The organism is Nonomuraea sp. B5E05, assembly GCF_039880665.1.
GTDB lineage: Bacteria > Actinomycetota > Actinomycetes > Streptosporangiales > Streptosporangiaceae > Nonomuraea.
Map to the genome: position 1 here is coordinate 54,623 of NZ_JBDPMJ010000005.1, position 229,462 is coordinate 284,084.

Annotated in this window: 202 protein-coding genes (2 of these 202 cut by a window edge); 99 read left to right on the forward strand and 103 right to left on the reverse strand. The window is 70.3% G+C overall.

Going from position 1 to position 229,462, the window contains the following annotated elements:
- Window positions 1–802, reverse strand: the 5' portion of a protein-coding gene (locus ABGB01_RS11285; RefSeq protein ID WP_347773008.1) for a class I SAM-dependent methyltransferase. The gene continues 377 nt to the left of window position 1, outside the view; 802 of the gene's 1,179 nt are visible here — the first part of the coding sequence; its start codon is at window positions 800–802; its stop codon lies off the left edge, out of view.
- Between the two features lie 403 nt (window positions 803–1,205).
- Between ABGB01_RS11285 and groES the strand changes: the two genes are divergently transcribed.
- The 3 genes from groES (at window position 1,206) to ABGB01_RS11300 (ending at window position 4,274) form a co-directional block, all read left to right on the forward strand.
- Window positions 1,206–1,520 carry a co-chaperone GroES gene (groES, locus tag ABGB01_RS11290; protein ID WP_197093639.1) on the forward strand — a complete coding sequence of 105 codons (315 nt, stop codon included), beginning with the start codon at window positions 1,206–1,208 and terminating at the stop codon, window positions 1,518–1,520.
- Between the two features lie 71 nt (window positions 1,521–1,591).
- Window positions 1,592–3,211 carry a chaperonin GroEL gene (gene groL / locus ABGB01_RS11295; protein WP_347773010.1) on the forward strand — a complete coding sequence of 540 codons (1,620 nt, stop codon included), beginning with the start codon at window positions 1,592–1,594 and terminating at the stop codon, window positions 3,209–3,211.
- A 427-nt stretch (window positions 3,212–3,638) separates the two neighbouring features.
- A complete protein-coding gene (locus tag ABGB01_RS11300) occupies window positions 3,639–4,274 on the forward strand; it encodes a sigma-70 family RNA polymerase sigma factor (protein ID WP_132334441.1) in 636 nt (211 codons plus the stop codon).
- Between the two features lie 109 nt (window positions 4,275–4,383).
- On the opposite strand, the gene ABGB01_RS11305 is transcribed toward ABGB01_RS11300, so the two are convergent.
- Both ABGB01_RS11305 and ABGB01_RS11310 read right to left on the reverse strand, forming a co-directional pair.
- A complete protein-coding gene (locus ABGB01_RS11305) occupies window positions 4,384–4,761 on the reverse strand; it encodes a DUF5319 domain-containing protein (RefSeq protein WP_090930411.1) in 378 nt (125 codons plus the stop codon).
- A 39-nt stretch (window positions 4,762–4,800) separates the two neighbouring features.
- Window positions 4,801–5,811 (reverse strand): helix-turn-helix transcriptional regulator, encoded by a 1,011-nt coding sequence (locus ABGB01_RS11310; protein WP_347773013.1) that lies wholly within the window; start codon window positions 5,809–5,811, stop codon window positions 4,801–4,803.
- Window positions 5,812–6,292: 481 nt separating this feature from the next.
- Between ABGB01_RS11310 and guaB the strand changes: the two genes are divergently transcribed.
- The 4 genes from guaB (at window position 6,293) to ABGB01_RS11330 (ending at window position 9,546) form a co-directional block, all read left to right on the forward strand.
- Window positions 6,293–7,774, forward strand: coding sequence for an IMP dehydrogenase (gene guaB / locus ABGB01_RS11315; protein WP_347773015.1), 1,482 nt, complete (start codon window positions 6,293–6,295; stop codon window positions 7,772–7,774).
- A 4-nt stretch (window positions 7,775–7,778) separates the two neighbouring features.
- Window positions 7,779–8,900 carry a GuaB3 family IMP dehydrogenase-related protein gene (locus ABGB01_RS11320; RefSeq protein ID WP_347646514.1) on the forward strand — a complete coding sequence of 374 codons (1,122 nt, stop codon included), beginning with the start codon at window positions 7,779–7,781 and terminating at the stop codon, window positions 8,898–8,900.
- Window positions 8,901–8,963: 63 nt separating this feature from the next.
- Complete coding sequence (locus tag ABGB01_RS11325) at window positions 8,964–9,218, forward strand: hypothetical protein (RefSeq protein WP_347773017.1); 255 nt, start codon at window positions 8,964–8,966, stop codon at window positions 9,216–9,218.
- Window positions 9,219–9,405: 187 nt separating this feature from the next.
- On the forward strand, window positions 9,406–9,546 hold the full coding sequence (locus ABGB01_RS11330) for a hypothetical protein (protein ID WP_347773019.1): 141 nt from the start codon (window positions 9,406–9,408) through the stop codon (window positions 9,544–9,546).
- A 218-nt stretch (window positions 9,547–9,764) separates the two neighbouring features.
- On the opposite strand, the gene ABGB01_RS11335 is transcribed toward ABGB01_RS11330, so the two are convergent.
- Window positions 9,765–10,331 (reverse strand): dihydrofolate reductase family protein, encoded by a 567-nt coding sequence (locus ABGB01_RS11335; RefSeq protein ID WP_347773021.1) that lies wholly within the window; start codon window positions 10,329–10,331, stop codon window positions 9,765–9,767.
- Between the two features lie 69 nt (window positions 10,332–10,400).
- Between ABGB01_RS11335 and ABGB01_RS11340 the strand changes: the two genes are divergently transcribed.
- A complete protein-coding gene (locus tag ABGB01_RS11340) occupies window positions 10,401–10,973 on the forward strand; it encodes a TetR family transcriptional regulator (protein ID WP_347773023.1) in 573 nt (190 codons plus the stop codon).
- A gap of 9 nt (window positions 10,974–10,982) precedes the next feature.
- Complete coding sequence (locus ABGB01_RS11345; protein WP_347773025.1) at window positions 10,983–11,768, forward strand: phosphotransferase; 786 nt, start codon at window positions 10,983–10,985, stop codon at window positions 11,766–11,768.
- 7 nt (window positions 11,769–11,775) lie between these two features.
- On the opposite strand, the gene ABGB01_RS11350 is transcribed toward ABGB01_RS11345, so the two are convergent.
- From ABGB01_RS11350 to ABGB01_RS11365, 4 genes are read right to left on the reverse strand one after another with little or no spacing between them, the layout of a single operon-like run.
- Window positions 11,776–12,600, reverse strand: a complete 825-nt coding sequence (locus ABGB01_RS11350; RefSeq protein WP_347773027.1) for a class II fructose-bisphosphate aldolase — start codon at window positions 12,598–12,600, stop codon at window positions 11,776–11,778.
- Window positions 12,601–12,613: 13 nt separating this feature from the next.
- On the reverse strand, window positions 12,614–13,603 hold the full coding sequence (locus ABGB01_RS11355) for a 1-phosphofructokinase family hexose kinase (RefSeq protein WP_347773029.1): 990 nt from the start codon (window positions 13,601–13,603) through the stop codon (window positions 12,614–12,616).
- Complete coding sequence (gene nagA, locus ABGB01_RS11360; protein ID WP_347773031.1) at window positions 13,600–14,736, reverse strand: N-acetylglucosamine-6-phosphate deacetylase; 1,137 nt, start codon at window positions 14,734–14,736, stop codon at window positions 13,600–13,602. The genes ABGB01_RS11355 and nagA overlap by 4 nt, the downstream gene beginning before the upstream one ends.
- Window positions 14,733–15,605: a sugar isomerase gene (locus ABGB01_RS11365; RefSeq protein WP_347773033.1), complete on the reverse strand. Its 873-nt coding sequence runs from the start codon at window positions 15,603–15,605 to the stop codon at window positions 14,733–14,735. The genes nagA and ABGB01_RS11365 overlap by 4 nt, the downstream gene beginning before the upstream one ends.
- A gap of 129 nt (window positions 15,606–15,734) precedes the next feature.
- On the opposite strand from ABGB01_RS11365, the gene ABGB01_RS11370 reads away from it, so the two are divergent.
- Together ABGB01_RS11370 and ABGB01_RS11375 are read left to right on the forward strand one after the other, a co-directional pair.
- Window positions 15,735–16,505 (forward strand): DeoR/GlpR family DNA-binding transcription regulator, encoded by a 771-nt coding sequence (locus ABGB01_RS11370; protein WP_347773035.1) that lies wholly within the window; start codon window positions 15,735–15,737, stop codon window positions 16,503–16,505.
- A 77-nt stretch (window positions 16,506–16,582) separates the two neighbouring features.
- Entirely contained in the window at window positions 16,583–18,316 is a 1,734-nt protein-coding gene (locus ABGB01_RS11375) for a glycerol-3-phosphate dehydrogenase/oxidase (RefSeq protein ID WP_347773038.1), read from the forward strand.
- 4 nt (window positions 18,317–18,320) lie between these two features.
- Here ABGB01_RS11375 and ABGB01_RS11380 read toward each other — a convergent pair whose 3' ends face one another.
- On the reverse strand, window positions 18,321–20,384 hold the full coding sequence (locus ABGB01_RS11380; RefSeq protein ID WP_347773040.1) for a beta-propeller domain-containing protein: 2,064 nt from the start codon (window positions 20,382–20,384) through the stop codon (window positions 18,321–18,323).
- A gap of 32 nt (window positions 20,385–20,416) precedes the next feature.
- Window positions 20,417–22,663: a protein kinase gene (locus ABGB01_RS11385; protein WP_347773042.1), complete on the reverse strand. Its 2,247-nt coding sequence runs from the start codon at window positions 22,661–22,663 to the stop codon at window positions 20,417–20,419.
- A gap of 130 nt (window positions 22,664–22,793) precedes the next feature.
- On the opposite strand from ABGB01_RS11385, the gene ABGB01_RS11390 reads away from it, so the two are divergent.
- On the forward strand, window positions 22,794–23,390 hold the full coding sequence (locus tag ABGB01_RS11390; protein WP_347773044.1) for a TetR/AcrR family transcriptional regulator: 597 nt from the start codon (window positions 22,794–22,796) through the stop codon (window positions 23,388–23,390).
- On the opposite strand, the gene ABGB01_RS11395 is transcribed toward ABGB01_RS11390, so the two are convergent.
- A complete protein-coding gene (locus ABGB01_RS11395; RefSeq protein ID WP_347773046.1) occupies window positions 23,387–24,130 on the reverse strand; it encodes an N-acetyltransferase in 744 nt (247 codons plus the stop codon). The two genes, ABGB01_RS11390 and ABGB01_RS11395, sit on opposite strands and share 4 nt — an antisense overlap.
- A 77-nt stretch (window positions 24,131–24,207) precedes the next feature.
- Here ABGB01_RS11395 and ABGB01_RS11400 point away from each other — a divergent pair, with 77 nt between their 5' ends.
- Window positions 24,208–25,701: a DUF885 family protein gene (locus ABGB01_RS11400; protein ID WP_347773048.1), complete on the forward strand. Its 1,494-nt coding sequence runs from the start codon at window positions 24,208–24,210 to the stop codon at window positions 25,699–25,701.
- Between the two features lie 33 nt (window positions 25,702–25,734).
- Here the strand turns inward: ABGB01_RS11400 and ABGB01_RS11405 are convergent, their stop codons facing one another.
- Entirely contained in the window at window positions 25,735–26,673 is a 939-nt protein-coding gene (locus ABGB01_RS11405; RefSeq protein WP_347773050.1) for a hypothetical protein, read from the reverse strand.
- 96 nt (window positions 26,674–26,769) lie between these two features.
- Between ABGB01_RS11405 and guaA the strand changes: the two genes are divergently transcribed.
- Window positions 26,770–28,317, forward strand: a complete 1,548-nt coding sequence (guaA, locus tag ABGB01_RS11410) for a glutamine-hydrolyzing GMP synthase (RefSeq protein ID WP_347616735.1) — start codon at window positions 26,770–26,772, stop codon at window positions 28,315–28,317.
- A gap of 27 nt (window positions 28,318–28,344) precedes the next feature.
- Here the strand turns inward: guaA and ABGB01_RS11415 are convergent, their stop codons facing one another.
- Window positions 28,345–29,229 carry a LysR family transcriptional regulator gene (locus ABGB01_RS11415; protein WP_347773053.1) on the reverse strand — a complete coding sequence of 295 codons (885 nt, stop codon included), beginning with the start codon at window positions 29,227–29,229 and terminating at the stop codon, window positions 28,345–28,347.
- Window positions 29,230–29,374: 145 nt separating this feature from the next.
- Here ABGB01_RS11415 and ABGB01_RS11420 point away from each other — a divergent pair, with 145 nt between their 5' ends.
- A complete protein-coding gene (locus ABGB01_RS11420) occupies window positions 29,375–30,388 on the forward strand; it encodes a hypothetical protein (protein ID WP_347773055.1) in 1,014 nt (337 codons plus the stop codon).
- Between the two features lie 77 nt (window positions 30,389–30,465).
- On the opposite strand, the gene ABGB01_RS11425 is transcribed toward ABGB01_RS11420, so the two are convergent.
- A complete protein-coding gene (locus ABGB01_RS11425) occupies window positions 30,466–31,731 on the reverse strand; it encodes a serine hydrolase (RefSeq protein ID WP_347773057.1) in 1,266 nt (421 codons plus the stop codon).
- 231 nt (window positions 31,732–31,962) lie between these two features.
- A complete protein-coding gene (locus ABGB01_RS11430; protein WP_347773059.1) occupies window positions 31,963–32,355 on the reverse strand; it encodes a hypothetical protein in 393 nt (130 codons plus the stop codon).
- 12 nt (window positions 32,356–32,367) lie between these two features.
- Between ABGB01_RS11430 and ABGB01_RS11435 the strand changes: the two genes are divergently transcribed.
- Window positions 32,368–32,556 carry a hypothetical protein gene (locus tag ABGB01_RS11435; RefSeq protein WP_347773061.1) on the forward strand — a complete coding sequence of 63 codons (189 nt, stop codon included), beginning with the start codon at window positions 32,368–32,370 and terminating at the stop codon, window positions 32,554–32,556.
- 342 nt (window positions 32,557–32,898) lie between these two features.
- Here the strand turns inward: ABGB01_RS11435 and ABGB01_RS11440 are convergent, their stop codons facing one another.
- Window positions 32,899–33,132 carry a hypothetical protein gene (locus ABGB01_RS11440; protein ID WP_347773063.1) on the reverse strand — a complete coding sequence of 78 codons (234 nt, stop codon included), beginning with the start codon at window positions 33,130–33,132 and terminating at the stop codon, window positions 32,899–32,901.
- Window positions 33,133–33,539: 407 nt separating this feature from the next.
- On the opposite strand from ABGB01_RS11440, the gene ABGB01_RS11445 reads away from it, so the two are divergent.
- The 3 genes from ABGB01_RS11445 to ABGB01_RS11455 all read left to right on the forward strand — a co-directional run bounded on the left by ABGB01_RS11445 (window position 33,540) and on the right by ABGB01_RS11455 (window position 37,260).
- Entirely contained in the window at window positions 33,540–33,917 is a 378-nt protein-coding gene (locus tag ABGB01_RS11445) for a hypothetical protein (protein WP_347773064.1), read from the forward strand.
- Between the two features lie 630 nt (window positions 33,918–34,547).
- The gene (locus ABGB01_RS11450; protein WP_347773066.1) at window positions 34,548–34,775 is read left to right on the forward strand and encodes a 4-oxalocrotonate tautomerase family protein; all 228 of its coding nucleotides are present in this window, start codon (window positions 34,548–34,550) and stop codon (window positions 34,773–34,775) included.
- A 79-nt stretch (window positions 34,776–34,854) separates the two neighbouring features.
- A complete protein-coding gene (locus tag ABGB01_RS11455; protein ID WP_347773068.1) occupies window positions 34,855–37,260 on the forward strand; it encodes a glycoside hydrolase family 2 TIM barrel-domain containing protein in 2,406 nt (801 codons plus the stop codon).
- An 18-nt stretch (window positions 37,261–37,278) separates the two neighbouring features.
- On the opposite strand, the gene ABGB01_RS11460 is transcribed toward ABGB01_RS11455, so the two are convergent.
- A complete protein-coding gene (locus ABGB01_RS11460; RefSeq protein ID WP_347773070.1) occupies window positions 37,279–38,142 on the reverse strand; it encodes an SDR family NAD(P)-dependent oxidoreductase in 864 nt (287 codons plus the stop codon).
- A gap of 79 nt (window positions 38,143–38,221) precedes the next feature.
- Between ABGB01_RS11460 and ABGB01_RS11465 the strand changes: the two genes are divergently transcribed.
- Both ABGB01_RS11465 and ABGB01_RS11470 read left to right on the forward strand, forming a co-directional pair.
- Entirely contained in the window at window positions 38,222–38,785 is a 564-nt protein-coding gene (locus ABGB01_RS11465) for a TetR family transcriptional regulator (RefSeq protein WP_347616726.1), read from the forward strand.
- A gap of 82 nt (window positions 38,786–38,867) precedes the next feature.
- Window positions 38,868–39,773, forward strand: a complete 906-nt coding sequence (locus ABGB01_RS11470; protein WP_347773072.1) for a DNA-processing protein DprA — start codon at window positions 38,868–38,870, stop codon at window positions 39,771–39,773.
- A gap of 924 nt (window positions 39,774–40,697) precedes the next feature.
- On the opposite strand, the gene ABGB01_RS11475 is transcribed toward ABGB01_RS11470, so the two are convergent.
- Both ABGB01_RS11475 and ABGB01_RS11480 read right to left on the reverse strand, forming a co-directional pair.
- Entirely contained in the window at window positions 40,698–40,985 is a 288-nt protein-coding gene (locus ABGB01_RS11475; RefSeq protein ID WP_347773074.1) for a DUF397 domain-containing protein, read from the reverse strand.
- Window positions 40,975–41,835, reverse strand: a complete 861-nt coding sequence (locus tag ABGB01_RS11480) for a helix-turn-helix transcriptional regulator (protein ID WP_347773076.1) — start codon at window positions 41,833–41,835, stop codon at window positions 40,975–40,977. The genes ABGB01_RS11475 and ABGB01_RS11480 overlap by 11 nt, the downstream gene beginning before the upstream one ends.
- Window positions 41,836–42,414: 579 nt before the next feature.
- Here ABGB01_RS11480 and ABGB01_RS11485 point away from each other — a divergent pair.
- Window positions 42,415–42,873, forward strand: coding sequence for an ATP-binding protein (locus ABGB01_RS11485; RefSeq protein WP_347773078.1), 459 nt, complete (start codon window positions 42,415–42,417; stop codon window positions 42,871–42,873).
- A 113-nt stretch (window positions 42,874–42,986) separates the two neighbouring features.
- Window positions 42,987–43,274 carry a hypothetical protein gene (locus tag ABGB01_RS11490; protein WP_347773079.1) on the forward strand — a complete coding sequence of 96 codons (288 nt, stop codon included), beginning with the start codon at window positions 42,987–42,989 and terminating at the stop codon, window positions 43,272–43,274.
- A gap of 14 nt (window positions 43,275–43,288) precedes the next feature.
- Here the strand turns inward: ABGB01_RS11490 and ABGB01_RS11495 are convergent, their stop codons facing one another.
- The 4 genes from ABGB01_RS11495 to ABGB01_RS11510 form a co-directional block, all read right to left on the reverse strand.
- Window positions 43,289–44,509, reverse strand: coding sequence for a hypothetical protein (locus ABGB01_RS11495; protein ID WP_347773081.1), 1,221 nt, complete (start codon window positions 44,507–44,509; stop codon window positions 43,289–43,291).
- A complete protein-coding gene (locus ABGB01_RS11500; protein WP_347773083.1) occupies window positions 44,506–44,790 on the reverse strand; it encodes a hypothetical protein in 285 nt (94 codons plus the stop codon). The genes ABGB01_RS11495 and ABGB01_RS11500 overlap by 4 nt, the downstream gene beginning before the upstream one ends.
- Complete coding sequence (locus tag ABGB01_RS11505; RefSeq protein WP_347773085.1) at window positions 44,790–47,240, reverse strand: SUMF1/EgtB/PvdO family nonheme iron enzyme; 2,451 nt, start codon at window positions 47,238–47,240, stop codon at window positions 44,790–44,792. The genes ABGB01_RS11500 and ABGB01_RS11505 overlap by 1 nt, the downstream gene beginning before the upstream one ends.
- Window positions 47,241–47,413: 173 nt before the next feature.
- The gene (locus ABGB01_RS11510; protein WP_347773087.1) at window positions 47,414–48,166 is read right to left on the reverse strand and encodes a class I SAM-dependent methyltransferase; all 753 of its coding nucleotides are present in this window, start codon (window positions 48,164–48,166) and stop codon (window positions 47,414–47,416) included.
- 210 nt (window positions 48,167–48,376) lie between these two features.
- Here ABGB01_RS11510 and ABGB01_RS11515 point away from each other — a divergent pair, with 210 nt between their 5' ends.
- A complete protein-coding gene (locus ABGB01_RS11515; RefSeq protein ID WP_347773089.1) occupies window positions 48,377–49,780 on the forward strand; it encodes a hypothetical protein in 1,404 nt (467 codons plus the stop codon).
- 96 nt (window positions 49,781–49,876) lie between these two features.
- Here the strand turns inward: ABGB01_RS11515 and ABGB01_RS11520 are convergent, their stop codons facing one another.
- The 3 genes from ABGB01_RS11520 to ABGB01_RS11530 form a co-directional block, all read right to left on the reverse strand.
- Window positions 49,877–51,001 (reverse strand): serine hydrolase domain-containing protein, encoded by a 1,125-nt coding sequence (locus tag ABGB01_RS11520; RefSeq protein ID WP_347773091.1) that lies wholly within the window; start codon window positions 50,999–51,001, stop codon window positions 49,877–49,879.
- 177 nt (window positions 51,002–51,178) lie between these two features.
- Window positions 51,179–51,961: a hypothetical protein gene (locus ABGB01_RS11525; RefSeq protein WP_347773093.1), complete on the reverse strand. Its 783-nt coding sequence runs from the start codon at window positions 51,959–51,961 to the stop codon at window positions 51,179–51,181.
- Window positions 51,962–52,075: 114 nt separating this feature from the next.
- On the reverse strand, window positions 52,076–52,702 hold the full coding sequence (locus tag ABGB01_RS11530) for a helix-turn-helix domain-containing protein (protein ID WP_347773095.1): 627 nt from the start codon (window positions 52,700–52,702) through the stop codon (window positions 52,076–52,078).
- Window positions 52,703–52,911: 209 nt separating this feature from the next.
- Here ABGB01_RS11530 and ABGB01_RS11535 point away from each other — a divergent pair, with 209 nt between their 5' ends.
- Window positions 52,912–54,060, forward strand: a complete 1,149-nt coding sequence (locus tag ABGB01_RS11535) for a serine hydrolase domain-containing protein (protein WP_347773097.1) — start codon at window positions 52,912–52,914, stop codon at window positions 54,058–54,060.
- Between the two features lie 10 nt (window positions 54,061–54,070).
- On the opposite strand, the gene ABGB01_RS11540 is transcribed toward ABGB01_RS11535, so the two are convergent.
- The 11 genes from ABGB01_RS11540 to ABGB01_RS11590 form a co-directional block, all read right to left on the reverse strand.
- Window positions 54,071–55,261, reverse strand: coding sequence for a S8 family serine peptidase (locus ABGB01_RS11540; RefSeq protein WP_347773099.1), 1,191 nt, complete (start codon window positions 55,259–55,261; stop codon window positions 54,071–54,073).
- Window positions 55,258–56,106, reverse strand: a complete 849-nt coding sequence (locus ABGB01_RS11545; protein WP_347773101.1) for a hypothetical protein — start codon at window positions 56,104–56,106, stop codon at window positions 55,258–55,260. Before ABGB01_RS11545 ends, ABGB01_RS11540 begins: the two co-directional genes overlap by 4 nt.
- A 234-nt stretch (window positions 56,107–56,340) precedes the next feature.
- Window positions 56,341–57,018, reverse strand: coding sequence for a polysaccharide deacetylase family protein (locus tag ABGB01_RS11550; protein ID WP_347773103.1), 678 nt, complete (start codon window positions 57,016–57,018; stop codon window positions 56,341–56,343).
- A gap of 68 nt (window positions 57,019–57,086) precedes the next feature.
- Window positions 57,087–57,794 (reverse strand): class I SAM-dependent methyltransferase, encoded by a 708-nt coding sequence (locus ABGB01_RS11555; protein WP_347773105.1) that lies wholly within the window; start codon window positions 57,792–57,794, stop codon window positions 57,087–57,089.
- A 3-nt stretch (window positions 57,795–57,797) separates the two neighbouring features.
- The gene (locus ABGB01_RS11560; protein ID WP_347773107.1) at window positions 57,798–59,006 is read right to left on the reverse strand and encodes a glycosyltransferase; all 1,209 of its coding nucleotides are present in this window, start codon (window positions 59,004–59,006) and stop codon (window positions 57,798–57,800) included.
- A gap of 114 nt (window positions 59,007–59,120) precedes the next feature.
- Entirely contained in the window at window positions 59,121–61,262 is a 2,142-nt protein-coding gene (locus ABGB01_RS11565) for a hypothetical protein (RefSeq protein ID WP_347773109.1), read from the reverse strand.
- The gene (locus ABGB01_RS11570) at window positions 61,259–62,488 is read right to left on the reverse strand and encodes an acyl-CoA reductase (protein ID WP_347773111.1); all 1,230 of its coding nucleotides are present in this window, start codon (window positions 62,486–62,488) and stop codon (window positions 61,259–61,261) included. Before ABGB01_RS11570 ends, ABGB01_RS11565 begins: the two co-directional genes overlap by 4 nt.
- On the reverse strand, window positions 62,488–63,522 hold the full coding sequence (locus ABGB01_RS11575; RefSeq protein ID WP_347773113.1) for an acyl-protein synthetase: 1,035 nt from the start codon (window positions 63,520–63,522) through the stop codon (window positions 62,488–62,490). The genes ABGB01_RS11570 and ABGB01_RS11575 overlap by 1 nt, the downstream gene beginning before the upstream one ends.
- On the reverse strand, window positions 63,519–64,877 hold the full coding sequence (locus ABGB01_RS11580; RefSeq protein ID WP_347773115.1) for an AMP-binding protein: 1,359 nt from the start codon (window positions 64,875–64,877) through the stop codon (window positions 63,519–63,521). Before ABGB01_RS11580 ends, ABGB01_RS11575 begins: the two co-directional genes overlap by 4 nt.
- Window positions 64,874–65,632: an SDR family oxidoreductase gene (locus tag ABGB01_RS11585; RefSeq protein WP_347773117.1), complete on the reverse strand. Its 759-nt coding sequence runs from the start codon at window positions 65,630–65,632 to the stop codon at window positions 64,874–64,876. Before ABGB01_RS11585 ends, ABGB01_RS11580 begins: the two co-directional genes overlap by 4 nt.
- Complete coding sequence (locus tag ABGB01_RS11590) at window positions 65,607–65,855, reverse strand: acyl carrier protein (protein WP_347616697.1); 249 nt, start codon at window positions 65,853–65,855, stop codon at window positions 65,607–65,609. The genes ABGB01_RS11585 and ABGB01_RS11590 overlap by 26 nt, the downstream gene beginning before the upstream one ends.
- A 164-nt stretch (window positions 65,856–66,019) precedes the next feature.
- Here ABGB01_RS11590 and ABGB01_RS11595 point away from each other — a divergent pair, with 164 nt between their 5' ends.
- Genes ABGB01_RS11595 through ABGB01_RS11605 form a run of 3 tightly spaced genes read left to right on the forward strand, consistent with a single transcriptional unit; the run spans window position 66,020 to window position 70,403 of the window.
- Window positions 66,020–66,883, forward strand: a complete 864-nt coding sequence (locus tag ABGB01_RS11595; protein WP_347773119.1) for a hypothetical protein — start codon at window positions 66,020–66,022, stop codon at window positions 66,881–66,883.
- Window positions 66,880–68,496: a hypothetical protein gene (locus ABGB01_RS11600; protein ID WP_347773121.1), complete on the forward strand. Its 1,617-nt coding sequence runs from the start codon at window positions 66,880–66,882 to the stop codon at window positions 68,494–68,496. The genes ABGB01_RS11595 and ABGB01_RS11600 overlap by 4 nt, the downstream gene beginning before the upstream one ends.
- 20 nt (window positions 68,497–68,516) lie before the next feature.
- On the forward strand, window positions 68,517–70,403 hold the full coding sequence (locus ABGB01_RS11605) for a glycosyltransferase family 2 protein (protein ID WP_347773123.1): 1,887 nt from the start codon (window positions 68,517–68,519) through the stop codon (window positions 70,401–70,403).
- On the opposite strand, the gene ABGB01_RS11610 is transcribed toward ABGB01_RS11605, so the two are convergent.
- The gene (locus ABGB01_RS11610; protein WP_347773125.1) at window positions 70,404–71,528 is read right to left on the reverse strand and encodes an aminotransferase class V-fold PLP-dependent enzyme; all 1,125 of its coding nucleotides are present in this window, start codon (window positions 71,526–71,528) and stop codon (window positions 70,404–70,406) included. It lies immediately after the preceding gene.
- Window positions 71,528–72,505, reverse strand: coding sequence for a UDP-N-acetylglucosamine 4,6-dehydratase (inverting) (gene pseB / locus ABGB01_RS11615; protein WP_347773127.1), 978 nt, complete (start codon window positions 72,503–72,505; stop codon window positions 71,528–71,530). Before pseB ends, ABGB01_RS11610 begins: the two co-directional genes overlap by 1 nt.
- A gap of 102 nt (window positions 72,506–72,607) precedes the next feature.
- Between pseB and ABGB01_RS11620 the strand changes: the two genes are divergently transcribed.
- Window positions 72,608–73,336 carry an NTP transferase domain-containing protein gene (locus ABGB01_RS11620; RefSeq protein ID WP_347773129.1) on the forward strand — a complete coding sequence of 243 codons (729 nt, stop codon included), beginning with the start codon at window positions 72,608–72,610 and terminating at the stop codon, window positions 73,334–73,336.
- A complete protein-coding gene (locus ABGB01_RS11625; protein WP_347773131.1) occupies window positions 73,333–74,304 on the forward strand; it encodes a hypothetical protein in 972 nt (323 codons plus the stop codon). Before ABGB01_RS11620 ends, ABGB01_RS11625 begins: the two co-directional genes overlap by 4 nt.
- Here ABGB01_RS11625 and pseI read toward each other — a convergent pair.
- Window positions 74,301–75,344, reverse strand: coding sequence for a pseudaminic acid synthase (gene pseI / locus ABGB01_RS11630; RefSeq protein WP_347773133.1), 1,044 nt, complete (start codon window positions 75,342–75,344; stop codon window positions 74,301–74,303). The genes ABGB01_RS11625 and pseI overlap by 4 nt on opposite strands.
- A complete protein-coding gene (locus ABGB01_RS11635; RefSeq protein ID WP_347773135.1) occupies window positions 75,341–75,832 on the reverse strand; it encodes a GNAT family N-acetyltransferase in 492 nt (163 codons plus the stop codon). Before ABGB01_RS11635 ends, pseI begins: the two co-directional genes overlap by 4 nt.
- A gap of 159 nt (window positions 75,833–75,991) precedes the next feature.
- Between ABGB01_RS11635 and ABGB01_RS11640 the strand changes: the two genes are divergently transcribed.
- The 3 genes from ABGB01_RS11640 (at window position 75,992) to ABGB01_RS11650 (ending at window position 79,390) form a co-directional block, all read left to right on the forward strand.
- A complete protein-coding gene (locus tag ABGB01_RS11640; RefSeq protein ID WP_347773137.1) occupies window positions 75,992–77,434 on the forward strand; it encodes a glycosyltransferase family 2 protein in 1,443 nt (480 codons plus the stop codon).
- A 48-nt stretch (window positions 77,435–77,482) separates the two neighbouring features.
- Window positions 77,483–78,328 carry a CDP-alcohol phosphatidyltransferase family protein gene (locus ABGB01_RS11645; protein WP_347773139.1) on the forward strand — a complete coding sequence of 282 codons (846 nt, stop codon included), beginning with the start codon at window positions 77,483–77,485 and terminating at the stop codon, window positions 78,326–78,328.
- Window positions 78,329–78,412: 84 nt separating this feature from the next.
- Window positions 78,413–79,390, forward strand: a complete 978-nt coding sequence (locus ABGB01_RS11650) for a sulfotransferase (protein ID WP_347773140.1) — start codon at window positions 78,413–78,415, stop codon at window positions 79,388–79,390.
- Between the two features lie 5 nt (window positions 79,391–79,395).
- On the opposite strand, the gene ABGB01_RS11655 is transcribed toward ABGB01_RS11650, so the two are convergent.
- From ABGB01_RS11655 to ABGB01_RS11690, 8 genes are all read right to left on the reverse strand, one after another.
- On the reverse strand, window positions 79,396–80,460 hold the full coding sequence (locus ABGB01_RS11655; protein WP_347773142.1) for a glycosyltransferase: 1,065 nt from the start codon (window positions 80,458–80,460) through the stop codon (window positions 79,396–79,398).
- A complete protein-coding gene (locus tag ABGB01_RS11660) occupies window positions 80,457–83,087 on the reverse strand; it encodes a CDP-glycerol glycerophosphotransferase family protein (RefSeq protein WP_347773144.1) in 2,631 nt (876 codons plus the stop codon). The genes ABGB01_RS11655 and ABGB01_RS11660 overlap by 4 nt, the downstream gene beginning before the upstream one ends.
- Before the next feature lie 87 nt (window positions 83,088–83,174).
- Window positions 83,175–83,876 carry an SRPBCC family protein gene (locus tag ABGB01_RS11665; protein WP_347773146.1) on the reverse strand — a complete coding sequence of 234 codons (702 nt, stop codon included), beginning with the start codon at window positions 83,874–83,876 and terminating at the stop codon, window positions 83,175–83,177.
- A 73-nt stretch (window positions 83,877–83,949) separates the two neighbouring features.
- On the reverse strand, window positions 83,950–84,804 hold the full coding sequence (locus ABGB01_RS11670) for a xanthine dehydrogenase family protein subunit M (protein WP_347773148.1): 855 nt from the start codon (window positions 84,802–84,804) through the stop codon (window positions 83,950–83,952).
- Window positions 84,801–87,215: a xanthine dehydrogenase family protein molybdopterin-binding subunit gene (locus ABGB01_RS11675; protein WP_347773150.1), complete on the reverse strand. Its 2,415-nt coding sequence runs from the start codon at window positions 87,213–87,215 to the stop codon at window positions 84,801–84,803. Before ABGB01_RS11675 ends, ABGB01_RS11670 begins: the two co-directional genes overlap by 4 nt.
- On the reverse strand, window positions 87,212–87,694 hold the full coding sequence (locus ABGB01_RS11680) for a (2Fe-2S)-binding protein (protein WP_347773152.1): 483 nt from the start codon (window positions 87,692–87,694) through the stop codon (window positions 87,212–87,214). The genes ABGB01_RS11675 and ABGB01_RS11680 overlap by 4 nt, the downstream gene beginning before the upstream one ends.
- A gap of 71 nt (window positions 87,695–87,765) precedes the next feature.
- Window positions 87,766–87,969, reverse strand: a complete 204-nt coding sequence (locus ABGB01_RS11685) for a hypothetical protein (RefSeq protein ID WP_347773154.1) — start codon at window positions 87,967–87,969, stop codon at window positions 87,766–87,768.
- A complete protein-coding gene (locus ABGB01_RS11690) occupies window positions 87,959–89,518 on the reverse strand; it encodes a PspC domain-containing protein (RefSeq protein ID WP_347773156.1) in 1,560 nt (519 codons plus the stop codon). Before ABGB01_RS11690 ends, ABGB01_RS11685 begins: the two co-directional genes overlap by 11 nt.
- A 208-nt stretch (window positions 89,519–89,726) precedes the next feature.
- Here ABGB01_RS11690 and ABGB01_RS11695 point away from each other — a divergent pair, with 208 nt between their 5' ends.
- The 5 genes from ABGB01_RS11695 (at window position 89,727) to ABGB01_RS11715 (ending at window position 94,679) form a co-directional block, all read left to right on the forward strand.
- Window positions 89,727–90,884 (forward strand): PspC domain-containing protein, encoded by a 1,158-nt coding sequence (locus ABGB01_RS11695; protein ID WP_347773158.1) that lies wholly within the window; start codon window positions 89,727–89,729, stop codon window positions 90,882–90,884.
- Entirely contained in the window at window positions 90,881–91,513 is a 633-nt protein-coding gene (locus tag ABGB01_RS11700) for a response regulator transcription factor (protein ID WP_347773160.1), read from the forward strand. The genes ABGB01_RS11695 and ABGB01_RS11700 overlap by 4 nt, the downstream gene beginning before the upstream one ends.
- Window positions 91,514–91,816: 303 nt before the next feature.
- Window positions 91,817–92,767 (forward strand): hypothetical protein, encoded by a 951-nt coding sequence (locus ABGB01_RS11705; RefSeq protein WP_347773162.1) that lies wholly within the window; start codon window positions 91,817–91,819, stop codon window positions 92,765–92,767.
- Between the two features lie 8 nt (window positions 92,768–92,775).
- On the forward strand, window positions 92,776–94,041 hold the full coding sequence (locus tag ABGB01_RS11710) for a histidine kinase (protein WP_347773164.1): 1,266 nt from the start codon (window positions 92,776–92,778) through the stop codon (window positions 94,039–94,041).
- On the forward strand, window positions 94,038–94,679 hold the full coding sequence (locus ABGB01_RS11715) for a response regulator transcription factor (RefSeq protein WP_347773166.1): 642 nt from the start codon (window positions 94,038–94,040) through the stop codon (window positions 94,677–94,679). The genes ABGB01_RS11710 and ABGB01_RS11715 overlap by 4 nt, the downstream gene beginning before the upstream one ends.
- 315 nt (window positions 94,680–94,994) lie before the next feature.
- On the opposite strand, the gene pcrA is transcribed toward ABGB01_RS11715, so the two are convergent.
- Window positions 94,995–97,217, reverse strand: a complete 2,223-nt coding sequence (pcrA, locus tag ABGB01_RS11720) for a DNA helicase PcrA (RefSeq protein WP_347773506.1) — start codon at window positions 97,215–97,217, stop codon at window positions 94,995–94,997.
- A gap of 124 nt (window positions 97,218–97,341) precedes the next feature.
- On the opposite strand from pcrA, the gene ABGB01_RS11725 reads away from it, so the two are divergent.
- The gene (locus tag ABGB01_RS11725; protein WP_347616674.1) at window positions 97,342–98,061 is read left to right on the forward strand and encodes a PIG-L deacetylase family protein; all 720 of its coding nucleotides are present in this window, start codon (window positions 97,342–97,344) and stop codon (window positions 98,059–98,061) included.
- A 16-nt stretch (window positions 98,062–98,077) separates the two neighbouring features.
- Here the strand turns inward: ABGB01_RS11725 and ABGB01_RS11730 are convergent, their stop codons facing one another.
- The 6 genes from ABGB01_RS11730 to ABGB01_RS11755 all read right to left on the reverse strand — a co-directional run bounded on the left by ABGB01_RS11730 (window position 98,078) and on the right by ABGB01_RS11755 (window position 102,230).
- Window positions 98,078–98,506, reverse strand: a complete 429-nt coding sequence (locus ABGB01_RS11730) for a PIN domain nuclease (RefSeq protein ID WP_347773168.1) — start codon at window positions 98,504–98,506, stop codon at window positions 98,078–98,080.
- Window positions 98,488–98,703, reverse strand: coding sequence for a type II toxin-antitoxin system VapB family antitoxin (locus ABGB01_RS11735; protein ID WP_347773170.1), 216 nt, complete (start codon window positions 98,701–98,703; stop codon window positions 98,488–98,490). Before ABGB01_RS11735 ends, ABGB01_RS11730 begins: the two co-directional genes overlap by 19 nt.
- A gap of 271 nt (window positions 98,704–98,974) precedes the next feature.
- Window positions 98,975–99,679: a CPBP family intramembrane glutamic endopeptidase gene (locus tag ABGB01_RS11740; protein ID WP_347773172.1), complete on the reverse strand. Its 705-nt coding sequence runs from the start codon at window positions 99,677–99,679 to the stop codon at window positions 98,975–98,977.
- A gap of 64 nt (window positions 99,680–99,743) precedes the next feature.
- A complete protein-coding gene (locus ABGB01_RS11745) occupies window positions 99,744–100,001 on the reverse strand; it encodes a WhiB family transcriptional regulator (RefSeq protein ID WP_347616671.1) in 258 nt (85 codons plus the stop codon).
- 136 nt (window positions 100,002–100,137) lie between these two features.
- Window positions 100,138–100,782: a neutral zinc metallopeptidase gene (locus tag ABGB01_RS11750; protein WP_347773174.1), complete on the reverse strand. Its 645-nt coding sequence runs from the start codon at window positions 100,780–100,782 to the stop codon at window positions 100,138–100,140.
- A complete protein-coding gene (locus ABGB01_RS11755) occupies window positions 100,779–102,230 on the reverse strand; it encodes a glutamate--cysteine ligase (RefSeq protein WP_347773176.1) in 1,452 nt (483 codons plus the stop codon). The genes ABGB01_RS11750 and ABGB01_RS11755 overlap by 4 nt, the downstream gene beginning before the upstream one ends.
- Before the next feature lie 265 nt (window positions 102,231–102,495).
- Between ABGB01_RS11755 and galE (ABGB01_RS11760) the strand changes: the two genes are divergently transcribed.
- Window positions 102,496–103,473: a UDP-glucose 4-epimerase GalE gene (gene galE, locus ABGB01_RS11760; RefSeq protein WP_347773178.1), complete on the forward strand. Its 978-nt coding sequence runs from the start codon at window positions 102,496–102,498 to the stop codon at window positions 103,471–103,473.
- Window positions 103,474–103,642: 169 nt separating this feature from the next.
- Here galE (ABGB01_RS11760) and ABGB01_RS11765 read toward each other — a convergent pair whose 3' ends face one another.
- Window positions 103,643–104,515 (reverse strand): hypothetical protein, encoded by an 873-nt coding sequence (locus ABGB01_RS11765; protein ID WP_347773179.1) that lies wholly within the window; start codon window positions 104,513–104,515, stop codon window positions 103,643–103,645.
- A gap of 662 nt (window positions 104,516–105,177) precedes the next feature.
- Between ABGB01_RS11765 and sucC the strand changes: the two genes are divergently transcribed.
- The 3 genes from sucC (at window position 105,178) to ABGB01_RS11780 (ending at window position 109,150) form a co-directional block, all read left to right on the forward strand.
- Window positions 105,178–106,359 carry an ADP-forming succinate--CoA ligase subunit beta gene (gene sucC / locus ABGB01_RS11770; protein ID WP_347773507.1) on the forward strand — a complete coding sequence of 394 codons (1,182 nt, stop codon included), beginning with the start codon at window positions 105,178–105,180 and terminating at the stop codon, window positions 106,357–106,359.
- A gap of 3 nt (window positions 106,360–106,362) precedes the next feature.
- Window positions 106,363–107,238, forward strand: coding sequence for a succinate--CoA ligase subunit alpha (gene sucD / locus ABGB01_RS11775; RefSeq protein WP_347616666.1), 876 nt, complete (start codon window positions 106,363–106,365; stop codon window positions 107,236–107,238).
- A 277-nt stretch (window positions 107,239–107,515) separates the two neighbouring features.
- Window positions 107,516–109,150, forward strand: coding sequence for a DUF6350 family protein (locus ABGB01_RS11780; RefSeq protein ID WP_347773181.1), 1,635 nt, complete (start codon window positions 107,516–107,518; stop codon window positions 109,148–109,150).
- A 71-nt stretch (window positions 109,151–109,221) separates the two neighbouring features.
- Here ABGB01_RS11780 and ABGB01_RS11785 read toward each other — a convergent pair whose 3' ends face one another.
- Window positions 109,222–110,187, reverse strand: a complete 966-nt coding sequence (locus ABGB01_RS11785; RefSeq protein WP_347773183.1) for a WYL domain-containing protein — start codon at window positions 110,185–110,187, stop codon at window positions 109,222–109,224.
- A gap of 62 nt (window positions 110,188–110,249) precedes the next feature.
- Here ABGB01_RS11785 and ABGB01_RS11790 point away from each other — a divergent pair, with 62 nt between their 5' ends.
- Complete coding sequence (locus ABGB01_RS11790) at window positions 110,250–111,485, forward strand: epoxide hydrolase (protein ID WP_347773185.1); 1,236 nt, start codon at window positions 110,250–110,252, stop codon at window positions 111,483–111,485.
- A gap of 48 nt (window positions 111,486–111,533) precedes the next feature.
- Here ABGB01_RS11790 and ABGB01_RS11795 read toward each other — a convergent pair whose 3' ends face one another.
- Window positions 111,534–111,953 carry a hypothetical protein gene (locus ABGB01_RS11795; protein ID WP_347773187.1) on the reverse strand — a complete coding sequence of 140 codons (420 nt, stop codon included), beginning with the start codon at window positions 111,951–111,953 and terminating at the stop codon, window positions 111,534–111,536.
- A 76-nt stretch (window positions 111,954–112,029) separates the two neighbouring features.
- Here ABGB01_RS11795 and purN point away from each other — a divergent pair, with 76 nt between their 5' ends.
- From purN to ABGB01_RS11810, 3 genes are all read left to right on the forward strand, one after another.
- Window positions 112,030–112,659 (forward strand): phosphoribosylglycinamide formyltransferase, encoded by a 630-nt coding sequence (gene purN, locus ABGB01_RS11800; protein ID WP_347773189.1) that lies wholly within the window; start codon window positions 112,030–112,032, stop codon window positions 112,657–112,659.
- Window positions 112,656–114,197, forward strand: coding sequence for a bifunctional phosphoribosylaminoimidazolecarboxamide formyltransferase/IMP cyclohydrolase (purH, locus tag ABGB01_RS11805; RefSeq protein WP_347773191.1), 1,542 nt, complete (start codon window positions 112,656–112,658; stop codon window positions 114,195–114,197). The genes purN and purH overlap by 4 nt, the downstream gene beginning before the upstream one ends.
- Window positions 114,198–114,334: 137 nt before the next feature.
- Window positions 114,335–114,511, forward strand: coding sequence for a hypothetical protein (locus tag ABGB01_RS11810; protein WP_347773193.1), 177 nt, complete (start codon window positions 114,335–114,337; stop codon window positions 114,509–114,511).
- A 64-nt stretch (window positions 114,512–114,575) separates the two neighbouring features.
- Here the strand turns inward: ABGB01_RS11810 and ABGB01_RS11815 are convergent, their stop codons facing one another.
- The 3 genes from ABGB01_RS11815 to ABGB01_RS11825 all read right to left on the reverse strand — a co-directional run bounded on the left by ABGB01_RS11815 (window position 114,576) and on the right by ABGB01_RS11825 (window position 120,900).
- On the reverse strand, window positions 114,576–115,478 hold the full coding sequence (locus tag ABGB01_RS11815) for an ROK family protein (protein ID WP_347773195.1): 903 nt from the start codon (window positions 115,476–115,478) through the stop codon (window positions 114,576–114,578).
- Complete coding sequence (locus ABGB01_RS11820) at window positions 115,478–116,434, reverse strand: hypothetical protein (RefSeq protein WP_347773197.1); 957 nt, start codon at window positions 116,432–116,434, stop codon at window positions 115,478–115,480. The genes ABGB01_RS11815 and ABGB01_RS11820 overlap by 1 nt, the downstream gene beginning before the upstream one ends.
- A gap of 221 nt (window positions 116,435–116,655) precedes the next feature.
- Entirely contained in the window at window positions 116,656–120,900 is a 4,245-nt protein-coding gene (locus ABGB01_RS11825; protein ID WP_347773199.1) for a glycoside hydrolase family 38 C-terminal domain-containing protein, read from the reverse strand.
- A gap of 220 nt (window positions 120,901–121,120) precedes the next feature.
- On the opposite strand from ABGB01_RS11825, the gene ABGB01_RS11830 reads away from it, so the two are divergent.
- A complete protein-coding gene (locus ABGB01_RS11830; protein ID WP_347773201.1) occupies window positions 121,121–121,987 on the forward strand; it encodes a bifunctional methylenetetrahydrofolate dehydrogenase/methenyltetrahydrofolate cyclohydrolase in 867 nt (288 codons plus the stop codon).
- A gap of 61 nt (window positions 121,988–122,048) precedes the next feature.
- Here the strand turns inward: ABGB01_RS11830 and ABGB01_RS11835 are convergent, their stop codons facing one another.
- Together ABGB01_RS11835 and ABGB01_RS11840 are read right to left on the reverse strand one after the other, a co-directional pair.
- On the reverse strand, window positions 122,049–123,509 hold the full coding sequence (locus ABGB01_RS11835; protein ID WP_347773203.1) for a benzaldehyde dehydrogenase: 1,461 nt from the start codon (window positions 123,507–123,509) through the stop codon (window positions 122,049–122,051).
- A gap of 13 nt (window positions 123,510–123,522) precedes the next feature.
- Window positions 123,523–125,115: a thiamine pyrophosphate-dependent enzyme gene (locus ABGB01_RS11840; RefSeq protein WP_347773205.1), complete on the reverse strand. Its 1,593-nt coding sequence runs from the start codon at window positions 125,113–125,115 to the stop codon at window positions 123,523–123,525.
- Between the two features lie 365 nt (window positions 125,116–125,480).
- Between ABGB01_RS11840 and ABGB01_RS11845 the strand changes: the two genes are divergently transcribed.
- Window positions 125,481–126,251, forward strand: coding sequence for an IclR family transcriptional regulator C-terminal domain-containing protein (locus ABGB01_RS11845; RefSeq protein ID WP_347773206.1), 771 nt, complete (start codon window positions 125,481–125,483; stop codon window positions 126,249–126,251).
- A gap of 9 nt (window positions 126,252–126,260) precedes the next feature.
- Here the strand turns inward: ABGB01_RS11845 and ABGB01_RS11850 are convergent, their stop codons facing one another.
- Window positions 126,261–127,133, reverse strand: a complete 873-nt coding sequence (locus ABGB01_RS11850; protein WP_347773208.1) for a MurR/RpiR family transcriptional regulator — start codon at window positions 127,131–127,133, stop codon at window positions 126,261–126,263.
- A complete protein-coding gene (locus tag ABGB01_RS11855) occupies window positions 127,118–128,560 on the reverse strand; it encodes a glycoside hydrolase family 3 protein (RefSeq protein ID WP_347773210.1) in 1,443 nt (480 codons plus the stop codon). Before ABGB01_RS11855 ends, ABGB01_RS11850 begins: the two co-directional genes overlap by 16 nt.
- Window positions 128,561–128,648: 88 nt before the next feature.
- Between ABGB01_RS11855 and ABGB01_RS11860 the strand changes: the two genes are divergently transcribed.
- Window positions 128,649–130,181 carry a family 10 glycosylhydrolase gene (locus ABGB01_RS11860; RefSeq protein ID WP_347773212.1) on the forward strand — a complete coding sequence of 511 codons (1,533 nt, stop codon included), beginning with the start codon at window positions 128,649–128,651 and terminating at the stop codon, window positions 130,179–130,181.
- A gap of 182 nt (window positions 130,182–130,363) precedes the next feature.
- Here the strand turns inward: ABGB01_RS11860 and ABGB01_RS11865 are convergent, their stop codons facing one another.
- Window positions 130,364–131,008: an FHA domain-containing protein gene (locus ABGB01_RS11865; protein WP_132504575.1), complete on the reverse strand. Its 645-nt coding sequence runs from the start codon at window positions 131,006–131,008 to the stop codon at window positions 130,364–130,366.
- A gap of 239 nt (window positions 131,009–131,247) precedes the next feature.
- Between ABGB01_RS11865 and ABGB01_RS11870 the strand changes: the two genes are divergently transcribed.
- The 4 genes from ABGB01_RS11870 (at window position 131,248) to ABGB01_RS11885 (ending at window position 134,731) form a co-directional block, all read left to right on the forward strand.
- Window positions 131,248–132,369 (forward strand): citrate/2-methylcitrate synthase, encoded by a 1,122-nt coding sequence (locus tag ABGB01_RS11870; RefSeq protein WP_347773214.1) that lies wholly within the window; start codon window positions 131,248–131,250, stop codon window positions 132,367–132,369.
- A gap of 67 nt (window positions 132,370–132,436) precedes the next feature.
- Entirely contained in the window at window positions 132,437–132,736 is a 300-nt protein-coding gene (locus tag ABGB01_RS11875; RefSeq protein WP_347773216.1) for a DUF3017 domain-containing protein, read from the forward strand.
- 53 nt (window positions 132,737–132,789) lie between these two features.
- Window positions 132,790–134,007 (forward strand): NADP-dependent isocitrate dehydrogenase, encoded by a 1,218-nt coding sequence (locus ABGB01_RS11880; RefSeq protein WP_347773218.1) that lies wholly within the window; start codon window positions 132,790–132,792, stop codon window positions 134,005–134,007.
- Window positions 134,008–134,122: 115 nt separating this feature from the next.
- Window positions 134,123–134,731 (forward strand): TetR/AcrR family transcriptional regulator, encoded by a 609-nt coding sequence (locus ABGB01_RS11885; protein WP_347773220.1) that lies wholly within the window; start codon window positions 134,123–134,125, stop codon window positions 134,729–134,731.
- 15 nt (window positions 134,732–134,746) lie between these two features.
- Here the strand turns inward: ABGB01_RS11885 and ABGB01_RS11890 are convergent, their stop codons facing one another.
- The gene (locus tag ABGB01_RS11890) at window positions 134,747–135,994 is read right to left on the reverse strand and encodes an MFS transporter (protein WP_347773221.1); all 1,248 of its coding nucleotides are present in this window, start codon (window positions 135,992–135,994) and stop codon (window positions 134,747–134,749) included.
- 116 nt (window positions 135,995–136,110) lie between these two features.
- Here ABGB01_RS11890 and ABGB01_RS11895 point away from each other — a divergent pair, with 116 nt between their 5' ends.
- The 4 genes from ABGB01_RS11895 (at window position 136,111) to ABGB01_RS11910 (ending at window position 140,276) form a co-directional block, all read left to right on the forward strand.
- Window positions 136,111–136,560, forward strand: coding sequence for a MarR family transcriptional regulator (locus ABGB01_RS11895; protein WP_347773223.1), 450 nt, complete (start codon window positions 136,111–136,113; stop codon window positions 136,558–136,560).
- A gap of 253 nt (window positions 136,561–136,813) precedes the next feature.
- The gene (locus ABGB01_RS11900; protein ID WP_347773225.1) at window positions 136,814–137,824 is read left to right on the forward strand and encodes an aldo/keto reductase; all 1,011 of its coding nucleotides are present in this window, start codon (window positions 136,814–136,816) and stop codon (window positions 137,822–137,824) included.
- Window positions 137,821–139,047 carry an SGNH/GDSL hydrolase family protein gene (locus ABGB01_RS11905; protein WP_347773227.1) on the forward strand — a complete coding sequence of 409 codons (1,227 nt, stop codon included), beginning with the start codon at window positions 137,821–137,823 and terminating at the stop codon, window positions 139,045–139,047. The genes ABGB01_RS11900 and ABGB01_RS11905 overlap by 4 nt, the downstream gene beginning before the upstream one ends.
- A gap of 200 nt (window positions 139,048–139,247) precedes the next feature.
- Complete coding sequence (locus ABGB01_RS11910; RefSeq protein WP_347773229.1) at window positions 139,248–140,276, forward strand: polysaccharide deacetylase family protein; 1,029 nt, start codon at window positions 139,248–139,250, stop codon at window positions 140,274–140,276.
- Between the two features lie 24 nt (window positions 140,277–140,300).
- Here ABGB01_RS11910 and ABGB01_RS11915 read toward each other — a convergent pair whose 3' ends face one another.
- The gene (locus ABGB01_RS11915; RefSeq protein WP_347773230.1) at window positions 140,301–141,431 is read right to left on the reverse strand and encodes a saccharopine dehydrogenase NADP-binding domain-containing protein; all 1,131 of its coding nucleotides are present in this window, start codon (window positions 141,429–141,431) and stop codon (window positions 140,301–140,303) included.
- A gap of 157 nt (window positions 141,432–141,588) precedes the next feature.
- Between ABGB01_RS11915 and ABGB01_RS11920 the strand changes: the two genes are divergently transcribed.
- On the forward strand, window positions 141,589–143,712 hold the full coding sequence (locus ABGB01_RS11920; protein WP_347773232.1) for a serine/threonine-protein kinase: 2,124 nt from the start codon (window positions 141,589–141,591) through the stop codon (window positions 143,710–143,712).
- A gap of 58 nt (window positions 143,713–143,770) precedes the next feature.
- Window positions 143,771–144,757 (forward strand): malate dehydrogenase, encoded by a 987-nt coding sequence (locus ABGB01_RS11925; protein ID WP_347773234.1) that lies wholly within the window; start codon window positions 143,771–143,773, stop codon window positions 144,755–144,757.
- 77 nt (window positions 144,758–144,834) lie between these two features.
- On the opposite strand, the gene ABGB01_RS11930 is transcribed toward ABGB01_RS11925, so the two are convergent.
- Entirely contained in the window at window positions 144,835–145,035 is a 201-nt protein-coding gene (locus ABGB01_RS11930) for a hypothetical protein (RefSeq protein WP_347616642.1), read from the reverse strand.
- 34 nt (window positions 145,036–145,069) lie between these two features.
- Window positions 145,070–146,020 (reverse strand): UDP-glucose 4-epimerase GalE, encoded by a 951-nt coding sequence (galE, locus tag ABGB01_RS11935; protein WP_347773236.1) that lies wholly within the window; start codon window positions 146,018–146,020, stop codon window positions 145,070–145,072.
- Window positions 146,021–146,106: 86 nt separating this feature from the next.
- Between galE (ABGB01_RS11935) and ABGB01_RS11940 the strand changes: the two genes are divergently transcribed.
- Complete coding sequence (locus ABGB01_RS11940) at window positions 146,107–147,420, forward strand: hemolysin family protein (protein ID WP_347773237.1); 1,314 nt, start codon at window positions 146,107–146,109, stop codon at window positions 147,418–147,420.
- Window positions 147,421–147,434: 14 nt separating this feature from the next.
- The gene (trpS, locus tag ABGB01_RS11945) at window positions 147,435–148,439 is read left to right on the forward strand and encodes a tryptophan--tRNA ligase (RefSeq protein ID WP_347773239.1); all 1,005 of its coding nucleotides are present in this window, start codon (window positions 147,435–147,437) and stop codon (window positions 148,437–148,439) included.
- A 25-nt stretch (window positions 148,440–148,464) separates the two neighbouring features.
- Here trpS and ABGB01_RS11950 read toward each other — a convergent pair whose 3' ends face one another.
- The 3 genes from ABGB01_RS11950 to ABGB01_RS11960 all read right to left on the reverse strand — a co-directional run bounded on the left by ABGB01_RS11950 (window position 148,465) and on the right by ABGB01_RS11960 (window position 151,350).
- Window positions 148,465–149,724 (reverse strand): arginine deiminase, encoded by a 1,260-nt coding sequence (locus tag ABGB01_RS11950; protein WP_347773241.1) that lies wholly within the window; start codon window positions 149,722–149,724, stop codon window positions 148,465–148,467.
- 151 nt (window positions 149,725–149,875) lie between these two features.
- Window positions 149,876–150,070: a hypothetical protein gene (locus ABGB01_RS11955; RefSeq protein ID WP_347773243.1), complete on the reverse strand. Its 195-nt coding sequence runs from the start codon at window positions 150,068–150,070 to the stop codon at window positions 149,876–149,878.
- A gap of 89 nt (window positions 150,071–150,159) precedes the next feature.
- Window positions 150,160–151,350 carry a helix-turn-helix transcriptional regulator gene (locus tag ABGB01_RS11960; RefSeq protein ID WP_347773245.1) on the reverse strand — a complete coding sequence of 397 codons (1,191 nt, stop codon included), beginning with the start codon at window positions 151,348–151,350 and terminating at the stop codon, window positions 150,160–150,162.
- Window positions 151,351–151,489: 139 nt separating this feature from the next.
- Here ABGB01_RS11960 and ABGB01_RS11965 point away from each other — a divergent pair, with 139 nt between their 5' ends.
- On the forward strand, window positions 151,490–152,428 hold the full coding sequence (locus tag ABGB01_RS11965; RefSeq protein WP_347773247.1) for a YihY/virulence factor BrkB family protein: 939 nt from the start codon (window positions 151,490–151,492) through the stop codon (window positions 152,426–152,428).
- On the opposite strand, the gene ABGB01_RS11970 is transcribed toward ABGB01_RS11965, so the two are convergent.
- Window positions 152,417–153,514, reverse strand: a complete 1,098-nt coding sequence (locus tag ABGB01_RS11970; RefSeq protein ID WP_347773248.1) for a D-alanyl-D-alanine carboxypeptidase — start codon at window positions 153,512–153,514, stop codon at window positions 152,417–152,419. The genes ABGB01_RS11965 and ABGB01_RS11970 overlap by 12 nt on opposite strands.
- 98 nt (window positions 153,515–153,612) lie before the next feature.
- On the opposite strand from ABGB01_RS11970, the gene ABGB01_RS11975 reads away from it, so the two are divergent.
- Entirely contained in the window at window positions 153,613–153,855 is a 243-nt protein-coding gene (locus ABGB01_RS11975) for a hypothetical protein (RefSeq protein WP_347773250.1), read from the forward strand.
- Here the strand turns inward: ABGB01_RS11975 and ABGB01_RS11980 are convergent.
- Window positions 153,827–155,179 (reverse strand): peptide ligase PGM1-related protein, encoded by a 1,353-nt coding sequence (locus ABGB01_RS11980; protein WP_347773251.1) that lies wholly within the window; start codon window positions 155,177–155,179, stop codon window positions 153,827–153,829. The genes ABGB01_RS11975 and ABGB01_RS11980 overlap by 29 nt on opposite strands.
- A gap of 537 nt (window positions 155,180–155,716) precedes the next feature.
- On the opposite strand from ABGB01_RS11980, the gene ABGB01_RS11985 reads away from it, so the two are divergent.
- Entirely contained in the window at window positions 155,717–156,940 is a 1,224-nt protein-coding gene (locus ABGB01_RS11985; RefSeq protein WP_347773253.1) for a M20 family metallopeptidase, read from the forward strand.
- Between the two features lie 31 nt (window positions 156,941–156,971).
- Here ABGB01_RS11985 and ABGB01_RS11990 read toward each other — a convergent pair whose 3' ends face one another.
- Entirely contained in the window at window positions 156,972–158,852 is a 1,881-nt protein-coding gene (locus ABGB01_RS11990) for a Xaa-Pro dipeptidyl-peptidase (protein ID WP_347773255.1), read from the reverse strand.
- A gap of 287 nt (window positions 158,853–159,139) precedes the next feature.
- On the opposite strand from ABGB01_RS11990, the gene ABGB01_RS11995 reads away from it, so the two are divergent.
- From ABGB01_RS11995 to ABGB01_RS12020, 6 genes are all read left to right on the forward strand, one after another.
- A complete protein-coding gene (locus tag ABGB01_RS11995) occupies window positions 159,140–160,195 on the forward strand; it encodes a BMP family ABC transporter substrate-binding protein (RefSeq protein WP_347773257.1) in 1,056 nt (351 codons plus the stop codon).
- A gap of 121 nt (window positions 160,196–160,316) precedes the next feature.
- The gene (locus ABGB01_RS12000; RefSeq protein WP_347773259.1) at window positions 160,317–161,924 is read left to right on the forward strand and encodes an ABC transporter ATP-binding protein; all 1,608 of its coding nucleotides are present in this window, start codon (window positions 160,317–160,319) and stop codon (window positions 161,922–161,924) included.
- A complete protein-coding gene (locus ABGB01_RS12005; RefSeq protein ID WP_347773261.1) occupies window positions 161,924–163,066 on the forward strand; it encodes an ABC transporter permease in 1,143 nt (380 codons plus the stop codon). Before ABGB01_RS12000 ends, ABGB01_RS12005 begins: the two co-directional genes overlap by 1 nt.
- The gene (locus ABGB01_RS12010; RefSeq protein WP_347773263.1) at window positions 163,063–164,340 is read left to right on the forward strand and encodes an ABC transporter permease; all 1,278 of its coding nucleotides are present in this window, start codon (window positions 163,063–163,065) and stop codon (window positions 164,338–164,340) included. The genes ABGB01_RS12005 and ABGB01_RS12010 overlap by 4 nt, the downstream gene beginning before the upstream one ends.
- Window positions 164,337–164,732, forward strand: a complete 396-nt coding sequence (locus ABGB01_RS12015; protein ID WP_132627761.1) for a cytidine deaminase — start codon at window positions 164,337–164,339, stop codon at window positions 164,730–164,732. The genes ABGB01_RS12010 and ABGB01_RS12015 overlap by 4 nt, the downstream gene beginning before the upstream one ends.
- A complete protein-coding gene (locus ABGB01_RS12020; protein WP_347773265.1) occupies window positions 164,732–166,009 on the forward strand; it encodes a thymidine phosphorylase in 1,278 nt (425 codons plus the stop codon). Before ABGB01_RS12015 ends, ABGB01_RS12020 begins: the two co-directional genes overlap by 1 nt.
- Here the strand turns inward: ABGB01_RS12020 and ABGB01_RS12025 are convergent.
- Entirely contained in the window at window positions 165,996–166,400 is a 405-nt protein-coding gene (locus ABGB01_RS12025; RefSeq protein ID WP_347773267.1) for a MarR family transcriptional regulator, read from the reverse strand. The two genes, ABGB01_RS12020 and ABGB01_RS12025, sit on opposite strands and share 14 nt — an antisense overlap.
- Before the next feature lie 244 nt (window positions 166,401–166,644).
- On the opposite strand from ABGB01_RS12025, the gene ABGB01_RS12030 reads away from it, so the two are divergent.
- The 4 genes from ABGB01_RS12030 (at window position 166,645) to ABGB01_RS12045 (ending at window position 169,453) form a co-directional block, all read left to right on the forward strand.
- The gene (locus ABGB01_RS12030; RefSeq protein ID WP_347773269.1) at window positions 166,645–167,247 is read left to right on the forward strand and encodes a hypothetical protein; all 603 of its coding nucleotides are present in this window, start codon (window positions 166,645–166,647) and stop codon (window positions 167,245–167,247) included.
- Between the two features lie 128 nt (window positions 167,248–167,375).
- On the forward strand, window positions 167,376–167,729 hold the full coding sequence (locus ABGB01_RS12035) for a cupin (protein WP_132591201.1): 354 nt from the start codon (window positions 167,376–167,378) through the stop codon (window positions 167,727–167,729).
- A 42-nt stretch (window positions 167,730–167,771) separates the two neighbouring features.
- Window positions 167,772–168,845: an adenosine deaminase gene (locus tag ABGB01_RS12040; RefSeq protein ID WP_347773271.1), complete on the forward strand. Its 1,074-nt coding sequence runs from the start codon at window positions 167,772–167,774 to the stop codon at window positions 168,843–168,845.
- On the forward strand, window positions 168,842–169,453 hold the full coding sequence (locus ABGB01_RS12045) for a PH domain-containing protein (protein WP_347773273.1): 612 nt from the start codon (window positions 168,842–168,844) through the stop codon (window positions 169,451–169,453). The genes ABGB01_RS12040 and ABGB01_RS12045 overlap by 4 nt, the downstream gene beginning before the upstream one ends.
- 51 nt (window positions 169,454–169,504) lie before the next feature.
- On the opposite strand, the gene ABGB01_RS12050 is transcribed toward ABGB01_RS12045, so the two are convergent.
- From ABGB01_RS12050 to ABGB01_RS12060, 3 genes are read right to left on the reverse strand one after another with little or no spacing between them, the layout of a single operon-like run.
- Window positions 169,505–170,260, reverse strand: a complete 756-nt coding sequence (locus ABGB01_RS12050; protein ID WP_347773275.1) for an enoyl-CoA hydratase/isomerase family protein — start codon at window positions 170,258–170,260, stop codon at window positions 169,505–169,507.
- On the reverse strand, window positions 170,257–171,732 hold the full coding sequence (locus tag ABGB01_RS12055; protein ID WP_347773277.1) for an AMP-binding protein: 1,476 nt from the start codon (window positions 171,730–171,732) through the stop codon (window positions 170,257–170,259). Before ABGB01_RS12055 ends, ABGB01_RS12050 begins: the two co-directional genes overlap by 4 nt.
- Entirely contained in the window at window positions 171,692–172,390 is a 699-nt protein-coding gene (locus ABGB01_RS12060; RefSeq protein ID WP_347773279.1) for a TetR/AcrR family transcriptional regulator, read from the reverse strand. Before ABGB01_RS12060 ends, ABGB01_RS12055 begins: the two co-directional genes overlap by 41 nt.
- A 102-nt stretch (window positions 172,391–172,492) precedes the next feature.
- Between ABGB01_RS12060 and ABGB01_RS12065 the strand changes: the two genes are divergently transcribed.
- From ABGB01_RS12065 to ABGB01_RS12075, 3 genes are read left to right on the forward strand one after another with little or no spacing between them, the layout of a single operon-like run.
- On the forward strand, window positions 172,493–173,311 hold the full coding sequence (locus tag ABGB01_RS12065) for a MerR family transcriptional regulator (protein ID WP_347773281.1): 819 nt from the start codon (window positions 172,493–172,495) through the stop codon (window positions 173,309–173,311).
- On the forward strand, window positions 173,308–174,237 hold the full coding sequence (locus ABGB01_RS12070) for a sigma-70 family RNA polymerase sigma factor (RefSeq protein ID WP_347773283.1): 930 nt from the start codon (window positions 173,308–173,310) through the stop codon (window positions 174,235–174,237). The genes ABGB01_RS12065 and ABGB01_RS12070 overlap by 4 nt, the downstream gene beginning before the upstream one ends.
- Window positions 174,238–174,254: 17 nt before the next feature.
- Window positions 174,255–174,740, forward strand: coding sequence for a GyrI-like domain-containing protein (locus ABGB01_RS12075; protein WP_347773285.1), 486 nt, complete (start codon window positions 174,255–174,257; stop codon window positions 174,738–174,740).
- Between the two features lie 99 nt (window positions 174,741–174,839).
- Here the strand turns inward: ABGB01_RS12075 and ABGB01_RS12080 are convergent, their stop codons facing one another.
- The 6 genes from ABGB01_RS12080 to ABGB01_RS12105 all read right to left on the reverse strand — a co-directional run bounded on the left by ABGB01_RS12080 (window position 174,840) and on the right by ABGB01_RS12105 (window position 182,415).
- Entirely contained in the window at window positions 174,840–176,249 is a 1,410-nt protein-coding gene (locus ABGB01_RS12080; protein WP_347773287.1) for an ATP-binding protein, read from the reverse strand.
- Between the two features lie 182 nt (window positions 176,250–176,431).
- A complete protein-coding gene (locus ABGB01_RS12085; protein WP_347773288.1) occupies window positions 176,432–176,794 on the reverse strand; it encodes a hypothetical protein in 363 nt (120 codons plus the stop codon).
- 892 nt (window positions 176,795–177,686) lie between these two features.
- Window positions 177,687–179,318 carry a phospho-sugar mutase gene (locus tag ABGB01_RS12090; RefSeq protein ID WP_347773289.1) on the reverse strand — a complete coding sequence of 544 codons (1,632 nt, stop codon included), beginning with the start codon at window positions 179,316–179,318 and terminating at the stop codon, window positions 177,687–177,689.
- Window positions 179,315–180,118: a purine-nucleoside phosphorylase gene (locus ABGB01_RS12095; RefSeq protein WP_347773291.1), complete on the reverse strand. Its 804-nt coding sequence runs from the start codon at window positions 180,116–180,118 to the stop codon at window positions 179,315–179,317. Before ABGB01_RS12095 ends, ABGB01_RS12090 begins: the two co-directional genes overlap by 4 nt.
- Before the next feature lie 3 nt (window positions 180,119–180,121).
- The gene (locus ABGB01_RS12100) at window positions 180,122–181,426 is read right to left on the reverse strand and encodes a M20/M25/M40 family metallo-hydrolase (RefSeq protein WP_347773293.1); all 1,305 of its coding nucleotides are present in this window, start codon (window positions 181,424–181,426) and stop codon (window positions 180,122–180,124) included.
- Window positions 181,423–182,415, reverse strand: a complete 993-nt coding sequence (locus tag ABGB01_RS12105; RefSeq protein ID WP_347616607.1) for an Lrp/AsnC family transcriptional regulator — start codon at window positions 182,413–182,415, stop codon at window positions 181,423–181,425. The genes ABGB01_RS12100 and ABGB01_RS12105 overlap by 4 nt, the downstream gene beginning before the upstream one ends.
- Before the next feature lie 110 nt (window positions 182,416–182,525).
- Between ABGB01_RS12105 and ABGB01_RS12110 the strand changes: the two genes are divergently transcribed.
- On the forward strand, window positions 182,526–183,830 hold the full coding sequence (locus tag ABGB01_RS12110) for an MFS transporter (protein WP_347773295.1): 1,305 nt from the start codon (window positions 182,526–182,528) through the stop codon (window positions 183,828–183,830).
- Here ABGB01_RS12110 and ABGB01_RS12115 read toward each other — a convergent pair.
- Window positions 183,827–184,318, reverse strand: a complete 492-nt coding sequence (locus tag ABGB01_RS12115) for a gamma-glutamylcyclotransferase (protein ID WP_347616605.1) — start codon at window positions 184,316–184,318, stop codon at window positions 183,827–183,829. The two genes, ABGB01_RS12110 and ABGB01_RS12115, sit on opposite strands and share 4 nt — an antisense overlap.
- Window positions 184,319–184,460: 142 nt before the next feature.
- Between ABGB01_RS12115 and ABGB01_RS12120 the strand changes: the two genes are divergently transcribed.
- Together ABGB01_RS12120 and ABGB01_RS12125 are read left to right on the forward strand one after the other, a co-directional pair.
- Window positions 184,461–185,849, forward strand: a complete 1,389-nt coding sequence (locus ABGB01_RS12120; protein ID WP_347616604.1) for an NAD(P)H-quinone dehydrogenase — start codon at window positions 184,461–184,463, stop codon at window positions 185,847–185,849.
- 147 nt (window positions 185,850–185,996) lie between these two features.
- The gene (locus ABGB01_RS12125) at window positions 185,997–186,824 is read left to right on the forward strand and encodes an alpha/beta hydrolase (RefSeq protein ID WP_347773298.1); all 828 of its coding nucleotides are present in this window, start codon (window positions 185,997–185,999) and stop codon (window positions 186,822–186,824) included.
- Between the two features lie 80 nt (window positions 186,825–186,904).
- On the opposite strand, the gene ABGB01_RS12130 is transcribed toward ABGB01_RS12125, so the two are convergent.
- A complete protein-coding gene (locus ABGB01_RS12130) occupies window positions 186,905–187,465 on the reverse strand; it encodes a DUF397 domain-containing protein (RefSeq protein WP_347773300.1) in 561 nt (186 codons plus the stop codon).
- 426 nt (window positions 187,466–187,891) lie between these two features.
- Here ABGB01_RS12130 and ABGB01_RS12135 point away from each other — a divergent pair, with 426 nt between their 5' ends.
- From ABGB01_RS12135 to ABGB01_RS12165, 7 genes are all read left to right on the forward strand, one after another.
- Window positions 187,892–190,177 (forward strand): TIM-barrel domain-containing protein, encoded by a 2,286-nt coding sequence (locus tag ABGB01_RS12135; RefSeq protein WP_347773302.1) that lies wholly within the window; start codon window positions 187,892–187,894, stop codon window positions 190,175–190,177.
- A gap of 17 nt (window positions 190,178–190,194) precedes the next feature.
- Window positions 190,195–191,499, forward strand: coding sequence for an extracellular solute-binding protein (locus ABGB01_RS12140; protein WP_347773304.1), 1,305 nt, complete (start codon window positions 190,195–190,197; stop codon window positions 191,497–191,499).
- Window positions 191,500–192,363 carry a sugar ABC transporter permease gene (locus tag ABGB01_RS12145; RefSeq protein ID WP_347773306.1) on the forward strand — a complete coding sequence of 288 codons (864 nt, stop codon included), beginning with the start codon at window positions 191,500–191,502 and terminating at the stop codon, window positions 192,361–192,363. It abuts the gene before it with no gap.
- The gene (locus ABGB01_RS12150) at window positions 192,360–193,181 is read left to right on the forward strand and encodes a carbohydrate ABC transporter permease (RefSeq protein ID WP_347773308.1); all 822 of its coding nucleotides are present in this window, start codon (window positions 192,360–192,362) and stop codon (window positions 193,179–193,181) included. The genes ABGB01_RS12145 and ABGB01_RS12150 overlap by 4 nt, the downstream gene beginning before the upstream one ends.
- 12 nt (window positions 193,182–193,193) lie before the next feature.
- A complete protein-coding gene (locus tag ABGB01_RS12155) occupies window positions 193,194–196,070 on the forward strand; it encodes a glycoside hydrolase family 3 C-terminal domain-containing protein (RefSeq protein ID WP_347773310.1) in 2,877 nt (958 codons plus the stop codon).
- Window positions 196,071–196,139: 69 nt separating this feature from the next.
- The gene (locus ABGB01_RS12160) at window positions 196,140–196,658 is read left to right on the forward strand and encodes a hypothetical protein (protein WP_347773312.1); all 519 of its coding nucleotides are present in this window, start codon (window positions 196,140–196,142) and stop codon (window positions 196,656–196,658) included.
- 194 nt (window positions 196,659–196,852) lie between these two features.
- Window positions 196,853–199,546: a cellulose binding domain-containing protein gene (locus tag ABGB01_RS12165; protein ID WP_347773314.1), complete on the forward strand. Its 2,694-nt coding sequence runs from the start codon at window positions 196,853–196,855 to the stop codon at window positions 199,544–199,546.
- An 80-nt stretch (window positions 199,547–199,626) separates the two neighbouring features.
- Here the strand turns inward: ABGB01_RS12165 and ABGB01_RS12170 are convergent, their stop codons facing one another.
- The 3 genes from ABGB01_RS12170 to ABGB01_RS12180 form a co-directional block, all read right to left on the reverse strand.
- Window positions 199,627–200,754, reverse strand: a complete 1,128-nt coding sequence (locus ABGB01_RS12170) for an FAD-dependent oxidoreductase (protein WP_347773316.1) — start codon at window positions 200,752–200,754, stop codon at window positions 199,627–199,629.
- A gap of 73 nt (window positions 200,755–200,827) precedes the next feature.
- Window positions 200,828–201,733 (reverse strand): RNA polymerase sigma factor SigJ, encoded by a 906-nt coding sequence (sigJ, locus tag ABGB01_RS12175; protein WP_347773318.1) that lies wholly within the window; start codon window positions 201,731–201,733, stop codon window positions 200,828–200,830.
- 89 nt (window positions 201,734–201,822) lie between these two features.
- The gene (locus ABGB01_RS12180; protein WP_347773320.1) at window positions 201,823–202,302 is read right to left on the reverse strand and encodes a GNAT family N-acetyltransferase; all 480 of its coding nucleotides are present in this window, start codon (window positions 202,300–202,302) and stop codon (window positions 201,823–201,825) included.
- Between the two features lie 236 nt (window positions 202,303–202,538).
- Between ABGB01_RS12180 and ABGB01_RS12185 the strand changes: the two genes are divergently transcribed.
- Window positions 202,539–203,114, forward strand: coding sequence for a DUF6506 family protein (locus ABGB01_RS12185; protein WP_347773322.1), 576 nt, complete (start codon window positions 202,539–202,541; stop codon window positions 203,112–203,114).
- Window positions 203,115–203,126: 12 nt separating this feature from the next.
- Here ABGB01_RS12185 and ABGB01_RS12190 read toward each other — a convergent pair whose 3' ends face one another.
- The 3 genes from ABGB01_RS12190 to ABGB01_RS12200 all read right to left on the reverse strand — a co-directional run bounded on the left by ABGB01_RS12190 (window position 203,127) and on the right by ABGB01_RS12200 (window position 208,206).
- Window positions 203,127–204,131, reverse strand: coding sequence for a LacI family DNA-binding transcriptional regulator (locus ABGB01_RS12190; protein WP_347773324.1), 1,005 nt, complete (start codon window positions 204,129–204,131; stop codon window positions 203,127–203,129).
- Window positions 204,128–206,896 (reverse strand): glycoside hydrolase family 3 C-terminal domain-containing protein, encoded by a 2,769-nt coding sequence (locus tag ABGB01_RS12195; protein WP_347773326.1) that lies wholly within the window; start codon window positions 206,894–206,896, stop codon window positions 204,128–204,130. The genes ABGB01_RS12190 and ABGB01_RS12195 overlap by 4 nt, the downstream gene beginning before the upstream one ends.
- A gap of 98 nt (window positions 206,897–206,994) precedes the next feature.
- Complete coding sequence (locus ABGB01_RS12200) at window positions 206,995–208,206, reverse strand: ROK family transcriptional regulator (RefSeq protein WP_347773328.1); 1,212 nt, start codon at window positions 208,204–208,206, stop codon at window positions 206,995–206,997.
- Window positions 208,207–208,429: 223 nt separating this feature from the next.
- On the opposite strand from ABGB01_RS12200, the gene ABGB01_RS12205 reads away from it, so the two are divergent.
- Genes ABGB01_RS12205 through ABGB01_RS12215 form a run of 3 tightly spaced genes read left to right on the forward strand, consistent with a single transcriptional unit; the run spans window position 208,430 to window position 212,002 of the window.
- Window positions 208,430–210,070, forward strand: a complete 1,641-nt coding sequence (locus tag ABGB01_RS12205) for an extracellular solute-binding protein (RefSeq protein WP_347773330.1) — start codon at window positions 208,430–208,432, stop codon at window positions 210,068–210,070.
- 25 nt (window positions 210,071–210,095) lie between these two features.
- The gene (locus ABGB01_RS12210; protein ID WP_347616587.1) at window positions 210,096–211,082 is read left to right on the forward strand and encodes an ABC transporter permease subunit; all 987 of its coding nucleotides are present in this window, start codon (window positions 210,096–210,098) and stop codon (window positions 211,080–211,082) included.
- On the forward strand, window positions 211,079–212,002 hold the full coding sequence (locus ABGB01_RS12215; protein ID WP_347773333.1) for a carbohydrate ABC transporter permease: 924 nt from the start codon (window positions 211,079–211,081) through the stop codon (window positions 212,000–212,002). Before ABGB01_RS12210 ends, ABGB01_RS12215 begins: the two co-directional genes overlap by 4 nt.
- A gap of 113 nt (window positions 212,003–212,115) precedes the next feature.
- On the opposite strand, the gene ABGB01_RS12220 is transcribed toward ABGB01_RS12215, so the two are convergent.
- The 5 genes from ABGB01_RS12220 to ABGB01_RS12240 all read right to left on the reverse strand — a co-directional run bounded on the left by ABGB01_RS12220 (window position 212,116) and on the right by ABGB01_RS12240 (window position 217,595).
- Window positions 212,116–212,808: a histidine phosphatase family protein gene (locus ABGB01_RS12220; protein WP_347773335.1), complete on the reverse strand. Its 693-nt coding sequence runs from the start codon at window positions 212,806–212,808 to the stop codon at window positions 212,116–212,118.
- 45 nt (window positions 212,809–212,853) lie between these two features.
- Window positions 212,854–213,363: an AAA family ATPase gene (locus ABGB01_RS12225; protein ID WP_347773337.1), complete on the reverse strand. Its 510-nt coding sequence runs from the start codon at window positions 213,361–213,363 to the stop codon at window positions 212,854–212,856.
- A 190-nt stretch (window positions 213,364–213,553) separates the two neighbouring features.
- On the reverse strand, window positions 213,554–214,798 hold the full coding sequence (locus ABGB01_RS12230; RefSeq protein WP_347773339.1) for a hypothetical protein: 1,245 nt from the start codon (window positions 214,796–214,798) through the stop codon (window positions 213,554–213,556).
- A 288-nt stretch (window positions 214,799–215,086) separates the two neighbouring features.
- Window positions 215,087–216,841: a biotin carboxylase N-terminal domain-containing protein gene (locus ABGB01_RS12235; protein WP_347773341.1), complete on the reverse strand. Its 1,755-nt coding sequence runs from the start codon at window positions 216,839–216,841 to the stop codon at window positions 215,087–215,089.
- A gap of 34 nt (window positions 216,842–216,875) precedes the next feature.
- A complete protein-coding gene (locus ABGB01_RS12240; RefSeq protein WP_347773343.1) occupies window positions 216,876–217,595 on the reverse strand; it encodes an SDR family oxidoreductase in 720 nt (239 codons plus the stop codon).
- Window positions 217,596–217,724: 129 nt separating this feature from the next.
- On the opposite strand from ABGB01_RS12240, the gene ABGB01_RS12245 reads away from it, so the two are divergent.
- The 3 genes from ABGB01_RS12245 (at window position 217,725) to ABGB01_RS12255 (ending at window position 221,520) form a co-directional block, all read left to right on the forward strand.
- Window positions 217,725–217,997: a WXG100 family type VII secretion target gene (locus tag ABGB01_RS12245; protein WP_165960088.1), complete on the forward strand. Its 273-nt coding sequence runs from the start codon at window positions 217,725–217,727 to the stop codon at window positions 217,995–217,997.
- Window positions 217,998–218,158: 161 nt separating this feature from the next.
- Window positions 218,159–219,304, forward strand: coding sequence for a type VII secretion-associated serine protease mycosin (gene mycP / locus ABGB01_RS12250; protein ID WP_347773345.1), 1,146 nt, complete (start codon window positions 218,159–218,161; stop codon window positions 219,302–219,304).
- Window positions 219,305–219,399: 95 nt separating this feature from the next.
- A complete protein-coding gene (locus ABGB01_RS12255; protein WP_347773347.1) occupies window positions 219,400–221,520 on the forward strand; it encodes a protein kinase in 2,121 nt (706 codons plus the stop codon).
- 42 nt (window positions 221,521–221,562) lie between these two features.
- Here the strand turns inward: ABGB01_RS12255 and ABGB01_RS12260 are convergent, their stop codons facing one another.
- The 3 genes from ABGB01_RS12260 to eccCa are packed head-to-tail and all read right to left on the reverse strand — an operon-like array spanning window position 221,563 to window position 226,908.
- Entirely contained in the window at window positions 221,563–222,639 is a 1,077-nt protein-coding gene (locus ABGB01_RS12260; protein WP_347773349.1) for a transglycosylase SLT domain-containing protein, read from the reverse strand.
- Entirely contained in the window at window positions 222,636–222,920 is a 285-nt protein-coding gene (locus ABGB01_RS12265) for a hypothetical protein (protein ID WP_347646697.1), read from the reverse strand. Before ABGB01_RS12265 ends, ABGB01_RS12260 begins: the two co-directional genes overlap by 4 nt.
- 1 nt (window position 222,921) lies before the next feature.
- Complete coding sequence (gene eccCa, locus ABGB01_RS12270) at window positions 222,922–226,908, reverse strand: type VII secretion protein EccCa (protein ID WP_347773352.1); 3,987 nt, start codon at window positions 226,906–226,908, stop codon at window positions 222,922–222,924.
- A 103-nt stretch (window positions 226,909–227,011) separates the two neighbouring features.
- On the opposite strand from eccCa, the gene eccD reads away from it, so the two are divergent.
- The 4 genes from eccD to ABGB01_RS12290 all read left to right on the forward strand — a co-directional run.
- Complete coding sequence (eccD, locus tag ABGB01_RS12275; RefSeq protein WP_347773354.1) at window positions 227,012–228,448, forward strand: type VII secretion integral membrane protein EccD; 1,437 nt, start codon at window positions 227,012–227,014, stop codon at window positions 228,446–228,448.
- 57 nt (window positions 228,449–228,505) lie between these two features.
- On the forward strand, window positions 228,506–228,958 hold the full coding sequence (locus tag ABGB01_RS12280) for a YbaB/EbfC family nucleoid-associated protein (RefSeq protein WP_347773356.1): 453 nt from the start codon (window positions 228,506–228,508) through the stop codon (window positions 228,956–228,958).
- A gap of 111 nt (window positions 228,959–229,069) precedes the next feature.
- Entirely contained in the window at window positions 229,070–229,396 is a 327-nt protein-coding gene (locus ABGB01_RS12285; RefSeq protein WP_347773358.1) for a WXG100 family type VII secretion target, read from the forward strand.
- A gap of 10 nt (window positions 229,397–229,406) precedes the next feature.
- Window positions 229,407–229,462 carry the beginning of a WXG100 family type VII secretion target gene (locus ABGB01_RS12290; protein ID WP_347773360.1) on the forward strand. The gene runs 253 nt beyond the window's last position, so 56 of the gene's 309 nt are visible here — the first part of the coding sequence; its start codon is at window positions 229,407–229,409; the stop codon falls past the right edge of the window.

Sequence of the window (229,462 nt, forward strand, 5' to 3'; positions counted from 1 at the left end):
GGCCCGTGGCGGCCTGGACGCCCGTGGCGGTGAGGGTGTGGCCGCCGGGCAGCAGGGTGGCCCGCCGGTCCGCCTTCCGGTCGGCCCCGGTCCAGAGCGTCGCCTCCTTGACCTCGCCCTTGAAGGACACCCACTCGGCCTCGGCCCCTTCGGGGATGAACGTGTAGGGGATGCCGGGGGCGACCTTGAGACAGGCCGTACGGGCCCTGGAGACGAGGTCGAGCACAACGGGCCAGGGCGGCGAGTAGGCCATGGGGTCGAACGTGCGGCCCCTGCTCGTACGCCGTGCCGGGTCGGCGAAGAGCACGTCGTAGCGCTCCGGCTCGACGCCGGCCGCGTCGGCCACGCGCACCGTCACCCGGTCGTCCAGCCCGAACGCCTCGGCGTTGGCCCTGGCCACGGCGGCGGTCAGCGGGTCGGTGTCGACGGCCTCCACGGTGCAGCCCGCGCGGGCCAGCGCCAGCAGGTCGCCGCCGATGCCGCAGCACGCGTCCACGACCCTGGGCCCGGGGCCGCCGGCGGCCACCAGGCGGGCGGCGCGGTGCCCGGCGACCTCCGTCCGGGTGGCCTGCTCCAGGCCGTGCGGCGTGAAGTACATCAGCCGGGCGTCCTCGCCGAACTTGGCCGTGGCACGCTCCCTGAGCCCCGCCTGGGTGAGCGCCGCCGAGGTGAGCGCCGCGTCGTACGTCCTGCGCAGCCTCGTGGCGGCGGCCACCGGGTCGGCGCCGGCGAGCTCGCCGGCCTCCGCGAGCGCCCGCCGCCCGCGCGGGGTCAGCAGCTCGTTGAAGGCGTCGAGGTCCACGTCACACGACGTTAGCGGCACCGGGGACGCACTCGACCCGCGCGGCGCGGGGACGCGGCCGGATCGGTGGGGCGCGGGGGTAGCGTGGAACGGCGGGCCGGTCGCGTACCAGAAGATGCCGGGCTGTCAGGACGGCGCGACACGCGCTCGTGAATCTCGCGGCAGAAGGATCTTTACGAACCCCTGCATGACCGGCCATTACGCTGATAGAGCCCTGTTGCCGGCACTCTGATCGCTCTCAGCAGACGCGTTCGTGTTGACTGTCAAGCCCCTCTTGCATATGTTTCCTGTTGGCACTCTCCCCTTGAGAGTGCCAACGTGCGACGAGGCAGGTCTGACACCCGCGACGGCAGGCCCAGCTGGTCGCCTCTTCTAGATCATTCAAATCTGAAGGGGAGGTCCGATCGTGACGACCGCCACCAAGGTTCCCGTTAAGCCGCTCGGCGACCGCATTGTGGTTCAGCCGCTTGAGGCCGAGCAGACCACCGCTTCCGGCCTGGTCATCCCGGACACCGCCAAGGAGAAGCCGCAGGAGGGCAAGGTCCTCGCGGTGGGCCCCGGCAACTGGGACGAGGACGGCGACAAGCGGATTCCGCTCGACGTCTCCGAGGGCGACATCGTCCTCTACAGCAAGTACGGCGGCACCGAGGTCAAGTACGGCGGCGAGGAGTACCTCGTGCTCTCCGCCCGCGACGTTCTCGCGATCATCGAGAAGTAAGCCGGTGCGTCGAGCCCCGGGCGCTCCAAGGGGCGACCGGGGCTTTCGACGCTAGGAGAGGACTTTCAGCTATGGCGAAGATCCTGGAGTTCGACGAGGACGCCCGCCGCGCGCTTGAGCGTGGCGTGAACGCCCTCGCGGACGCCGTGAAGGTGACCCTTGGCCCGCGTGGCCGCAACGTCGTCATCGACAAGAAGTTCGGTGCGCCGACGATCACGAACGACGGTGTGACCATCGCTCGTGAGATCGAGCTGGACGAGCGCTACGAAAACCTCGGCGCCCAGCTCGCCAAGGAAGTTGCCACCAAGACCAACGACATCGCCGGTGACGGCACCACCACCGCGACGGTGCTGGCCCAGGCGATGGTCCGCGAAGGCCTGCGCAACGTGGCCGCCGGTGCCTCGCCGCTGTCGCTCAAGCGCGGCATCGACAAGGCCGCCAAGGAGATCAGCGACAAGCTGCTCGCCAGCGCCCGGCCGGTCGAGGACAAGAAGGAGATCGCCAACGTTGCGACGATCTCCGCCCAGGACGCGCAGATCGGCGACCTGATCGCCGAGGCGTTCGACAAGGTGGGCAAGGACGGTGTGCTCACCGTCGAAGAGTCCAACGCCATGGGCATGGAGCTCGAGTTCACCGAGGGCATGCAGTTCGACAAGGGCTACCTGTCGGCCTACATGGTGACCGACCCCGAGCGTATGGAGTCCGTCCTCGAGGACGCCTACATCCTGCTCACCCAGGGCAAGATCGCCTCCATCGCGGACTTCCTGCCGCTGCTGGAGAAGATCGCCCAGACGAAGAAGCCGCTGCTCGTGGTCGCCGAGGACGTCGAGGGCGAGGCCCTGGCCGTCCTGGTGACCAACAAGATCCGCGGCACCTTCACCTCCGTGGCCGTCAAGGCCCCGGGCTTCGGTGACCGCCGCAAGGCGATGCTGCAGGACATGGCCATCCTCACCGGCGGCCAGGTCGTCAGCGAGGAGGTCGGCCTCAAGCTGGAGCACGTCGGTCTCGAGGTGCTCGGCCAGGCCCGCCGCGTCGTGGTGACGAAGGACAACACCACCATCGTCGACGGCGCCGGTGACGCGCAGGCCATCGAGGACCGCGTCAAGGAGATCAAGATTGCCATCGAGCAGTCCGACTCCGACTGGGACCGCGAGAAGCTGCAGGAGCGCCTGGCCAAGCTCGCCGGCGGTGTGTGCGTGCTGCGTGTCGGCGCCGCCACCGAGGTCGAGCTCAAGGAGAAGAAGCACCGCCTCGAGGACGCGATCTCCGCGACGCGCGCCGCGATCGAGGAGGGCATCGTCTCCGGCGGCGGCACCGCGCTGATCCACGTCGCCAAGGGCCTCGACGACCTCGAGCTGTCCGGCGACGAGGCCACCGGCGTCGGCATCGTGCGCCGCGCGCTGGTCGAGCCGGCTCGCTGGATCGCCGAGAACGCCGGTCTCGAGGGTTACGTGGTCACCCACAAGATCGCCGAGCTGGAGGCCGGTCACGGCCTCAACGCCGCGACCGGCGAATACGGCGACATGATCGCGCAGGGCGTCATCGACCCGGTCAAGGTCACCCGGTCGGCGGTGCAGAACGCCGCTTCGATCGCGGGCATGCTGCTCACGACCGAGGCGCTCGTGGTGGAAAAGCCCGAGGAGGAGGCCCCGGCCGACGGCCAGGGTCACGGTCACGGCCACGGCCACTGACCGCTTCTCCCGCTTCGCGTCACGGCCCGCATTCCTCCGGGGGTGCGGGCCGTTCGCGTTCGCCGCGCTCCCGGCGGGTCCCGGGGACGACGCCCTCCGGGCACCGGCTAGCTCTGCGTTGACGCGGTCAACGGCGTGGACTCCACTGCTCAGGCGTCGCCGTCGTCTCCGCTGAGGGCTCGCGGTGCGGGAGGGCGCAGGGTTCTGGGGAGAAGTGGGGGAAAAGGTGGAATATTGCAGTAAACCGGTAGAGGGTGATATGCGTCGGCGGTCTGACAAATGTCGTGCATTCCCGGTTATGGGATGAAACATTATGTCAGCCGTTTCGCCGTAGTGTGCCCATTTGATTACCGATAGTTATCGTCGCTTCAATGTGACCAATCCGTAGCCGTTCGCCATGACGACAGGCCGGATCAGTGCGGGCATCATGCCTATCGTGAGCGAGGGAAGCGTCGCCGACGCCAAAATTGGGGTAAGGCTCGCGTCGAGACTTCCGGCACGGACGGATGACTCCGACCTTAGGGAACTGACGAGCCTCGCCGTGCAGGGAGATCGCAGTGCGATCGAATCTCTGCTCGGCGAGTTGCGTCCGATGGTGGTGCGGTATTGCCGTGCCAGGCTGGGCAGGGTTTCTGGGCAATATCACATTGCCGATGACGTCGCCCAGGAGGTGTGCATCGCGGTCCTGTCCGCGCTGCCGCGCTACCGCGACATGGGGCGGCCGTTCGCCTCCTTCGTGTTCGGGATCGCCTCGCACAAAGTGGCCGACGCGCTGCGGAGCTCCGTGCGCTCGGCCGTTCCGACCCAGGACCTGCCCGACGGGCCCGACGACGGGCCTGGGCCCGAGGAGACGGTGGTCCGCTACATCGAGGTGGAGCACGCGCGCAGGCTGCTGGCCAGGCTGCCGGAGAACCAGCGGGAGTTGTTGCTGCTGCGGGTGGTGTCGGGGCTTTCGGCGGAGGAGACCGGTAATGTACTCGGCATGTCACCGGGTGCGGTCCGCGTCGCCCAGCATCGGGCGCTGGCCAGGTTGCGGCAGATGGCCGAGCTGGAGTCGGCTTGACCCCAGAGCACGAGACCGATGCGCTGCTCGACGCGCTCGGTCGTGGAGAGATGCCCGACTCAGGCGATCCGGCCGCACGGTTGCTGGCCGTGCTGCTCGACGACGTGGATCAGCGGCGCTCCTCCGTGTCGATGACGCCATCGACATAGCCTCTGGCGTATTCCCAGCTGACGTAGTCGGCCGGGTCAGGGTGAAAGGCCGGCTCGTGGACCTGCGGCTGGCCTTTCTCGATCATCTGTCGCAGGTTGCCGCGCAGCAGCTCCCAGTCGAAGAAGTGCTGCTCGCCGCATTCGGGGCAGTCGAGCACGAGGCCCAGCACTCCCTGCGGTTCGAGCAGGGAGCGGAAGACCTCGACGTCGGCGAGGTCGGTGATGGCCTCGTCGCGTTCGGCCGCGGTGAGTGGCTCGGCGTCGTCTAGGGCGCCCATCGCCGAGGAAGGGTCGTTAGGGTCGTCCGCGAACGGGTCGCGGGGGACGTCTTCCAGCACCTTCCCACCATATGACCGATGCGGCCCGAGCGGTGGACATTACCTCAGCCATCCGCGCCTGGCGGCTTCCACGCCTGCCTGGAATCGTGATTGGGCGCCCAGTTCGGCCATGGCGCCGGCGAACCTGGCGCGTACCGTCCTGACCGAGACTCCGAGCTGGCGGGCTATCGACTCGTCGCACAGGCCCTGGGCGGCCAGGCGCAGCACCTGCGCCATCCCGTCGATCCCGCGCCCCCACGGCAGGGGCGTGGCGCGGCTCCACAACTCGTTGAAGAGCGCGCGGAGCGTGCCCACCACGATCGGCGTGCGCACGAGATAGAAGTGGTAGGCGTGGTCGGGCAGGTTGCCGCCCCAGAACGCGGGCAGGCCGGCCACGTCGGCGCCGGCGGCCATGAACCAGCTCGGCACACGATCCAGCGTGCGCACGTTGCCGCCGGCTTCCACCAGGCGGGTCAGCAGATCGCGTACGCCCGGGAGTGTCAGGGCGGAAACCGGCAAGATCGCATGAACGGCAAGAAGATTTCGTTGCTGCGCATCAATCCATGGATCCGCAAATTTACGAGCAAAATCGCTCATTGTGCGTTCATCCGGGATTGCTGTGTGCAATTCCAGCGGCGGTGACTGCACGGCCATGCCGACCACACTCTCGAACAGGACGTCGGCCCCGTTCAACATCTCCACAGTGAAAGGCCCGCTCTGATAGTCGCGGCCGGCGTCGTAGTCGTGGATCAAACCCCGGATGGAAGCGAGCGCCGAATCGATCATCCGGCTCTCCTCGGCCAGCCGGTCGAGCCGCTCGGCGATCACCCGCCCGAGCGCCGCCGCGGGGTGGCGGGCCAGGTATTCGCCCGACCGTTCGTCCACCACGCCCAGCTTGACCAGGTCGTCGAGCTGGCGGGTGACCTTCTCGACGGGGCCGTCGATGGCCTGCGCGAGGTCGGTGCGGGTGGCTCTGTGCAGGCGCAACACCGTCGAGTAGAGAGCCCTCTGGGCAGGGTCGAGGCCCAGCGTCTCATAGGGATCTGACGCGGCTCTGGACTCGTTGCGCATCGTGGGCGGCTCCGTAGGGGGGACACGGGCGTGCCGCGAGAATAACGCCGCATTGCGCCCGTGTCCGCTCGTTCCGCCGACTGGCCGGGGGAGGCGTGCAACTTCGTGCAATTGCACGTTTTCACCTTGCGATGTGCCGGTGAGTGACCCAGGCTTTACCTAGCGTCGGCATCCCGAAGCAGGCGTGGCTGCGCCGCCCATCAGGACGCGGAGGGGGGTTCGGTGGTGCGTACGCGCCGCCACGCCTGGATGCCGGTGGCTGGGGGGTGGGGCGGGTCACCGACCGTCCATCCCCCAGCGCCGTGAGATGCCGGGAGTACGACGGACCGTGGGGGTCATCGTGCTCCCGGCACTGACTCTCCAGCGCTGAGCCGTGAGGCCGGGGAACTTTCTGCCGCGCCGGGCCCGAGGCCATGAATGCGCTTTTGGAGGCAGGCCCTAGACTTGGCTGCATCAGCGCATCGGCAGGAGGGGCCGCAGCATGTCCAAGTTCACCGAGATCGGTTTGACCTTCGATGACGTGCTGCTGGTGCCCGGATATTCGGATCTCCAACCAGGTGACGCCGACACCAGGTCCCGCCTGTCCCGTGGCGTCACGCTGTCCATCCCGCTGGTCTCCGCCGCCATGGACACCGTGACCGAGGCCCGCATGGCGGTCGCCATGGCGCGGCAGGGCGGCATCGGCATCCTGCACCGCAACCTGTCGGTCGACGAGCAGGCCCAGCAGGCCGATCTGGTCAAGCGGTCCGAGGCCGGCATGGTCACCAATCCGGTGACGTGCAGCCCCGACGACACGCTGGCCGACGTCGAGCGGCTGTGCGCGACCTACCGGATCTCGGGGGTGCCCGTCACCGACGTGTCGGGCACGCTGGTCGGCATCGTGACCAACCGCGACATGCGCTTCGAGACCGACCAGTCGCGGCCCGTGCACCAGGTCATGACCAAGATGCCGCTGGTCACCGCGCCGGTGGGGGTGTCGCGTGACGACGCCTTCGCCCTCCTCAGGAAAAACAAGATCGAAAAGCTGCCCCTCGTCGACACGGAGGGCAGGCTGCGCGGCCTGATCACGGTCAAAGACTTCACCAAGAGCGAGCAGTACCCTCTCTCCACCAAAGACGCCGACGGCCGGCTCATCGTGGGGGCGGCCGTCGGCGTCGGCGGTGACGCGGAGGTGCGGGCCAAGGCGCTGATCGAGGCCGGGGTCGACGTGGTGGTGGTCGACGTGGCCCACGGCCATTCCAAGGGCCTGGCCGACATGATCGCCAAGATCAAGGCCAACAGCAAGGTCGAGGTCATCGGCGGCAACATCGCGACCAGGGCGGGCGCTCAGATGCTGGTCGACGCGGGCGCCGACGCGGTCAAGGTGGGCGTGGGCCCTGGCTCCATCTGCACCACGCGGGTGGTCGCCGGGGTCGGCGCCCCGCAGGTGACCGCCATCCACGAAGCCTCCAAGGCGTGCGCGCCCGCGGGCGTGCCGGTGATCGGCGACGGCGGCCTGCAATATTCCGGTGACATCGTCAAGGCGATCGCCGCCGGCGCCGACACGGTCATGCTGGGCTCGCTGCTCGCGGGGTGCGAGGAGTCGCCCGGCGAACTGATCTTCATCAACGGCAAGCAGTTCAAGTCCTACCGCGGCATGGGCTCGCTCGGCGCCGTACGCAACCGCGAACGCGGCGGCGCCTCTTTCAGCAAAGACCGCTACGCCCAGGCCGACGTCGGCGGCGAGGACAAATACATCCCCGAGGGCATCGAGGGTCAGGTGCCCTATCGCGGCCCGGTGGCGGCCGTCGCCCACCAGCTCATCGGCGGGCTGCGCCAGGGCATGTGGTACGCCGGCTGCCGCACGATCTCGCAGATGCACACCGACTGCGAGCTCATGCCGATCACGGCGGCAGGTCTCAAGGAGAGCCACCCCCACGACATCCAGATGACGGTGGAAGCTCCGAACTATCACAGAAGGTAAGTTCATGACTCAGCAGGTGGAGATCGGCCGGGGCAAGACCGGGCGGCGGGCATACTCGCTTGACGAGATCGGGCTGGTGCCCTCGCGGCGCACCCGTGACCCGGAGGAGGTCTCGATCGCCTGGCAGATCGACGCCTACCGGTTCGAGTTGCCCGTGGTGGTCGCCCCCATGGACAGCGTGGTCTCGCCGGCCACCGCCATCGCGATCGGGCGGCTGGGCGGGCTGGCCCCCCTCGACCTCGAAGGGCTCTGGACCCGCTACGAGGACCCCTCGCCGCTGGTGGAGGAGTGCGCGGCCCTCGACGCGGCGGCGGCGACCAAGCGGCTGCAGGAGATCTACGCGGCGCCGATCCAGGAGGAGCTGATCGGCCGGCGGATCGAGGAGATCCGTGCCTCCGGGGTCACGACCGCCGTACGGCTGTCGCCGCAGCGCACGGTCCAATACCACAAGGCCGTGATCGACGCGGGCGTGGACATCTTCGTCATCCGGGGCACGACCGTCTCCGCCGAGCACGTGTCAGGGCGGGCCGAGCCGCTCAACCTCAAGCAGTTCATCTACGAGCTCGACGTGCCGGTCATCGTGGGCGGCTGCGCGACCCACACGGCCGCCCTGCACCTGATGCGCACCGGCGCGGCGGGGGTGCTGGTCGGCTTCGGCGGCGGCGCCTCCCACACGACGCGCAACGTGCTCGGGGTGGCCGTGCCGATGGCCACCGCGATCTCCGACGTCGCCGCGGCCCGGCGCGACTACATGGACGAGTCGGGCGGGCGCTACGTGCACGTGATCGCCGACGGCGGTATGGGCACGTCCGGTGACATCGCCAAGGCCATCGCCTGCGGGGCCGACGCCGTGATGGTGGGTTCGCCGCTGGCCCGTGCCGCGGAGGCGCCCGGTCACGGGTTCCACTGGGGATCCGAGGCGCACCACCCCGATCTGCCCAGGGGACGGCGGGTCGAGTTCGGGACGGTGGGGACGCTGGAGCAGATCCTGCACGGGCCGTCGAGCGTGGCCGACGGCTCGATGAACCTCATGGGCGCGCTCAAGCGCACCATGGCCTCCACCGGCTATTCCGACATCAAGGAGTTCCAGCGGGTCGAGGTCGTGGTCGCCCCGACCCATCCCTGACCTGTCACGATCCCGTCACCGCGGCCCTGCCCGTCGGGCCGCGGTGAAGCTAGTGTTTCGGGCATGGAATCCCTTGAAGAGAGAGTTGCCCGGCTGGAGACGCAGATCGCCTACCTTCAGCGGCACCTCGGCATCGACCCCGCGCTGATCGACTCCGTTGACCAGGGTCCGCAGCTGCCGCCCGACTTCTACGTGGCGTTGCGGAAGGGGAAGACGATCCAGGCGATCAAGATGTACCGTGAGGCCACCGGGGCGTCGCTGCTGAACGCGAAGAACGCGGTCGAGCAGATGGAGCGGCAGGTCTCCGGCCGGAGGTGAGCTATTTCCGAGGTTGAGCGGATCTTCCGGGCGGAGCCCGAGCCGACCATGGCGCAGCGGATCGTGCGGGCCAAGCGCAAGATCAGGGCGCGGGCATCCCCTACCGGGTCCCGTGCGAGGCCGACCTGCCCGAGCGGCTGCGGGCCGTGCTCGCCGTGGTCTACCTGATCTTCAACGAGGGGTTGCCGTGCACGGCGACGCGCGGACCGCCGAGGACACCGACTGGCGGCAGATCGTGCAGCTCTACGACCTGCTGATGGCCTTCGACCCGGGGCCGGTCGTGGCGGTGCACCGGGCGGTCGCCGTGGCCGAGGCGGAGGGTGCGTAGGCGGCGCTGAGACTGCTGGACGGGCCGCCGGCGGACGACTATCACCTGTTCCGTGCCGTACGGGCCGATCTGCTGCGGCGGCTGGGACGCGAGCCGGAAGCGGCCGAGGCGTACGCGGCTGCGATCGAACGGGCGGGCAACGAGGTGGAGCCGGGGCTTCCTGCGGAGCAGGGCGGGAGGGCCCTCCCGCGACTGATCCACGGGACCGCCGGCGTGCGTCAGCGGGTGTAGGTCGTCAGGAGGGTGCCGTTGCTGAACGTCTCGGTGCCGGTCAGGGTGAACGTGGTCGGCCGGAACCCGCCGTGGAAGGCGGGGATGCCCGCTCCCGCCACCACCGGGTAACACTTGACGATCAGCTCGTCGATCTCGGGCAGGAGCTGGGCGGCCACGTTGCCGCCGCCGCAGAGCCAGATGCCGAGCCCGTCCTCCTGCTTCAGCCGCCGCACCAGGCCGAGCGGGTCGTCCGCAACCAGCTCGACGGCCGGCTCGTCGACGCTCTTGATGGTGCTGGAGATGACGTACTGCTTCATGTGGGCGTAGGGGCTGGTCAGGCCCGCCGGCAGGCCGATCTCGTATGTGCCCCTGCCCATGATCACGGTGTCGAACCGCTGGTTGGGGGCGTCGATGCCGAACTGGGCCCGGAGGGGGGTGGGCATCGTCTCCGGCATGCGCGTGTTGATCCAGGCCGCCAGGTCGTCGGCCACCGGGTAGAAGTCGTATTCGCCGTTGGGCCCCGCGATGTAGCCGTCGATGGAGGTCGCGACGTAGTACGTGAGCTTGCGCAAAACTACTCCCTTTAAAGTACTATGTATGAAGTGCTTCAAACATAGTACTACAAATGGAGTGATGTCAAAATGGTCAGGCAGAACGTCGCCCGGCGGGCGGCACTGGTCGATGCCGCGATCGAGGTGCTGGCCGAGGAAGGGGCCCGCGGGCTGACGTTCAGGGCGGTCGACGCGCAGGCCGCAGTGCCGACCGGCACGGCGTCCAACTACTTCGCCAGCCGCGACGACCTGCTGACCCAGGCGGGCGGCCGGATCTACGAGCGGCTGCAGCCCGACGCCGCCACCATCGCGGCGAGCCTCGACGGGCCGCGTGACCGCGACCGGGTGACCGCGCTCATGCACGAGCTCGTCGATCGCATCTCGGCGTTCAGGTCGGGCTATCTGGCGCTGCTGGAGCTACGGCTGGAGGCGACCAGGCGGCCCCGCCTGCGCGAGGTGCTGACCGAGCGGATCCGCGCCGACGTCGAGGCCAACGTGCGCCATCACCGCGAGGCGGGCCTGCCCGGCGACGACACCACCGTGGTGCTGCTCTACCTGGCCCTCAACTGGCTGATCGTCGAGCGGCTGACGCTGCCGGACGTGTTCGGCGAGGGGGAGGTGCACGCGCTCGTGAGCGCCGCCGTCGAACGGCTGCTCCCCTAGCATGCGGGGATGACTGATCATCGGCACACGCACGAGCTCGTCCAAGAAGGCGATCTCATCACCAAGCGGTACGTGGACGGCAAGCCGGGCGCGGCAGAGCGCGAATGGCGGGCGCTGACCCTCCTGGCCGAGCACGCTCCGGGGCTGGCCCCCGAGCCCGTGGCCTTCGACGGCCGCTCGGTCACGATGACCAGGATCGACGGGCTGCCGATGCGCGGGATCGAGGTGCGGGCCGAGCACGTCGCCGCCATGGCCGAGGCGCGCGCCCGGCTGCACGCCGCCATCCCGTACGGCGTCCTGCGGGACGTTCCCGTGCGCCCGTGGTCGAGCACGGCGGTCGCCGACTGGATCAGGCGGCGCGCCGCGGCCTGGCAGCCCAGGGGGCCGCTGGACGGCAAGGCCGTCGACGAGGGGTCGCGGTGGCTGGAGAGCTGGTCGCCGGGCGAGTCGGGGGTCACGCCCGCGTTCGGCGCGGGAGACGGCAACCTGGCCAACTTCCTGTGGGACGGTTCTCGCGTCCGCCTGGTCGACTTCGAGGACTCAGGGCGCAGCGACGTGGCGTACGAGGTGGCGGAGGTGGCCGAGCACGTGTCGATGTGGGTGGACGGCGAGGTGGAGATCGCGTCCGCGTTCGGCCTGAGCCCGCAGGAGGAGCGGCGGACGCGCGAGCACCGCAGGCTGCACGCCCTGATGTGGTTGTTCCTGCTGGCCCACGACTCCCTCGAGTCCCCGCGCAACCCGCCCGGCACCTTCGAGCGGCAGGCCGGGCGGGTGCTGGCGGCGCTGGGCGCCTGAAAGCGGCTCAGCCCGTGAGCACGCCGAGCAGGTGCGTGACCTCTCTGGACACCGCGTCGCGTCCTGCCTTGAGATATTTCCTGGAGTCGACGACCCGCTCGTCGTGGGCCAGATAGTCGCGGACGGCGCCGGTGAACGCCTTGTTCAGGTGGGTCGCGATGTTGATCTTCTTCATGCCCTTCCCGACGGCCTCACGCAGCACGTCGTCAGGCACCCCCGACGAGCCGTGCAGCACCAGCGGCACCGGCACCGCGGCCCGCAGCTCGGCGATGAGCTCCAGGTCGAGCACCGCGTCCTTGGACGTCATGGCGTGCGAGGTGCCCACCGCGACGGCCAGCGCGTCCACGCCCGTCCTGGTCACGTAGTCGACGGCCTCGTGCGGTTTGGTACGGGCGCCCGGCGCGTGCACGCCGTCCTTGCCCCCGACCTCGCCCAGCTCGGCCTCCACCCACACGCCGCGCCCGTGGCACCAGGCGACCACCTCGGCGGTGTCGGCGACGTTGTCCTCGTCGGGCAGGGCGGAAGCGTCGTACATCACCGAGCCCAGCCCGAGCTCCACCGCCTCCTCGACGAGTGCCCTGTCGGTGGCGTGGTCGAGGTGGACCGCGACCGGCACCTCGGCCCGGCGGGCGACCGCGAGCGCGGCCAGCGCGACCGGCTCCAGCGCGCCGTGGTAGCGCACGCAGTTCTCGCTGATCTGCAATACGACCGGCAACCCCAGCGCCTCCGCGCCGATCACGATGGCGGTGGCGTGTTCGAGCTGGATCACGTTGAACGCGCCCACCCCTGCGGGCGACTGGCTGACGATGTCGCCGATGGCGGCGAGGGGCATGGCACTTGCTCCTTTACGTAATGATGATCTTGGGGTGGATGTCGGCGTACACGTCGGGGTCGAAGTCGCCGGCCACGGGCGCGGCCACGGCCGCCGCGCCCAGCGCCGCGGCCCGCCTCAGTCTGTCAGGCCACGGCGCCCGCTCCACCAGCCCCAGCGCCAGCCCGGCGACCAGCGAGTCGCCCGCCCCGGTCGGGTTTCCCCCCACGGTGTACGGCATGCGTGCCCTGAACGTTCCCTCCCCGGTGACCGCCAGCAGCCCGCCTGCGCCCATGGACACCACCACGGCTTCGGCCCCCCGCTCGCGCAGCGCCTGGGCGCTCTCAGCGGGGTCGCCGCCGGGCATCGCCCTGGCCAGCTCCTCCGCGTTGGGCTTGACGACGGAAGGACGGCCCTCGGGCGCGTGGCGCAGCGGCTCACCGTCGGCGTCCACGATCGCGGGCACGCCCTCGCCGGCCGCGATCGCGGCGAGGGCGGCGTACGTGTCGAGGGGCACGCCGCGCGGCAGGCTTCCCGACAGGACGACCGCGTCGGCGGCGGCCACGAGCGTCTCGTAGCGCCGTACGAAGCTCTCCAGCTCGCCGGGGGTCACCTCGGGACCGGGCTCGTTGAACAGCGCCGTACGCCCGGCCCCGGCGCCGCGCGCCGCGACGCCGGGCGTTTCCGCGCGGGCCTGCCCGGAACCGGGTCGGGCGCGTGCTGGGGACGGGTGGAGTGCTTCCGTGACGGCCAGGGTGGTGCGGGAGTCGGCGGCGATGGGCGTCAGGGCGCTCGGCAGCCCGGCCGCGCGCAGATCGCCTTCGATGGCCTGCCCCGTCGGCCCGCCCGCGAGGCCGGCGACCAGCACTTCGTGGCCCAGTGTCGCCAGCACGCGGGCCACGTTGACACCCTTGCCGCCGGCCCGCCTGTGCACCGCGCCGACCCGGTTGACGCCGTCCCAGTCGATCTCGGGGAGCCGGTAGGTCACGTCGAGGGCGAGGTTGAGCGTCACGGTGAGGATCATCCGGGCTCCGTCACCCAGACGCCGTCCTTCATCACCCCGGTCACCTCCAGCGCGTCGGACAACACCACCAGGTCGGCGGCCTTGCCGACGGCGATCGAGCCGATCCGGTCGGCCAGGCCGAGGATCCGCGCCGGCGTCAGCGAGGCCACCTGCACGGCGTCGGGCAGCGACATGCCCACTTCCCGCACGCTGCGCCGGAACGCGACGTCCATGGTCAGCGTGGAGCCCGCGATCGAGCCGCCCTCGACGAGCCTGGCCACGCCGCCGTCCACGCGCACCGCCATCGAGCCGAGCACGTAGTCGCCGTCGCCGAGGCCGGCGGCCGACATCGCGTCGGTGATCAGCGCGGTCCGGCCGGGGCCCGCCACTTCGTAGGCCAGCCGCAGCATGGCCGGATGCACGTGCACGCCGTCGTTGATCAGCTCGATCGTCACCCGCTCGTCGTCGAGCAGTGCGGCGATCGGCCCGGGGGCGCGGTGCCCGAGCGGCGGCATCGCGTTGTAGAGGTGGGTGGCCACGCTCGCGCCGGCCTCGATGCCGGCGATGGTCTGGTCGTAGCCGGCGTCGCTGTGGCCCACGGCGGCGATCACACCCTCGGAGACGGCCAGCCGGATCGTGTCGAGCGCGCCGGGCAGCTCGGGCGCGATGGTTACCATGCGTACGTGGCCGCGCCCGGCCTTGGCCAGCTCGGCGAACTCCTGCGGCGAGGGCTCGCGCAGCAGCGCGGGGTCGTGCGCGCCGCAGCGGGCCCTGGAGATGTAGGGGCCCTCGAAGTGCACGCCGGCCAGCAGCCCTTCGTCACAGAGCTCGGCCAGCGCCGACGCCGCTCTGAGCAGGTTGTCCGGGGTCTCGGTGACCAGGCTGGCCATCGTCGTGGTGGTGCCGTGGCGCCGGTGCAGCGCCACCGCGTCACGGGCCCGGTCGAGATCGCCGGTCGGGAAGGAGCCGCCCGCACCGCCGTGGTTGTGGATGTCGACGAATCCGGGCACGACGTGCTTTCCGCCCACGCTCAGGCCGGGACCGGGGGCGGATCCGTGGCCGACATGCGTGATGCGGCCGTCTTCGATGGTCAGCCACCCCTCGTGAACTCCCACGGGTGTCACGATCCTGGCGTCGGCAAGAGTAAGGCTCATGGAGACAGAATCACAGATCGCGTGAGGTGCATGGGTTCGTCGGGGTTCAGCTGCTGGGCGAACGCGCGCGCGACGGCCACCCGCTGGGCGCGGACCAGCTCGGCCATGGGGTCGAGCCCGCTCTCGAAGAACGTGCCGCCCGCCTGCTCGACCTGCGCGCGCAGACCGGCGGGAGCGGTGCCGAGCATCCAGGTGACGCGCCCGGGGCCGGCGATGCTGATCGGACCGTGCCGATATTCCATCGCCGGGTACGCCTCCGTCCACGAACGGGACGCCTCGCGCATCTTCAGTGCGGCCTCCTGGGCCAGCCCGACCGTCCAGCCGGCGCCGAGGAAGCTGAACTGCTCGGCCTTGACCAGCTCGTCGGGGAGCGGCGCGGCCACGGCCTGCTCGGCGTCCTCGATCGCCTGGGTGAGGTCTTCGCCGAGGCTGGCCCGCAGCAGGGCCAGCTGCGTGGTGGCGAACCTGGTCTGCACGACCGAGCGCTCGTCGGCGTAGTCGAGCACCACGACCTCGCCGGCGGCCCGCATGATCGGCGTCTCCGGGTCGGCGGTGATGGCCGTGGTCCTCGTTGTGGTGCGGGCGAGCAATTCCAGCACCTCGGTGGTGGTGCCCGAGCGGGTCAGCGCGAGCACGCGGTCGTACGACCGGCCTGAGGGCGCCTCGGAAGCGGCGAAGGCGTCGGTCTCGCCGTGCCCGGCCCGCTCCCGCAGCGCCGCGTACGCCATCGCGATGAACCATGACGTGCCGCAGCCGACGACGGCCACCCGCTCCCCGTGGCGCGGCAGCGCGTCGGCGGGAACGTTCGCGACGGCGCGGCGCCAGCACGACGGCTGGGACACGATCTCGGCCTCGGTGTGGCTGGTCACCACGTGCCTCCCCATGATTGATTGTTTCTGCGTTTTTTATACCAGGTAGGAGCATAAACGGACACTGGTGGCTCCGGCTCTCCAGGGTGTGCGACGCTTGCTCCTGACCTCGTCCATCAGGGAGGCCTCGTGTCCCGCTACGACCGCTGGAACGCCATCCTCGAGCTGCTCTCCCAGGAGGGCAGGCTCTCGGTCGAGGAGGCATCGCAGGCGCTCGACGTCTCCACCGCGACCATCCGGCGGGACTTCGACCAGCTCGCCCAGCAGCAGATGCTCATGCGCACGCGGGGTGGAGCGGTGGCCCAGAGCGTGAGCTACGATCTGCCGCTGCGCTACAAGACCGCCCGGCACGCCGACGAGAAACAGCGCATCGCGGCCGCCGCGGCGGAGTTCGTGACGCCAGGCGGCGTGGTGGGGCTCAACGGCGGCACCACCACCTCCGAGCTGGCTCGTACGCTCGCCACGGCGCCCGCGCTGGAGAGCGGCTTCACCATCGTCACCAACGCGCTCAACATCGCCGCCGAGCTCACCGTCCGCCAGCACGTCAAGATCGTGGTGACCGGGGGTGTGGCCAGGCAGCAGTCGTACGAACTCATAGGGCCGCTGGCGACCGGGGTGCTGGAGCAGGTGACGCTGGACGTGGCCTTCCTCGGGGTCGACGCGCTGGACATCGGGCTGGGCGCGTCGGCGCACCACGAGGGCGAGGCGAGCGTCAACAACCTGCTGATCAGCCGCGCCGGGCAGGTCGTCGTGGTGGCCGACTCCTCCAAGGTGGGCAAGCGGGCGTTCTCCCGCATCTGCCCGATCGGACAGATCGACACACTCGTCACCGACGCCCAGCTCTCCGACGATCTGGCCGGTGAGCTGACAGAGGCGGGGGTAAAGGTCGTACGCGCCTGACCCGCTCAGGCGTTACAGGGTGATGTCGGGGAGGGTAGGAACGGGACACAGGCGACAAAGCCATCCCAGGGGGAAATATGGCGTCGGGAAGGACTGTGGCCCGTCTCGGGCCTGCCGAGCGCGCCGAGGCGCTGGAACGCATGGCCGCGCGAGAGCTCGACGTGGTCGTGGTCGGCGGGGGCATCGTGGGAGCGGGGGTGGCTCTCGACGCCGCCACCCGCGGGCTCGACGTGGGGCTGGTCGAGGCCCGTGACTTCGCCTCCGGCACCTCGTCGCGCTCCTCCAAGCTCATCCACGGCGGCCTGCGCTACCTGGAGCAGCTCAACTTCGAACTGGTGCGCGAGGCCCTCCAGGAGCGGGCGCTGCTGCTGCGGCACATCGCGCCCCACCTCGTCAGGCCGGTGCCGTTCCTCTTCCCGCTGACCCACTACGCCTGGGAACGGGCCTACGTCGGCGCGGGCGTGGCTCTCTACGACACGCTCGGCTTCGCCTCAGGGCTCACCCGCGGCGTGCCCGGCCACCGGCACCTGTCCAGGTCGCGGGCGCGGCGGCTGGCGCCCGCGCTGAAGCGCAGCGCGTTCACCGGCGCCATCCAGTACTGGGACGCGCAGGTCGACGACGCCCGATACGTGATGACCATGTTGCGCACCGCGGCCACCTACGGCGCCCACATCGCTCCCCGGGCGCAGGTGGTGGGGTTCCTGCGGGAGGGGGAGCGGGTCACCGGCGTGCGGGTGCGCGACCTGGAGAGCGGCGAGGAGTTCGAGATCCGCGCCCAGCAGGTCGTCAACGCCACCGGGGTCTGGACCGACGACATCCAGGAACTGGTCGGCGGCCGGGGCCAGATCCACGTACGCGCCTCCAAGGGCATCCACCTCGTCGTGCCGCGCGACCGGATCCAGTCGCTGACCGGGATCATCCTGCGTACGGAGAAGTCCGTGCTCTTCGTGATCCCCTGGGGACGGCACTGGATCATCGGCACCACCGACACGGAGTGGACCCTCGACAAGGGCCACCCGGCCGCCTCCAGGGCCGACATCGACTACCTGCTCGACCACGTCAACGCCGTGCTCTCCGTGCCCCTGAGCCGCGACGACGTCGAAGGAGTCTACGCGGGGCTGCGCCCGCTGCTGACGGGCGAGTCGGACGAGACGTCCAAGCTGTCCAGGGAGCACGTGGTCGCCCATCCGGTGCCGGGCCTGGTGATGACCGCCGGCGGAAAATACACCACCTACCGGGTCATGGCGCGTGACGCGGTCGACGCCGTGGCGCACGGCCTCGACCAGCGGGTGCCCTCTTCGTGCACCGACCGCATCCCGCTGGCCGGCGCGGAGGGCTACCAGGCGCTGTGGAACTCCCGGCACCGCATCGCCCACACCTCCGGGCTGCACGTGGCCAGGATCGAGCACCTGCTGCAGCGTTACGGCTCGCTGATCGACGAGGTGCTGGAGCTGATCGAGCGTGACCCGTCGCTGGGCAGGCCGCTGAGCGGCGCCGACGACTACCTGCGCGCCGAGATCGTCTACGCCGCCACGCACGAGGGCGCCCGGCATCTCAACGACGTGCTCACCCGGCGTACGCGCATCTCCATCGAGACCTTCCACCGGGGCGTGGCCGTGGCGCAGGAGTCGGCCGAACTGCTCGCCGAGCCGCTCGGCTGGGACGGCGAGCAGGTCAAGCGGGAGGTGGGATATTTCACCAAACGCGTGGAGGCCGAGCGCCGCTCCCAGGAACAGGACTCCGACCAGGAGGCCGACGCGATCAGGCTCGGCGCGCCGGAGATCGTCCCCGTGGTCGCGCCCGAGTCCTAGCCGATCAGCCTGCCGGGATCCACGCCTGCTCGGCGAGCGTGGCGGCGTCGTTGACCTGCACGCCCTGAGGGGAGACCGTCCACAGGGAATCGCCGATGACCACCGAGCGCTGGATGCCGGGCTGGAAGCCGCGCTCGTTCTCCCCGCGCTGTGCCGGATGCCTGATCATGCCGAGCTTCGACACGCCCGAGTCGTCGATCTTCAGCGCGAGCGCGCCCGACTCGTCGCCGCTCCTCAGCGGGATCACCGCCAGGCCGGTCCTGGGCCAGTAGAGGAAGGCGTGCGGGTCCCACTCGGCCTCGGAGCCGGAGTCCTTCTGGAACAGCTGCGACAACCTGCGCGGGGAGGCGGGGTCGCTGACGTCGAACAACGACACCTGCGTGCCCTGCGTCCTGCCCTCCTCGTTCGCCTCCTGGCCGATGCCGATCAGCCGGCCGTCGCCGGCCGGGTGGAGGTAGGCGGAGTAGCCGGTGATCTTCAGCTCGCCGGTCACCCTGGGCGCCGCCGGGTCGCGCAGGTCGAGGGTGTAGAGGGGATCGACCTGCTTGAACGTGACGGCGTAGCCGACGGGGCCGATGAACCGGACCGAGTAGATGCGCTCGCCCTTGCCGAGGCCGCCGACCTCGCCCTTCTTCTCCATGGTGGCGGCGTCGAGCACGTGGACGGTGCTCGAACTGCTCTGGCCCTCCCGGGAGTTGAGCGTGGTGGCGACGCGGAGGTGGCCTTCGTGCTCCGACAGCGAGTACTGGTTCAGCAGGCGTCCCGCCACCTTCCCCGACGCCACGTAGGCTGGCGGGCCCGGCTTGGAGACGTCGAACCGGTGGATCTGCGTCTCCTCGGGCGGGAGCGTGGGAGCCGGCCGGGGCACCGGAGGCGGCGAGGACGTGGCCGACACCGTGAGCGTGGGGCTCTCCGTCACGGTGGCCGTCACGACGAACTCGCTGGGAGTGGGTTCCTCAGCCGGGGCCACGCCTCGCGAGGTGCCGCCAGGCGAGGTGGCTCTGTCCGGCGAGGCGGTCATGTCCGGGGTGCTGGTGGGAGTGCCCGGCCTCGTGGTGGGGGCGACCGGCAGCGGGCGGAACGGCATGCCCCACCAGAGCGGGTTGCTGGCCACGTAGAGGCTGCCGCCCGTGCCGTACACGATGTCGCCGTCGGCCGCCAGGGCGATCGGGTCGGTGCCGGTGACGCCCCGGGCCAGGTCGATGGTGTGCACGGTCAACATCGAGGTGCCGGTGTAGTCGGCGGGGTGGCTGACCCGGTCGCACTCGACGGTGCTCTCCTCGGCCGTCCCCGACGCGTCCGTGATCTTGATCTTGGGCAGCCAGGCCTCGGCCGGCGCCTTGCGCACGGCCTCCTGGTTCCGCTTGACGCGCTCGGCCTCCGGGATGTCCCCCCTTCTGACCTGCGGGAACGTGATGTCCGGCTGGCTGCGGGTGACGAGCCTGACCGTCGAGCCGACCATCCTGGCGTCGACGTACGTGCCCTGCGGCTCGACCGTGCTCAGCACCTTGGGCTCGCCGGCCAGGTCGACCAGCACGTACCGCGTGTCGCGCGGCGGCCCGAAGGAGCGGTACACGGCGCCGCCGCCGCGCAGCATGACCAGCGCGCGGTCCCCGGAGATCAGCAGGTCGGCGGGGACGCCGGCCCCGTCGCCGTCGGTCAGGTCGAGGGACTCGGTGACCTTTCTCGTGGCGGTGTCGATGATCCGCAGGGTGCCGTCCGTGACCGTGACGAGCCGGTCGCCGTCCGTCTTGACCAGGTCGGGCTCGTCCACCCCCGCCTCGTGCACGTTGGTCGTGGAGTGCTCGGGCGTGTAGGCCCCGGTGTCGGCCTTCGCCTCCGCCCTGGCGGTCATGGGCATGACGTTGCCGAAGCCGTACGGGCCGACGTTCCTGGCGGCCTGCTCGCGCAGGCCCGCGAGCAGGTCGTCGCACCCGGTGTAGGCCACCAGGCGGACGGCGCCCAGGCTCGTCCTGCCGGGCGGCGCCCCTTCCGGCGCGCAGGCGCAGGCGGCTGCCACCGTCGCCAGCGCCGTGGCGGTCACGGCCGTACGGATCAGCGTCTTCATGCCCTCCATCACGGTTGTGCGGGCAGGATGGTTCAGGAAACTCTGTCCGGATTGATGGTGAACGCCGGGCTGAAGTTGATGTCGTCGGGCACTTCCAGCAGCTTGCGCAGCAGTTTCCCGCTGAAGTCGATCACCTGGACCTCGTCGTTGGGGGCGTTGTCCTGCTCCCAGCAGTAGAGGTGCTTCTCGTCGTAGAAGCCGAGCACCTTGTCGCAGTCGGAGGAGAACTTGCGCAGGCGCTCGCCCGACTCCGAGTCCCAGATGCAGTGGTCCCCGCCACCGCCGTTGGGGCAGTCGGTGACGAACGCGCGCCCCGAGGGCGAGAAGATGTCCTGCGTGCCGGCCGACATCGTGCCGATGCCGGGGAACGAGCGGGTGGCCTTGCCCTCGGCGTCGAAGAAGCGCAGGCCCTGGTTCTTCTCGTCCCCATAGACGTTGACCGTGCCCTCGTCGGCGCCGTCGAAGCCGAAGGCGGTCCCGCGGATCGAGGTGTCGGCCACGTCGATGGTGGTGGCCTTCTTCGTGGCCACGTCGACGATGGTGAAGCCCAGGTGGAGCCAGTCGTCGCCGTTCTTCTTCTCGGTGTTCAGCAGGATGCGCTCGCCGTCTTTCGACCAGGCCCTGATGGTGCTGATCAGGGGTTCCTTCACGATCTTGATCGTGGAACGCTCGCCGGACTCCTGGTCGGTGACGACGATGAAGTCGAAGTCGTCGGAGCTGTAGCTCCTGCCCCGGTGTGCGAGGTAGCGGCCGTCGGGCGAGACCAGCGACTCCCAGTTGCCCGCGTACTTCGTGAACGAGCCGTGCAGGGAGTCCCTGGCGTAGTCGATCCAGTCGTCCTTCTTCTCGTCCTTGATCTCGTAGGAGGTCAGGAAGATCGCGTCGGCGGGATTTTCGTACAGGTGGATCTCGCCGCCGGGGAGTCGCGTCTTCGTGCCGGTGGGCGGCACGGCGGCCCGCGTGGTGCCCGGCGACGGGTCGCGCGTCGCGGTGGTCCGCGACGGCCCGGGGGTCGTGGTGCGGGACGGGTCGGCGAGCGAGGCCTGGTTGACCTGGATGGTCACGACCACGCCGGCGAGCAGCAGCAGGGCGACCGCCACCGTGACGCCGACGATCAGCGGGGTCCTGTTCTTGCGCTGAGGTTGCGTGGCGTACTGCTGATGGGCGATCTGCTCGTGCCGCGCCGGCGGCCAGGGCCCGGGAGGGTGCGGGGGCGGCACCGTGGCGGCGTGTGGTCCCGGCGGCGCGACCGGGCCGTGCGGCCGGCCGAAAGGCGGCCCCGAGTGCGGCCCCGAGTGCGGCCCCGAGTGCGGCGCTGAGTGGGGCGCGGAGTGCGGTCCGGAGTGCGGCGTTGAGTGGGGCCCGGAGTGTGGCGCTGAGTGCGGCCCCGGCGGTTGTCCTCGGTGATGGGCGCCGGGCGCCTGGGGCGCGGCCTCGGCGGCGGCCTCGGCGAGGATGCCGGCGTTGGGGGCGGGGCGCTGCAGCAGCCGCATGATGACCTGCTCGGCGGTCGGCCGTTGCGCGGGGTCCTTGACCAGGCACGCGACCACCACGTCGCGCAGCTGGCCGTCCAGCCTGCCGAGGTCGGGGTGCTGGTTGAGCACGCGGTTGATCACCGCGGGCATCGTGTCGCTGCCGAACGGAGCCCGGGCGGAGGCGGCGAAGACCATCGTGCTGGCCCACGAGAACATGTCGGCGGCCGGCCCGGCGGTGTGGCCCATGATCTGCTCGGGAGCCATGTACGCGGGCGTGCCCACGACCGTGCCGGTGATCGTCGCGGTGGCGTTCAGCGCCCGCGCGATGCCGAAGTCGATCACCCTGGGCCCGTCGGCGCCGATGATCACGTTGGCGGGCTTGAAGTCGCGGTGCACGATGCCGGCCTGGTGGATGGCGGCCAGCGCGGTGGCGGTGCCGATGGCCAGCCGGTGCAGGACGGAGCCCGAGCGCGGTCCCTCTTCCATCACGACCTGGTGTAACGACGGCCCTTCGATGAACTCGCTGATGATGTAGGGGCGGTCCTGCTCGATGCCGGTGCCGAGGACGGCGGCGGTGCAGAACGGCGCGACCTGCTGGGCCACCTCGACCTCGCGCAGGAACCGCTCGACGCTCACCTGGTCGCCCGCCAGGTCGGGACGCATCCACTTGACGGCCACGCGTGTGCCCGACGGGTCGTTGGCGAGGTAGACGACGCCCTGGCCGCCTTCGCCTAGCCTGCCGGTGAGATCCAGGCCGCCCAGCCGTGGCGGATCTCCGGGTCGTAGCGGAGCGATGGATGCCATGGGGGAATTGTGTCCCCATGCCATGCATCAGCAAAAACTACCTGCCGGTAGCGATACCGAATCTTCTTCCTCCCGGCACATGGCGTCCATCGGAGCACCGCCGTCTCGCTCCTGCGCATACGCTGTAAACGTGACGGGTGCTGGTACGGCCGAGCGCATCGTGACCGTCGCGCAGCGCATCCTCCACGAGGAGGGCGCCGCCGCGGTCAGCATGCGGCGCGTCGGCGACGCCGCGGGCATCACCGCCATGGCCATCTACCGGCACTACCCCAACCGGGATGCGCTGCTGCGGGCCGTCGCCAACCGCAGTGCGAGCGAGCTGGCCGCGGAGTGGCGGCGGCGATCCCCCTCGGGGGACCTCATGGAGCGGATCTCGGCGACGCTCGACGACTTCCTCGACTTCGCGCTCGGCAACCGGCACCTGTACCGGTTCCTGGTCCTCGACGCGTGGACGGGGGCACGCCGCTTCCCCGAGGACTTCCGCGACGGGCAGGGGCCGCCGTTCGCCGTCCTCGCGGAGCTCGCCGAGGAGGGCATGCGCACGGGGCTGCTGCGCGAGGACGACGTGCTCGAGACCGCGCTGACCGTCTCGTCGTGCACGCAGGGTCTGGTGCAGCAGTTCCTGAGCGGCCGGATGGGGATGGACGAGGACGACTTCCGCGCGCTCTGCCACCGGTCCATGTGGCGGATCGTCGACGGACTTCGCCTCCGCCCTGAGCAGGGTTAGCCCAGCGGATGGCAGACCCAGACGTTCGGCTCCACATAGACGGCGTGGTCCTGCTCCACGTCGCAGTGCACGGGATTGAGCGCCCCCGGCACCTCGACGGCCCCCGTACGGTCGAACGGCAGGCCGGTCCACTCTCGCCACTCCGCGAGCGTGCCCGCGATCACCATCGAGCGCGGCGCCACCTTGATGATCTTCCCTCCGGCCCGCACGTGCACCCGTAGCCAGGCGTCATGGGGCAGGCCGTCGGGGCGGGTGCGGAAGGCGTACTCGCTCATGGGGGTGTGGGGTTCGAGGTGTTTGGTGCTGGGCCTGACGGGCGCGACGAGCTCGTAGAAGCCGCGGTCGGCGGCGTGGCGGCGCATCGCCGCCACCATCTGCGAGGAGAGCCCCGTGCCCTGCAGGTCGCGCCGCACGGTGATCTCCAGGGCGGAGACGGCGTCGGGCCGGGTGCCGCGGTCGCGGGCCAGCCGGCCCGAGCGGATCACGGCGTCCCAGCCGTCGTCGGGCAGCTCGGACCCCCTCGCCACGAATGGGATCATGCACGCCCGCGCCACCAGCCTGCCGGGCTCGGCGTCGTCGTCGGCCACGAGCACGTAGTCGGCGTAGGCGGTGGTGGCGACCGCGTAGAACAGGTCGGCGATCGGGTCGTTGAGTATGAACTCCTGCCACGTATGGTCCATGTCCCACAACGCCGACGCGAGCTCCGGACGCTCCGCGAGCGTCGTGATCTGGAGGGCCATACGGCCCAGTTTCGCATTCCGGTCTACTGGGACGCGCGCCATTAATCTGCGCAAAGTTGTGCGCTAGCGTCGGCGGCATGACCGAACTTGACGCCAGGTTGAGAGCCGTCGCCGACCTGATCGTGCCCGAGGCGCGCGAGGGCGGCGGCAGGCACGAGTACGACGGCCGGATCCAGGACCTGTCACCCGACGGCGTACGCGCCGGACTGGCCCGGCTCGGCGAGGGAGCCGCGCCCGCCGGCTCACACGACGCCAGGCACCTGGAGGTGTTCGAGGTGGGCCTGCGCACCCAGTTCGGCGAGCTGGCCCTGCACCGCAGGAACCCGCTGCTCCACCTCTCCAACCTCGACCTGGCCTGCTACGACCGCGACTACGCCACGGCCGGCGACCGCGCCGCGGCCAAGGCGGCCCACCTCGCACTGTGGCCGGAAGCCGTGAGCAACGCGATCGACGCGCTCGACCTGATTCCGGCCCCCGTCGCGAAATCCCTGGTGAACACCGCCAAGGGCCTGGCCGCCGGGGTCACGGACGAGACCGCGCTGCAGGCACACGGCAGGCTCGTCGCCCACATCCAGCGGGCGGCGGACGAGGGCGACCCCGACGCGGCACTCGGCGGCGAGGCCCTGGCCGGCCTCATGGGCACGGCCGAAGGGCTCCCCGTCGACCTGGGCAGGCTGGCGGAGCGGGCCGACGCCGAGCGCGACCGGCTCATGGCGCTGCTCGCCGAGTCCTGCGCCAAGCTGGGGGAGCAGGGCCGCCCGCCGCTCGACGTCGTACGCGAGCTGGTCAAGGACCACCCCGACGCCGACGGCGTGATCGAGGCGGCCAGGATCGGCACGGAGAAGGCCATCGCGTTCACCCGCGAGAAGGACCTCGTGCCCTACCACGACGGCGAGTGCCTGGTCGGGCCGGCACCCGAGTCACGCCGCTGGGCGATGGCCATGATGTCGTGGAACGCGCCCGGCGAGCCCGAGGGCCCCTCCTGGTACCACGTCACGCCGCCCGACCCCAGCTGGCCGCGGCAGGACCAGGAGGAGTGGCTGGAGGTCTTCAGCCGCACCACGTTGCCCGCGATCAACGTGCACGAGGTCGCCCCCGGGCACTTCTCGCACGCCAGGGCGCTGCGGCGGGCGCCGTCGGAGGTGCGCAGGCTGCTGCAGTCGACCGCGTTCATCGAGGGCTGGGCCCATTACGCCGAGGAGCTCTGCGTCGAGGAGGGCTTCGAGGCCGGCGACCCCCGCTTCGAGATCGGCGTCTGGCTGGAGGCGCTGATCCGCGTCACCCGGCTGGCCTGCGCGATCGGCGTGCACACCGGCCAGATGACGGTCGAGGAGGGTGCCAGACGGTTCGCGTCGGACACGCACCTGGCCGGCCCCGCCGCGACGGCGGAGGCGGAACGGGCGTCGTTCGACCCGACGTACGGCCGTTACACGTGGGGCAAGCTGCTCATCCGCGACCTGCGCGAGCAGGCCCGTAAGGAATGGGGCGCCGGCTTCACCCTGCAGCGCTTCCACAAGGCGCTGTTCGATCTCGGTTCGCCGCCTCTGGGCCTGATCGGAGCCATCCTGTAGCGTCTGGTGATCCGGGGACGGGCGGCTGCCGGTTCACCACTGACGTTCGTGGGCCAGCACCCGCACCACCGTGCCGCTGCGCGGCTTGACCAGCAGGCGTACGGAGTCGCCCGGCAGCACGTCCTGGTAGACGCCCTGCTTGACCCGGAACGCGACGGCCGTCTCCGAGCTGCCGTCGTGCACCGCGATGTGGTAGGTGTTCTCGCTGTCCGTGCCGGCCTCGACCCAGCGCTTGACGACGTGGCCCCTGATCTCCTGCCGCTTGGGGCCCCGCGCGACGGCGGCCGCCGGCACGATCTCCACGCCGCGCCAGCCGCTGCCCGTGAAGATCCATTCCTGCTGCGGGTTCACCTCCACGTGCCCCGGCCCGGCGACCTCACGTCCGGCGGGAGTCAGCAGGAACCCGCGGCCCGCCAGGAGCAGCCCGAACCCGGCCACGAACGACACCATCGTCGCGATCATCCCGGGCCATGACAGGCCGGCCGCGGACACGGTGGCGAACCACGGGACCACCAGCCCGCCGGCCAGCAGCACCGGGACGATCATGCTCGACCAGCGCCGCCGCGCCAGCCCGAGGTCGATGGCGCACCGCCGGACCAGGGGGAGGAACTCGCGGTCGAGCGCCTGCCCGTCGGGCATGAGCGCGATCACCGGGGCCCGCGGAGCCCCGCCCATCCGGGTGCTCACCTGATCGAGCACCCACTGCTCGTACGGCAGGAGGGGTTCCGCCCGCCGCGGTGTCAACGACAGCCGGTCGCCCTCCACGATGGCCCACCCGCGCCCGGCCAGCTCGAACAGCGCCGAGTGGAACACGTCCTGCACCCGCATGCCGCGTAAGAGCTCCGCCACGGGGGCGGGCGCCGGATGGCGCGGCTCCCGCTCCGGGGTCCTGTCGCGACCGGACACCTGGAAGGCGGCGGCCAGGGTGGCGACCCAGAGAGCCCAGGTCGTCGCCGGCCAGACAAGATCCATTCTTCTGTGTTAGCACGAGAGCGGGAGCCAGGCCAGGCGTAATGCACAAGGCCGATAGACTGTACTCACCGCGTTCCGCCTTCTGGAGGGTCTTCAGTGTCTGAATTCGACACGGTTCTGGTGGTCGACTTCGGCGCGCAATATGCGCAGCTCATCGCCAGGCGGGTGCGTGAGTGCCACGTCTACTCCGAGATCGTCCCCTCGTCGATGCCCGTCGAGGAGATGATGGCGAAGAACCCGAAGGCGATCATCCTGTCCGGTGGCCCCTCCTCGGTCTACGCCGACGGCGCGCCGCCCGTGCCGCACGGGCTGTTCGCGACGGGCGTGCCCACGTTCGGCATCTGCTACGGCTTCCAGGCCATGGCGCGGGCGCTGGGCGGTGAGGTGGCCCGCACGGGCGTCGCCGAATACGGCGGCACCGCGCTCGAGGTGCTCCACGAGGGCGTCATCTTCGCCGGCCTGCCGAGCGCCCAGAAGGTCTGGATGTCCCACGGCGACAGCGTGGCCAGCGCCCCCGAGGGGTTCACGGTGACCGCCTCGACGAGCCAGACTCCGGTCGCCGCCTTCGAGCACCCCGAGAAGGGTCTCTACGGCGTGCAGTTCCACCCGGAGGTGCTCCACTCCGAGCACGGGCAGGCGGTGCTCAGGCACTTCCTCGAGGCGGCCGGCTGCCGCCCGTCCTGGACCATGCTCAACATCGTCGAAGACTCCGTCGAGGCCGTGCGCCGCCAGGTCGGCGACGGTCACGCGATCTGCGCGCTGTCGGGCGGCGTCGACTCCGCGGTGGCCGCCGCCATCGTGCAGCGCGCCATCGGTGACCGGCTGACCTGCGTCTTCGTCGACCACGGCCTGCTGCGCAAGGGCGAGGCCGAGCAGGTCGAGCGCGACTTCGTGGCCGTCACCGGCGTCAAGCTGCGCGTCGTCGACGCCGCCGACCGCTTCATCAAGGCGCTGGAAGGCGTCACCGACCCCGAGGAGAAGCGGAAGATCATCGGCCGCGAGTTCATCCGCGTCTTCGAGGACGAACAGCGCGCCATCATGGCCGACAAGCCCGTGGAGTTCCTCGTCCAGGGCACGCTCTACCCCGACGTGGTCGAGTCGGGCGGCGGCACCGGCACCGCCAACATCAAGTCCCACCACAACGTCGGCGGCCTGCCGGACGACCTGCGGTTCACACTGGTGGAGCCGCTGCGGGCGCTGTTCAAGGACGAGGTCCGCCGGGCCGGCGAGGAGCTCGGGCTGCCCGCCGCCATGGTCTGGCGCCAGCCGTTCCCCGGCCCCGGCCTGGGCATCCGCATCGTCGGAGAGGTGACGCGCGAGCGCCTTGAGCTGCTGCGCGAGGCCGACGCGATCGCCCGCGAAGAGCTGTCCAGGGCGGGCCTCGACCGGCAGATCTGGCAGTGCCCCGTGGTGCTGCTGGCCGACGTGCGCTCGGTGGGGGTGCAGGGCGACGGGCGCACCTACGGCCATCCGGTGGTGCTGCGCCCGGTGACGTCGGAGGACGCGATGACGGCCGACTGGGCGAAGGTGCCCTACGACGTGCTGTCCCGCATCTCGACCCGGATCACCAACGAGGTCCGCGAGGTCAACCGCGTGGTGCTCGACGTGACCAGCAAGCCCCCCGGCACCATCGAGTGGGAGTGACCTCTCCGCACACCACTCTCGCGGCGGCTAACCGCCTGTGAGGAGATTCAGTGCGGCTTCGATGAAGGGCGCGAGCAGGGGGTTGTCATCGCCTGCCCGGGTGGCGAGTACGACCTGGCCCGGCTTCACTCCCTCCAAGGGGATGCTGGTGAGGCCGGGATGGAGGGTCTCCGCGCGCAGGCCGGCCGAGACGATGACCACGGCCTGACCGGCCGCGACGATCTCGAACTTCTCCTCAGGCGCCTCGACCAGCGGGCCGTCTGGCGCGAGACTGCCGTCCGGTCGCGGATCGATCCGCCAGTAGGCGTTCCAGGTCCTGTCGGGCAGGCGCGGCAGGGCCTCGTCACCGATGTCGTCGAGGGTCACCTGCTCCTTGCCGGCCAGGTGATGATCGCGGGAGACGAGAAGGACCCGCGGCTCGTCGTAGAGAACCGTCACGTCGAGCCCGTCGTCGCGGAGCGGCAGCCGGGACACCACCACGTCCACCCGGCGATCGAGCAGCGCGGCACGCGGTTCGTTCCAGGCCAGCTGCACCACGCGCACCTCGGCGTCGGGATGCCGATGACGGAGGTCGCGCACCGCGGGCATGACCGGCACGTGCAGGGTGTGCCCGACCGCGATCCTGCTGGGGCGGGCCGTGGCGCGGGTGGCGGCCACCGCCTGGGCCGATGATCGCAGCAACGCCCTGGCACGGGGCAGGAACACCTCGCCCGCTTCGGTCAACCGGGTGCCGTGCGGGGTGCGGTCGAGCAGGGGAACGCCGAGCCGCCGCTCCAGGCCGCGGATCTGACGGCTCAGCGAGGGCTGGGTGAGGTGCAGGGCTTCGGCGGCCCTGCCGAAGTGCCGGTGCTCAGCGACGACCGTGAAATAGCGCACTGATCGCAGATCCAGATCCGGCGCCGACTCGGCCATGCCTGCAGCATAGCCCCCTGGTTGACGTCGGGTGATGCCTCAGGCGTATGACGATGCCACACAAGCTTTGGACTCCGCGCGCCGGCCTTCCGACGATGGGATCACCACGAACGGGGCCCTGCCGTACAAGAAGATGGAGAGCCACATGCCTGAAGCAACTCGCCGCGCTGTGCTGGGAACGGTGGCCGGACTGTCAGCCGTCCCGCTTCTGACGGGTACGTCGAGGTCCGCGTCGACGGCTCCCGACGAGGACCAGATCCTGCAGCAGATGGCCGACGCGTTCGGCGAGCAGCTCCGTTCGCCGATCATGCATTCTCCGGAGGAGCAGGGCCTCGACTACGAGGACGTCACCTTCCAGGCGGTTGACGGCGTGCCCATCGAGGGCTGGTTCATCCCTGCCCGGGGATCCGACAAGCTGATCATCGCCAATCACCCGATGGGATTCAGCCGGGCCGGGCTGCCCGGCCATCTGGAACCGTGGAAGTCGATCTGGAGTTCCAGCGGCAACGACATGGAGGTGGACCTCGTACCCGACTACAAGATCCTTCACGACGCCGGGTACAACGTGCTCGCCTACGACCTGCGCAACTACGGCCTCAGCGGAGCCGCCAACGGCGGCATCGCCTCCAGCGGGATCTTCGAGTCGCGTGACGTCCTGGGCTCGCTGCGGTACGCACGCCAGCGGCGGGACACGCGGAACATGCGGATCGGCCTGTTCAGCCGCTGCCTGGGCTGCAGCTCCACGTTTCACGCGATGAGCAGCGACCCGCGGGCGTTCGACGGCGTGCGCTGCCTGGTGGGGCCGCAACCGGTCACCATGGAGGTCATCATGGCCCGGCGGCTGGTCATGGCGGGCGTGCCCGCCGACCGCATCGACGAGTTGGAAAGGCTGGTGGTGCTGCGCACCGGCATTCCCTTCGCGCAGCGGCAGCCACAGCAGTGGGCCAAGGGGGTCCGGGTCCCGACCCTCCTCTACCAGGTGCATGACGACACGCTGACCGATCCGAGCGACGTACAGACGATGTTCGACAACATTCCGGTCGCCGACAAGAAGCTCCAGTGGATCCGCGGTACCGACCGCCGCTTCGACGGCTACCTGGAGTTCCAGAGGCGCCCGCAACCGATGCTGCAGTGGTTCGAGTCTCACATGGGGTCCTGAGTGGGCGCCGCCGAGCCTCATGAACGTGACCGGGCCCCGGGGCGTGTGCTCCCGGGGCCCGGCCGGACCGGATGTGGTCACCGCTTCTTGGCGCACAGGGCCGTGTCGGTGGCCTTGATGACGCTCATCGCGCCCGCGTCGGAGGAAGGCAGCGCCGTGACCGCGATGGCGGCGGCCCTGCCGTCGTCGGTGATGCCGCCGCGGGTCTCGTAGCCGTCGATGTCACCGCCGTGGCCCCACGCCACGCCGCCGCAGCTCAGCGTGATCTTCATCAGGCCGAGCCCGTAGCTCCAGCCGGCCGGCATGCCGGACGTCTTCACGGTCTTCTTCATGGCCTTGAGCTGCGCCGGCTTGAGCAGCGTGCCGTCCATCAGGGCGACCCAGAAGCGGTTCAGGTCGCTGGGGGTGGCGATGAGCTGACCGGCCGCGCCGCCCCACGACGGGTCGAGGTTCGTGATGTCGAGCAGCTTGCCGCCGGGCTTCCTGGAGCCGTACCCCTTCGCGTGGGGGCCACGGATCGTCTTGACCTTCTTGCCCGGCCAGTACGTGTGGCGCAGGCTCGCCCGCTTGATGATCCGGTCGGTGATCGCCGTGCTCACCGGCTTGCCCGTGACCTTCTCGATGAGCAGGCCGAGCACGGTGTAGCCGGTGTTGCTGTACTCCCAGTTCTTGCCGGGCGCGAACGACGCCTTGTGCTTGAAGGCGATCTTCAGCAGGTCCTGAGGGGTGCTGTACCTGTCGCGGGCGTCGAAGATGTTGGGGATCCAGCGGGTGTAGTTGGGCAGGCCGCTGGTGTGCTGCAGCAACTGCCGTACGGTGATCTTGCGGCCGTCGCCGGCCTTTCCGCGGATCAGCTTCGGCAGGTACGTCTCGATCGGCTCGTCCAGCTTGATCTTGCCCTCGCCCACGAGCTGCAGCACGGTCACGGCGGTGAAGGTCTTGGTGTTGCTGGCGATGCGCACGTACCCGTCGACCGGCACCTTCGCCTTGGTCTTGAGGTCGCCGACCCCGGCGGTGTAGTAGCGGGTCCTGCCCTCGCTGTCACGGACGGCGGCCAGCGCCGCCGGGAACTTGTGCTTCTTGACCAGGCCGTTCAGCTGCTTCTGCAGGGCGTCGTTGCTGCGGTTGCGCTTGGCTTCCTTCACCTCTTGGCGCATCTCGTCCAGCTCGGCCTGCAACTCGTCCGCGGGGTTGTGCTGCGGGACGTTCGCTCCCACTTCCGGACCGATCACCGCGGCGGCGGGGGCGGCGGCCACGCTCATCGCCGTCAGCGCGGACAGCGCCGTGACGGCCAGGACGCGCATGCGCCGGGCGGTCGAGGAAGGGGAAGAGAGACGCGACATGGGTAACGCTCCTGCATTCGGGGGTGGTGTCCGCTCCGGACATCAACCAGCATGTCGTCCCGGCCCTCTCACCTACGATCCCGCCCGCTGGTCTTTGCCGGGTACAGCCAGCTGTACCGGTCACCAACGAGTGAGCCGCATCGAGTGGACGACTTCCTACAAGTGGCTTTCAGTTTGGCGTATGCTGGCGCGCAGAACTAAAATTTTGTTGTAGGAGACAGCACTGTGGGGTCAGCTGGAGACTCGCCTCGGGCGCGACTGTGGCGTCGAGCCGCACTCCAGCGTGGCTATTTCACGGCGGCGCAGGCTCTCGAAGACGGTTACAGCTACCAGTCCCAGCACTTTCAGGCCCGCAGCGGCAACTGGACGCGCGTCGATCGCGGCCTCTACCGCTTCCACGAGTTCGCCGACCTCCCACAAGGCGAACATGATCACCTCGTCCGCTGGGCACTGTGGGGCCAGGGGCGTGCGGTCGTGTCCCATACCACCGCGTTGGCTGTTCACGATCTGGGCATCGCCAACCCTGCGCGGGTTCATCTGACGGTTCCGGCGGGCTTTCGCCGGCGGCATGCGTCGGTCGTCCTCCACCGCGCCGATCTGCGCGGTGATGAAGTCGAGGAGCATGAGGGCTTTCGGGTGACAAAGCCCGTACGCGCCATCGTGGAGTCCGCGGCGGACCGGGTGGGCCAGGACCTGATCGACTCCGCCGTGGCTGAGCTGCTCGCTCGTGGTGCCGCGACCAAGGGGCAACTTCTGCGAGCCGCACAACGAGCAGGCGCCCGGGCTGAGCTCGCCGTGGAGCGGGCCATCCAGGAGTTCACATGAGCCGCTATACGACATCGGTGGATCTCCGCCGAGCTTTATGGTCTGTCCTCCGACCGTGAGTTGCTCGATGTGGTGCACCACGTGTTCGCCGCTCGAGACACCCACTCGGTGCCTGCGCACATTCCCGATCCGCCACCCGTATGGGAGACCGAGTACCCCAGGCTCGCCGAGGACCTCACGTACGCCAGCCCCGACCTTTTCAGCGCGCTTGATCTGCTGCGTGTCTTTTGGGGGCGAACACAGGCCGGCAACGGGACGGTCTGATCACTTCTCGATGCAACGGTCGTCGCGGTGGGTCACGTACAGCCTGCTGTACGTCAGCGACGCCTGGTGACTGCTCCCCTAGTGCGTGATCTTGATGACGGCCTTCTTTCCCTTGACCGCCAGCACCTCGAAGCTGACGTCGTTGATGGTGCTGGGGCCTCCTTGGTCCGGCGTCTGCTCGGACATGGTGACCTGCATGCCGGACGCGGTGGAGGCGTGGAAGGTGACCGAGTCGTCCTCGACGGTGACGTTGATGGGCATCAAGCCCCACTTGTCGTCCAGCCTGATGGTCCGCCCGTCCGAGATGAGCACCTCGCACTTCGCGTCCCGGCACGCCCGGAGTCTCGTACCGTTCCTGGCCTTCGGGAGCGCCGACCCCCTCGCCGACGACGTCGGAGAGGGGGTCGCTGACGGAGAGGGGGTCGCTGACGGCGAGGGCGTCGCTGATGGGGAGGGGGCCGACGACGGGGGACCCGCCTCAGAAGGAGACGTCGCCGGCGAGGCCGTCTCCTCAGCCGGGGAGCCGCAGCCGGTGAGCAGTCCGGCTGCGGTCACCGCGCTCACCAGCGCCATCCGCCCGGTCGGTACGCCTGGCATCTCCGCTCCCTTGTTCGCGCGACGACATCAGCCACCAGTGTCGTACCACGGCGTCGGGACCCCTCCCACCGGAGACGCGATAGAAAGATCCCGCTCCCGTTGCACGGACGAAAGGTAAGACCATGCACAGGAAGGCCATCAGTGCCCTGACCCTTGCGTGCGCCATGGCCGTGACGCCCGCCATGACCGCCACCCCCGCCGCCGCCACGGCCAAGCCCAGCTACCGCGGCTGCTACGACGGGAAATGCAAGTTCACGTTCTCGAAGAAGGTGAGCTTCCGCATCTCCGCGAAGCGTTACGGCTTCTCCAGGGTGTACGTCTCCAAGGAGTTCGTCGGCGGCATCTTCAACCAGGACATGGTCGTGGTGCGGGCGCCCGGCTTGACGACTTCCCTGGGTGAGGGGGCTCGGGGCAACATGCAGAGCAACGGCAAGAACACCCTTTCCTTCCGCGTGCTGGCCATCACCAGCAAGGGCGCCACGATCCGCTTCACCGGATGACGGGACCGCCGTCCGGCGACCACTCGGGGGACGTCACCGGCGCGGGCCGGGAAGGAAATGGTGTACTTCCGGCGGCTTTGACGATCGATGAGGTCGATCTTCTTCATGGCCGGCCACAGCCGGTGGTCCGGAATCCCGGCCACCCACCGCTGCCCGCGCGCTACCAGCGCCTCGCGGTACGGCGTCCTGGCGAACCAGCCGCCCTCGCGCAGGTAGCCGCAGTGGTGGCCCGGGCCGGCGTCGAAGATCAAGGAGTACGAGGTCAGGCGGCCCTGGGGTTTGGTTCGCTGCCGTCCGCGAGGCAGTGCCACGGCCGGTGACGATGAGGCACCGGGTCGCTCTGTTCGGACGGCCCGCCTCTGGACGTGGTACGGCTGGCCTGACCTGCAGCCCGAGGCCGGTGAATCCCATGGACGGCCGCGTTTGCCGGAGGCGTTCGTGAGCATGTTGGCCTTGAGGAACAAGGTCCGGCGGGGAGCGATCGGCGAGCGGGTGGGGGCCTGCTCGGGGGAGCCACGATAGGCCCGCTCCTCGATGACCGGGCCGAGCAGCGCACGCCATGGGTCTGCCGGAAGCTCAGGTCTCGGGCGTCTGGATGCGGTCCGCGTACCACGTCGAATGGAGGAGCTCATGCCGCTCATCAATGTGAAGGTCATCGAAGGGGTGTTCACCGAGGCGCAGAAGGCCCAGATCGTACAGAAGCTGACCGACGCGATGGTCGAGATCGAGGGCGAGAACATGCGCTCTCTGACCTTGGTCATCCTTGAGGAGGTCAGGAGCGGCGACTGGGGAATCGGCGGGAGGCCGGTGACGACCGCGGACGTGAAGGCCATGGCCGCCGGCGCGCCACCCGGGTGACGGGATCCGCCGACGCAGCCTGGCCGTCGCCGTTAGGCTTGTGTGGGAACGATCCCACACAAGCGGACGGAAGGCGCTCATGGATCAGGGATGGGAGCTTCGGGGTTTCCTCGGGGACGACTGGCAGTTGCACCGGGCCCAGCTCCACGCCAGGGACGGCCGCGGCGCGGGCGGGTGGATTCCCGCGAGGGTGCCGGGCAGCGTGCTGGCGGATCTGCTGGCCGCCGGCCAGGTGCCGAGCCCGTACGTCGGCAGGCAGAGCCTGCTCTCCGAGTGGGTGTCGCAGCGGACCTGGGTCTACCGGACCCGGCTGAGCGCGCCGGACATGGCACCCGGGGAGCGGGCGTTCCTGGAGTTCGACGGCATCGACCACTCCGCCTCCGTCTACCTCGACGGCGAGCGCATCGCCACGCACGAGGGCACGTACGTCCCGCTGGTCGTCGAAGTGACCGGGCTCATCACGGGCGAGCACAGCTTGGCGGTGGTCGTGGACCCGGCGCCCGTCAGCGAGCCGCAGGTCGGCTGCACGGCCAAGGTCAGCGTGCACAAGGGGCGGATGGGGTACGGGTGGGACTTCTGCCCGCGAATCGTGCACCAAGGACTGTGGGGGCCCGTACGGCTGCGCGTCACCGGGCCCACGAGGCTGGCCGACGTCTGGGCCCGGCCCGCGGGCACGGAAGTCGTCGTGAGAACCGAGGTGGACGGCCCGCAGGCGGACGTCGAGCACACGCTCAGGGACGCCGACGGCCGGGTGGTCGCGACGGCCACCGGCGAGCACGCGGTCCTCGAGGTCGGGCGGCCCCGCCGGTGGCGCCTCAACGGCCACGGCGAGGCCCACCTCTACGAGTTGACCACCGCGGTGAAGGGCGACGAGCGCCGGGTTCGCGTCGGTTTCCGCGACGTGCGGTTCCGGGCCGGCCAGACGGGCGCGCTCCCGTACCGGCTGACCGTCGACGGGGAGCCGGTCACGATCAAGGGCTGGAACTGGGTGCCCGCCGACGCTCTCTACGGCGCGGTCGAGGAGGCCAGGGTGCGGCACCTCCTCACGCTGGCCCGCGACGCCGGGGTGACGATGTTGCGGGTGTGGGGCGGCGGGCTCATCGAGAGCACCATGTTCTATGACCTGTGCGACGAGTACGGCATTCTGGTCTGGCAGGAGTTCGCCCAGTCCAGCTCCGGCATGCGCAGCGTGCCCAGCGAGGACGAGGCGTTCGTCGCGCGGATGGCGTGGGAGGCCGAGCGCATCGTGCCCGCCCGCCGCAACCACCCCAGCCTGGCCGTCTGGTGCGGCGGTAACGAGTTGCAGCGAGCCGACGGCGTCCCGCTGACCGACGCGGAATCCCCGGTGCTCCAGGCGCTGCATGACGTCGTGGCGCGGCTCGATCCCGACCGGCACTGGTTGCCGACCTCCCCGTCAGGGCCGGTGTTCGGCAACACCTTCGAAGGCCCGAGCCCGCACGACGCGCACGGCCCGTGGGAGCACCAGGGTCTGTCCGACCACTACGGCTTCTACGACCGGGGCCGGTCGTTGCTGCTCAGCGAGTTCGGGGTCGAGGGGATGAGCAACGTACGGGCGATCGAGTCGGTCGTGCCCGAGCAGGCGCGCCGCCTTCCGACGACCCGCCACCCCGTCTGGGACCACCTCGGTCGGTGGTGGAACAACGAGCCGCTGGTCCAGGAGGCGTTCGGCGGCGCGATCGGCGACCTCGCGACCATGTCGAGGGCCAGCCAGTTCCTCCAGGCCGACGGGCTGCGGTACGCGGTGGAGGCCAACCTGCGCCGGCCCGAGAGTTGTGGCGTGCTGCCGTGGCAGCTCAACGAGTCCTTCCCCAACGGGTGGTGCACGGCCGCCGTCGACTATTTCGGCGAGCCCAAGGCCGTCTACCACTACGTACGCCGGGCGTACCGCGACGCCCACGTCTGCGCGGCGCTCCCGGCTCAGCGCGTGGACGGCGAGGTCACCGCCACGGTCTGGGCCTGGTCGGACGGCCCCGCGGAGGTCACGGCCCGCTTCCTCCGCCTGGACGGGAGCGAGCTCGCGAAGGAGCACTGGACGACCGAAGGCGGCCCGCCGCGGCCGCTCGGCGAGATCCGGTGCGCCGGTGATGGGGAGCTCCTCCTCCTGGACCTGTCCACCGGCAACCGCTACCTGCTGACCTCCGGCCCCGACTTCGCCCCGCTGCTCACCCTCCGCGAGGCCAGGATCTCCACGCACCTGGAGACCGCCGGCACGACGTGGACGTTGCGCGTGCGGCACGAGGACGGGCCGGCGGCGCCGTTCCTGCGCCTGCTCGACGCGCGGCCGGCCACCACGCAGGGCTGGATGCGCTGGGACGACAACGCCATCGACCTGCTGCCCGGCGAGGAACGGGTGCTGCGCTGCGAGTGGGACGGCGTACCGTCGGAGGAGCGCCGGGTGCTGCTCGACGGCTGGAACGTCGGCCCGCAGCTGATGACCCCGCACCTTCCGGCGAGGCCGGGCTAGCGTTTTTGCGGCGGGACGTCAGACCGTCTCCCTGGTCAGGTCCTCGCACAGAGCCCAGATCGTGTCCTGGTTGCGCCGGTCGAGCGCGCTGGCCGGCCAGGGAGCGCGGCGGCACTTGCTGGTGAAGTACCTCCCGGTCACCCCTTCCACGTCGCCGCTGGAGGCGAGGTGGACGCTGGAGCGGGACGGCTTGCTCAGGTCGCCGAAGACCCGCGGTGTCACGGCCCGCAGCAGCGGGACGATCGGGCGGTACACGTAGGGGAAGCCGGCCGCCGTCATCGACTGGTTCATCGGCGTGTGGCCGTGGCCAGGGTAGGCGACGTTGACCGTGACGCCGCTGCCGGCCACCTGCTCCTGCTCGGCGAAGCGCAGGCTCATCGCCATGAGCATCGTCTTGGTGTGGTTGTACTGGCTGAACGTCCACCCCAGGTAACGCCGCTCCGCCTGCAGGTTGTCCAGCTCGATCGGGCCGCCGGGGATGCCTCCGGTGAGGTTGACGACCCGGCCGCCGAGCAGGGGCAGGAGGAGACGGGTGAGCGTGAACGGGGTGAGCACGTGGGCGGCGAAGGTGGCCTCCACGCCGTCTTCTGTGAGGGTGCGGCGCGGCGGGTTCGTACCGACGTTGTTGATCAGTACGTCCAGCCGGTCGCAACGTTCGGCCACCTGAGCGGCGAGCCTGGCGAGGTCGCGCTGCCTGGTCACGTCCGCGGCCAGGGCCTCCACCAGGCCACCGCCCGCGCCGAGCTCGTCCGCCGCCCGCCACGCGCGTACGGGGTCGCGGCCGACCAGGATCACCCGGGCGCCGCGCGCGACCAGCCCGCGCGCGGTCTCCTTGCCGATGCCACCGGTGCCGCCGGTGACCAGGACGGTCTTGCCGTGCATGAAGATCCACCACCTTCGAGATCGATGGACCAAATATGACACCGAGTGCCACAGATGGCAATCGGTGTAGAATGCGCGCATGGAAGGTCTGCGGGATCGCACCAGGCGCGCCGTCCGCGCCGAGCTGGCCGGGCGGGCGCTGGAGTTGTTCGCCGAGCGCGGCTTCGACGAGACGACCGTCGATGACATCGCCAGGGCGGCCGGGATGTCGAAACGCAGCTTCTTCCGCTATTTCCCGACCAAGGAGGACGTCGTCTTCGGCGAGATCGAGACGATGGGGGAGCAGGTCGCGCAGGAGATCGCCGCCCGGCCGCCGCAGGAGGAGCCGTGGCAGTGCCTGCACGCGGTGCTGCGCGGCTGGGAGTCGCGCATCAGCGCGCAGGCCGACGCGATGCGGCTCATCGAGTCCACGCCCGCGCTGCGCACCAGGCTCCTGCAGAAACGCGACGAGGCTCGCACCCGGATCATCCAGGCACTGGCCGACCGCGGGATGCCGCCGCTGGAGGCCGACCTGGCGGCGGCAGCGGCGGGCGCGGCCCTGGACGCGGTGGCCCGCGAATGGCTGCGCACCGGCGGCGCCGTCGACCGCCTCACCCTGGTCGACCGCGCCTTCACCATGCTCCGCCCGGCGTTCCTCACCTGAATCGTGGACCGTTCGTCAATATTGGATCATGTGTTCGATGGTGGGGATGACGTGGGGCGGGCCAGGACACTACTCTGTGGGTGTGAGCCATCGGGACGAGAGGGAACGCGCCGCGACAGTGGCGCTGCTTCGCCGTATCTCCACGGAGAAGGGTGAACGCGAGCTCGTTCAGCACCTCACCGAAGGCGCCTCGGCGGAGGCGCTGTTGCGTGAGAGGCTTGCCCCCATCGATCTGTTCTCCGACCCGCTGGAAGAGGCGATGGCCCAGGCGAACGAGGAGATCGCCGCGTGGGAGCAGAGCGGCATCCACGTCATGACATTGGGAGACGACCGCTACCCGCACCGGCTGCGAGATGTGTTCGATCGGCCTGCGCTGCTGTTCGCCCGTGGGACGCTCCTCGAAGTGGACGACGGAGTCGCTGTGGTCGGCTCCCGGTCTGTTTCATCGCAGGGCAGGTCGGTGGCGGCGGAGCTGGCCATGCGGCTCGTGGAGCGAGACCTCGCAGTGGTCTCGGGCCTCGCAGCAGGTGTCGACACGGCCGCGCACCGGGCCGCACTCGGGGCAGGGGGCCGGACGGTGGCCATCATCGGCACGGGGATTCACCGCCATTTCCCGCCGGAGAACCGAGACCTCCATCGAGAGGTCGCCGACCAAGGCGCCGTGTTCTCCCAGTTCTGGCCGGACAGAGCGCCGGACAAGTCGACGTTCCCGCTCCGCAACGGCACGATGTCCGGCTACAGTCTGGCGACGATCATCGTTGAGGCCGGCGAAAGAAGCGGCACACGCATTCAGGCACGCAAGGCGGTTGAACACGGTCGTCCTGTGATTTTGATGCGGTCGGTGGTCGATCGCACCGAATGGGGAAAGGCTACGGCGAGCAAGCCCGACGTCCACGTGGCTGGCGATGTCGATGAGGCCGTGGTCATCGTCGACGACCTGCTCCGCCGGCCCAAGCAGCTTGAGGACCTCCTTTCAAGGATTGGCTGACACACTTGGCGGAGACACTCCCGCAGCTCCGGGACATGATTCGTGAACGTCTTGGCGCGATCATGACGAACCCGCTCCGGTTGCAGAGCGTCACATGCGACACCTGTACTGGGCCCGTCTCTCCGCAGTACACGAGGTGTTACCGCTGCACCCTCGATACGAGGCCTGGCGGTGTGCCGGTTGCACAGCGGGTCGTGCCGTTGACCTACGCCGCCGTGGGCACGCAAGCAGACCGGGACATGTACCGCTACAAAGAGCCAATGCCTGATCGTTATCGGCTCCGAAATCCCTCTTACCAGCGTCTTCTCCTTCTTCTCATAGGGTTTGCCGAGGCGCACGCGCATTGCCTGAGTGCGCTCGCTCCAAAGCCCGTCACCGGAATGGCGGTCGTGCCCTCGCTTCGAGGGCGTGTAGGAACCCATCCCCTCGCTACTCTGGGGGCAGTGCTTCCAGGGCACTGGGAGAAGATAGATCTCCATGCTGCACGCGATGTGCCTGAGGCGGAACGGCGTCAGTTACGGCCCGAGCATTTCACCGTGCCTGATCCGGCGGCCGCGGCCGGACAGCACATCGTCGTGCTGGAGGACACCTGGGTACAAGGTGGTCATGCTCAGTCCGCAGCTTCGGCCCTCCTGCTCGCGGGAGCTTCTGAAGTGACCATCGTGGTCATCGCCCGCCGTATTCGCCCTGACTTCGGGCGTCCGGAGCTGAAAGCATCCCTGCAACGGATCGTCGCGGATCGTGAGTACTCCTTGGAGTGTTGTCCCGTTACAGGCGATGTCTGTCGTGTGAGGCTCCCCAGGCAGCCCGGAAATGTAGTCACTTGAAGGTGACAGTCCCGAACGAAGACTTCAGAGTCGTAGTCCGCCTCGACAGGGAGCCGCCTCACCAACCAGGTTGGCGAGGCGGCTGTCGAATCAACTTCTACCCCAGGTCGTCAAACTCGCCTGCCATGATGCCACGGCGGAAGGCGGCGAACTCGCTTCGAGTGAAGTAGAGCTTGGGCCCCTCGGGATCCTTGGAGTCGCGTAGCGCGATGAGAGGTCCCTGGCTGGCTTTGTGTTGCAGGCTGAGCTCGTTAGGGGCAGCATCAGCGGTTCCGTCGACCAGCGCTGCCTCAACGCAGTCTCCGCCGGTTCCATTGGAAAAGCTCGACTTCCGCCATGCGGTACGGATGTTTTGCTCCCGGTCCTCTTCTTGCCTACCGTTCATTGGATCCTCCTGCTGCCTGCTCGATGAGGCGTCGGCTCTGATCAGGGCCGAGTGCTCTTGCGCGAAGATGATCGAATAGCCGGTTGTAGTCTGCAACGTCGTCAGGGTCTTCTAGATGAATGCTGCCCTTCCAATACTCAAGGTACACAATGTCCGGATCCGATAGTTTTGGGAACTTCAGGATGCGGAATCCGCCGTTCATCGCTGGGTGGGCCCCGCTGTCGAAGGCGAGGATCTGGACAGTGATGAAGTTGTGGGACGAGAGATCGAGGAGGTGCTGTAGCTGACGACGCATGACGCCCCCGGCGACGTGGCGCCGGATCACAGCCTCGTTGAGCACCATCCACATTTCGGGAGGATTGTCTGACGACAGTCGCTCTTGGCGCTTCATGCGGATCGAGAGGGTGTCGTTCAACTCCTCCTCGGGAGGCAGCGTCGGCTCCGCGTTCAAGATGGCCCTCGCGTACTCCTTGGTCTGGAACAGGCCGGGTATGTATTCACTCTCGTATCCAGAGATGGATGATGCGTCCTCTTCGAGGCCCACGTAGCTCTGGAAGTACTCGGGAATCGAATCGGATATTTTGTCCCACCAGCCACGTTTTCGGGCGTCGCGGGCCAATTGGAGGAGCACCTCCTTCGTATGGTCCGGCACCTCGTAGATCTCCAGCATCATGGTCACGTCGGCGATGCGTGCGCCGGTCTGTGCCGCTTCTATGCGGGTGATCGTTGGCGGCGAACATCCCATCCGCTCCGCGACCGTCTCCCGTGACATGCCCTTTTCCTTGCGCAAGCTGCGCAGTATGGCGGCCAGGCGGCGTTGACGAGCCGATGGGCTGCGCTGGGTAGTCATTTCACCTCCGTGAGTTACAACAAAGTCTGCTGGATCGATCTTGTGGTCACAACTTGTACGAAGTTCATTCTGGTGCATCGCTTGCGCGGAGCGTAGTGATTACTGCACACTCTGTGTTTGTCGGCGGTGTTCATAACCGTTATGAGCTGCGTAATTGCTCGTGGGCGTCGCAACGATTCGGCTCATGGCGCGCTCAGATCCAGTTGTACGAAGTACACGTTGACCAAAATCGGATGTTTCTGGGGCTGTAAGGCGGTTCGAAGCGATGCGACGTACCCGGACAACACGGAAGCGGGACGATCGGCGGGGGTTGGATTCGGTGCGGCCGAGTCGCGAGCAGGAGCAGTTCTTCCACCTGGCGCGGCTGGCTTGGGCGCTGAGGGCGCGCGGCCTGGCCGTTTCGGTTGAGTTGCCGCGACGTGCGGAGCCGTGTGTCTCGGTCCGGCGGGAGTCGGGGCCGCTACTCGTCCGGGCCGCGCTTCAGGGCGAGCGCTGGATCTTCACGTGGGGGCGCGGGCGTGATCGATGGGTGGACGCACACGACGAGTGCGCGCCCGATCGAGTGTGGGAGGTTGCCTGGTGAACGATCGGATCCTGGTCGAAATGACCTTTCCCGGTGTTGCGCGTTCGGTGTCGCTTGCTCGCCGCTGGGTCGTGGACGCGCTGGCGGCTGCGGGGCATCGCGAAACGGATGGGGTGCGGCTCGTCACGAGCGAGCTGGTGGGCAACGCCGTGCTGCACACCAGCTCCGGGCGGGCCGGCGGCGTGTTGGTCGTGAAGGTCTTCGAGGTGAGTGGTGTGTTGGCCAGGATCGAAGTGATCGATCAAGGCGCGCCGACCGTGCCGAGGCCGCGCGAGCCCGTGGACTGCGACTCTCATGGGCGCGGGCTGTGGTTGGTCCAGCGGACTTCCATCAGGTGGGGAGTCCGTTCCGCAGCCTTGCGCTGGAATCTGGTGTGGGCCGAGGTGGCTACAGCGGAGCCCGGCGACGCTCCGGCGCGCCAGCCTGGAGGGGTCTCTCCCGACTTGATGCGCTGACGAATCGCGGTCGCGTCTGCTGGTACGGCGGCATCGGCCCATCCCGGTCAATCACTCGAACACGCTATGGGGCTGTGAGCCCATGCCTGCGGAACGCGAGGAGACAACGCACGATGACCAAGCTGCCCGACTTCCACGGTCCTCACGTCTGTCCTCCGCTGCCTGACGCCGAACCCGTCGAATGGGAGGTGCCGATGGCACGCTTCGTCCGGGTGCGGGTGCTGCGGCACACGTGCGAGTGCAAGCCGTGCATGTACGAGTTCTGCGCCGCGGGAGGGCTGGCGTGGGTGCGGCGTACCCAGCGCCGCGAGTCCGGCGAGACCGTCAGGGAGAGCCATCCCACAACAGTGGGCAAGGCCGAGGTGCTGTGGGAGAAGCTCATGAACGGTCAGGCCGGGTAGCGGAAGCTCAGGAGTTACCTAAGGGTGAAGCGGTTGCGCAGGGCCTTGAACGCGACCCTGGCGGACCGGGTGCTCAAGAGGAACACGGTAAGCCCCGCGCAGGCGACCGCGACGGCCGTGAACAGCCACGGGTTCTTGGTCTCCAGGACCTGTAGTAGCGCGAGCGCGATTCCGGCCGGGACGGTGACCAGGGTGAACACGACAACGGCGCTGTTGACGTGCCGAGTCTCGTCGTCGCGGGCGAGCCGGTTGAAGTCGCTGATCTCGGTGAGGATCTGGTCGAAGCGTTCGCACAGGGCATGCTGGCGTTGGTACGCCGTCAGAAGGCGGTTCGGTGTGCCGTGCGGGGTCAGGTGCTGGGCCCACAGCCGATGCCGAAAGGAGCTGACCTGCTGTTCGAGCTCGGCCATCGTCGCCGACACGGAGGAGTCGAGCGCCGAGGCCAGGCGCTCTTCCAACTTGGTCAGGCCCTGGGCCTGCGCTATACCGAGCAGGATGGCGTCGAGATAGATCGAGCGCAGGTAGAGCTCGGCGTACCCGAAAAACGTATCGTTCCGGCCCTGGTCGGGCCGGAGACCCGCCACGCCCATCCCGTCTCGCAGGACGACGGCGTGCCAGTCGCTGGACAGCCGGATGATCTCGTTGTCCGTCGGTTCCAGATTCTTGGGGTCCGGAGGATAGTCGGTCAGATCCGTACGGGAGGCCAGGGCCCACAGCCATTGCTCGACAGATCCCCAGCGCCAGTAGCGGAGCTGCCGGTACAGGCGTGGCAGACCTTGCTTGGCAGAGGTGACGAAGGCGACCGTGTAGGGCCGGCTGCCCTGCTTGATGGTGGCCTGACCGTCGACGAACTTCTGCGGATCGAACGGTGGCGGAGGGGCGTCTCGGCGGCCGGCCAGCGACCGTAGCAACGGGATCGGCATGCCGTTCTTTGGGCGCAGGTGGACGGCCGCGAGTCCGTGGGCCTCCGGCTCGTCGTTGATCCGGAGGACTTCCACGCCGGTGATCTCGACATCGCCCACGGTGTGGTGGGAAGGGTCGTGCCAGCGTTTCGGACTATGGGCGTCGCCGTAGAGCACCCGGGCCGCCTTGGCGCTGAAATACTCGGTGCGGGCCTCAGCGGTGGAGCGGACATCGCGGTGCTGGAGGATCAGCGGCCCCTGCTCCCACGTGGGAGTGGAGGGGAAGAGAGCCTCATAGACGACGATGAGGGTCTGCCGGGCGAGTCTTGTCACTGGTAGTAGTCCTCGGCGTCGGGCAGGTCCAGCCGGATGACGTAGCAGGCGTGCTCCTCATTCTCCTGATCGACGAGGAACCGCACGCGTTCGCCGGTCCGGATCGTACGAAAGCCCTCCGTCACGATGTCGGCGTACATGAAGGAATGGTGTGTGCCGGTCTCGTAGTCCCGAACGACATAGGTCCCCTGACGGCCGCCATGACCGCTGCCCAGCGGCATGCGGTCCACGATGTATCCGAAACGGTGGCCGCCCGCTCCGGCGGTCTGCTCGCCGCTCATCACACCTCCTCAACGCATCGGAATCCCACCGCGTTGCTGCATCCCCGGCGCCGGAACAGCCCTTTGGACGACGTCTGAAGAGCCCGGTAGGGGTTGTCGTAGGAGCCGCCGCAGATGACGACCTCGTTCAGATCGGTCAGAACGGTGCCGGTGATCTCCCACACGTTTCCGGCCATCTCCCGGATGCCGAACGGTGAGACGTTGCGCGGATGCGCGTCCACAGGGCCGGGCATGGCCTGGCTCAAGCCTCCGCGATCCAGCTCCGCCCGCCAGGCGTCGTACGTGATCAGTGGACGACCGCTCCAAGCGTCGGCGCTGTTGACGATGCCCAGGTCGATGTCGTCGCCCCAGGGAAACAGTCGGCCGTCGCCGCCCCGTGCTGCGGCCTCCCACTCCAGTGACGAGGGCAGGCGCTTGCCCTCGAAGCGGGCGAACGCGTAAGCGCTCCAGAAGCTGACGCACACCGCCGGGTGGTTCTCGTACGCCGGATCGGTGAAGTAGTCCTGGACTTTCAACCGGTCCTGCCATGGCTCGTGGGAGGTCTCTGAGGGTTTGGCGGGGTGATCCCATTCCTGCGAACCATGTCGCCGGATTTCCTCAAGGAAGCGGTTGTAGCGGGCCACCGTGACCGGGAAACGGTCGAAGCGGATCGGCCGCTCCACATGACGCAGCATCAGATGGTGGCTCGTACCCACCACATAGGCACCGGCGGGCAGGACACAGTCATCGGTGGAAACCTTGATGGACCTCCGGCTGAGGAAGTCGCGGACCTGCTCGGTCAGGCGCGGCGCCGTGTCGAGAAGTGCTGTGCGGGCTTCTGGCCGGCGCAGGTGCTCGGCTGCCAGCAACTCCTGGTACGCGCAGTGGCTGAAGGCGATAGCGGATGGTCCGGCGAGCCGGAACAACGGCCGCAGACGGAAGGAGTCATAGGTCAACCGGCCGCGCTCGAACAGTTCGACGCCCAACTCGTTGACGAGATCGACAAAGGAGAACACCGTACGGCCACGCAGGAATGCGGCTCCGAAGTAGGAGACGAGCGAGGGCAGCAGGGCGGGATCAGCGACTTTGGTGATGTGCCGCCATGCCAGTTCGGACAGGTGAGGGAGATCCCGTTCGCCACGCAGATCGAGATCTTCCGCCAGGCGGACTTCCAGGGGCGTCGCCCGCTCGGCCACATCGTGCAGCCGCAGCGCGGAGAAGCGCGGCACGAGCAGGGGATTGACCCCTTGGGCGTGAAGCTGCTGGACCAGCTTCTCCGACACCAGAGAAGTGCCGTCCAGTAGACGTCGCACCTGCGGTGAGTCCTCCAGAAATGACACCCGCGACGTGGTGACCACCGCCGATTCTGCCGACAGGACCTGCGCTATCTCGGCGAACAGTTCCAGGAACCCGGCCTGGGTGGCCGACGGCACAGCCTCGTCGATCCCGTCCAGCGCGCAGAGCACCGATCCGGCACGAGCGAAGTAGTTGAACACGTCGAAGACGTGCGTACTTTCCACGTCCATGTAAGGGGCCAGCGAGCGCGTGACGAAGTCTTGAAACCGCTCGTCCGGCCGTTTGAGGCTCATGTCGAAATAGAAGCGGTAACGGCGCTTGGCGGCTGAGGCCGATCGTGCGACCAGCTGTTTGAGCAGCGTCGTCTTACCGCTCCCCGACCTGCCGACGATCAGCAGGTTGCCGCCTGTCGCCGCCACGTCGTCCAGCAACTGGTCGGCCGCGCCGATCCGGGTCACGACCTGTTCGCCTGTGCGTTCGTCGGTGGTGAGCAGATCGCCGGAGATCGTGACTCGTCCGGCGTTCAAAAGTTCCGGATAGCTGCCGACGACATCCGTCATGTGCCGGTCGAGGTTGACGAACGCGTCCATGAAACGGTCATAGGTGAGAACCCGGTAGTCGCCGCCCAGCGGGCTTGTTGCCGTGCTGTCGCCGTTCTCCTCCAAGACGAGGAATCGGGTGAGCTTGGGGAGCTTGGTCTGAAGCAGCTCGCCGTTGGTGGCGTCCACTACCTGGACCACATCGTCGATGTTCTTGCTCAACAGCAGTTCGACGTACTCGCTGCGCAACCCCTGCTCGCGGAAGAAGAGCTGGTAGACGGTGTTACGGGACAACTCGAAGCGCTTGACCGGCTGGAATCCGAGCGTCACGTACAGGCCGGCCAGGAACTCGGCCTTGAGCGCCACCTCAGGTGCCAGCTTGGGCACGTCCCCGCTCAGGACGCCGCTGCCGGTGCTGCTGAACCAGGCCAGCACGTCCAGCAGGCGGCGTACTGCCGTGAGCCCGTCCTCCTCGGCGATCTCGTACCCGTCGTGAGTGGAACGGTTCCGGAGGCGCTGGATGTCGCGGAGCGAGTCAAGGACGCTCGCGCTCCGGATGTACGGCTGCGCGCCCTTGATCAGCTCGCTCAGCGCCTTGCCGCCAGGATCTCCGGGAACGTTGTGATGCCGCCACAACTGCTTGAGGATCCGCTCGGTGATCTTTCCGACCAGGGCGATGGCGTTCTCAGGGTAGCCGTCGCCGAGTGACCTGATCGGGCGCTCGAAGTCCAGCCCGAGATAGCGGGCGACCCGGGAATGATCATCCAGTTCGTTCCTGAGCTGGAAGAGACGATGGTCAAGCTCGATGCTCACGCTTTCACCCCGAGTACGAAGGCGAACCGGTCCGAAAACCGTACTTCAGGTCCTGGATGAGCGCGGCGGATCTCGGAGATTCCCGCTTCGAGTTCGGCGTCGTCGAAGCTGGCCAGCAGGGACATGTATCGGCTACGGACCATTTGTAGGTAACGTTCGACGGTGAAGGTTAGAGGGAACTCGTCGTAGGCCAATTCCGTACGGAGGCCGGCGCCTCTCATCGCGGAGGCTATGTCCTCTGGAGCGGGTTGTCTCTCCCGGAAGAGATTCAGCGCCGCCCCGAACAGCGGGTAGTCGATCGCGCTCGGCAGCATCACCACGAGGATCCGTCCGCCGGGCCTGAGGTAACGGGACAACCCATACAGGGCCTGCGCCGGATCGTCCAAGTGGTGAATGACTTCCTTCATCAGGATGGCGTCGTAGCCATCATGCGGAAGTTGGATCCGGCCTGCGGCGAGCTCCTCAGCCGTTGCCACGAGCGGGATCAGGCGCTCGCTGGCAGGCAACTGTCGCAGCATCGCGGGGGAGAGGTCGGCGCAGACGGTGATGCTTGTGTGATTCTCAAGATTGCGCGTGTAGAGGCCGGTTCCACACCCGATGTCCAGGAGGAGAGATATTTCGGATGTCAAGTTCATGCGCTTGAGGATGTTTTCGGTCATCCACGCGATGAAGGTGGAACTGTACGCCCAGTTCTCGTCGTATCTATCCGCAAGTCGTTCGTAGTGCGCTCTAGTGGCATCGCTTTGCACGAGAAGTTCCCCCGAAGACGAGTCGCCAGGCAAGCCCAAGCATCTGCTGAGCGGTAATGCCCGTCAAGGCCGTAAGGATTGCCTGGCCGACCGAACTCGCCACCGCCTGTCTCGTGCGCGCTGTCGTGTTAAAGCGGCGGCATACCGGCGCCATACCGGCGCCTCCTATGCTGACCGCGTTCGTCCACGGATCTTGTTGAAGGGAACCCGGTGTCCCGTTCTGTGCTCGTCATGGTCGTCGCGTTGCTGCTGTCGGCGCTCCCCGGTGTGGCTCATGCGGAGCCCCCCGGTGTGGTGGGGACCGCGGGAAACCTCATACGAGAGGAGGAGCCGCGGGCCGACGGGATCAGGCACGTCGACAGCAAAGTGATGATCGCGGGGTTGAAGGCCCTCAACGCCAACACCTACGTCTATCCGATGGCCGGCGACAACGTGCACTGGGAGGACCTGCGTCAGGAGTTCCTCCCGGCCGCCGCCGCTGCCGGAATCGACGTCTGGGTGCTGGTGTACACGCCGAGCCAGGCGGGCTGTTGCGTCTCCCGGCCGTACAAGCACGACTACGTGGCATGGGCGCGCGAGATCGCCACTCTCTCCAAGGCCCACCCGAACCTGGTCGGCTGGACCGTGGACGACTACGGCTACGACCTCAGGACGTTCACACCGGAGTACGTCAAGAAGATGCGCGCGGCCGCCAGGCAGATCAATCCCTCGTTGAAGTTCGTCCCCACGGTCTATTACAGCCAGTTCACCGACGCGTTCATCGCTGAGCAGGTCCCCTTGCTGGATGGAGTGATCTTCCCCTTCCGGGACGCGCCGCACCGGGACACGTCGTGGACGTGGAGCCTGTCGTACCAGGTCAAGCAGCTCGCCAAGCGGCTTCCCGGCACCGACGTCTACCTGATGCCGTATGCCCACCCGCTGAGCCACGCCGCCCAGAAGCCGACGGTCGGCTACGTCGAGGCCGTCACGAAGAAGGCCCTCGAGCACGTACGCGCGGGCGAGCTGGCCGGGGTCGTGCAGTACAAGCTCCCCTACGTGTCCCGCGACGGCGGGTGGACCCGGCCCGCGGGCGACAACCTCGCCCGCACCGGCAACGGGCGGCTGAGCTTCGTCGTTGAGGGAGACACCGCCACCAAGGCGGGGATGTGGTGCGGCGCGAGCCGCCAGGTCCAGCTCACTCCGGGCGCCGGCAAGTACAGCGTGAGCTTCTGGCACGGGGACGACCGTGGCCGTGCCAACCCGGCCGGCTACCACGTCAAGCAGCTTCTTCTCAACGGCAAGGTGGTGTGGGAGCAGGACGTCGCCGCCAACGACCAGGCGTGGCAGAAGGTCACGGTCGACCTGACGGCCAGGCTGGCCGGGGCGAAGAGCGCGAAGCTGGAATGGCGGCTGTACGAGCGCAAGGGCGTCAGCGACTATTTCGTCGACGTCAGCGTGGACGACATCGTGGCCACGGGCCTGCAGTTGAGCGACCCGGGCGTGGAGAACGCCGTCACCTGGACCGCCGGCCTGGCCCGGCAAGGAGGGCCGGTCTACTGCTCCGCCCAGGTCTACCACCACGACTACGGCGCCGATCTCGGCGCGCGGATCGCCAAGCTGTACGCCGCCGCATAGCGCGAGTGGGGAACCGAGCCGGCGCCGCGCAGCCAGGGAGTACGAGCGCGGCGCCTCCAGCGCGGGGACGTGAAGGCGCGCGGCGCGGTGGTTGCGCTACTTCCCGGGGCAGAGGACCGCCTCTGCCGCCTTCTTGGCCAGGGGGTCGATGGCCGGGTCACTGTGCTCGGTGGCCAGCGTGAGTGACATGACCAACTGCACGCTGCCGTCCCTGGTGCTGAAGGTGAGGGCGTTGAAGCCGGGTGAGCTGCCCTTCGCGCGTCCGTACGTGCCTTCGCTGTCGCACACGTTGAGGTTGGGGGAGCGGTCCGGCTCGGAGGGAGACCGGCCGGCGTTCAGCGCCTTCTTCTCCTCCTTCGTGAGGATCTTGTCCATGGCGAACGCCCGGTGGAAGGTGCTCAGGTCGTCGGTGGTGGAGATCACGCCGCCGGCCGCGTAGCCGAAGCTCATGTTCTGGTTGTCGAAGTCGACCAGCTTGCCGTTCTTGTCGGGGAAGTAGCCGTGGCCGTGCGGGCCCTTGATGCCGCCGGGCCACCTGGTGGGCAGGTAGGTGTCGTCCATGTCCAGGGGCTCGAAGAAGCGCTCCTCGAACTCGGCGGCCAGGGAGTGCCCGGTCACCTCTTCGATGATCAGGCCGAGGAGGTAGTAGTTGGTGTTGGAGTAGGAGAACTTCTCGCCCGGCTCCTGCTCGCGCGGCAGGGTGCGCGATCTGGTGATCAGCTCCATCGGTGTGTACTTCGTCTCGAAGTCGAAGTAGTCGATGAGCTCGGGGGTGTACCAGTTGGGGATGCCCGAGGTGTGGTGGATCATCTGCTCCACGGTGATCTCGTCGGCCCGCTCTACCAGGTCCTTTTCCACCACGACCGGCAGCACCTCGCTGAGCTTGGAGTTCAGGCCGAACTTGCCCTCCGTGACCAGCTTCATGATGGCCGCGGAGGTCATGGACTTGGTCTGCGACCCGATCCGGAAGCGGGCGCCCGCCGGGATCCTGCCGCTCTCGCCGTCGAGGAGACGCGTGCCGCCCGAGCCCTTGTCGACTCTCTTGCCGTCCACGTAGACCGCGCCGATCGCGCCGAGCACCTCCGGGCTCTTCGCCAGCTCTGACAGAGCCTTCTGCACGTCCCCCATCTGGGGCCGGCCCGCTTCCGCGGCGGTGGCCGGTGCCGTGGCACCCAGCGTCAGCATCGCGCACGCCAGGCCGGCCAGACCGACTGCTTTCACATGCCTCACGAGGAAGATCCTCTCTGCAGGAAATGCCGGACGTGGCCGTATCAGGTGTGAGACGCCTCCCGCCCGGACTCGTAGCGACTGTCTAGACGGGCGGCGGTTTCCCGGCTGTTTCGCCCGTCAGTCGCGCGACGCCGAGCGGCGGATGACGCCCGGTGATCTGCTGGGTCCTCAGCGATCGGCCCGCTTCGGGCAGAGCAGGAAGGTGGTGCCCGTGTCCTGTGGGTTCTCCACCACGAGTCCGGTGGCGGACAGGACCTGCGCGATCAGGTCCCGGTCGCCGGCCCACTGCAGCGTGAGCTCGTCGACCAGGTCACCCCGGGCGTCGAAACACGACGTGTGCGCCTGCGTGGTCCAGAAGACGGCCTTCGCCGACGCTCCGGCCTCGTGGACGTGCTGCCACGCTCCGGAGACCGTCGGCCAGAGGTCGGGCTCGGCGAAATAGCCCTGCTCGGCGAGCCGGTCGAAGACGCGTACGACGCGGCACAGGTCGGAGGAGACCTCGCCGCCAGCCAGGCAGGTGACGAACCCCTCCTCCGGTTTGTTCAGGCCGTGCACTGCGGCGAAGAGCGCCTCCATCGCTTCGTCCGCCTGCCTGCTCAGCTCGTCGGCGTCCAGGTCCAGCAGCGCGTCGTGGTCGTCGTCCTGTTCCGCCTGGCCGGGAACGGAGACCACGAGGCCCTCCCGCGCGAACATCGACTGGATCCGTGACGGCAACCCGCCGCGCCAGGAGATCGCGACGTCCTTGACCAGCCCGCCGCCGGGCGCGAAGTGATCGGCCAGGTCGGCGGGCAGGCTCAGCAGGCCGCTCGTCTCGGTGTCGGCCGCGAACCGTCCCGCGTCCACGATCTGCCAGCCTTCGTCCCTCAACCGGTCGAGTGCCTGGTCGAAGCGCTCACGCTGCGAGGATCGCGGCGCGGAGCCCGGCCTGGAGAACGTTTCGTGCGTGACCACGATGCAGCACCTCGTCGTTGCGGAAGGCCCGTGGCGCCAGGCGTCGAGCCAAGATCAAGTCCGCACCAGCGTAGTGGCTCCTCTCCGGCCGCCGACCGTGGTTCGTGCGGCCCGTCAGTTCGTGCAGAGCTGGGAGCGCAGAGTGTCGTGGGCCCAGCGCTCGAACCGTTCGGGCGTCCAGCCCCGGTCACGGGTGAACACCAGGTAGAGCTCCGGGCTGAGCACGCCGTACAGCAGGTCGGCGGCCTGGGACACCTCGGGACGTGCCCCCGGCTTGGCCATCAGGCTGTCCGCGGCGGTCTGTGTCACCGTGTAGCGCGGATCCCGCTCGTCGGGCCACATGTCGGCGATCTCCGGGTCGGTGGCCACGGCGATCTGCAGCACCTTGGTCATCGGGGCCACCCGCTCCAGCACAGCCCGGGTGCCCGCCACGTAAAGTCGCAGGTGCTCCTGAGCGGTGGCGGCGTCCAGCGCGTCGCGGAACCACGGCCGCTCGAGGGTCGCCACGGGACGATCGTCGCCCGCGATCGTGACGTCGACGAGCTCCTTGAGCAGGCGGCGTTTGTTGCCGAACACGAAGTAGACGGTCTGCACTGCCACGCCCGCCTTGTCGGCGATCTGCTGCAGCATGGTCGCGCCATAGCCCTGCGCCACGAACAGCTCCCCGGCGGCCTCCAGGATCCTGCGCCGGGTCTCGGCGGACTTCTGCGCCTTCTTGTTGGGCTTCCTGTCCTCGCTCACGGGGAGCAAGGCTAGCCGAACTCTAGATGCGGACTACAGAACGCCGGGCGTCCTTACCGGGAAACGAGGAGGAAACATCCACTCGGCCATAAAGGACGGCGAGGGGAGCTGGTGCGCCTGCCGGGGCCGGGCTCGACCCCGGCCCCGGCAGTCGTGCGCCACCTCGGGCGAATCTCGCCGCCGAGGCCGCGTGTTCTGGAGGAGACATCGTGAAACGTACGACAGTGACCGGCCTGGCCGGGTTGGCCTGCGCGATGCTGACGTTGGGCGTCGCCGCGCCCGCCGCCTCGGCCGCCGCGGACCGGCCCCGGCTGGGCAACGTGCAGAAGGCTCTGTCGGAACTGGCGAAGAGCTCGAAGATCGTGGGCGCGATCGGCGCGCTCTACGTCGACGGCAGGAAGGCAGGCAAAGGCACGGCCGGCACCCGCCTGCTGAACGACAAGGGCGGCAGGATCCCCGCGGGCGCCCGCTTCAGGATCGGGTCACAGACCAAGCTGATGACCCAGGTCGTCATCATGAAGCTGGTCACCGAGGGCAAGCTGTCGCTGGACGACAAGCTCGGTGACCTGCTGCCGGTCGTCGTCGAGAAGGACCTGGTGGAGCGGGCCGGCGAGATCACCGTGGAGCAGATGATCCACCACACCTCGGGCATCCCCAACTGGTACACACCGGAGCTCGTCGACGCCTTCGACTTCGACACCTACTACCCGCCGCTGGAGTTGGTGAAGAAGTCGCGCACCGTGGAGCGGTCGCAGGAGCCGGGGGAGAAGTTCTCCTACTCCAACACCAACTACATGCTCCTCGGGCTGATCATCGAGGATCTCACCGACCACTCCGTGTCCCGGGAGTTCGAGCGGCGTATCTTCGATCCCCTCCACATGGACGACACCTACCTGCCCACCAAGTGGCCCGGCGGCATCAAGGGCCCGCACGGGCACGGTTACCACCCCGACAAGAAGGGCAAGCTCCGCGACGTCGACCGCCTCAACATGAGCTACGGCTACGCCGCCGGTGGTGTCATCTCCACCACCGACGACCTCAGCGCCTTCCACCGCGCCTTCGCCAGGGACAAGATCCTCACCAAGCAGGAGAAGGAGGCACTCAACGCCGGTCGCCCCGCTCCGGAGCCGCAGCCGTCGGAGCCTCCGTCGGGAGACAAACCTTCCGACCCACGGGTGTGCGGCGAGTACGGACTTGTCAAGGGAGGCTCGTCCGGATTCAGCGCACTCACGTACAACTCACGGGACGGCCGCGTGCAGTTCGTCCTGTCCGCCACACTCGGCACCAACAACACCGATCCAGCCATCGATCCGCTGGTCAAGAAGGCGGCCGAAGCCGTGCTCTGCCCCGGGAGCTAGCGCAAAGAGGTCAGGCGCGCCGCCTCCGTAGCAGGAAGAACGTGCCGGCGAAGCACACGAGCCCGATGCCTATCCCCACGCCTCCGATGATCAGGTATTCCTGGTCGATCGGCGGATGGGCGATGGGCGAGTCGCTCGGCCCGCCGCCGAAGTGTTTCTCCCCCTCGTACGCCGCCGCCTTCGGCTCGGCGCCCTTGGTCGTGGCCGCCGCCCGCACCGCGCGGTCCGCGTTGACCATCCCGTGGCCGAGGAACAGGGTGTAGCCGTTCGGGGGCTTCGTGGCCGTGCGGACGAGGATGTCGCGCACCTGCCGCGGGCTCAGGTCGGGATTGCGCGACAGCATCAGCGCCACCGCGCCCGCCGCCAGGGCGCACGCCGGCGAGGTGCCCCTGACCATCCGGTATCCGCCGGTGTTGGTGGCGCTGCGGATGTCCACGCCCGGCGCGGCGATCGTGGTGTACGTGTGCACCTGGGAGAACTCCGCGCGCCGCCCCTGCGGGCTGACGGCGGCCACGCCGAGCACACCGGCGTACGCGGCGGGGTAGGACACCACGTTGTTGGCGTCGGTGGCGAGACGGTCGGTGGATCCGCCGTTGCCCGAGGAGGCGAGCACGACGACGCCCTTGCCGGCGGCGTAGTCGACCGCCGCGGCGACGTCGTCGAGGTAATCGTTGAAGCCTGCCCATTCGTCGGTGCCCAGGGACATCGAGATGACCTTGGCGCCCTTGTCGACCGCGTAGCGGACGGCTCGGGACACCGACGTCTGCATCGGCAGGAGCTCCTTGTCGAAGGTGCCGCCTTTGCGCCACTTCTCCCACTCTTCCTCGATGCGATCCCTGCCGGGGTCCTCGTGGTCGAGGATGACCCGCAGGGACAACACGCGGGCCTTCGGGGCGACGGACAGCACGTTGGAGGCCATCGCGGTGCCGTGCTCGCCCCAGTGCGGGTCCCCCTTCCTGGCGCCGTAGCGGAGGAAGTCGGGCCCCGAGGTGACCCGTCCTCTGAACGCTGGATGGCCGGTCACCACGCCGGTGTCGAGCACCGCGACCGTGACGTTCTCGCCCTGGCTGGTCCGGTGGGCCTCCGGGACGTCCATGGCGTTGAGCTCCCAGCCGGCCGGCGCGGCGGCGTGGGCGGGAACGGCCGCCGAGAGGATCAGCGGGACGGTGAGGAGGGCTGCGACGGTCGTCCTGCGGATCACGGTCTCGCCTCCTGGATCTGGTCCCTCAGATGGGCGGTGGTGCTCTCGGCCAGGCCGGTGGAGATCTCCCCCCAGGGGGAGCGGTCGATGCGCTGGTCGCTCTCGCGCCTGCCCCAAGGTTGCGGGAGCCTGCCGGCGCGCCGCCCGTCGGCCGGCCCCGAGGTCACCGCGACGAACAGCGTCGCGACCGAGTCGGCGCCGCTTCCGGCCCGCGCGCCGTCCGTCCACTTGACGCCTTTCGCCGGCAGGGCCCGGACGCCGTAGTCACGCTCCTCGCGCTGCGCCTCGTACAGGATGGCGTCCAGGTCGTTGCCGGAGTCGTCCGCCGGGAACACGACGATGGCGACGGTGGCCGCGGTCCCTCCCGTGGCGTCGACGTAGGTGGCGCGGAGCGCCGTCTGGCAACCCCGCCCCTTCGCCTCCTCGGCGAGCCCGCCGGCCAGCGCCTTGCCGCAGGAGGTCTCGGGAGAGATCGCGACCCGAGTCCAGCCGCCCCTCGGCTTGTCGCGCCGATCCGGGTCTCGCATGCCGATCGCCGGGGGGAACAGCGTCTCCGCCGGCAGGTTGCGCCACAGGTTCTTCGTGTACTCCTGGTTGTAGATCTCCTGGTTGCTGTTGGAGAAGGCCTGGGCGATGACCCCGCCGCCGGCGAGCGTGCACAGCACCCCGAAGCCGGCGATCAGCACGCCGAAGACGATCCGGACCGGCCCGCGCCCGCGCGGCGGGGCGGCGGGCGGGCGCTGGTACGGAGCGCCGCGAGGAGCCTGCCGCGGGCCAGGCCACGGCTGCGGCGGCTGATGGTGTCCGGGTGGCGGCGGCTGCTGCCCGCCTGGCGGGTAGCCCATGGTGGCTCCTGTCGCGTGGCTTCGCGATCAGGGGCGCGGGTACGGTCAATCCGGCAACGCGGCGTTCCCCCGATCGCTGACGTGCACATGGCACTTTAGCCACATTCTTCACACAGCGAGCAATTCACACGGTGACCGGAAGGCCCTCACGCGCCGGCTCCTCACGGCGGGACAGCAGCGCCAAAGCGGCCACCAGGGCGAACGCCGGGAGCGCTGTGACGCCCGCCAGGCCGGCTAGGGGTAGCTCTCTCCGGCGACCGGCCTCTTGCCCCGCAGCAGCGTCGGCACGGTGACCAGGTGGTAGCCCCGCTTCTTGAGCTCCTTGACGATGCCCGGCATGGCCTTCGCCGTCGCCGGGACCACGTCGTGCATCAGCAGCACGCCGTCGCGCTTGGCCAGCCTCAGCACGGCCGCCTTGATCTTCTTCGGGTCACGCAGTTTCCAGTCGAGCGTCGTGCCCGTCCATAACACCTGCGCGAGGTTCGTCTGCGCGGCCAGCGCCAGCACCCGGTCGTCGGTGTGCCCGTAGGGCGGGCGGAACATCGCAGGCCGGTGCCCCGTGGTCTTCTCGATCACCTGCTGGGTGAGCTTGAGCTCGTCGAGGATCCTGTCGTCGTCGTAGGACGGCAGCGAGGCGTGGGCGTAGGTGTGGTTGCCGATCGCGTGCCCCTGCGCGAGGATCTGCCTGGCGAGCTTCGGGCGTTTCTCCACCTGCTTGCCCACCAGGAAGAAGGTGGCCTTCGCGCGCGCCTTCCTGAGCGTCTTCAGCACGGCGGGCGTGGTCGCGCCCGGCCCGTCGTCGAACGTCAGCGCCAGGCACTTGACCCGCTTGCAGTCGACGGCCGCCTGGGCCGGGAGCGCGGTCGTGGAGGTCAGGGCCAGCGAGGCCGCGAGCACGGCTTGGATCACCACGGGAGACAGCCTAGAGCCATCGCCGCCCCCGGAAGTGCCGCCCGCACATCACTTTCCGGGCACTGTCCTCATACCAGCCGGGCACGCAGGAACAGCGAGACGCCCTTGCGTGAGCCCACCGGCAGATACCTCTCGGCGCGGACGACCGCCGACAGGCCGGCGTTGACGAGGAACGGCGTCCTCTTCAGGTCGCTGCCCGCGGACCGGCGCCGGTGCCGCAGCACGAGCGGGCGCAGCAGGACGTTCCAGCTCCAGACCCGGTCGACGGTCAGCCCCGCGCGGCGTACCACGCTGATCAGCGACTCGCGGCCATAACGCCGTACGTGGCCGACGGCGTGGTCGTGGGCCGACCACAGTGCCATGTCGCTCGGCACCGCGATCAGCGCGTGCCCGCCGGGCGCCAGCACCCTGGCGATCTCCTCGGTGACCAGGTGGTCCTCGCGGATGTGCTCGAGCACGTCGAACGCGGTCACCAGCCCCATGCTGCCCGACCCGAACGGCAGCGCCCTGGCGTCGGCGTGCACGGCCCTGAGCCCGCGCTCCCTGGCCAGTTCGACCGCCGCCTCGCTGTAGTCGGTGGCGGTGGCCTCCCAGCCGGCCTCGACCAGCACCCGGGTGTTGCCACCGCCGGCGGCGCCGATGTCCAGCGCCCGCCTCAACGGGGTGGGCTGCGGGCCGAGCTCGCGCAGTTGCCGGCGGAGGATGGCCCTGCGCTCGCGATACCACCAGTGGGTGTCCTCGAGCTCGATCAGGCGGCGGATCTCAGTCGTCTCCATCGATCATTTCCTCGGGAAGACCCAGCGGTCCAGGGCCGTGAAGCGGATCAGGGTGAGCAGGCAGTACGTGGCGACGACCACGCCCACTTCGGCCAGCCGCCCGGAGCCTGGGGGCACCTTGAGCACGGCCACGGTGGTGAGGGCATAGTTCGCGAGGAAGAGCAGAAATGCTCGGAAATGCACGGTGGTGCGTTTCCTGAAGGTCCATCGGCGGTTGGCCTCGATGTTGATGATCCCTGTGAGGACGAGCGCGCCGAGATTTGTCATGGCCGGTGACCATATATCGCGCAACGGGAGATAAATGATGGTGTACAGCACGACGGAGAAGACGCCTATCGCCGCGAACGACAGGAATTTCGCCAGCGTCACCGCCCGCGGCCGGGTGACCACCGCGTCCGGATGCGTGGGCCTCGGCTCGGACCGCCGCACCGCGACCGAGGCCCGGCCCATCGACATCGACCAGGCGACCCTGGCCAGCCCCTTCAGATCGTCGAGCGCGGTCCTCACCACGCGCACGCGCGAATCGGTGTCCTCGATCCAGTCGACCGGCACCTCGTGCACGCGCAGCCCGTTGTGCTCGGCCAGCAGCAGCAACTCGGTGTCGAAGAACCACGCGTCGTCCTCGACCTTGTCCATCAGCGGCCTGACCACATCGGTCCTGGCCGCCTTGAAACCGCACTGGGCGTCGCTGAACCGGACGCCGAAACCGTACCTGAGCAGGGCGTTGTAGGCGCGCGACACGACCTCGCGGCGCAGCGAGCGGCGGGTGCGCGCGCTGTGCGCCAGCCGCGTGCCGATGGCGATCTCCGAATGCCCGCTGGCCACCGACGCCACCAGCGGAAATAGGGCGTCGAGGTCGGTGGACAGGTCGACGTCCATGTACGCCACGATGTCGGCGGGGCTGTCGCGCCAGGCCGCCCGCAGCGCCGCGCCCCTGCCCCTGATGTCGAGCCGGCGGGCGTGCACCAGGTCGAACTCCCCGGCCAGCTCGGTGGCGACCCCCCAGGTGCCGTCGGTGCTGCCGTTGTCGACGATCGTGATGCGCCACGGCAGCGGGAAACGTTCGTCGAGAAACCTGGCCAGCGTGCGTACGCAGCCCGGCAGGGCGCGCTCCTCGTTGAGCACGGGGATGACGATGTCCACCCACGCCAGCCGGTTGGCGGCGTCATCGGCGAGGCGGGGGCGCGGCTCCAGGGCGGCACGCGTGTCCATAGAATCCCCATCTGTAGCTCGTGGCCGTGGCTCCACGAAAATGGTGCGGGGGATGTCGAGCAAGACGGGCGCGGTTTCTCGTCATCGTTCCATGAAAGGGGATTATCTTTACCTTCAGAAAAGCTCGTAGACCGAGGAGCTCTCGTTCCGGAAACGCAGCTGGGCGAATCTCTCCAGCTTCCGGTTTTTGTCGGTGAAAAGCCATCTGACGCCATATTTCTGGGCGAGATGCCGCACGTTCTCCGCCGTCGGCCGCTGGAACACCGCATCGTTCGCCGCCAGCCGCGCCGGATCGGCGAACGGCACGTCGAGGTAGGACGCCCTGAACAGCGGGGTGCGTGACAGCGTGCTCTCTGCGTACGCCCACCCTTCCACCAGCACCCGCCGCTCCGTGAACCCGGCCACCCAGTAGTGCCTGCTGTCGCACGGCGACTCCATGACCGGGCGGCAGTGCAGGTCGGTGGCCACCACGTCGCCAGGCGACGAATGATCGCGCAGCCACCGGCCCGCCTCCATCGCCCCGTCGGGGATCTCCCGCCTGCGCTCGCCCTCCTCGGGGGTGACGTGCGCGGCCACGTCACGTGCCGACTCCGGCAGCGCGTACCCCATGAGCAGAGCCACCACCGCCAGCCCGAACCCCCGCCGCCACAACAGCAACGCCGCCGCCGCGAGCACCGCGTACGGCACCGCCACCGCCGCCGGCACATCGCCCGCGACGCCGGGCGCAGAGGCCAGCAGGGCGGCCCCCGCACCCATCCCCACCAGGCAGGCCACGATCGGCCACGGCACCCGCCGCGCCGCCAGCACACCGCACACGGCGGCGATCGACAGGTAGGGACGCGCGCCTTCGAGGAAGTACAGCTGCGACAACGACGGATGCCCGAACACCACGGCCGCGCCGACGCCCGCCGTCCCGATGCCCAGCACCAGCAACATCGGCGGCTCCAGCGCCCGCCGCCCCAACGCCGCCGCCCCGCCCCACACGCACGCCAGGCAGAACAGGTGCACCGCCGTCAGCACCACCAGCGGCCAGGCAGGCACGGACGCCAGCTCCGGCATCCCGACGCCCGCCACCGAACCCCAGAGCGAGCGCATCGTGGCGAACGGCGCGACCGCCGTGCCCTGGGCGCCGCGCCCGAACACCACGAACTGCGCGATCAGCAGGCACACCAGCGTGATGCCCGCGGCCGCCCCCTGCTCCGCGCGCACCCGCCGCTCCACCACCCCGCGCACGACCATCACCAGGAGCAACCCCGCCAGCAGCAACGGCAGGAACGTGGCCTTCGCCCCGGTCAGCGCGAGCAGCAGCACGGCGAGCGCCACCCAGCTCCGCCGCCCGCCGGCCAGCATCAGCACCACGGGCGCGAACAGCAGAGCCCCCAACGTCTGCGTGGGGCTCGCCCAGACGGTGAACATCGACCGCGACGTGAAGCTCACGCCCTCCTGCAACGCCGGGCTGAACAGGAAGTACGTGACCCCCACCGCCGCGATCCCCGCCCCCCAGCGCCCGCCGAGCCGGCGCCCGAGCACCGCGACCAGCACGACCATCGCCACCATCATCGGCAACGTGGACAGCCGGTAGACCAGCGTCACCGGCTCGATCCCGGTGACCCAGCTCGTCGCCGCCATGTCGGCGTAGACGAACCAGTGGTAGGAGAGCCGCTCGCCCAGCACCGACGGCAGCGTGGGCGGCACATGGTGCCTGACCTCGCCGACCAGTGCCAGGTGGTAGGGCATGTCGACGTACGCGCTGGAGACCGGGTGGCGGTAGAGCGAGATCACGCACCACGCCACCAGGTAGCCGACCACCGCGGCGAGCGCCCAGGCGCACCACCCCGGCACGCGCTCCCGGCCGGGCGCCCCACGCCAGTGCCGCCACAGGCGCGGCACGCAGAGGAACGTGCACACCACGGCCACGGGCGGCGCCAGCACCAGCAGCGGCAGCCCCGCGGCCCGGGCCGGGATGTAGGCCAGCACCTCGACGGCGTACCCCAGGGCCAGCCCGGCCGCGAGGTCCTCCGCCAGCATCCGGCCGCCCCCGGTCAGCGCCCGCCACAGCAGCGTCCCCGGCAGCGCCACGCCGGCGCCGACGTACGCCGCGAAGGCGGCCAGATCACGGGCGGGAACGCCGCACCACACCAGCGCGGCCACCGTGCCCGCGCCCACCAGCAGGGCGGGTGCCCAGCCCGGACCGAACCCGCGCCCCGGCGACCCAGGAGGGCGGACGTGCGTGCTCTCGGGCGCCGCCAGCGTCATCGGGTCACGGTCACCAGTCGGGTGAACTCGGCGGGCAGGTCGACGCCGTCCCACACCCGGTGGAAGCTCAGCGCGCCGCCGACGGGCACCATCCGGTCGACCCCGCGCCCGGCCAGCCCTCTGGCCAGCTCGTCCAGCTCCGCCCCGGCGAACCCGAAATGCGTCATCGTCTGGTCGCGCCGCTCGACCAGCGCGGCCAGCTCCGCCAGCGCGCCGATCCTGGCGTGCGTGAACGTTCCCGCTCCCAGCCACCGCCTGGGAGGCGCGGCGCCCTCGGCCAGCGTCACGTCCGCCAGCGCGTTGCCCCGGAACTCCACCCGCTCCGCCACCCCGTCGGCGGCCAGGCCGTAGGCGGCGACCCGCTTCTCCACGGCCATCGCCGCATCGACCCCCCACCCGCGCTCGCCCAGCACCCGCGCGACGTGCTCGGAGAAGTCGGCCCGCGCCGCGTCGCAGTCGCTCGGCGTCCCCACCCAGAACACCGTCCTGGGGGACGAGCAGGCCGCCTGGTCGAACCAGTAGGCGTCGTTGACGAACCCCTCGGCCACCCTGAACCGCGCCGCCTCGGGCGCGCCCGACCACGCCGCCGCCCGGATCACCGCGAACGACGACCGGTCGGGGAAGGCCAGGTCACGGGCGTGCGGGGCGAGCGGGTGCCGCCGCAGCGCCTGCACGGTGGCGTCGCCGCCCCACACCACCCGCAGGTCGCAGGCGGCGCAGAGCGCGGCGGTCACGGCGTCGTCGCGGTCGTAGGAGACGATTCGCTGGGTGGCGCCGATCACCGGGTCGGCCTCGGCCAGCGCCTCGTGCAGCGTGTCGAGGATGACCCCGGCCACCAGGCCCGAGCGCGGCGACAGGCGCACGATGTTGCGGTTGCCCATCAGGGCCGACAGCGCCCACGAGTAGACGAAGACGGTGTCGACGTTCGCGGGAGGGACATGGAACACCAGGCCGCGCGGGACGCGTACGTGCTCGCCGGCCAGCCCCTCCACCGTGCGGGCCAGCTCGCTGGGCCGCAGGAAGAAGCCGAGCGAGCCGAGCTCGGGATGCCGGCGCGCCAGCGCGGGCCGCAGCAGCCGCCTGCCGAACGCGGTGAGGAACGCGCGGACCCGCTCGTCACCCGTCTCCAGCCGGCCGCGCATCTCCCCGAGCAGCACCTCGACGGGCACCCCCTCGACGGGTGGCGCGGCGGCGGGGAACCTGACCGTCACCTTCGGGCCCGGCATCAGCCGCCCTGCCCGAACGTGTCGCTGCAACCCCGCGCCTCGGCCCGCGGCAACCTGCCGAGCACCTCGAACCGGCGTCCCGGCAGGCTCCCGTCGTCGACGCCGCGCACCACGCCGACGTCCTCCGTCAGCAGGACGTGCCCCGGATAGGACGTCGGCAGCGTGCTGACCACCTCGATCAGCCCCGGCACGCCGGCCGGCGCCTCCTGCCACGTCTGCGGGTCGCGGATCACGACGTCGGCGAAGTCGGGGCAGTAGAGCCCGTCTCCGTCCGGCCCTTCCAGGAACACGGTGCCGATCTGCTCGACCATGCCGTAGAAGTTGTGCACGCTGCTCAGCCCGCACTCGTCGGCCAGCCGCCGCCGGAACCCGGCGTTGTCCACCGCCTGCTCGGCCAGCCGCTTCCAGCCGCCCGAGTGGATCAGCACCCCCCGCGACAGGTCCGCGCCGAGACCGCGCAGGTGGAGCCAGACCATGAACGTGAAACCGAAGATCAGGAACCGTTCGCGGCCGTGCCGCGCCAGGAAGCCCTTGACCGCCTCCGCGTCCACCCGGCCCCGCTCGTCGAGCACGAACGTGTGGTCCCTGCCGAAGTTCATCATCCCGAGCACGCCGGCGCCACGCGCGCTCAGCGCCGGGTCACGCACCACGGAGCGGCTGTCGACGACCAGCATCGGCAGCCGCCGCTCGCCCAGCACCCCCCTGAACGTCGCCGCCAGCATCCGGGTCTGCGCGGCCGCCGCCTCGCGGTCGAGGAACACCCGGCTCGGCCGCTGCCCGGTCGTGCCGCTGGACGTCAGCACCCTGAACACCTGGTCTTCGCGTACGCTGCGCAACTCGTGCGTCTTGAACAGCCGCACCGGCAACCACGGCAGGTCGGCCACCCGCTCGTAGGGAGGCCGCGCGCCGATCGCGTCGAGAATCCGGTCGTAGGGCGGGCACGCCTGCCGGTGCCGCTCGGTCAGCGCCGCCAGCGCCGGCGCCAGCACCGCCTCCCGCTCGGCCCCGCCCAGCGTGAACACGCCCGAGGTCATGCGCGGGACTCCAGCGCGCGGTAGTCGATCTTGCCGTTCGCCAGGAGGGGAAGCCGGTCGACGCTGCGGACGTCGAACCCGCTCCAGTGCACGCGCAACTCCGCGCCGAGCCGCCGGGCCAGCCCTGCGCAGCCCGCCGCGTCGAGCCCTTCCGTCCACACCGTGATTCGGTCGTCGCCGCTGGTGGCCACCGCCGGGCCGGAGGCGGTCAGCAGGCGCTCGACGTCGTCGAGGTTGACCCGCACGCCGAAGATCTTGGCGATGCGCTTGAGCCGCCCGGTGATGTGGAGGAAGCCCTCGGGGTCGAGCCGGCCGAGGTCGCCCGTGCGCAGCACCCCGCCGAGGTCGTCGCCCCTCGCCAGGTCGGCGGCGGTCTCCGCGTAGCCCATCATGACGTTGGGACCGTGGTAGACGACCTCCCCGGCGTCGATGGTCAGCCGGCCCCCGGGGATGGCGAGCCCGGCCGAGCCCGGCTTGTCGGCGAGCCGGTCAGGAGGCAGGACGGCGATGCGGGCCGTGGCCTCGGTCTGCCCGTACATGACGAAGAACCGGTCGGCCTGAGCGGCGAACTCCTTGACCAGCTCCTCGCTGAGGCGCCCGCCCGCCTGCGTGAACGTGGCGAGCGCGGGATGCTCGGCCCGGTCGTAACGCAGCCGGCGCAACATTTCGTACTGGTAGGGGACGGCCGCCAGCGACGTGCAGCGGTGGGCGTCGAGGTGGGTCCAGAACGAGCGCTCCAGCAGCCCCGCCTCCGTCAGCACGACGGTGGCCCCCGCCATCAGGTGGCTGTTGAGCACCGACAGGCCGTAGCTGTAGTGCAGCGGCAGGCTGGTGGGCACGATCTCGGCGGGCTCGATGGACAGCGCCGTGACGATGGCGGCGGCGTTGGCGAGCACGGCCCGGCGCGAGAGGCGGACGAGCCGGGGATTGCCGGTCGAGCCGGACGTGGCGAGCAGGACCGCCAGGTCGGGATGCGGCTCGGGCGGGTGACCCGCGTCGCGGTGGGACGGAGGTCGTGGCGCCCGCGGGACGCGCGGTGACGAGCCGTCGGCCGCGTGGGTGAACCCGAGCAGCGCGGCCGGCTGGAACCTGCCCGTCAGGTCGGCCAGCGCCCCGACGGGCAGGTCGGGGTCGAGCAGCGCGATCGGCCGGCCGGAGCGCCAGGCGGCGAGATAGCGCAGCACCGACGCGAGGTTGTTGCGCATCCCGCAGAACAGCGGCCCCGGCCGCAGCCGGGCCAGGGCCTCGGCGGCGCGTTCGATGTCGTCACCCAGCACACCGCCCGAGAGCGCTGTCTCGTCTCCCGCGACGACGAGCCGGGCCTCCGGATGGGGGAACGGCGGTTCCTGGCTCACAGCACCAGCCCGCCGTCCACGCCGAGGACCTGGCCGGTGATGAAACCGGCGTCGGAGGAGAGCAGGAACGCCGTGGCGCGGGCGACGTCGGCCGGCCTGCCGAGGCGCCCGAGGGGGGTCGCCGCGACCGTGGCCGTGCGGGTGTGCTCGTCGAGCGTGCCGAGCATGTCGGTCTGGATGTAGCCGGGCGCCACGGCGTTGACGCGGATGCCGGCCGGCCCCAGCTCCTTGGCGGCGGCCAGGGTGAGGCCGATGATCGAGGCCTTGGTCGCGGAGTAGACGGCCTGACCGGCGCCGCCCGCGCGGCCCATGATCGAGGAGACGAGCACCACGGCGGGGCTGGTGCCCCGGCGCAGCAGCCGGAGCGAGGCCTGCAGGGTGTGCGTGGCGCCGATCGCGTTGACCTCGAAGAGGCGGCCGATGGTGTCGTGGCGGACCATGCCGAGCAGGCCCGCGGCGTGCACGCCCGCGTTGATCACCAGGGAGTCGAGCCGGCCGTGCCGCTGGTAGATGCGCCGCATCATGGCCGAGACGAGCCCGGGATCGGCCACGTCGCCGTGGACGGAGCCGGTCAGGCCGCCGGTCTCGGCGGCCACGTCGGCGGCGACCTTCGCGGCCCGCTCCTCGTCGCGGCCGTGGAGCACGACATCGTGACCGGCGGCGGCCAGCGCGGTCGCGATGGCTCGGCCGATGCCCGCCGTCGAACCCGTGACCAGGGTGACCCTGGCCTCAGCGGGCGGCAGCGCCGACGCCATGCTTCTCCAGCAGCTCGGCCGCCTTCGCGAACGAGCTCATGTCGATCATCTCGTCGGTGTCGATCATGACGGAGAACTCGTCCTCCATCGCGGCGACCAACGCCATGTGGGCCAGGGAGTCCCACTGCGGGATGGCACGGTATTCGAGCCCGTCGACGTCGGTGCCGTCAGGCAGGTTGAGCGCCATGCGGAAGGTGGCCCGCAGGCGATCGAGATGACTCATGATCACTCACTCTCTGTCCTCAAGGCGCGACCCAGTGTATCCGCGATCGACAGGTGAGGAGAAACCAAGGCCCCGTGGTGGGTAATGGAAGCGTATAACCACGCGTGGGCCGTGCGGAGGGCTGGGAATGTCGGCTGGGACACGCCAACCGTACGGGGGAAATGATGGACGAATCCAATCACTGGTACGGGCACTCCCGCATTCTTGGCAAATATTGCGGCCTGCCGGACGAGTTGCCGAAGCGCATCCAGGGTTTTCTCCAGCACGGATGGAACTATCTCCATGGATTTCCCCCGAACGACCACTGGTGCAGCCCCGGTTATCCCCGTTTCGTCTGGTCGGACGTGCTGCGCCGCCGTGGCTGGTCCATGGGCCGCAGGGGGCACTACCTGATCGGCGCGCCGTGGATTTACCTCCTTCACCTCGAGCCGGACCTGGGCGTGGTTCCCGATCGTGAAGGCACGATCTGGTATCCCTTTCATGGATGGGAGAAGCACTCCGTCAGTGGTGACCACGGTCGACTTGCCGACGAAATACGAGATGTCGAGACTGACCCGGTCACGGTCTGCCTTTACTGGCTGGAGTTCGCAAATCCGTACATTCGGCGGGCGTACGAGTCGAGAGGTTTCCGGGTCATCTGCCATGGCGAGCGCGGATCCCGCTGGGATACGAAGGGGCGTGACTTCCTGCGCAAGCAGCTGCGCCAGTTGCGGCGCCACCGCAGGGTGGCCTCCAACAGGCTCGGCAGCGCGCTGTTCTACGGCGCGTCGGTGGGCTGCGAGGTGGCCGTGTACGGCGATCCGATGCAGTTCGAGGACGAACGGCCGGAATACGGCGGCGCGGCGCGCCGCATGAGGCTCTGGCCCGAGCTGCACGGCACGACCGTCGACCCCGGGCTGGCGGCGGAGACGGCGAGGCAGGAGCTGGGTTTCGACTATCAGGCGACACCGGAGGAGCTACGGCGAATGTTCGGATGGAAGCGGGTGCGCTGCGGATCCCCGGCGACCGGGCACGGAGCGGGGTCATGAACACGCGCATGAGCGAGGCGCCCGAGAACGTCCGGCTGATCGGCGGGGAGATGCTGCTGTGGTCCGACCTGTCCAACATGGGCGGCATCACGGACTGGCGCGGCGCGGCACTCGAGCTGGTCAGGCGGATGACCCCGGCGAGCGGCAGGGTGCTGCTGGTCGGGCCGCATCCACAGGCGCTGGTGGACGAGGTCGTCGCGCTGGCTTCCGAGGCGGCGGCGCTGGTGCGCTCCTACCCCGACGCGTGCGCGCTCGGCTCGCGGCACCCGGGGCTGGAGGTGTTCTGCGGCCGGCTGGAGATGCTGGACGCCGACGAGCCGTACGACCTGGTTCTCGCGATCGACGGGCTGGCGCGCACCCACTCCGCCGAGGCGCCGGCGGCCGGGTGGACGGAGTCGGTGGCCGCGCTCGCGGCGCTGGTCGCGCCCGGCGGGCGGCTGGTTCTCGGCGTACGCAACGACCTGGGCATCGACCGGTTCATCGAGGCCAGGCCCGCTGACCGGGAGGGCGGCGACGACCAGTGGGCGCCGCACGGTTTCGACCCGGGCTACCCGAGCGGGCCGCTGGCCGTCGACCGCGGCCTGGAGTCCGCGGGTCTGGTCGTGCAGCGCCGCTACGCGGCCTACCCCGGACGCCAGGCGCCGCGCGCGCTGCTGGCCAGTGAGGCGCTGGCCGGCGACCTGCCCGACGCGCTCACGTTCCCGCTCAGCGCGCGCGGCGGTGACCGGATGCTGGTGGCCGACCCGTTGCGGCTGACCCGCGTGGTGTTCCGCCACCGCCTGGGCGAGGAGCTGGCGCCGCTCTGGGTCGCCGTCGCCACCCGCCCGCCGGTCGCCCCCGGCGTCGAGGGCGACCTGCCGCTGGGCCTGATCGAGGAGGGCTCGGCCCTGTACGAGTTCACCGGCACGGCCACCCGGCGGCTGCCCGACGGCGACGAGCGCCGGATCCCCACCGGCCGGGTCGTCGAGGAGATCCTCGTCGAGGCCTGCGCCCGCGAGGACGTCAAAGCCGTACGCGACCTGCTCGCCCGCCTCGCCGAGTGGCTGGAGGGCGGCGGCGCCGTCGTGGCCGCGACCGACAGCCTCGTCCACGACGGCACGCGCTTCGCCGCGATCAGCCCAGCGGCGGCGCCGTCCATGCCTCCCGAGCCGCGCGTCGTGCTCTGCCGGATCCTGTGGCGGTTCGCGGTCAGGCTGCTGGCGGCCGGGCACCACCATCCCTGGCCGTGGCCGCTGGAGGCGGACCAGCTCGCGCTGACCCTGTGCGGCATGGCCGGGCGGCCCTGCGACCGGGGCGACCTCGACCGGGCCAGGAAGTTCGACGCCGAGCTCGGCCAGCTCGCCGAGCCGACCGAGCAGGCTCCCACCTACCGTGACCTGCTCGGCGCCCGCGACCGCCTGGCCGACCAGCTCACCGCCGCCCTGGCCAGGATCACACGCCTGGAGACCAAGCTGACGTACCGCGAACGCGAGCTGGTCAGGTCGAAGTCCCGCCTGCGCAGGACGCAGCGCAAGGCCACCGCCTACAGAAGAACCCTCGGATACCGTCTCTCCCGCCGCCTGGCCCGCCCTCGCAAGGTCGCCCGCCGAGTCATCCGCCTGTTGTCCGGTTGACGTAACGATGAGGAGTGCATGTGCCGGTTCTGTCGGTGATCGTGCCGTTCTATAACGTCGAGAAGTACATCGGACCCTGCCTGGACTCCATCGCCGCGCAGACCCTGGCCGACCTCGAGGTGGTCTGCGTCGACGACGGCAGCGACGACGGCGGCCCCGCCGTCGTGGCGTCCAGGCAGGCCGGCGACCGCCGGATCCGCCTCATCAGGCAGGACAACCACGGTGTCGGCCGGGCCCGCAACGTCGGCGTACGGCAGGCGAGCGGCCGCTACCTGGCCTTCGTCGACGGCGACGACACCGTGCCGCCCGACGCGTTCGGCCGGATGGTGGCCTCGCTCGAAAGCACCGGCTCCGACCTGGCCTGCGGAAACGTCATGCGCCTGCACCGCAACCTGCTCGTGCCCTCGTGGGCGCACCGGCAGGCGTTCGCCAGGCCGGTCAAAGGCACCCACATCACCCGTCACCCGCTGCTGATCCGTGACCGCATGTTGTGGAACAAGGTCTACCGCCGCTCCTTCTGGGACGACCTGGGCCTGAGCTTCCCCGAGCGCATGTACGAGGACCAGCCCGTCGCCATGGCCGCCCACGTCGGTGCCCGTTCGGTGGACGTGTTGTCCAGGGTCGTCTACCACTGGCGGCAGCGCGACGAGCCCGGCGCCTCGATCACCCAGCGCAGCCTGGAGCCCGGCAACCTGCGCGACCGCCTGCTGTCGGTGGTGCAGACCGCCGATCTGCTCGGCCGTGCCGCGCCGGGGCTGAAGCCCGGCTTCGACAGCGACACGATGGACATCGACATGGCGGTCGCCGTCGAGGCGATGGCCGCCATGGGCCCGTCGGCCGACCCCGGCCTGCTCGACCTGGCCTGCCGCTACCTCGACGGCGTGTCGCGGGAAGCGTGGCAGAGCATCCCGTTCGAGCAGCGCCTCCAGGTGCACCTGCTGCACCGGCGCCGCCTGGAGGAGCTGGCCGAGGTGTTCGCCCAGGCCCGCGACGGGCGGCTGCTGCCGAAGGTCGGACCGGTGGGGCTGCTGCGCCGGCGCTGGCACGGCCGCCACCCGTCGATGCCCGCCCGCCTGTCGGACGTCTCCGGCGAGCTGCGCCTGACGGGCCGGCTGGTGAGCCTCGAGTGGCGCGACGGCGTGCTGCACGGCGTGGGCCGGGTGTCGCTGGGCAGGTTCGACGCCGCCCGGCTGAGACGGGTGCGATTGCGCGTGTGGTTGCAGGAACGCCGGACGGGCGAGACCGTGCTCCTGTCGGAAGCGGTCAGCGCGCCCGTCTGGGAGGACTTCGAGCGGGACGACGGCCCCTCGGTGGCCGAGCACACCTTCCCGTTCAGGTTCGCCTTCGACCCTGAGACGCTGACGCCCGCGCAGCTGGGCAGGCACGGGCACTGGGACCTGCGCGCGCGGCTGAAGGGCCACGGGCTGCGGCTCGACGGCCGGGTGGGCGGGCCGCGCTGGTCACGGCCGCTCGTGCCGGAGCCGCTGCGGCTGCCGGGGGTCTGGGTGGTGCCGGTGCGCATGCCCAAGGGCGCCTGGGGCCTGCGCCTGCGTACGCCCAAGGCGGTCATCGGCTCGTGCCAGGTGGACGGCGGCGAGCTGGTGTGCGCGGGGAGGATCTCCGACGCCGGCGACGGCGAGCCCGTGCTGCGGCTGAGACGCAGGAGCGACGGCGAGGAGATGTACTTCCCCGTCGCGCTGGAGGGCCGGGAGTTCCGCGCGCGGGTGCCGCTGGCCGACATCGACGAGCGCGTCGGTGACGAGGCGTGGTGGGAGGTGCTCATCGACCAGGGCAGGCCCATCCGCCCGCTGGTGCGGACGGGGGATCGGCCGGTCGCGACCGTCGCCGACCGGCGCTTCCTCGTCGACAGGGACGACGACGGCGGCCTGCTGCTCGCCGAACGCTGATCAGGACAGGATGCCGGCCAGCGTCTCCGCGACCCGCTCCTGCTGGAGGTCCGACAGGCCGGGGAACAACGGCAGCGACAGCTCCTCGGCGTAGTAGGCCTCGGCCACGGGGCAGAGCCCGCGCCGGTAACCGAGGTCCTCGAACACCGGATGCCGGTAGGCCGGCAGGTAGTTGACCTGCACGCCGATGCCCGCGGCGCGCATGCGGTCGTAGACCTCCCGCCGGCGGCCGTCGAGAACCCTGACGGGATAGAGGTGCCAGGCCGGCTCGACGTAGGCGCGCTGGGCCGGCAGGACGAGGCCGGGCATGTCGCTCAGCATCAGGTGGTAGCGGGCGACCAGCTCCGCGCGTCGCGCGCGGAAACGGCGCAGCCGCCGCAGCTGGCTCAGGCCGAGCGCGCAGAGCACGTCGGGCAGCCGGTAGTTCAGCCCGAACGCGTGCACCTCCTGGTGCCAGCCGCCCTCGCCGGGGTGGCGCTGCTCGGCGGGGTCTCTGACCAGGCCGTGGTTCATGAACCAGGCGGCCCGCCTCAAGTGCTGGGGGTCGGCCGCCGCCACCGCGCCGCCCTCCGCCGTGGTGACGGTTTTGGTCGGGAAGAACGAGAACGTCGTCAGATCCGCCAGCGCCCCCACCGGCCGCCCTTTGTACGCAGACCCGATCGAGTGGGCCGCGTCGGCCATCAGCAGCGCCCCGGCTTCGTCGGCGACCGCGCGCAGCTCGTCGTAGTCGGCGGGATGGCCCGCGTAGTCGACCGCCGTCACCACCCGCGTGCGCGGCGTGACCAGCGCCGCGGCGCTGCCGGGATCGAGGTTGCCCGTGTCGGGCTGCACGTCGGCGAAGACCACCCGCGCGCCCAGCAGCGCGGCCGTGGCGGCGGTGGCCACGAACGTCAGCGGCGAGGTGACGACCTCGTCGCCCGGCCGCACCCCCGCCGCGACGTAGGCGACGTGCAGCGCCGCGGTGCCGGACGTGACCGCCACGCACGGCACGCCGCCGGTCCAGCGGGCCAGCTCGGCCTCGAACGCGCCGACCGCGGGGCCCGTCGTCAGCCAGTCGCCGCGCAGCACCTCGGCGACGGCCTCGACGTCGGACTCGGTGATCGACTGGCGTCCGTAGGGCAACATCAGCCGGTCACCATGCCGCGCAGGTCGTCGACCGAGAGCCACTGGTCGTTGGTGTCGGAGCGGTAGGCGAAACCCTCGGGGAGCAGCTCGCCGGCGTGCGGCGGCCGGTAGCCCCAGGTCGCGATCGTCGGCTGGAGCACGTAGCGGTCGGCCAGCCGCAGCGTCCTGCGCCCGTCGTCGGGCCCGATCATCTCCTCGTGCAGCTTCTCGCCGGGACGCACGCCGATCTCGTAGACCGGGCTGTGCGGGGCCAGCGCCTCGGCCAGGTCGGTGATACGCATGCTGGGGATGCGCGGCACGTACAGCTCGCCGCCCTGCATCAGGTCGAACGAGTCGACCACGAACCTGACGGCCTGGTCGAGCGTGATCCAGAACCTCGTCATGCGCTTGTCGGTGATCGGCAGGGAGCCGCCCTGCTCGGCCAGCCGCAGGAAGAGCGGCACGACCGAGCCGCGGCTGCCGACGACGTTGCCGTAGCGCACGACGGAGAAGCGGGTCTCGTGGGCGGCGGCGTAGTGGTTGGCCGAGACGAACAGCTTGTCGGCGACGAGCTTCGTGGCGCCGTAGAGGTTGATCGGACTGGACGCCTTGTCGGTGGAGAGCGCGACGACCTTGCGCACGCCGCAGTCGATGGCGGCCTCGACGACGTTCTGGGAGCCGGAGACGTTGGTGCGGACGTATTCGAACGGGTTGTACTCGGCGGTGTCGACCTGCTTGAGCGCCGCCGCGTGGATGACGTGGTCGACGCCGTGCATGGCGCGGGTCAGCCGGTCGCGGTCGCGGACGTCGCCGATGAACCAGCGCAGCCGCTCGTCGTCGTCGAAGAGCTGCTTGAGTTCGTACTGCTTCAGCTCGTCGCGGGAGAAGACCACCAGGCGCCGCACTCCGAGCGAGTCGAGCGCGTGCCTGATGAACGCCTTGCCGAAGGATCCGGTGCCTCCGGTGATCAAGATCGACGATCCGCTGAGAATGCTCACGTGGCCCCCTGAATCGTGCTTGCGCACTGTCGTCGTATGAGCAGGCGGTAGCATAGCGCGATCGTTCGAGGACTCAGCGTCACACGGGGGAATGGGGCTTCGGTGCGCATTGTCGGAATTGTTCAGGCTCGGATGGGCTCCACGCGCCTGCCCGGAAAGGTGCTGCGCGACCTGGGCGGCCGCTCGGTGTTGTCGTGGGTCGTACGCGCCGCGCGCGAGGCGGGTGCCCTCGACGATCTCGTCGTCGCCACCACGATCGAACGGGCCGACGACGCCGTGGCCGCCGAGTGCCGCGTGCTCGGCGTGGGCTGTCACCGGGGGCCGGTCGACGACGTGCTGACGCGGTTCATGCACGCGATGGCCGGGCGGCGGGCCGACGCGGTGATGCGGTTCACGGCAGACTGCCCGCTGCTCGACCCGGCCGTGATCAGGGAGGCGGCGCTGGTCTTCCGGGCCGTGCCCGGCCTCGACTACCTGAGCACGAGCCTGGTGCGCACGCTGCCGCGCGGGCTCGACGTGGAGATCGTCGGCAGGACCGCCCTGGAGCGGGCCGACCGGGAGGCCGCCGCCTTCCACCGCACCCACGTCACCTCCTACGTCTACGAGCATCCCGGCGACGCGCGGCTGCTCGGGCTGACCTACCGGCCCGCCGCCGACGACCTGCGGGTCACGCTCGACACCGAGGACGACTGGGAGCTGATCTCCCGCGTGGTGGGCGAGTTCGGCGACCGCCACGTGCCGGTCAAAGCGCTGGTGAGCTGGTTGCGGGCCCGGCCCGAGGTGTGCGGGCTCAACGCCCACGTGCGGCAGAAGGCGCTGCAGGACGCGTGAGCGGCCGCCACAGGGTGGGCTTCCGCTGCGACGCCGGGGAGAGCATCGGGGTCGGCCATCTGGTGCGCTGCGTGGCCCTGGCCGAGGAGTTGTGCGCCCGTGGCGTCGAGGTGGTCTTCCTCGGGCACGTGCGTGGCTCGGCGTGGGCGCTGGCGCAGCTGGAGCAGCGCGGGCTGCCGCTGGTCGACGCGCCTTCGTCCCCCGGCCGCCTGGCGGCGCTGGCCCGCGAGTCGCGGCTGGCCGCCGTCGTGCTGGACTCGTACGAGCTGCCCGCGGAGACGGGGGCGGCGCTCAGGCGGGCCGGCCTGGCGGTGCTGGCCATCGCCGACGGCGACCCCCTGGGCCAGCAGGCCGACCTCTATCTCGACCAGAACCTCGGCGCCGAGCGCCGCCACGGGTCCGGCACGGGAGGGCGGTGGCTGGCCGGAGCACGATACGCGTTGCTGCGCGACCGCGTACGCCGGTGCGCGCGCACGCCCCGGCGTGACCGGGTGCCGCACGTGCTCTGCTTCTTCGGCGGCACCGACAGCGCCGGCGTCGCCCCCGCGTGGGCGCGGGCCCTCCTGGCGACGGGCGAGCCGTTCCGCGGCACGGTGATCAGCCCGGCGTCCTTCGACGTGGGCGACCCGATCACCGTGATCCCGCCGACGGACCGCCTGCCCGAGCTGATGGCCGGCGCCGACCTCGTGGTCACCGCCGCCGGCTCGGCCATCTGGGAGCTGCTCCACCTCGGCGTGCCCACGGCGCTGACCTGGGTGGCGGACAACCAGCTCATCGGCTATGGCGAGCTGGTCGGCCGGGGCGTCGCCGCCGGGCTGGGCGGCGAGCCGGACGCGCGGGCCGTGGCCGCGCTCGCCCGGCTGCTCGCCGACCCCGCCGCCCGCGAGGAACACGGCAGGCGGGGCAGCGGCCTCGTCGACGGCAAGGGCAGGGAGCGCGCCGCCGACGCCCTGCTCGCCCTGCTCTAGACGAGGTCCCAGGTCAGCGGCGTGCCGAACGCCACGTCGTGGGTGAAGCGCCGGCCCATCACCTGCGCGGCGGCCTCGGGAGGCAGCCCGCCCGCCGGCCGGATCGAGCGTACGTTGTCAGGGGTCACCGGCTCGCCCGCGCGCACGTCGCGCACGACGTGAAGGGACCGGCGGAAGCGCAGCCCTTCGCGCTCGGACGGGCGCGGCCCGATCACCGGGCTGCCCAGCGACTGCCAGGCCCGCTCGCTCTCCACCACCAGCGCCAGCAGCTCGCCCGGCTCCAGCGAGAAGGCCGCGTCGACCCCGCCCTCGGACCTGGACGTCGTGACGTGCTTCTCGATCAGGCAGGCGCCCAGCGCCACGGCGGCCAGCGCGGCGCCCAGCCCTGGCGTGTGGTCGGAGACGCCGACGACCGCTCCGGTGAGCGCGGCCAGCAGCGGCAGCGCGCGCAGGTTGCTCTCGGCGGGCGAGGCCGGATAGGACGCCGTGCACGACAGGACCGCCAGCTGCCCGCAGCCCGCTTCGCGGGCGGCCGTCACGGCGGCCTCGATCTCCCCGGCGGACGCCATGCCCGTCGAGATGATCAGTGGCTTGCCCGTGCTCGCCGCGAGCCTGATCAGCGGCAGGTCCACGATCTCCGACGAAGCGATCTTGTACGCCGGTGTGCCCAGCTTCTCCAGCAGCTCGACGGCCGACGGGTCGAAGGGGGAGGAGAAGGCGGTGAGCCCGTGCTCGCGGGCCCGCTCGAAGATCGGCTCGTGCCACTCCCACGGCGTGTGGGCACGCTCGTAGAGCTGGTAGAGGTGCTCGCCGCCCCACAGCTCGTGCCCGTCGCCGATCCGGAACGCGGGCCCGTCGCAGTCGACGGTCAGCGTGTCGGCCCGGTAGGTCTGCAGCTTCAGCGCGTGCGCGCCACTGGCCGCCACCGCGTCCACGATGGCCAGCGCCTGCGCCAGGCTCCCGTTGTGGTTGCCGGACATCTCGGCGACGACGTAGGGCGGATGCGCCGCCCCGATCGGCCGCCCCGCGATGGAGATCATGCCTGCCCCTTCCTGAGCTCGATGGCCACGACGTCGCGCGGAACACCGTCGACGTCGCGCTGGTAGGAGCCCACCTCGGCGAAGCCGAACCGCTGGTGCAGCAGCCTGACCGGCGCGTTGTCGGCCAGCACCTCGCCGCGGAGCGCCGCCTGCCCGAGCGGCCCGAAGGCGTGCGTGATGGCCGCCTTCTCCAGCCCGATCCACGCCCGCAGCAGGTCGCCCGACCCTTCGAGCCCCTCGAGGTCGAGGTAGAAGCCCCAGGAGGCGGCGCCGGACGCCAGGTCGGCGTAGGTCACCACCCCGGCGGAGACCCCGTGGTGGTCGTAGATCAGCACGCACCTGCCCGGGTCGGCACTGGTCGCCTGCCACCACCGCAGGTGCTCGGCCGGCGTGATCTCGTGCGTGGCGAAGCTGGCCGCGCGCACCCGCGGGTGGTTGCGCCATCGGCGCATGACGGGCAGATCATCGTCACGGACGCTCCTCAGCATCGCTGCCCCTAACTCTCAGCGCGGACTCAACTGCACAACGTAGCCGATCGCGCGTCAGGTAAAGAGCTGATCAGGGATGCGGATCCGGCCCGGCGGCCACGGCATGCTGCCCTCGACCTGTCCTTTCGAGCCGGGTCCAGGAAGCAAGGAGCAATCGTCATGATCCCCCTGCTCAGCGTCGTCGTCCCGTTCCACGACGTGGAGGCGTACATCACCGAGTGCCTGAAGTCGCTGGCCGCCCAGACACTGGAAGACTTCGAAGTGATCCTGGTCGACGACGGCTCCGAGGACGGCAGCCGGCGCGTGGCCGAGGACTTCGCCGCCCGTGACGAGCGTTTCGTCATCGTCACCCAGCGAAACCAGGGCCCGGGGCCCGCGCGGAACGAGGGCATCCGGCACGCCCGCGGCACCTATCTGGCCTTCGCCGACAGTGACGACGTCGTGCCGCCGCACGCGTACGAGCTGCTCGTCGGCAGCCTGGCCGAGACCGGGTCAGACCTCGCGTGCGGCGCGGTGGGACGGCTCGTGGACGGCCGGCTGGAGGAGTCGACGCTGCACGAGAAGGTGTTCAGGCGGCCGCAGCTGTGCACCCACATCACCGACAAGCAGGTGCTCGTCAGGGACCGCACGGTGTGGAACAAGGTCTACCGGCGCGCCTTCTGGGAGCGCTGCGGCCTGGCGTTCCCCGTCGGCATCTACGAGGACGTGCCCGTCGCCATGCAGGCGCACGTCCTGGCCACCAGCGTGGACATGGTGGGCGACGTGGTCTACCACTGGCGCAGGCGCGAGACGGGGGCCACGTCGATCACGCAACGCAGGACCGAGCCGGACAACCTGTACGAGCGCCTCGCGGCCATCCGCGCGGTCCGCGCCTTCCTCGAGGAGCGTGCGCCCGACCTGCTCGACGGCTTCGACGCGCTGGTGCTGGAGAAGGACATCCTGTTCCTCTTCCAGGCGCTGGAGAACTGCGACGAGTGCGGCCCGGTGGTGGAGCTGGCCCACGCGTGGCTGGCCGAGCTGAGCGTGCGGGCGCTGGCCACCGCGCCCTCGCTGCGCCGCCTGGAGTTGCACCTGGTCAAGCGCGGGCTGGTGGCGGAGCTGCGCAAGGTGCGCGCGTTCCGGCGGGCCCGCGAGGGCGGCACTCGCATCGTGCCGCGCGGCCTGCGCGTCACCAACTGGTACGGCGACTACCCCTTCTTCCGCAACCGCCGGCTCCGGATCCCCGACGAGGTCTTCGACGCCCGGGACGAGCTCAAACTGGTCGCCAGGGTCGACGCGTGCGAGTGGACCGGCACGGAGTACCGGCTGCGGGGGCACGTGTCGTTCCACCGCGTCGACAGGAAGCCGGCCAGGGTCAGCATGTGGCTCTCCGACGGACGCCGCCGCGTGCCCCTGGAGGTGCGGCGCTCGGGCCGCCACGGCGTGGTCGCCGCCATCGACCCCCGCCGGCTGGGCGGCGGCGGGAAGAACTGGAAACTCGAGGTGCGCGCCGAACTGCGCGGCCTGGTCATGACCGGCTGGTGCAGGGACGGCGACACCGGACCCACGTGGCGGTTTTCCGTGCCGGGACGGTCAAGAACGGGCATGGAAACCACCCAGTAGTTCCAGAGAGTAATCGATCCGGCGCGTTGCGTGGCCATGCTGGAGTCCATGAGGACCTATTCGCTCGATGACGTCCACGAGACACGCAAGCGGAGAGATTCCTGGTGGACCGTGTATTTCGTGGACCCGGCCGCCTGCCGGGTCGCGCTGGTCGTGGCCAACCGTACCCAGCTGACGCCCAACGCGCTCACCGTGTTCTCCCTGGTCCTCGGCGCGGTGTCGGCCGCCTGCTTCGCGATGAACCAGCTCGCGGCGGGCGCGCTCGCGTTCTATGTGAGCTTCATGATCGACTGCGTGGACGGCAAGGTCGCCCGGCTCAAGGGCACCGGCACGCCCTTCGGGCTCTGGCTCGACTACGTGGGTGACCGCGTCCGGGTGGTCCTGTGCGCCGGAGGGCTGGCGTACGGGCAGTACGCGCTGACGGGCGAGGTGCACTTCATCGTCCTGGGCGCGGCGGTGGCCGTGCTCGACCTGTTCAGGTACGTCAACGCGCCGCAGATGAAGCGGGTGCGCGAGGCGGTCAGGGAGGGGCGGCAGGAGCCCGGCGACGAGCATGAGCCCTTCGATCAGGATCCTTTCGACCAGGAGTCGCAGGAGCCGCAGGATCGGGTGGCGTTGGGGCGGGGGCCCCGGCGGCGCAGCTTTCCGCGACGGCTCAACAGGTTCCTGGCCCGCCACCGGGTGCGCTCGCACCTGATCAGCGGCATCGAGTTCCATGCGGCGGTGTTCGTGGTCGCGCCTCTTGCGGGGGCATGGGCGCTGATCCCGCTCGCCGCGATGTCGGGGGTCCTGCTGCTGGCCAACGAGGTCTTCCTCGTCTACCGGCTGTGGCTCTTCACGCGCAGGCACGGCGCGGCCTCCTCTCAGGAGAGCCGAGAGCACGTTCTCGTCTAAGTTTTCGGGGGTTACTACGCAATGTCCGACCGGCCAGTCTTCGTCATCGGATGCCCGCGGTCTGGCACCACGATGCTCCAGCTCATGCTCCACTCGCACCCGCGTATGGCGGTGCCTCCGGAGACGCGCTTCCTCGTTCCCGCCTACCACCGCCGGCGCACCTGGGGCGACCTGCGGGTCACCCAGCGCCGTCGCGCCTTCGCCCAGTGGATCGCGACCGAACGCAGCACGAAGTTCCGCGAGCTCAAGATCGACAAGGACGATTTCGTCCGGCAGTGCGTGGAGGGCCCTGGCTCGCTCGGCTCGGTGATCGGCACGGCCTTCCGCATGTACGCCGACCGCTTCGACAAGCCCCGCTGGGGCGACAAGCGACCGAGCTACGTCAAGCAGGTCGACATGCTGCTGCGGCTCTTCCCCGACGCCCAGTTCATCCACCTCATCAGGGACGGCCGCGACTGCGTGTCCTCGCTGAAGGAGATGCCCTGGTACAACCTGGACTCCTTCCACGCCGTGTCCACCTGGGCCGAGGCCATCGACGCGGGCGGCCGGCTGCGCCGGACCCTGCCCGAGGACACGTACTACGAGCTGCGCTACGAGGACCTCACGGACGACCCGGCGACCGAGCTGAAGAAGCTCTGCCACTTCCTGGAGGAGGACTTCGCCCCGTCGATGGTCTCCCCGCGCGAGGCGGCCCAGGTGGCGGTGCCGCAGCACAAGGTCTGGCACAGCAACACGCACGGCGACGTTCTGCGCACCCGCGTGGGCAGCTGGGCGAACCGGCTGGAGGACTGGGAGATCTCGCTGTGCGAGCACATGCTCGGCGACCGCCTGGAGTCCATGGGGTACGAGCTCACCGGCGCGCCCAAGCCCACCAAGGAGCACGTGGTCGCCTGCCAGAAGACGATGCAGAAGCGTAAGGCCAGCCGCATGCGCAAGGCCATGCGCGACCGGCTGAACCGGCTGCGCGAGCCGAGCCCGGTGGCCGCGTTGCTCACCTCGGGCCAGTGCGCGCTCGCGGGCGTGCCGCACCAGCGCCCGGAACTGGCCGAACCGGCGGTGTAGCCGCCTCATCGGTCGATGTGGGCGAACATCGACTCCCAGCGGTCCAGCACGAGGTCGAGGCGGAAGGCCTCGGCCCGTGCGCGGGCGGCGGCGCCCGAGCGGCGCCGCTCCTCCGCGGAACGGACGAGCCGGCCCAGCGCGAAGGCGAAGGCGGTGACGTCGCCGGGCGGCACCGCCACCGGCCCGGCCGAGCGCACGCCCCCCGACACGTCGAACGCCACCGCGGGCACCCCGTGCGCCGCCGACTCCAGCAGCACGACGGGCAGGCCCTCGTGCTCGCTGGTCAGGCCGAGAACCGAGGCCGCGAGATATTCGCCGGGCATGCGCGCGGCGGGCACCCGTCCCCGGAAGACCACCCGGTCACCGACGCCCTCCCCGGCCGCGTGCTCGCGCAGCCGCGCCAGCTCGCCGCCGTCGCCGATCAGGTGCAGCTCCCACGGCGGCGGCGCGCCCGACCGGGCGAACGCGGTGATCAGCCGGTCGAACCGTTTGACCCCCTCCAGCCTGCCCACGCCGAGCACCCGCGGCGAGTCGAGCGCGGACGTCTCCTCCGGCCAGGTCGCCAGGGGGTTCGGCAGGCTCCACGTGTTGGGCAGCAGCGCGTGCTCCGAGAACCGCCACGCGTCGTCCTCGCTGAGGAACACCGCCTGGTCGAGCCGGGGGTAGTGCCTCCTGATCGAGGCCATATGCCAGCAGTCGCGGGCGTGGTCGTAGGAGCCGTGATACTGCCCGATGGGCCGGAACGCCGGTGGCAGCAGCCCTGCCATCCTGGCCACCGCCGAGGGCGAGGTCATCACCGCGTACCCCGGACGGATCGTTTCGAGCAGTTCCTTCAGCTTCCTGTCGACCCGCCTGCGGGCCAGGCGTCCGGTCGTGTCCATGGGGCGGCGGCTGATCACGTGGTGGTGGTAGAGCGGCCGGTCCACGTACCGGAAGGGGGCGGCGGGGCGGTGCAGGCCGATCACGTGCACCTCGTGGCCCCGGCCGGCCAGCCCCTGCGCGAGGGTGTGCGTCACCTGCTGGACGCCGCCGAGGGAGTCGGCGTCGAGGCAGGCGAAGACGACGCTCAATGGGCGCCCTCGAAGAAGTCGGCCACGATCCTGGCGGCGGCGTCGCCGTGCTCGTCGGCGCACCAGAGCTCGCGGAAGGCGGCGTACCGCTCGGCGCAGGCCGCGTGCCGGGCGGGCAGGTCCCTGAGCGCGGCCACCAGGTCCTCGGTGGTCGTCACGCAGGGGCCCGGCGCGATGGCCAGGAGGTCGTGGTAGACACCGCGCTCCGAGAGCCGGTAGTCGTCCCAGTCGTCGATGAAGAACAGCATCGGCTTGCCCGTGAGCGCGTAGTCGCACATCACCGAGGAGTAGTCCGTCAGCAGGGCGTCCGAGGCGGGCATCAGGTCGTTGATCTCCGGGTAGGACCCGGCGGTGCGGACGAAGTGCAGCAGGTGCTCGGGCACCCGATACCGCTCGACCGGATGGGTGCGCAGGACGACGACCCACTCGCCGGCCAGCTCGTCGGCCATGAGCTCCAGGTCGGCGCGCACCGACCGGCCGCTGCCCTTGGCCCGGTCCCGGTAGGTGGGCGCGTACAGCAGGATCTTCCTGCCGGGCGGGATCTCCAGCCGCTCCCGCACATCGCGCGCGCCCTCCCCGCGTACGAGGGCGTCGCAGCGGGGGGTCCCGCAGCGGTAGACCTTGCCCGTGTAGCCGTTGGACGGCAGGAACACCCGCGAGAACTCCGCGCTCGGCGACACCAGCGCGTCCCACCGGGCGACCGCGGCCCGCCACCGTGCCCGCGGCCGGTCGAAGTCACCGCGCAGGTCGGGCGCGTCGAAGCCGATCGACTTGATCCCCTGCCCGTGCCAGGTCTGCAGGTAGCGGGTGCCGCGCGGCTTCGGGTAGTCGAGCGGGAACCCGTGGCTGTCCACCCAGATCCCCGCACGCGCCATCGTCCAGACGTAACGCCAGCTGCCCCTGCGCACCCGCCGCACGCCTTGGGGAAACCCGCCGCGCCCCTTCGCCTCCGACCAGACCACCTCGATCGGCAGCCCGCGCCGCCGCAGCTCCTCGTGGACGGCTCTGGGGCTGCCGCTGTAGCCCTTCCCGACGTCCGACTCGAACAGCGCGAGGTCCCCGCGCCTCGGCAACACGCGGATCAGCACCTTGTACGCTCGCAGCTTGTTCCGCGGCGTGCTGTACCGCTTGAGCAGGCGCCGCTTGACCCGCTGCCACACGGGCCGCGGCCCGGCCACGGGACGCACGCACAGGTACGCGGCGCGGCCCTCCGCCTTCACCGTGCGGCCGGGCAGCTCGATGGGCTCGGTGCGCGGGTCGACGATGATCCGGTCGGTCGTGGTGTGCCCGTCGGAGGTCCTGGTGAAGCCGATGCGCGGATCGCACTTGCCGGTGGGCGTGAAGACGACCTCGCTGACGTACCCGCCGTCGCCGGACGGCCGCGGCGTGATGGGGACACGCTTCCCGCCGAGCTGCAGGAACGCCTTCCACTCCAGCGGCAGCTTGCCGAACGGGTCGTAGCTGCGCACGGTCATCCGTACGCGCTCGCCGTCGGTGGACAGGGCCGTCGCCTCGTGCCGCAGCCTGGACGCCGCGTAGGGCAGCTCCGCCAGCCGCAGCCGGGTGATGTCCATGCCGGGCGAGACCGTGGTGCCCCAGTACGTCCGCCCGTCGTGCTGCACGGCGGACCTGGGGGCGGCTCTCGGCCCGGTGAGCGAGCCCGCCGCGATCCGCAGGTCTTCGATCCGGTCGTCCAGGATGAGCCGGCAGCAGACCCGGTCGAGGGGCGCCATCTCGTCCAGCGCGTCCCCGGGGATCTCCTCCAGGTACGGCCGCACGATGGAGGCGAACTCCTTGGTCCACACCAGGTCGCGGGAGGGCAGCGGGTTGAGGTAGACGCGCAGGTCCTGGCGGAGGAAGCGCCGCTGGCGGTGCGGCACCAGGTCGCCGGCCCCGTGCCGGCGCAGGGCGTCGTCGCTCATCCGGGCGGCGGTGACCCGCTGGCGCACGTTGTCCAGGTCGTCGATGCTCAGCGAGATCGACTCGTTCGTCGGCGCCCTGTGCCAGTGGTAGACCGTCCACGGCACGACGGCGAACCTGCGTGACAGCGCGTACAACCCGGCGGCGAAGACGTGGTCCTCGTAGTGGACGTCCTCGGGGAAACGCAGCCGGGCGGCGCGCAGCCGGCTCAGGTCGTAGAGCTTGTTGGTGGTGAAGCTGTCGAGGAACAGCGCGGGCTCCTCGCGGATGCCCTCGACCACCCGCCGCCGGGCGAACAACCACGGATAGTACGGCTGCAGGCGTCCGGTCCGCTCGTACAGACGCGAGATCTGCCCCGACACGAAGTCGGCGCCCGTGCGCTCGATCTCGGTGAGCAGGCTCTTGCACGCGTGCCGGGGCAGCTCGTCGTCGCTGTCGAGGAACATGACGTACGGCGTGGTCGCCGCGTCCATGCCGTCGTTGCGCGGGGCCCCGCACCCGCCGCTGTTGTGCCGCCTGCGCAGGTAGCGGACCCGGGGGTCGGCGGCCACGAGGCGGGCCGCCACCTCCGGTGTGCCGTCCGTGCTGGCGTCATCGGAGATGATCACCTCCAGGTCGCGCAGCGACTGCCCGAGCACGGAGCGTACGGCCCTGGGCAGGCGGGCCGCGTCGTTGTACGTGATGACGACGACGGTGCAGTCCGGCATGCCGAGTCCCCCCAGTAGTCCTCTGCGGGGATGGCTGCCCCTGCCGGAGGGGAAGCGTCAGGACTTGATCGAATATTTGCCCAAAAATCAGCGCATAAGCCGACGAATCACCCAGACGATGACCAGCAGCGCCGCGACCGCACCCGCGATGGGCGCCAGCCGCTTGAGCAGCGGTTGCCCGGCGATCTCCAGCAGGTCGAGCGCCTCCTCGTCGGCCGTGCGCGACGTGCGCAACGTGCCCACGGGCCGCACCTCCTGCCGGAGCTCCTCGGGCTCGCCGGGCTCGGGCACCGCCGCGAGAGGCCGGTCCTCCTCCTGCGGAGGGGCGGGCTCGACGGTCGACTCCGACAGCAGCGCGGCCAGGTTCTCGGCGAACCTGTCGATGAGCTTGGCGCCGACCTCGGCCATCACGCCGCGCCCGAACTGGGCCGGCCGGCCGGTCACGTTGAACGTCGTCTCCACGGCCACCGCCGTGGCCCCCTCGCGCGGCGTCATCCGCGCCTTGACCGTGGCGGAGGCCGTGCCCGACCCCCTCGCCTCCTTGCCCGACGCCTTGAGCGTCAGCGTGTGGGAGTCTTTGTCCACTTCCTCGAACGCGGCCGAGCCCTTGTACGTCACCGTGATCGGGCCGACCTTGACCTTCATCCTGCCGGTGAACTCGTCGCCCTCGAAGACGTCCAGGCTCGCCCCCGGCAGGCACGGAGCGACCCGCTCGACGTCGAGCAGCACCGCCCAGGCCTGCTCGACCGGAACAGGAACCGTGAACTCGTGTTCGAACCGCATCGCCATCGATTCGCTCCTCTCCGGTGGTTGCGACACTACGCCGGGGCGGGGGCACCCCGGAAGGGATGCCCCCGTGAGGTCAGGGCGATCCGGCCGCCGCGCGTACGGCCCGGTGGGTCAGCACCCTGGCCAGGTGCCGGCGGTAGTCGGGCCGCGCGTGCAGGTCGGCTGGCGGAGAGGTGTCCGCGGCCGCCTCCTCGCACGCCAGGCGCACCTGGTCTCCGAGCTCCACGCCCCGCAGGGCCGACTCGGTGGCGCGGGCGCGCAGCGGCTTCTCTCCCATGTTCGTCAGCCCGATCCTGGCCTCGATGATCGCGCCGTTGGAACGCTTGACAGCCGCCGCCACCCCGACGATCGCCCACGACTGCGCGGTCCTGTGGAACTTCTCGTAGTGGAAACCCCAGCCGGCACCCAGCTTCGGGATCTTCACCCCGGTCAGAATCTCGCCCGGCTCCAGCGCCGACTCCAGGTAGTCGACGAAGAAGCCGGCGGCGGGGATCTCCCGCTCACCCTCCGCCGACCTTGCCACGAGCACGCCGCCCAGCGCCAGCACCACGGCAGGCAGGTCGCCCGCCGGGTCGGCGTGGGCCAGCGAGCCGCCGAACGTGCCCCGGTGCCGGATCGCCCGGTCGGCCACCATGGCCGTGGCCAGCGCCACCAGCGGGCAGCCCGCGGTGACCACGTCGGAGCGCACGACCTCGTCGTGCGTCGTCATCGCGCCGATGAAGACGTGGTCGCCGCGGTCGTGCACGCCCTTCAGATCCGGCAGCCGGCCGACGTCCACCAGCGTCGACGGGTACGCCAGCCGCATCCGCAGCAGCGGCAGGAGCGACTGGCCGCCCGCCAGCACCTTGGCGTCCTCGTCGGAGGCGAGCGCCTGGCAGGCCTCCTCCAGCGAGGCGGGCCGCGCGTAGTCGAACTGCGCGGGGATCATGGCCGTGCTCCTTCCTGCGCGCCGTCGTTGAGGACCCGCCAGATGCGTTCCGGCGTGCACGGCATCCGTACGTCGTGCACGCCGCGCGGGCGCAGGGCGTCCACGACGGCGTTCACCACGGCCGGCGTCGAGGCGATCGTGCCCGCCTCGCCGACGCCCTTGACGCCCAGCGGGTTGCTGGTCGCCGGCGTCTCGGTGCGGTCGAGGGTGAAGCCCGGCAGGTCCGCCGCCGACGGAAGCAGATAGTCGGCCATCGTGGTGGTGAGCAGGTTGCCGTCGGCGTCGTAGACGGCCTCCTCGAACAGCGCCTGCGCGATGCCCTGGGCGATGCCGCCGTGCACCTGGCCCTCCACGATCAGCGGGTTGACGACCTTGCCGACGTCGTCGACCGCCACGTACGAGCGGATCTTCACCATGCCCGTCTCCGTGTCCACCTCCACCGCGCACAGGTGGGTGCCGTGCGGGAAGGAGTAGTTCTCCGGATCGAACGTGGCCTCGGAGTCGAGCCGCGCCTCCACCCCGTCGGGCAGGTCGTGCGCCGTGAACGCGGCCAGGGCCAGCTCCTGGATCGTCCGCTGCGACTCGGTGCCCCGCACCTTGAACGCCCCGGCCTCGAACTCCAGGTCGTCCGGCGAGCACTCCAGCACGTGCGCGGCCAGCTTGCGGGCCTTGTCCTTGACCTTGTCGCACGCCTTCAGCACCGCGACGCCGCCGATGACCAGCGAGCGGGAGCCGTAGGTGTCCATGCCCTTGTGGGCGATCGCCGTGTCGCCGTGCAACACCGTGACGTCCTCGAACGGCACGCCGAGCGCGTCGGCCGTGATCTGGCTCCACGACGTCACGTGGCCCTGCCCGTGCGGTGAGGTGCCGGTGATGACCTCGACCTTGCCCGTGGGCAGCATGCGCACCGCGCCGTGCTCCCAGCCGCCCGCGCCGTAGTTGGCCTCGCCGAGCATCCTCGACGGCGCAAGACCGCACATCTCGGTGTACGTGCTGACGCCGATGCCGAGTTGCACCGGGTCGCCCCTGTCACGCCGGTCGGACTGTTCGGCCCGCAGCTTGTCGTAGCCGAACAAGGCCAGCGCCTTTTCCGTGGCCGCCTCGTAGTTGCCCGAGTCGTACGTCAGGCCCGAGATCGTCGTGTACGGGAACTCCTCGTGCTTGATCCAGTTGCGCCTGCGCACCTCCACCGGGTCCATGCCCAGCTCGGCGGCGAGCTCGTCCATCATCCGCTCGATGGCGAACGTCGCCTCCGGGCGGCCCGCGCCACGGTACGCGTCCGTGGGCATCTTGGTGGTGAACACGCCCGTGCAGGCGAACTCGTACGCGTCCATCTTGTAGATCGCGTTGAACATCGACGCGCCCAGCATCGGGATGCCCGGCGTCACCAGCATCAGGTAGGCGCCCATGTCGGCCAGCAGGTCGACCCGCAGCCCTCTGATGCGCCCGTCGGCGTCGGCGGCCAGCCTGATGTGCTGGATCTGGTCGCGGCCGTGGTGCACGGTCAGGTTGCCCTCGGAGCGGGACTCGGTCCACTTGACCGGCTTGCCGAGCTTGCGCGTGAGCAGCAGGCCCAGCACCTCCTCCGCGGTGACCTGCAGCTTCGAGCCGAACCCGCCGCCCACGTCGGGCGCGATCACGCGGATCCGGTGCTCGGGGACGCCGGTCACCATGGCCAGCATGACCCGCAGGACGTGCGGGATCTGCGTGGACGTCCAGAGCGTGAACGACTCGCCGTCGGTGTCGGCCAGCACCGCCCGCGGCTCCATCGCGCTCGGGATGAGCCGCTGCTGCACGTACGTGCGGTCGATGACGACGGGAGCACCCTCGAACGCGGCGTCGAGGTCACCCGACGTGATCTTCGCGCTGAACGCCTTGTTGCCCGCCTCGTGCACCTTCGGGCTGCCGTCGGCGAGGGCTTCGTTCATGTCGAGCACGGCCGGCAGCGGCTCGTAGTCGACCTCGATGGCGTCGAGCGCGTCGGCGGCGCGGTAGCGGTCGGTCGCGACCACGCAGGCCACGGCCTCGCCGACGTAGCGCACCTCGGACACGGCCATCGGCGGGTGGTCGGGGATGACGATGTCCTCGCTCACCGGCCAGGCGCACGGCAGGCTGCCCTGCTCGGCGGCGAAATCCTCCCCGCTGTACGCCGCCACGACCCCCGGCAGGTCACGCGCCCCCGACACGTCGACTCTGGTGATCCTGGCGTGCGCCATCGGGCTGCGCAGGTACATCACGTGCAGCATGCCGGGGCGCGAGAGGTTGTCCGTCCACTGCGTCCGCCCCGTGAGCAGCCTCGTGTCCTCTTTGCGCCGCCGCGGCCTGCCCACCTCGGAGCGGTCGGTCGGCTCGTTGAGCTGGTCGCTCTGGGCGATCTGCTCGGCGACCAGGCCGGCGTCCATCTCGGTCATTGTGTGCTCACCGCCTGCCCCATCTCCTGCGCGCCCCTCCGTACGGCGCGGACGATGTTGCAGTAGCCGGTGCAGCGGCACAGGTTGCCCTCGAGGCCCTCCCTGATCGTCTCCTCGGACGGGTCGGGATCGTCTCTGAGCAGGTCGATCGAGGCCATGACCATGCCGGGCGTGCAGTATCCGCACTGCAGCGCGTGCTCTTCGTGGAAGGCCCGCTGCATCGGGTGCATCGACCCGTCTGCGCCCAGGCCCTCGATGGTGACGACGTCGCCGCCGTCGGCCTGCACGGCCAGCACCGAGCAGCTCTTCACGCTCTTGCCGTCGAGCATGACCGTGCAGGCGCCGCAGTTGCTGGTGTCGCAGCCGACCGGCGTGCCGGTTTTGCCGAGCCGGTCTCTCAGCAGGTGGACGAGCAGGAGCCGTGGTTCGACGTCCTCCTCGTAGGTGATCCCGTCGACGGTGACGGTGATTCGGGGCATACGTCCTCCCTCAGGAGCAGGGGGAAAGGCGGACACTCCGAACGTACGCCGGTGTTATTCCGGGTCAAGGTCTACTTGCCGCGGAGCCCCTTGGCGATGATCGCCACCAGTCCCGCGAACGCCAGTCCCAGCACCATCACACCCCAGAGAACCAGCCAATCCGTGATCGCCCTTGTCACCACCAAAACACCCAAAACGACAAAAAGCACGCCGCTGAGCAGGGCCATCCAGTCCGTCCTGTGCACGCGGCGCGGCCGCTCGACGTCACGCGCCACGTCGCACCTCGATGTCGCCGACGCCGCTGCGCAGATCGAGCACGAGGGTGGCGGGCTCGCCGTCCGGTTTCACCTCGGGTTTCAGCACTTCGTTCACCCGCACGTCCACTCCGCCCTGGACCGACTGGTCCAGTGTGATGTCGCCGACCTTGTTGGAGGCACGCACCTCCACTCTCGCCGTCGGTGGCACGATCACCACCAGCTCGCCCGCCTTGACCGAGGCGGTGAACGTCGTCGTCGACCCTGGCGCCAGCTCCAGCTCCGACAGGTCGAGCCTGCCGTCGCCGAGCCCCACGTCATAGTGCCGGCTCGACTCCGCCACGCTGGCCGGGGTCCACTCCGACGATCCGACATTGCTCGGCACACCGCCCAGCATCAGCCCCGCGCCCACGAGCAGCGCGACGAACGTACCAGCGGCGACCAGCCCGGCGCCCCGCCCCCACCAGGCGGCGATCAGCAGCCCGGCGCCGATGGTGATGAGCATGGCGCCGCCGACGATGGTCGGGCTCACGCCAGCGGCCGTCCTGGCCTGGGCCGCCATGACGATTCCTCCAATGATGAAAGCCAGCAGCAGGGTGAAGGCGCCGATGAACGACTTCGGGCGGCGCGCCGGCCTGGGCCGTTTCTCGGGGACCGGGCGGGCGTACAGAGCGGGATCGTACGGCGAGTAGCCGCCGCCTCTCCTGGCCGGATCGAGCGGCTGGTAGGGGCCGTTGGGGGCGAACGGGTCGCCGTAGCCGACCGTGCTCGGCTGCCGCCGCGTGGGGGCGGGCGGCTGGTACGAAGGCACGGCATGCTCGGCCGTCACCGCGTCGCCGAGGGTCGCATCCGGCTCGATGGCGTCGTGCGCCCGGGCGGGCCCGGCGTGGGGCGACTCCTGCGCGTTCTCGCTCACCAGCCCGGTGAACTCCCGGGTCGTCTCCTGGGCCTGACCGGACGTCTCGTGAGCCTGGCCGGGCGCCCCCTGAGCCTGGCCAGGGGCCGCCGGCTGAGTCCGGTCGGCCACCGCTGCCTGGGACGATGCCGGCGACGACGCCTGCACGGTCTCACTCAGGCCGGTGGCCGCGGACTGCGGCCGCACCGGAGAGGCCGGCCTGGGAGGCGTGTAGGACGGCGCCGGCTGCCCGTCGCCGGTCCTGCGCCTGCTGAGCCGCTCGGGCATCGACCGGGCCAGCCCCAGCAGGTCGACCCCGCTCGCGTGCGCGGCCAGCAGCGACACCGCCAGGAACACGCCCACGACGAGCGTGCCCACGTCCAGCCACACCGTCGCCATGTTGATCCCCAGGCCGCACGCCAGCACCGCGGCCAGCAGCGCCATCACGGTGTCGGCGTCGAAGTCGCGGCGGGTCCACTGCTCGATGAGGCCGGGCTTGCCGTTCGGCTCCTTCATCAGCAGGAACGCCGCGATGTAGAGGAACAGGCCGATGCCAGAGCCGAACATCAGCACCGCGAAGCCGACGCGGAACACCACGGGGTCGATGCCGGTGTGCCGCCCGAGGCCCGCGCAGACTCCCATGAGGAAGCGCCCCTCGCTGCTGCGTCGCAGCACACGGTGAGGAGCGGCCGGTTCCCTGGGCGGAGCTTCTGTCATGTCACCATCGTGTACCTGCGTGCGGTGTGCCCGCATCCGGGACACCCCTGACCCGACCCGGGGGTCGTTCCCTGATGCCCCTGCGCCCGGGACGTGTGACTATGGCCATGTTATGGCTGACCAGAAGACACTTGCCGAGCCCAGCGGCGAAACGCCTTATCGGCGGATGATGCGCCCCATGGAGGGCCGCCTGATCGGCGGCGTGGCTCAGGGGCTGGCGACGCAGCTCTCGCTTGATCCGGTGGTGATCAGGCTAATGTTCGTGCTGCTCAGCGCGGTCAACGGGGTCGGCATGGTCGCGTACGCGGTGCTGTGGATGGTCGCGCCGAAGCAGCCGTACCAGGGGGCCGCTCCGCCGCAGCGTGACTGGAGCCAGCTCGCCGCGTTCAGCGCGATCGGGGTGGCGCTGTTCGCGTTCGGCTGGCTGACGGGCGCCTCCCAAGGCGGCATCGGCATGTTGCCGTTCGCCGTGGGCGGGATCGGCGCCCTGATCCTCTGGCAGCAGGCCGACCCGGAACGCCGCAAGACCTGGATGAGCGGCGCGGCGCTCAGCATGCGGAAGAACCGGGTGCGCTCGCTGCTCGGCGTCGTGCTCGTCGTGATCGGCGGGGCCGGGTTCCTGGCGGCTCAGGGCGAGCTGGCCCAGGCCAGCCAGGGGCTGCTGTTCACCGCCGTCGTGGTCGGTGGTCTGGCCGTCATCGCCGCTCCCTGGCTGGCGGGCCTGTGGAAGGAGCTGCAGCTCGAACGGCGGGAGCGCATCAGGCAGGAGGAACGCGCCGAAGTGGCCGCCATGGTGCACGACTCGGTGCTCCACACGCTCACGCTGATCCAGCGGGTCGCCCACGACCAGCGCGAGGTCACCCGCCTGGCCCGTGCGCAGGAGCGCGACCTGCGCAACTGGCTCTACCAGCCGGCCCAGGATGCCGACGCCACGGTGGCGGCCGCCGTACGCAGGATCGCGGCCGAGGAGGAGGATGCGCACGGCGTGCCCATCGAGGTCGTCTGCGTCGGAGACCTCGACCTCGACCCGGCGGGCAAGCTGGCCGCCATGCTCAAGGCGTCCCGGCAGGCGATGGTCAACGCCGCCAAATACTCTGGCAGTCCGTCCATTTCCGTCTATGCGGAAGTAGAGGGTGAAGAGGTCACGATTTTCGTGAAGGATCGTGGCAAGGGGTTCGATCTTGACGCCGTGCCCCTGGACAGGATGGGGATCAGAGAGTCCATCATCGGGAGAATGGAACGTCACGGAGGCGCGGCCAGAGTCCGCACCGAGCCCGGCGAGGGCACGGAAGTGATGTTGACCATGAAGGTGGAGAAGGCATGACACGGGTGTTGATCGTCGATGATCACCGGCTGTTCCGTTCCGGCGTACGCGCCGAACTCGGCGACTCGATCGAGGTGGTGGGCGAGGCCGAGGACGTGGACTCCGCGGTCAAGGCGATCGCCGAGCTGCAGCCCGACGTGGTGCTGCTCGACGTGCACATGCCCGGGGGCGGCGGCCAGGAGGTGCTGCGCCGCGTCCTGGGCTCCGGCTCCCAGGTGCGATTCCTCGCCCTGTCGGTCTCCGACGCCGCCGAGGACGTCATCGGCGTGATCCGGGGCGGCGCCAGGGGCTACGTCACCAAGAACATCAGCGGCAAGGAGCTGACCGACGCCATCCGCAGGGTGTCGGAGGGCGACGCGGTCTTCTCACCGCGGCTGGCGGGCTTCGTGCTGGACGCGTTCGCCTCGTCGGAGGCCCCGCCCATCGACCCTGAGCTCGACTCGCTGACGCAGCGCGAGCGCGAGGTGCTGCGGCTGATCGCGCGCGGCTACGCGTACAAGGAGATCGCGAAGGAGCTGTTCATCTCGGTCAAGACCGTGGAGACGCACGTGTCGTCGGTGCTGCGCAAGCTCCAGCTCTCCAACCGCCACGAGCTCTCCCGCTGGGCGACCGCCCGCCGCCTCGTATGATGTCTGTACGCGGTTGAGATCGGGCGCGCTCCGCTGCCGCCGGGCGGTCCTCGAACGGTCACCGGCAGCAAGCCGGCGCCGTACGACCAGAGCCCCGGCCTGTCGATCGAGCGCCATCGCGGGCCGCCACGGCTGAAAAGATCCTCCTTCGCGACGACGCCGTCGCGACCTCCGGAGGATCCGGCCGAGACTCGGTGACGACGTGCGGGGTAGCGCCGCGGCCCCAGAATGGGCCGGGTGACTACGCCTCGTCCAGGTAACCGCCATTCGATCGTGCCGGCCCTGATCATCCTTGTCTGGTCTTTGAGCTATCTGGCCCTCGGCCTGCTCTGGGCTTTCGGAGGGCCCGCATATCCGTTCGACGCCGGCGGTCCTGGTCCCGGCAGCACGCTGCTCGACCCTCTTCCGGCGGCGGCCGGCGGAGGCGCGCTGGCGGTGTCGGCACTGGTGGCCGGTGTCATCGCCGTGCTCGCCGCCAGAGGCCCGCTCACCCGGGGCCCCGCCATCGTGGCCGCCGTGGCCGGCGTCTGCCTGGCGGTGCTTCTGCCCGACGTGCGCATCATGATGACCGCCGGGTACGCGCCGGTGATGGCGGTCGCCGCGCTCGCCGGCCTGGTCGAGTGGTCGATGATCGCGAGCATGCTGACGTGGCCGAGCGTCAACCTGGTCATCGTGACGGTGGCCGGCGTCTGCCTGATGGTCCTGGGGGCGCGCGCGCTGATGGGCGGGCCCGAGCGGTCCGGCAGCGTCGCCGGCGCGCTCCGGGTCGGGTGGTATGCGACGGCTGTCGCGGTCGCCGTCCCCGTCATCTACGCCGTCACCCGGTTCGGCTGGCTCCTGGGCGTGCCCGTCGGCATCAGTGACGAGTTCCTGGTCTACATCGACGAGATCACCGGGATCGGCGCCGGTCTCGGCGCGCTCGGCCTCATCGGCGCGATCCTGACCCTCGGCCTGGTCCGGCCGTGGGGTGAGACCTGGCCGCGCTGGATCCCGTTCCTGCGCGGGCGGCCCATTCCGGCGTGGCTCCCGGCCTACACGGCCCTGGCCGTCGCCCTCCCCATCACCTCCGCCGGGCTGATGTACGTCCGCAAGAAGATCACCGGCGAGCAGATGGGCCCTGTCGGGGCGGACGACGAGCTGGGCGCCTGGCTGCCGGAGATGTTGTGGCCGCTGTGGGGTGTGGCCCTGGCGGTGGCCGGGCTGGCCTACCTCGCCCGGCGCAGGCACGCCGCCGCTCTCGCGCGCCGACCATAATGGTGGGCGTGCGAGAGTCCACGTCCACCGCGGGCGCCGCGGTGGAGTCGTTTCTCCACCGGCATCAGGTGAGCGCTGATGCCGGGCTCGCCGTTCTGCTCCTCCTGCCGCTCGGCCTCGTCTCGTTGAGCCTGCTCCAGACCTCCGACAGTCCCCTGTCGCTCCGCCTGCTCGCCGGTGGCGGCCTGCTGGTGCTGCACGCCTGCGTCGTGTTGCGCCGGCTGCGCTCGCTGGCGGCGTACGGGCTGGGCGGCGCTGTGATGCTGCTGCTGGTGGCGCTGCCGCCGCTGCACGACCCGTACGGCGCCTACTATCCGGCGGTGACGCTGCCAAGCACGCTGGTCTTCGGGTTGCTGCTCTACACGGCGTCGAGCCGGCTCGACCTGCTGCCCAGTCTGGTCTGCCTGGCCGTCACCCTGACGGGAGTGGCCCTGGTCCTGGCGCGTCTGTGGAATCCGGCCTCGTGGGGCGGCTCGGTGGGCTCCTACGAGTTGGTCGCGTGGCGGATCGGGCTGTCGCTCGGCCTGGTCGCCGCGGCGGCGTGCCTGTGGTCGCTGGGCCGCCTCAGCCGGCTTCGCCTGGTGCTCCTGTCCGAGCTCCAGGCGAAGGCTGCGCGAGCCGAGGCCGACCGCGCGCGGGAGCAGCAGGAGGCGGCTCGTGCGGAGCGCGACCGCATCAGCCGTGAGATGCACGACGTGGTGTCCCACTCGCTCGCCGTCATGGTCAGCCAGGCGGAGGGCGGCAGGCTGTCCCATCCCGACTCGCCCGCGGCGGGGGTGTTCGGCACCATCGCCGGGGTCGGGCGCGAAGCCCTGCGTGACATGCGCGGGCTGCTGGGTGTGCTGCGCGCCGACGGCGGCACCGCTCCACAGCCGGGCCTCGGTGACCTTTCCGACCTGCTCGACCATGTCCGCGATACGGGCGTGCGCGTCGCCGTACGAGAGGTGGGGGAAGCCCGGGCGCTGCGCCCCGCCGTCGATCTGACCGCCTACCGTGTCATTCAGGAAGGGCTGACCAACGTCATCAAGCACGCGGGCGCGACGGCCGCGGCCGGGATGACGCTGGCGTGGCGCCCCGACGCACTGCACATCACCATCACCGACGACGGCGACAGGCCGCTCGCCAGAGAGGCCGGCGTCGGGCTGACCGGGATGCGCGAACGTCTCAGCATGGTGGGAGGCACCCTGGAGGCCGGCAGGCGGCCGGGCGCCGGCTTCGAACTGTCGGCCACCGTGCCCTACGAGTCGAGGAGTCTCCCATCATCAGGATCATGATCGTTGACGATCAGGAGCTGCTGCGCAACGGCCTTACCATGGTCGTCAGGTCCCAGCCCGACGTGGAGGTGGTCGCCGAGGCCGCTGACGGCCTGGCGGCGCTGAAGGCGCTGGAGTCGCAGCGCGTCGACGTGGTGGTGATGGACATCCGTATGCCCCGCATGGACGGTGTCACCGCCACCCGGGAGATCCAGCGGCTGGACGACCCGCCGAAGGTGCTGGTGCTGACCACGTTCGACCTCGACGAGCACGCCCTGGCCGCGCTGCGCGCCGGTGCGAGCGGGTTCATGCTGAAGGACGCGCCGGGAGAGGAGATCATCGCCGCGATCCGGCACGTGCACCGGGGCGATTCGATCATCGCGCCCGCCACGACCCGGCGGCTCCTCGGGCGGCTCGTCGCGAAGGCCGACACCGACCCGGACGCCGTGCTCAGGGTGCTCACGGAGCGCGAGCGTGAAGTCTTCCTTAGCCTGGCCCGAGGCGCGTCCAACGCCGAGATCGGGGCCGAGCTGTTCCTGTCGGAGACCACGGTCAAGACGCACGTGGGACGCATCCTGACGAAGCTCGGGCTGCGCGACCGCGTCCAGGCGGTGGTCCTGGCGTACGAATCGGGCGTCGTCACGCCCGGCGAGCGTTAGGCACGGGCCTAGATCCGGAGCCGTCCCCCGTGCGGCGGGGTCCCTTTCGCGCCGCACGGGCCGGCCTCTTGCGCACAAGGAGGCAGTCGGAGAACAAGTCCAGGAGAACCCCCTTTTGGCGCATCACCCGGATGCTGACGGCACTGGTCGCACTCGTCGCCGCCTCAGCGTGCGCGGCGGAGAGCGCCCCCGTTCTTCGGGCTATGGCCCAGGCCGCAGCTACAGTTAGTGGAAGAAGGCCAGCGCGCTGAAGCACTGACCCCCCGCGCGGGAACCGGGGCCGCCTCCCGCGCGGGGGACGACCCTTGGCCGTGCTCAGAGCTTCTCGAGCGGTGCGTACGCCAGGAGCAACGTCTTCTCCCCGCCGCTGCCGAAGTCGATCTTGACCTTGGTCTTCTCCGCCACCCCGTCGACGGACACCACCGTGCCCAGCCCGAACGCGTCATGGCTGACCCGGTCGCCCGGCGCCAGCGACGGCACGGTGCGCCCGCCGCTCTTGGCCGGGGCCGGCCGGGCGGCCGGCTCGCGCCGCGTGGCCGCGTTCCAGGCGGACTTCTCCGGGTCGGTGCGCCAGTCGACGAGCTTCGCCGGCACCTCGTTGACGAAGCGGGAGGCGGGATTGAACGACGGCGCCCCCCAGGAGCTGCGCACGGCCGCGCGCGTGAGGTAGAGCCGCTGCTGGGCCCGGGTGATGCCGACGTAGGCCAGCCGCCGCTCCTCCTCCAGCTCCTTGGGCTCGCTCAGCGACCTGATGTGCGGGAACACGCCGTCCTCCATCGCCGTCAGGAAGACGACGGGGAACTCCAGCCCCTTGGCGGTGTGCAGGGTCATCAGCGTGACGACGCCCTGCCCGCCGTCGGCGTCGGGGATCTGGTCGGCGTCGGCCACCAGCGACACCTGCTCCAGGAACTCGACCAGCGTGCCCTCCGGGTTGGCCTCTTCGAACTCGGAGGCCACGGAGATGAGCTCGTTGAGGTTTTCCAGGCGCGACTCGTCCTGCGGATCTTCTGAGGCCTCCAGCTCGGCGCGGTAGCCGGTGGCCACCAGCACCTCCTCGGCCAGTGCGGACGGCGGCACGCCCTCGGCCTTGGTGATCAGCTCCTCGAGCATCGCGACGAACTCGCGCACCGCGTTGAGCGAGCGGGTGGCCATGCCGTAGGCCTCGTCGGCCCTGCGCAGCGCGTCCCAGAACGAGATGCGCTCGCGCGACGACAGCGCCTCGATCATGGCCTCCGCCCGGTCGCCGATGCCGCGCTTGGGCACGTTGAGGATGCGGCGCAGCGACACCACGTCGGCCGGGTTGGCCAGCACCCGCAGGTAGGCCAGCAGGTCCTTGACCTCCTTGCGCTCGTAGAAGCGCACGCCCCCGACCACCTTGTAGGGCAGGCCGGTGCGGATGAAGATCTCTTCGAACACGCGGGAGGCGGCGTTGGTGCGGTAGAAGATCGCGACGTCGCCGGCCTTGACGCCCTCCTCGTCGCTGAGCCGGTCGACCTCCTGGGCCACGAACATGGCCTCGTCGTGCTCGTTGTCGGCGACGTAGCCCACGATCTTGGGGCCGTCGCCCTGGTCGGACCAGAGGTTTTTGGGCTTGCGCGACTCGTTGCGCGCGATGACGGCGTTGGCGGCGGCCAGGATGTTCTGGGTGGAGCGGTAGTTCTGCTCCAGCATGATCGTGCGCGCGTCGGGATAGTCGCGCTCGAACTCCAGGATGTTGCGGATCGTCGCGCCGCGGAAGGCGTAGATCGACTGGTCGGCGTCGCCCACCACGCACAGCTCCGACTGGTCCGCCCCCGACCGCACCAGGTCGCCGTCGGTGGTGCGCAGCTCGGGATGCCCCACCAGCTCCCTGATCAGAATGTATTGGGCGTGGTTGGTGTCCTGGTATTCGTCGACCAGCACGTGCCTGAAGCGCATCCGGTAGTGCTCCGCCACCTCGGGGAAGAGCTGGAACAACGTCACCGTGTTCATGATGATGTCGTCGAAGTCCATCGCGCCGGCCTCGGTCAGCTTGAGCTGATAGGCCTTGTACGCCTGCGCGAGCGTCTTCTCCAGATGCGAGCCCGCCCTGTCGAGCGCGCTCTCGTAGTCGACCAGCTCGTTCTTGAAGTTGCTGACCTGGGCGGAGAACGAGCGCGGCGGATAACGCTTCGGGTCGAGCTCCATCTCCCTGCAGACCATCGCCATGAGCCGCTGGGAGTCGGCCTGGTCGTAGATCGAGAAGCTGGACGGGAACCCCAGCCGCTTGGCCTCCCGCCGCAGGATGCGCATGCAGGCGCTGTGGAACGTCATCACCCACATGGCCTTGGACCGCGGCCCGACCAGCTGGTCGATGCGCTCCTTCATCTCCTTGGCGGCCTTGTTGGTGAAGGTGATCGCGAGGATCTCGCCCGGATGCGCGTCGCGCTCGGCCAGCAGATAGGCGATGCGATGCGTCAGCACCCGCGTCTTGCCTGACCCTGCCCCCGCGACGATGAGCAGCGGGCTGCCATGATGGATCACGGCCTCGCGCTGCTGCGGGTTGAGGCCATCGAGCAAGGGGTGGTCAACAGAGGCTTGGGTCGGCACCTACCTAGGTTAAGACGCCCCACCGACAAACGTCGCACGGAATGCCATCGCCGGTGCCCCGGTTGTGATCGACGGAAGTCCAGAAAGGGGAACCATGCTGCCGGAGAGTGAGATCAACCGGGTTCTTGTCGTGACCGCCCACCCGGATGACGCCGATTTCGGCGCGGCGGGGAGCGTGGCGCTGTTCGTCGACAGGGGCGTGGAGGTCACATACCTGCTGGTCACGGACGGTGACGCGGGCGGCAACGAACGCACTCTGGACAACTCGGGCATGGCCGAGCTGCGCAGGACCGAGCAGCGGGCCGCCGCCAAGGCGGTCGGCGTCACGGATCTGCGTTTCCTCGGCTATCCGGACGGCCAGGTGGTGCCGTCACTCGAGCTCAGGCGTGCCATCGCCCGGGTGATCCGGCAGGTCAGGCCCGACCTGGTCATCACCCACCATCCGGATCGCAACTACCGGTTCGTCGCGCCCAGCCATCCCGACCATCGCGCGGTGGGCGGCGCCGCCCTCGACGCCGTCTACCCCGACGCCCGCAACCCCTACGCATTCCCCGAGCTGGCGCGGGACGAGGGCCTGGAGGCGTGGACCGTACGTGAGGTGTGGCTGACCGGCGGCCCCGCACCGGATCACTGGGTGGACGTCACCGGCGCCATGGACCGCAAGCTCGCGGCCTTGCAGTCACATGTGAGCCAGGTCGCTCATGTGGAGGGCTTCGCCGACTTCGTCAAGAGCCGCTTCGCCGCCTGGGGCGAGCAGGCCGGCTTCGGCGAGGGCCGCTACGCGGAGGGCTTCCAGGTCGTCTCCACGGCCTGACCTCCGCCTCGCGGTGCTACGGCACCGATCCGGGGGGCACCACCCAGAGCGCGGGCTGCCCCGTGACCTCGGAGATGACGTCGAAGTCGCGGTCGTAGTGCAGGATCGTCGCCCCGTGCACCTCGGCGCAGGCGGCGATCAGCAGATCGTTCGGTCCGATGCCGCGGTGCTGAGAGATCGCTACGAGCTGCTTCTGCACGTCCAGGGCCCGTGCCTGCACCTCCTGGTCCATCGGGAGCAGCACGCACTCGCGCTGGGCCTGAAGGATGCGTTGGTAGTGGGCGATGTCGCGGGCGCTGTAGAGGACTTCGAGATCGATGATGCTGCAGGTCGCCACGGCCCGTGCCGCGTAGAGCGGATGGAGCGCCTTGGCGACCGCGTCGCTGGTGCGGATGCGCGCCAGCGCGCTCTTGTCCAGCAGATACATCAGTCCTGCCGTCGCCACGCCTTCTTCATGATCTCCGGGTCGAGCAGATCCGGGCTCCCCTCCGTGCGCCAGAACTCGAAGGCCTCTATCGCGCTGGCCCTCTCCGCGTCCCTGTCGATGACCACCTGCAGTGCGATGTGGACCGTCTCCTTCATGGTCGGCGTCCCTAGCTTCTGCTGGGCCTCCTCCAGGAGCTCCTTGTCGATGTCGATCACTGTACGCATACAACACCACCTCCGTACCTCCAGCGTATATCAGAACTTGCGATCTTGATATACGCCCTTCCCGAGGAGGAGCGATTTCCCGGGAAGGGCGCCTCGCAGACGCTAGAGCATCGAGGCAGGGGTCGTGTGGAACGATCCAGAAGGCGCCGGAGGGATCTTCACTCTCGGGTGGAGAACCTTCATTCCCGGACGGGTAGATGATCTACCGCGGGACGCGAGAGGCGGTCACCGTACGTGTTCAAAACGGGGTGAGCGGAAGATCTCAGACTGAGGCGGGAGGGCTTGGTTTTCGCTTGGCGGCGAGGCGGGCGAAGAGGTATCCGAAGGAGTTGGTGGCCAGGTGCAGCATCACGGGGGTCAGCAGGCCGCCCCGGCGGCGTAGCTCGCAGAACAGCACGCCCGCCGCCGCCGTGGACACCACGCTGCCCGCCACCACGCGGGCGGTGTCGAGGCGCCCGGGGGCTTCGTCGGCGACCAGGGCGCCGAGCGCGGGGTTGGCGCGGGCCATGTCGATGGCCGGGAGGATGTGCCAGAGGCCGAACAGGGCAGAGGAGACCCCGGTGGCGGCGACCGCGCCGTGCCTCTGGCGGAGCAACGCGTGGAGGGCGCCCCTGAAGCCCACCTCTTCCAGCAGAACCGTGCCGAAGGGAACCTGGATCAGGGCCTCCTCCCAGACACGGGCGCGCGAGAGCGACAGGGCGCGGTCGTCGTGGAAGAGGGGTCTGGTGCGCGGCATCGAGACGCCGGCGGTGTAGACGGCGGCCACCCCGGCGGCGAGGGCGCCGCCGGCGATCGCGCCCCGGCGGCCGTGCTCGAAGCCGAGCTCCTGCCAGGAAAGGCCGGACCTGCGGGCCATCGCCACCAGGGCGGCCGTCGCGGCGGCGGACGTCAGCGGGCCGAGCCGGGGGGCGATCTTGTTGTTCATGATGTTGGCGGCGGCGAGGATCGCGATCGAGCGAAGCAACACCCCTGCAGGCTACGTCGCCCGCGTCGTCAGGAGGCGGGCGACGTCGCCTGCGTCGCCTGCGTCGTCAGGAGGCGGCGGGACGGCGCCAGCCCTCGGGGAAGCGGGTGCGGCGGCGCTCCTGCGGGGTGAGGCCGCCCCAGATGCCCTCCGCCTCGCCCGCCCTTAAGGCGTAGGAACGGCACTCCTCGATGACCTGGCAGCCGGCGCAGACCGCTTTGGCCCGCGCCTCCTGCAGCGGTGTGGGGGCGAGGGGGAAGAAGAGGTCAGGGTCGCTGGACCTGCACGCGCCCCTGCGCAGCCAGCCGATCTCCTCCAGTGACATGGGTCAAAGGTAGAGCGTGGTCATGATCGGACACATCATCCTCTCGGTTGACGCGCGCGTACATCCCTGGGTTGGAGACCCGCCCGGTCCGTACGACGACGGCAGGCGTTTCGGGACCCGCCCGGTCCGTACGGCGTCAGCAGGCGCTCACCCCGTCCTGGTATCCCCTCGCGAACGAGGCCTGACGCTGCGCCGCCGTGCCGTGCGCCAAGGGGTCGAGCCAGTCGTCCGTGGGGTCACCCGCCGCCTCAAGGCTGTAGAGCAGCTCTTCCTCGTCACCCTCCTCCGCCCGCAGCGCCCCGGAGCTCACCAGGGCGGACAGGGTGCCGCCCGCGTAGCAGTCGGCCTGGAGCTCCGCCTGCACGTTCAGCTGGAAGCCCGTCTGGAGCTGCGCCTGTACGGCGTGCCCGATCTCATGCGGGATGATCACATAGACGGATCCGTCGCCCATCTCCGTCCACAGCGCCTCCATCCAGTCCCGGTCAAAGGCGACGAAGTGGCCGAGCGGACAGTAAAAGGCGTTGTTCGGGGCGGCGGGCTCGTTGCCGCAGGCAGGGCCGGAGCGGCCCGAGTAGGGGACGAAGGCGGTCAGCGGCCGATATGTCCGTCCTAACTGCTCGAACTGCTGCTTCCAGAACGCCTCCGACAACGTTCGTGCCGTGCGGACGTCCTCCTCGAAGGAGTCGGCGCCCTCCGTGTCCATGGACGCCGGCCGGGTGATGGCGCACGCGGCGACCAGCAGGACCAGGACGAGAACCAGGGCTCGGATCACGGGCTTCACGCATCCCAAGTGTGCACGGGTTCGTTGCTGTGCATGCGCTCGATGTACTCCAGAGTCATGGCCCGCAGCGCCTCGTGCCGGTCGCCTCCATGCGCGTGCACGCGCTCCACCTGCCAGTTCGCGCCCGTACGCCCGGCGATGCAGCGTCCCTCGATGATGCCGAGCAGCCGGTCGGCGACGGGCCCGTCCACGCCCCACGCGGCCAGCCCCTCCTGCGCCATGGGCAGCAGGCGGCGCAGGATCAGCTCGGCCGCGGGCACCTCGCCCACCCCTGGCCAGTACAGCCGCGCGTCCAGCCCGTGCCGGGCCGCGGTGGCGAGGTTGTCGGCCGCCGCCTGGAACGACATCCGGCTCCACAGCGGCCGCTCGGCGTACGGCATGACGCGCATCAACCCGTAGTAGAAGGCCGCGTTGGCGACTACGTCGGCCACGGAGGGGCCGGCGGGCAGCACCCGGTTCTCGACGCGCAGGTGCGGCACCCCGTTCACCACCGCGTACACCGGCCGGTTCCAGCGGTAGATCGTGCCGTTGTGCAGGGTGAGCTCGTGCAGCTCCGGAATGCGCCCCTGTTCGAGTTCCACGCGCGGGTCCTCGGTCTCGCAGAGGGGGAGCAGCGCGGGGAAATAGCTGACGTTCTCCTCGAACAGGTCGAAGACGCTCGTGATCCACCGCTCTCCGAACCAGACTCTCGGCCGTACGCCCTGCGTCTTCAGCTCCGCCGGCCGCGTGTCCGTGGCCTGCTCGAACAGCGCCATCCTGGTCTCTCGGTGCAGTTCCTTGCCGAACAGGTAGGGCGAGTTGGCCGCGGCCGCGACCTGGGGGGCGGCGATGATCTGGGCCGCGTTCCAGTGGGCGGCGAACGCCTCGGGGCTGACCTGCAGGTGGAGCTGCACGCTGGTGCAGGCGGCCTCGGGCGTGATGCTGTCCGCGTGCGTGTCGAGGCGTTCGACGCCGTCGATGGACAGGTGCAGGTCCTCGCCGCGGGCCGCGAAGATCTGCTCGTTGAGCAGGCGGTAGCGGGGGTTCGCGGAGAGCGTGCCCTCGCCGATGTCCTGCTCGCGCAGCGTGGGCAGGATGCCGATCAGGGCCAGGTGGGCGCCCTGGGAGCGGGCGCGATCCTCGGCGTGGTTGAGCCGCGCCCTGATGTCGTTCTCCAGGAGGAGTGCGCCGTCGCCGCCGAGCTCCCGGGGTTCGATGTTGATCTCGATGTTGAACTGGCCCAGCTCCGTCGCCCAGTCCGGCCGCTCGATGGCGGCGAGAACCTGGGCGTTGCGCATGACGGCCTCGCCGCGCGCGTCCACGATGTTGAGCTCGATCTCCAGTCCGGCGAGCGGGCGTTCGAAGTCGAAGCGGGATTCGCGCAACATCTGGGCGAAGACGTCGAGGCATCGACGCACCTTTTCCCGATATTTCCGGCGGTCGTCCCGGCTGAAGACGACGACTGGCACGTCCCTGCCCATATCAGGAAATGTCGCACGCCAACGCCCCCAAGACCAGAGCGCAGGCCAGTCTTTGCCGCACCCTGAGCCCTCGCATGGAGTCCCGTGGACTACCGCCACAGCGCCACTGGCCGACCTCGACATCCTCGCCCTCGTCCGGCGGCCCTGGAAGGTCCCCGGCCGGCGTGCGGCGGGTGGCCGGCCTTGGCGGAGCCGTAAAGGATGGGGTCAGGACGGGCGGGCGGGAGACCTGAAGCGAGGCTAGGGTGCTGGGATGCGTGTACTGATCACTGGTGGGGCGGGTTATATCGGCAGCACGGTCGCGTCGGCGTGCCTGGATGCCGGGATCACGCCCGTGATTCTGGACAGCCTTGTGACGGGGCGGAGGGAGTTCGCCGAAGGGCGCGTGTTCTATGAGGGAGATATCAGCGATGGCCCGCTGATTGACAAGATATTCGCCGAAAATCCGGATATTGAGGTTGTCGTCCACTGCGCGGCGCTCATCGTCGTGCCGGATTCCGTGGCCGACCCCATCGGCTATTACCGCGCCAACGTAGCCAAGAGCCTCGAACTCGTCGACCATCTGCTCCGCAACGGCTGCCAGCGGATGATTTTCAGCTCCTCCGCGTCCATCTACCAGGCGGGCGCGGACCACACGGTGGACGAGGACTCGCCGCTCGCCCCTCAGAGCCCGTACGCGCAGACCAAGGCGGTGTGCGAGGCGATGTTCGCCGACATCGCGGCCAGCCGCCCGATCAGGATCCTGTCCCTTCGCTACTTCAACCCGGTCGGCGCCGACCCGTGGATGCGCACCGGCCTGCAACTGCGCCGTCCCAGCCACGCCCTGGGCAAGATGATCGAGGCGTACGAGGACGGCGTGCCCTTCCGGATCACCGGCACCGGCTATCCGACGAGAGACGGCACCGGCATCCGCGACTACGTGCACGTCTGGGATCTGGCGACCGCGCACGTGGCGGCCCTGCACAGGTTCGACGCTCTGGACACGGACGTGATCAACCTGGGCACCGGCGCGGGCACCACGGTCCGCGAGCTGGCCGAGGCGTTCAACCGGGTCGTGGACCGTCCCATCGAGGTCGTCGAGGCCCCCGCCCGCCCCGGCGACGTGCCCGGCGCCTACACCCGCAGCGACCGGGCCCGCCGCCTGCTGGACTGGCGGGCCCGCCACTCCCTCGACGAGGGCATCAGGCACTCTCTCGAATGGGCGGCCCTCCGGGAGTCCAGACTGGGCTGAGCCCGGCCGCCCCTCTCCCGTGCGGCCGCGCTCTTCCTCGTCCGGACGTGCCCTTCCTGCCCGGTCGTTCGCTTCCTGCCCGGTCGAGGCCTTTCCGTGAGGTCGCGCCCTTCCCGGCAGGTCGCGCCTCTCCCGTCCGGGTGCGGGAGAGGCGCGAACCGTCGCCAGGTCAGCCGGTGACGGCGTACGCGCCGAGGGGGATCTCGGTCAGGCTGGAGATGTCGTCCTCGCCGTCCTCGAACGAGGTCGCGACGTCCTTGGCCGCCGGCGCCTTGATCGACACAGCCTTGCCCCAGCCGGTGTACCGCGTGTCCACGCTCACGGTGCCCTCGTCGCCGGCGCCGTTCACCGTTGACGCAAACGTCGTCACGAGGCGCGTCGGCAGGCCGGCCGCGTTCACGGTGAGCCGCCACGTGATCGGGCTCTTCAGCGCCTTGGCGGACGGCTTGCTCGGCGAGCCGGCGCGCAGCCAGGGCGAGGCCTTCCACAGGGCGCCCAGCTTGATGGTGCCCTTGTAGCCGTGGCTGGTGGTCTTGGCGCCCTTGAGCAGGGTCTTGAGCGTGGAGTATTCGGCGACGTTGACGGGCTGGCCGTACGTGCCGGTGATGCCGCCGGGCGGGCCCTTGGGCGCCTTGAACCAGGTCTTGCCCTCGGGCAGCAGGGTCGTCCACATGTTGCCGGAGAGGTAGGCCGTGGTGCCGACCCTGATCGTGCGCTCGGGCTTGGCCACCGCCTTGAGGATCTCGCCGAACTCGCTGTCCGGCACGTCGCCCAGGTCCTTGGAGGTGATGTTGAGCTTGCCGGTGATGTCGGAGGCGGCGATGCCCGACCTGCTGAACTGCAGGGTGCCGCTGCGCCGGAGGAACACCTCGCGCTCGCCGTCCTGGGACACGGTCGTGCGCTCGGTGAAGCTCACCCCCTTGCCGGTGGTCATCCGCTTCTTGACGGCCACCACGGGGTCCTTGGGAGCGGCCATCGCCGGAGTGGCGGTCACCAGCGCGGCGGTCGTGGCTAACGCCACGCCGGTCAGGATTCGCTTCATGCGGATTTCCTTCGTCGAAGTTCTGTTGTTGAGGTCAAGGCAGAAGTGCGGCCATGTGGAGCGGCTCGGCGGAGTCGGCCATTACGGAATGCCGCCGAGCGAGTTCAGCGAGTGGATCGGGTCTTCCTCAAGGAACGCCGTGTGCCCCCGTGCGTGCGGCCGTGGTCACCGCCAGGCCGCGACAAATCGGTTCATACGAGTTTCCTCTGGTTCCAAAAGGAAGAGGGGTCGATTCTGCCAATCGAAGATCACGACCGTATATCGAGAACCGGGGCGTATGCCGTCGAATCGGTGCAAAATTCATGCAGATGCCGTCGTGGAGAAGTGAGATCACCGTCACATAGCGCGAGAACCCCCACCCGATGACCTGGTCAGGTCAAGCTTCGGGCTAGGCTTCACTGGCGGAAACGCCCGGCACGCACCCTGAGCGTAGGAGCTCGCCGTGAGAGAGCGAGGCACGATGCCACCGAACGGCGAAGCGGACGCGACCGTAAGTGCTGTTGCCCGGGCCGCCGAACATCAGTCGGACAAGCGTCGAACATTCAGTCGGATAAGCAAGGAGCGAACCCGACGCAGCGAGCGGAGTGGAGGGCCGGCGCAGAAGGCACTCCACGGAGCGAGTGAGGAGGGTGAGCGACAAATGGGAAGAGGACGGACCCCTCGTGGACCTGTTCGAACATCAGGCGAAGGAACTCTTCGCTGACTACGGCATCCCGGTGCCACGCGGCATCGTCGCCCACACCGGGGAGGAGGTGCGGTCGGCGGCCGAGGAGCTGACAGGCCGCGTTGTCGTCAAGGCACAGGTCAAGACCGGTGGCCGTGGCAAGGCCGGCGGTGTGAAGGTGGCGGCCGACGCCGCCGACGCCGTCGAGAAGGCCACCGCCATCCTCGGCATGGACATCAAGGGCCACACGGTCCACAAAGTGCTCGTGGAGGAGGCCAGCGCGATCGCGGAGGAGTATTACTTCTCCTTCCTGCTCGACCGCGCCAACCGTACATTCCTCGCGATCTGCTCCGCCGCCGGCGGCATGGACATCGAAGAGGTCGCCCACACCGCGCCGGAGAAGGTCGCCAAGGTGCCGGTCTCGGCGTTGACCGGCATCGACCGCGCCAAGGCCCGCGAGATCGCGGTGGCCGGCGGCCTGCCGGACAAGGCGCTCGACGGCGCCGCCGAGCTCATCGAGAAGCTGTGGTGCTGCTTCGTCGACGAAGACGCCACGCTCGTCGAGGTCAACCCCATGATCCTGTCGGCCGACGGCCAGGTGAAGGCCCTCGACGGCAAGGTCACCCTCGACGACAACGCCACGTTCCGCCAGCCCGACCACGAGGCGCTCGCCGACAAGGCGGCCGAGGACCCGCTCGAGGCCAAGGCCAAGGAGAAGGACCTCAACTACGTCAAGCTCGACGGCGACGTCGGCATCATCGGCAACGGCGCGGGCCTGGTCATGTCCACGCTCGACGTGGTGGCCTACGCGGGCGAGCAGTTCCCCGGCAAGCCGTCCCCCGCGAACTTCCTCGACATCGGCGGCGGCGCCTCGGCCGAGGTCATGGCCGCGGGCCTGGAGATCATTCTCTCCGACCCGAGCGTCAAGTCGATCTTCGTGAACGTCTTCGGCGGCATCACCGCCTGCGACGCCGTCGCCAACGGCATCGTCTCGGCGTTCAAGCTGCTGGAGAGCCGTGGCGAGGCCGTGACCCACCCCCTGGTGGTCCGCCTCGACGGCAACAACGCCCAGCTCGGGCGGCAGATCCTGGCCGACGCCGCACTCCCGCGGGTCGAGCTGGTAGACACGATGGACGACGCGGCCAAGCGGGCCGCCGAGCTCGCTGCGGCAGGTGTGTGACCCATGGCCATCTGGTTGACTGAGAACAGCAAGATCATCGTTCAGGGCATGACGGGCGGCGAGGGCACCAAGCACACCCGCCGCATGCTCGCCTCCGGCGCCCGCGTGGTCGGCGGCGTCAACGCCCGCAAGGCCGGCACCACGCACGAGGGCCTGCCCGTGTTCGGGACGGTCAAGGAGGCGATGGAGCAGACCGGCGCCGACGTGTCGGTGGTGTTCGTGCCCCCGGCGTTCACCAAGGACGCGGTCAAGGAGGCCATCGACGCAGAGATGCCGCTCTGCGTGGTGATCACCGAGGGCGTGCCGGTGCACGACTCGACCGAGTTCTGGGCCTACGCGGTGGCCAAGGGCAACAAGACCCGCATCATCGGCCCCAACTGCCCGGGTATCGCCTCTCCCGGCGCCTCCAACGCCGGCATCATCCCCGCCGACATCACCACCGCCGGCCGCATCGGCCTGGTCTCGAAGTCCGGCACGCTCACCTACCAGCTGATGTACGAGCTCCGTGACTTCGGCTTCTCCACCGCCGTGGGCATCGGCGGCGACCCGGTCATCGGCACCACGCACATCGACGCGCTCCAGGCGTTCCAGGAAGACCCCGCCACCGACGCGATCGTGATGATCGGCGAGATCGGCGGCGACGCCGAGGAGCGGGCCGCCGCCTACATCGAGCAGCACGTCACCAAGCCGGTCGTGGCCTACGTCGCGGGCTTCACCGCTCCAGAGGGCAAGACGATGGGCCACGCGGGCGCCATCGTGTCCGGCTCCGCCGGCACCGCCCAGGCGAAGAAGGAGGCCCTGGAGAAGGTCGGCGTCCGCGTCGGCAAGACCCCCTCCGAGACGGCCCGCCTGATGCGCGAGATCATGCAGGCTCGCTGAGCGCCGCCTCCTGACAGCCCCGCACGGCCTCCCGTGCGGGGCTTCTCGTTTGCCACGGAACACGGTCGACGAGGCGTCGTAGCGGCGGCGCGCCACTGACCGGTTCAGAAGCGTCTCCCTGGACCGACGCCGGCCCCGGTCGGCGGTCGGGGCAACCACGGCAGCGCCGTAAAGGAAAGAGCCTGGCACGACCGGGACAGGATCGGCGGCCACAAAGTAAGGGCGGGCGGCGCGTCAACCAAGCGCTGGTCGCGAAAGCTTGAGAAAATCGCCTACTGTGACGGCGATTCTCGACCAGCTACGTGCCGCCCCCCGGTCGGTGCTCGGCCGACTGCCCGGGGTCTCGAGCGACGACGACGAGACCAGGCGGCCGCTGCCCGTGTCGGGGATGCTGGCGGCCGCCGCCACGCTCGGCGTCGGGCTGGCGGCGCTCACCACGCTCACGCTGGTCGGCTGGATCGCAGCGCCGCGCGGCACGCTCGAAGCCGGGCTGCCGGGCGTGTTCCGTACGGCGGCGCAGCTCTGGCTGGCCGCGCACCACGCCGGGTTCGCGATCCCCGGCGGGCGGGTGGGCCTGCTGCCGCTGGGGCTGATGTTGCTGCCCGCCGTGCTGCTCTACCGCGCGGCGCGATGGATGGCCCGCGACGCCGACCTGCGGCTGCGCCTGCCCGCCCGGCTGCCGAAGAACAGCCCGAAGGCGCAGGCGGGGGCCCGGCGGCGGGCCCAGCTGGTGCTCGTGGTGCAGGCGGGGGTTTCGCTGGCGGCCCCGTACGCGCTGCTCGCCGGACTGATCGCGGTCGTCGCGCGCAACGAGATCACCCAGCCGTTCCTCGGCGAGACGCTGTTCAGCCACTTCGTGCTGGCGTTCCTCGCGGGATCGCTGGCCACGGCGCGGATGATCGGGCCCTGGCGGGTCATGTTGCGGCTGCTGCCCGAGCGGGTGCGCGCGCTCACCGTCGGCACGGCCGTCGCCACGGCGGTGCTGCTCGTGGCCGGGCTCGCGCTCGTGCTGGTCGCCATCGTGCTCAACTTCGGGCAGATCCAGGAGCTGTCCAGCGTGCTTTCGCCCGGGTTCGTGGGCGGGGTGCTGCTGTTGCTGCTGCAACTCCTCTACGCGCTCAACGCCGTCGTCTGGGCCCTGTCCTACATCGCGGGGCCGGGGTTCGCGATCGGCGCCGACACTCTGGTCGCGCCCACCGGGGTGCAGCTCGGCACGGTTCCGAGCCTGCCGCTGCTGGGGGCGCTGCCGGAGAGCGGCACCGTGCCGGCGTTGATGATGGCGGTGATCGCGCTGCCGTTCGCGGCCGGAGCGGTGGCGGGCGTGATGGTGGCCAGGATCTCGCCGTCGCCGTCCTACGAGGCGGCGCCGCTGTGGGGGTTCCTCAGCGGGGTCTCGACAGGCGTCGTGGCGGGGGTGCTCGCGGCGCTGTCCGGCGGGCCCATCGGCGGTGGCAAGCTCGCCACGGTCGGGCCGTCCCCCTGGGAGGTGGCGCTGTCGGTGGCGCTTGAGGTCGGCGTGGCCGCGGGCATCTCCGCCGGCGTGACCAACCTGCTGCTGCTCAACAAACGCGCCCGTACACCGCTCGACAAGGCGGCCGCCCCCGTGCGCAAGGCCGGGGCCGCGCTGGCCAAGGCGGCGAGCAAGGTGGGGCTGGCCGAGTCCGACCCGCGCCCGCTGCCCGGCCACTGGATGGACGCGACGGAAGCCGACACCCAGGAGATCCCCGTCATCAGGGACGACTGGCAGGACGAGCACGCGTCGGCGGCGGCCGAGACGTTGGCCCAGTCCCGCTCGCGTGTGCCGGAGCCGGGGCCGGACACCCGCCCGCCGCGCAAGGACATCGTCGACGAGTCGGACGACCGCGGCGGCCACGTCATCTACGTCGACCCCTACGCCTGGGACCGCGACTAGCGCTGTGACCACAGAGGCTCACCGAGCCGGTCGGGCGGCCCGATGCCCGGCATACCACGCGGCGACGTACGTCAAGGTGTTCCCTCGGGAACCGCCTGCCGGTAGCGGTCGGCCAGCGCGCGGATCTCCGCGACGAGTTCGGGCGGCTCGGTGACCTCGAAGCCGGCGCCGAGCATGCCGAGATAGCAGGCCAGCATGTGCGGTGTGTCCGAGCCGACCTCGGCCACGCAGGCGTCGTCGCCCAAGGGCTCCACCCGAACGCCGGACGGCAGCCGGTCGCGTACGTGCTCGGCCGGTGCGCGGACCGTCACCCGCGCCCGGCACTGCCAGGTCGCGGTGGCCAGGCCGGTGCTGACGTGGCCGACGAGGTCACCGCCGGGATCCTCGCGTGGGGTGAACCGGGGGCCGTTCGGTGTCCGCAGCCGCATCCGGTCCACCCGGAACGTGCGCCAGTCGGACTTCGCGACGTCCCACCCGACCAGGTACCAGCGGCCCCGGCTGTGCGCGAGCCGGTGCGGCTCGACCTCGCGGCGGCCGGCCGACCCGTCATGGGTGGCGTAGTCGAACCGGAGCCGCTCGTGGTCGCGCGAGGCCGCCGCGATCGCGGTGAGCGTGTCGGCGCCCACGCGGGAGCCCGCGTGCGGGAGCGGGACGAGGTAGGCGCGCAGGCCGTTGACCCGGTGGCGGAGCCGTGACGGCAGCAGCTGTTCCAGCTTGGTCAGGGCACGCAGCGCCGCCTCCTCGATGCCGGTGACCGCGCCCTGTGTGGCGCCCACCCGCAGCCCGACCGCGACGGCGACCGCTTCGTCGTCATCGAGCAGCAGTGGCGGCAACTGTGCGCCCGGCCCCAGCCGGTAACCGCCGGTGACGCCCCTGATCCCGTGCACCGGGTAGCCGAGACCGCGCAGGCGTTCGACATCGTTGCGCACGGTGCGCGCGGTGACGCCGAGACGCTCGGCCAGCTCCGGTCCGCTCCAGTCTCGCGGCGTCTGCAACAAGGAGAGCAGCCGCAGCAGCCGTTGTGCTGTGTCCGACATGTTGCAAAGTCTGCCCGAATACAGGAACGGCTTGTTCCGGTATCGCTCCTAGATTTTCCGGTATGGACAACAACACGGACATCCGCCCGTTCCACGTCGACATTCCGCAGGCCGAACTGGACGACCTGCGCGACCGCCTCACCCGCACCCGCTGGCCCCGGCAGATCAGCGGAACCGGGTGGGAGCGCGGCGTTCCCGTGGACTACCTCAAGGACTTGGCGGACTACTGGACGAACGGCTTCGACTGGCGCGCACAGGAGAAGACGCTGAACGAGCATCCGCAGTTCGTGACCACCATCGACGGCCAGGACATCCACTTCCTGCATGCCCGCTCACCCGAGCCGGATGCGCTGCCGCTGATCCTCTCCCACGGCTGGCCGGGCTCGTTCGTGGACTTCCTGGACGTGATCGGGCCGCTGACCGATCCCCGCGCGCACGGCGGTGACCCGGCGGACGCGTTCCACGTCGTGGTCCCCTCACTGCCCGGCTTCGGGTTCTCCCACCCGGTGCGGGACCCGGGCTGGGGCAACCTGTTCCGGGTGGCCGCCGCGTTCGGGGAGCTGATGGCCCGGCTCGGCTACGAGCGGTTCGCCGCGCAAGGCGGCGACGTCGGCGGTGGCGTGACCATGCTGCTGCCCATGGCCGCTCCGGGCCGCGTGGTGGCCACCCACATCAACGGCCCGTCGCCGTACCCGTTCGGCCCGCCCATCGAGCTGGACGGCCTGTCCGACGCGGACCGAGCCCGCGCCGAGCGCTTCAATGCCGCCCGCCAGGACGGTCTCGGCTATCTGCACCTGCAGTCCACCCGCCCGCAGACCCTGGCCTACTCGCTGAACGACTCGCCGATCGGACAGCTGGCGTGGATCGCGGAGAAGTTCAAGGAATGGACTGATCCTGCCGCCGAACTGCCCGAGGACGCGGTGGACCGCGACCGGCTGCTCACCAACGTGAGCCTGTACTGGTTCACCGGCTCTGGCGCGTCCTCGGCCGACATTCTCTACGAGGGTATGCGTGCCTATCGCGAGATGGCCTCCTCCCAGCCCACCGACGATCAGTTCGGCGACGACCAGTTCGGCGCCGCTCAGTCCGGCGCCGCTCAGTCCGGAGGGCCGTCCGTGCCGGCGCCGCCGCAAGGGATCGCGGTGTTCGCGGCGGACATGACGATCCGCGCCCTCGCCGACCCGGCGAACACCGTCGACCACTGGGCCGAGTTCGGCCGGGGCGGCCACTTCCCGGCGCTGGAAACGCCCGACCTGCTGGTCGGCGACCTGCGCGAGTTCTTCCGCGTCGCGCGATGATCCCGGGGGCGGGCGGCTGACCGGCACAGGTCAACGGGCTGAGCGGTCCTACGGCTGCATGGCGCCGAGCAGTTCGAGCACGTCCGCCGGGAGCTTGCGCTCGGCCGCGTCCCTGAACTGCGTGAAACACTCGCCCTGGGACGACACCGTCCCCGCCCCCTTCATGCACTCCTGGTAGGCGGAGTATTCGTCCATCAGGTAGAGCTGCATCCCCGTGGTCATCGTGGACAGCGCCAGGGCGATCGCAGAGACGGTGATGCCGCCCACGGCGACACCCGTGGGCTTGCCCTCGCCTTTCAGCAGCGGTAGCGCCTTGATGCCGGCCATGAGCGCGAACAACGCCATGACCAGGCCCGCGAGCGGCAACATGAACGTCATGGCCAGCGCTGCGATGGACAACCAGATCGCTCGGCGGCCCGCCGATTCAGCGGGCTGCTGGCCTGCCGGTGCCTTCACCGGTGTCGACACCTGACCTCCTCTGCGTCGCCGGGCGAGGAACAGATACGCTGACAGCCCCACCCTGTTACCTCTTGGGAGAGTGTGCGTGTCTAAGGTTGGGCGGCTCGTCGTCCTCGTCTCCGGCTCTGGAACCAACCTACAGGCCCTGCTGGACGCTTCTGCCGACCCGTCTTACGGTGCTCGCGTGGTCGCGGTCGGCGCCGACAGGGAGGGGATAGAAGGGCTGGTCAGGGCCTCGAAGGCAGGCATCCCGACTTTTGTGGAAAAAGTGGGCGATTACGCGACGCGGACGGAATGGGATGTGGCCATCGCGGCCAGGATCTCCGCGTACGAGCCTGACCTGGTCGTGTCGGCGGGTTTCATGAGAATTCTCGGCGAGCCCACACTCCAGGCCTTTCCCCTGCTCAACACCCACCCCGCGCTCCTGCCGTCGTTCCCCGGCGCCCACGGCGTGCGCGACGCGCTGGCCCACGGCGTCAAAGTGACCGGCTGCACGGTGATGCTGGCCGACGAGGGCGTCGACACCGGGCCGATCGTCGCCCAGGAAGCGGTGCCCGTGCTCCCGGACGACGACGAAGCCGTCCTGCACGAGCGCATCAAGACCGTCGAGCGCCGTCTGCTCGTCGAGATCGTCGGCCGGATGGCTCGCGAGGGCTGGACGGTCAGCGGACGCAGCGTCCGCATCGGCAACCACACAGGAGGGGAATCCACGTGACTCGCATCGCCATCCGGCGCGCGTTGATCGCTGTATACGACAAGTCCGGTCTCGAAGAGCTGGCCAGAGCCCTCGACGGCGCAGGCGTGGAGATCGTCTCGACCGGCGGCACGGCGGCCGCGATCTCGTCCTTCGGGATCCCGGTGACGAAGGTGGAACAGCTGACCGGGTTTCCCGAGTGCCTCGACGGGCGGGTCAAGACCCTGCACCCGCGCGTGCACGCCGGGCTGCTGGCCGACATGACCAAGCCCCACCACGTGACCCAGCTGGCGGAGCTGGAGATCGACCCGTTCCAGCTCGTGGTCGTCAACCTCTATCCGTTCCAGGAGACGGTGGCCTCGGGGGCGTCCGGTGAGGAGTGCGTCGAGCAGATCGACATCGGCGGGCCCGCCATGATCCGTGGCGCCGCGAAAAACCACAACACCTGCGCGGTCGTGGTCGACCCCGGCTTCTACGGCGACGTGCTCGCCGCCGTGGCCGAGGGCGGGTTCACGCTGGCCGAGCGCCGGCGCCTGGCCGGCGTCGCCTACGCCCACACGGCCTCGTACGACGTGGCCGTGGCCAACTGGTTCGCCGGCACGTACGGCGAGGAGGGTGACTTCCCGTCGTTCACCGGCGGCGCCTACCAGCGCAAGGCCACCCTGCGCTACGGCGAGAACCCGCACCAGGGCGCCGCCCTCTACACGGGCGGCACGGGCGGTCTCGCCAACGCCGAGCAGCTGCACGGCAAGGAGATGTCCTACAACAACTACCTCGACTCCGACGCCGCCTGGCGCGCCGCGTGGGACTTCTCCGAGCCCTGCGTCGCCATCATCAAGCACCAGAACCCCTGCGGCATCGCGGTCGGCTCCGACGTGGCCGAGGCGCACCGCAAGGCCCACGCGTGCGACCCCGTGTCCGCCTACGGCGGCGTGATCGCCGTCAACCGCGAGGTCACGGCCGAGCTGGCCGGGCAGATCGCCGACGTCTTCACCGAGGTCGTCATCGCCCCCTCCTACGCCGCCGAGGCGCTGGAGACGTTGCGTGCCAAGAAGAGCCTGCGCCTCCTGGTGTGCCCGCAGGGCCCGTCACGGCGGACGGAGCTGCGCGAGATCGACGGCGGCCTGCTGGTGCAGTCGGTCGACAAGGTGGACGCGCCCGGCGACTCCGCCGCCCAATGGGAGCTCAAGACCGGCACGCCCGCGACGCCCGAGCAGCTGGCCGACCTGGAGTTCGCCTGGCGGGCCTGCCGCTCGGTCAAGTCGAACGCCATCCTGCTCGCCGCCGACGGCGCGACCGTGGGCGTCGGCATGGGCCAGGTCAACCGGGTCGACTCCTGCCGCCTGGCGGCCACCAGGGCGGGCGAGCGCGCCGCCGGCGCGGTCGCGGCCTCCGACGCGTTCTTCCCGTTCCCCGACGGCCCGCAGGTGCTGATCGAGGCGGGCGTGCGGGCGATCGTCGAACCCGGCGGCTCCATCCGTGACCAGGAGGTCATCGACGCGGCCGAGAAGGCGGGCATCACCCTCTACTTCACCGGCACGCGCCACTTCTTCCACTGATCACCCTACGTCCACTGATCATCCGCTAAAGGGCGACATGGCCGATCATGTCGCCCTTTAGCCGTTTTGCGGCGAGCATCCCTTGTCTCCGGTTAACCTGATGCCTTCCCCCGTTTGCTCGTTTCCCGGAGTCTTCCTTGCTTGACGCGATGCTGCAGGCCCTCGTCACTGTGAACGGCCTCGCTACCAGCCCCTTCGTCCTCCTGGTGCTCGCCTTCATCGGTGCCTATCTGGGCAGCCGCGTCATGGAGATCATCCCCTTCACCCGCCGCATCATCGAACGCCGCGAGGCCCGGTTCACCGAACCCGAGTAACCCCGGCGACCCGCGGCAGGTCTCCCCGCGCCGCACGGGACGCCGGCCGCGCGGTCGGTAAGGGCTATGCCGGTGGAGAATGATCCAGCGCGAGCTTCGCCGCACCGGCCAGAGAGGCCCGGACGCCCAGCACGGAAGGCACGACGCGGACAGCCCGGACGAAGGCGAGGCCCGCGACGTCGTCGAGCGCCCGCTCCAAGGGTTGGAACAGCACCTTGCCGGCCATCGACACGCCGCCACCGACCACCACCTTCGTGGTCTCGGTTGCGGCCGTCACCGAGGCGATCATCCCCGCCAGCGCCCTGGCCCCACGCTCGAACGCGGCCAGCGCGACCGAGTCACCCGCCGCCGCGTCCTCGGCCAGAGTGCGGGCGTCGGCCGGCTCGCCTTTCCAGCCGTGACCGACGGCCCAGCGAACCAGGTTGGGGCCGCTGGAGTAGCGCTCCACGCACCCGCGGCCGCCGCACTCGCACCGCTCACCGTTCGGGTCCACGGACATGTGCCCCACATGGCCGGAGTTTCCTGTCGGGCCGAGCAGCGGCGAGCCGTTGAACACCAGGCCGCCGCCGATACCCGTGGAGACCACGATGCCGAGCAGCGCGTCGCTGCCCTGGCCCGCGCCCAGCCAGTGCTCCCCGAGCGCGAAGCACTGTGCGTCGCCCGCCAGCATGGTGGGCAAGCCGGTCAGCTTCCGTACTTCGTCGCGCAGCGGAAACCCCCGCCAACTCGGCATGTTGACCGGGCTCACGGTTCCGGCGGCGAGGTCGATGGGACCCGCGCAACCGATGCCGGCGGCCACGGGCGGCGGACCGCCCGTCTTCACCTCCGTGATGAGAGCCGCCAGCGCGTTCATGACGTCCGCACGCGGTGTGGGCCGGGTCGCGGAACGCAGGATCGAACCCGACTCGTCCACCAGCGCGGCGGCGAGCTTGGTCCCTCCGATGTCGATGGCGAGTACGCAGGTCATCAATGTTTGTGGTGGTTGTCGGGCTGGCGTGGATCGCCAGGATGCTCAAAGCCGGGAACGAGCTTCACCTTCTTGGCGCGTAGGTTGTCGAGCCATCGCGCGAACGCCTGCCGCTGCGCCGCCTCCAAGAGGTATGGGTCTTGGCGCGATGCACGGGACATCCGATGCGATTGTTGCTCCTCCAGGGCGGATCCTCCCATAAAGGCCGCCACAGCCGCCCCCGGGGTCATGGTTGCGGCAATTTCCTGAGGTGACGGTGAGATCGCAGCGGTGTCCGGGTTGGGGATCGGGTCAGGGGTGACGCCCGTAGCTGGGACCGTGGCGGGAGCAGGGGCTGAACGCGGGGCCGAGGCCGAGTGGGCGGGCGGGCTCGGTGTCGTGACAGGGGTCGCGATGGCGACGTGCCAGCCGAGGCCGTCTTCGATCGGGCCGACGAGCGTGGCGTACGGGTGGGCCTGGAGAGCTTCGGCGATGGCGATCGGTAGCGAGTCGAGCGCGATCGCCCCGAGGGGTTCGAGATCAGCGGGGGAGGCTTCGCTCGCCCGCTCGCGATCGGTGAACAGACGATGTCGTACGAGGTGCCGTGACGGGGAAGCGGAGGCGGAAGAAGGCCTGCGCCGCCATTGCGACGGGGTGATGACATCGGTTGTGACGTGGTCGAACATGGCGCGCACCCACGGGCTGCCGTTGTAGGCGGCGGCGTTGATCGAGCCCAGTTCGACGGCGGCCAAGCGATCCAGCGGCGGCCTCTCCTTCGGGCGCAGGCCGAGACCGGTGGCCGTGCTCTCGCACAGTGCCTCGGTGAGGATGACCTGGGTGAGCCACCTGGCGAGCTGGCGGTCCTCGGAGGTGCCCGGCACCGGAAGCGCCGCGCTGAGCGGGCCCTCTCGCAGGGCGGTGAGGCGCTCGTCGAGGAGCTTGCGGGAGATCGGGCGGCCGTCCACCCAGCCGATCACCTCCCGCTGACCGGAGTGCGCCTCGTGCCGTGTCTCCGTACCCGCGGCCGAGCCGGACGGGCGGGCTGCTCGGTCCGGCTGGGAAGGCTGGGGAACGGTCGCCGGCGGGGGCGGGGTGCGGTCTGGCGGGAGGGGTTGGGGGGAGGCCGTCGGCGGGGGTGGGGTGCGGTCCGGTGGGAAGGGCTGCGGGGTGGCTGCCGTGGGACTTTCGAGGTGCTGGGTCACCGGGTCACCGCCAGGCGGATGGCTGGGGCGTACTGGCAGCGGCCGAACCACATGACCTTGGCCAGGGCCCAGGCGTGGCCGTCGCTCGCGTCCGTCGGGACCTCCACCGGGAACGACACCTCCGCCGTCTCGCCCGCGGTCACCGTGAAGCCCTGGATGACCTCCGGGAGCATGGCCCACGTGCCCCAGGGGGACGCGAGCTGGGCCTCGCCGCGGATCTCGTCTGAGGTCGTGTTGGCGAGCCTGAGCGTGAGCGAGGCGCGGTCGCCGGGCCGGAGCGTCAGCGACCCGGTGGCGGGGGTGATCGACAGGCCCGTCGGGCGGGCATCGGCGGACTTGGTGCCCCGGTTGGCTCTGCGAGGTTCGGCGGGCCTGCCGGCCACGGGCAGCTCGGGGACCTCGCCGAAGGCGACCGTGGTGACGTCTTCGATGAGCTGGCCGCCCGCGGTGGTGCGGGCCGAGACGAAGCAGAGGCCGGATCCTGGGAGAGGCGGGGGCGTCACGGTCACCGGGAACCGCAGGTGGCCGCCAGGCGGGAGGTGGAAGGGGCGCTGGGCCGGGGTGGCGGTCCACCCTTCGGGCACGCGGACCTCTGCCACGCCCTCGTGGGGCTCGTCGGTCAGGTGGGAGGAGACGACGACCTCCACCTCGAAGGGCTCCTGCGGTGAGGTGACGAGGCCGGGGTCGATGGCGATGGAGATCGGCAGGTAGCCCAGCGGTGCGGGGCCCTTGTTGTGCAGCCAGTAGCGGCTGTAGACGGGCTGCGCCGGCTCCGTTTCCGGGCCGAACCCGGGTGCGTCGGTGGCGGGCATGGCTGTGGGGGCGATGTAGGTGGCGATCTCGGCGCCGGTCAGGGCGAGGTCGGTGGCCGGCGCTCCGGGACGTTCGAGCAGATCGGCGTGGGCGAGCCGGTCGAGGGGGAGCACGGGAGAGGAGAGCCCGGCCTGGGAGCCCAGCCCGGTCGACTCGACCAGGCGGATGGTGACACCGTCGCGGGGCCGGTCGGCGCGGCCGTGGGCGTGCGGGTTGCCGGTGGCCTTGAGGGTGCTCAGCAGCACGTCGCGAGCCGGCGTGAGGGTCAGCAGGGAGTGGACCTCGGGGAGGGCGCCCTGCTGTGCGGCGTGGACGGTGCGGGGAAGCAGCGGGGTGATGTGCTCCTGCGCCGCCGCCGGCAGCCGCAGGGCCCGCCAGTCGCCCTCACCGGCCACCAGGGAGTAGGAGAACTCGTGGGTCCAGTGCTGGAGCTGGAAACCCGAGCCGTCGGGCGTCGTGCGGTGGGGCGGGTCGAGCCAGATGCCCGACGGCCAGCCCGTGCACGAGCGCATCAGGGACAGGTGCAGCGCGCCCGAGGGGTCGACGGCGAAGCCGGGCAGGCCATAGGTCAGCAGGGCGACCGTACGGTCGTCGAGCCGCTCGGCGCCCAGCGGGCACACGGCCTCGATCGTGGCGTCGGCGAGGTCGGCCACCAAGTCGGCGACAGGGCCGGTGACGATCAGGGCGGGCAGGGCGCGTACGTCGCGCAGGTCGGCGCTGGGCTGCCAGACCTCCGTCAGCGGGCGCTCGGCGGGCACCCACACCCGGGACTCGCCCGACTTGAGCGCGTCGAGGTAGGCCGGGTCGGCGCGGGAGAGCAGCTCGGCGGCCAGCGGGTTGTCGTCGGGGCCGCCGATGACGATGCGCACGTCGGGCAGGTTGGAGTCGACGTCGAGCCAGCCGTAACGGGTGCCGGGCGCGGAGGACGTGGTGGCGGTGACACCGACGCGGGCCAGGGCGACCACCAGGTCACGGGCCTTGGGGGCGTCGTCGAGGGCGGGCACCACGACCTCGGCCACGCCCAACGCCCGCGCACCCGCTTCGCCGAGGTCGACCTTCGCCGTGGTGGACAGGCCGAACCAGGTGTTGGCCGGGTTGTCGAGTGTCCACGGGTGCTCGGCGGTGTCGACGTCGGGCAGTGCGAACCCGCGCCCCACCACGGCGCCGGCCACGTCGGACACCGGCAGCGCCCCGTCGACGCGGGCGGGGAAACGCACCCGGAGCAGGCGGTCCGCGCCGGTGTGGTCGAGGACGCGGGTGGTGAAGTCGATGCGGTCGGAGCCGTCCGTCAGGGTGACGGTCTGCTCGTAGGCGACCTCGCCGACCTGGCCCGTGACCGTCAGGCGGTGGCCGATCGGGCTCGTCTGCGCGGACGCCGACAGCGCCCGCGTCTCGGCCGAGCCTTCGGCCTGGCCGGTGGGGATGAGATGCCAGGGGCCCTCGCCCATGTCGGGATGTTGCGGATATTCGTGATAGAGGCGCAGCTCGTTGCCGGGGCCGGTGAGCAACTCCCGGCCTGAGGTGAGATCGAGGATGGAGGTCAGCGCCCCGCCGCGCGCCGGATCGGCCGTGACGCGCCACCGGTCGTTTTCGATGGTGACGGGCGTCGACGCGTCAGCAGGGACGGGGCCGGGACGCGAGGTGTCCGAGGCGACCGGCGTCGGCCGGGTCTCCGGCTCGGTGGCGTGGGCCACGGGGGCCTGAGCCTGCCAGGAGCCGGGGACGCCCCGCGCCACACGGTAGGTGCGCCAGCCCAGCGAGGGCACGTCGCGGGCCAGGAAGGTCAGTGTGTCGCCCTCCGCGACGGCGGGGACCTCGGCTCCCGAGGGACCGGCCACGGTGTGCCCGGCGGGGACGCTCACGCGGACCAGGCCGTCGCGGGCGAAGGGCAGGGTGTTGGTCACCACCACGCTGTGGCCGTCGAGCGTGATCTGGCCGGTCAGCGCGTCGAGCGCGCGGTCGCGGGCGGTCGCGGCCAGGTCGTGGGCCTCGCGCCAGCCGGTCAGCAGGTCGATGTAGACCTGGTCGGACTCGGAGCCGGTGATGGCGTCGTGGTGTGCGCCGTAGGCCAGCTGCCGCCACACCTTGTCGAGCGCGGTGTGCGGATAGCGGCCGAGCCCGAGCAGGGCGGCGAACGTCGACAGGCGCTCGGCGTCGAGCGCCGCCACCTCGGCGGCCCGCTGGGCCTGCTTGGTGTCGATGTAGGAGACGTCTTTGCCGGTGTAGATGGGGTTCATGTCGCGCGTCTGGGGGCTGAACGACGGCCTGCCGGCGCGAACGGCGTCGAGGAAGTCGCGGGGTGTGGCGCAGACGAATCTGGGCCACACGTAGCGGGAGGCCCACGTGCGGTGGATGTCGGTGACCCACTTGTTGGGCGGTGTGTAGTCGGTGCCGACCGGGAGCAGGATGTTCTTCGTCGCGGCGACGGGCTTGAGCGAGCGGTAGAGGTCGTAGACCGCCTGGCAGGCCTCGTCGAGGGAGGGCGAGGAGTCCATCGACCAGCCGGCGGAATAGTGGGCGGGCATGTAGTGGGTCAGCACACCCTGCCCTGACGGCGAGATCCACTCGAACTCGCTGGGAAACTGCATCAGCGCCGCGTCGTTCTTGGCCTGCTTGAAGTTTTTGCTGATCGGGCCCCACTGGTGGAACGGCCCGCGCGCCCACGCGCTGCCGGTCAGCCCGGCCGCCGCGAGGTAGCCGGGGAACTGGGGGTCGTGCCCGAACACGTCGAGCTGCCACGCGGTGCGCGGGTCGCCGCCGAGGATGTCGCGCTGGTAGCCGATGCCGTAGACGAGGTTGCGGATGGTGGTCTCGGCGCCGGTCAGGTTGGTGTTGGGCTCGTTGTAGGTGCCGCCGATCAGCTCGACGCGGTCCTCGGCCATGAGGGCCCGCAGGTCGGCCCGCCGCTCGGGGTGGGTGTCGAAGAACGGCTTGAGATAGTCGACCTCGGCCAGCACGAAGCGGTAGTCGGGGTCGCGCAGCGCCAGCTCGATGTGCGCCTCGACCAGCGCGAACGCGTTTCGCTCATAGAGCGGCCTGGTCGTGTTGTCGGCGGAGAGCAGCTCCCACGGGCTGGTGTAGGCGGCCTGCGTGTTCCACCACACCGGGTCGTAGTGGAAGTGGGAGACCATGTGCATGGTCCAGCCAGGCTCCTCGGCCGTGACGGTGACCTCGAGGGACTCCTCGCCCAGGGTGAGCAGGCAGGGCACGGCGGCGCCCGGCGGCGCGGACACGGCCATGGGGACCTCCAGCACGCCGGCCGTGGCGGGAACGCGCACGGGCCCGGCCAGGCGGACGCCCTCGCCGCGCAGGTCGAGCGGCGTCTCGTGGTCTCCTGCGGCGACGGTGACGCGCAGCACTTGATGCGGCTCGTCACGCGAGCCCACGAACAGATCGGTCGACTCCGCGGACAACAGGCGGGTGGGCAAGGGGGACCTCCAGAGCTTGTTGCTGGCGCCCGCAACACTAAGCCTTCGAAAGATCGATGACAACGATGTCAAGAGGCGCCTGTGGATAACCGGATCCAACTGCCTGGGGTCTGTGGATAACTGGCGGCCCTACTCCGATCTCCACTCACTGATCCCGCTCGACGCGAACGCCCCGCGCACCCCGTACGAGGGCCGCCACGAGGCATGGAAGGATTACCGCATGAGCGCAGTGAAACTCGATGGCAAGGCCACCGCCGCCAAGATCAAGGCCGACCTCGCGACCAGGGTGGCCGCGCTGAGAGAACGCGGCATCACGCCCGGCCTCGGCACCGTGCTCGTGGGCGACGACCCCGGCAGCCAGATCTACGTCGCAGGCAAGCACCGGGACTGCGCCGAGGTGGGCATCGCCTCCATCCGCGTCGACCTGCCAGAGACCGCCAAGCAGGCCGAGGTCGAGGCGGCCATCGACGAGCTCAACGCCTCTCCCGAGTGCACCGGCTACATCGTCCAGCTGCCCCTGCCCAGGCGTCTCGACACGATGGCCCTGCTGGAGCGGATGGACCCGGCGAAGGACGCCGACGGCCTCCACCCGATCAACCTCGGCCGCCTCGTCCACATGGTCGACGCGCCCCTCCCGTGCACCCCGCACGGCATCGTGCTGCTCCTGCAGGAATACGGCGTGCCGATCAAGGGCGCCGAGGTGGCCGTGGTCGGCCGCGGCATCACGGTGGGGCGCTCGCTGGGGCTGCTGCTGACCCGCCGCAGCGAAAACGCCACCGTCACCCTCTGCCACACCGGCACCCAAGACCTGGCCGGCCACGTGCGCAGGGCCGACATCGTGGTGGCGGCGGCCGGCGTTCCCGAGCTCATCACCCGTGACATGGTCAAGCCCGGCGCGGCCGTGCTCGACGTGGGCGTCTCCCGGGTCAACGGGAAGATCGCCGGAGACGTGGCCCTCGACGTCGAGGAGGTCGCGGGCTTCCTCACCCCCAACCCGGGCGGAGTCGGCCCCATGACCCGCGCCCTGCTGCTCTCCAACGTGGTGGAGGCCGCTGAGCGGCTCCAGCCCGGCGCCTCCGGCAGCTGACGCGGGCCGCCGTACGGGCCGCGGGCCCCGGAAGTGTAGGGCGTTTTCAGGGGGCCGGGCGTCAGAACGGGTACGCCGCGACGTCGCCCTGCATGGTGACCCACTGCGTCTCCGTGAAGGCGTCGATGTTCGCACCCGCCCCACCCAGCCTCGTGCCCGTCCCCGACGCGCCCCGCCCGCCGAACGGGGCCACGGCCTCGTCGTCCACCGTCTGGTCGTTGATGTGCACGATGCCCGTCGGCACCAGGTCCGCCAGGGCCAGGCCCTTCATCACATCGCGGGTCAGCACACCGAGCGACAGCCCGTACTCCGAGTCGGCCGCCAGCGCCGCCGCCTCCTCCAGCGTGGCGAACGTCGTCACGGGGGCGACCGGCCCGAACACCTCCTCCGCGTACGCGGGCGCGCCCGCGGGCACGTCGGCCAGCACCGTGGGCCGGTAGAACAGCCCTTCGTACGTCCCGCCCGCCGCCAGCCTGGCCCCGGCCGTCACGCTCTCCGTGACCAGGCGGTGCACCCGGTCGCGCTGGCCGGCGTCGATGAGCGGGCCGAGTGCGACCTGGCCGGTGGCGGGGTCGCCGACCGGCATGCCGGCGGCCTTGGCGGCGAGGCGTTCGACGTACTCCCCGGCCACGGACTCGTGCACGAGGTGGCGGCCGGAGGTCATGCAGATCTGCCCCTGGTGGAAGAACGACGCCCAGGCGCCCGCCGACACCGCCGGTTCGAGGTCGGCGTCGTCGAACACGACCAGCGCCGAGTTGCCCCCGAGCTCCAGGTGGACGCGCTTGAGGAGGCGGGCCGCCGTCTCGCCCACCATGCGCCCGGCCGAAGTGGAGCCGGTGAAGGAGATGACGTCGGTGTTCGGGTCGGCGACCAGGGCCTGCCCGGCGTCGGGGCCGCCGGGCAGCACGTGCAGGAGCCCGCTGGGCAGCCCGGCCTCTTCGAAGACGCGGGCGATCGAGAACCCGCCGCACACGGCGGTGCGCTGGTCCGGCTTCAGCACGACGGCGTTGCCCAGCGCGAGTGCCGGGGCGACGGACCTGATGCCGAGGATCAGCGGGAAGTTGAACGGCGCGATCACGCCCACGACCCCGGCGGGGACCCGGCGCGCGAAGCTGAGGCGTTTGCGCGCGGTCGGCAGCACCTCGCCGAGCGGCTGGGAGGCCAGCGCCGCCGCCTCGTAGCACTCCTGCGCCGCCACGTGCGTCTCGAAGCCCGCCTTGCCCGGCACGCCGCCCGACTCGCGGACGATCCAGTCCTGGATCTCCTGCGCGTGTTCCTCGAACAGCCGTCCGGCGCGCCGCAGCACGGCCGCCCGTTCCTCGTACGGGGTCGCGGCCCAGGCCCGCTGCTCCTCGCGGGCTCGTACGGTGGCCGCCGCGACGTCGTCGGCTCCGGCGGTGCCCGCCCGGCCGAGTTCGTTGCCGGTGGCCGGTTCGATGACAGGCGCGTCTCCGGAGCGGGAGGCGGTCCAGCCGCCGCCGAAGACGGAGCCCGTCCAGATCTTGGGGTCCAGGAACGTCATGGCAGCAGCCTCCTCAAGGCTGGAAGTCGGGATCAACAGCCACGGTCACGTCAAGCAGCAGGGGTTCCTCGCGGGCGCACAGCTCGGGCAGGACCTCGTCGAGGGTCGCCGTCAGCTCGTCGTACGAGTCCACCCGCCGGGCCGGGCAGCCGAGCGACCTGGCCAGGCCGCGTACGTCCACCTCGGTGAACGGTGGCCACGGCGCCTTGCCGCCCTGTTTGTCGGCCAGCCGGTCCATGACCGCGTACCGGCCGTTGGCGAGCACGACGAACAGCGCGCCCACGCGGTAGTGGGTGGCGCTCCAGAGGGCGTGCAGCCCGTAGAGCGCCGACCCGTCGCCCGCGACCGCGACCACCGGGCGGCCGGGGAGCGCCATGCGCAGTCCCACGGCGGCGGGCAGGGCGAAGCCGAGCCCGCCCATGGCCGCGGAGACGAAGCCGAGCGGGGTTCTCGCGGGCACGAGGCGGTGCAGGTCAGGGCGGGAGGACGGGGTCTCCTCGACGAGCACGGTGTCTGCGGGCAGCCGGCTTGCCAGCGCGCGCAGCACGTGCGCCGCCCGCAGCGGCCCACCGTCAGGGTGAGGTTCGCCCTGGTCGGGGACTTTCGGTTGGTGGTGAGGCGGGGTGGCCGGGACGGCGGGGAGGAGGGTGGTGAGGCGGGCGCAGACGGCGGCGGGGGAGGCGAGGTAGGCCAGGTCGGCCGCGCTGCGGTGCGCCTGCGCCGGGTCGTCGGTGACCAACGCGACCGCGGTGCCCGGGGCGACCAGCGGGCCCGCCACGTACACGTACTGCCGGAACACCGGGGCGCCCACCGCGAGCACCACGTCATGCGGGGCCAGCCGTTCCCGCAGCCGTTCCCTGTCGGCGGGCAGGACGCCCGCGTACTGCGGGTGGTCCTGCGGGAAGCCGGCGCGCGCCCCGAACGACTCCTGGAACACCGGGCACCGCAGCCGCTCGGCCAGCGCGACCAGGGGATCCCATGCGGCCCCCGCGCCCGCCACGATCGCCGGCGAGCGCGCGCCCGCCAGCAGCCGCACCAGCGGCGCCAGGTCGGCGTCGGGGACGGCGGCCGGGCGCAGCAGCCGGGCCGGCGCCGCGAGGACCTCCCCGTCGAAGGGCGCCCGCCAGTCGTCCATCGGCACGATCACCAGCGCGGGCCCGCGGGCCGTGACCGCCTCGTGCCAGGCGCGGGCCAGCGCCCCTGGTACGTCCTGGGCGCGCGCCGGCTGGTTCACCCACACCGGGTAGTCGCCGGCCAGCCCTTCCAGCCGCCCGGTCAGGAACGGCTCCAGCGCCAGGTGCCGCCGGTCCTGCTGCCCGACGATGATCACCAGGGGCGCCCGGTTGACCCGGGCGGTGGCGATGGCGCCGACCGCTGTGCCCAGCCCGGCGGTGGTGTGCAGCACGACCAGCGCGGGGGCTTCGTTCCCGATGGCCCAGCCGGTCGCCATCCCGACCACGGAGGCCTCGTGCAGGGCGAGCACGAAGCGCAGATCGTCCGGCAGGTCGATGAGCAGCGACACCTCGGTGGAGCCGGGGTTGCAGAAGATCGTGGTCAGTCCGCGGCTTCTCAGCACGTCGAACGCGGCCTCCCTGACGGTGCTCATCGTTCTCCCCTTGCCCGCTCCCCAGCTCTAGACGGCCTCGTCGATGTCGTGGGTCACGGAAAGCGTGGTGACCTCGAGGTCACGCCACAACCACAGGATCATGGAACTACCCGCTCACCGTGCCCGTCACGCTGGCCGCGCCGCCCTGGACCGGGGTGATCGTGAGGTCGATGTTCTGCCGGTGAAGAAGCCCTTGGCCTTGCCGCCCTTGACCGGAGCGGTGTCGACAACGGTGGTGAGGAGAACGAGTGAGGGGGCGACGCACGATGACTCCTAGGTGTGCGCAATGCGCACAGGTATTCTCTAGCCGAACAACCCTGTATCGCGGAAACTACGCCTCTGCCCGCTCCTGTCAAGGGATCACGATGGCCGATCATGTGCAGTCGCTGGCCCGCGGGCTCGCGGTGATCCGGGCGTTCAGCGCCTCGGAACCCGAGCTGACGCTGAGCCAGGTGGCCCGCGCCACGGGGCTGAGCAGGGCGGCGGCCAGGCGCTTCCTGATCACGCTGACCGACCTCGGCTACGTGCGCAGCGACGGGCGGCTGTTCGCGCTGACACCTCGGGTGCTGGAACTCGGGTACGCCTACCTGTCCAGCCTGTCGCTGCCCGAGGTGGCCGACCCGCATCTCGAACGGCTGGCCGCCGAGGTGCACGAGTCGGCCTCGGTCGCGGTGCTCGATGGCGAGGACGTCGTCTACGTGGCCAGAGTGGCGACGACCAGGATCATGCGGATGAGCATCGGCATCGGCACCCGGTTCCCCGCCTACTGCACGTCGATGGGACGGGTGCTGCTGGCGGCGCTGCCGCCGGAACAACTGGACGCCTACCTGCGGGGGGCGGAGCTGCGCCGGCTCACGTCGCGGACGATCGTGCTGCCCGCCGCGTTGCGGGCCGAGCTCGACCAGGTACGCGGGCAGGGATGGGCGATGGTGGACCAGGAGCTGGAGGAGGGGCTGCGCTCGATCGCCGCGCCGATCCTTGACCGCTCCGGCAGCACGGTGGCGGCGGTGAACGTCTCGACGCACGCCAGCCGTACGAGCACGCAGGCGGCCCGGCGCGACCTCCTGCCGCCACTGCTGGCCACGGCCGCCAGGATCGGGACGGACCTGGCCTCCCTGCCGACCGCCCGCGCCTGACCGGACCGGTCAGCGGGCGCGGTAGCGGTCGGTGGCCTCCCTGGTGGCGCGGATGGCCGCGTCGGCCCTGTCGTAGGTGCGCTGCGCCAGCCCCACGAAGATGCAGTCGACGATCAGCAGCTGGCTGATCCGGCTGGCCAGCGCGCCGGGCCGGAAGGCCGTCTCGCGGCCCGCCGACACCAGCGTGTGGTGCGCCATCTCGGCCAGCGACGAGCGGGGGTTGTTGGTGATCCCGACGATCATCGCGCCCGCCTCGGCGGCCGTCCTGGCGGGGACGAGCACGTCGGGCGTCTCGCCGCTGCAGCTGATCGCCACCGCCACGTCGCCTTTCCCGAGCAGCGCCGCGCTGGTCAGGGCCAGGTGCGCGTCGCTGAACGGATGGCTGGACAGCCCGATCCGCAGCAGCTTCTGCGACATGTCGGCGGCTACCAGGCCGGAGGCCGCCACGCCGTACACGTCGACGCGCCGGGCCGTCGCGATGGCCTGCACGATCTCACCCAGCTGGTCGGGGTCGAGCTGCGCCGCCGTGTCGGCCAGCGCCTCCGACTCGGCGCGCGCGACCTTGGCGATCACGTCGGTCAGCGGGTCGTCGGGCGCGAGGTCGCCGGGCACCAGCCGCTCAGGTTCCTTGGCGACGGCCGCGGCCAGCGCGAAGCGCATCTGCGAGTATCCGGCGAACCCGAGCGCCCGCGCCGTGCGGACGATCGTCGCCTCGCTGGTGCCGGAGACCGAGCTGAACTCGGTGATCGTGCTCCGTACGACGAGCCCGGGGTCGTCGAGGATGATGCGGGCGATGGACTGCGCGGCGGGGGTGAGCGACGGCAGCACGGCGCGTACGGCCGCGACCGGGTTCGCCGGCTCGGCGCTCAACGAAGCAGCCATTCCGCCGCCGCGAGGGCGGACACGCGCGAGATGCCGTGGGTCGCCACATGCGTGAACCCGTGGGTGGCGCCGTCGGGCGGGGCGGGGATGCCGGTGTCGACCACGATCGCGTCGGGCCTGAGCGCGAGGGCCCTGGCCACGGTCTCCCGCACCCAGGCGTGCCGGGCGGCGTCGTGCACCACCAGCACGACCGGCCGTTCGTCGAAGGGCGGTAGCTCGCCCTGCGGCTCCATCTGCACCCTGGCCGTGTTCGGCAGCAGGGAGGCCAGTGCGGCCGTGACGCCGGTCGGCGTGGCCGGGTCGACCGCCTTGCTGAAGCGGGTGTTGACCTCGACGACCAGCGGCCCGCGGTCGAGCGCGGGGGTGCCGGAGGTGGTGAGCGCCGCCCTGGCGGCCTCCAGGCCGACGCCCTCGTCGACGTCGCCGCGGGCCTTGTCGCGCAGTTCCGTGCGGGCGGCGTACCAGCCGGCGAGTGCGCGGACCCGGGCCGCGGCCTCCGCCAGGCGCTCCTCCTGCAGCGTTCCCTCGCGCACCGCGGCCACGATCGCGTCGCGGATCTCGTGCAGGCTGTCCTCGGTGGACAACCCCACGCAGATCGCGTCCACGCCCGCGTCGAGCGCGCGCACCGCGATCTCGCCGGGGCCGAACATGTCGGCCACCGCCTGCATCTCGATCGCGTCGGTGACGAGCATCCCGTCGAAACCGAGCTCGCCCCTCAGGAGTTCGGTCAGGATGGTACGGCTGAGCGTCGCCGGCATCGACGGATCGAGGGCGGGGATGAGCAGGTGGCCCGACATGATGGAGCGCACCCCGGCGTCGATCGCGGCGCGGAAGGGCGGGAGGTCGCGTTCGTAGAAGACCTCGCGCGAGGCGTGCACGGTGGGCAGCGCCAGGTGGGAGTCGGTGACCGTGTCGCCGTGCCCCGGGAAGTGTTTGGCGCAGGCGGCCACGCCCGCGCCCTGCACGCCGTTGACGTAGGCGACGGTGTGGCGGGTGACCAGGTCGGGCGTCGCGCCGAACGAGCGCACGCCGATCACCGGGTTGGCCGGGTCGGAGTTCACGTCGGCGGAGGGCGCGTAGTCGAGCGTGATGTCCAGGTCGGCGAGCATCCTGCCGATCTGCCGGCCCACCCGCTCGGTGAGTGTCACGTCGTCGACCACGCCCAGCGCCCGGTTGCCGGGGAAGGAGCTGCCGTTCGTGACCTCGAGCCGGGTGACCGCGCCGCCCTCCTCGTCGATCGCCACGATCGTGTCCGGGTTTTCGGCGCGGAAGTGCCGTACGAGCTGCGCGTCGATGGCGTTGCGGGCGAACAGCACCACGCCGCCAAGACCTTCGCCCAGCGCCCGGCGCAGCCAGTCGGGGGTGGAGGTCCCCTCGTACCCCGGATGCAGCACCGTCATCGCCAGTCTGTACAGGTCACCGCTCATCGGCATTTTCCTTCACGATTGTTGATCTGAAGGTAATTTTCTGTCATTGTCGCCCTCTACACAACCACTTCCGAGAGGCCACCCCCCAATGCCCAGCAGAAGGACTCTCCTGAAGGGCTTAGCCCTCGCCGCCGCCGCCTCCGCCGTCCCGCTGCCCGCCTACGCGTCGACGAACGGCCACATCCCGCCGCTGCGCCAGATGCGCGGCATGTGGATCGCCTCCGTGGTCAACATCAACTGGCCCTCGAAGCCGGGACTGACCGCGGACGAGCAGAAGGCCGAATATCTCGCCTGGCTGGACGTGGCCGTGCAGCGCAAGCTCAACTCGGTGTTCGTGCAGATCAGGCCGACCGCTGACGCGTTCTGGCCGTCGCCGTTCGAACCCTGGTCACAGTATCTGACCGGGACGCAGGGGCAGGACCCCGGCTACGACCCGCTCGGGTTCGCCGTGGAGGAGACTCACAAGCGCGGCCTGGCCTTCCACGCGTGGTTCAACCCCTACCGCGTCTCGATGCAGGACGACCCGGCCAAGCTGCACCCCGACCACCCCGGGCGCAAGCACCCCGACTGGATCCTGCCGTTCGGCGGCAAGCTCTACTACAACCCCGGCATGCCGGAAGTGCGGAAGTTCTGTCAGGACGCCATGATGGACGCGGTCACCCGCTACGACATCGACGGCCTCCACTTCGACGACTACTTCTACCCGACCAACACCACGGGGTTCGATGACAGCGCCGCGTTCGCCGAGCACGGCGCCGGCTTCCCCGACCTGGCCTCCTGGCGGCGCAACAACGTCGACCTCATGGTCCAGGAGATGCAGCAGCGGGTGCTGGAGTCCAAGCCGGAGATCGCGTGGGGCATCAGCCCGTCCGGCATCTGGCGCAACAAGGCCAGCGACCCGCTCGGCTCCGACACCAACGGCGGCCAGTCGTACGACAACCTGCACGCCGACACCCGCGGCTGGGTCAAGAAGGGCTGGCTCGACTACATCGCGCCACAGCTCTACTGGTACATCGGGCAGCCGCCGGCCGACTACTCCAAGCTCGTCCCCTGGTGGTCCGGCGTCGCCGCGGGCACGAAGACGCAGCTGTGGATCGGCCAGGCCGCCTACAAGGCCGGCGACCCCGCCCAGGCGGCGGAGTGGCAGGCGCCGGACGAACTGTCCAGGCACCTGACCCTCAACAGGGACCACCCCGAGATCGGCGGCGACATCTGGTACAACGCCAACGACGTCAAGGTCGACAGGATCGCCTCCATCTCGACCGCGGTCGACGACCACTACCGGCGGCCCGCGCTGGCGCCCGTGCTGCCCAGGCTCGCCAAGGGGGAGCCGCCGCGCCGGCCGGTGCTGGCGTACGCGCTGCGCCGCCACGGCGGGGTCGAGGTGCGGGCGGTGGCGACCGGCCGGGACGAGCCGTTCCTGTTCGCCGTCTTCCGCTTCGACAGGAACGCGCGGTCCAGCGACTTCGCCGACGCCCGCCACCTGGTGGCCGTGGTGCCCGGCGACCGGCAGGTGCGCTGGACCGACCCCGACGGCGGACGCGGTGACCACTACTACGTGGTGGCGGTCGACCGCGCCAACAGGACCAGCAAGCCCAGCAACGGCTTCCGGGTGATCTGAGCCGGTTCGCGGGCGTGCTGTGCCCGTACGTGTCGCCGGCCGGTCATCCGGCCGGCGATCACCCGGCACGCCCCGCCCGAGTGCATGCCCTCGCCACCGCTCGTGAAGGTTCCGATGCCGCCGGAAATCCCTCGCCGTGGCCCCGGTCGCGATCCGGTCTACGCAGGTGGCCTTTCAGGCACCTAAGAAGCCCTCCGCCCAGCGGGCGACGGCTGCTCGGCGGCTCCCGACGACCTCTGTGGCGGCACCACGGGGGTCGGGCGTACCAGTCCGAGCGCGACGACCTCGTTGGCCAGCCGTGTGCGCCGGTTGGTGCCCTCGGGAATCCTGAACTTCTGGTAGAGCCGCAGCAAATGCTGCTTGACCGCGGCCTCGGTCACGACCAGGTCGTCGGCGATCTCACGTGCGGTCGCCGGGGCGACGAACGCCTCGTCCGACAGCGCCGGCCTGCAGAGCGAGGTCAGCACATCGACCTCGCGCCTGGTCAGCTCGGGCGCGGCCGCCCTGCGCAGCTCGACCTCAGGGGTGAAGTCCTCACGGGGGACTCCACCGATGCGACCCCGGGCCGCGCCGAAGGAGACGACGTCGCCGTCGTCAAGGACCCTCCGGGCGATCGGCCTGCCGTTCACCCGCGTGCCGTTCCTGGACAGCCCCAGGTCGACGACATACAGGTAGGGTCCTCGTCTGACGAACTCGGCATGGAGTCGAGACACGCTGGGGTCGGTGAGCCGGATGTCCACACCCCGGCCCCTCCCCACCGTCGTGATCTCGGGGCGCAAGGGGACCACCTCGCCGGTGTCCTCGATGCGTATGAACGGCCCCTCCACTGGCGGTTCCTCCCCTGGGTTGACGCAGCGTATGAACGGCACGCCTACTCCTGGGCACGGCAGTTCCTCCCCAGGTAGCCCGCCGTAACTATTACTACAGCTCCGGCTTACCCAAACGAGGGGATGCGGAATCTCCTTTGCTGAAAGGAGAATCCGACGTGAAATTGGTCTGGACCTTTGAAGCCGGTTTTACCTGCTCACGGGTAGACTCCGAGGGAAGATAAGCGGAGGAAACACCCATGGCGGACAAGCCCACGAAAGGTCTGGCCGATGTCGTCGCCGCGTCCACAGCGCTGAGCGACATCGACGGAAAGGCCGGCCGGCTCTTCTACCGTGGATACGACATCCACGACCTGGCCGGCCGTGCGACGTTCGAGGAGACCGCACACTTGCTGCAGCGCGGCAAGCTGCCCGACCGGGCCGAGCTCGACGCGTACGGCGCCGAGCTGGCGCGCGGCAGGGAGCTCGGTGCCCTGGTCTCGGCGAACATCGCCGAAATCGCCGAGAAACAGAAACCCATGGAGGCGCTGCGCTCGCTGGTCTCGCTGTCGGGCGCCGACGACCCGGACAAGGACTCCATCACCCCGGACGCCAACCTGCGCAAGGCCGCCCGGCTGACCGCGCAGCAACCCCTCCTGGTCGCCCGCTTCCACGCCGCCCGCAGCGGCGGGAGCGTTCCCGACCCCGACTCCTCACTGAGCATCGCCGCGAACTTCCTGCTCCAGGTGACCGGTCGCACTCCCGACCCCCGTGAGGTCGAGATCTTCGACGAGTGCCTGGTGCTGCACGCCGACCACACCATGAACGCCTCCACGTTCGCCGCCCGCGTGTGCGCCGCGACGCTGTCGGACATGCACTCCGCCATCGTCGCCGCCATCGGCACCCTCAAGGGCCCGCTGCACGGCGGGGCGAACGAGCAGGTCATGAAGACCCTGGAGTCGTTGACGCCCGGCAGCGTGGCCCAGGCCGTACGCGACAAGCTCGCGGCCGGCGAGAAGATCATGGGCTTCGGCCACCGCGTCTACAAGACCGAGGACCCGCGCGCCACCCACCTGCGCAGGATGTCCGCCGAACTGGCCGGGGCGTCCGGGGACGACACCTACTACCGGATGTCCAAGGAGATGGAGGAGGTCGTCTTCGAGACGAAGGGCCTCTATCCGAACGTCGACTTCTACGCCGCGTCCGTCTACCACTACCTGGGCATCCCGACCGACCTGTTCACGCCGGTCTTCTCCATCAGCCGCATGTCCGGCTGGACCGCCCATGTCATCGAGCAGCATGCCGACAACCGGCTCATCCGCCCGGACAGCGAGTACATCGGAGAGACGGACCAGAAGTGGAAGCCGGTCGACGAGCGGTGAGCCGGGTGAGCCGGGCCGGGGAGAATGTGACCATCAACAGGTGCTGATGTGACTGTGAGCGGATGCGTTGAGCCAGGGGACTGAACGCGAGAGCTGGGGACCGTACCCGCTGATCCTGGTGGGTGCGGTCGCCGGCGTGCTCGTGACCTACTTCGCGAACCTGCGCTGGGGCGGGTTCACCATGGGCGCCGTCATCATGGTCGCCGCCGCCCTCCGCTTCGCCGGATACGGCGGGCAACTGTCCGTGCGGAGCAGGCGGACCGACGTCATCACGCTGTCGGTCTTCGGCTTCGTGCTGGTGCTGACCTCGCTGCTGCTGTACAACAACGAGCTGAAGGCGCTGATCCTGTCCCTTTTAGCCCGGTGACTTGACGGTCCGATAGCCTCAACGCATCACATCATTGAAGGGGAACCATTCGCATGCCCAAGATCAAGGTGGAGGGTCCCGTCGTCGAGCTTGACGGCGACGAGATGACCCGGATCATCTGGCAGTTCATCAAGGACCAGTTGATCCTTCCCTACCTCGATGTCGATCTGAAGTACTACGACCTCGGCATCGAGCATCGGGACGCGACGGACGACCAGGTCACCATCGACGCCGCCAACGCCATCAAGCAGCACGGCGTCGGCGTGAAGTGCGCCACCATCACCCCGGACGAGGCGCGGGTCGAGGAGTTCGGGCTCAAGAAGATGTGGAAGTCCCCCAACGGGACCATCCGCAACATCCTCGGCGGCGTCATCTTCCGCGAGCCGATCATCATGTCCAACGTGCCGCGGCTCGTCCCCGGCTGGACCAAGCCGATCGTCGTCGGCCGTCACGCCTTCGGCGACCAGTATCGCGCCACCGATCTGAGGATCCCCGGCGAGGGCACGCTCACCCTGACGTTCACGCCGAAGGACGGCTCCGAGCCGATCGAGCTCGACGTGTACGACTTCCCCGGCAGCGGGATCGCGATGGCGATGTACAACCTGGACGAGTCGATCCGCGACTTCGCCCGCGCGTCGATGCGCTACGGCCTGTCCCGCAACTACCCGGTCTACCTCTCGACGAAGAACACGATCCTCAAGGCGTACGACGGCCGCTTCAAGGACATCTTCGCCGAGGTCTACGAGTCGGAGTTCAAGGCCGACTTCGAGAAGGCCGGCCTCACCTACGAGCACCGCCTCATCGACGACATGGTCGCGGCGGCGCTGAAGTGGGAGGGCGGCTACGTCTGGGCGGCGAAGAACTACGACGGCGACGTGCAGTCCGACACCGTGGCGCAGGGCTTCGGCTCGCTCGGCCTGATGACCTCGGTGCTGATGACCCCCGACGGCCGCACCGTCGAGGCGGAGGCCGCGCATGGCACCGTGACCCGCCACTACCGCCAGCACCAGCAGGGCAAGCCGACCTCCACCAACCCGATCGCCTCGATCTTCGCGTGGACGCGCGGCCTGGCCCACCGGGGCAAGCTCGACGGCACCCCCGCCGTGATCGACTTCGCCGACAAGCTGGAGCAGGTCTGCGTCGAGACCGTCGAGGGCGGCCAGATGACCAAGGACCTCGCGCTCCTGGTCGGCGGCGACGCCCAGTGGCTGACCACCCAGGACTTCCTGGCGGCGCTGGACGAGAACCTCAAGAAGAAGATGTCCGCCTAGCCGGACACGGCCCCCGCCACGCGGCGAAGCCGCGTGGCGGGGGCCGTTTCGTGTGGCGCCTAATCGGATCCATAGTCCCGTTAGGATGGAACTCCGGTCCCGATAGGAGTCATTCATGGCCACCGCGCCGCAGCCCGGCACCGTCCGCCCTGGTGGGCGCACTGCGCGCGTCCGCGAAGCCGCCCTTCGGGCGGCGGGTGACGTGCTGGCCGAGAAGGGCTTCGACGCCCTCGACCTGGCGGAGATCGCGCGCAGCGCGGGGGTCGGCAAGACCACCGTCTACCGGCGTTGGCGCACGCCTGGCGCGCTCGTGGCCGACCTTCTCGACGACATGGCCGAACAGTCCCTGCCCCGCGCCCGCACCGGCAGCGTCGATGACGACCTGCGCGCGAACGCCCGCCTGGTCGTCAAGACCCTCACCGACCCCCGCCAAGGACGGCTCTTCAAAGCGCTGATCGCCGCCTCCCTGTGCGACGACCACGCCGCCCAGGCCCTGCGCCGCTTCTACGCCGTCCGCATCGACGAATGGGCCGGCTGCGTCATGGACGGCATCGAACGAGGCGAACTGCCCGCGGGGACGGACCCGCGCCGAGTGATCGCCGACGTCTCCGCCCCGCTCTACTACGCCCTCCTCAACACCGGGGAGCCGCTGGACGACGCCGCGGCCGACCGCGCGGCAGCCGCGGCCCTGGCCATCGCGCGCGCCGGGGTCGCAACAGGATGACCGCGGCGGGTTCGCTCACCTCAACGTGCCGGGCGTACGCTCGGCGGAGCCGCTGTGGCCGGGCAGGGCGCCGGCGACCTCGCGCGCGGGGATCTGCTGAGCAGGCCGTACGGCGAGCCGCGCCGCGACCGCGAGCACGGCGACCGCACCGATCGTCAGGCCCGTGCCCGCCCAGATGGGCGAGGTGAAGCCGAAGCCCGCGCCGATCGTGAGCCCGCCCAGCCAGGCGCCGAGCGCGTTGCCCAGGTTGAAGGCGGCGATGTTGCTGCCCGAGGCCAGCGTTTCGGCGCGCCCCGCGTAGTGCATGATCCGCATCTGCAGGCCGGGCGCGGTCGCGAAGCCGAACGCCCCCATCAGCAGCAACGAGACGAGGGTCATCGCCTGGCTTCGTGCGGTGAGCGCGAACACGGCGAGGACGATCGCGAGTGCGGTGAACACGACTGCGAGAGCGCGGTCGGGGGTCCACCGGTCGGCGGCCTTGCCACCGGCCAGGTTCCCCGCGAACAGGCCGACGCCGAACAGAACGAGCAGCCACGGCACCGCGGTGGCGGCGAAGCCGCTCACCTCGGTGAGGGTGAAGGCGATGTAGGTGAAGGCGCCGAACATGCCGCCGAAGCCGAGAATCGTCAGGAGCAGTGAGAACCACACCTGCGGATGCGTGAACGCCGACATCTCGGCCCGCAGCCCACCCGAGCGGGTCGCGCCTGGCCGGCTCGCCGTACGGCCGGGCACCAGCAGTGCCACCCCGCCCAGCGCGACCACCCCGATCAGGGTGATCATCCAGAACGTGGCCCGCCAGCCGAACTGCTGGCCGATGAGGGTGCCGAGCGGCACCCCGAGCACGTTGGCCGTGGTCAGCCCGGCGAACATCGTCGCGATGGCGCCCGCGCGCCGGTCGGGTGCCACGAGCCCGGCGGCCACGACCGAGCCCACCCCGAAGAACGCGCCGTGCGACAGGGCGGCGACGATCCTTCCCGCGAGCATGGCGCCGTAGCCGGAGGCGAGCGCCGAGATCAGGTTGCCCGCGATGAAGATCACCATCAGGCCGAGCAGTACGTGTTTGCGGTTGATCCTGGTCACGGCTGCGGTGAGCCCGATACCGCCCACCGCGACGCTGAGGGCGTAGCCGGAGATGAGCCATCCCGCGACCGGTTCGGTGACGCCGAGGTCCGCCGCGACCTTGGGCAGCAGTCCCATGATCACGAACTCGGTGAGTCCGATGCCGAAGCCTCCGATAGCGAGAGCGAGCAGGCCGAGAGGCATGAGCCTTCCATTCTTCGTTGTGCAAGCTTATAGGGCGCGTGTGCAACTAATTGACCAGCACCATACTTGCAGGCGCGGTATATTTCCAGGCGGGTAATTCGGCGGGAGGGTGGATCATGGGCATCTCCGACGACGCCGTGCAGATCCGCGCTCGCGGCTGGCGCACCCTGGCCGCGCTCCACGGCATGATCGACGCCGCTCTGGAGAAGGCCCTCCAGTCCCACCTGCGGCTCTCCGTGGTGGAGTACACCGTGCTCGACGCGCTGTCTCGCCAGGACGGCTGGCACATGCGCATGCGGCAGCTCGCCCGCGCCGCCGCCCTGTCGAGCAGTGCCACCACCCGCCTCGTCACCCGTCTGGAGGAGCGCGGGCTGCTAACGCGCGTCCTGTGCCAGGACGACCGGCGCGGCATCTACACCGAGCTCACCGACCAGGGCTGGGCCCTCCTCCTCGAGGCCCGCCCCGTTCACGACGAGACTCTCGCCGCCACCCTCGCCGAGGCCGGGCGGCTCCCCGAGCTCGCTCCCTTGGTCGCCGCGCTCCACGACGTGGCTGCCTCCGCGTGACGTTCGCTTCCCCGGCGGAACGGGGAAGCGGCGCGAAGATCGGCGAACGCATGCACGAGTACCGCGCGTGCATGAAGACGTACGCATCCCACGGCATATGCGCGTGGCCGCCCCTTCCTTGGCCCAGGCGCCGATCTAATGGAACTCGGGTCCCGTTAGTGTGCTACGGTACTAACAGAACTGGAGACCCGTTAAGGATGGGGTGCGAATGGAGTATCGACAGCTGGGAGCGTCCGGACTGAGGGTTCCGGCGTTGAGTTTCGGAGCAGGCACCTTCGCGGGCAAGGGCCCGCTGTTCGGCGCGTGGGGCACCACCGATGTGACCGAGGCCAGGCGGCTGGTGGACATCTGCCTCGACGCCGGCGTCACCATGTTCGACACCGCCGACGTCTACTCCGACGGCGCGTCCGAGGAGGTGCTGGGGCAGGCGATCAAGGGCCGCCGCGAGCGCGTGCTCATCTCGACGAAGGCGGGCCTGCCGATGGGAGACGGCCCCGGTGACGCGGGCACCTCACGGCCGCGCCTCATCAAGGTGGTCGACGACGCGCTGCGCCGCCTGGGCGCCGGCCACATCGACCTGTTCCAGTTGCACGCCTTCGATGCCTACACCCCCGTCGAGGAGGTGCTGTCCACCCTGGACGAACTGGTCAGGGCCGGGAAGCTGCGCTATGTGGGCGTGTCCAACTTCTCCGGCTGGCAGCTCATGAAGTCGCTGGCGGTGGCGGACGAGTACGGTTACCCGCGCTACGTGGCCAACCAGGTCTACTACTCGCTCATCGGCCGCGACTACGAGTGGGAGCTGATGCCCCTCGGTCACGACCAGGGTGTCGGCGCCCTGGTATGGAGCCCGCTCGGCTGGGGCCGCCTCACCGGCAGGATCCGGCGCGGACAGCCGCTGCCCGAGCACAGCCGGCTGCACCAGACCGCCTCCTTCGGCCCGCCGGTCGACGACGAGCACCTCTACACCGTGGTGGACGCGCTGGAGGAGATCGCCGAGGAGACCGGTAGGTCCGTGCCGCAGGTCGCGCTCAACTGGCTGCTGCAGCGCCCGACCGTCTCCTCGGTCATCATCGGCGCCCGCAACGAGGAACAACTCCGCCAGAACCTCGGCGCGGTCGGCTGGAATCTCTCCTCCGGCCAGGTCGCCAGGCTCGACCAGGCGAGCACCCGGACCGCGCCCTACCCCTACTTCCCCTACCGCCGCCAGGAGGGCTTCGCCCGCCTCAACCCTCCGATGGAAACCCTGCTCAAGGAAACGAAATGAACGTCCCAGCCAAGCGACTCGCCCTGTTCGCGGCCGCCCTGGCCGTCGTGCTCTCCACCGGAACCGCCCACGCCGACCGCGCGCCCGAATGGTCGGGCGCCTGGTCGGCCTCGCCCCAGGCCCCGAGTACGGGCTTCGCGCCGAACTGGTCGGAGCAGGGGTTCGACGGTGAGACGATCCGCCAGGTCGTCCGGGTGAGCGCGGGCGGCTCCGCGGTACGCGTCCGGCTGTCCAACGAGTACGGCAAAGCGCCACTGAAGGTGGCCGGGGCCACGATCGCCAGGACGGTGAAGGGCGCGGACGTGAAGGACGTCCGGCCGCTCACGTTCGGCGGTAAGCCGTCGACCACGATCGCGGCCGGCCGGCGCGTCGCCACGGACGCGGCCCGCCTGCGGGTCAAGCCCTTCGAGTCGGTCGCCGTCACGCTCTACCTGTCCGGGCGGACCGGCCCGGCGACCTTCCACGCGCAGGGCTACGCCACCACCTACCGGGCGGACGGCGACCACCGGGCCGACCGTGACGGTGCGGCGTTCATGGACACGACCGTCTCCTGGTACTACCTGACCGACGTGGAGGTCGACGGTGGCCCGCCGGCCAGGAACGCGGTCGTGACCCTGGGCGACTCGATCACGGATGGCTTCGGCTCCACCACTGATGCGAACAACCGCTTCTCCGACGAGCTGGCCGAGCACCTGAAGCGGCCGGTGCTGAACCAGGGCATCGGGGGCAACCGCGTGCTCACCGACTCGGCGTGGTACGGCGAGCGGGCGTTGGACCGGCTCCGGCGGGACGTGCTGTCCAAGCCGGACGTGGGTACGCTCTTCGTGCTCGAAGGCATCAACGACATCGGTTTCAGCGACTGGGCCGGCGAGGCGACAGCCGTTCCGCGGACGCGGGTGAGCGCCGCCCAGCTCATCGAGGGGCACCGGGCGCTGATCGAACGTGCCCATGCCAAGGGCATCAAGGTGGTCGGGGCGACGCTCCTGCCGTACAAGGGCTCGCAGTATTTCACGGCCCGCGGCGAACGTGTCCGCGACGCTCTCAACACCTGGATCCGCACCTCCGGCGCCTACGACGCGGTCGTCGACTTCGACAAGATCATGGCCGACCCGGCGGACCCGGACCAGATCAACCCGGCCTACGACAGCGGCGACAAACTGCACCCCGGGGATGCCGGATATCGGGTCATGGCCGAGGCCGTGGACCCGTGCATCCTGGGCTGAAGCCCGCCCGTGGCGCGCACGACGACCCCTGCCCGCAGTCACGCCGCAGGCAGGGGCTGTTCCACGTCTCTCCGGGAGTTCCAGACCATTTCTTGACGGTGGCGGGCGCGTGGCGTAGTTGATCACCTGGGTATGGACCTCCCTGTAGGTACACATTCAGCTACCTACCGTTACGGTCGTTCGTGTCTCGGGGGGTTCGGATGCGACTGGGAATTCTGGGCGGGCTGGGACTGATCGCCGCGGTCACGATGGTGTCCGGTTGTGACTCGCCGCCCGACACCGCCAAGCTGGTGGACAACAAGGCCGACGCCGCCACCAAGGTCAAGGTCAGCAAGGCGGCCAAGGCCAAGGCCGCGGCCGCCGTGAAAGCGAACGAGCTGGGGCAGATCCCGGTGCTGATGTTCCACCGGGTCATCCCCAAGCCGACCACGACGGACGACCGGACGCCGCAGCAGTTCCGCGCGGACCTGGAGCGGCTGGTCAAGGAGGGGTACGTGCCGATCACGGCCGCCGAGATGGTGTCCGGCAAAATCGACATCCCGGCCGGCAAACATCCCGTGGTCCTGACCTTCGACGACTCCTCACCGTCGCAGCTCACCCTGAACCAGATGGGCGTGCCGCAGAAGGACACCGCCGTCGAGATCCTGCTCGACGTGGCCGCCAAGAACCCGGGCTTCCGCCCGGTCGCCACCTTCTACGTGACCCGCGACATGTTCGGCAAGAGCACCCCCGAGGAGCAGGCGCAGATGCTGCTCTGGCTGAAGAACCACAATTTCGAGATCGGCAACCACACGCGCGACCACCTCAACCTGCGCGGGCTCACGCACGAGAAGGTCGAGGAGCAGATCGGCTCGATCGCCAAGCAGGTCGGCACGTTGTCCTCGGTCAAGCCGTCCACGATCTCCCTGCCGTACGGCAACCAGCCGCGCAAGAAGCAGTGGGCCATGCGGGGCAAGCACTTCAAGCACCAGGGGGCGTTCCTGGCCGGCTACACGCCCGCCCAGGCCCCGTTCAGCAAGTCGTTCGACCCGGCCGGCATCCCGCGGATCAAGGTCATGGAGAAGAAGGGCGACTGCAAGCAGTTCTGCTCGCACGCGTGGCTCGACTGGCTCAAGAACAACCCGGACATGCGCTACACCTCGGACGGGGACCCGCGCACGGTCGCGTACCCGAAGTACAGGGCGCCGTACCTGCGGAAGTCGTTCCTCACGTGGAGCCTGCCGTACTGAGGGCCGGGACCGGCCGGCGCGGCGTCACCCCGATCGCGTGGTGAAGGCGATGCCGGCCGCCCGCAGCCGGTCGATGAGCGGCCGGCCCATGGCCGAGGCGGTCGTGAGCTGCCCCGCGAGGTCGGGCACGTCGTCGAAGGCCAGGCAGAGCGCCGACTCGGCGAGCATCTTGGCGGTCTCGTCATAGCCGGGGTCGCCGCCCGCGACCTCCGTGACGACCCGCTCGCCGCCGCCCTCGCCCAGGAACGTGACCTTGAACCAGCTCTTCGCACGCTGCTCGGGCGACGGGCCCTCGCCGGGTTTCACCCGGCTCTGGAGCCAGCCGCGTACGGCGGGGACCTGGGAGACCATCGCGAACACCCCCGCGCCCGCCACGACCGCCAGCGCCGCCGGGAGGGTCTTGACGGCGATGTGCTGGCGGTAGGCGAAGTCGGGGCCGTAGCGGTCGAGGAGGCGGGCCGAGCGGCCGACGATGCGCGGGTCGACGGTGGGCATCGGGAGCGCCCAGCCGCCCACGTAACGCAGGCCGCCCGCCCGCGCGCTCACCCTGCGGCCGAGGGGCCCGGCCTCGGCGGAGCGACGGCGGCCGCCGGCCTCGGCCGCCTGCCTGGCCCGTCCGACGATGGACATCGCGCTCATCAGCGTGCCGCTGGAGAAGCGCGCGTTGGCCCGCAGGAAGGCGCTGACCGTCAGCGGGACGTCCTTGGGCAGCTGGGAGACGGTGTAGAGGGTGCCGAGGTCGAAAACGATCGAGTCGAAGCCGCAGGCGTGCACGATCTTGGCTCCGCTGCTGACGGCCCGGTCGTGGTGGCGGACGTAGACCCGGTCCACGAACTCCGGCTCGCCCGTGAGGTCGAGATAGTGGGTGCCGGCGTCGGCGCACGCGGCGACGAGCGGCTCGCCGTACGTGATGTAGGGGCCGACCGTGGTGGCCAGGACGCGCGTCTGGCGGGCCAACTCGGCCAGCGAGCCGGCGTCCGTGGCGTCGGCGAGCAGGATGGGTACGTCGAGCCCGAGACGCTCCAGCTTGGCCCGGTCACGCCCGGCCAGCGCCCACCGCGTGCCGGGGCCGGCGGCGCGGGCGAGATAGGCGGCGGTGAGGGCGCCGGTGAACCCGCTCGCACCGAAAAGTACGATGTCATAGGGACGGTCCATGATCAGCGGCTCCTGGTGATCGTCTGCTGCACATTCGACCGTGCCCATGGCCACGCCGGCGAACCCCCAAGGTCTCGAAGGCTTAACAAATCCCTGGGAAGTGGCTGGGCGTCGTAAAGTTTGCGTCGTTGGGGTCAAGCACACGTGGGGATGACGAATGCCGCGAATCGCACCGTTGGTGGCCGGCGATCCCGACCACCTGGGGTCGTTCCGGCTGTCCGGACGGGTCGGAGAAGGCGGTCAGGGCATCGTCTACCTCGGCGTCAACGACGAGGGGGAGCGTGCGGCCATCAAACTGCTGCACGTGAAGTTCAGCGGCGACACCATCGCCCGGTCGCGGTTCGCCAGGGAGCTGAAGGCCGCGCAGCGGGTGGCGTCGTTCTGCACCGCCAGGGTGATCGAGGCCGACCTAGACGGTGACACCCCGTACATCGCCAGCGAGTACATCGAGGGCAAGGCGCTGCGGGACCTCGTCGAGACCGACGGGCCGCTCACCGGCACGGCGCTCGACCGCCTCGCCATCGGCACCGCCACCGCGCTCACCGCCATCCACCACGCCTCGATCATCCACCGCGACTTCAAGCCCGACAACGTGCTGATCGCCGCCGACGGGCCGCGCGTGGTCGACTTCGGCATCGCCCGCATCATCGACTCCACCGGCACGATCACCAGCCGGGCCATCGGCACGCCCGCCTACATGGCGCCCGAGCAGATCGCGGGCGACGACATCGGCCCCTACACCGACGTGTTCTCGTGGGGGGCGACCATCGCCTTCGCGGCGACGGGAGAGACCGTCTTCGAGGGCAAGTCGATCGCGGTGGTGCTCAACCGGATCCTCAACCACGAGGTCGACGTCGACATGATGCCGGAGCCACTGCGCAGCGTGGTGAGCTCGGCACTGGCCAAGTCGCCGGCCGAACGGCCCTCGGCCGATCAGATCCTGCTGCGGCTGCTCGGTCAGTCGTCCACGGCGGGGGCGTCCACGGCGGTGCTCACCAAGGGCGTGCAGCTGGCCGGTGACGACACGACGCCGTTCATCCGGGTGTCGGCGGGGTCGATCACCGACCACCCCAGCCGGCGGGCCTCCGCCGTACCGACCCACGGGCCGACCCACGGGCCGACCCACGGGCCGACCCACGGCACGGGCCATCAGACCGGTTCCGGTCACCACGCCGGCATGGCCTGGCCCGCGGTGAAACACGCCGCGCCGGGGACGGAAACGGGCGCGGGGACCGGGACCGGCGCCGGCACGGGGACCGGCACAGGCACAGGGACAGGGCACGCCGCGACGGGGCCTCAGAGCGCGCCAGGGCAGGAGACGGCGCCTCCGGGCGAGTCCGGGCCGCCCCCGGGCGAGACGGGGCCGTCTGAGGGCGGCGGGACGCCGTACCCGGCGGAGAAGCTCGCCACGCGCGGCCGGCGCCGGTGGGTGAAGGCAGGGGTCGCGGCCGCCGCCGCGCTCGCCCTCGTCGCGGCCGCCGCGGTGGCGGCGACGAGGAACGGCTGGCTGTCATTGCCCTTCGGCGGCACGGTGGAGCAGACGGCCGACCCCTCCCGCCCGAGCGTGGTGGACAAGGTGGCCGGCACCGGGCGGATCGTGATCGGCGTGCGGGGCGACCTGCCCGGCGTCGGCCTGCGCAACGGCGACGGGTTCGACGGCTTCGACGTCGACATCGCCCGAGAGCTCGCCGCGGAGCTGGGCGCGAAGGAGACGAAGTTCGTCCAGGTCAGCAGGAGTGACAGGGCCGACGCGCTGGAGAAGGGCCAGGTCGACCTCGTCGTCGCCGCGTACTCCATCGACAAGGGCAGGACACAGTTCGCCGGCCCCTACTACCTGGCGCACCGCGACCTGCTGGTGCGCGCGGACAGTGACTTCGACACCATCGCCGACCTCAAGGGAGAGAAGGTCTGCGCCGCGAGCAGTTCGTCCCTCGGCGAGGTGCAGGAGAAGGTGGCGGTCGAGCCGGTGCCGGCCAGCGACTACGCCGCCTGCATGGACCTGCTCAGAAGCGGCAAGGTCGCCGCGGTGCCGGGTGAGGACGTGGTCCTGGCCGGATTCGCGCAGCGCGAAAGCATGCGCTTCAAGATCCTCGGCGCCAAGCTCAACAACGAGCGTTACGCGGTCGGCATCAGGAACGGCGACGTGAAGACCTGCAAGGCGGTCAAGGCCGTCATCGCCGACCTCTACGCCAGGGGTGTCGTCAAGCGGCTCCTGACCAGCAGGTTCGGTAGGGTCGATTTCGAAATGGAGCTGAAGGTACCCGCGATGGAAACCTGTTGATGACGTGCGGGTAACATCCCGAAGGTCAACGAATCGTCCTGCGAGTTAGGGGAAGGCCATGGCGTCGTCAGCCACTGCGCCCGTCAAGGTGACCGTCACCGGAGCAGCCGGCCAGATCGGCTACGCGCTGCTGTTCCGCATCGCGTCGGGGCAACTGCTCGGCGCCGACGTCCCGGTCAGGTTGAGCCTGCTGGAGATCCCGGCGGCGGTGAAGGCGGCCGAGGGCACGGCGATGGAGCTCGACGACTGCGCCTTCCCGCTGCTGTCCGGCATCGAGATCACCGACGATCCCAACGTCGCCTTCGCGGGCGCCAACGTCGCCCTGCTGGTCGGCGCCATGCCGCGTAAGGCCGGCATGGAGCGCGGCGACCTGCTCGGCGCCAACGGCGGCATCTTCGGCCCTCAGGGCAAGGCGATCAACGACCACGCCGCCGACGACATCAGGGTCCTGGTCGTGGGCAACCCGGCCAACACCAACGCGCTCATCGCCCAGCGCAACGCGCCCGACGTGCCCGCCGACCGCTTCACGGCGATGACCAGGCTCGACCACAACCGCGCGCTGTCGCAGCTGGCCGCCAAGCTCCAGGTGCCGGTCACCGAGATCAAGAAGATGACGATCTGGGGCAACCACTCCGCCACCCAATACCCTGACCTGTTCCACGCCGAGGTGGGCGGCAAGGTCGCGGCCGAGCAGGTCGACGGCGACTGGTTGCGTGACACGTTCATCCCGACGGTGGCCAAGCGCGGTGCCGCGATCATCGAGGCGCGCGGCGCCTCCTCGGCCGCCTCGGCGGCCAACGCCGCGATCGACCACGTCTACGACTGGGTCAACGGCAGCGAGTGGACGTCGGCGGCCGTGGTCTCCGACGGCTCCTACGGCGTGCCCGAGGGGCTCATCTCGTCGTTCCCCGTGCGCGCGGCCGGCGGCGCGTTCGAGATCATCCAGGGGCTCGAGATCGACGCGTTCTCCCGCGAGCGCATCGACGCCAGCGTGCGCGAGCTGGAGGAGGAGCGCGACGCGGTGACGTCGCTGGGCCTCATCTGAGCGCAGGCACCGCCCGAACGCGAAACGCGCGCCCTCGTCGTCACTGGGGCGCGTTCGCGTTCACGGGGCCCGCCCTGCTACGGGCAGGCCGCGGTGGGCACGGCGGGTGCGGCGGGCACGGACTGGATCGACGGTACGGGCAGGATCGCCGGCGTGGGCTGCAGGGCGGGCGCCGGCTGCGACGTCGCGAACAACACGCCGGCGGCGGCCATCAGGCTGCCCGCCACGACGAGGGCACCGTAGAGCAGCTTCGTGACCCTTGGTGAAAAGCTCCTCACGTTTCGGTATCCCAGCACATATCGCGCCTCCATATCAGGTGTTTCGCGAAAGCGCTCTCCAGGCATCGAAGACGATGTCGCCCAACGCCGCCCGCTCGGCCTTCCAGCCCAGCTCGCGCTGGATCTTCGCGGACGAGGCGACCAGCACGGCCGGGTCGCCGGGCCGGCGGTCGCCGACGACGACGGGGATCTCGTGGCCGGTGACCTCTCGGCAGACCGAGATCACCTCCTGGACGCTGAAGCCGGTGCCGCTGCCGAGGTTGTAGATCTTGTGCTCGCCCGGCGTGCTGGCGCCGAGCGCCAGCAGGTGCGCCCTGGCCAGGTCGGACACGTGGATGTAGTCGCGCACGCAGGTGCCGTCGGGCGTCGGGTAGTCGGAGCCGAACACGCTCACGGAGTCGCGCTCGCCGGTCGCGACCTTCAGGACGTTGGGGATGAGGTGGGTCTCGACCGTGTGGCGCTCGCGGTAGCGGCCGTGGGCACCGGCCACGTTGAAGTAGCGCAGGCTCACCGCGCCCAGGCCGCGCACCTGCGCGAACGCGGTCAGCGCGGTGTCGACGGCCAGCTTGGAGGCGCCGTAGGGGTTGGTCGGGCGCGTCGGGTCGCCCTCCTGGATGGGGGAGCGCTCGGGCTCGCCGTAGGTGGCCGCGGTCGAGGAGAACACGATCCTGTCCACGCCCTTGTCCCGCATGGCGTCGAGCAGGGCCAGCGTGCCGCCGAGGTTGTTGGCCCAGTAGAGTCCGGGCTTGGCCACCGACTCGCCGACCAGCGACTTGGCCGCGAAGTGCAGCACCGCGTCGGCGCCGTCGAGCGCGTCGTGCGCGTGGGCGATGTCCGCCCGGACGAATCGGGCGCCCTCCGGCACCGCGTCCTCGTGCCCTGTCGACAGGTCGTCGAGTACGGTCACCTCGTGGCCCGCCTCGACGAGTTGCGCCGCGACGACGCTGCCGACGTATCCGGCACCACCCGTGACCAGCAGCCTCATGTTCACTCCTGTTCAAATATGTTGGATTTTGTACGGCTTGCCGTTCAGCATACGCGGGAAAGCGGCCGAGTACGCTGCCAACCACCATGTTTGACACCGTCGTGGCCAACATCGCCCTGGTTCTGCTGTTCATTCTGATCGGCGGCTTCTTCGCCGCCGCCGAGATAGCGATGGTGTCCCTGAGGGACAGCCAGGTACGCCAGATCTCACAGCGGGGCCGCAGGGGCGAGCGTGTGGCCAAGCTCGCCCGCGACCCCAACCGTTTCCTATCCGCCGTGCAGATCGGCGTGACGGTGGCCACCATGTTGTCGGCCGCGTTCGGCGCCGACCGGCTGGCCGCCCAGCTCGTGCCCGTGCTCGAAGGGTGGCGAGTGCCCGAGGCCATCGCTCCCGTCATGTCGCTCGTGCTGGTGACGCTGGCCATCTCGTACGTGTCGCTCGTGCTGGGAGAGCTGGCCCCCAAGCGGCTGGCGCTGCAGCGGGCCGAGGGCCTGTCGTTGTACGTGGCGCCGTTCCTCGACCGGCTCGCCGGCCTGTCGCGCCCGATCATCTGGGCGCTGTCCAAGTCCACCGACGTCGTGGTCCGGCTGCTCGGAGGCAACCCGAAGGCCGACAGGGAGGAGGTCACCACCGAGGAGCTGCGCGAGATGGTGGTCGGCCACACCGACCTGACCGCCGACGAGCGCAAGCTGATCGCGGAGGTGTTCGCCGCGGGCAAGCGGCAGCTCAGGGAGGTGATGTTGCCGCGTACGGAGGTGGAGTTCATGGAGGCGGACACGCCGCTGGACGACGCCGCCCGCCTGGCCGCCACGCTCCCGCACTCGCGCTTCCCCGTCTACCGCGAGTCGTACGACGAGGTGGTCGGGTTCGTGCACGTGCGTGATCTGCTCGACCCCGAGCTGGCCGGGCGGAGCGAGCCGATCAGCGCGGTCGTGCCGATCAGGGCGGCCAAGTTCGTGCCCGCGTCCAAGCGGCTGCTCACCACGCTCAACGAGATGCGCGCGGAGGGCCAGCACCTGGCCATCGTGGTGGACGAGTACGGCGGCACGGCGGGCATCGTCACCCTGGAGGACCTCGTCGAGGAGCTGATCGGCGACATCAGGGACGAGTACGACCTGGAGGACGACGTCGTGGTCCTGCCCGCGGGCGAGATCGAGATCGACGGCCTGACGAACCTCAACGACTTCGCCACCGAGACCGGCATCCGGCTGCCGGACGGCCCCTACGAGACGCTGGCCGGGTTTGTCATGGCCATGCTGGGGCACGTGCCCGTCGTCGGGGAGAAGGTGGAGGTGCTGGGCTTCGAGATGAGCGTCACCGAGCTCGACGGCCGCCGTATCGCCAGGGTACGCGTGAAACGCCGTCCGGTCGTCGAGTCGCCGCCCGACCAGGATTCCTGACACAATTGCCTGCTATGGCCAGACCTCGTGTACTCTCCGGCATCCAGCCCACAGCGGACTCCTTCCACCTGGGCAACTACCTGGGTGCGGTCCGCCAGTGGGTCACCTTGCAGGAGACCCACGACGCGTTCTACTGCGTGGTCGATCTCCACGCGATCACCGTGCCGACCGAGCCCGACGCGCTGCGCCGCCGCAGCCGCGTGGCCGCCGCGCAGCTGTTCGCCGCCGGCCTCGATCCCGAGCGGTCGACCATCTTCGTGCAGTCGCACGTGCGCGAGCACAGCGAGCTCGCCTGGATCCTCACCTGCCTCACCGGGATGGGCGAGGCGGCCAGGATGACCCAGTTCAAGGACAAGTCCGCCAAGTTCGGGGAGAGCGCCGCCAGCGTCGGCCTGTTCACCTACCCGATCCTGCAGGCGGCCGACATCCTGCTCTACCAGGCCGACCGCGTGCCGGTGGGCGCCGACCAGAAGCAGCATCTCGAGCTCACGCGCGACCTCGGCGGGCGCTTCAACCACCGGTTCGGCCTGACGTTCAGGCTGCCGGAGCCGTACATCCTGAAGGAGGTCGAGAAGATCACCGACCTGCAGGACCCGACGGCGAAGATGTCCAAGTCGTCCTCCAGCCCGGCCGGCATCCTCGACGTCCTGGAGCAGCCGGGCCCGCTGCGCAAGAAGGTCATGCGCGCGGTGACCGACACCGGCTCCGAGGTGCTGTTCGACGAGGAGAACAAACCGGGCATCAGCAACCTGCTGCGCATCCAGTCGGCGCTGACCGGCACGTCCATCCCCGACCTGGTGGCCCGCTACGAAGGGCAGGGCTACGGCACGTTCAAGAAGGACGTGGCCGAGGCGGTCGTGGAGGCGTTCTCGCCGATCAGGGAGCGCACGGAGAAGCTGCTGTCCGACGAGAAGGAGCTCGACCGGATGCTCGCCATCGGCGCCGAGCGCGCGTCGGCGGTGGCCAGGGAGACGATGGCCCAGGTCCGCGACCGGGTCGGCTTCCTGCCCACGACGTAGAGGCCGCCGCGGGTGCGACGGGCGCTCAGACGTCGTCGCGCAGGATGGGGCAGGTCATGCAGCGCGCGCCCCCGCGGCCCTTGCCCAGCTCGAAACCGTCGATCTCGATGACCTCGACGCCGTGCTCGCGCAGCTTGCGGTTGGTGAACTGGTTCTTGCGGTAGCCCACCACGACCCCGGGCGACAGGGCGAAGAAGTTGTTGCCCGAGTCCCACTGCTCGCGGGCCCGCTGGTGGTCGTCGCCGCCGGTGGGGATGACGTCCAGGCGGCGCAGGCCCAGCGACTCCTCCAGCGCGTTCACGAAGCCGGTGTCGCGGCGCACGTCGAGCGTGCCCGGCTTGTCGCCGGGCCGCAGCGAATAGGTGGTCGCCGCTTCGAGGAACGGCGGGTACGCCGTGGCCTTGTCGACGTCGAGCAGCGTGAAGACGGTGTCCAGGTGCATGTACGACCGGCTCTTCGGCACGTGGACCGCGATGACCCGCTCGGCCACCTCCGCCGCGAACAACGACAGCGCCAGGTGCTCGATGGTGCGCGTGGTGGTGCGCTGGCTGATGCCGACGGCGACCGTCCTGTTGCCGATGGGCATCATGTCGCCGCCCTCCATCGCGGCCGTGCCGTAGTCCTTCTCGTTGAAACGCTGGTCGTCGCCCGCGAACGGATACCAGAAGCCGAAGTCCCGCCCCGCGAACATCGGGTGGTGGTGGTAGATCGTGGACTGGTTCATCGTCTCGAGCAGCCGGACGGGGAAGAACATCGGGTTCAGCGCGACGCCGCCGTACAACCAGGCCGAGGGGTCGCGCTGGTAGAGCGAGTTGGGCAACGGCGGCAGGATGAACTCCCCGCTCTCGCCCGCCGCGGCGACCAGCGAGGAGTGCTCCAGGGCGGCCGTCCCGAACTCCTCCTTGGTCAGGCCGCCGATCAGGGCCGCGGCGAGCCGGTCGCCGCTCCACCCGGACAGGGTCTCCCTGACGGTGTCGACGAGGATCGGGCCCACCGTCAGGTGGGTGACGGTCTCCTCGATGGCGTGCCACTTGGCCTCGAAGCTCGTGTCGAGGGCCTCGGCCAGCAGCTGCTGGTGGTAGTGGACCTCGATGCCGCGCTCACGCATCAGGGCCACGAACGCGTCGTGCTCCCGCTGCGCCTGCTCGACCCAGAGGATGTCGTCGAACAGCAGCTGGTCGCTGTTGGCCGGGGTGAGCCGCCTGAGGCTGAGCTCCGGCCGGTGCACGATGACCTTGCGCAACGTGCCCACCTCGGAGTGGACGCCGAACCGCTGATCGTTCATGGTGATCTCCTCGGACGGTGATCAGCGAACCCGCCGGACCCCGCGTGAACGCCGGACCGGGCTCCCGAACATCCCCGTCCGGGTCGCCGGCCAACCGCGTCGAGCGGTGCCTTGGAGATTTCCTGCCTCCCCCATGGGAGGCCGCGCGAGGTCAGCCGCGCCGCACGACCCAGTGCACCCGCAGCAGCGCCCGCAGGGCGGCCAGGCTCGGCCGGGTGAACCGGGTCTCGCCGCGGACGGCCGTCCAGCCGGAGGGGCCGCGGTCGAAATCCCAGCCGGGAAACTCGCGCGTCGCCTCCTGAAGCAGTCTTTCCATGACGAGATCGGCACTCGGCGCTGTGGTCATGAACGCAGAGTGGCATCAGGACGCCGCACGGTGACGAACTGAGGCGAAGGATCTCCCAGTTCGCATGGACCGAACTCAGAGTTCGTTCCTCAGATCAGGATTCCGTGCCGCTCGGCCAGGAAGCGGACCTCCGGCGCCCACGAGGGCCGCGCCCGCCGTGCCAGAGCCCGGACCATCTCTCTCAGCAGCGGCTTGTGGTCGAGCTCCTCGGGGCTCTCCCGCTCGAGGCGCAGCAGGTGGAGCAGGCTGGCGGCGTCGTCGCCGAGGTCCTCGCAGGCGCGGGCCACGTGGCCGAGGTGGGTGGTGCGCCGCTCGATGGACGGCGTGCGGCGCAGGTCGATGTCGTCGGCGATGCGCAGCACGGCGTCGGGGCGGCCGGCGTCGTTCTCGATGCTGGCCATGTGGATGGCGACGTTGGTGGGCCCGAAGAAGGCCAGGTCGTAGCCGTCCGAGTGCTCGTGCACGCGCTCCGCGAGTTGCGTGGCGGGGCCGCGCAGCCGTTCCCTGGCCTCGTCGTCGTCGCCCGAGCGGGCGGCGCCGACGGCGGCGAGCAGGTGCAGCGCGCCGAGCGCCTTCCTGTGGCGCTCGTCTCCGTCGGCGACGTGGGGTTCGAGCACTTCGAGGCCCCGCCGGGCGACGTCGTACGCGATCTGGTGCATGTCGTCGGACAACATCGACTGCCCCAGGCTCCAGTACGCCCACGCTCTCATCAGCGGATCGGCCGACTCCTCGGCGAAGCGCATGGCCCGGTCGGCGGCGAGGTGGGCGAGGTCCACCCGGCCCAGGTGTTTGAGCACGCCTCTGGCCAGCAGGTACGCGTCGGTCGCGACGCTGTGGGAGGCCGGGGTGCGTTCGAGCGCGAGGTTCTCGGCGTCGGAGATGAGCGAGGGCAGGGCCGCCATCAGGATGGAGTAGCGGCGGGCCGAGGTGAACCAGGCGTTGCGGGCCGCCGCCACGCGTTCGGTGAGCTGGTCGGCGTCGGGCGGCTCGAGGTCGGGGGTCAGCGTGCGGCAGGTGAACAGGGCACGTTCGATGTCGCGGACCTGCGGGCGGCTGGGCTCATGGGAGTCGCGCGGCGTCTCTCCTAACAGGACCGTGGTGCGTACGCCGAGCACCTTGGCGATCTCCCGCAGGAGGGGGAGTGACGGGGTGCGTTTGCCGTGTTCGATCAGCTCTATGTGCCTGGTGGTGCAGCCGGACTGGGTCGCCAGCGCGGTGGTGCTCATGCCCCTTCGTTCGCGCTGGAGCCTGACCATCTGCCCGGTGCTGATTTCGGCCATGGGCGTGGCGCCTCCTGGGTCGGTCCTAACTGCACAGGCTAGGGCCCACGAAGATCGCCTGTACTGGATTCCGCCCTGCTCAGGGGAGGTGATGGTGGCTCGCTCGTGAAAGGTTGATCGGCCAGGGAATGAGAGGGGGATGGCGAGTCTGGCGGAGCGGATCGAGCCGGTGAAGGCCTGGGGCCGGCGCGCGGTGGACGACTGGCGGGTCCGCCGGCCGTCGATCGACCACCTCATCAGGACGGTGCAGCGTTACCGGCTGCAGTCGGGCGATCGGCTGGCCGGCGCGGTCACCTACTTCGCGTTCCTGTCCTTCTTCCCGCTCCTCTCGCTGGCGTACGCAGTGCTCGGGTTCGCGGTGGCGACCAGCGAAGCCACCCGCGACGCGCTGCAGCGGGCGATCGCCGAGCGGCTGCCCGGTCTCGCCTCCCAGCTGAACCTCGAGGGCATCGCCCAGGCCAGGGAGGCCGCCGGGATCATCGGCCTGCTCGGTCTCCTCTACGCCGGGCTCGGCGCGCTCGACGCGCTGCGCGAGGCGTTGCGCGAGATGTCGATGACGACCGCGCCGCCGCTCGGCTTCGTCGCCGGCAAGCTGCGCGACCTCGCCTCGCTCGTCATCGTCGGGGCGACGATGATCCTGTCCGTGCTGGTGGCCGGGTTCGCCACCACGGCCACGGACAAGGTGCTGCACGCGCTCTTCGGCGGCTCGTCCATGCTGGTGACGCTCGGGCTCAGGATCGCGGGAGTGGTGGCGAGCGTGGGCGCCGACTGGCTGCTGTTCGTAATCCTGCTCGGGTGGGTGGCCAAGGCCGGGCTGCCGTTCCGGGCGATCGCCAAGGGCGCGCTGCTCGGCGCCCTCGGGTTCGGGGTGCTCAAGCAGGCGGCGACCCTGCTGCTCGGGCACACGCTGAGCAACCCCGTCTACGGCGCGTTCGCGGTCATCGTCGGCCTGCTGATCTGGATCAACATCTCGGCCCGGCTCGTGCTGTTCGTCGCCGCGTGGACGTCGACGGCGGGGTTCAGCCCGCCGCCGGCCCCGTCGCCGGTGCCCGCGTCGGGGACGTCGTCAGAGCCGTGACCTGCCGCGCTTGCGGCGGATCCCGTACGCGAGCCAGACCAGGCCGAACAGCAGCCCGCCGCCGATCACGAGCGCCCCCACGGTTCTGGTGGAGTCGTCCTGCTTCGAGGCGGCCCTGTCCAGCAGCGCCGGCTGGGCGGCGGGCGTGACGGACGTGGAGGCCTGCGGCGTGGGCGCGGCGGCCCGCGGGTCGGGCAGCGGATCGACGAGCCTCCCGACCGGTGTCGCCTTGCCGCGTACCGCGAAGCCCCAGTCGAGCAGCTTGGCCACCTCGTCCCAGAAGAAGCCCTCGTGCCGCATGATGCTCACCACGATCGTGTGGCCGCCACGGGTGGCCGCGCCGACGAAGCTGGCCCTGGCCTTCGAGGTCCAGCCGTTCTTGACGCCGATCATGCCCTTGTAACGCCAGAGCAGCTTGTTGTGGTTGCTGATCTGGTAGTGCTTGCCCTTGGGTGCGGGGAAGTTCGCGGTCTTGGTGCTGATGTAGCGCTTGAAGTCGGGGTTGGCCAGTCCGGCGCGGGCGATCAGCGCCAGGTCGTAGGCCGAGCTGCTCTGCCCCGGCTTGTCCAGGCCGCTGGGCGTCTTGGCCACCGTGTCGTTCGCCTGCAGCCGCTTGGCCTCGGCGTTCATGTCACGCATGGTCTTGTCCAGGCCGCCGTTCGTCTCGGCCAGGGCCATGGCGGCGTCGTTGCCCGACGACATCATCAGGCCCTTGAACAGGTCCTCGACCTTGTACTTCGCCTTGACGGACAGGCCCACCGCGCTGCCCTCCTGGTTGCAGGCGTTGCGGCTCGGCCGGATCTCGCGGTTCTTGTCGAGCTTGGGGATGAGCGTGAGCGCGGTCAGCGCCTTGAGCGTGCTGGCCGGCAGGTAACGCCCGTGGGCATCCTTTGCCGCGAGCACGTTCCCCGTGGTGACGTCCGCGATGACGTACGACGTAGCCTTGCTCTTGGGAGGCTTCTTGACGCCGTCGGGCGACACCAGGCCACGGCGGCCCAGCGCCTCGCCGCCGACCGGTGTCGTCGGGGCGGCGTAGGCGGTCCCGCCGGTGAGCGAGACTGAGGCGATGAATGCCGCAATTGGCACGATTTTCGTCCACATGGCGGTCTCAGCGTAGCTCCGTGTGAATGCCCATGCGGCGACACATCCCCCAGAGATCCACCTTCGATACTAGAGAGATGGGCATGTCACGAAAGATCGCCGGATTCCTCATCATCCTCGGCGTATTCATGATCTTCGAGTGGGTGAACCTGGGGTTTAACTTGGCCGACGGCCATCCCACCAGCTTCTACGTGGTGCACGGCATCCTCGTCGTGGTGAACGTCGTGCTCGCCGTCATCCTGGCGGTCATCGGCTGGCGCGGCCTGCGCGCCGGCTCGGGCTCCGGTGCCCCCTCGGTCACGGGCCGCAGTAGAGACGCCGGGTGAGCGCGTGCAGCTCCTCGGCTTCCTCCCGTGAGTTCCCGATCGAGGTGAAGCCCAGCTTGCCGTGCTCGGGCACGGCGCCGAGCAGATGGAAGACGTTCCCGGTACGCCGCTCGGGGTCGAACCCGACCCCGAGCCGCTCGGCGGTCCTGACGATCTCGCCGGGGGGGCGCCCGCGCAGGCATGCCGAAGCGCAATTGTCGGTCGCGGTGTAGAACTTCGGCTGATTTCCGGACATGAGGAGACCGGTGGCCGGATCGTACGTGGCCCCGGTCGTCAGCATGGCGGCGCCGAACGGATGCGTGGTGCCGCCGATCCGCAGGTTGATCTCGCACAGCAGCGCCGCGTACCCGGCGTCGGCCTTGAGCGCGAAGAAGTCCATCCCGAACACGCCCACCACGCCCCGCCTGGCCAGGGCGCGGGCGATCCCGCCGGCCGACGCGCCCACCTCGGAGCGGTACTCCTCCGCCGCCGGGAACGTGCAGCCCTGGTAGACCTGGCCGCTGTCGCCGCCGAGGATCTGGTCGTGCGTGGCCAGCACGCGCGCGTCCCCGCCCGGCGTGATGCAGGCCAGCGCGCTCGGATAGTAGAGCGGCCGGTGCTCGATGTACTCCTCGACCACCGCACCGCGCTCCTGGACCTTGGCGGCGTAGCTGGCCCAGGTCTCTCCCGCCGCGGAGAAGCGGGTCAGCGACCTGTCGGCCTTGTCGACGATCACGTTGCCGAGCCCGGAGTAACCGTCGTTCAGCTTGACGATCACCCGCTCGCCCGGCACCCCCTCCATCGCCTCCTCGATCTCGGCCTCGGTGCGCAGGTCGCCGAAGCCGCGCGGCATCGGCACGCCGGCCTCATGTCCCACCTCGCGGGCGCCGCTCTTGGAGCCGTAATAGGAAAGGGACGTGGCCGGACCGTAGAGGGGCACGTTGAGTGACGAGGCGAGCTCCTCCTCCAGCTCGCTCAGGACGAACGGCACCAGCCAGGCGTCACCGTCGATCGCCGATCGCAGTTGCTCCATCACGTCGGGGCGGGAGAGCAGGCTCCTGGTCAACGGCTGAGACCAGGGGTCGTCGAGGGTGATCAGCGTGAGGCGCTTGGCGGCGTCGTCAGGGTCGGGGAGGAAACCGAAGTAATAGTCGATGATGTCGGGATCGATGGGGGCGGAGGAGAGATAGATCACCCTCACCCCGGGCTCCCGCAGCGTGAGCAGCAGGAAGAGCAGGCGCTCCTCGTACGACCTGACTCCCGTGATGCGGCGGAGCTCGTCCTGCGGAAGCGAGAGCGAGGGCACGACCACCAGGGTCCCCTCAACCGGCTCGAAGATGCTCAACCCAGCATACTTCTCCCCGAACGGGATATTAGTGATCATATAGCGAGTGAAGCACGCATTCTTCTCAGAGACAGCCATCGTCGAAGTGTGATGACCATGACGGAAGGTGACACGATTCGGAATCGCTGACCACGTTTGGAACTGGCGACAACGGGTCACCATCTACTGATCCCTTGTGACTATTTCGGGATCACGCAACCCCTGACGCTGTGTGACCCACCCCAGGTTACGGGCATGCCATCGGCTAACTTTTGGTGTATCTGTCGCCGGGAAGCCGCGCGGGGACGATAAAGTCGAAGCATCGCCATCGGGCTCACGGCCGACCGCTGTGCTCCCGGGCCGCGGCGGCACTCGCGACTGACGAACGCAAGCCCGTGCTGACGATCTCGCGCACCTGACACCAGCGGGTGTGTTTTTGCTTCGCCGAGCGGCCGCCCGATCCGGGCGCCCCGCGGGGATGGACGAGTTTTCACAGCGCATCAGCCGCGTTGCCCGAGACGTTCGGGGCAGTGCGGCATTGGGACGGGACGGTGACATATGCGGGGACGTGAGCTTCGGGGAGAACTCGACGCGTTCCTGGCGGAGAGCGAGCAGGATCTCGTGGCGTTCCGCCGCGACCTCCACATGCACCCCGAGCTGGCCTTCGCCGAATACCGCACGACACAGCGCATCGCCGAACGGCTCACGGCCGTCGGCCTGGCCCCTTCGGTGCTGCCCCGCGGCACCGGCCTGATCTGCGACGTGGGCAGCGGCGACGGCCCGACCATCGCGCTGCGCGCCGACATCGACGCGCTGCCGCTGCAGGACGAGAAGGACGTCTCTTACCACTCGACCGTGGCCGGGGTCTGCCACGCCTGCGGCCACGACGTGCACACGACGATCCTGCTCGGCACCTCGCTCTTCCTCGCCCAGCAGGCCGCCGCCGGCCTGCTGCCCGGCCGCGTACGCCTGATCTTCCAGCCCGCCGAGGAGCTGCCGGGCGGCGCGCTCGAGGTCATGGCCCACGGCGGCATCAGCGGCGTCGACCGCATCTTCGGCCTCCACTGCGACCCGCGCGTCGACGTCGGCCAGCTCGGGCTCAGGAACGGCCCGATCACCTCCGCCTGCGACAAGCTGGCCATCAGGGTCTCGGGCCCCGGCGGCCACACCGCCCGCCCCCACCTGACCGCCGACCTCGTCTTCGCGCTGGCCAAGATCCTCACCGAGCTGCCCGCCGCGCTGTCGCGCCGCGTCGACCCGCGCTCGTCCCTCAGCCTGGTCTGGGGCAAGGTCGAGGCCGGCTCGGCCGCCAACGCGATCCCCGACGACGGCGTCGCCGAGGGCACGGTCCGCTGCCTCGACGAGAACGCCTGGCACGCCGCCCCCGACCTGATCAAGTCGCTGCTGGAGTCGGTGGCCGGCGCCTACGGCGTCGAGGCCACGATGGACTACACGCGCGGCGTGCCGCCGGTGGTCAACGACGAGGTCAGCGTCGAGATGCTGGGCGAGGCCGCCGAGCGCGCGCTCGGCGCGGGCGCGGTCGTCCCGACGCAGCAGTCGCTCGGCGGCGAGGACTTCGCCTGGTATCTCGAGTCGATCCCCGGCGCGTTCGCCCGCCTCGGCACGCGCTCGCCCGACGGCTACACCTACGACATCCACCAGGGCACGTTCGACGTCGACGAGAAGGCGATCTCGATGGGCGTGCGGGTGATGGCCACCACCGCGCTGACCGCGCTGTGGGAGGTCGGCCCGCTCGACTCGATCACCTCCGCCCTGGCGTGACGGCCCGCCGCGCGCGCGGCGGGCCTGCCCATCACATCAGCCGGCCCCACACCACGGGCAGCCGCAGGGACGAGCGCCCCGGCGCGACCGTGATCCTGGTGCCCGGCGGATAGCGCAGGGTGTAGTCGACGTCGGTCGAGATGATCACCAGGCCCAGCCGGTGCCCCTTCTTGAACACGTAGTCGGTCGGCTGGAAGTCCCAGGTGAAGCCATATTCCTTGCCGGGCCGCAGCGGCTCGGTCCGGTCCGGGCGGTGCCGGTTGCGCACGTCCAGCCAGCCTCGGGTGACGATCTTGTAGGGGGTCACGGCGGTGCCGAGCCTCCTCAGCGTCGTGCAGCCCGAGTCGTCGGGGACGCTCTCGCCGTAGCAGTAGCTCTGGCCGGTCGAGACGAGGGTGCCGTTCGGGCGCTCGTCCGTGCCGTAGTCCACCAGCAACGCCGTCAGGTACGGCGACGCGCCGTCCTTCAGCGAGGCCCGCACCGAGAGCGTGGGCGTGCCGGAGATGCGCACGTCGGTGGGGAGCGTGCCGGTCGTGTACGCCAGCCGGTTCGGATCGGCCCCCGTGGCCTCCACGAGCTGCTCGGCCGTCCTGGACTTCTGGTCGGTGAACGACTCCTTGTGTGACAGCGGGCGCGGCAGCAGGCTCAGCTTCGCGCCCGAGCCCAGCCAGAGCGGCACCGTGGCCGTCCCCGGCAGCGGCCACGAGGCGTGCTGGGCCCACTGGCCGGCCGCGCTCTCCACGTCCGCCTGCGGCTCGCGCATGATGCCGGAGTCGATGCCGTGCAGCCAGTGGTCGAACCAGCCGTGCAACTGCCGCAGCCACTCGGCGGTACGCAGGTTGAAGGGGCTCATGTGGGTGCCCTGGTGCAGCCAGATCTTGCGCGGCACGTCCCGCCTGGCCAGGGCGTACCACCACTGCGCGAACTGCTTGGTCTTGACGTTCCAGTCGTTGAGCCCGTGCACCAGGAAGACGCTCGCCCTGACCTTGCCGACGTCGTTCATGTAGTTGCGGGCGTCCCAGAGCGGGCTGTAGTCGCCGGTGACCCGGTCCTGCTCGGCGGTGAGCCGGTCCATCAGCGCGCCGCAGACCTCCTGGCCGTTCTCCCTGGTCAGTACGTATTTCGCGAGCACGTCCAGGTCCTCGCCCTGGAATCCGCCCGGCGCCAGGACGCCGCCGTTTGCGCGGTAGTAGTCGTACCAGCTGGAGATCGCGGCGATCGGGACGATCGTCTCCAGCCCCTTGACCCCGGTCGCGGCGACCGCGTTCGGCAGCGTGCCGTTGTACGAGACGCCGATCATGCCGACCTTGCCCGTGGACCAGGTGGCCTCGACGGGCTCGCCGTCGGCGTCGAAGCCCTTGGCGCGGCCGTTCAGCCAGTCGATCGCGGCCTTGGGCCCGGCCGTCTCGTTGCGGTCTCCGGAGGTCGGGCAGCCGGTGGCGCGTCCGCTGCCGAGGTTCTCCACCAGCGCGATGGCGTAGCCGCGGGGGACGAAGTAGTTGTCGTAGTAGCCGTCGAAGGGCTGGGGCACCGTCTTGGCCGCGTCGGCGCGCAGGCCGGGCAGCGGGTTGCCGTTCTCGTCGACGTCCACGGGGTGGTTGGAGACGTCGTTGCCGCCGGCGTAGTAGGGGCTGGCCTCCATGATCACGGGGACTTTGAGGCCCGCGTCGGTCTCCTTGGGCCGCAGGATGTCCACGGCGACGCGGTCCGGCTTGCCGTCGTTGTCGCTGTCGGTCCCCTCGACCTCGACGTACACGGTCTGCGCGATGGCGTCCGCCCTGGAGAAGATCGGCTGCGTGGCGTTGCCCTCGATCTTGATGGCGGGGGTGCCGGCTGTGGCGGGCGGGATACCGGTCAAGGTCGCGACGAGTAACGCGACCAGGGGCACGGACAGGACCTTGCAAGGATGCATACGGTGCTCCGATAGGAAATTTCCGCCGTCGCTGGGAATGTCCGCCATGATCTGCTCGGGGGCAAGGGCGATCGAGACCCAATCTTTGAGCAAAACTTTTCCCGAGCCTGACGCCCGCTTCAGGTCACGGACGCGCTTGATGTCGATAACGGAGCGGTTGCGACACTGTGTGCTGGTTTGGTCTGCCCTGGTCAACCAACTATCTTCCGTGCAGGTGCCGTACGCTCCTTGGCGCGCGCGACGAACTCGCAGCGGAGGAAGACGGCGGGGAAATGGAAGGAGTCGCCTTGCTCGGCAAGCGATTCAGCAGGATGGCGGTCGGCACGGTGGCCGGCGTCATGCTCATGGCAGCGGCCGCCTGCGGCGGCGACACTGGTGGGGGCACCACCGCGAGCGAGGCGCCGGTCGGCGAGTCCGAGGGCGCGCTCAAGGTCGGGCTCGCCTTCGACATCGGCGGGCGCGGCGACAAGTCGTTCAACGACGCGGCGTACGCGGGCCTGGAGAAGGCCAAGACGGAGCTCGGCGCCGAGATCAAGGAGCTGAGCCCGGCCTCCGACGGCTCCAACCGCGGCGACCTGCTGCGCCAGCTGGCCGACGCCGGCTACAACCCCATCATCGGGGTCGGCTTCGCCTACGGCGAGGACATCAAGAAGACCGCGGAGGAATACCCCGACATCCAGTTCGCGGTCGTCGACTCCGCCTCCAACGCGCCCAACGTGACCGGCCTGCTGTTCGCCGAGGAGCAGGGCTCCTACCTGGCAGGTGTCGCCGCCGCGACCAAGGCGGAGAGCGGCCACGTCGGCTTCGTCGGCGGTGTCGAGAACGACCTGATCAAGAAGTTCGAGGCGGGCTTCGAGGCCGGCGTGAAGTCGGTCAAGTCGGATGCCAAGATCGACGTGAAGTACCTGACCCCCGACGGCGACTTCTCCGGGTTCAAGGCCCCCGACAAGGGCAAGGTCGCGGCCGAGAAGATGTTCCAGGACGGCGCCGACATCGTCTACCACGCCGCCGGCGACTCCGGCCTCGGCGTGTTCCAGGCGGCCGCCGCGGCCAAGAAGAAGGCCATCGGCGTCGACTCCGACCAGCGCCAGACGGTCAAGGAGAGCGACCTGCAGTCGGTCATCATGACCTCGATGCTCAAGCGCGTCGACGTCGGCGTGTTCGAGTTCGTCAAGGCCTTCCAGGGCGGCGCCAAGGGCGGCACCAACATCACCTACGACCTCAAGGTCGACGGCGTCGGTCTGGCCACCACGGGCGGCGAGATCGACGACATCAAGGACAAGCTCGACGCGGCCAAGAAGGACATCGTCGAGGGCAAGATCACGGTCCCGTCCAAGCCGTAATCAGGGACATGACCACGCGAGGGCCCGGAGTCCGCAACTCTGGGCCTTCGCCCATGCCGCCCTGCCGCTAGGAGAGGCGAAGTGAGCCAGCACCGACCGACGACCTGGGAGCGGTGAGCACATGAGCTCGGACACCCTCGACACGGCGAGACCCGCCGTCGAGCTCGAGGGCATCACCAAGCGCTTCCCCGGCGTCGTCGCCAACCATGACATCCACATCTCCGTCCGGCAGGGCACGGTGCACGCCATCGTCGGGGAGAACGGCGCCGGCAAGTCGACGCTGATGAAGATCCTCTACGGCATGCAGAAGCCGGACGAGGGGACGATCAAGGTCGGCGGCCAGGACGTCAGCTTCCGCTCGCCGAGCGACGCCATCGACGCCGGCATCGGCATGGTCCACCAGCACTTCATGCTGGCCGACAACTTCACCGTGCTGGAGAACATCATCCTCGGCGCCGAGCCGACGAAGGCCGGCAGGCTCGACGTCGGCGCGGCCACGAAGCGCATCACCGAGCTGGCCACCGCCCACGGCCTGCGCGTCGATCCCGGCAGGCTGGTGGAGGACCTCGGCGTCGGCGACCGCCAGCGCGTGGAGATCCTCAAGGTCCTCTACCGCGGCGCCCGCATCCTCATCCTCGACGAGCCGACCGCCGTGCTCGTACCCCAGGAGGTCGACGAGCTCTTCCAGAACCTGCGCGAGCTCACGGCCGAGGGCCTGACGGTCATCTTCATCTCCCACAAGCTCGACGAGGTGCTCGGCATCGCCGACGAGATCACCGTGATCCGGCGCGGCACCACCGTCGCGAGCGTCGATCCCCACGAGGTGACCGCCCGGCAGCTCGCCGAGCTGATGGTGGGCAGCGAGCTGCCCACGCCCGAGACGCGCGAGTCCACGGTGACCGACACGGTGATGCTGAAGGTGTCGCACCTCACCATGGAGGCCGACGGCCACCGCGCCGTCCCCAAGGGCATGCCGGTCGAGCGCTACGTCGACCTGCTGCGCGAGGAGGGCAGCCGGCTGCTCCTCGACGACGTGTCCTTCGAGATCCGCAAGGGCGAGATCCTCGGCCTGGCCGGCGTCGAAGGCAACGGGCAGAGCGAGCTGATCGAGGCGATCATGGGCATCCGCCCGGCGCACGGCGGCATCGCGCTGGGCGAGCAGGACCTCAGCGGCTGGTCCACGCTGAGACGCCGGGAGGCCGGCATCGGCTACATCCCCGAAGACCGCCACCGCCAGGGCCTGCTGCTGGAGGCGTCGCTGTGGGAGAACCGCGTGCTCGGCCACCAGACCAGGAAACCCGCGCGCAGCGGCATCTGGATCAACCGGGGAGCCTCCAAGGCCGACACCTGGCGCATCGTCGAGGACTACGACGTACGCACGCCCGGCGTCGACACGCTGGCCCTGGCGCTGTCCGGCGGCAACCAGCAGAAGCTGATCGTGGGCCGCGAGATGAGCGGCGAGCCCCTGTTCCTCATCGCCGCCCACCCCACCCGGGGCGTGGACGTCGGCGCCCAGGCCGCGATCTGGGACCACCTCCGCGAGGCCAGGGCGGCCGGGCTGGCCGTGCTGCTCATCTCCGCCGACCTCGACGAGCTGATCGGCCTGTCCGACTGCATCCAGGTGATCTACCGCGGCCGCCTCGTGGCCGCGCTCGACCCGTCCGACATCACGCCCGAGCGGCTGGGCGGCTACATGACCGGCGCCATCGCCGGCACTGAGGAGTCGTGATGCCCGCGGGGCTCAACCGGGCGCTGTTCACCGTCGCCGGCGCCGCCGTCGCCATCGTCCTGGCGATCGCGATCTGCAGTGTCGCCATCGTCGCCGCGGGCGCCGACCCGCTCACCGCGTTCGCCGCCTTCTTCGACTTCGGCGCGAGCGCCCGGTCGCAGTCGAACGGCATCGCGGCCTTCCTCAATCGCGCGGTGCCGCTGTTCATCGCCGGTCTTGCGGTGGCCGTGGGCTTCCGCATGAACCTCTTCAACATCGGCGTGGAAGGCCAGTATCGCCTGGCGGCCATCTGCGCGGCCTACGTGGGCTCGACGTTCACGGCGCCCAAGCCGATCCAGATCGCGGTGATCATCCTGGTCGCCGCGGTCGTCGGCGGCCTCTACGCGCTCATCCCCGCGGTGATGAAGGTGACCAGGGGTGTGAACGAGGTCATCGCCACGATCATGCTGAACTACATCGCGATCAGCCTGACCTCCTACCTCGTACGCGGCCCGTTCACGGGGGAGCGGGCCGAGGGCGAGCTCACCACGACCACGCCGGACCTCCCCGAGTCGGCCATGTTCCCCAACCTCAACTTCTTCTTCGACTGGTTCGGCATGCTCCCGCCCACCCGGGGCGGCGGCGTGTGGGGCTTCCTGCTCGTGGCGGTCGTGCTAGGCCTGGTGGTCTGGGTGGTGCTGGAGCGCACCCGGTTCGGCTTCGACGTCAAGGCCAGCGGGCTCAACGGCCCGGCGGCGCTCGCCTCCGGCGTCAACCCCAAGACGATGGTGATCGCGGCGATGGTGATGTCCGGCGCGATCGCCGGGCTCATCGGCCTGCCCGAGATCCTCGGCGACCGGGGCGCCTTCAACTCCAACTTCACCCCCGGGCTCGGCTTCCTCGGCATCGCGGTGGCGCTGCTCGGCAGGAACAAGCCCGTGGGCATCGCGATCGCCGCGCTGCTGTTCGCGTTCCTCGACCGGGCGCAGGGCGCGCTGCAGATCGCGGACGTGCCGCCGTCCGTCATCACGATCATGCAGGGCGTGATCGTGCTGCTGGTCGTGGTGGCCAACGAGGTGACCAACCGCCTCGCGCTCAGACTCGAAGAACGCCGGGCCGCCCGGCAGCTCGGCGGGAACTCTCCGGTTGAGGTGGGAGCATGACCAGGGTCGGGAAATACCACGTGGCGCTCATCGGCGTCGCCGTGCTCCTCCTGCTGCTGTCGCTGGTCCGGGTCGTGTCGGGCTACACCGACATCACCTCGTCCGGCACTTTCGCGTCCGCGCTGCTGTTCGCGGTGCCGATCGGCCTGGCCGGCCTGGGCGGGTTGTGGGCCGAGCGGGCCGGCGTGGTCAACATCGGCCTCGAGGGCATGATGGTGCTCGGCACCTGGTTCGCCGGCTGGGCCGGATACCAGTGGGGCGCCGTGGCCGCGCTGGTCGCGGGCCTGCTCGGCGGCGCGCTCGGCGGCCTGCTGCACGCGATCGCGACCGTGTCGTTCGGCGTCGACCACATCATCAGCGGCGTCGCGATCAACCTGCTCGGCCCCGGCCTCACCCGCTTCCTGTCGGAGGTGCTCTACAAGGAGGGCACCCAGGCCGCCGAGGCGGGGGCGGGCATCACCACCTCGCCCGCGATCACCTTGCCGCCGCGGGTCAGCCTGCCGCTGCTGTCGGACGGGCCCGACCTGCTCGGGAAGCTGGAGAGCACCCACTGGTTCCTGCTGTCCGACCTCGCCGGCATCCTGCGCGGGTTCACCCACAACGTCAACGTGCTGGCGGTCCTGGCCGTCCTCCTGCTGCCGCTGACGTTCTTCGTGCTCTGGCGCACGGCCTTCGGCCTGCGGCTGCGCTCGGCGGGTGAGAACCCGTGGGCGGCCGAGTCGCTCGGCGTGAACGTCTACCTGATCAAGTACGTCGCCGTCGTCATCTCCGGCGCGTTCGCCGGGCTCGGCGGCGTGTTCCTCGTCTTCGTCTCCACGAAATACGTGGAGGGGCAGACGCTGGGCCGCGGCTTCATCGGACTGGCCGCCATGATCTTCGGCAACTGGCGTCCCGGCGGGCTGGCGGGCGGCGCCGCGCTGTTCGGTTACGCCGACGGCCTGCAGCTGCGCAGCTCCGGAGCGGTCACCTCGTTCTTCCTGTTCGGCGCCGTGCTGCTGCTCATCTACCTCGGGCAGCAGGTCCGCCGCCTGCTCGCGTCGGGCGAGCCGGCCGAGATGGTGACCAGGGGCGCCAGGCAGTACACGATGATGGCCGCCGCCGCCGCGGGTATGGTCGTGCTGTTCTGGCTCTGGCTGACCGTCGACCAGCTGCCGAACGAGTTCGTCTACATCACGCCGCACGTGCTCACGCTGATCGTGCTGCTGGTCGCCTCGCAGCGGCTGCGCATGCCCAAGGCCGACGGCGTGAGCTACCGCAGGGGGGATCAACATTGAGCATCGACTGGGAGACCCTGCGCGCCAGGGCCGCCGAGGCCATGCGCAACGCGTACGCGCCCTACTCCAAGTTCCCCGTGGGGGCGGCGGCGCTGGTCGACGACGGCCGGGTGGTCACCGGCTGCAACGTCGAGAACGCCTCCTACGGCGTCGGCCTGTGCGCCGAGTGCGGTCTGGTGTCGGCGCTGCACCAGTCGGGCGGCGGCCGGCTGGTGGCCTTCACCTGCGTCGACGGCCACGGCGAGCTGCTGATGCCGTGCGGGCGCTGCCGCCAGCTCCTCTACGAGTTCGGCGGTGACGACCTGCTGGTCGAGACCGTCGACGGGCCGAAGCCGATGCGCGAGATCCTGCCGTACGCGTTCGGCCCGCAGGACCTCAGCCGGAGCTCGTGATGGACGCGATCGAGGTCATCCGCGCCAAGCGCGACGGCGGCGAGCTGACCACCGCCCAGATCGACTGGGTGATCGACGCCTACACGCGCGGTGGCGTGGCCGACGAGCAGATGTCCGCGCTGGCCATGGCGATCCTGCTGAACGGAATGGACCGGCGCGAGATCGCCGCCTGGACCCAGGCGATGATCCGTTCGGGCGAGCGTATGGACTGGTCCGCGCTCGACCGCCCCACCGCCGACAAACACTCGACCGGCGGGGTCGGCGACAAGATCACGCTGCCGCTGGCGCCGCTCGTGGCGGCGTGCGGGGCGTACGTGCCGCAACTGTCCGGCCGCGGCCTCGGCCACACCGGCGGCACGCTCGACAAGCTCGAGTCGATCCCCGGCTGGCGCGCCTCGCTCTCCAACGACGAGATGCTGCACGTCCTGCGCGAGGCCGGGGCGGTCGTCTGCGCCGCCGGTTCGGGTCTCGCGCCCGCCGACAAGAAGCTGTACGCCCTGCGCGACGTCACCGGCACCGTGGAGTCGATCCCGCTGATCGCCTCCTCGATCATGTCGAAGAAGATCGCCGAGGGCACCGGCTCGCTCGTCCTCGACGTGAAGGTCGGCTCAGGGGCCTTCATGAAGACCACGGAGACGGCCAGGGAACTGGCCGAGACCATGGTCGCGCTCGGCACGGACGCGGGCGTGCGCACGGTCGCGCTGCTGACGGCCATGGACCGGCCGCTCGGGCGGGCCGTGGGCAACGCCCTGGAGGTCGGGGAGGCCGTCGAGGTCCTGGCCGGCGGAGGGCCCGCCGACGTGGTGGAGCTGACGGTGGGCCTGGCGCGGGAGATGCTGGCCGCCGCCGGGGTGTCCGGCAAGGACCCGGCGAAGGCGCTGGCCGACGGCTCGGCGATGGACTCCTGGCGCCGCATGATCGCCGCCCAGGGTGGTGACCCCGATGCCGCGCTGCCCAGGGCTGCCGCGACCACCACGGTGCGGGCGCCGGCGTCGGGCGTGCTGACCCGGCTCGACGCGTACGCCGTCGGGCTGGCCGCCTGGCGGCTCGGCGCGGGCCGGGCGCGCAAGGAGGACCCGGTCTCCGCGGGGGCGGGCATCACGCTGCACGCCAAGCCCGGTGACCCGGTGCGCGAGGGGCAGCCGCTGCTGACCCTCCACGCCGACGAGACGGCCCGTTTCGAGCGGGCGCTGGAGGCGCTGGACGGCGGCTACGCGGTGGGCCCCGCGGACGCGGCACGGCCGCCACTGATCATCGAACGCGTCACCGCCCCGTGACCACGACCCCGCTCGGGGCGGGGGCGCCGGCGAAGATCTGGAGCAGGACGGCGCGCTGCGTGGGGAGGGCCTCGGCGTGCCGGGCGCGCCCCGCGTCGGTGATGCACACGTAGACGCCCCGCCGGTCGGCGTCGCACACGCCGCGCGAGACCAGCTCGGCCTTCTCCAGCCGCGCCACCACCCGTGACAGGGCGCTCTGGCTCAGGTGGACCTCGTCGCAGAGCTCCTGGATGCGCAGCTTCCTGTCGTGGTGGACGATCCGGTCGAGCACCTCGAACTCGCTGGGACCCAGGCCGTGCCGGTCGCCCAGCTCGCGCTCCAGGGCGCACATGGCCCTGGCGTGCTTGGCCAGGACGTAGTGCCAGGTGCCGACCACGAACTCCTCGTCCATGTCGCGGAGGGTACCACCTCGGTGAATGCAATTGCATACGTTCTTCCGGGACGGTTAGCTCGCCCAGCGTCGTCCCGGACGTGCCCGGGCCGGTACGGCGGGCGCCATGCACGAGACCGCCCGGCCATGGGCCCCTGCACGATGCGGGACCGTTTGCGTGTTTCGCCCGGCTGCCGGCCCGAGGGAGTGGCGCGATCTGCGGAAACGCGGCTTGCGGTGAGGCGGGGCGGGGCATCTACCGGGCATGCGCTCGCCATCCCCGCCCGGCCACCGGTCGTCGCGCTCGCGCGCCCTGGCCTCGCTGGCCTGCCTCGCCGCGCTCACCGCCTGCGGCCCGGCCCAGCAGACCGCCCTGCCCGGATCGCCGGGCCCGACCAGGTCGTCCACCACCGCCCGCGACACTCCTGGCCGCAACGTCCCGACGAGCACCGCCGAGGTGGACGTCCGGCGCGACGGCATCGAGCCCGCCATCGTGACGGGCGTGCGCTACGCCGGGCACAGGACGTACGACCGCGTGGTCATCGACCTCGACGGCGAGATACCCGGCTACAACGTGCGATGGGTGGACGAGTTCGTGGAGGACGGCTCCGGCCGGCCGATCGACATCCGCGGCGGCGCGTACCTCCTCGTCACGCTCTTCCCCTCCCAGGCCCACGACGAGGACGGCACGCCCACGTGGGAGGGCGGCCCGATCTACCACGCCGGCCTGCGCAACCTCGCCGACGTCGTCAGGACCGGCGACTTCGAGGGCCGCGTCGGCATCGGTCTGGTGCTGGACCGGCGGGCCGCGTTCCAGATCCAGGAGCAGGACGCGCCCAGCCGGCTGATCGTCGACGTGGCCCACTAACCCACCTGCGGGGGCACCCACCTGCGGGGACACCCCGCATGCCCCGGAACAACGGAAGAGGCTAACCTCACCCACCTGCGGGGACACCCCGCATGCCCCGGAACAACGGAAGAGGCTAACCTGGGCTGGTGGTGAGAAAGATCGAGGGCGGCCCCGCCCGCATCCCGGTGCCCGGCGGCAAGATCATTGATGAGCATGTGGGCCGCGTCAGCAGTGGCGACGAGGCGATCTCCATCGCGCGCATGGTCGCGCCGGCCGGCTGGGAGGAGCCCGCCCAGACGCCGTCGTTCACCGAGTACACCGTGGTCCTGCGCGGCACGGTGATCGTGGAGCACGCGGAGGGCACGACCGAGGTCGAGGCGGGGCAGTCGGTGGTGACCTCGCCGGGGGAGAAGGTCAGATACAGCGCCGGTCCCGAAGGGGCCGAGTACATCGCCGTGTGCCTGCCCGCGTTCAGCCCGGAATCGGCCGGCCGCGACTGAGCCGTAACCCGGAAGACGGGGCGGTGCTCATATCATGGCCTGATGAGCCCCACGCTTGACCAGATCCGGCGGGCTCCCAAGGTGTTGCTGCACGATCACCTCGACGGCGGGCTCCGCGCCGAGACGATCGTCGAGCTGGCCCGGGAGACCGACTACGGCCGGCTGCCCACGCACGACCCCGACAACCTGCGCCAGTGGTTCGAGGAGGCATCCGACTCGGGCTCGCTCGAGCGCTACCTCGAGACGTTCGACCACACGGTCGGGGTCATGCAGACGCGCGAGTCCCTGGTGCGCGTCGCCTCCGAGTGCGCTCAAGACCTGGCCGCCGACGGGGTGGTCTACGCCGAAGTGCGCTTCGCGCCCGAGCAGCACACCTCCAGGGGGCTGAGCCTCGACCAGGTGGTCGAGGCCGTGCTCGAGGGGTTCAGGCAGGGGTCCGAAGGGCGTGACATCCACGTCGGCACGCTGCTGACGGCCATGCGGCACCAGGCGCGCTCCATGGAGATCGCCGAGCTCTCCGTGCGCTACCGCGACGTGGGCGTCATGGGCTTCGACATCGCGGGCGCCGAGGCCGGCTACCCGCCCACGCGGCACCTCGACGCGTTCGAATACCTGCAGCGGGAGAACGCCCACTTCACCATCCACGCGGGCGAGGCGTTCGGGCTGCCGTCGATCTGGCAGGCCATCCAGTGGTGCGGCGCCGACCGGCTCGGCCACGGCGTGCGCATCATCGACGACATCTCCGTGGCCGGCGACCAGTCGGCCAAGCTGGGGCGGCTGGCCGCCTACGTGCGCGACAAGCGCATCCCGCTGGAGATGTGCCCGACCTCCAACCTGCAGACCGGCGCCGCCGCGTCGATCGCCGAGCACCCCATCGGGCTGCTGCGGCGGCTGCACTTCCGGGTCACGGTCAACACCGACAACCGGCTGATGAGCTCGACGAGCGTGTCGCAGGAGTTCCACAAGCTGGTCGAGGCGTTCGGCTACGGCTGGGACGATTTGCAGTGGTTCACGGTCAACGCGATGAAGTCGGCGTTCATCCCGTTCGACGAGCGGCTGGCGCTGATCAACGGCGTGATCAAGCCCGGGTTCGCGCAGATCAAGTGGCAGTCGTGAAAGAGTCCTACCGTTCCAAGACCGCGTTCGCGCTGGCGTGGGTGTGGCTGGCCTTCGTCGCGTTCAACGTGTGGGACCTCATCGCCCACTACACCGGCAAGTCGTCGCTGGTGGCGCTGGCCGTGCTGGGGGCGCTGACGGCGCTGGTCTACTCCATCGCGCTCAGGCCCGCCACCGTGTTCACGGAAGAGGGCCTGGTGGGGCGCAACCCGTTCCGCACGACGTTCCTGCCGTGGGCCTCCATCGACGACGTCACGGTCTCCCACTCCATCATCGTCCACCACGGCGACGAGCGGGTGCTGCGGTTGTGGACGCCGATGAGCAGCGCCAGAGAGCGGGCCAAGGCGCAGCGGCGCGGCGCCCCCAGGCGGCAACGCGGGCGCTTCACGACCGAGCCGACGCTCTCCAGGTCGGAGCAGGCGGCGGTCGAGGCGTTCGCGGGCAAGACCCACGCCGACTGGGTGGGCGACCAGATCCGCGAGCGCGCCGAGGCGGCCAGGCGCCGCGACGAGCAGGCGGCGCCGGCCCGGGTCACCTGGTCCTACGACTCCATCGCCGTGCTGGTGGCCGCGATCGCCCTGGTGGTGGCCGCGATCGTCGTCGCCTGACCGGTGCCGTCGCGAGGGTCGCCGGCTCCTCAGGAGTTCCGTGGCCGTCGTTCAGCCGGGGAAGTCCTGGCCAGGTCGGCGCGTGCGGTCGATGAACTTCGTCATGCCCGCCTGGGCGATGCCCGCCTCCTCCACGAGCCTGGCCGCCTCCGTCTCCGCCTCGAAGGCCCGCTCGACCTCGCGCGCCGGCGGCCGCAGTAGCCTGAGGTGCACAGCGGTGGCCGTGCCGGGCGCGCTCCAGTGGTGCACGCGGGCGATCGCCGCGTCGAGCAGCGCCTCCGGCGCGACGATCTCGTCCAGCAGGCCCGCGGCCAGGGCGTCCTGCGCGCTCGTACGGGTCGAGTCGAGCACCAGCCGCAGCGCCCGTGCGCCCACCAGGCGGGGAAGCAGGTAGCTCGCGCCGTTCGAGATCGACAGGCCGATGTGGTTCTCGGGGAGGAAATACTCGGCCGACGGGGTGCCGATGCGCGTGTCGAAGCAGAGCGTCCACTCGGCGGCCCCGCCGACGGCCAGGCCGTTGACCGCCGCCACGACCGGTACGCGCGTCTCCAGCACGGCCCTGGTCATGTCGTGGAACGACGCCACCTCGTCGACCAGCGAACGGCCGGCGGCCTCGTGGATGTCCTCCCCGGCGGAGAACGCCCGGCCCGTGCCGGTGACCACGATGCCCCTGGCGCTCCTACCGTCGCCGTGGTCCCGTACGGCCGCCGCGAGGTCCCTGCGCATGCCGGTGGTGAGGGCGTTGAGCTTGGCGGGGCGGGCGAGGGTGATCAGCGCCACCCCGTCGCGTTCGGTCACTTCGATCATGATCTCTCCTTGCCGACGGGGATGGCGGGAGCGGCGCGCTGGTCGCGTTCGGGGTGGAGCAGGTGGCGTTTCTCGATACGGGCCGACGGGGTGAGCGTGAACGACTCGACGAACTCCACGTACGCCGGGATCTTGAAGCGGGCCAGCCGGCCTCTGGCGTGCTCGATGACATCCATGGCGGTACGCGCGTCGGAGGCGTGACCGGGGCGGAGCTGGAGGAACGCCTTCGGCAGCTCGCCCCACAGGTCGTCGGGGATGGGCACCAGGGCCGCCTGCAGGACCGCCGGGTGCTGGGCGAGCACGCGTTCGACCTCGGCGCAGGAGATGTTCTCGCCGCCCCTGCGCACCATGTCCTTCAGCCGCCCGGCGTGGTGGAGGTAGCCGTGGCCGTCGCGGATGCCCAGGTCGCCCGTGTGGTACCAGCCGCCTCTGAAGGCGTGCGCGGTCGCGTCGGGGTGGTTCCAGTAGCCCTTCATCATGGGAACGCCCCTGACCAGGATCTCGCCGTCGTCGTCGAGCTCGACCTCCTTGCCCGGGGGCGCGACGCCCATGGCGCCGGTGCCGACCGTGTCGTCCGCGTCGACGGCCGCCACCAGGTCGGGCCCGCTTTCCGTGGAGCCGTAGAGCTCGCGCCATGGCGCGCCCCAGCGCTCCTCGAACGTGCGGTGCAACTCGGGCGGGATGCCCGAGCAGAGCACGAGCCGCATGCGGTTGTCGCGGTCACGCGGGTGGGGCGGCTGCTTGTGCAGCAGCAGGGGCATGGTGCCGAGCACGTACGTGAGCGTCGCGCCGTGCTCCCTGGCCGAGTTCCAGAAGCCGGAGGCGGAGAAGCGGGGGAGCACCACGAGGGGAATGCCGCCGGCCAGGCAGAGCACGGTGACCCATTGGGGGTCCATGTACGAGTACGCCTGGGCGATGATCACGACGTCGTCGTCGCGGAGGCGTGCCTGGTCGGCGACGATCTGGGCGGTCCTGAGCCAGTAGTCGTGGGTGAGCATGCAGGCTTTGGGGAAGCCCGTGGTGCCCGACGTGTACTGAAAATTGGCAACATCGTCGGCTTTGACGAAGACTTGAGGGCTCCGGTCGCCCGCCTGCCGGATCAGGGTCCGCGGGTCGTGGCGCGGCCCCGGGTTGATCGCGGCCAGGTCGTCCGTGGTCAGTGTCAGCACCGCGCCCGAGTCGTCGAGCACGTGAGCCAGGTCGGCCGCCTGGTAGCGCACGTTCACCGGGACGGCGATCGCCCCGGCCTTCAGGATCGCGAGCCAGCTCAGCGGCCATTCGGGCACGTTGTCCAGCATGATCGCCACCCGGTCGCCCGGGCGCACGCCCTGGTCGGTCAGGGCGGCGGCCAGGCGGTCCGACCGGGTGTCCGCGGCGTCGAAGGTCAGCGAGGTGTCGGGGAAGCGGAGGAACTCGCGCGCGCCGTACGTTCTAGCGGCGTGCCTCATCAGGTCGGGGATCGTTGTGTGCATCCAGCGGCTCCCACGGAAAGTCGGGCAGCAGGGAGAAGTCAGGACTTGTCGTGACCTGGGCGGGGGCGCGTACGGCGGCCAGGCCGATCGTGACGAACTCGGCGCACACCTGCTCCAGCGTGGAGTCCCCGTCGGGGCGGTACCACTCGCTGGTGCCGGTGCACATCGACATCAGGGCGAGGCGGGTCAGCTTCTGGTCGGCGACGCGGAAGGTCCCCCCGGCGACGCCGTCGGCCAGCGTGCGCTTCCAGTGGGCCTCGTACGCGTCGCGCAGGGCGATGATCTCGTCGTGGGCGGCCGAGCCCGGCGTCAGGGAACGCAACTCGCCGTCCATGACGCGGGTGGTCAGGGGGTTGAGGGCGTGGATGGCGGTGAGTGAGCCGATCAGCAGGGCCAGCCGATCGGCCGGGCCGCCGGCCGTGGCCAGCATGCCGTCCGTGGCGTCGTTCAGGCCCTGCTGGGCGACGCGCATGAGGTCGGCGAGCAGGGCCTCCTTGCTCGCCACGTGGTGATAGATCCCGGCGTTGGTCATGTTGACGGCCCGGCCGAGGTCCCTGATGCTCGTCGCGGCGTAGCCCTGCCGGGCGAACAGCAGCACCGCGGCCGTCCTGATCCGCTCGTGCGCGTCAGTGTCAGGGTCCGTGAGGTTGACGATCATGGCACCTACCGAACGTTCGGTCGCCTCGCAAACTATCTCAACTCCTGAAAAATCGCCATAGGTTGACTCTGACACCGTGTGAGGCCCTAAACCGGAGACGTCATGTTCACCATCGGAGAGTTCGCCAGGCTGGGGCTGGTGTCCGTACGCATGTTGCGGCACTATGACGCGATCGGGCTGCTGCGCCCCGCGCACGTGGACCAGGTCAACGGCTACCGCTCCTACCAGGCCGCGCAACTGTCCCGGCTCAACCGCATCGTCGCGATCAAGGACCTCGGCTTCACGCTGGAGCAGGTCAGGGCCATCCTCGACGAGAAGGTCAGCACGGAGGAGCTGCACGGCATGGTACGCATGCGCCGCGCCCAGCTCGAAGCCCGGATCAGCGCCGACCTGGCGAGGTTGCGCAGCGTCGAGGCACGCCTGCGGACGATCGAAACGGAGGGCCACATGGAGAGTGCGGAGGTCGTGCTGAAGCGCGTCGCCCCGATCAGGGTCGCCGAGCTCAGCGCCAGGGCGGCCAGCTACGAGGGAGAGGACATCGGCCCGGTCATCCAGCCCCTTTTCGCCGAAATCTGCCGCCGCGTGGAGGAGGCCGCGGTCAAGGTCGTGGGCCCTGGGGTCGCCTACTACGAGGAGGAGGACGACGGCTCGGTCATGGCCCACGCCTGCCTGCCGGTGTCCGTGACGCCCGGCGACCACGACTTCCAGGTCCTCGACCTGCCGGCGATCGAGACGGCGGCCACGATCATCCACCACGGGTCGATGGAGGAGGTGGGGCAGACGTTCCAGACCCTGGCCCACTGGATCGAGGAGCACGGCTACCGTTCGCTCGCCCTGGCCAGGGAGGTCTCCCTGCACTGCCCGGAAAACCTGGACGAATGGGTGACGGAGCTCCAGATCGCGGTGGTTCCGGCCGGATGACGGACGTCGAGGAGGAGCTCGAACACCACCGGGTCGCGCTGACCGGCTACTGCTACCGCATGCTCGGCTCGGGCTTCGAGGCCGAGGACGCGGTGCAGGAGACGTTCGTCAGGGCCTGGCGGACGTACGATGCCGCTCGGGGCGGGCTGCGCACGTGGCTGTTCCACCTGGCCACGAACGTCTGCTTCGACATGCTCAGGGGCCCGCAGCGCCGCGCCCGCGCCATGGACCTGGGCCCCGCCGCCACCCCCGGCGACGCCCTGGGCGAGCCGCTGCCGCCGAGCCGCTGGATCCAGCCCGTCCCGGACGCGAAGGTGCTCGACCCGGCCGAACTGGCGGTCACCCGGGAGACGGTCCGGCTGGCGTTCGTGGCGGCGCTCCAGCACCTGCCGCCGCGGCAGCGCGCCGTGCTCATCCTCCGCGACGTCCTCACGTGGTCCGCCGCCGAGACGGCCGCCCTGCTGTCCACCACCGTCCCGTCGGTCAACAGCGCGCTCCAGCGCGCACGTGCCAAGCTCCCCCCGGCGGAGGAGGCCGACGAGACGGTGGACGAGGGCCTGCTGGCCCGGTACGTGTCGGCGTTCGAACGGTACGACGTGGCCGCGCTGGTGTCGCTGCTGCACGAGGACGCGACGTCGTCGATGCCGCCGTTCGCGTGGTGGTTGCGCGGGCGCGAGCACATCCACATGGTCCTGACCGCGGCCGCCGCGAGCGGCGATGCCCCGTGCGCGGGCTCACGCCTGCTGCCGGTCAGGGCGAACGGCTCCCCGGCCTTCGGCCAGTATCTGAACGGCGAGCCGTTCGCCCTGGTCGTCCTCGACGTCGCCGGTGGCCGCATCGCGAGCGAGACCACCTACCTCGATCCCGGCCTGTTCCCGTTCTTCGGCCTGCCGATGAGTTTCGCGGCGCCGCTCCGTACAGGTTGATGAAGGAGGAACAGAACATGCCACAGATCGTCGAATGTCCCGAGCGGCCGTACGTCGGGGTGCGCGGGACCATCACCATGACCACCTTCGGCCTCGTCGCCGACCGGATCGGGGAGATCATCGGCTGGCTCGCCCAACGCGGCCACGCCCCCGCCGGAGCGCCCTTCCTCAGGTACGACGCCATCAACATGCCGGAGGACCGGCTGGTGGTGCAGGCGGGCGTCCCGGTGGCCGAGCCGGTGGAGGGCGAGGGCGACATCTTCGCCGCCACCCTGCCCGCCGGCCGCTACGCCGTCACGTCCCACCACGGGCACCCCGACCAGCTCATCGGCGTCATCGAGGCGCTGCTGAAGTGGGGCGCGGAGCAGGGGCTCGCCTGGGACATGACGGAGAAGGACGGGACGGAGCACTGGGGCTGCCGGCTGGAGCTCTTCCAGACCGATCCCAGGGTCGAGCCCGACATGCACAACTGGGACACCGACCTGCAGATCCGCCTCGCCTGAGTAGGTCTCATGGTTGAGACCAACACGCGCTGTTGGTCTCAACCCCGGTCTCTAGCGGACCTGATTTCGCGTTGGTCTCATCGCTGAGACCATCCGTGCTCATCGCCAGGCGTCGACCAGGTGTTCAGGGGTGATGTGCGTGACGCCCTCCACCTCGCAGCCGCTGCGGGAGACGGCGTAGAGCGGCGTGGAGGAGTCGGCTCCGGGCATCTTGGACCGGTGCACGATGAGCTCGCTCAGGTCATGATGATCGAACGGGCGGTTCTCCAGCCATTTGACGGACCCGACCATCGTGATCTGCTTGGCGACCGGCTCCCGGTCCGCGCCGACGATGTCGATCTCCGGATCGTTGGTCCTGGTCCAGAAGCCCCCGATCGCTCCCGTCGCCTCGGGCAGGCCGTCCATACGGCGAAGCGACTCCTGGATCAGGGGCTCGACGGCGACTCCGCGCCATGATGTCCAAGAGCTGCGGATCCGCTCCAGGACCTTGTCTCCCCGGCCGCGTTCGATGTCCGTCAGGCGGTTGGCGATGAAGGGAATCCAGAAGCGCAGGTGAGAGTCGATGACGCGGTAGCGCGACTCTCGTGAGGGGCGCGTCGACAAGGGCCGGTCCACAGCGATCATACGCTTCTCGAGCAGAAGCTGAAGTGCGCGGTTCATCGTCGCGCGCGGGATCTCCTGGGTGGCGGCCGCGATGTTGGAGTGTGTGCGCTGGCCCGACCCGATGGCGTTCAGGGTCTGGCGGGCATGCGCTTCTGGCGGAAATGCAGCGGCGAGGGCCCGCTCGCCGCTGACGACCAGAGCCGACAGCGGGTCGTGGAGTGCCTGCTCCAGATATGCCCAGAGCGGGGCGCCCTTGGGCCACTCCTCACAGATCATCGGCAACCCGCCTGAAACCAGGTGTGCGTCGAACGCCGCCTCAGGGGGCAGATCAAGAGCCTGTCCGACGTCGTACGGTGTGAGGGGGCCCACTATGAAGTCGGCGGCCCGCTGGTAGAAGGGGCGGCCATAGGTGTTGATGGCTTCCATCATCGGCAGATCCGAGCCGATGAGGAGAAGGAGGACCGGCCGTCTCGAGAACTCCCTGTCGAAGAGCTTCTGCAGCACGCTCTCCAGCGTGGGATCTGCCTTGACAAGGTAGGGGAGCTCATCGATGACCACGATGCTGGGGGAGTGTTCGGGCAGGGCGCGTGCCAGGAGGGAAAGCGCGTCGTGCCACGATTCGGGTTGCTCGACATCGAAGACGGAAGCGGCGGGGAGGTTGGACGATGACGCCTCGTCCGTGAAGATGTGGAGTTCTTCACGGAGCGTCTGCCCCGTCGCCGTGTAGTACAGGTGAGGCACCTGCGCCTGCCGGATGAACTCCTCCGCCAGCCTGGATTTTCCGACCCGGCGGCGTCCTCTCATCAGGAGTGCGCGTCCCGGCCGATCGAAATGACGGCGATTCGTCTTTTCAAGCGCACGCGTGAGGGCGGTCAGTTCTCGTCGCCTGCCGATGAAGGGTTCCACCGTTCCTCCAGTTAGTCTCACCGGTGAGACTAACGCAGCTATTGGTATCAAGGTGGGGATATTCTGACCCTGAGTGGGTCGGTGGTCTCACGGATGAGACCACCGACGTTGGTGCATCCACCTGTGGATGGTTCACCAGTGGTGCAACCACGGGCGGGCCTTGCCTGAGTGCCCCAGACCGGCTATGGCCTTGTGTCCGGCGGGTCGTTGTCCTGGGGGCGCGGTGTGAGGGCGGCCCGGATGACCAGCGTCGCCACCCGTGCGATGAACGAAGGGGTGAGCACGGCGCCGCCCGCGCCCTGGCGGGCCGGGCCGGACGACATCATCTGCGTGGCCCGGCCCGCGCCCAGACAGGCCGCGGACGCGACGGCCACGGCCACCCACGGGCTGTAGCCCTGGGGAAGCAGCATGTCCACGAAGATCGGGTAGGTGACCAGCGCGCTCATGAACGCGATCACCCAGGACGCGGTCCCGCCGGACGGCTGAACGGGTGCGGGGGCCTGTGGGCGGCGGCTCCTGCCTGAACGTGCGGGCGATGTCGCCATCGGTGTTCTCCTCTTGTCCGGGAACGTCGGTGTTCGGTTTGACTCCAGGTGGAAGGCGTCGAAGCGCGGCACGGAATGAGGCCGCTTTTCGGCGCCGGTCTATGAGGGGGCTCGTGTTTCTCGTCTCCTGGGCAAACAGGAGAGCGGGAGCTCCTCGTAGTGCGGTAAGCATGGCATGACGACTCGCGCTCACGCTAGGTGACCGTGCCGCGAATAAGGTTCCTGCTTTCGTCGCAGCGCGTGGCGGAAAAAAACGAAGAGGTCTCCCGTTTGCCCGGGAGACCTCTTCTGTCAACGGTTTTCCGGCGTCCACCTGGAGTCAGCGGACAATCTTCCGGAATCAGAGGAGAGGGCTGGGAACGCTCGCCTCGACGTGCCTTCCCCTGCCCCTTCCCGGCCTTGCGTCCACGCGATCGGACTCAAGGTCATCGTTGTAATTGTACAGGTGAGAGGGGTTGATGTCCTTGCTTCCGCAGTCCGGTCGAGGGGTGGTTTGTCCGGAATGTGTGGCGTGTGGGGTGGGTTTGCGCGTGAACTGAGAATACTTGATGGCTTCGGGTTGGATGGCGTGTTATGGGGCGGTATGAGGTGACTTTCTGGCCCGCGATTCGAGGAACGATCTTTCGCTTCCGCGTGGCGGAACATCGGTGGCGGATGGAAATCTCCGGCCTTTGAAGAATTGTCTCCCGGCCGCGATCCGATGCTTTTAACCGGCTCGGCTGAAACGTAATCCAAGGTGCGGCGGAAGAAGCATTTCTTCCTTGGTGGATCGGCGGGCCTGAAGGGGTTGCGGGCGGCCTGAGTAAAATTTATGAGGTGGGCGTGTCGGGCTGCGTGCGGGCCTCCCGAATATCACCGTACGTCTCGCTTGAATAACGCAGAGTAACGATCGCTACGAGAGGTCGAGCAGGGCGGCGAGTTCTCTCTGCAGGAGGTCGAGCTCGCGGGCCGCCACGGCCCGTGCCTCGGTGACCTCGCCCGCCACCGGCACGACCGCCTCCAGATAGCACTTGAGCTTGGGCTCCGTGCCCGAGGGGCGCACCACCACGCGGGCGTCCCCCTCCAGCGCGTAGCGCAGCCCGTCGGTCGGCGGCAGGCCGCCGTAACCCTTGGCCAGGTCGTCGGCCCGCAACACCCCCCGCCCGCCGAGCGTCGCGGGCGGAGCCGCGCGTAGCCGTGACATGGCGTCGGCGATCAGCGACAGGTCGGACACCCGGATGGAGAGTTGCTCCGTGGCGTGCAGCCCGTAGCGCCGGGCCTGGTCGTCGAGCAGGTCCAGCAGCGTACGCCCGGCACGCTTGGCCTCCGCCGCGATGCCCGCCACCACCAGCGCCGCACCGATGCCGTCTTTGTCCCTGACCGGGAGGCCGGCGTCGGTGCCGACGCTGTAGCCGATGGCCTCCTCGTAGCCGAAGACCAGCCCCGGCCCCGCCTTGATGATCCATTTGAAGCCGGTCAGCGTCTCGCCGTAGCGCACGCCGTGCGCCTGCGCGATCTTGCCGAGCAACGTCGAGGAGACGATGGTGGTGGCCACCATCCGGTCACCGGTGGTGTGCGCGATGACGTGCTCGGCCAGCAGGCCACCGACCTCGTCGCCGGTCAGCATGCGGCAGCCGCCGCCGGGCAGCGGCACCCCCACCGAGCACCGGTCGGCGTCGGGGTCGTTGGCGAGGACCAGGTCCGCGCCGACCTCGGCGGCCAGCGCCACGGCCAGATCCATCGCGCCCGGCTCCTCCGGGTTGGGGAAGGGCACCGTCGGGAAGCGGGGATCGGGTTCGCGTTGCTCCTCGACCGCCAGTGGCGACGGGAACCCGGCGGCCAGGAACGCGCCCGTCAGCGTGGCGGCGCCCACTCCGTGCAGCGGCGTGTAGGCCACCTTCAGGTCGCGGGCGTCGCCCAGCGGGAGCGACGTCACGGCGGCGATGTAGTCGTCGACGATGCCCTCGCCCAGCTCCGTCAGCGTGCCGGGGCCGTCGATCAGCAGCCGGTCGACGCGGCCGACCGCGTCGATGGCGGCCGAGATCTCACGGTCGATCGGCGGAGCGATCTGGGAACCGTCGTCCCAGTAGACCTTGTAGCCGCTGTCACGCGGCGGGTTGTGGCTGGCGGTGACCGCCACGCCCGCGTCCGCGCCGAGGCGGCGTACGGCGAAGGCCAGCACGGGCGTGGGCAGCGGGCCGGGCAGGAGCGAGGCGTGCACCCCGGCGCCCGTGAGCACGGCGGCCGTGTCGCGGGCGAACACGTCGGACTTGTGTCGCGCGTCGTAGCCGATGACCACGTGCTTGCCGGGCCCGAGCACCGCGGCCAGGCCGGCGGCGGCGCGCATGACGGTGACGCGGTTCATCCGGTTGGGGCCGGCGCCGAGCTCGCCGCGCAGGCCCGCCGTGCCGAACTCGAGCCTGGCGCCGAAGCGCTCCTCGATCGCGGCCAGGTCCTCCCCCTCGACCAGGCGGGAGAGCTCGGCGCGGGTGTCGGGGTCGGGATCCTGGGACAGCCACTCGCGCGCCTGCCGCAGAACGCTCAAAGCCGGTCCACCACCTTGGCCAGCAGCACGCCCATGCGGGCCGCCGTGGCCCGGCCGACCTCCAGGACCTCCTCGTGGTCGAGCGGCTCGCCGGACAGGCCCGCCCCCGGGTTGGTGACCAGGGAGATGCCGAGCACCTCCAGCCCGGCCTCGCGGCCGGCGACGGCCTCCAGCACGGTGGACATGCCGATCATGTCGCCGCCCAGCGTGCGGCACATGCGGATCTCGGCGGGCGTCTCGTACGTGGGCCCGCGGAAGGCGATGTAGACGCCTTCGGCCAGCGTCGGGTCGATCTCGCGGACCAGCGCGCGCAGGCGGCGGGAGTAGACCTCGGTGAGGTCGAGGAACGTGGTGCCGGTGATCGCGTTGGACCCGGTCAGGTTGATGTGGTCGCTGATCAGTACGGGGTCGCCGACGTTCTGCGTCTCCGGGCGCAGGCCGCCGGCCGCGTTGGTCAGCACGAGCGTGCGGACCCCGGCCGCGGCCGCGGTGCGCACGCCGTGCACCACGGCGTCGACCCCGAGCCCCTCGTAGAGGTGCGTACGCCCGAGGAACACCAGCGCGTGCCGCCCCGCGGCGGTGCGGACCACGCGGATCCTGCCTCCGTGGCCCGCAACGGCGGGGGCGCGGAACCCCGGCAGGCCGGTGAACGGGATCTCGCTCACCGTCTCGCCGATCGCGTCGGCGGCGGGCACCCACCCCGACCCCATGACGAGCGCCACGTCGAAGGTGTCGAGGCCGGTGGCGGCACGCAGCGCCGTGGCGGCCTCGGAGGCCAGGGTGTACGGGTCTTCACTCACGTTTCAGTAGTTTAGGAGGAACCGGTCCAGAACCCGCACGCCGAAGTGCAGCGCGTCCACCGGCACCCGCTCGTCCACGCCGTGGAACATCGCCGCGAAGTCCATGTCCGCCGGCAGCCGCAGCGGCACGAAACCGAAGCCGCGCACGCCCAGGTCGGCGAAGAAGGTCTTGTTGTCGGTGCCGCCCGACATGCAGTACGGGATCGCCCGCGCCGCCGGGTCCTCGGCCTTCAGCGCCGCGATCATCGACTCGACCAGCGCGCCGTCGAAGGAGGTCTCCAGCGCGATGTCGTGGTGCACGAAGTCGCGCCGCACCTTCGGCCCGAGCAGCGAGTCGACGGTCTTGAAGAACTCCTCCTCGAACCCCGGCAGGAAGCGCCCGTCGACCACGGCCGTGGCCTGGCCGGGGATCACGTTCGACTTGTAGCCGGCGCCGAGCTGGGTGGGGTTGGTGGTGTGCCGCAGCGTCGCCCCGACGAAGCGCACCAGCGGCCCGATCCTGTCCAGGATCGGCTGCGGGTCGTTCTCGTCGAACGGGATGCCGTAGGCGGAGGCGACCTCGGTGAGGAACCGGCGGACCGTGGGCGTGTAGGTGAGCGGCCAGTCGTGCTCGCCGATCCTGGCGACCGCCCTGGCGACCTCGGTGACGGCGTTGTCGTCGTTGAGCATGGAGCCGTGGCCCGCGGTGCCGTCGGCGGTCAGCTTCATCCAGGCCAGGCCCTTCTGGGCGGTCTCGATGAGGTAGAGGCGCAACGACGGGTCGACCTCCAGGGAGTAGCCGCCGACCTCGCTGATCGACTCGGTGACCCCTTCGAAGAGCTCGGGGTGGTTGGCCGTGAGGTATTTGGCGCCGTACACGCCGCCGGCCTCCTCGTCGGCCAGCCAGGCGAAGACGATGTCGCGGCGCGGCCTGCGCCCTTCGCGCTTCATCTGGCGCAGCACCGCCAGCATCATCGCGTCCATGTCCTTCATGTCCACCGCGCCGCGGCCCCAGATGTAGCCGTCGCGCACCTCGCCGGCGAACGGGTCGACCGTCCAGTCGGCGGCGTTGGCGGGCACGACGTCCAGGTGCCCGTGCACGAGCAGGGCGGGCAGGGTCGGGTCGTCGCCCTCGACGCGGGTGACGACGTTGCCGCGGCCCGGCTCGCTCTCGACGTACGTGGACTCCATCCCGACCTCGGCCAGCCTGGCCATGACGACCTCGGCCGCGGCGCGCTCGCCGGGCCCGCTGCCGTCCCCGTAGTTGCTGCTGTCGACGCGGATCAGCTCCGCGCAGAGGTCGGCGACTTCCTTCTCGGCAGGTGTCATGGCGTTTTCTCCCAACGGTGATCCAGCGTGAGCAGTCCGGACTTGAGCAGGTGGCCGCGCTTGTGGGCGCGGGTGATGAGGGTGAGGTCGATGTCGGTGATCTCGTCGTGCCGGCCGACGACGCCGGTCAGGAAACGGTAGAGGTCGGCCTCGTGGGCCGCCACCACCTGCACGATGAGAGAGTGGGTGCCTGTGGTGGCGGCGCAGTAACGGACGTTCTGGTGCGCGGCCAGACGCCGGCCGACCAGGTCGAGCCCGTGCGGGCGGACCTTCAACCAGAGCATGGCCTCGACCTCCAGGCCGAGCAGCGCGGGTTCGACCTCCGCGCGCGGCAGCAGCAGCCGCCGTTCGAGCAGCGAGGTGACGCGCCGGCGGGCGGTCGGCACGGAGATGTCGAGCCGCTCGGCGACCGCGGTGAAGGCGATCCTGCCGTCGTGGGCGAGCAGCTGGGCGATCTCCTCCTCCAGCGGCGACAGGCCGTCCTCGTCGGGCAGGCACTCCGGCGGCGGCGGGGGCCGGAGCTCGGCCACCTCCTGCTCGGTGAGGTAGGGCGCGTGCCATTCCGCGACGGTCCTGAACGTGTGGAGGACGACCTGGGTCTGCGTCTGCACGACGCCGTCGATCTCGCTGATCTGCGCGGAGACGATGTGGTGCAGGTCCTCGCGGGACGGGGAGACCAGCTCGCTGCCGAGGTCGGCGGCGCCGGTCAGCGAGTAGACCGAGCGCGTGTCAGGCCGGTCGGCCAGTGCCTGCGCGACCTTGCCCGCGGTGCCGGGACGCACCTGGACGTGCAGGTGGACGGGGCGGCCGTGCCCGGTGCGCAGGTCGTCGTAGATGGCCGTGACCCGCACGATCCCTTCGGCGATGAGCCGCTGGAGCCGCCGGGCGACGGTGCGTTCGTGCTCGCCCACGGCCCTGCCGAGCTCGCCCCACGAGGCGCGAGGGCTGACTTGCAACGCGGCGACCAGACGCCGGTCGAGAACATCCACCTACAACCATCTCAATGTCGGGTATGTAAATAAATTCCCAGATAATTGACTGTTTCGGTCGTCCCATGCACAGTAGGCCATCACCGCACTGTTCAGCAAAGGAGCCATCCGTGGCGACCTCCCCCACCACGCAGTCACCACTCGGCATCCCCAAAAGCCGCGTCCGCCAGCTCACGGCGGCCAGCATCGGCAACGTCGTCGAGTGGTACGACTGGTACGCCTACAGCTTCCTCGCGATCTACTTCTCCAGCCAGGTCTTCCCCGAGAGCGCGGGCAACAGCCTGGTCCCGCTGCTGAGCTCGTTCGCGGTGTTCGCCGTCGGGTTCTTCATGCGCCCGCTGGGCGGCCTGCTGGTCGGCGCGTTCGCCGACAGGTACGGCCGCAAGCTCGCCATGACGGGCACGATCGTGCTGATGGGCGTGGGCTCGCTGCTCGTCGGCCTGACCCCCACCTATGAGGCCGTGGGCGTGCTGGCGCCGATCATCCTCGTCGTGGCCCGGCTCATCCAGGGCCTGTCGGTGGGCGGGGAGTTCGCCGCCGCGACCACGTTCCTCGTGGAGTCGGCCCCGCCCGGCCGCCGCGGCCTGTTCTCCAGCTTCCAGTACGTCAGCACCACCATCGGCCAGCTGCTGGCCTCGGGGCTCGCGGCGGTGCTGGCCACCATGCTCATCCAGGCCGACATGGACGCGTGGGGCTGGCGCATCCCGTTCTTCGTGGGCGCCGTGCTCAGCCTCGTGGGCCTGTGGATCCGCAAGGGCGCCGACGAGACCTCGGCCGTGGCGGAGGAGGTGCGCCAGGGCAGGGCCGAACGGCAGAAGATGTTCGAGTTCCTCAAGCTTCACCCGAGGTCGGCCGCCACCATCGTGGGCATCACGATCGCCGGCACCGTCGCCTACTACACGTGGACCACGTTCCTGCCGACGTACGCGCAGATCACCGTGGACTTCGACAAGGCCGACTCGCTCCAGATCGGCACGATCTCGCTGGTCTTCTTCATGGTCCTGCAGCCGCTGCTCGGCATGTTGTCGGACCGGATCGGGCGCAGGCCGATGCTGATCGCCTTCGGGCTCGGGTTCGTGCTCCTGCCCGTGCCGCTGCTGGGCCTGCTGACCGACGCGTACGGCAGCCTGCTGACCGTGCAGCTCATCGGCATGGTCTTCCTGGGCGGCTTCACCTCGATCTCGGCGGCGGTGAACTCGGAGCTCTTCCCGACCAGGGTGCGGGCGGCCGGCGCGGGCTTCCCCTACTCGCTGACCGTGGCGCTCTTCGGCGGCACCGCCCCGCTGATCGGCACCGCGATGCAGGAGATGGGCAACCCCGGCCTCTTCCCGTGGTACATGTCGGGGCTGGCGCTGATCTCGACGCTGGTCTACATCTTCGTGTTGCCGGAGACCAAGGACCAGCCGCTGCGCTAACCGCCGACCGAGGTGCAGGGGCGCTCCCGCAGCTCCTTGACGTAGTCGTCGGGGGCGCCCGCCCGCTCGGCCGCCTCGGCCAGGCTGCCGAGGTAGCGGGCCGAGGGCAGGCCGCCCTCATAGCCGTCGAGCACGTAGACCCAGGCCACGACCTCGCCGTCGAGGGTCTGCACCCGCAGCCGCACCTTGTGGTAGCGCCCGCGGACCGCGCCCTCCCACTGGTCGAGGGAGGTCTCCTCCCACTCGGGCACGTCGTAGAGCACGACGAACACGTGCTCGTCGGGGTCTTCGACGATCGTGGCGACGGCGCCCTCCCAGGCGAGGTCCATCCCGCCGAACGTCAGGCGCCAGCCGGGCAGCCAGCCGACCCCCCAGATGGGGGAGTGGGGGGCACGCATGGCCATCTGCTCCGGGTCCATGTTGGTGCCGTAGGCGGCATAGAGCCTGAGGTCATTGGACTTGCCCGAAGGATCCGAAAGCCACGCCACGATCCACCCCTCTCGCCGGGTGCTGCTTCGTCATCCAGCTACCGCGCCATCCTGCCACGCCACCCGCCGGAGTCGATCCATCCGGATCAGGTGGCGTGGCCCGGTTGCCGCCCGCCCCACCGCGTACGGGACAATGGGAGGCGTGACGAGGATCGCGATCATCGGTGGCGGACCAGGCGGCTACGAAGCAGCACTCGTGGCCGCGCAGCTAGACGCGCAGGTCACCCTGGTCGAGCAGGACGGTCCTGGCGGAGCGTGCGTGCTGACCGACTGCGTGCCGTCCAAGACGCTGATCGCGACCTCGGTCCGCAAGCAGGCCCTGCTCGACGCCCCTTCGCTGGGGGTGTCGTTCTCCGGCGGCCCCGACGGTGACGCGGGCGTGGTCGGCGTCGACCTGCCGCTGGTCAACCAGCGCGTCAAGGAGCTGGCCCAGGCGCAGTCCGCCGACATCGCCACGCGGGTGGAGGCCGAGGGCGTCGAGATCGTCAAGGCGCGCGGGCGGCTGGTCGACCCGCAGGTGGTGCGCGCGGGCGACCGTACGATCAGGGCCGACGTCGTGCTCGTGGCCACCGGCGCGACCCCGCGCGTGTTGCCGGGCGCCGAGCCCGACGGCGAGCGCATCCTCACCTGGCGCCAGCTCTACGACCTGGAGGAGTTGCCCGAGCACCTGATCGTGATCGGCTCCGGCGTGACGGGCGCCGAGTTCGCCGGCGCCTACCGCTCGCTGGGGGCGGAGGTCACGCTGGTCTCCAGCCGCGACCGGATGATGCCCAACGAGGACGCCGACGGCGCCGAGGTGCTCGAAGAGGTCTACCGGCGGCGCGGCATGAACGTCATGGGCCGCTCGCGCGCCGCCTCCGTCAAGCGCACCCACGACGGCGTGGTGGTGACGCTGGAGGACGGCCGCACGGCCGAGGGCTCGCACGCGCTGATGACCGTCGGCATGGTGCCCAACACCTCCGGCATCGGGCTGGAGGAGGCCGGGGTCCAGCTCGACGACGGCGGCTTCATCAAGGTCGACAAGGTCTCCCGCACGTCCGCGCCGGGCGTCTACGCCGCCGGCGACTGCACGGGCGTGCTCATGCTGGCCTCGGTCGCCGCCATGCAGGGGCGCATCGCGGTCTGGCACGCGCTCGGCGAGGCCGTGCAGCCGTTGCGGTTGTCGACCGTGGCCTCCAACATCTTCACCGACCCGGAGATCGCGGCGGTCGGGGTCGCGCAGCGCGCGATCGAGGCCGGCGAGGTCGAGGCCAACGTGGTAAAGCTGCCGCTCGCGACCAACGCGCGGGCCAAGATGCAGGGCTTCAACGACGGGTTCGTCAAGGTGTTCTGCCGCCCGCACACCGCGATCGTGCTGGGCGGCGTGGTGGTGGCGCCGGGCGCGTCCGAGCTGATCCTGGCCGTGTCGGTGGCCGTGCAGCAGCGGCTCACCGTCGACCAGCTCGCGCACACGTTCGCGGTCTACCCCTCGATGTCGGGCTCCATCACCGAGGCCGCCCGCCGCCTCATGCAGCCGGGCGTCGCCATCTAGGCGGCTTTTCTCCGGCAAAGACCCGTTGATCCGGGCTTGGCCTTACCCGACGGCGAACTGCGGTATGGCTCGTTCGCGGGTGAGGTGCTCCCGTGTGCGGGGTGCACGCGCACCCGGCATCGACACGACCATCGACGGGGGAGCACCATGCCTTACGTAGCCACGCGCGACGGCACGCAGATCTTCTTCTACGACTGGGGCAGCGGCCCGCCGGTCGTCTTCTGCCACGGCTGGCCGCTCAACGCCGACGCCTGGCACGACCAGATGAAGCTGGTGGCCGACAACGGCTTCCGGGCGATCGCGCACGACCGGCGCGGGCACGGCCGCTCCAGCCAGCCGTGGGACGGCTACGACTTCGACACTTTCGCCGACGACCTGAACGACCTCATCACCGCGCTCGACCTCGACGACATCACGCTGGTGGCCCACTCGATGGGCGGTGGCGAGCTGGCCCGTTACGTCGGCAGGCACGGGACGTCCCGCCTGCGCAAGGCGGTGCTGCTGTCGGCGATCCCGCCGCTGATGCTCAGGACCGACGCCAACCCCGAGGGGACGCCGCAGGAGGTGTTCGACGATCTCAAGGCCGGCATCCTCGCCGAGCGCTCGCAGTTCTGGCGCGACAGCGCGGAGGCCTTCTTCGGCGCCAACCGCCCGGGCAACACGGTGACACAGGGCAACAAGGACGCCTTCTGGCTGATGGGCATGGCCGAGAACATCCAGGCGGGGGTGCGCTGCGTGGACGCGTTCTCCGCCACCGACTTCACCGAGGACCTCAGGAAGTTCGACATCCCGACGCTGGTCGTGCACGGAGACGACGACCAGATCGTGCCGATCGTGGCGGCCGGCGACAAGTCCTCACAGATCATCAAGAACTGCTCGTACAAGGTGTACGAAGGCGGCTCCCACGGCATCGCCCTCGTCCCGGGCCAGAAGGAGCGCTTCAACGCCGACCTGCTGGAGTTCCTGCGCGCCTGACCGGGCTTACGGTCGGGCTGCACGCAGCTTGCAGCACGGAGAGGGGACCCGACCCCAAGGTCAGGTCCCCATCGGCCCGGTTAGAAGTCGAATTCTCCCCTGGACATGCCGCTCCTGAACGCGGCCCACTCCGACGAGGTGAACACCAGGGCAGGCCCGCCGCGGTCCTTGCTGTCTCTCACGGCGACACGTCCCCCGCTGAGCGGAGCGACCTCCACGCATTCGCCGTTGTCACCTGAGAACGTCTTGATCAGGTGTGCCAGTTGGTCACGGGTGATGGATTCGCTGCCGATCGGACGATACAGGATGGATTCGTCGAGGATGGCCAGGAGCGACGGAGGAGCATTCCGCTCAAAGGTCGCCTGTCTCGCCATTCTGGCCTTCACGGACGCCTCGGTGTCGCTCTCCTTGGAGCCGGGCTTGCCGCTGAGGATGGCTCGCGCGTACGCCTCCGTCTGGAGCAGGCCGGCCACGATGAGCGGTGCCCAGGTGCACAACTCCCCGGCGGTCTTCTCGACCTGCAGCCACGGGGCCAGCGTCCGGAAGATCGGATCGCGACGGGTCGCCGGCAGGAAATTGAGCAGCCTGCCCGGCTCCCCGGGCTGGCCCGCCGAGAGCTTCGGCAGTGGATCGGTGATCACCCGTCTCTGACCGACCTTCAACTCATCGCGACAGAGCTGGTCACCAACGCGGTCGTCCACGGTGCCGGCTCCTGGGTCAGGATGAGCCTGCGGCCGGTCGATGAGCGGGAACGGCGCTACTGGCGGCTGGCCGTCGAAGACCCTGGCCTGTCGGCCTCCGTCCCCATGCCGCGCATGCCAGGACCGAACGAGTCACGAGGTCGGGGCCTGTGGTTCGTGGACGACCTCACCCGCGGCTGCTGGGCCACCGATCGCACGCGGACCGGTGAACGAGTCGTGTGGGCTCTGCTACCGGCCGGTCCGTGAGGGGTGGGCCGGGCGTCCCCCGTGAAGGGTGTCCGCGGTCGACCTGGTGGGCCGTTGACGTTTGTTGGTATGGACAGCAAACTAATTCACGAGTTGGCGCAGCCGTTCGAAGGAGCCTCCATGCCCTACCGCCCCCCGCTGGTCGCCCACGAGTACTTCGTGGCGGACCCGCCCGAGCTGCCGGTCCGCACGCGAGGCGAGGGCGGGCTGTCGGCGCTGACCGCCGCCGAGCTGGTCGCGGCCGACGGCGCCGAGGTGATGCTGAAGGCGGTCACCTCGGCGGAGGAGACCCTGGTCGTCCAGGTGGGCGTGGCCGGGGAGGGCGTCATCCGGGTGCGGCTGTCGGAGGACGCGACCGCCAGGCCCCGCTCGGAGAGGGCGATCTCCCTGGTGACGCCCGGCAGGTATCCGGAGGCCCGGGCCGAGGTGGCGCCGGGCGAGCCCATCGTGATCGACGCGGGCTCCCTGCGCGCCGAGATCAGCCTCGCGCCGTGGCACCTGCGCTTCACCGACGCCTCCGGCGCCACGCTGGCCGAGCAGGACCGCGGGCACATCGACATCAGCGGCAGGCTCCGTACGCTGCCGTTCGGCCGCTCCTCGACCGGCGGCACCCCCGTGGCCTACCACGAAAGCTTCGCCGCCGCCCCCGACGAGGCGTTCACCGGGTTCGGCGAGTCGTTCACCCGGCTGGACAAGCGTGGCCAGCGGCCGGTCATGTGGAACTTCGACGCCTTCGGCGCCGAGTCGCAGCGGGCGTACAAGAACGTGCCCCTCTACCTGTCGAGCAGGGGGTACGCCGTGCTCGTCGACAGCGGGGCGCCCGTGGAGTTCGACGTGTGCCAGTCGACGCACAGCGTCGTGCAGATCCTGGTGCCCGACGACGTGATGGACTACTACGTGATCGCCGGGCCGGGGCCCGCCGACGTGCTGGACCGTTACGACCGGCTGACCTGCCGGCCCGCGCTGCCGCCGAAATGGGCGTTCGGCACCTGGATCTCCTCCGGGTTCTGCGTGGACAGCCAGGAACGGGTGCTGGCCAGGGGGCGCACGATCAGGGAGCGCGGCATCCCGTGCGACGTGCTGCACCTGGACACGTACTGGCAGGCCGACGGGCACTGGTCGGACCTGCGGTGGGATCCGGTGAACTTCCCCGACCCGGAGGGGATGCTGGCCGAGCTGGACGGGATGGGGTTCAAGGTCTGTCTGTGGATGAACCCGTACGTCTCCCACCTGAGCCCCGCCTTCGAGGAGGCAGCTGCAGCCGGATATTTCCTGAAAGATCGGGAGGGCGAGGTCTACGTCGCCGACTGCTGGCACGGCTCCTTCCCGCCCTGCGGCATCGTCGACTTCACCAATCCCATGGCCGTCGAGTGGTTCACCGGCCTGCTGCGCGGGCTGCTGCGCCAGGGTGTCGCGGCGTTCAAGACCGACTTCGCCGAGGGCGTGCCCAGCGACGCGGTCGCCGCCAACGGGATGACCGGCACCGACCTGCACAACGTCTACACCCTGCTGTTCAACGACGCGGTCGCCGCCGTCACCCGCGAGGTCCACGGCCACGACCTGGTGTGGGCGCGCTCGTCGTACCTCGGGGGGCAGCGCCACAGCGCCCAGTGGAGCGGCGACACCTACACCAGCTACGCCGCCATGGGCAGCACGATCAGGGGCGGGCTCGCGCACGGCCTGTCGGGCGTGCCGTTCTGGAGCCACGACGCCGGCGGCTTCACCGGCCGCCCGTCCGACGACCTGTACGTGCGCTGGACCCAGTTCGGCGCGCTCTCCCCGCTGCTGCGCCTGCACGGCACCACCACCCGCGAGCCCTGGGAGTTCCCCGAGGTCGAGGAGGCGGCGGTGGCGGCGCTGAGGCTGCGCTACCGGCTGATGCCCTACCTCTATTCGGCGGCCGTCGAGGCCGCGCGCACGGGCGCGCCGATGATGCGGGCGTTGTGCGTGGACCATCCGGACGACCCGGTGGCCTGGCAGGCCGACCTGGAATATCTGCTCGGCCGTGACCTCCTGGTCGCCCCCATGACCGCGCCCGAGGGCGTCCGGCAGGTCTACCTGCCGCGCGGCACGTGGGTCGACTACTGGACGGGCGAGGTGCTGGAAGGCTCCCGCCACGTCCGGGTGGACAAGCCGCTCGACCAGATCCCCCTGTTCGCCCGCCACGGAGCGCTCATCCCGGTCGCCGAGCCGCAGGACACGATCGGCGTGCCGGCGGAGATCACCCTCCTCGCCTTCGGGGGCGTCAACGGGACCGCCGAGATCCACGACACCGACGGCGTGACGGTCGCCGTCGCCACCAGGGACGGCGACGAGCTGCGCGTCGCCGTCACCGGCCCGAAGCGGGTCACCGGGGTCGAGATCGTCCCGGTGCCCGGAGCCCCCGCGCGAACCGTCATCGTGTGACACCCCCTGGAGGGATCATGGTCAAGTTGAGAGGCGCCGCGGCGCTGGCCGCCGTGGTGCTCGCGTTGTCGGCCTGCGGCTCGGGCTCCGGCAGCCCGTCGCCCGCGGACAGCGGCCAGCCGCGCGTGCTGAGACTGTGGCACTACGAGTCGGCCGAGAGCGCCATGGGCAAGGCGTGGGCCGAGGCGATCAGGAAGTTCGAGGCGTCCCACCCGAACGTGACCGTCGAGTTCGAGGAGAAGAGCTTCGAGCAGATCCAGAAGACGGCGAGCATGGTGCTCAACTCCGACGAGGCGCCCGACCTCATGGAGTACAACAAGGGCAACGCCACCGCCGGCCTGCTGTCCAAGCAGGGCCTGCTCGCCGACCTGACGGAGGAGACCACCAGGCGCGGCTGGGACAAGCTGCTGACCGGCGGCCTGCGGACCACCGCGATGTACGACGACCGCGGCGTGATGGGCTCCGGCCAGTGGTACGGCATCCCCAACTACGGCGAGTTCGTGATGGTCTATTACAACAAGGACCTCTTCGCCAAGCACAAGGTCGAAGTGCCGGCGACGTTCGAGGAGCTCACGGCCGCGCTCGACACGTTCGTCAAGGCAGGCGTGACGCCCGTCGCGAACGCCGGCGCCGAATACCCGGCCCAGCAGATCCTCTACCAGCTCGCGCTCACCAAGGCGCAGAAGCCGTGGCTGGCGGCGTTCCAGTCGTACCAGGGCAAGGTCGACTTCCACGGGCCCGAGTTCACCTACGGCGCCGACACGTTCGCCGACTGGGTGAAGAAGGGCTACATCGCCAAGAACTCCTCCGGGCTCAAGGCCGAGGACATGGGCGTGGCGTTCATCAACGGCGAGTTCCCCATCATGATCAGCGGCAGCTGGTGGTACGGCCGCCTCGCCTCGGAGATCAAGGACTTCGCGTGGGGCCACTTCCTCTTCCCCGGTGCCACCATGTCGCCCGGTTCGAGCGGAAACCTGTGGGTCGTGCCGGAGAAGTCGGAGAACAAGGACCTGGCCTACGACTTCATCGACATCACCATGAGCAAGGAGATCCAGAACCTGCTCGGCAACTCCGGCGGCGTGCCCGTGGCCGCCGACCCGGCCGCGATCACCGACGAGAAGAGCAAGGAGCTCATCGAGAGCTTCAACAAGCTGACCGCCGCCGACGGCCTGGCCTTCTACCCCGACTGGCCCGCGCCCGGCTACTACGACGTGCTGGTGGCCGGCGTCCAGAACCTCATCAACGGCAGCAAGACCACCTCCGAGGTGCTGGACGAGATCGCCGGGCCGTACGAGGACAACCTCGCCGACCTTGGCTTCTAGATGAGGGAGCGCACGAGGGGGTACTGGCCCTACCTGGTCCCCAGCCTGCTGCTGTTCCTCGCCGTCATCGTCGTGCCGTTCCTGATGAACGTGGGCGCGAGCTTCACCCGCTGGTCGGGGGTGGGCACGCCGCGGTGGATCGGCCTCGACAACTACACCAGGCTGCTCGGCGACGAACGGTTCTGGGAGTCGTTCCAGCACAACGTGGGGCTGATCGTGGCGATGGCCGTCGTGCCGACCGCGATCGGCCTCGTGCTGGCGGCCGCGCTGTTCGACTACATCGGCCGGCGTTTCGGCACGCGGACGGCCTCGGCGCTGCGGGCGACGTACTACCTGCCGCAGGTGCTGCCGGTGGCCATCGCCGGCGTGGTGTGGGGCTGGATGTTGCACCCGTCGTACGGCGCGGTCAACCAGATCTTCGGGCTGGAGCTCGACTGGCTCGGCGATCCCGACCTGGCCCTGGCCACCGTCATGGCGGTCATGGTCTGGTTCCAGCTCGGCTATCCGGTGGTGATCTTCATGGCCGGATTGCAGCGCGTGGACCCGGCCTACCACGAGGCGGCCGAGATCGACGGGGCCTCGTGGTGGCGCAGGTTCTGGCACATCACGCTCCCGCAGATCCGGCCGGAGATCTTCGTGGTGCTGCTGACGTGCACGATCGCCGCACTCAAGGTGTTCGGGCCGATCTTCGTGCTGACCCGCGGCGGGCCTGGCAACGCCACCATGGTCCCGTCGTACTTCTCGTACCTGAACTTCTTCCAGAAGAGCAACGTCGGGTACGGCTCCGCGATCGCCACGGTGCTGGCCCTGATCATCGTCGTGGTGACGTTCCTGTTCCTGCGCGTGCAGGAGCGTGAGCCGTGAGGGGCCCGGGGCGCTGGGCGGTGTTGTTCGCGCTGGCCGTGCTGGCGGTCGTGATGGTCTTCCCGTTCGCGATCGTGGCGATCAATGCGGTCAAGTCGCCGGCGGAGTACAGCTCGCAGGGGCCGCTGAGCCTGCCCGACGGGCTCTACCTGCAGGGCATCGTGGACTTCTGGCAGCGGGTCGAGTTCGGCACGAAGCTCTGGAACAGCTTCGTCATCAGCGCGTCGGTGTCGGTGCTGGCCGTCGTGCTGTCGGTGCTCAACGCGTACGCGCTGGGCATCGGCAGGGTGAAGGGCCGGCTGTCGATCCTGGTGCTCTTCCTGGTGGCCAACACGCTGCCGCAGGAGTCGCTGGCCTACCCGCTCTACTACCTGGCCAAGGCGGCAGGCCTGTACGACACCCGGCTGTCGGTGATCATCGTCATGACGGCGATCCAGGCGGCGTTCGGCACCTACCTGCTGAGTGCGGTGCTGGGCCGGTTCCCGAAGGAGATCCTGGAGGCCGCGGCGATCGACGGCGCCGGCCGGCTGCGGGCGCTGGTGCGGATCGTGGTGCCGATCAGCCGGCCCACGCTCAGCGTGCTGCTGATCTTCTTCTTTATCTGGACCTGGAACGAGTTCTTCCTGCCGCTGATCCTGCTGATCTCGAACGACACCCAGACGGTGCCCGTCGCGCTGGGTGTCCTGCAGGGCGAGCGCTACATGGACGCGACGATGTCCAGCGCCTCGGCCCTGCTCGGCGTCGTCCCGGCGATCGCCTTCTTCCTGATCTTCCAGCGCACGCTGACCCGAGGTGTGACGGTCGGCGCCATCAAGTGATGGAGAACCCCCATGCGAATCCCGTTATTGGCCACCCTCGCCCTGGCGGCCTCGATGCTCGCCGCACCGCCCGTACAGGCGGCCGGCCATCCGTTCCAGGATCCCGGCCTGCCGCTGGAGCAGCGGGTCGAGGACCTGCTCGGCCGGCTCACGCTGCGGGAGAAGCTCGGCCTGCTGCACCAGTCGCAGCCGCCGATCCCGCGGCTCGGCATCGGCTATCACAAGAACGGCACCGAGGCGCTGCACGGCGTCGCCTGGTCCAACCACCGCGACGACGGCTGGAACCAGAAGTTCGCCGCCGGGACGGTCTTCCCGCAGGCGGTCGGGCTGGCCAGCACCTGGGACCCGGAGCTGATCAGAAGGGTCGGCTCGGCGGTCGGTGACGAGGTGCGCGGCCACAACGCCGTCGATCCGGTGTTGTGGGGTCTGCAGGTCTGGGCGCCCGTGGTCGACCTGCTGCGCGACCCGCGCTCCGGCCGGAACGAGGAGGGCTATTCCGAGGACCCGCTGCTGACCGGCGCGATCTCCACCGCCTACGGCAAGGGCCTGCAGGGCGACGACCCCTTCTACCTGAAGACCGCGCCCGTGCTGAAGCACTACCTGGCCTACAACAACGAGACCGACCGGAGCCTCACCTCCTCCAACCTGACGCCGAAGCTCAAGCACGAGTACTACGAGCCGGCGTTCAAGGCCGCCGTCTCGGCCGACGCCGCGACCGGTGTGATGGCGTCGTACAACCTGGTCAACGGGCGGCCCAACCACGTCAACCCCGACCTGGACACGGTGGTCAGGTCGTGGACGGACAGGACGCTCTACAACGTCAGCGACGCCTGGGGGCCGCACGCGCTCACGGACCTGGAGAAGTACTACGACACCAAGCCAGAGGCGTTCGCCGCGGTGCTCAAGGCCGGGCTCGACAGCTACACGATCGACGGCAGCGACGGTGGGCCGATGGTCCAGCACCTCACGGCGGCGCTCGACCAGGGCCTCATCACCGAGACCGATGTGGACAGGGCGGTGCGGAACGTCCTGTCGATCAGGACCCGGCTGGGGCACTTCGACCCGGACGGCGGGCCGTACAAGAAGATCACCGAGGAAGTGATCGACAGCGCCGCCCACCGCGAGCTCAACCGCGAGACCGCGGGCAAGGCCGCGGTGCTGCTGCGGAACTCCGGCGTGTTGCCGCTGGCGGCCCCGAAGTCGGCGGCCGTGGTGGGGCCGCTGGCCGGGAGGGTGTACAGGGACTGGTACTCCGGGCAGGCGCCCTACCAGGTGTCGCCGCTCGACGGGATCAAGGAGCGGGTCGGGGACGTCACGACCAGCCAGGGTCTGGAGCGCGTCGCGCTCAAGCACCTCGCATCCGGCAGATACGTCACCGCCACCGGCACGGGCCCCGACGACAACGCGGCGCTCGCCGACACCGCGCCCACGGCCGCCTCGCAGTGGGACCTGACCGACTGGACGGACGGCGTGTCCACGCTGCGCAACGCGGGCAACGGCCGGCTGCTCGGCGGCGACTGGCGCTCGCTCGACACCGACGACGCCGACCCCGACGGCTGGTACGTCTCCCAGCAGTTCGCGCTGGAGCGGCAGCCCGACGGCGCCTACCTGATCAGGTACGCCGGCTTCGAGACCGTCGAGAGCTGGTACGCGCTGCCCGACCCGTATGTGAGCGTCGCCGCCGACGGCACGCTCGGCCTGGCGCCCAGGGCGCAGGCGGCGAAGTTCGGCAAGGAGGTCGTCTCCGACGGCGTCGCCGAGGCCGCCGCGCGGGCGGCGGAGGCCGAGGTGGCGGTCGTGGTGGTCGGCAGCCACCCGTTCGTGGCGGGGCGCGAGTTCCGCGACCGCGACGGCCTGCGGCTCGGCGAGGGGCAGCGGCGGCTGATCCAGGCCGTGCGCGAGGCCAACCCGAGGACGGTCGTCGTGCTGGAGACCGGCTACCCCGTCATCGTGGACGCGCCGACCCTGCTGTGGACCACGCACGCCGGCTCGGAGACCGGCCACGCCGTCGCCGACGTGCTGTTCGGCGACGTCAACCCGGCCGGCCGGCTCACCCAGACCTGGCCGGCGTCGGACGACCTGCCGGACATCCTGGACTATGACCTGACCAAGACCGGCATGACGTACCTCTACGGGAAGGACAGGCCGCTCTACGCCTTCGGGCACGGGCTGAGTTACACGTCGTTCGGTTACCAGGGCCTCAAGGTGCGCGGCGACCAGGTGAGCGTCAAGGTCACCAACACCGGGGACGTCAGGGGCGACGAGGTGGTCCAGCTCTACACCCACCAGCGCCGCTCCCGCTTCGCGCAGCCGGTCAAGCAGTTGCGCGGCTTCCAGCGGGTCACGCTGGACCCGGGGGAGTCGCGTACGGTGACCTTCACGCTGAAGCGGTCGGACCTGGCCGTCTGGGACCACACCCGCTCCAGGTGGGCCGTGGAGGAGGCCACTCATGACGTGCTCGTCGGCTCCTCGTCCGACCGGATTCGCGGGCGCGCGACCCTGCGCGTGCGGGGCGAGACCATTCCCGTGCGCGACCTGGCCAGGACCACGCGGGCGATGGACTTCGACGACTACCGGGGCGTGACGTTCGCGGACGAGACGAAGGCGGCCGGCGAGGTCGTGGCGGGTTCGGAGGGCGACTGGATCTCCTTCACCCGCGCGTCGTACGGCTCCCGGTTCACGGCCGGGGTCGCGTCGGTGAGCGGCGGGGCCGTCGAGGTGCGGTCGGGCTCGCCGAAGGGCCGGCTGCTCGCGACCGCGCAGGTGCCCGCCACGGGCGGGATCTACCAGTGGGGTACGGCGAGCGCCTCGCTCAGGGCGGGCAAGGGCGACCTCTACCTCGTGTTCAGGGGTGACCTGCGGATCAGGGACTTCGCGTTGACCGGGTAGGCGCCTCCTTATTGGATAGCGCTATTATCCATCTTGTGCGATAGTAGCGCTATCCAAAGGAGGACGCATATGACTGTGATCGTGTTGCTGGTCGGCACGCTGGTGTTCCGGCTGCTGGGGGCGCTGGGGGTGCGGCGGTTCGCCACGTGGCGGGTCAGTGCGGCCCACGGCCTGGCCGTCATGCTGGTCATGACCGCCAGCGCGCACTTCGTGCCGGCCGGCGTGACCGTCATGCCGAACCACGCCGACCTGGTGGCCATGATGCCGCCGTTCGTGCCGTTCCCCGCGCTGATGGTCTACCTGACCGGCGTGCTGGAGCTGGCCGGGGCCGCCGGGCTCGTGCTCGCCGGCACCCGCGAGGCCGCGGGGGTCTGCCTCGCGCTGCTCTTCGTGGCCATGCTGCCGGCCAACGTCCACGCGGCCCTCGCCGACGTGCCGTTCGCCGGCGGGGAGGCCTCGCCGCTGTGGCAGCGGATCCCGGAGCAGGTGCTCTACATCGGGATCGCGCTCTGGGCCGCGGGCCGCCCGGCGGCTCTGCGCAGGCTCGCCGGATCGTTCGGCCGCGGGCGGGCGGCGTACAGCCGGTGACCAGGGGTGCCGGCCGGACTTAATTCGTTGTGCATCCAAACTATTGACCATCGGCTCGGGCGTGTGTGAGCCTTCTGGTGAGCTCATGCGCGAAGGCGCGGCGACGGTCAGGGTCCTGCACTCTGCTCGTGCATGGCGGGTCATCTGAAGCCCTCGGGGCGCCTGCCGGCGTGCCCGGAAAGGAAGAGCCGCGCATGCGAAGAAGACTGTTCGTCATGCTCGCGACCGCCGTCGTCCTGCTCGTGGCGGCGGTCGTGCGGATGTCACCGGTGTCGGCCGTCGCCTCGGATCCGTACGCGTACAAGAACGTCAGGATCGACGGCGGCGGCTTCGTCCCCGGCATCATCTTCAACCCGTCGGAGCGCAACCTCATCTACGCCCGCACCGACATCGGCGGGGCCTACCGCTGGAACCAGTCCACCAGGTCGTGGACCCCCTTGCTCGACTGGGTGGGCTGGGACAAGTGGGGCTACAACGGCGTGATCAGCCTGGCCACCGACCCCGTCGACACCGACCGCGTGTACGCCGCCGTCGGCATGTACACCAACAGCTGGGACCCCAACAACGGAGCCATCCTGCGCTCGGCCGACAGGGGCGGCAGCTGGCAGGTCACGCCGCTGCCGTTCAAGCTCGGCGGCAACATGCCCGGCCGCGGCATGGGCGAGGCGCTGTCCGTCGACCCCAACGACAACAGCGTGCTCTACTTCGGCGCCCCCAACGGCAACGGGTTGTGGCGCAGCACCGACCACGGCGCGACCTGGTCGGAGGTGACGAGCTTCCCCAACCCCGGCAACTACGCCCAGGATCCGAACGACCCCAACGGCTACCTCAGCCACGAGCCCGGCGTGCTCTGGGTGACCTACGACCCGCGCTCGTCCGCCGAGGGCAGCGCCACCAGGACCATCTACGTGGGCGTCGCCGACAAGGACAACAGCGTCTACCGCACCACGGACGCAGGCGCCACCTGGCAGCGCGTCGCCGGCCAGCCCACCGGCTACCTGCCGCACAAGGGCGTGCTCGACACGGAGAACGGCTACCTGTACATCGCCACGAGCGACACCGGCGGGCCGTACGACGGGGCCAAGGGCGACGTGTGGCGTTACACCACCGAGACGGGCGCCTGGACCCGGATCAGCCCCGTCCCGTCCTCCAGCGAGGACGACTACTTCGGCTACAGCGGGCTCACCATCGACCGGCAGAACCCGTCCACGATCATGGTGGCCACCCAGATCTCCTGGTGGCCCGATGTGATCTTCTTCCGGTCCACGGACTCCGGCGCCACCTGGACCCGCGTGTGGGACTGGACGTCGTACCCGAACCGCAGCTTCCGCTACACGATGGACATCTCGGAGAACCCGTGGCTGACGTTCGGCGGTAACCCGCAGCCCCCCGAGACCGCGCCGAAGCTCGGCTGGATGACCGAGTCGCTGGAGATCGACCCGTTCGACTCCGACAGGATGATGTACGGCACCGGCGCCACCATCTACGGCACCGAGAACCTCACCCGCTGGGACGCGGGCGGGCAGTTCACGATCAAGCCCATGGCGAGGGGCCTGGAGGAGACGGCCGTGCTCGACCTGATCAGCCCGCCGAGCGGCGCGCCCCTGATCAGCGGCCTGGGCGACATCGCCGGCTTCCGCCACACCGACCTCGACGCCGTGCCGCCGATGATGTTCACCTCGCCGACGTTCACCTCCACCACCAGCCTCGACTACGCCGAACGGAACCCGTCGGTCATGGTGCGGGCCGGCAACTTCACCGACGCCGACCGGCCGAACGACAGCCACGTGGCCTTCTCCACGGACGGCGGCGCCAACTGGTTCCAGGGCACCGAGCCGGGCGGCGTCAACGAGGGCGGCACGGTCGCGGCGGCGGCCGACGGCTCCCGCTTCGTCTGGGCGCCCAAGGGCGTGGCGCCGGTCTACTCGGCCGGCTACGGCAACTCCTGGCAGTCCGCCTCAGGCCTGCCCACGGACGCGGTCGTCGAGTCCGACCGGGTCGACCCGATGACGTTCTACGGCCTGAGCGGCGGTCGCCTCTACCGCAGCACCGACGGCGGCGCCACGTTCGCCGCCACCGCCGCGACCGGCCTGCCGGCGGGCGGCAAGTTCAAGGCGGTGCCCGGCCGCCAGGGCGACCTGTGGCTGGCCGGCGACGGCGGCCTGTGGCGCTCCACCAACGGCGGGGCGTCCTTCTCCAAGGCGCCCGGCATCACCAAGTCGGTGAACGTCGGCTTCGGCAAGGCCGCGCCCGGCGGGACGTACATGGCGGTCTTCGCCGTGGCCACCCTCGACGGCGTCACCGGCCTGTACCGCTCGGACGACGCCGGAGCGAGCTGGCTCAGGATCAACGACGACGAGCACCAGTGGGGCAACATGGGCGAGGCCCTCACCGGCGACCCGCGCGTCTACGGCCGCGTCTACCTCGGCACCAACGGCCGCGGCATCATCTACGGCGACCGCACGGGCCCGCCCGTCACCGTCACCCCGACCGTCACGCCCACGGTCACCCCGACCGTCACGCCCACGGTCACCCCGACCGTCACGCCCACGGTGACCCCGACCGTCACGCCCACGGCGGGCGGGGGCTGCACGGCCACGTACAAGGCGGGCAACCAGTGGCCGGGCGGCTTCCAGGCGGAGGTGACGGTCAAGAACACCAGCGCATCCGCGATCAACGGCTGGACGGTCACCTGGACATGGGCCGGTGACGAGAAGATCACCCAGCTCTGGAACGGCACCGTCACCCAGACGGGCGCCGGCGTGAGCGTCGGGAACGCCGGCTACAACGGCAACCTGTCACCGAACGGGACCGCGTCGTTCGGCTTCAACGGCAGCTCCGGCCCCACCCACACCCCACCCGCCACCCTCACCTGCACCCCGTCCTGACCCCGGTGACCCGCGGGAGGCGGCTCCCGCGGGTCGTCCCCGGCACCGCGATCACCCCGGGCTGGACGAGCACCGGCCGGTCAGGCCCAGGGGCGGTAGGGGCCGGGATGGCGCATGGCCTGGACGGTGCCGCGGATGATGCTCTCCTTGAACGCGGCGGAGGCACGGCCGGTGAGCACGACGTCCAGCGGGCTGTCGTCGGCGCGGGTGAACTGGGTGACGCCGTCGCGGCGGCCCAGGCTGACGTTGCGCCAGACGTGGCGGAACCTGGCCGGCCCGGGCTCACGCCCGGCCACCAGGCCGGCCACGGCGTCGCCCGTGCACAGGCCCATGGGCAGCCCGGTCTGGCACGACATCCGCGACCGCTCGCCGGGCCGCTCACCGGTCGGCGCCGCCGCGTCGCCGATGCCGAACACCTCGGGATGCGACACCGAGCGCAGCGACCGGTCGACGACCATGCGGCCCTCCGCGTCGGTGCGCAGCCCCGACGCGGCGGCCAGCGGGGAGACGCGGAACCCGCCCGCCCACACCACCGTCCGCGCGGGCAGCTCGTCGCCGCTCTCCAGCAGGACGCCGTCGGGGCCGACCTTGGCGACGGGTTCGTGCTCGCGGACCACGACGCCCAGGCGGGCGAAGGCCCGGAGGACGTGGCGGCGGCCCCGTACGGACAGGCCAGGGGCGACGGGGCCGGCGCAGAGCAGCTCGACCCGCAGCCCTGGGCGGGTCTCGGCGAGCTCGGCCGCCGTCTCGATCCCGGTGAGCCCGCCGCCCACCACGGTCACCGGTCCCGGCCCAGCCAGCCGGGCCCGCAGCCGTACGGCGTCGCCCGCCGTCGCGATCGGGTACGCGTGCTCGCGCACCCCCGGCACGGCGTCCAGGTCGGCGGCGCTGCCGAGGGCGTAGACCAGCACGTCATAGCTCAGCGTGTACGGTGGCCCGTCCAGCTGGACCGTCCGCGCCTGAAGGTCGAGACCGGTCACCTGGGCCACCACCAGCCCGACGCCGGTGCCGTCGAGCAGGCCGGCCAGCGGCAGGTCGGGCAGCCGCTGCCCGGCCGCGAGCTGGTGCAGCCGCACCCGCTCGACGAACCGGTCGGCCGCGTTGACCAGCGTCACCCGTACGCCCGTCGAGCGCAGCCGGCGGGCGGCGCGTTTGGCCGCCCCCAGCCCGGCGTATCCGGCTCCCAGCACCACGATGTGGTTCGTCATGGTTCCTCCGATCGAGTCCCCACATGAACCGGCGAGCCGGGCCGTTCGTGACACACCTGGCCTGTGACGGTGCTCACATCAGCTGCGTGGCGGCGAAGGCGAGCTTGGCCGGGCTCACGATGGTCCTGACCGCGGCGACCCGCCCGTCCGCGACCTCCACGGCGAAGACCGCGAGCAGGCCGCCGCCGGCCTCGCGCACGACCACGGCGGGCTCGGCGTTGACGTCCACGATGTCCCAGGCGATCCCGGCCGCCTCCGGCCGGTCGGCGAGCCCGCGCAGGTAACGCAGCACCCTCGCCCGCCCGTACACCGGGCGTCGGGCGGCGGTCGCGGTGCCGCCGCCGTCGGTCCAGGCCACCACGTCGTCGGCGAGCAGTTGCTCCAGCGCCGCCACATCGCCGGCGAGCGTCGCCCGCAGGAACCCCCGCACGATCCGGCGATGGTGCTCGCGGTCGCTCTCGAACCGTTTGCGCGGCTCGCCGACGTGCGCCCTGGCCCGGCGGTGCAGCTGGCGGGAGTGCGCCTCGGTGATGCCGAGGATGCCGGCGACCTCGGCGTGGCCGTGCCCGAACGCCTCCCTCAGCACGAACACCGCCCGCTCCACCGGGGTCAGCCGCTCCAGCAGGATGAGCACGCCCAGGGACACCGACTCGCGCTGCTCGACGGTCTCCAGCGGCCCGAGGGCGCCGTCGCCGGTCAGCACCGGCTCCGGCAGCCACGGCCCCACGTAGCTCTCCCGCCGCCGCCACGCCGAGCCGAGCCGGCTCAGGCACAGGTTGGTGACCACCCTGGTCAGCCAGGCCGCGGGCACCTCGACCGGCCCGGCCTGGCTCCAGCGGACGTACGCCTCCTGGACCATGTCCTCGGCCTCGGCGGCCGAGCCGAGCAGGCGGTAGGCCAGCGCGAACAGCCGCGGCCGCTGCTCCTCGAACACGGCCACGGGCGCCGGGTGCCGCTCCTCCGCGCCGGGAACCTCCACGCACCCGATGCTAGGACGTCACCCGGTCGCCGTCCCGAGCGGGCGAGCCGCAGGCCTACGGCACCTGCCCGGGCCGGTCGACGAGGCGGTCAGGCGGTGCGGTAGCGCACGGTCTCGCCGTCGGCGCTCCACCACCGCAGCCCCGCCTTCTCTAGCACGCGGATGGAGGCGGGGTTGGACAGCTCGGCGGTGGCGGTCACGGCGTGCACCTCCGGCGCGGTCAGGGCGTGCGCGACGAGGGCCCGGGTGGCCTCCGACGCGTAGCCGCGGCCACGCCGGGAGGGCACGACGCCGTACCCGATCTCGATGGCGCCTTCGGCGGGCGGCCAGAACAGGCCGATGGAGCCGACCACCCGGCCGCTCTCGCGTTCGGCGATCACGCGATGGCCGTGGTCGCCGAGCAGTTCGGGTTGTTCGGCGAGGATGCCGGCGATCACGCGGTCGCCCTCGGCGGGGAAGTCGTCCGCCCAGTGCTCAAGCCGCTCGCCGCCGAGGACGGCGGCGATCTCGCCGGTGGCCCATGGGCGCAGCACGAGCCGGTCAGTGGTCAGAATGGTGCTGGAAGACACGCGACACTCCTGGTCGTCGGTGGGACGACCGGGCCGCGGGCGCTACGCTCGCGCGACCCGGTCAAGGGCATGCTGACGAAGGCCGTGGCGGGCCATATTCATCAACCTCCTCGTCCGGGTGCCGACCGTTCGCGAGCCAGGTTAGCCGGTGTGGCGGATGGTGTTGTCGGCGGGGTTGACCTGAACTGTGGTTGAGGTAGCAGGGTGGAGGGACCGTAAGAAGAAGGAGCAGTGCCATGCCGAAGGACAGAGTGGTCATTTACGAGGAGACCGGCGCCGACCCGGAAACCGACGTGCTGGTGATCCAGAACGCGAGCGGACGCACCCGCGTGCGCGCCGTCGGGGACCCCGCCCAGATGGCGGAGCTGGTGACCGGTCTGGTGGGGGAGGGGGTGGACCAGGTCGAGCTCTGCGGCGGCTTCGGCGCCCTCTGGCACGCGGAGGCCGTCAGAGCCTCCGGCGGGAGGGCGCCGGTGGGGGCGATCTACTACGGTTTCGAGTCGCTGACCGGCGTGGCGTCCTTCAAGGCCAGGTACGAGGCCGGTGAGGCGTTGTCCGAGGCGTTCATCATCGTGCACGAAGGGGCGGACCCCGAGGCCGACCGGGTCGTGCTCGACAAGGACGGCGGCGGCAGCACCACCGTGGTCGGGGTGCCGGACGCCGCTGCCGCCGCCGAGGTCGCCGGCAAGATGGCGGCCGACCTGCACCTGATCGAGCTCTTCGGAACGCCGGGGCCGTACGCGGCCGAGCCGGTCATCCGCGCCGTGGACCCCGCCGCGCTCCCCGTCGGCGTCATCGCCCACGGACGCTGACAGGACGCGGGCTCAGGTGCTGGCGCGGACGGCGAGTTGCGGGGTGAGCAGGGTGGAGTCGGGCACCACGCGGCCCTCCAGCTTGTCCATGACCAGGCGGACGGCCTCCCTGCCCACCTCCTCCGCCGGGATCAGCACCGAGGTCAGCGGCGGGCTGGCGCGCTCGGCCACGTCGTCGGGGCAGATCGCCACCACGGCCACGTCGTGCGGCACCCGCCGGTCCAGCTGGCGCAGCGCCGCGAGCACGTGCCCGACCGCGGCCTCGTTGTGCACGACCAGCCCCGACAGGCCGGGCTGGTCGAGGAGCAGGTCGCGGACGGTCTCGTACACCTCGTCGAACGTCTCCTCGCAGGCGAGCGCCACCCCCTTGAGGCCGTGGGCGTCCACCGCCTCCACGAACCCCTCCCGGGTGCGCCGGGCGAAGCCGGTGCCCCGCTCGTAGACCACGGACGGCGCCCCCAGCAGGGCGATCTCGTCGTGGCCGCGCTCGGCCAGGTGCTCGACGCAGCGCGCGCCGGCCGCGGCGAAGTCGAGGTCCACGCACGTCAGCCCGGCGGGTTCGGCGGGGAATCCGATGAGCACGCTCGGCTCGGCCAGCTCGCGCAGCAGCGGCACCCGGCGGTCGTCCAGCTCGACGTCCATGAGGACGAGCGCGTCCACCAGCGCGCTGGCCGCCACCCGCCGGATGCCGGCGGTGCCCTCGTCGGCGGTCAGCAGCAGCACGTCGTGGTCGAAGCGGCGGGCGGCGGTGACGACCGCGCTGGCGAAGCGCATGAGGACGGGCACGTGCATGCCGGCCCGCAACGGCAGCACCAGCGCGATCACATTGGAGCGCCGGCTGGCCAGGGCGCGGGCCCCGGCGTTCGGGTGGTAGCCGAGGGCGTTGATGCTGTCGAGCACCCGCCGCCTGGTGTCGGCCGAGATCGTCCGCTTGCCGCTGAGCACGTAGGAGACCGTGCTGACAGCCACGCCCGCGTGCTTGGCGACCTCGGAGATCGTGACCGCGCGCCCGCTCAAGCCCCGGCTCCGAAGTCGAGCCGGGACAGCCTCACCCCGTCGTTCTCGAACACGACATAAAGATCGTGCACGCCGTCCGCGTCCGCAAGGGGAGCCGTGACGGCGTGGTAGGCGTAGCGGCCGGTCCGCGGCACGGGAAGCGTGGCCAGGGCAGGGCCGTAGAGCGGGTCGTCGCGGCGGATGGTGATCATGCCGCCTTCCGCGCTGCCCGCCGTCGCCACGCAGGACACGCTGCCGGCCAGATCGACCTGCCGGAACAGGATCCAGGCGCCCTCCGCGTCGGACCGCACGGCGTCGCCGTCCTCCTTCGTCTCGTCCACGAACGTGATCGCGTCGTACTCGTCGTGGCAGACCGCGCGCAGCAGCCCCGACTGGGGCGGGATGGTCTCGCCCTCGACCTCGAAGGGGGCGCTCAGGCGCAGGTCGGTGGCGCTGCGGCCGACCATGAGCCGGTGCGGCGCGTGCTCCACGACGAACCTGCTCCTGGTCACGTCCCAGAAGGCCAGCTCGGAGACGGGCAGCGCCAGCCTGACCGTACGGCTCTCGCCGGGCGCGAGGTGCGCCTTGTCGAAGCCGCGCAGGCGGCGCAGCGGCTGCTTGACGCGGGAGCGCTGCTGGTGGGTGTAGAACTGCACCACCTCGACGCCGGGCCGCGCGCCCGTGTTGGTGACCGTGACCTCCGCGCGCAGCACGTCACCGTCGAGGCGCACGCGCAGGTCGGCGTAGCCGAACGTGGTGTAGCTGAGGCCGTGGCCGAACGGGTGCAGCGGCACCCCGCGGAAATACTGGTAGGTGGCGTCGGAGGCGATGATGTCGTAGTCGAGCAGGTCGGGCAGCTCCTGCTCCGAGCGGTACCACGTCTGGGTGAGGCGGCCCTCCGGGTCGGCGTCGCCGAAGAGCACGTCGGCCAGGGCGTGTCCGTACTCCTGGCCGCCGTGGGCCGACCACACCACGGCCGGCACGTCGCCGTCGGTCCAGGTGAGCGGGTAGCCGCTGGTGACGACCATGACGGTGCGGGGGTTCGCCGCGCGCACGGCCCGCACCACGGCGTCCTGGGCGGGGGCGAGCGCCAGGGTCATGCGGTCCTCGGTCTCCCTGCCGTTGACGAGGGGGTGGTCGCCGACCACGACGACGGCGACGTCCGCGCCGGCGGCGAGCCTCGCGGCCTCCTCCGCGCCGCTCCTGACGACGTCCATGGCCAGCCAGACGGCCTGGTCGGCGTCGTCGACCAGGCGCAGCACGCCGTCGGCTCCCGCTCCGACGTAGCAGCCGGTCGAGATGTGGCGCAGGGCGAGGGTGCCGCGCGGGCGCTCCTCCATGCGGAACGTCTGGCGCACCTCCCACCCGTTCGGCCCCGGCTGGTCGTTGACCAGCGTCTGGCCGTCCACCGACACGAACCGCCCGGTCGCCACCGCCCGCAGCGCGTAGGCGCCGCCACCCCAGTCGAACAGGTCGAACCCGCTCGCCTCTGGACCGCCCACACTGAGCGGCCCGCCGGCGGGGTCGGCGGCCACGGGCCCGGCCTCGGCGGTCAGCGTCACCCGGTCCACGGCCTCGCAGAACACCGTCCGGCAGCGCTCGGCCAGCCCGGCGCGCGCGGTGACGGCGTAGGGGAGGGTGCCGCTGTACCAGTCCTCCATGAGCGCGTCGCCGAGCTGGCCGATCACCGCGACCGTGCCGGTCCCGTCCAGCGGGAGCAGGCCGTCGTTGCGCAGCAGCACGAACGAGCGCCGCGCCGCCTCCCTGGCCAGCGCCTGGTGCCCGGGACAGTTGACCACGTTGTCGGTGATGCCGTCGTACGGCGTCGCGGGGTCGAACTCGCCGAGCCGGAACCGGATCGACAGCGCGTGGCGTACGGCGCCGTCGACGTCCTCCTCCGTGAGCAGGCCGAGCCGCAGCGCCTCGCGCAGGTGCCCGAGGGTGGCTTCCGCGCGGTCGTCGTCCTGGGTGAAGCTGTCGATCCCGGCCTTGACCGCGTGCGCGTACGCCTCGGGCGGCGTGTCGTGGTAGCCCTGCAGCGCGGTGAGGTTGCCCGGCGCGTACGCGTCGCTGACCACCAGCAGGTCGCCTGGCGCCCAGGCCCGCAGCACCTGCCCGATCAGCGGGCTGAGATGCGCGGGACGCCCGTTGACCAGGTTGTACGACGGCATGACGGCCACCGCGGCGCCCTGCTCGATGGCGGGCCGGAAGGCGGGCAGCTCGTACTCGTGCAGCACCCGGGGCGGCAGGCTGCTGGAGGTCGTGCAGCGGTCGGTTTCGTTGTTGTAGGCGAGGAAGTGCTTGAGGGTGGGCGCGGTCTTCAACGTTTCGGGAGCGCTCCCACGTAGCCCGAGCGCGAACGCCGTGGCCGTGACGCCGGTCAGCCACGGGTCCTCGGAATAGCCCTCCTCGTTCCGCCCCCACCGGGGATCGCGCAGCGGGTTGACCACGGGGGCCCACACGTTGAGCCCCGCGCCGGCCGGATCCTTGTGGTGGAAGGCCAGCACCTCGTCGCCGACCGCCTCGCCCACCCTGCGGACGAGGTCGAGGTCCCAGGTCGAGGCCAGCCCGACGGCCTGGGGGAACACGGTGGCCGGGCCGAGCCAGGCCAGGCCGTGCAGCGCCTCGGTGCCGGTGCGGAACGCCCCGACACCCAGCCGTTCGACCGGGGCCTGGTACTGGTGGAGCAGGCCCGTCTTCTCCTCGAGGGTGAGCCTGCGCATCAGGTCGTCGATCCGGGCGGAGAGGGGGAGCGCTGGGTCGCGGAAGGGTTGTTGCATGGTCATCCCTCGGAGAGTGTCGAAGCGCTTCGACGACCGGCCTGGCGAAGTTACGCGGACATTTCGGTGGGTTGACTGAAGGGTGCACGTCCCGGTGACCAAGGTCAAGGGATTCGCGACAATCCTCCGGGCAATCTTCCCGAATCGATGGAGTCGAGCACCCGCGCCGCGCCCCCGAGCGCCGCCGCGTCGTGACCCAGCGTCGAGGCCACGACCTGGCATCCGCCGCCCTCGACGGCGATGACGCGCTCGCCCATCTCGCCGTGCACCGCCGGCAGCAGCCAGGGCGCCAGCGGCACGTAGTAGCCTCCCAGGACCACCACCTCGGGGTTGAGGAGGTTCGCCAGGATGGACACGCCCTTGCCGAGGCTCCTGCCCACCGCGTCGAGCGTGGCCAGGGTGCCGGGGTCGCCGGCGCGGGCGAGCCGCACCGCCTCCTCGATCTCCATCTGCACCTCGGCGGGAGACACGTCCTTGCGCAGCACGGCGCCGATGCCCGCCATGACCTCCAGGCAGCCGCGCCGCCCGCAGGGGCACGCGGGGCCGTCGGGATCGAGTTGCACGTGGCCGATCTCGCCGCTGTAGCCGAGGCGCCCCCTGCGCAGCCGCCCGTCGAGGATGATGCCCGCCCCCACGCCGATCTCGCCGGTGAGATAGACCAGGTCGGAGGCCCCGGCGTGCGCGCCGAAGCGCTGCTCGGCCAGCGCGGCGAGGTTGGCGTCGTTGTCGACCTGGATGGGGAAGCCGGGGTCGCGCAGCGCCTTGGCCAGGTCGCCGCCGATGTCGGCGTCGCGCCAGCCCAGGTTGGGCGCGATGCGCGCGGTGCCCTGCACGTCGACCAGGCCCGGCACGGCCACGGCCAGGCCCAGCACCTGGCGTTCCTCCTTGGCCATGCGGCCGACCACGCGCCTGATGATCGCTCCGACGCCGGCCATGCCCTGGTTGACCGAGCCGCCTCCGGAAAACCCGCGCCGCCATGTCAGCAGCCGCTCGCCCGCCAGGCCGGTGGCCACGGCCGACACGTGGTCGACGTTGATCTCGACCCCGATGGCCGCGTAGGGGGAGCCGTCGAGCACGAGCATCGTGGCCGGCCTGCCGACCCGGTTCTCCGTCAGGCCCGTCTCGCGTACGAGCCGCCGGTCGATGAGGTCGGCGACGAGGCTCGACACCGTCGCCTTGTTCAGCCCGGTGGAGGCCGCGATGTCGGCCCGCGAGCACGGCGCGTGCTCGCGGACGAAGCGCAGCACGACCGCGAGGTTGGTGGCGCGCACGTCGGCGAAGTCGGCCGGCTGAGGGCCGGTCGTAGAAGTGATCAATATCAGCCCCGTTCCCAGATGACCCCAGCATGCCGCATCGCAGGCTCCCTTCCCTAACGAGGAACCCGCTCGCGAGAGGCGCCGCCGCGTAGCACGTTTCCCATCAGTGCCAACCTGTGACCGTCCCGATCCTTGTGGCCTATGCTGACAGTCTACTAATTTGTTTGGCTGAAATACCAACTAATTCTGAGGCCCATCCCTCACTCGGAGAAGGGAGCGAGCCATGCCAACCACCACAACGCGCCGCGGGTTTCTCGGCCTGGTCGGAGCGAGTGTTCTGGTAGCGGGCTGCGCCGAGAAGAAAGCCACCTCCAAGGGCACCGCCGTGGCGGCCGACAAGCTCAAGAGCCTGGTGCCGACCCGCATCCCGTTCGAGATCCCCGGGCTCAAGCCCGACCTGCCCGGCAGCGAGTTCGTCGCGCCCGGCTTCCTGACCCGCCCCACCACCATGGTCCAGGCCGTCACCACCAAGCCGCTGACCAGCGGCAAAGAGGTGACCGCGATGACGCCGCTCTGGGGCACGGTGCCGCCGGGCCTGGGCGACAACTCCTACTACGACGCCGTCAACGAACGCCTCGGCGGGACCGTGCGCTTCAACATCTCCGACGGCAACACCTACGGGCAGAAGGTCAGCACCCTGCTGGCCAGTGGCGACGTGCCGGAGATGATCCAGATCCCGGGCTGGGAGATCATCACGATCGCGCGGTTCACGGAAGCGGCCAACAAGCTCTTCGTCGACCTGTCCCCCTACCTGGCCGGCGACAAGGCCAAGGAGTTCCCGCTGCTGGCCAACTACGACACCGCGGCCTGGCAGTACGGCGTCTTCGGCGGCGTCCTGCAGGGCATCCCCTGGCAGAACGAGCCCTTCCCGTTCGCCACCTTCGTGCGCCAGGACATCCTGGAGGAGCTGGGACTGGAACAGCCCAGGAGCGGCGACGACCTGGTCACGCTCGGCAAGGCCATCACCGACGCCAAGAAGAAGCGCTGGGCGTTCGGCGGCGGCATGGAGCAGGAGATGCAGCGGGCCTTCGGCGCGCCGCGCGAGTGGCGCAAGAAGAGCGACGGCACGCTCGAGTACAAGTACGAGACCCCCGAGTTCGCCGCGTCGGTCGAGTTCATGGTCAAGCTCTTCGAGGCCGGCTACGTGCACCCCGACATCGTCGCGAACAAGGACGCCGACAACAAAGGCATCTTCGGCAGCGGGCAGATGATCATCTACCGTGACGGACCCGGGGCCTGGCACGAGAGCCTCGGCCGGTTCCTGCCCGACAACCCCACGTTCGACATGCAGGCCGTCGCCCCCTACCCGGCCAAACCCGGCGGCAAGACGATCATGTGGCGGAACGAGCCGGCCGGCATGTTCTGCTTCATCAGGAAGGGCCTCGGCGACGCCCGCACCCGCGAGCTGCTCGCGCTGGCCAACTGGTGCTCGGGGCCGTTCGGCACGCAGGAGTACGAGCTGGTCAACAACGGCGTCGAGGGCGAGCACTACGACGTCAAGGACGGCAAGGTCAAGCAGACCGCGCTCGGGCGCAAGGAGATCGCGCCCACGTACATGTTCCTGTCGGGCCGCCCGCCGGCCAACTCCATGAGCCAGTACGACGGCCTGGTCCAGGCCCAGCACGACTGGCAGACGAAGGCCGCAGCGATCCTCGACAACGACCCGTTCGTGGGGATCCGGGTGGAGACCCCCTCCAAGATGGCGGGCCTGGCGACGCCCACCGAGGACAAGATGAACGAGGTCTTCCGCGGCAAGCGGCCGCTCTCCGAATGGCCCAAGATCGTCAAGGAGTGGCAGGACCAGGGTGGCAACGAGGCGCGCGAGTTCTACATGAAGGTCGCCCGCGAGAACGGCAGGCTGTGACGGCCATGGGCGCGAAGGACCTCCCATGGGCACGATGACGGCCAAGCGGCCCGTCCGGCGCGGCGCCCGCCGACCGGGTCACGCGGCACCGCCGCACCGGCTGTCCTGGCGGGCCAAGGCGCGCAGGGACTGGCCGCTGCTGGTGATGAACCTGCCGATGTTGCTGGTCGTCCTGGCCTTCTGGTGGATCCCCGCGCTCGGCAACGTCATCGCGTTCCAGGACTACAACCCCTACACCGGCGGCATCACCGGCAGCCCGATCATCGGCTTCACCAACTTCGCGCTGCTCTTCCAGGACCCGCAGTTCCTGCGCGCCATCTTGAACACCCTGTCGATCACCGCCTTCCAGCTCGTCTTCTACTTCCCCGTGCCGATCATGCTGGCGCTGCTGCTCAACAGCATCGTCTCGGCCCGGCTGAGGGCGTTCGTGCAGGGCGTGGTCTACATGCCGTACTTCTTCTCCTGGGTGCTGGTCGTGGCCATCTTCCAGCAGATGTTCGGCGGCGCCGGGCTGCTGGCGCAGATCCTGCGGGACAACGGGCGCGAGGCCGTCGACTGGATGACCAACTCCGACACGTTCATCCTGCTCATCACCTCGCAGACGATCTGGAAGGACGCCGGCTGGGGCGCGATCATCTTCCTGGCCGCGCTCAGCACCATCGACCCCAACCTGTACGAGGCCGCCGCCGTGGACGGCGCCCGCCGGTGGCGGCGCATGTGGCACATCACCCTGCCGGGACTGCGGCCGGTCATCGTGCTGCTGCTCATCCTGCGGCTGGGCGACGCGCTCAACGTCGGATTCGAGCAGTTCATGCTGCAGCGCAGCGCCGTCGGCAGCGAGGCGTCCGAAGTGTTCGACACGTTCGTCTACTGGTCGGGCCTGCGCACCGGCGACCTCGGGTACGGCGCCGCGGCCGGGCTGTTCAAGGGCCTGGTGGGCCTGCTGCTCATCCTGGCGGCCAACCGGGTGGCGCACGCGCTCGGCGAGCGAGGAGTGTATTCACGATCATGACAGTGCTGACGTCCAGACGCCGCAGGGGCGCGCCCGCCGGGCTGGCGCCCTGGGAGGAGCGGCCCTCGCCGGCCGCCCGGCTCGGCAAGGGCACGCTGGTGACCCTGATCGTCCTGGCCGTGCTCGGCCCGCTCTACACGATCGTGCTGACCAGCCTCAGCTCGTCGGCCACCGTCAACCGGGTCGGCGGGCTCGTGCTGGTGCCCGACGGCATCACGTTCGAGGCGTACCGGCAGATCTTCTCCGACACCGTGGTCAGCAGGGCCGTGCTCGTCAGCACCGGCGTGACCGTCGCCGGCACGCTCATCAGCACCGGGGTGAGCGTACTGGGGGCGTACTCGCTGTCGCGGCCCGGCTCGTTCCTGCACCGGCCGTTGTTGTTCAGCGTGCTGCTGATGTTCGTGTTCTTCCCCGGCATCATCCCCGTCTACCTGATGGTGAGCGGGCTCGGGCTGAAGGACAGCTACTGGTCGCTGATCCTGCCGACGGCCGTCTCGGCGTTCAACGTGGTCGTGCTCCGCTCGTTCTTCATGAACATCCCCGGCGAGATCCTCGACAGCGCGCGCATCGACGGGGCGGGCGAGTTCCGCATCCTGTGGCGGATCGTCCTGCCCATGTCCAGGGCGGTCACGGCGGTCGTCGCGATGTTCTACGCGGTCGGCTACTGGAACGCCTGGTTCAACGCGATGCTCTACATCGACGACACTCGCAAGTGGCCGCTCGCGCTCATCCTGCGGCAGTACGTCGTCGACTCCAACCCGCTGCCCAGCGCCACGGCGGGGGTGACGGGCGACGCCCCGCCGACGCTGGCGATCAAGATGGCCATCGTGGTGATCGCCGTGGTGCCCGCCCTGATCATCTACCCGCTGGTGCAGCGCCACTTCACCAAGGGCGTCATCGTGGGGGCCATCAAGGGCTGAACCGGGGGTAGCACCCGTTCACGCACACCATCGTGAACAGCGTGGTCGCGGGCGCCGCCGGGACCAGCGCGTCGCCGCCTACGTGGCGTACGAGCTGCTGCGGTCCTGACCCGTCATCTCCGCGGTGATGGCCCAGCGCTCGTGGTCCCTCCAGGCCCCGTCGACGAACTGGAACTTTGGCGAGAACCCCTCGCGCTCGAATTCAGCCCGGCCATGCCTCGCATCGCCATGACCGCCCGTCCCACTGCACGAGGAACGGCACCGCGTGCGGCAGCGGCGCCCCCCCACACCCGCGCGCCCAGCCCGCACAGGGCGTTGAGCCCGGCCGTCAGGCTCGCGACGTGACCGACCACGGCCACCGTCGCACCGGGGTGCGCCGCGGCGATCGACGTGAGGGCGGCGACGGTGCGGGCCGTGACCGCGTGCCCGTCCTCGCCGTCGCCGGCCGCCGCGTCCAGGTCGCCGTCCACGATCCACGAACGCAGCGTCTCGAGCACGCGTACGCGGACCGCCGGGTCGGCGGAGCCCTCCAGCCGGCCGGCGTGCATCTCGGTCAGGCCTTCCAGGGGCACGACGCCGTCGAGGCCGAGCGCGTGCCCGATGATCTCGGCGGTCTGCCGGGCGCGGACCGCGGTGCTGGCGTACACGTGCGTGATGCTCTCGCCGGCCAGCCGTCGCGCCGCCTCCGCCGCCTGCTCGTGTCCCGTCGGCGTCAGGCGGGCGTGGGGGAGGGCGCCGGCGGCTCGGGCGGTGACGTTCTCCGACTCCGCGTGGCGCATGCAGAGCAGGCGCACGTGATCGCTCATGGCCGGGAGCCTAACCGAACACTGCGCCGGGTCCCCCAGGGTGCGCTACGGGCCTGCCCGGTCGAGGTGGTGGACGAGGGTGGCGAGGGACTCCTCCGGCGTCTGGCCGGCCGTGTCGACGATGATGCGCTCCCGGTGCCACGGCTCGTACTCGCGCTCCACCACCTCCTGCCACTCGGGGAGCCGCAGGTCGGAGATGTCGACCGAACGTGAGGTCACGCGGTCGCGGTGCTCGGCGCGGTCGGAGCAGACCACCTCCACCTCGGCCACCGGTACGCCCGCCGCGACCCCGACGGTGCGCCAGGCGTCACGGGTGACGAGGAGCGGATTGACCGACTCCGCGATCACGGTCAGCCCCTGGCCGAGATGCTCCTCGGCCAGGGCGTAGCCGACGAAGTAGCCGACGGGCCCGAGCGGCGGGCGGGCCAGGCCCGAGCGCACGATCGCCTGCTCGATGGTGTCGATCCGCAGGTGAACCGCGCCCATGCGTCGGGCCAGGAGGCGGGCGAGCGTCGTCTTCCCGGTCGCGGGCAGGCCGCCCATGACGATGAGCATGCCCCTCATGCTGCCAGACGGGACCCCCCTTCACGCCGCCGCCCGAACGCCTGCCCACGGCCTGCGCGGCCGGGCGTCCGGCGGCCGTGGGTTCCGCGGGAAAACGGAGCGCTCCCCCGCGGGAGCCCGTGTGCCGGGCCTCGCGGGGGAGCGCTCCTCCTGCCGAACTAGAACTGTCGGTGGTGTGGCGTCACCAGTCGCCGCCGCCGAAATCTCCGCCGCCGAAGTCGCCGCCGCCACCGAAGTCGCCCCAGCCGCCGCCGGCGTCGCCGCCGAAGTCGCCGCCGAGGTCACCGGCGCCGGCGTCGTAGCCGCCGCCCCAGCCGCCGAAGCCGCCGCCGAGCATGCTGCCCATCATGGTGCCGATGAACATGCCGGTCATGATGTCGCCGAAGCCGCCGTAGTAGCCGTAGGCGTAGGGCTGGTAGGCCGGGCCCGCGTCGTAGTAGGGGCGGCGCTGGCCGTCGACCATGACCTCGCGCATCTGCGGGTCGAAGCCGCGCTCCACGGCCTCGGCGTCCATCTTGCAGGCGGGCACGTCGCGCACCGCGCCGCCGGGCGGGGCCCAGCGCACGTCACGGGCCGACGGGCCGTGCTGCGGGTTGAAGAAGCAGGGCGCGCGCCGCTCGGGCACGGGGTCGTTGTTGACCTTGGCCTTCACCACGGCCAGCGCGTAGCGGCCGTCCTCGAGGGTCTGGGTGACCTCGCGGACCTGGTCGGCGCGCTCCACGGCGGCGAGCTGGGTCTTGGCCTTCTCGTAGGAGTCGAGGGCCGTCTGCCACTCGTCGATGTGCTTGCCGCTCTCGCCGGACAGCGTCACGTCGGTGTCGAGAGCGGTGATCTCCTCGCCCAGCTTGGTGACGTCCTCGTCGACGGTCTGCTTGACCGCGGCGAGGTCCTTCGCGTCCTGGATGGCCTTCTTCTTCCTCTTGTTGCTGGAGTAGAGGAAGTAGCCACCGCCACCGACGACCACGAGCGTGCCCAGGGCGATCAGCGCGGCGGTGCCGCCGGCGCCGGGGTTGGCCTGGCTGCCGGAGTCGAGCGCGGAGCGCTTGCCCTGCGCGGCCAGGTCGACGCGGTTGGCGAAGTCTTTCATGCCGTCGACGACGTTGCCCTCGTTGGAGCTGACCGCGCGGTTGGCCAGCTCGCCCGCCAGGCCAGGCTGGCGCAGGGCGCTGGAGGCGGCGAACAGCGTCATGCCGTCGAGCACCGCGAAGGTGGCCCTCGGCCGGCCCGCCGCGGTCAGCGCGGAGTTGAGCTGGGTCATGTAGCCCTTGACGGAGGAGTCGTCGACCGTGCCGTCGGGCAGCGCCACAGCGTAGATCTTGGTGTCGGCCCCCTTCAGCGCGTCACGGATCTCACTCTGCTGGTCAGACGTCAGAGGCGAGCCCGACTCGACGTAAAGCGGGTCCTGCTTGTCCTTCCAGAAGGTCACAACTGACTGTGCGTCAGGTGGAGCGGCCGCCGCGTGAGCGGCAGGGGACAGCGCAAGAACGACGATTAGACCGGCGATCAGAGCCGCGATCGCGGCCCCTGCTCGGCGCAGCGAATGGGTCATTGGCAGCAAGCCTCCTTCGCCCATGAGGACGAACGGGCGGTCGGCAAAGTTCCTCACTCGAACGTTACCCGCCCAAGAGTGCGCGGGTGCACAACGCGGGCGAAGATCCTGGACGGCAGATGCCCCTTTTGCCGCCCCGCGGGGAAAGACGCGGGGCAGCGCCCGTCACGAATCCTTGATCACGCAGATCGTGGCGCCCGAGGTGACCGTCTGCCCCACGTCCGCGGAGAGCCCGGTGATCGTCCCCGCCTTGTGCGCGGTGAGCGGCTGCTCCATCTTCATGGCCTCCAGCACCACGACCGTGTCGCCCTCGGCGACGACGGCGCCGTCACCGGCCACGATCTTGACGATGGTGCCCTGCATGGGGCTGACGAGCGCGTCACCGCCCGCCGCCGCCTTCTTGGCGCCCCCGCCGCCGCGCCTCGGCGCCTTCGTGCCGGACCCGGCGGAGGTCGTGACGGAGGCCGCGCCCAGGCCCGCGGGCAGCACCACTTCGAGGCGCTTGCCGCCGACCTCGACGGTCACCGACTCGCGCTCGGGAGCCTCGCCGGAGGCGATCTCACCCGTGTACGGGGCGATCGTGTTGTCCCACTCGGTCTCGATCCAGCGGGTGTGCACGGTGAACGGGGAGGAGACGAAGGCCGGGTCGCTGACGACGGCCTCGTGGAACGGCAGCACGGTCGGCATGCCCTCGATCGCGAAATCGGCCAGCGCCCGCCGCGACCGCTCCAGCGCCTCCTGGCGCGTGCGCCCCGTCACGATCAGCTTGGCCACCAGCGAGTCGAACGTCTGCGGGACCGTCATCCCCGCTTCGTAGCCGGCGTCGAGCCGGACGCCCGGACCCGACGGCGGGCGCATGACGGTCAGCGTGCCGGGCGCGGGCAGGAAGTTGCGCCCCGCGTCCTCGGCGTTGATCCGGAACTCGATCGAGTGCCCGCGCAGCACCGGGTCGTCGTAGCCGAGCGGCTGGCCGTCGGCGATCCTGAACATCTCGCGCACCAGGTCGATGCCGGAGACCTCCTCGGTGACCGGGTGCTCGACCTGCAGGCGCGTGTTGACCTCGAGGAAGGAGATCGTGCCGTCCTGGCCGACGAGGAACTCGCACGTGCCCGCCCCCACGTAGCCGGCCTCTTTCAGGATGGCCTTGGAGCTGGAGTAGAGGACGTCGAGCTGCTCCTCCGACAGGAAGGGCGCCGGTGCCTCCTCCACCAGTTTCTGGTGGCGGCGCTGGAGCGAGCAGTCGCGGGTGCTGACCACGACCACGTTGCCCTGCCGGTCGGCCAGGCACTGCGTCTCGACGTGGCGGGGCCGGTCGAGATAGCGCTCGACGAAGCACTCGCCGCGGCCGAACGCCGCGACCGCCTCGCGCACCGCCGACTCGTACAGCTCGGCGACCTCCTCGAGGCGGCGCGCCACCTTGATGCCGCGCCCGCCGCCGCCGTACGCGGCCTTGATCGCGATCGGCAGCCCGTGCTCCTCGGCGAACGCCACCACCTCGGCGGCCCCGGAGACCGGGTCCTTCGTGCCCGCGACCAGCGGCGCGCCGACCTTCTGGGCGATGTGCCTGGCCTGCACCTTGTCGCCGAGCGCGGCGATCGCGGCCGGCGGCGGGCCGATCCAGATCAGCCCCGCGTCGATGACGGCCTGCGCGAAGGCGGCGTTCTCGGCCAGGAAGCCGTAGCCGGGATGCACGGCGTCCGCTCCTGAGCGCCGCGCGACGTCGAGCAGCTTGGCGAAGTCGAGGTAGGTCTCCGCCGGCGACTGGCCGCCCAGCGCGTACGCCTCGTCCGCCACCCTGACGTGCAGGGCGTCGAGGTCCTGGTCGGCGTATACCGCCACGCTGCCGATCCCGGCGTCCTTGCACGCACGGGCCACGCGTACGGCGATCTCGCCGCGGTTGGTGATCAGAACCTTCCGCACCGACGTAAGTCCTTCCTGCTGCCCGAGTTGCGGTTCAGCGGCCCAGGTATGCGCCGCCGTTCACGTGAATCACTTGCCCCGTCACGTGCCTGGCACCCGCTGACGCCAGGAAGAGAACGGTATCGGCCACATCGGCCGGATTTCCAGGGCGGCCGTTACGCGTGTTCTCCACGCGGGCCCTGATGCCGTCTTCGGTTAGCCGGCCGCGGAAGAACTCGGTGTCCACGACGAGACCGGGCGAGACGACGTTCGCGGTGATGCCTCTGGGGCCGAGCTCGGCGGCCAGGTCGGCGGTCCAGGACTCGAGGGCGGCCTTGGCGGCGCCGTACGAGCCCGAGCCGGTGCCGCGTGCGGCGATGGAGCCGATCGAGACGACCCGGCCGTCCCTGGCGATGCGCGGCGCGAGCGCGGTGGTGACGAGCACGGCGGACATGAGGTTGGCGTTGAGGTTGGCCCACCAGGCCTGCGCCACCTCCGCCGGCTCGCCTGGCTGGCCCCGGTCGAGGTTGGTGTTGCCGCCGGCGTTGTTGACCAGCACGTCGACGTGCGCGGGCAGGTCGGCGAGCGCTTCGTTCACGGCGGCGGGGTCGGTGGCGTCGAAGGGCACGCAGGAGGCGCCCAGGCGCTCCGCGGCCTCCTTGAGCACGCTCTCGCGGCGCCCGGTGATCGTGACGCGGTCGCCGAGCGAGACGAACGCCGCCGCGACGGCGTATCCGATGCCGGTGCCGCCGCCGGTGACCACGATCTCGCGCATGGAAGTCTCCGCTGCCGATGAAGATGAACGATCCTCCGCTAGACCATAGCCGCTCGGCATAACAGGGGCGACGGGAGATGGGCGACCTTAGCCTGAGGGCGCTTTCACAGGTTCCCCCAGGAGGTATGCATGAGTCAGAGCATGCTCGGCGGCGACCCCGCGGAAATGCAGCAGATGTCCACCCAGTTCACCCAGCAGTCCGAGGCGGTCCGCACCACGATGACCGCACTCGACCGCGAGGCCGCCAAGGTCGGCACCGCGTGGACGGGGCCGGGCGCCCAGCGTTTCCAGCAGGCGTGGCAGAACTACCGCACGGCGTTCCAGCGCATGACCGAGGAGCTTCAGGAGGCTTCGCGGGTCATCGGCACCTACCGCCAGAACATCGAATCCGCCACGAAATGATCACCGGCAGGGGCCCTGGCGAGGGTGCCGGGGCTTCTTCCATCGAGCGCCCGGATTTCAGGGGCCCCTGACATGATGGGTGCCGACCCCTGAAAAAAACTCGCGCACCGCGACGCCGGTTCGCATAACCCCCTGAAACGGGCAGGCTACGCTTTTTGCCCATGATTGGTCGCGCCCTGGTGGCGAGCGTGCTCGCCCTGCACCTGTCGGCGGTGCCGGCGCTCGCCCAGGCGCCGGAGAAGTGCGCCCCGCCGAAGGCCAGCCCCGCCATCGCGGAGAGCTGGGCTCAGCGGCGCCTCGCGGTCAAACGGGTGTGGCCGCTGACCATGGGCCAGGGCGTCACCGTGGCCGTCATCGACAGCGGCGTCGACGAGCGCCACCCGCAGATCCGCCTGGCGGGCAAGGCCGACCTGACCAGTGCCAAGGCGGATCACCGCGACTGCGTCGGCCACGGTACGGCGGTCGCGGGCATCATCGCCGGCCAGCCCCGGCCGGACGTCCCCTTCTACGGCGTGGCCCCCGGGGTGCGGCTGCTGTCGCTCAAGCAGTCCGATGAGACGAACGGCGAGCTCGCCACGCTGGTCAAGGCCATTACGACGGCCGCGGACGAGGACGCCGACGTCATCAACATCTCCATCGAGACGCAGGACGCGCCCGAGCTGAAGGCGGCCGTCGACTACGCGCTCGGCAAGGACGTCGTGATCGTCGCCGCCGCGGGCAACACCAGGAAGGACGACGGCACGCCCGGTCCCTCCTATCCGGCCGCCTACGACGGCGTGCTGGCGGTGGGCTCGGCCACGCCGGACGGCGGGCGGTCGGAGTTCTCCAACCCCAACGCGGTCGACGTGCTCGGCCCCGGCCAGGACGTCAGCTCGACGTGGACGGGCGGTGGCTACCAGAGCAAGCTGGACGGCACGAGCTACGCGGCGCCGTACGTGACGGGGGTCGCCGCGCTCGTCCGCGCCCGCCACCCTCACCTCGACCAGCTCAGGGTTCGGCGGCGGGTCATGCTGACCGCGGACGGCGCCTCGGGCAAGGGGACCGGCGTCGGCATGGTCAACCCGCTGCTGGCGGTGACCATGGTGCTGCCGTCGGAGGATGTGGCGGTCGCGCCGCCGGTGCCGTCGCCGCTGCCGGCCTCGGTGGTGAGCAAGGCCGTGCCGCCCGACCAGCGGGCCATGGAGGTGGCGACGGCCGTGGCCGCCGGTGGCCTGATGTTGTCGGGCGTGGTGATCGCCTTCTACGTGCTGGTGCCCATGGGGCGCCGGCGCGGCTGGCGGCCGGGGTCGCGGGCCGGTGCGGATTGACCGCTGTTGTCAGGGTGTGACCGAAACTACTGATGCGTATGGTGCGTATTTGGTTAAATGTCCCTCGTTCATGACGCAATCCCGGAAGGACGGTCATGGCGGAGAAGGACTCGCCTCAGCCTGAGCGCATCGGCTCCCACGAGATCGTGGGGCAGGTCGGCACGGGCCCCCGCGGCGTCGTCCACCTGGGACGGAAGTCGGACGACTCCGACCAGGTGGCCGTCAAGACGCTGGCCGTCGGCCCCGCCGCCGATCCCGACTTCGTCGCCAGGCTCAAACGCGTCACGCGGGTCTCCAACTCGAACATCGCCCGCACCATCGACGCGGGCGTCCACGAGGGCCGGCTGTACGTCGTCCGCGCGCACGTCGAGGGCCGCTCACTGGCCGACACCGTCGCTGAGGACGGCCCGCTGACCGGCGACGCGCTGGAACGGGTCGCGGTGGGCATGCTGACCGCGCTGACCGCCGTCCACCTCGCCGGGTTCGCGCACCGCGGCCTCACCCCGTCCAACGTGATCCTCACCGGCGAGGCGTTGCGCGTCACCGACATCGAGATCGGCGACCCCGCCGGCGAGATCGGCTACCGCGCGCCCGAGCAGATCAACGGGCTGCAGTACGGCCCGTACGCCGACGTGTTCGCCTGGGCCGCGACCGTGGTGTTCGCCGCGACCGGCGCCGCGCCGTTCGGCCACGACGCCCAGGCCGTGCTGAACGGCGCCCCCGAGGTCGGCGACCTGCCCGAGCCGCTGCGGCAGGTGGTGCTCGCCGCGCTGACCAAGGACCCCGGGGCCAGGCCGACCACGTCCACCGCCATGCTGCGCCTGCTCGGGGACGCCAACGCGCCCATGCCCGCGCCGCCGATCGACGGTGTCCCGGTGCCGCCGCCCGCGCCCGCCGGCGGCCCGCCGGCCCAGGAGCCGCCCGCGATCCAGCCCATCCAGCTGTCGATCGAGGGCGTGCGAAGCCCCATGGGCGGCCCGATGCCCCCGCAACCGATGACCCCGGGCCCGGTTCCGCCTCCCGGCATGGGCCCGGTCCAGCACGGGCCCGTACCGCCCGGCGCGATGCAGCAGGGACCGATGGGCCCCGCCCCGCTGCAGGGTCCCGCGCAGTCCGGCCAGCTGGAGCACGGCTCCCCGCAGGGCCAGGTGCCGTCCGCGCCGCCCGCCTGGGGCCCGCCCCCCGGCCAGCAGCCCCCGGCGCAGGACGCGCAGCAGAACTGGCAGCCGCCCACCGTGCCCCGTCAGGCCGGTGACCAGCAGCGCAGGCCGTTCCCCATCGGCCTGGTTGCCAGCGTGACCGCCGTCGTGCTGTTGTCGGGTCTCGGCCTGTGGGGCGCGAGCCACTACTCCAACAACGTGTCGTTCTCCCCGATCGCCGCGGCGAGCGACGAGCCGGCGCCGGGCGAGGTGTCGAAGTCCGCGGGGTCCGTGGGCGTCGGGCCCACCCAGCCGCAGGCGGAGGTGACCGCGCCCTGGGCCACCACGACGCCGAGCCCTGACGAGAACGGCGTGGGCCCGATGACCCTCCCGACCGATGCCACGACGGCGTCGCCGCCGGAGGTGCCCGTGCTCACCAGCGTGCCGACGCCGCCGCAGGTCACCACGCAGCCGGTGCCCATCCCCACGGTCACGACGACCGCCGCTCCGACGGCCACCACCACGCCCAGCAAGACGCCCAAGCCGAGGGCGACGGTGACCAAGACCGTCGAGCCGAGCCGTACGCCCACGCAGACCCCCAGCAAGACCCCGACGAAGACCCAGGAACCCACCAAGGAACCGACGAAGGAGCCCACGCGGGAACCGGAGCCGACCCCGACGAAGGCCCCGACCACCAAGGCTCCGGAGCAGCCGAAGCCCACGAAGTCGAGCGCCAAGCCGACGCCCAAGAAGAACCCCTACAGCGCCACCGGGGTGTGCAAGGGCGGGTTCGTGGTGCAGCGCAGCAGCTCGTTCGAGGGCGGCACGACGTACCAGCTGTGGAACAACAGCACCGGGCAGAACTGCGTGGTCACCCTCAAGTCCGGCGCCGACGTCGGCAAGGCCACGAAGGTCAGCGCCACGCTGGAGGTGAAGGGCGGCAGCAGCAAGACCGACTCGGGCAACTTCGAGTATTACGCGGGCCCGGTCATACTCTCCGCCAAGGGCAAGTGCGTGCGTTACTCCGGTAGCACCTCCCATGGAAGCACCAGCGCGGACTGGGCCAACTGCGGCTAGCGGGTGATCACCCGGCCGCCCGCACGCGCGGGCGGCCGGATCTCAGTAGCCGCGGTAGGTGCCGCTGGTCTTCATTCCCACGACCCCCGGGACCGCGGACACCGAGCCGTAGCGCTCGATCGCGTAGCGCACGCCCGCGATGATGTTGTCCACCGGGTTGTAGATGTCCTTGTGCCCGGGCAGCGAGTGGGCGTCGAAGGTCGGGTCGATGGTCTGCATCAGGCCCTTCGACGGGATGCCGGCGGCGGCGTTGGAGTCCCACAGGTTGATCGCGTTCGGGTTGCCGCCCGACTCGTGCTGGATGATCATATAGATGTCGCTGGGGTTCATCTTGTCGACCGGATAGCCGTGCTCGCGCAGGATCGCGATGGCCTGCTCGATCCACTCCTTGACCCGGCCCGTCGGAGCCGGGCCGCCGCCCGCGGGAGGCAGTCCGCTGGAGCCGTACCCGCCGGGTGTCATGGGGCTGCCGCCGGGCCCGCCGTTGGCGCTCTGCGCCGTGTAGCTCGCGGTGCGCTGCCAGTCGAGTTTGTGTCCCGGCCCGGGCGTGAACTCCTGCTCCCCGGCCGCCTTGATCTTCGCGAACGTGTTCGTGCGCTCGCCCAGGTACCTGGCGATGTCGTCCTTGGCCCCGGTGACCGCCTCCTTGGCCTCGCGCACCGGTGTGCGCGCGTCTCCGATCGCCTCGGTGACCATCGCGCCGATCTCCCGGTCGAGGTCCGCCTGCTCGGCGTCCGGGTGGTTGTCCCGGTACGTGTTCGCGCGCGTCAGCAGCCGGTCGCAGATGCCGTTCACCCTGCGCTTGGACGACTCCAGCACGTTGGCGGCGTTGTCCAGCGACGACGCGCAGTCGACCAGCGCGTCGTTCAGGTCCTGCCCCGCCTTGCCGTAGTCGCGCATGTAGGTCACGAACGCGTCCGCCGAGCCGCCCTCCCAGGCCAGGTCGACCGTGGCCACGGCGGCCCCGAGCGAGCCCGTGTTGCCGAGCACTTTGCCGGCGGCCGAGCGCCAGCGCCTGGCGATGCCACGGATCGATTCCGGGTCGCCGCTGACCTTGTCGGCCATGTTCGCCAGCTGGCTTCCGTTGGGCAGGTCGCGGATTCCTTCGGGGGCACTCATCCGGGGTTGTTCGCTCTCCGTACGTTGTCCTGAACCAGGTCGAGCGCCCGCTCGACGCCGCTCACCAAGCTCCTGGCCTTGCCGAACTCGCTGTCGGCTGCCAGCTCCACGTCGCGCACGGCGTCCGCCAGCGCCGACGAGTCGCCCAACCGGCCGAAGATCGTCGAGTCCGGCCGGTCGTGCGGGTAGCTCTCCGCCAGGTCGAGGAACTTGCCCGCGACCGTCCTGGCCGACGTGCGGCAGTCGTCGAGCGCGTCGAAATGGATGTCCAGCCCTGCCATGTCAGTCCTCCGCCGGTGGCCAGATCGCCGTCTGCGTCAGCCGCGCGCCCAGCCGTCTGTCCACGAACAAGCCACGTCCGGGCGGCTGCGGCTGCGCCCGGACGTTGCCGAACAGGAACCCCTCGTCCTTGCTGCCGGAAAGCACCACCGCCGGGCTGGCCAGGTCCTTGATCCGCTGGATGATGGGGTCGAACATGGCCCGGCCGAGGCCGCCCATCGCCCGCGCGAGGATCAGGTGCAGGCCGATGTCGCGGGCCTGCGGCAGCAGTTCGGCGAGCGGCGCCAGCGGGTTGCTCGACGTGGCCACCAGCTCGTAGTCGTCGACCACGATGTAGAGGTCGGAGCCCTTCCACCAGTCGCGCGCCCGCAACTGCTCGGGCGTCAGGTTCGCCGGCGGCAGCCGCTTGAGCAGCGCGTTGCGGGCGTCGTCGATCAGCTCCTTCGCGGCCGAGGCGGATGCGGCGTAGCCGATGCGGTTCTCGCTGACGGCGGTGTCGAGCAGCGAGCGCCGGTAGTCGATGACGATCAGCATGGCCTCGCTCGGGGTGTTCCTGGCCACGACGTTCTCGGCGATCACCTTCAGCAGGTTCGACTTGCCGCTCTCGGTGTCGCCCACGACGGCGAAGTGCGGGTCGGAGTCGAAGTCGAGCAGCACGGGGGAGAGCGTGGCCTCGTCGACGCCGATGGCGATCCGGTTCTTGCCGGTCTCCTCGACCCCGGGCAGCGACGCGGCGGGCAACATCGAGGGAAGCAGCCTGACCCGCCTCGCGGGCTGGCCGTGCCAGGACTCTCTGACCGCGCGCACCAGGCCCTCCACCCCGGTGGCGAGGTCCTCGGCGTCCTGCACGCCGTCGATCCGCGGCAGCGCGCCGAGGAAGTGCAACCCGTCCCTGGTCAGCCCGCGTCCCGGCACGCCCTCGGGAACGGCCAGCGACTTCTTCCTGTTGATCTCGGACTCGTACGCGTCGCCCAGCTTCAGCTCGATCCGGGTGCCGAACAGGTCGCGGATGCCGGGCCGGAACTCCGACCACTTGTTGGTCCCGGCGATCACGTGGATGCCGTAGCCCAGCCCGCGCGCCGCCAGGTCGGTGATCACGGGTTCGAGCGCCTCGAAGTCCTGCCTGATCGTCAGCCAGCCGTCCACCACGAGGAAGATGTCGCCCCAGCCGTCGGGCTGCACGGAGCCTTCGGCCAGCCGCCTGCGGTAGGTCGCCATCGAGTCGATGCCCTTCGCGGTGAACTCCCGCTCCCGCTGCTGCAGCACCGACGCGATCTCGGCCACCGTTCGGCGCACCCGCTCGCCGTCGAGCCTGCTGGCCACGCCGCCGACGTGCGGCAGCCCCTCCAGCGTCGCCAGCGCGCCGCCGCCGAAGTCGAGGCAGTAGAACTGCACCTCGGCGGGCGTGTGCGTGAGGGCCATGCTGGCGATCAGTGTGCGCAGCGCCGTGCTCTTGCCGCTCTGCGGCCCGCCGGCCACGCCCACGTGTCCCGCCGCGCCGGACAGATCCAGCCAGTACGGGTCCCGCCGCTGCTCGAACGGCCGGTCGATGATCCCCACCACGGCCTGCAACCGGCCCCGGCCCGGCCAGCCGGGCGTCGTCAGCCCCAGCTCGGGAGTGATCGACAGCGGCGGCAGCAGGTGCGCGAGCGTGGGCGGCTCGTCCAGCGGCGGCAGCCAGATGCGGTGTGCGGCAGGACCGTGCCCGGCCAGGCGGTCGACGACGATGTCGAGCAGGGTCTCCTGCGAGGAGTTGTCCTCCTCCGGGGCGGTCTCGGTCTCCTGCGGCTCGTCGACGAGGGGGACGGGCACGAACTCGCTGCTGTACTCGACGACCTCCCTGATGGGGATCGTGCCGTCGGGCGAGGCCACCTGCCGGCGGTCGGCCTGGTACGCGCCGGACACGTACGCGGCCTTGAACCGCGTCATCCCGGTCGTGTCGAACTTCAGGTAGCCGTTGCCCGGCGCCGACGGCAGCTCGTAGGCGTCGGCGACCCCCAGCACCACCCGGCTCTCCATGGCGGAGAACGTTCGCAGGCCGATCCGGTACGACAGGTGCGTGTCGAGCCCGCGCAGCCGTCCCTCCTCCAGCCGCTGCGAGGCCAGCAGCAGGTGCACGCCCAGCGACCGGCCCAGCCGGCCGATCATCACGAACAGGTCGATGAACTCGGGCTTGGCCGTCAGCAGCTCGCTGAACTCGTCGAGGACCACGAACAGCGTGGGCATCGGCTGCAGGTTGGCGCCCTGCTCGCGGGCGCGTTCGTAGTCGCGCAAGGAGGCGTAGTTGCCGGCCGCGCGCAGCAGCTCCTGCCTGCGGACCATCTCGCCGTGGAGTGCGTCGTGCATGCGGTCGACGAGCGGCAGCTCGTCCTCCAGGTTGGTGATGACCGCGGAGACGTGCGAGAGGCCGTCGAGGCCGAGGAAGGTCGCGCCGCCCTTGAAGTCGACGAGCACGAAGTTGAGGATCTCCGAGGAGTGCGTGACGGCCAGGCCGAGCACCAGCGTGCGCAGCAGCTCCGACTTGCCGGATCCGGTCGCGCCGATGACCAGGCCGTGCGGGCCCATGCCGCCCTGCGCCGACTCCTTGATGTCCAGCTCGACCAGCCGCCCGTCGGCGCCGAGCCCGATCGGGACGCGCAGCCGGTTCCTGCCCGCGCGCGGCCGCCAGCTCTGCGCGGGGTCGAGCAGGGTGGGATCGCCGACGCCGAGCAGGTCGGTCAGCGTCGTGTTGGTGGCCAGCACGTCCTGCGCCTCGCTGCCGGTGGCCGTGGAGGCCCGCAGCGGGGCGAGCTGGCGGGCCAGCCCTTCGGCCCTGAGGTAGTCGAGCGCGTCGGGGTCGCCGAGCCGGTTGGTGCTCTCCTTGCCCGCATGGTCGATCTTGACCATGTGGAAGCCCTCGTGGTTGATGCGCAGCCGCAGCGTGCTGCGCTCCTCGACCACGCCTGCCGAGTCCGACAGGTCGATGACGGTGACGCCGTCGATGGCGTCCGCGCCGAGCTGCGAGTCCTGCGGCACGTGCCCGCCGTCCAGGATGAGCACGTGGTACGGCAGCGCGTCGGACGGGGCACCGGGCCGGAACCTGGCCCGCTCTTTGAGCTCCTCGCCCACCAGCTGGTCGAGCTGGGCCAGGTTCTCGGCCATGAGCCTGACCTGGCCGGCGCCGTCGGTCTCGTCGGGGTGCAGCGCGTGCGGCAGCCACTTGACCCACTCCCAGTGGCTCATCCACTGACTGTTCGCGCACACCATGATCCGCATGTCGTCCGGTGAGTGGAACACCACCATCTGCGCCACCATCGCCCTGACCAGGTCGCGGACCATCGGGAGGTCGCCGTCGAGCTTGATCCTGGCGAACGAGTGCAGCGCCACGGCCACGGGCAGTTGCGAGACCGTCGAATGCGTGCGGATGAACCTGCGCAGAGCTCCGGCGGTCAGCGCGTCCAGGTCCTCGACCGGTTTGGAGTCCGGCGGGATGAGCTGGACGGCGAGCTTCTGGATGCCGGTGCCCAGGCGTACGGTGCTGAAGTCGTCGTCTCGGGGGCGGCGCTCCCACAGCCGGGGGCCCATGGCGGTCCACCAGAGCGTGTCGGGGGCCGGCCCGCTCCATTCGAGGGCCTCGCGCTGCTGGATGGCGGCCCTGCGCACCTTCTTGCGGATCTGGGCGAGGTAGCGGAAATAGTCGCGGCGGGCGCCGTTGAGGCGGTTCTTGCGCTCGCCCGCCTGGCGACCCATCTGCCCGATCGTCATGCCGACCATGGAGAAGGCGAACAGGCCGCTGGCGACGTACATGATGGGGTTGGCACGGGTGCCGCCCGCGGTGAACATCAGGCCCATCGCCGCAGCGCCGGCCACCATCGGCAGCCACGTCAGCACGGCCATCATGCCTTGCGACTGGACCTCGGGGATCTCCGGCGGCGGCTCCAGCAGGATCTCGCCACGCGGAGGCTTCGGGCTTGGGCGGCGCTCCGGGCGCCGGACGACGACGATGCTCACCCTTGGTACAGGCCCTTCTGCTGCTCCGGATGTCCCTTCTTACCAGATGTGACAAACGTCCGACTTGGGGTCGGAGTTAACTGGGGCTGGATATGTTGGTGTTGTGACATCTCTGGCGGAAATCCCGTTCGCGCAACAGGGCGGTCTGCACCAGATGCCCGCTCCACTGCCTCCGTTGTGCCACGTCACCGTGGTCGGGCCGCGCAAGAGGGCCGACCTGGCGCTGCCCGCCGACATCCCGCTGCCGCACGTCCTGCCGGGACTCCTGCGGGCCATGGGAGAGCTGGGCGGCGAGGCCGCCGCAGGGCCGGGCTGGACGCTGCAGCGGCTGGGTGGCGCGCCCTTCGACCTCGGGCGGAGCCTCGGCCAGCTGGGCGTGCTCGACGGGGAGATCCTCTACCTGCGGCCGCGCGAGGTGGCGCTGCCGCCCGCACGGTTCGACGACGTCGCCGACGTGGTGGCCACCGGCGTGCGCGACGGCAAGGGCCGGTGGGACGGCGACCACACGCGCATGATGGGGGGCGGCGTCGCCTGCGGGCTGCTCGTCGCGGGGGCGGCGGCGCTGGCGTTCGGCGGGCTGAACCCGCTGCTCACCGCGGTCGTGGCGGGCGCGCTGGCGCTGCTGCTCGTCGGGGTGGGCGTGGCCGTGTCGAGGGCGGTCGGCGACTCCGGGGCCGGCGCGCTCGTCGGTTACGCCGCGTTGCCGTACGCGTTCCTGACCGGGCTGCTCGCCCCCTCGGCGGGCGGGGGAATGCCGGCGCTCGGTTCGCCCCAGTTGCTCGGCGCGCTCGCCTGCACCGCGCTGGTCGCCACGATCGCCGGCACCGCCATCGCCGACGGCGTGGCCGGCTTCCTCGGCACGGCCATCGCCTCCATGGTGGGCGCCGTGGGCGCGGCCGTGGTGATGGTGACGGGCGCGCCCGCCTCCGGGGTCGCCGCGGCCTGCGCGGCCGTGGTGATGGCGTTCAGCCCCTTGATCCCCGTGCTCTCCTTCAGGATCGCCCGGGTGCCGCTGCCGGCGATGCCCACCAACGCCGAGGAGCTGCGCAGCGACAACCAGAACCTCGACAGCGCCTCCGTACTGGAGCGCACGGGAGCGGCGCGGCGTTACGCGACCGGCATGGTCGTCGGGATCACGCTGGTCGGGGCGGGCGCGCACGCGCTGCTGGTCGTGGAGGGCCGGTGGATCGCCGTGGTCATGTCCGTGTGCCTGGCGCTGACGCAGCTCCTGCGGGCGCGGGTGTTCCAGGGCGTCGGTCAGCGGCTCTGGCTGATGCTCACGGGTTTCGCCGGGATCGCCGCCGTGGCGGTCGAGATCGGCGTGGTCATCGGCGGGGTGGCCGCGGTGGCCGTGGTGCTCGCGCTGGTGTGGACCGCGATGATCGTGGTCGGCATGGGCGTGTGGTTGCCCAACGGGCGGCTCTCGCCCTTCTGGGGCCGCGCGGGAGACATCGTGGACTGGCTGTTCATCGTGTCGCTGGTGCCGCTGGCGCTCGGCGTCCTCGACGTCTATGCGTGGGTACGCGGCCTGGCGGGCTGAGATCGGCGCACGGTTTGTATCGGATCTGCATGACGCTATCGGTGCGTATGAGGCAGGATGACGCCTGTGACGGATTTCGGGGACTTCGGCAACATCGACATCGACAAGCTCCTGCACAGCCTGGAGGAGCAGACCGGCAAGTCGGAACAGGTGCAGAAGTCGATGGGCCGGCTGGTCGGCCGGGGCGAGGACGCCGACGGCCTGGTGGTCGTCGAGTACGCGCACGAGGGCATGCGCAAGCTCACCATCCGCCCGAAGGCGATGCGTTTGAGCGCGGACGAGTTGTCGGAGCGGATCACGGCCACCCTGCAGGAGGCCATCGAGGATCTGCAACGCCAGACCAACGAGTTCATGGCCGAGCTCTACGGCGATCAGGTCGACCCGATGCGCATGCTCGAGAACCCGGTCGCGATGCTGAAGGAGGCCAGGCGCGCGGAGGCCGGCTTCGATCGCACCTTCGACAACGTCATGGGGGAGCTGTCCCGCATTCGCCGGGAGCTGGACCTCTAGCTTGACGGCAAGGGTTGCGGATCTGTTACATGTTCTTTTTGGGACATCTGTTAACACAGTGGCGTTTGGTGCTTGTATGAGTGCTAAAGCCGAAAATACCTGGAGGTGTCAGTGGTTGACTTTTACGGCGCGAGCCCTGGCCAGATCTCGAAGGCGTCCGCCCACGTCGTCGACACGGCACAGTACATCGAGGGTCTGCGTACGGCTACCGAGACGACCGCCAGCGGTCTGCTCAACACCGGCTGGCTCGGACCGGCGGCGGCGAAGTTCAGGATCGCCATGACCAACTGGGACGCGTCCATGCGGGCGGTGCGGACCGACCTCGAGGGCATCGCCGACAAAATGGGCGTCAACTCGGTCGTCTACAGCGCCACCGACCAGGACGTGCAGGCCGGTGTCGGCCGCGTCGAGTCCCTGATCAACGTCGACGTCAAGTAGGGGGATGAAGATGAGCGCCGAGCTCGACTTCACCAAGGTCAACTTCGGGCAGATGGATCTCGCCCA

Bases quoted from the DNA above. Each gene is read 5' to 3' on its own strand.
- ABGB01_RS11975 (WP_347773250.1), top strand. From the start codon at position 153,613: ATGTCACGAAAGATCGCCGGATTCCTCATCATCCTCGGCGTATTCATG.
- ABGB01_RS11965 (WP_347773247.1), top strand. From the start codon at position 151,490: ATGGCGAGTCTGGCGGAGCGGATCGAGCCGGTGAAGGCCTGGGGCCGG.
- ABGB01_RS11430 (WP_347773059.1), bottom strand. From the start codon at position 32,355: ATGCTCCTCGACTTCATCACCGCGCAGATCGGCGCGGTGGAGGACGAC.
- ABGB01_RS11480 (WP_347773076.1), bottom strand. From the start codon at position 41,835: ATGACTACCCAGCGCAGCCCATCGGCTCGTCAACGCCGCCTGGCCGCC.
- ABGB01_RS11785 (WP_347773183.1), bottom strand. From the start codon at position 110,187: ATGTCGGACACAGCACAACGGCTGCTGCGGCTGCTCTCCTTGTTGCAG.
- ABGB01_RS12060 (WP_347773279.1), bottom strand. From the start codon at position 172,390: ATGATCGTCAACCTCACGGACCCTGACACTGACGCGCACGAGCGGATC.
- ABGB01_RS11350 (WP_347773027.1), bottom strand. From the start codon at position 12,600: ATGCCCCTCGCCGCCATCGGCGACATCGTCAGCCAGTCGCCCGCAGGG.
- ABGB01_RS11830 (WP_347773201.1), top strand. From the start codon at position 121,121: ATGAGCGCAGTGAAACTCGATGGCAAGGCCACCGCCGCCAAGATCAAG.
- ABGB01_RS12000 (WP_347773259.1), top strand. From the start codon at position 160,317: ATGAGCTCGGACACCCTCGACACGGCGAGACCCGCCGTCGAGCTCGAG.
- ABGB01_RS11575 (WP_347773113.1), bottom strand. From the start codon at position 63,522: ATGACCTCGGGCGTGTTCACGCTGGGCGGGGCCGAGCGGGAGGCGGTG.
- ABGB01_RS11955 (WP_347773243.1), bottom strand. From the start codon at position 150,070: ATGACCACAGCGCCGAGTGCCGATCTCGTCATGGAAAGACTGCTTCAG.
- ABGB01_RS12170 (WP_347773316.1), bottom strand. From the start codon at position 200,754: ATGACGAACCACATCGTGGTGCTGGGAGCCGGATACGCCGGGCTGGGG.
- ABGB01_RS11915 (WP_347773230.1), bottom strand. From the start codon at position 141,431: ATGGACCGTCCCTATGACATCGTACTTTTCGGTGCGAGCGGGTTCACC.
- ABGB01_RS11325 (WP_347773017.1), top strand. From the start codon at position 8,964: ATGGAATCCCTTGAAGAGAGAGTTGCCCGGCTGGAGACGCAGATCGCC.
- ABGB01_RS12070 (WP_347773283.1), top strand. From the start codon at position 173,308: ATGACGGACGTCGAGGAGGAGCTCGAACACCACCGGGTCGCGCTGACC.
- ABGB01_RS11560 (WP_347773107.1), bottom strand. From the start codon at position 59,006: ATGGACACGCGTGCCGCCCTGGAGCCGCGCCCCCGCCTCGCCGATGAC.
- galE (WP_347773178.1), top strand. From the start codon at position 102,496: ATGCGTGTACTGATCACTGGTGGGGCGGGTTATATCGGCAGCACGGTC.
- ABGB01_RS12145 (WP_347773306.1), top strand. From the start codon at position 191,500: ATGAGGGAGCGCACGAGGGGGTACTGGCCCTACCTGGTCCCCAGCCTG.
- ABGB01_RS11340 (WP_347773023.1), top strand. From the start codon at position 10,401: ATGGTCAGGCAGAACGTCGCCCGGCGGGCGGCACTGGTCGATGCCGCG.
- ABGB01_RS12215 (WP_347773333.1), top strand. From the start codon at position 211,079: ATGACAGTGCTGACGTCCAGACGCCGCAGGGGCGCGCCCGCCGGGCTG.
- ABGB01_RS12075 (WP_347773285.1), top strand. From the start codon at position 174,255: ATGCCACAGATCGTCGAATGTCCCGAGCGGCCGTACGTCGGGGTGCGC.
- ABGB01_RS12025 (WP_347773267.1), bottom strand. From the start codon at position 166,400: ATGGACGAGGAGTTCGTGGTCGGCACCTGGCACTACGTCCTGGCCAAG.
- ABGB01_RS12205 (WP_347773330.1), top strand. From the start codon at position 208,430: ATGCCAACCACCACAACGCGCCGCGGGTTTCTCGGCCTGGTCGGAGCG.
- ABGB01_RS12220 (WP_347773335.1), bottom strand. From the start codon at position 212,808: ATGAGCGATCACGTGCGCCTGCTCTGCATGCGCCACGCGGAGTCGGAG.
- ABGB01_RS12160 (WP_347773312.1), top strand. From the start codon at position 196,140: ATGACTGTGATCGTGTTGCTGGTCGGCACGCTGGTGTTCCGGCTGCTG.
- ABGB01_RS12265 (WP_347646697.1), bottom strand. From the start codon at position 222,920: ATGGCAGGGCTGGACATCCATTTCGACGCGCTCGACGACTGCCGCACG.
- ABGB01_RS11700 (WP_347773160.1), top strand. From the start codon at position 90,881: ATGACACGGGTGTTGATCGTCGATGATCACCGGCTGTTCCGTTCCGGC.
- ABGB01_RS11670 (WP_347773148.1), bottom strand. From the start codon at position 84,804: ATGATCCCCGCGCAGTTCGACTACGCGCGGCCCGCCTCGCTGGAGGAG.
- ABGB01_RS11725 (WP_347616674.1), top strand. From the start codon at position 97,342: ATGCTGCCGGAGAGTGAGATCAACCGGGTTCTTGTCGTGACCGCCCAC.
- ABGB01_RS11420 (WP_347773055.1), top strand. From the start codon at position 29,375: ATGCCTGAAGCAACTCGCCGCGCTGTGCTGGGAACGGTGGCCGGACTG.
- ABGB01_RS11950 (WP_347773241.1), bottom strand. From the start codon at position 149,724: ATGAACGATCAGCGGTTCGGCGTCCACTCCGAGGTGGGCACGTTGCGC.
- ABGB01_RS11565 (WP_347773109.1), bottom strand. From the start codon at position 61,262: ATGACGCTGGCGGCGCCCGAGAGCACGCACGTCCGCCCTCCTGGGTCG.
- ABGB01_RS12165 (WP_347773314.1), top strand. From the start codon at position 196,853: ATGCGAAGAAGACTGTTCGTCATGCTCGCGACCGCCGTCGTCCTGCTC.
- ABGB01_RS12140 (WP_347773304.1), top strand. From the start codon at position 190,195: ATGGTCAAGTTGAGAGGCGCCGCGGCGCTGGCCGCCGTGGTGCTCGCG.
- ABGB01_RS12010 (WP_347773263.1), top strand. From the start codon at position 163,063: ATGACCAGGGTCGGGAAATACCACGTGGCGCTCATCGGCGTCGCCGTG.
- guaB (WP_347773015.1), top strand. From the start codon at position 6,293: ATGTCCAAGTTCACCGAGATCGGTTTGACCTTCGATGACGTGCTGCTG.
- ABGB01_RS11460 (WP_347773070.1), bottom strand. From the start codon at position 38,142: ATGCACGGCAAGACCGTCCTGGTCACCGGCGGCACCGGTGGCATCGGC.
- ABGB01_RS11985 (WP_347773253.1), top strand. From the start codon at position 155,717: ATGCGGGGACGTGAGCTTCGGGGAGAACTCGACGCGTTCCTGGCGGAG.
- ABGB01_RS11475 (WP_347773074.1), bottom strand. From the start codon at position 40,985: ATGAACGGTAGGCAAGAAGAGGACCGGGAGCAAAACATCCGTACCGCA.
- ABGB01_RS11380 (WP_347773040.1), bottom strand. From the start codon at position 20,384: ATGAAGACGCTGATCCGTACGGCCGTGACCGCCACGGCGCTGGCGACG.
- ABGB01_RS12055 (WP_347773277.1), bottom strand. From the start codon at position 171,732: ATGCACACAACGATCCCCGACCTGATGAGGCACGCCGCTAGAACGTAC.
- ABGB01_RS12085 (WP_347773288.1), bottom strand. From the start codon at position 176,794: ATGGCGACATCGCCCGCACGTTCAGGCAGGAGCCGCCGCCCACAGGCC.
- ABGB01_RS11590 (WP_347616697.1), bottom strand. From the start codon at position 65,855: ATGAGTCATCTCGATCGCCTGCGGGCCACCTTCCGCATGGCGCTCAAC.
- ABGB01_RS12030 (WP_347773269.1), top strand. From the start codon at position 166,645: ATGCGCTCGCCATCCCCGCCCGGCCACCGGTCGTCGCGCTCGCGCGCC.
- ABGB01_RS11405 (WP_347773050.1), bottom strand. From the start codon at position 26,673: ATGGATCTTGTCTGGCCGGCGACGACCTGGGCTCTCTGGGTCGCCACC.
- ABGB01_RS12050 (WP_347773275.1), bottom strand. From the start codon at position 170,260: ATGATCGAAGTGACCGAACGCGACGGGGTGGCGCTGATCACCCTCGCC.
- ABGB01_RS11570 (WP_347773111.1), bottom strand. From the start codon at position 62,488: ATGCCGGGCCCGAAGGTGACGGTCAGGTTCCCCGCCGCCGCGCCACCC.
- ABGB01_RS11425 (WP_347773057.1), bottom strand. From the start codon at position 31,731: ATGTCGCGTCTCTCTTCCCCTTCCTCGACCGCCCGGCGCATGCGCGTC.
- ABGB01_RS11415 (WP_347773053.1), bottom strand. From the start codon at position 29,229: ATGGCCGAGTCGGCGCCGGATCTGGATCTGCGATCAGTGCGCTATTTC.
- ABGB01_RS11910 (WP_347773229.1), top strand. From the start codon at position 139,248: ATGCGACTGGGAATTCTGGGCGGGCTGGGACTGATCGCCGCGGTCACG.
- ABGB01_RS11465 (WP_347616726.1), top strand. From the start codon at position 38,222: ATGGAAGGTCTGCGGGATCGCACCAGGCGCGCCGTCCGCGCCGAGCTG.
- ABGB01_RS11940 (WP_347773237.1), top strand. From the start codon at position 146,107: ATGTTTGACACCGTCGTGGCCAACATCGCCCTGGTTCTGCTGTTCATT.
- ABGB01_RS12100 (WP_347773293.1), bottom strand. From the start codon at position 181,426: ATGACACCTGCCGAGAAGGAAGTCGCCGACCTCTGCGCGGAGCTGATC.
- ABGB01_RS11885 (WP_347773220.1), top strand. From the start codon at position 134,123: ATGGCCACCGCGCCGCAGCCCGGCACCGTCCGCCCTGGTGGGCGCACT.
- ABGB01_RS11745 (WP_347616671.1), bottom strand. From the start codon at position 100,001: ATGTCACTGGAGGAGATCGGCTGGCTGCGCAGGGGCGCGTGCAGGTCC.
- ABGB01_RS12245 (WP_165960088.1), top strand. From the start codon at position 217,725: ATGAGTCAGAGCATGCTCGGCGGCGACCCCGCGGAAATGCAGCAGATG.
- ABGB01_RS11695 (WP_347773158.1), top strand. From the start codon at position 89,727: ATGATGCGCCCCATGGAGGGCCGCCTGATCGGCGGCGTGGCTCAGGGG.
- ABGB01_RS11310 (WP_347773013.1), bottom strand. From the start codon at position 5,811: ATGCGCAACGAGTCCAGAGCCGCGTCAGATCCCTATGAGACGCTGGGC.
- ABGB01_RS11610 (WP_347773125.1), bottom strand. From the start codon at position 71,528: ATGTTGCCCTACGGACGCCAGTCGATCACCGAGTCCGACGTCGAGGCC.
- ABGB01_RS12240 (WP_347773343.1), bottom strand. From the start codon at position 217,595: ATGCGCGAGATCGTGGTCACCGGCGGCGGCACCGGCATCGGATACGCC.
- ABGB01_RS12040 (WP_347773271.1), top strand. From the start codon at position 167,772: ATGAGCCCCACGCTTGACCAGATCCGGCGGGCTCCCAAGGTGTTGCTG.
- ABGB01_RS11385 (WP_347773042.1), bottom strand. From the start codon at position 22,663: ATGGCATCCATCGCTCCGCTACGACCCGGAGATCCGCCACGGCTGGGC.
- ABGB01_RS11860 (WP_347773212.1), top strand. From the start codon at position 128,649: ATGCCCAGCAGAAGGACTCTCCTGAAGGGCTTAGCCCTCGCCGCCGCC.
- ABGB01_RS11960 (WP_347773245.1), bottom strand. From the start codon at position 151,350: ATGGCCGAAATCAGCACCGGGCAGATGGTCAGGCTCCAGCGCGAACGA.
- ABGB01_RS12210 (WP_347616587.1), top strand. From the start codon at position 210,096: ATGGGCACGATGACGGCCAAGCGGCCCGTCCGGCGCGGCGCCCGCCGA.
- ABGB01_RS12185 (WP_347773322.1), top strand. From the start codon at position 202,539: ATGCCGAAGGACAGAGTGGTCATTTACGAGGAGACCGGCGCCGACCCG.
- ABGB01_RS11595 (WP_347773119.1), top strand. From the start codon at position 66,020: ATGGACGAATCCAATCACTGGTACGGGCACTCCCGCATTCTTGGCAAA.
- ABGB01_RS11920 (WP_347773232.1), top strand. From the start codon at position 141,589: ATGCCGCGAATCGCACCGTTGGTGGCCGGCGATCCCGACCACCTGGGG.
- ABGB01_RS11545 (WP_347773101.1), bottom strand. From the start codon at position 56,106: ATGGGCTACCCGCCAGGCGGGCAGCAGCCGCCGCCACCCGGACACCAT.
- ABGB01_RS11990 (WP_347773255.1), bottom strand. From the start codon at position 158,852: ATGCATCCTTGCAAGGTCCTGTCCGTGCCCCTGGTCGCGTTACTCGTC.
- groL (WP_347773010.1), top strand. From the start codon at position 1,592: ATGGCGAAGATCCTGGAGTTCGACGAGGACGCCCGCCGCGCGCTTGAG.
- ABGB01_RS11395 (WP_347773046.1), bottom strand. From the start codon at position 24,130: ATGGCCCTCCAGATCACGACGCTCGCGGAGCGTCCGGAGCTCGCGTCG.
- ABGB01_RS11490 (WP_347773079.1), top strand. From the start codon at position 42,987: ATGACCAAGCTGCCCGACTTCCACGGTCCTCACGTCTGTCCTCCGCTG.
- ABGB01_RS11445 (WP_347773064.1), top strand. From the start codon at position 33,540: ATGCACAGGAAGGCCATCAGTGCCCTGACCCTTGCGTGCGCCATGGCC.
- ABGB01_RS11400 (WP_347773048.1), top strand. From the start codon at position 24,208: ATGACCGAACTTGACGCCAGGTTGAGAGCCGTCGCCGACCTGATCGTG.
- ABGB01_RS11790 (WP_347773185.1), top strand. From the start codon at position 110,250: ATGGACAACAACACGGACATCCGCCCGTTCCACGTCGACATTCCGCAG.
- ABGB01_RS12135 (WP_347773302.1), top strand. From the start codon at position 187,892: ATGCCCTACCGCCCCCCGCTGGTCGCCCACGAGTACTTCGTGGCGGAC.
- ABGB01_RS11835 (WP_347773203.1), bottom strand. From the start codon at position 123,509: ATGACGTTCCTGGACCCCAAGATCTGGACGGGCTCCGTCTTCGGCGGC.
- ABGB01_RS12125 (WP_347773298.1), top strand. From the start codon at position 185,997: ATGCCTTACGTAGCCACGCGCGACGGCACGCAGATCTTCTTCTACGAC.
- ABGB01_RS11375 (WP_347773038.1), top strand. From the start codon at position 16,583: ATGGCGTCGGGAAGGACTGTGGCCCGTCTCGGGCCTGCCGAGCGCGCC.
- ABGB01_RS12225 (WP_347773337.1), bottom strand. From the start codon at position 213,363: ATGCTCATCGTCATGGGCGGCCTGCCCGCGACCGGGAAGACGACGCTC.
- ABGB01_RS11320 (WP_347646514.1), top strand. From the start codon at position 7,779: ATGACTCAGCAGGTGGAGATCGGCCGGGGCAAGACCGGGCGGCGGGCA.
- ABGB01_RS11840 (WP_347773205.1), bottom strand. From the start codon at position 125,115: ATGAGCACCGTCAGGGAGGCCGCGTTCGACGTGCTGAGAAGCCGCGGA.
- ABGB01_RS11855 (WP_347773210.1), bottom strand. From the start codon at position 128,560: ATGAGCGGTGACCTGTACAGACTGGCGATGACGGTGCTGCATCCGGGG.
- nagA (WP_347773031.1), bottom strand. From the start codon at position 14,736: ATGAGCCTTACTCTTGCCGACGCCAGGATCGTGACACCCGTGGGAGTT.
- ABGB01_RS11650 (WP_347773140.1), top strand. From the start codon at position 78,413: ATGCTCCACTCGCACCCGCGTATGGCGGTGCCTCCGGAGACGCGCTTC.
- trpS (WP_347773239.1), top strand. From the start codon at position 147,435: ATGGCCAGACCTCGTGTACTCTCCGGCATCCAGCCCACAGCGGACTCC.
- ABGB01_RS11640 (WP_347773137.1), top strand. From the start codon at position 75,992: ATGATCCCCCTGCTCAGCGTCGTCGTCCCGTTCCACGACGTGGAGGCG.
- ABGB01_RS12065 (WP_347773281.1), top strand. From the start codon at position 172,493: ATGTTCACCATCGGAGAGTTCGCCAGGCTGGGGCTGGTGTCCGTACGC.
- ABGB01_RS11715 (WP_347773166.1), top strand. From the start codon at position 94,038: ATGATCGTTGACGATCAGGAGCTGCTGCGCAACGGCCTTACCATGGTC.
- ABGB01_RS11675 (WP_347773150.1), bottom strand. From the start codon at position 87,215: ATGACCGAGATGGACGCCGGCCTGGTCGCCGAGCAGATCGCCCAGAGC.
- ABGB01_RS12260 (WP_347773349.1), bottom strand. From the start codon at position 222,639: ATGAGTGCCCCCGAAGGAATCCGCGACCTGCCCAACGGAAGCCAGCTG.
- galE (WP_347773236.1), bottom strand. From the start codon at position 146,020: ATGAGGCTGCTGGTCACGGGTGGTGCCGGATACGTCGGCAGCGTCGTC.
- ABGB01_RS11680 (WP_347773152.1), bottom strand. From the start codon at position 87,694: ATGCCCCGAATCACCGTCACCGTCGACGGGATCACCTACGAGGAGGAC.
- mycP (WP_347773345.1), top strand. From the start codon at position 218,159: ATGATTGGTCGCGCCCTGGTGGCGAGCGTGCTCGCCCTGCACCTGTCG.
- ABGB01_RS11765 (WP_347773179.1), bottom strand. From the start codon at position 104,515: ATGAAGCGAATCCTGACCGGCGTGGCGTTAGCCACGACCGCCGCGCTG.
- ABGB01_RS11925 (WP_347773234.1), top strand. From the start codon at position 143,771: ATGGCGTCGTCAGCCACTGCGCCCGTCAAGGTGACCGTCACCGGAGCA.
- ABGB01_RS12280 (WP_347773356.1), top strand. From the start codon at position 228,506: ATGACGCCTGTGACGGATTTCGGGGACTTCGGCAACATCGACATCGAC.
- ABGB01_RS12020 (WP_347773265.1), top strand. From the start codon at position 164,732: ATGGACGCGATCGAGGTCATCCGCGCCAAGCGCGACGGCGGCGAGCTG.
- ABGB01_RS12195 (WP_347773326.1), bottom strand. From the start codon at position 206,896: ATGACCATGCAACAACCCTTCCGCGACCCAGCGCTCCCCCTCTCCGCC.
- ABGB01_RS11300 (WP_132334441.1), top strand. From the start codon at position 3,639: ATGCCTATCGTGAGCGAGGGAAGCGTCGCCGACGCCAAAATTGGGGTA.
- ABGB01_RS11500 (WP_347773083.1), bottom strand. From the start codon at position 44,790: ATGAGCGGCGAGCAGACCGCCGGAGCGGGCGGCCACCGTTTCGGATAC.
- ABGB01_RS11455 (WP_347773068.1), top strand. From the start codon at position 34,855: ATGGATCAGGGATGGGAGCTTCGGGGTTTCCTCGGGGACGACTGGCAG.
- sucD (WP_347616666.1), top strand. From the start codon at position 106,363: ATGGCCATCTGGTTGACTGAGAACAGCAAGATCATCGTTCAGGGCATG.
- ABGB01_RS11355 (WP_347773029.1), bottom strand. From the start codon at position 13,603: ATGATCCTCACCGTGACGCTCAACCTCGCCCTCGACGTGACCTACCGG.
- ABGB01_RS11870 (WP_347773214.1), top strand. From the start codon at position 131,248: ATGGCGGACAAGCCCACGAAAGGTCTGGCCGATGTCGTCGCCGCGTCC.
- ABGB01_RS11660 (WP_347773144.1), bottom strand. From the start codon at position 83,087: ATGCCGGACTGCACCGTCGTCGTCATCACGTACAACGACGCGGCCCGC.
- ABGB01_RS11585 (WP_347773117.1), bottom strand. From the start codon at position 65,632: ATGGCGTCGGCGCTGCCGCCCGCTGAGGCCAGGGTCACCCTGGTCACG.
- ABGB01_RS11850 (WP_347773208.1), bottom strand. From the start codon at position 127,133: ATGGCTGCTTCGTTGAGCGCCGAGCCGGCGAACCCGGTCGCGGCCGTA.
- ABGB01_RS11645 (WP_347773139.1), top strand. From the start codon at position 77,483: ATGAGGACCTATTCGCTCGATGACGTCCACGAGACACGCAAGCGGAGA.
- ABGB01_RS11895 (WP_347773223.1), top strand. From the start codon at position 136,111: ATGGGCATCTCCGACGACGCCGTGCAGATCCGCGCTCGCGGCTGGCGC.
- ABGB01_RS11665 (WP_347773146.1), bottom strand. From the start codon at position 83,876: ATGGCGATGCGGTTCGAACACGAGTTCACGGTTCCTGTTCCGGTCGAG.
- ABGB01_RS11905 (WP_347773227.1), top strand. From the start codon at position 137,821: ATGAACGTCCCAGCCAAGCGACTCGCCCTGTTCGCGGCCGCCCTGGCC.
- pseI (WP_347773133.1), bottom strand. From the start codon at position 75,344: ATGATCTCCATCGCGGGGCGGCCGATCGGGGCGGCGCATCCGCCCTAC.
- ABGB01_RS11890 (WP_347773221.1), bottom strand. From the start codon at position 135,994: ATGCCTCTCGGCCTGCTCGCTCTCGCTATCGGAGGCTTCGGCATCGGA.
- ABGB01_RS11635 (WP_347773135.1), bottom strand. From the start codon at position 75,832: ATGCTGAGGAGCGTCCGTGACGATGATCTGCCCGTCATGCGCCGATGG.
- ABGB01_RS12255 (WP_347773347.1), top strand. From the start codon at position 219,400: ATGGCGGAGAAGGACTCGCCTCAGCCTGAGCGCATCGGCTCCCACGAG.
- ABGB01_RS11815 (WP_347773195.1), bottom strand. From the start codon at position 115,478: ATGACCTGCGTACTCGCCATCGACATCGGAGGGACCAAGCTCGCCGCC.
- ABGB01_RS12155 (WP_347773310.1), top strand. From the start codon at position 193,194: ATGCGAATCCCGTTATTGGCCACCCTCGCCCTGGCGGCCTCGATGCTC.
- ABGB01_RS12005 (WP_347773261.1), top strand. From the start codon at position 161,924: ATGCCCGCGGGGCTCAACCGGGCGCTGTTCACCGTCGCCGGCGCCGCC.
- ABGB01_RS11345 (WP_347773025.1), top strand. From the start codon at position 10,983: ATGACTGATCATCGGCACACGCACGAGCTCGTCCAAGAAGGCGATCTC.
- ABGB01_RS11600 (WP_347773121.1), top strand. From the start codon at position 66,880: ATGAACACGCGCATGAGCGAGGCGCCCGAGAACGTCCGGCTGATCGGC.
- ABGB01_RS11880 (WP_347773218.1), top strand. From the start codon at position 132,790: ATGCCCAAGATCAAGGTGGAGGGTCCCGTCGTCGAGCTTGACGGCGAC.
- ABGB01_RS11450 (WP_347773066.1), top strand. From the start codon at position 34,548: ATGCCGCTCATCAATGTGAAGGTCATCGAAGGGGTGTTCACCGAGGCG.
- ABGB01_RS11845 (WP_347773206.1), top strand. From the start codon at position 125,481: ATGGCCGATCATGTGCAGTCGCTGGCCCGCGGGCTCGCGGTGATCCGG.
- ABGB01_RS11555 (WP_347773105.1), bottom strand. From the start codon at position 57,794: ATGGAGACGACTGAGATCCGCCGCCTGATCGAGCTCGAGGACACCCAC.